The 213,625-nt window shown below is 64.0% G+C and carries 208 protein-coding genes, 5 tRNA genes and 1 riboswitch (1 of these 214 only partly in view); of the genes, 133 read left to right on the top strand and 80 right to left on the bottom strand.

All coding sequences use genetic code 11. The features are described from left to right. From AAC014_RS13445 to AAC014_RS13435, 3 genes are all read left to right on the top strand, one after another. A partial coding sequence (locus AAC014_RS13445) for a PEP-CTERM sorting domain-containing protein (RefSeq protein ID WP_339709261.1) occupies nt 1-523 on the top strand: 523 nt, incomplete at its 5' end. Nucleotides 524-616: 93 nt separating this feature from the next. Beyond that, nucleotides 617-1,225, top strand: coding sequence for a hypothetical protein (locus tag AAC014_RS13440; protein WP_339709259.1), 609 nt, complete (start codon nt 617-619; stop codon nt 1,223-1,225). Nucleotides 1,226-2,023: 798 nt separating this feature from the next. Then, nucleotides 2,024-2,437 carry a DUF3597 domain-containing protein gene (locus AAC014_RS13435; RefSeq protein WP_339709257.1) on the top strand — a complete coding sequence of 138 codons (414 nt, stop codon included), beginning with the start codon at nt 2,024-2,026 and terminating at the stop codon, nt 2,435-2,437. A 147-nt stretch (nt 2,438-2,584) separates the two neighbouring features. On the opposite strand, the gene AAC014_RS13430 is transcribed toward AAC014_RS13435, so the two are convergent. Further along, nucleotides 2,585-2,658: transfer RNA gene (locus tag AAC014_RS13430), tRNA-Gln, on the bottom strand. A 191-nt stretch (nt 2,659-2,849) separates the two neighbouring features. On the opposite strand from AAC014_RS13430, the gene AAC014_RS13425 reads away from it, so the two are divergent. From AAC014_RS13425 to aguB, 4 genes are read left to right on the top strand one after another with little or no spacing between them, the layout of a single operon-like run. Beyond that, complete coding sequence (locus AAC014_RS13425; protein WP_339709255.1) at nt 2,850-3,902, top strand: Ppx/GppA phosphatase family protein; 1,053 nt, start codon at nt 2,850-2,852, stop codon at nt 3,900-3,902. Between the two features lies 1 nt (nt 3,903). Further along, nucleotides 3,904-4,647 (top strand): RlmE family RNA methyltransferase, encoded by a 744-nt coding sequence (locus tag AAC014_RS13420; RefSeq protein WP_339709253.1) that lies wholly within the window; start codon nt 3,904-3,906, stop codon nt 4,645-4,647. Next, nucleotides 4,644-5,618 (top strand): agmatine deiminase family protein, encoded by a 975-nt coding sequence (locus AAC014_RS13415; protein WP_339709251.1) that lies wholly within the window; start codon nt 4,644-4,646, stop codon nt 5,616-5,618. The genes AAC014_RS13420 and AAC014_RS13415 overlap by 4 nt, the downstream gene beginning before the upstream one ends. Then, on the top strand, nt 5,615-6,463 hold the full coding sequence (gene aguB, locus AAC014_RS13410) for an N-carbamoylputrescine amidase (protein WP_339709249.1): 849 nt from the start codon (nt 5,615-5,617) through the stop codon (nt 6,461-6,463). The genes AAC014_RS13415 and aguB overlap by 4 nt, the downstream gene beginning before the upstream one ends. Before the next feature lie 5 nt (nt 6,464-6,468). Here aguB and AAC014_RS13405 read toward each other — a convergent pair whose 3' ends face one another. Together AAC014_RS13405 and AAC014_RS13400 are read right to left on the bottom strand one after the other, a co-directional pair. After that, on the bottom strand, nt 6,469-7,047 hold the full coding sequence (locus AAC014_RS13405) for a YqaJ viral recombinase family protein (RefSeq protein ID WP_339709247.1): 579 nt from the start codon (nt 7,045-7,047) through the stop codon (nt 6,469-6,471). Nucleotides 7,048-7,050: 3 nt separating this feature from the next. Continuing rightward, on the bottom strand, nt 7,051-7,704 hold the full coding sequence (locus AAC014_RS13400; protein WP_339709245.1) for a uracil-DNA glycosylase: 654 nt from the start codon (nt 7,702-7,704) through the stop codon (nt 7,051-7,053). Nucleotides 7,705-7,727: 23 nt separating this feature from the next. Between AAC014_RS13400 and folK the strand changes: the two genes are divergently transcribed. Both folK and AAC014_RS13390 read left to right on the top strand, forming a co-directional pair. Continuing rightward, the gene (gene folK / locus AAC014_RS13395; RefSeq protein ID WP_339709243.1) at nt 7,728-8,240 is read left to right on the top strand and encodes a 2-amino-4-hydroxy-6-hydroxymethyldihydropteridine diphosphokinase; all 513 of its coding nucleotides are present in this window, start codon (nt 7,728-7,730) and stop codon (nt 8,238-8,240) included. Between the two features lie 51 nt (nt 8,241-8,291). Then, nucleotides 8,292-8,367, top strand: a tRNA-Lys gene (locus tag AAC014_RS13390). 118 nt (nt 8,368-8,485) lie between these two features. Here AAC014_RS13390 and AAC014_RS13385 read toward each other — a convergent pair. Then, complete coding sequence (locus tag AAC014_RS13385; protein WP_339709241.1) at nt 8,486-9,034, bottom strand: hypothetical protein; 549 nt, start codon at nt 9,032-9,034, stop codon at nt 8,486-8,488. 346 nt (nt 9,035-9,380) lie between these two features. On the opposite strand from AAC014_RS13385, the gene AAC014_RS13380 reads away from it, so the two are divergent. Continuing rightward, nucleotides 9,381-10,178 carry a PEP-CTERM sorting domain-containing protein gene (locus AAC014_RS13380; RefSeq protein ID WP_339709239.1) on the top strand — a complete coding sequence of 266 codons (798 nt, stop codon included), beginning with the start codon at nt 9,381-9,383 and terminating at the stop codon, nt 10,176-10,178. Here AAC014_RS13380 and AAC014_RS13375 read toward each other — a convergent pair. From AAC014_RS13375 to AAC014_RS13305, 15 genes are all read right to left on the bottom strand, one after another. Beyond that, the gene (locus tag AAC014_RS13375) at nt 10,175-10,840 is read right to left on the bottom strand and encodes a hypothetical protein (RefSeq protein ID WP_339709237.1); all 666 of its coding nucleotides are present in this window, start codon (nt 10,838-10,840) and stop codon (nt 10,175-10,177) included. The two genes, AAC014_RS13380 and AAC014_RS13375, sit on opposite strands and share 4 nt — an antisense overlap. A gap of 8 nt (nt 10,841-10,848) precedes the next feature. Next, the gene (locus AAC014_RS13370) at nt 10,849-11,880 is read right to left on the bottom strand and encodes a hypothetical protein (protein ID WP_339709294.1); all 1,032 of its coding nucleotides are present in this window, start codon (nt 11,878-11,880) and stop codon (nt 10,849-10,851) included. A gap of 65 nt (nt 11,881-11,945) precedes the next feature. Next, nucleotides 11,946-12,221 carry a hypothetical protein gene (locus AAC014_RS13365; protein WP_339709235.1) on the bottom strand — a complete coding sequence of 92 codons (276 nt, stop codon included), beginning with the start codon at nt 12,219-12,221 and terminating at the stop codon, nt 11,946-11,948. A gap of 9 nt (nt 12,222-12,230) precedes the next feature. Then, entirely contained in the window at nt 12,231-13,163 is a 933-nt protein-coding gene (locus AAC014_RS13360; protein WP_339709233.1) for a hypothetical protein, read from the bottom strand. Nucleotides 13,164-13,166: 3 nt separating this feature from the next. After that, nucleotides 13,167-13,610 (bottom strand): hypothetical protein, encoded by a 444-nt coding sequence (locus tag AAC014_RS13355; RefSeq protein WP_339709231.1) that lies wholly within the window; start codon nt 13,608-13,610, stop codon nt 13,167-13,169. 5 nt (nt 13,611-13,615) lie between these two features. Next, complete coding sequence (locus AAC014_RS13350) at nt 13,616-13,858, bottom strand: hypothetical protein (protein WP_339709229.1); 243 nt, start codon at nt 13,856-13,858, stop codon at nt 13,616-13,618. Between the two features lie 14 nt (nt 13,859-13,872). After that, nucleotides 13,873-14,478 (bottom strand): hypothetical protein, encoded by a 606-nt coding sequence (locus AAC014_RS13345; RefSeq protein ID WP_339709227.1) that lies wholly within the window; start codon nt 14,476-14,478, stop codon nt 13,873-13,875. Next, complete coding sequence (locus tag AAC014_RS13340) at nt 14,478-14,966, bottom strand: hypothetical protein (RefSeq protein WP_339709224.1); 489 nt, start codon at nt 14,964-14,966, stop codon at nt 14,478-14,480. The genes AAC014_RS13345 and AAC014_RS13340 overlap by 1 nt, the downstream gene beginning before the upstream one ends. Then, a complete protein-coding gene (locus tag AAC014_RS13335; RefSeq protein ID WP_339709222.1) occupies nt 14,966-15,526 on the bottom strand; it encodes a hypothetical protein in 561 nt (186 codons plus the stop codon). Before AAC014_RS13335 ends, AAC014_RS13340 begins: the two co-directional genes overlap by 1 nt. Then, nucleotides 15,523-16,080, bottom strand: a complete 558-nt coding sequence (locus AAC014_RS13330; RefSeq protein ID WP_339709220.1) for a hypothetical protein — start codon at nt 16,078-16,080, stop codon at nt 15,523-15,525. The genes AAC014_RS13335 and AAC014_RS13330 overlap by 4 nt, the downstream gene beginning before the upstream one ends. A 323-nt stretch (nt 16,081-16,403) precedes the next feature. Then, complete coding sequence (locus tag AAC014_RS13325; RefSeq protein ID WP_339709218.1) at nt 16,404-17,858, bottom strand: AAA family ATPase; 1,455 nt, start codon at nt 17,856-17,858, stop codon at nt 16,404-16,406. Further along, nucleotides 17,855-18,037 carry a hypothetical protein gene (locus AAC014_RS13320; RefSeq protein ID WP_339709216.1) on the bottom strand — a complete coding sequence of 61 codons (183 nt, stop codon included), beginning with the start codon at nt 18,035-18,037 and terminating at the stop codon, nt 17,855-17,857. Before AAC014_RS13320 ends, AAC014_RS13325 begins: the two co-directional genes overlap by 4 nt. A gap of 165 nt (nt 18,038-18,202) precedes the next feature. Continuing rightward, a complete protein-coding gene (locus AAC014_RS13315) occupies nt 18,203-18,409 on the bottom strand; it encodes a helix-turn-helix domain-containing protein (protein ID WP_339709214.1) in 207 nt (68 codons plus the stop codon). 84 nt (nt 18,410-18,493) lie between these two features. Continuing rightward, nucleotides 18,494-19,057 (bottom strand): hypothetical protein, encoded by a 564-nt coding sequence (locus tag AAC014_RS13310; RefSeq protein ID WP_339709212.1) that lies wholly within the window; start codon nt 19,055-19,057, stop codon nt 18,494-18,496. Next, on the bottom strand, nt 19,054-20,310 hold the full coding sequence (locus AAC014_RS13305; protein WP_339709210.1) for a site-specific integrase: 1,257 nt from the start codon (nt 20,308-20,310) through the stop codon (nt 19,054-19,056). Before AAC014_RS13305 ends, AAC014_RS13310 begins: the two co-directional genes overlap by 4 nt. Nucleotides 20,311-20,453: 143 nt before the next feature. Here AAC014_RS13305 and AAC014_RS13300 point away from each other — a divergent pair. The 5 genes from AAC014_RS13300 (at nt 20,454) to AAC014_RS13280 (ending at nt 25,582) form a co-directional block, all read left to right on the top strand. Beyond that, nucleotides 20,454-20,525, top strand: a tRNA-Lys gene (locus tag AAC014_RS13300). A gap of 283 nt (nt 20,526-20,808) precedes the next feature. Beyond that, nucleotides 20,809-21,867 carry a phosphatase PAP2 family protein gene (locus tag AAC014_RS13295; protein WP_339709208.1) on the top strand — a complete coding sequence of 353 codons (1,059 nt, stop codon included), beginning with the start codon at nt 20,809-20,811 and terminating at the stop codon, nt 21,865-21,867. 112 nt (nt 21,868-21,979) lie between these two features. Further along, complete coding sequence (locus tag AAC014_RS13290; RefSeq protein ID WP_339709206.1) at nt 21,980-22,972, top strand: glycosyltransferase family 2 protein; 993 nt, start codon at nt 21,980-21,982, stop codon at nt 22,970-22,972. A 16-nt stretch (nt 22,973-22,988) separates the two neighbouring features. Further along, nucleotides 22,989-23,696 (top strand): class I SAM-dependent methyltransferase, encoded by a 708-nt coding sequence (locus tag AAC014_RS13285; RefSeq protein ID WP_339709204.1) that lies wholly within the window; start codon nt 22,989-22,991, stop codon nt 23,694-23,696. Continuing rightward, nucleotides 23,693-25,582, top strand: a complete 1,890-nt coding sequence (locus AAC014_RS13280) for a GtrA family protein (RefSeq protein WP_339709202.1) — start codon at nt 23,693-23,695, stop codon at nt 25,580-25,582. Before AAC014_RS13285 ends, AAC014_RS13280 begins: the two co-directional genes overlap by 4 nt. Here AAC014_RS13280 and AAC014_RS13275 read toward each other — a convergent pair whose 3' ends face one another. The 5 genes from AAC014_RS13275 to AAC014_RS13255 all read right to left on the bottom strand — a co-directional run bounded on the left by AAC014_RS13275 (nt 25,583) and on the right by AAC014_RS13255 (nt 30,226). Next, entirely contained in the window at nt 25,583-25,984 is a 402-nt protein-coding gene (locus AAC014_RS13275) for a DUF3775 domain-containing protein (protein WP_339709200.1), read from the bottom strand. Nucleotides 25,985-26,083: 99 nt separating this feature from the next. Next, nucleotides 26,084-27,025 (bottom strand): nitronate monooxygenase family protein, encoded by a 942-nt coding sequence (locus AAC014_RS13270; RefSeq protein ID WP_339709198.1) that lies wholly within the window; start codon nt 27,023-27,025, stop codon nt 26,084-26,086. A 13-nt stretch (nt 27,026-27,038) separates the two neighbouring features. Continuing rightward, on the bottom strand, nt 27,039-28,271 hold the full coding sequence (locus AAC014_RS13265) for an FAD-dependent oxidoreductase (protein ID WP_339709196.1): 1,233 nt from the start codon (nt 28,269-28,271) through the stop codon (nt 27,039-27,041). Further along, nucleotides 28,268-29,197 carry an isoaspartyl peptidase/L-asparaginase gene (locus tag AAC014_RS13260; protein ID WP_339709194.1) on the bottom strand — a complete coding sequence of 310 codons (930 nt, stop codon included), beginning with the start codon at nt 29,195-29,197 and terminating at the stop codon, nt 28,268-28,270. The genes AAC014_RS13265 and AAC014_RS13260 overlap by 4 nt, the downstream gene beginning before the upstream one ends. A 135-nt stretch (nt 29,198-29,332) precedes the next feature. Further along, the gene (locus AAC014_RS13255) at nt 29,333-30,226 is read right to left on the bottom strand and encodes a sulfotransferase (RefSeq protein ID WP_339709192.1); all 894 of its coding nucleotides are present in this window, start codon (nt 30,224-30,226) and stop codon (nt 29,333-29,335) included. A 172-nt stretch (nt 30,227-30,398) separates the two neighbouring features. Between AAC014_RS13255 and AAC014_RS13250 the strand changes: the two genes are divergently transcribed. The 11 genes from AAC014_RS13250 (at nt 30,399) to AAC014_RS13200 (ending at nt 46,760) form a co-directional block, all read left to right on the top strand. Further along, nucleotides 30,399-30,475: transfer RNA gene (locus AAC014_RS13250), tRNA-Met, on the top strand. 190 nt (nt 30,476-30,665) lie between these two features. Then, nucleotides 30,666-31,991, top strand: a complete 1,326-nt coding sequence (locus AAC014_RS13245) for an integrase arm-type DNA-binding domain-containing protein (protein WP_081095415.1) — start codon at nt 30,666-30,668, stop codon at nt 31,989-31,991. Nucleotides 31,992-32,429: 438 nt separating this feature from the next. Next, the gene (locus tag AAC014_RS13240; RefSeq protein WP_339709190.1) at nt 32,430-35,039 is read left to right on the top strand and encodes a TonB-dependent receptor; all 2,610 of its coding nucleotides are present in this window, start codon (nt 32,430-32,432) and stop codon (nt 35,037-35,039) included. 231 nt (nt 35,040-35,270) lie between these two features. Continuing rightward, nucleotides 35,271-36,695 (top strand): aldehyde dehydrogenase family protein, encoded by a 1,425-nt coding sequence (locus AAC014_RS13235; RefSeq protein WP_157228455.1) that lies wholly within the window; start codon nt 35,271-35,273, stop codon nt 36,693-36,695. Nucleotides 36,696-36,771: 76 nt separating this feature from the next. Continuing rightward, on the top strand, nt 36,772-38,406 hold the full coding sequence (locus AAC014_RS13230; RefSeq protein ID WP_137890625.1) for a GMC family oxidoreductase N-terminal domain-containing protein: 1,635 nt from the start codon (nt 36,772-36,774) through the stop codon (nt 38,404-38,406). 129 nt (nt 38,407-38,535) lie between these two features. Next, nucleotides 38,536-40,080 (top strand): AMP-binding protein, encoded by a 1,545-nt coding sequence (locus AAC014_RS13225; protein WP_026108915.1) that lies wholly within the window; start codon nt 38,536-38,538, stop codon nt 40,078-40,080. A 66-nt stretch (nt 40,081-40,146) separates the two neighbouring features. Continuing rightward, nucleotides 40,147-40,941, top strand: a complete 795-nt coding sequence (locus AAC014_RS13220; protein ID WP_011415062.1) for an enoyl-CoA hydratase/isomerase family protein — start codon at nt 40,147-40,149, stop codon at nt 40,939-40,941. Nucleotides 40,942-40,984: 43 nt separating this feature from the next. Further along, entirely contained in the window at nt 40,985-42,223 is a 1,239-nt protein-coding gene (locus tag AAC014_RS13215; RefSeq protein WP_011415063.1) for a thiolase family protein, read from the top strand. Nucleotides 42,224-42,260: 37 nt separating this feature from the next. Then, nucleotides 42,261-43,406, top strand: a complete 1,146-nt coding sequence (locus tag AAC014_RS13210; RefSeq protein ID WP_017499968.1) for an acyl-CoA dehydrogenase family protein — start codon at nt 42,261-42,263, stop codon at nt 43,404-43,406. Between the two features lie 105 nt (nt 43,407-43,511). Continuing rightward, on the top strand, nt 43,512-44,414 hold the full coding sequence (locus tag AAC014_RS13205) for an SDR family oxidoreductase (RefSeq protein ID WP_011415065.1): 903 nt from the start codon (nt 43,512-43,514) through the stop codon (nt 44,412-44,414). Nucleotides 44,415-44,756: 342 nt separating this feature from the next. Further along, nucleotides 44,757-46,760 (top strand): TonB-dependent receptor, encoded by a 2,004-nt coding sequence (locus AAC014_RS13200; protein WP_231735665.1) that lies wholly within the window; start codon nt 44,757-44,759, stop codon nt 46,758-46,760. Nucleotides 46,761-46,924: 164 nt separating this feature from the next. Here AAC014_RS13200 and AAC014_RS13195 read toward each other — a convergent pair whose 3' ends face one another. After that, nucleotides 46,925-47,926: a LysR family transcriptional regulator gene (locus AAC014_RS13195; protein ID WP_017499965.1), complete on the bottom strand. Its 1,002-nt coding sequence runs from the start codon at nt 47,924-47,926 to the stop codon at nt 46,925-46,927. An 80-nt stretch (nt 47,927-48,006) separates the two neighbouring features. Here AAC014_RS13195 and AAC014_RS13190 point away from each other — a divergent pair, with 80 nt between their 5' ends. The 14 genes from AAC014_RS13190 (at nt 48,007) to AAC014_RS13125 (ending at nt 59,277) form a co-directional block, all read left to right on the top strand. Next, nucleotides 48,007-49,152, top strand: a complete 1,146-nt coding sequence (locus AAC014_RS13190; protein ID WP_026108913.1) for a CaiB/BaiF CoA-transferase family protein — start codon at nt 48,007-48,009, stop codon at nt 49,150-49,152. A 487-nt stretch (nt 49,153-49,639) separates the two neighbouring features. Beyond that, nucleotides 49,640-49,966, top strand: coding sequence for a helix-turn-helix transcriptional regulator (locus AAC014_RS13185; RefSeq protein ID WP_017499963.1), 327 nt, complete (start codon nt 49,640-49,642; stop codon nt 49,964-49,966). Between the two features lie 86 nt (nt 49,967-50,052). Continuing rightward, nucleotides 50,053-50,799: a LuxR family transcriptional regulator gene (locus AAC014_RS13180; RefSeq protein ID WP_017499962.1), complete on the top strand. Its 747-nt coding sequence runs from the start codon at nt 50,053-50,055 to the stop codon at nt 50,797-50,799. A 92-nt stretch (nt 50,800-50,891) separates the two neighbouring features. After that, entirely contained in the window at nt 50,892-51,506 is a 615-nt protein-coding gene (locus tag AAC014_RS13175) for an acyl-homoserine-lactone synthase (RefSeq protein ID WP_017499961.1), read from the top strand. Nucleotides 51,507-51,517: 11 nt separating this feature from the next. Continuing rightward, nucleotides 51,518-52,393: a phytanoyl-CoA dioxygenase family protein gene (locus AAC014_RS13170; RefSeq protein ID WP_038292484.1), complete on the top strand. Its 876-nt coding sequence runs from the start codon at nt 51,518-51,520 to the stop codon at nt 52,391-52,393. 30 nt (nt 52,394-52,423) lie between these two features. After that, nucleotides 52,424-52,735: a helix-turn-helix domain-containing protein gene (locus tag AAC014_RS13165; RefSeq protein ID WP_081095412.1), complete on the top strand. Its 312-nt coding sequence runs from the start codon at nt 52,424-52,426 to the stop codon at nt 52,733-52,735. Further along, nucleotides 52,728-53,249, top strand: coding sequence for a S26 family signal peptidase (locus AAC014_RS13160; RefSeq protein ID WP_017499958.1), 522 nt, complete (start codon nt 52,728-52,730; stop codon nt 53,247-53,249). The genes AAC014_RS13165 and AAC014_RS13160 overlap by 8 nt, the downstream gene beginning before the upstream one ends. Further along, nucleotides 53,237-53,878, top strand: a complete 642-nt coding sequence (locus AAC014_RS13155) for a lytic transglycosylase domain-containing protein (RefSeq protein WP_017499957.1) — start codon at nt 53,237-53,239, stop codon at nt 53,876-53,878. The genes AAC014_RS13160 and AAC014_RS13155 overlap by 13 nt, the downstream gene beginning before the upstream one ends. Nucleotides 53,879-53,944: 66 nt before the next feature. Then, a complete protein-coding gene (locus AAC014_RS13150) occupies nt 53,945-54,388 on the top strand; it encodes a hypothetical protein (RefSeq protein WP_136175471.1) in 444 nt (147 codons plus the stop codon). 515 nt (nt 54,389-54,903) lie between these two features. Beyond that, nucleotides 54,904-55,875 carry a zincin-like metallopeptidase domain-containing protein gene (locus AAC014_RS13145; protein ID WP_017499955.1) on the top strand — a complete coding sequence of 324 codons (972 nt, stop codon included), beginning with the start codon at nt 54,904-54,906 and terminating at the stop codon, nt 55,873-55,875. Further along, nucleotides 55,872-56,306, top strand: coding sequence for a DUF2958 domain-containing protein (locus AAC014_RS13140; protein ID WP_017499954.1), 435 nt, complete (start codon nt 55,872-55,874; stop codon nt 56,304-56,306). Before AAC014_RS13145 ends, AAC014_RS13140 begins: the two co-directional genes overlap by 4 nt. An 85-nt stretch (nt 56,307-56,391) precedes the next feature. Next, the gene (locus AAC014_RS13135) at nt 56,392-58,203 is read left to right on the top strand and encodes a ParB N-terminal domain-containing protein (protein ID WP_017499953.1); all 1,812 of its coding nucleotides are present in this window, start codon (nt 56,392-56,394) and stop codon (nt 58,201-58,203) included. A 110-nt stretch (nt 58,204-58,313) separates the two neighbouring features. Next, nucleotides 58,314-58,781 (top strand): hypothetical protein, encoded by a 468-nt coding sequence (locus AAC014_RS13130; protein ID WP_017499952.1) that lies wholly within the window; start codon nt 58,314-58,316, stop codon nt 58,779-58,781. Continuing rightward, nucleotides 58,774-59,277 (top strand): hypothetical protein, encoded by a 504-nt coding sequence (locus AAC014_RS13125; RefSeq protein WP_017499951.1) that lies wholly within the window; start codon nt 58,774-58,776, stop codon nt 59,275-59,277. Before AAC014_RS13130 ends, AAC014_RS13125 begins: the two co-directional genes overlap by 8 nt. Before the next feature lie 53 nt (nt 59,278-59,330). On the opposite strand, the gene AAC014_RS13120 is transcribed toward AAC014_RS13125, so the two are convergent. Continuing rightward, nucleotides 59,331-59,558: a hypothetical protein gene (locus tag AAC014_RS13120; protein WP_017499950.1), complete on the bottom strand. Its 228-nt coding sequence runs from the start codon at nt 59,556-59,558 to the stop codon at nt 59,331-59,333. 360 nt (nt 59,559-59,918) lie between these two features. Here AAC014_RS13120 and AAC014_RS13115 point away from each other — a divergent pair, with 360 nt between their 5' ends. The 5 genes from AAC014_RS13115 to AAC014_RS13095 all read left to right on the top strand — a co-directional run bounded on the left by AAC014_RS13115 (nt 59,919) and on the right by AAC014_RS13095 (nt 65,172). Continuing rightward, nucleotides 59,919-60,239 (top strand): DUF736 family protein, encoded by a 321-nt coding sequence (locus tag AAC014_RS13115; RefSeq protein WP_017499949.1) that lies wholly within the window; start codon nt 59,919-59,921, stop codon nt 60,237-60,239. An 840-nt stretch (nt 60,240-61,079) separates the two neighbouring features. Then, complete coding sequence (gene rlxS / locus AAC014_RS13110) at nt 61,080-63,044, top strand: relaxase/mobilization nuclease RlxS (RefSeq protein ID WP_017499947.1); 1,965 nt, start codon at nt 61,080-61,082, stop codon at nt 63,042-63,044. Between the two features lie 51 nt (nt 63,045-63,095). Continuing rightward, on the top strand, nt 63,096-63,296 hold the full coding sequence (locus AAC014_RS13105) for a hypothetical protein (RefSeq protein ID WP_017499946.1): 201 nt from the start codon (nt 63,096-63,098) through the stop codon (nt 63,294-63,296). Beyond that, nucleotides 63,293-64,471 (top strand): nucleoside triphosphate pyrophosphohydrolase family protein, encoded by a 1,179-nt coding sequence (locus tag AAC014_RS13100; protein ID WP_017499945.1) that lies wholly within the window; start codon nt 63,293-63,295, stop codon nt 64,469-64,471. The genes AAC014_RS13105 and AAC014_RS13100 overlap by 4 nt, the downstream gene beginning before the upstream one ends. Further along, entirely contained in the window at nt 64,468-65,172 is a 705-nt protein-coding gene (locus AAC014_RS13095) for a uracil-DNA glycosylase (protein ID WP_017499944.1), read from the top strand. The genes AAC014_RS13100 and AAC014_RS13095 overlap by 4 nt, the downstream gene beginning before the upstream one ends. Here the strand turns inward: AAC014_RS13095 and AAC014_RS13090 are convergent. The 5 genes from AAC014_RS13090 to AAC014_RS13070 are packed head-to-tail and all read right to left on the bottom strand — an operon-like array spanning nt 65,139 to nt 68,300. Then, the gene (locus AAC014_RS13090; protein WP_017499943.1) at nt 65,139-65,918 is read right to left on the bottom strand and encodes a hypothetical protein; all 780 of its coding nucleotides are present in this window, start codon (nt 65,916-65,918) and stop codon (nt 65,139-65,141) included. The two genes, AAC014_RS13095 and AAC014_RS13090, sit on opposite strands and share 34 nt — an antisense overlap. Beyond that, a complete protein-coding gene (locus AAC014_RS13085; protein ID WP_017499942.1) occupies nt 65,890-66,570 on the bottom strand; it encodes a C1 family peptidase in 681 nt (226 codons plus the stop codon). The genes AAC014_RS13090 and AAC014_RS13085 overlap by 29 nt, the downstream gene beginning before the upstream one ends. A 6-nt stretch (nt 66,571-66,576) precedes the next feature. Then, nucleotides 66,577-67,587: an ImmA/IrrE family metallo-endopeptidase gene (locus AAC014_RS13080; RefSeq protein WP_017499941.1), complete on the bottom strand. Its 1,011-nt coding sequence runs from the start codon at nt 67,585-67,587 to the stop codon at nt 66,577-66,579. Between the two features lie 3 nt (nt 67,588-67,590). Beyond that, a complete protein-coding gene (locus AAC014_RS13075; RefSeq protein ID WP_017499940.1) occupies nt 67,591-67,965 on the bottom strand; it encodes a helix-turn-helix transcriptional regulator in 375 nt (124 codons plus the stop codon). Beyond that, nucleotides 67,962-68,300 carry a hypothetical protein gene (locus tag AAC014_RS13070; RefSeq protein WP_017499939.1) on the bottom strand — a complete coding sequence of 113 codons (339 nt, stop codon included), beginning with the start codon at nt 68,298-68,300 and terminating at the stop codon, nt 67,962-67,964. Before AAC014_RS13070 ends, AAC014_RS13075 begins: the two co-directional genes overlap by 4 nt. Before the next feature lie 342 nt (nt 68,301-68,642). Here AAC014_RS13070 and AAC014_RS13065 point away from each other — a divergent pair, with 342 nt between their 5' ends. The 15 genes from AAC014_RS13065 to AAC014_RS12995 all read left to right on the top strand — a co-directional run bounded on the left by AAC014_RS13065 (nt 68,643) and on the right by AAC014_RS12995 (nt 82,935). After that, a complete protein-coding gene (locus AAC014_RS13065; RefSeq protein ID WP_038292469.1) occupies nt 68,643-70,670 on the top strand; it encodes a conjugal transfer protein TraG in 2,028 nt (675 codons plus the stop codon). A gap of 2 nt (nt 70,671-70,672) precedes the next feature. Next, nucleotides 70,673-71,098, top strand: a complete 426-nt coding sequence (locus tag AAC014_RS13060; RefSeq protein ID WP_017499937.1) for a hypothetical protein — start codon at nt 70,673-70,675, stop codon at nt 71,096-71,098. After that, nucleotides 71,095-72,117: a P-type conjugative transfer ATPase TrbB gene (gene trbB / locus AAC014_RS13055; RefSeq protein ID WP_017499936.1), complete on the top strand. Its 1,023-nt coding sequence runs from the start codon at nt 71,095-71,097 to the stop codon at nt 72,115-72,117. The genes AAC014_RS13060 and trbB overlap by 4 nt, the downstream gene beginning before the upstream one ends. After that, complete coding sequence (locus AAC014_RS13050; protein ID WP_017499935.1) at nt 72,114-72,467, top strand: TrbC/VirB2 family protein; 354 nt, start codon at nt 72,114-72,116, stop codon at nt 72,465-72,467. Before trbB ends, AAC014_RS13050 begins: the two co-directional genes overlap by 4 nt. Nucleotides 72,468-72,517: 50 nt before the next feature. Then, nucleotides 72,518-72,748, top strand: coding sequence for a VirB3 family type IV secretion system protein (locus tag AAC014_RS13045; protein WP_051035683.1), 231 nt, complete (start codon nt 72,518-72,520; stop codon nt 72,746-72,748). Continuing rightward, nucleotides 72,742-75,210 carry a conjugal transfer protein TrbE gene (gene trbE / locus AAC014_RS13040; RefSeq protein ID WP_339709147.1) on the top strand — a complete coding sequence of 823 codons (2,469 nt, stop codon included), beginning with the start codon at nt 72,742-72,744 and terminating at the stop codon, nt 75,208-75,210. The genes AAC014_RS13045 and trbE overlap by 7 nt, the downstream gene beginning before the upstream one ends. 6 nt (nt 75,211-75,216) lie before the next feature. Next, complete coding sequence (trbJ, locus tag AAC014_RS13035) at nt 75,217-75,969, top strand: P-type conjugative transfer protein TrbJ (protein WP_017499932.1); 753 nt, start codon at nt 75,217-75,219, stop codon at nt 75,967-75,969. Between the two features lie 136 nt (nt 75,970-76,105). After that, on the top strand, nt 76,106-77,413 hold the full coding sequence (gene trbL, locus AAC014_RS13030) for a P-type conjugative transfer protein TrbL (RefSeq protein WP_017499931.1): 1,308 nt from the start codon (nt 76,106-76,108) through the stop codon (nt 77,411-77,413). 3 nt (nt 77,414-77,416) lie between these two features. Next, a complete protein-coding gene (gene trbF, locus AAC014_RS13025; RefSeq protein ID WP_026108910.1) occupies nt 77,417-78,259 on the top strand; it encodes a conjugal transfer protein TrbF in 843 nt (280 codons plus the stop codon). Continuing rightward, nucleotides 78,256-79,107, top strand: a complete 852-nt coding sequence (gene trbG / locus AAC014_RS13020) for a P-type conjugative transfer protein TrbG (protein WP_006635655.1) — start codon at nt 78,256-78,258, stop codon at nt 79,105-79,107. The genes trbF and trbG overlap by 4 nt, the downstream gene beginning before the upstream one ends. Further along, nucleotides 79,104-80,342, top strand: coding sequence for a TrbI/VirB10 family protein (locus AAC014_RS13015; RefSeq protein ID WP_017499929.1), 1,239 nt, complete (start codon nt 79,104-79,106; stop codon nt 80,340-80,342). The genes trbG and AAC014_RS13015 overlap by 4 nt, the downstream gene beginning before the upstream one ends. Continuing rightward, nucleotides 80,335-80,547 (top strand): DUF2274 domain-containing protein, encoded by a 213-nt coding sequence (locus tag AAC014_RS13010; protein WP_017499928.1) that lies wholly within the window; start codon nt 80,335-80,337, stop codon nt 80,545-80,547. Before AAC014_RS13015 ends, AAC014_RS13010 begins: the two co-directional genes overlap by 8 nt. 4 nt (nt 80,548-80,551) lie before the next feature. Further along, nucleotides 80,552-80,785: a helix-turn-helix domain-containing protein gene (locus AAC014_RS13005; RefSeq protein WP_051035681.1), complete on the top strand. Its 234-nt coding sequence runs from the start codon at nt 80,552-80,554 to the stop codon at nt 80,783-80,785. Nucleotides 80,786-81,034: 249 nt separating this feature from the next. Further along, nucleotides 81,035-82,063, top strand: a complete 1,029-nt coding sequence (locus tag AAC014_RS13000; RefSeq protein ID WP_339709130.1) for an alpha/beta hydrolase — start codon at nt 81,035-81,037, stop codon at nt 82,061-82,063. A 140-nt stretch (nt 82,064-82,203) separates the two neighbouring features. Beyond that, on the top strand, nt 82,204-82,935 hold the full coding sequence (locus tag AAC014_RS12995; protein ID WP_339709128.1) for a PEP-CTERM sorting domain-containing protein: 732 nt from the start codon (nt 82,204-82,206) through the stop codon (nt 82,933-82,935). Nucleotides 82,936-82,992: 57 nt separating this feature from the next. On the opposite strand, the gene AAC014_RS12990 is transcribed toward AAC014_RS12995, so the two are convergent. Genes AAC014_RS12990 through AAC014_RS12980 form a run of 3 tightly spaced genes read right to left on the bottom strand, consistent with a single transcriptional unit; the run spans nt 82,993 to nt 84,671 of the window. Continuing rightward, nucleotides 82,993-83,760: a hydrolase 1, exosortase A system-associated gene (locus AAC014_RS12990; protein ID WP_339709285.1), complete on the bottom strand. Its 768-nt coding sequence runs from the start codon at nt 83,758-83,760 to the stop codon at nt 82,993-82,995. Further along, complete coding sequence (locus AAC014_RS12985; RefSeq protein ID WP_339709126.1) at nt 83,757-84,434, bottom strand: hypothetical protein; 678 nt, start codon at nt 84,432-84,434, stop codon at nt 83,757-83,759. Before AAC014_RS12985 ends, AAC014_RS12990 begins: the two co-directional genes overlap by 4 nt. Beyond that, entirely contained in the window at nt 84,435-84,671 is a 237-nt protein-coding gene (locus AAC014_RS12980) for an acyl carrier protein (protein ID WP_339709283.1), read from the bottom strand. A 140-nt stretch (nt 84,672-84,811) separates the two neighbouring features. Here AAC014_RS12980 and AAC014_RS12975 point away from each other — a divergent pair, with 140 nt between their 5' ends. The 13 genes from AAC014_RS12975 to AAC014_RS12915 all read left to right on the top strand — a co-directional run bounded on the left by AAC014_RS12975 (nt 84,812) and on the right by AAC014_RS12915 (nt 101,096). Beyond that, nucleotides 84,812-85,462, top strand: coding sequence for a hypothetical protein (locus AAC014_RS12975; RefSeq protein ID WP_339709124.1), 651 nt, complete (start codon nt 84,812-84,814; stop codon nt 85,460-85,462). Nucleotides 85,463-85,465: 3 nt separating this feature from the next. Next, nucleotides 85,466-86,956, top strand: a complete 1,491-nt coding sequence (locus tag AAC014_RS12970; RefSeq protein ID WP_339709122.1) for an acyl-CoA ligase (AMP-forming), exosortase A system-associated — start codon at nt 85,466-85,468, stop codon at nt 86,954-86,956. Further along, nucleotides 86,953-88,182 (top strand): pyridoxal-dependent decarboxylase, exosortase A system-associated, encoded by a 1,230-nt coding sequence (locus AAC014_RS12965; RefSeq protein ID WP_339709120.1) that lies wholly within the window; start codon nt 86,953-86,955, stop codon nt 88,180-88,182. The genes AAC014_RS12970 and AAC014_RS12965 overlap by 4 nt, the downstream gene beginning before the upstream one ends. 165 nt (nt 88,183-88,347) lie before the next feature. Next, nucleotides 88,348-88,986, top strand: a complete 639-nt coding sequence (locus tag AAC014_RS12960; protein ID WP_339709118.1) for an XrtA/PEP-CTERM system exopolysaccharide export protein — start codon at nt 88,348-88,350, stop codon at nt 88,984-88,986. A 95-nt stretch (nt 88,987-89,081) separates the two neighbouring features. Continuing rightward, on the top strand, nt 89,082-90,602 hold the full coding sequence (locus AAC014_RS12955) for an XrtA system polysaccharide chain length determinant (RefSeq protein WP_339709116.1): 1,521 nt from the start codon (nt 89,082-89,084) through the stop codon (nt 90,600-90,602). A gap of 38 nt (nt 90,603-90,640) precedes the next feature. After that, entirely contained in the window at nt 90,641-91,627 is a 987-nt protein-coding gene (locus tag AAC014_RS12950) for an XrtA-associated tyrosine autokinase (protein ID WP_339709114.1), read from the top strand. 70 nt (nt 91,628-91,697) lie between these two features. After that, nucleotides 91,698-93,317 carry a hypothetical protein gene (locus AAC014_RS12945; protein WP_339709112.1) on the top strand — a complete coding sequence of 540 codons (1,620 nt, stop codon included), beginning with the start codon at nt 91,698-91,700 and terminating at the stop codon, nt 93,315-93,317. Nucleotides 93,318-93,388: 71 nt separating this feature from the next. Beyond that, nucleotides 93,389-94,468 carry an XrtA/PEP-CTERM system-associated ATPase gene (locus AAC014_RS12940; RefSeq protein ID WP_339709110.1) on the top strand — a complete coding sequence of 360 codons (1,080 nt, stop codon included), beginning with the start codon at nt 93,389-93,391 and terminating at the stop codon, nt 94,466-94,468. Continuing rightward, nucleotides 94,465-95,343, top strand: a complete 879-nt coding sequence (locus AAC014_RS12935) for an XrtA system polysaccharide deacetylase (RefSeq protein WP_339709108.1) — start codon at nt 94,465-94,467, stop codon at nt 95,341-95,343. Before AAC014_RS12940 ends, AAC014_RS12935 begins: the two co-directional genes overlap by 4 nt. Next, nucleotides 95,340-96,392, top strand: coding sequence for a FemAB family XrtA/PEP-CTERM system-associated protein (locus AAC014_RS12930; protein ID WP_339709106.1), 1,053 nt, complete (start codon nt 95,340-95,342; stop codon nt 96,390-96,392). The genes AAC014_RS12935 and AAC014_RS12930 overlap by 4 nt, the downstream gene beginning before the upstream one ends. A gap of 4 nt (nt 96,393-96,396) precedes the next feature. Then, a complete protein-coding gene (locus AAC014_RS12925) occupies nt 96,397-97,641 on the top strand; it encodes a TIGR03087 family PEP-CTERM/XrtA system glycosyltransferase (protein ID WP_339709104.1) in 1,245 nt (414 codons plus the stop codon). Beyond that, nucleotides 97,638-99,173, top strand: a complete 1,536-nt coding sequence (xrtA, locus tag AAC014_RS12920; protein ID WP_339709102.1) for an exosortase A — start codon at nt 97,638-97,640, stop codon at nt 99,171-99,173. The genes AAC014_RS12925 and xrtA overlap by 4 nt, the downstream gene beginning before the upstream one ends. 3 nt (nt 99,174-99,176) lie before the next feature. Further along, nucleotides 99,177-101,096 carry an XrtA/PEP-CTERM system amidotransferase gene (locus AAC014_RS12915; RefSeq protein WP_339709100.1) on the top strand — a complete coding sequence of 640 codons (1,920 nt, stop codon included), beginning with the start codon at nt 99,177-99,179 and terminating at the stop codon, nt 101,094-101,096. 4 nt (nt 101,097-101,100) lie between these two features. Here the strand turns inward: AAC014_RS12915 and AAC014_RS12910 are convergent, their stop codons facing one another. The 3 genes from AAC014_RS12910 to fmt all read right to left on the bottom strand — a co-directional run bounded on the left by AAC014_RS12910 (nt 101,101) and on the right by fmt (nt 103,326). Further along, nucleotides 101,101-101,451, bottom strand: coding sequence for a hypothetical protein (locus AAC014_RS12910; protein ID WP_339709098.1), 351 nt, complete (start codon nt 101,449-101,451; stop codon nt 101,101-101,103). A gap of 232 nt (nt 101,452-101,683) precedes the next feature. Then, nucleotides 101,684-102,424: a tRNA pseudouridine(38-40) synthase TruA gene (gene truA / locus AAC014_RS12905; protein ID WP_339709096.1), complete on the bottom strand. Its 741-nt coding sequence runs from the start codon at nt 102,422-102,424 to the stop codon at nt 101,684-101,686. After that, a complete protein-coding gene (fmt, locus tag AAC014_RS12900) occupies nt 102,424-103,326 on the bottom strand; it encodes a methionyl-tRNA formyltransferase (RefSeq protein ID WP_339709094.1) in 903 nt (300 codons plus the stop codon). Before fmt ends, truA begins: the two co-directional genes overlap by 1 nt. Nucleotides 103,327-103,394: 68 nt before the next feature. Here fmt and recR point away from each other — a divergent pair, with 68 nt between their 5' ends. The 3 genes from recR (at nt 103,395) to AAC014_RS12885 (ending at nt 105,001) form a co-directional block, all read left to right on the top strand. Further along, nucleotides 103,395-103,991: a recombination mediator RecR gene (recR, locus tag AAC014_RS12895; protein WP_339709092.1), complete on the top strand. Its 597-nt coding sequence runs from the start codon at nt 103,395-103,397 to the stop codon at nt 103,989-103,991. Nucleotides 103,992-104,060: 69 nt separating this feature from the next. After that, nucleotides 104,061-104,606: a peptide deformylase gene (def, locus tag AAC014_RS12890; protein WP_339709090.1), complete on the top strand. Its 546-nt coding sequence runs from the start codon at nt 104,061-104,063 to the stop codon at nt 104,604-104,606. Next, nucleotides 104,606-105,001 carry a DUF983 domain-containing protein gene (locus AAC014_RS12885; protein ID WP_339709088.1) on the top strand — a complete coding sequence of 132 codons (396 nt, stop codon included), beginning with the start codon at nt 104,606-104,608 and terminating at the stop codon, nt 104,999-105,001. Before def ends, AAC014_RS12885 begins: the two co-directional genes overlap by 1 nt. Nucleotides 105,002-105,071: 70 nt before the next feature. Here AAC014_RS12885 and AAC014_RS12880 read toward each other — a convergent pair whose 3' ends face one another. Next, nucleotides 105,072-105,827, bottom strand: a complete 756-nt coding sequence (locus AAC014_RS12880) for an SDR family oxidoreductase (RefSeq protein WP_339709086.1) — start codon at nt 105,825-105,827, stop codon at nt 105,072-105,074. 121 nt (nt 105,828-105,948) lie between these two features. Here AAC014_RS12880 and AAC014_RS12875 point away from each other — a divergent pair, with 121 nt between their 5' ends. Then, the gene (locus AAC014_RS12875; RefSeq protein ID WP_339709084.1) at nt 105,949-106,524 is read left to right on the top strand and encodes a TetR/AcrR family transcriptional regulator; all 576 of its coding nucleotides are present in this window, start codon (nt 105,949-105,951) and stop codon (nt 106,522-106,524) included. A gap of 143 nt (nt 106,525-106,667) precedes the next feature. Here the strand turns inward: AAC014_RS12875 and AAC014_RS12870 are convergent, their stop codons facing one another. Then, the gene (locus AAC014_RS12870; protein WP_339709281.1) at nt 106,668-108,503 is read right to left on the bottom strand and encodes a potassium transporter Kup; all 1,836 of its coding nucleotides are present in this window, start codon (nt 108,501-108,503) and stop codon (nt 106,668-106,670) included. 177 nt (nt 108,504-108,680) lie between these two features. Between AAC014_RS12870 and AAC014_RS12865 the strand changes: the two genes are divergently transcribed. The 3 genes from AAC014_RS12865 to AAC014_RS12855 all read left to right on the top strand — a co-directional run bounded on the left by AAC014_RS12865 (nt 108,681) and on the right by AAC014_RS12855 (nt 113,391). Further along, nucleotides 108,681-109,970 (top strand): DUF4118 domain-containing protein, encoded by a 1,290-nt coding sequence (locus AAC014_RS12865; protein WP_339709082.1) that lies wholly within the window; start codon nt 108,681-108,683, stop codon nt 109,968-109,970. Nucleotides 109,971-110,247: 277 nt separating this feature from the next. Next, complete coding sequence (locus AAC014_RS12860; RefSeq protein ID WP_339709080.1) at nt 110,248-111,591, top strand: porin family protein; 1,344 nt, start codon at nt 110,248-110,250, stop codon at nt 111,589-111,591. A 99-nt stretch (nt 111,592-111,690) separates the two neighbouring features. After that, entirely contained in the window at nt 111,691-113,391 is a 1,701-nt protein-coding gene (locus tag AAC014_RS12855) for a hypothetical protein (RefSeq protein ID WP_339709078.1), read from the top strand. 30 nt (nt 113,392-113,421) lie between these two features. Here the strand turns inward: AAC014_RS12855 and AAC014_RS12850 are convergent, their stop codons facing one another. The 4 genes from AAC014_RS12850 to AAC014_RS12835 form a co-directional block, all read right to left on the bottom strand. Next, a complete protein-coding gene (locus AAC014_RS12850; RefSeq protein ID WP_339709076.1) occupies nt 113,422-115,341 on the bottom strand; it encodes a CocE/NonD family hydrolase in 1,920 nt (639 codons plus the stop codon). A gap of 190 nt (nt 115,342-115,531) precedes the next feature. Then, nucleotides 115,532-116,203: an SDR family NAD(P)-dependent oxidoreductase gene (locus AAC014_RS12845; RefSeq protein WP_339709074.1), complete on the bottom strand. Its 672-nt coding sequence runs from the start codon at nt 116,201-116,203 to the stop codon at nt 115,532-115,534. 1 nt (nt 116,204) lies between these two features. Then, nucleotides 116,205-117,659 (bottom strand): amidophosphoribosyltransferase, encoded by a 1,455-nt coding sequence (gene purF, locus AAC014_RS12840; RefSeq protein ID WP_339709279.1) that lies wholly within the window; start codon nt 117,657-117,659, stop codon nt 116,205-116,207. Nucleotides 117,660-117,774: 115 nt separating this feature from the next. Next, nucleotides 117,775-118,998, bottom strand: coding sequence for a mechanosensitive ion channel family protein (locus tag AAC014_RS12835; RefSeq protein WP_339709072.1), 1,224 nt, complete (start codon nt 118,996-118,998; stop codon nt 117,775-117,777). A gap of 81 nt (nt 118,999-119,079) precedes the next feature. Here AAC014_RS12835 and hisI point away from each other — a divergent pair, with 81 nt between their 5' ends. The 6 genes from hisI (at nt 119,080) to AAC014_RS12805 (ending at nt 126,367) form a co-directional block, all read left to right on the top strand. Next, on the top strand, nt 119,080-119,388 hold the full coding sequence (hisI, locus tag AAC014_RS12830) for a phosphoribosyl-AMP cyclohydrolase (RefSeq protein ID WP_339709071.1): 309 nt from the start codon (nt 119,080-119,082) through the stop codon (nt 119,386-119,388). A 32-nt stretch (nt 119,389-119,420) separates the two neighbouring features. Further along, on the top strand, nt 119,421-119,843 hold the full coding sequence (locus AAC014_RS12825) for a MerR family DNA-binding transcriptional regulator (protein ID WP_339709070.1): 423 nt from the start codon (nt 119,421-119,423) through the stop codon (nt 119,841-119,843). Nucleotide 119,844: 1 nt separating this feature from the next. Continuing rightward, nucleotides 119,845-121,647: an acyl-CoA dehydrogenase C-terminal domain-containing protein gene (locus AAC014_RS12820; protein WP_339709069.1), complete on the top strand. Its 1,803-nt coding sequence runs from the start codon at nt 119,845-119,847 to the stop codon at nt 121,645-121,647. An 18-nt stretch (nt 121,648-121,665) separates the two neighbouring features. Then, entirely contained in the window at nt 121,666-122,877 is a 1,212-nt protein-coding gene (locus AAC014_RS12815; protein WP_339709067.1) for an acetyl-CoA C-acetyltransferase, read from the top strand. Nucleotides 122,878-122,898: 21 nt separating this feature from the next. Then, entirely contained in the window at nt 122,899-125,076 is a 2,178-nt protein-coding gene (locus tag AAC014_RS12810) for a 3-hydroxyacyl-CoA dehydrogenase NAD-binding domain-containing protein (protein WP_339709277.1), read from the top strand. A 277-nt stretch (nt 125,077-125,353) separates the two neighbouring features. Then, nucleotides 125,354-126,367, top strand: a complete 1,014-nt coding sequence (locus AAC014_RS12805; RefSeq protein ID WP_339709065.1) for a D-alanyl-D-alanine carboxypeptidase family protein — start codon at nt 125,354-125,356, stop codon at nt 126,365-126,367. Here AAC014_RS12805 and cysK read toward each other — a convergent pair. From cysK to AAC014_RS12790, 3 genes are all read right to left on the bottom strand, one after another. Next, nucleotides 126,334-127,248 carry a cysteine synthase A gene (cysK, locus tag AAC014_RS12800; RefSeq protein ID WP_339709063.1) on the bottom strand — a complete coding sequence of 305 codons (915 nt, stop codon included), beginning with the start codon at nt 127,246-127,248 and terminating at the stop codon, nt 126,334-126,336. The genes AAC014_RS12805 and cysK overlap by 34 nt on opposite strands. After that, nucleotides 127,245-128,522 carry an MFS transporter gene (locus tag AAC014_RS12795; RefSeq protein ID WP_339709061.1) on the bottom strand — a complete coding sequence of 426 codons (1,278 nt, stop codon included), beginning with the start codon at nt 128,520-128,522 and terminating at the stop codon, nt 127,245-127,247. The genes cysK and AAC014_RS12795 overlap by 4 nt, the downstream gene beginning before the upstream one ends. Before the next feature lie 91 nt (nt 128,523-128,613). Further along, on the bottom strand, nt 128,614-128,934 hold the full coding sequence (locus AAC014_RS12790; RefSeq protein WP_339709059.1) for a hypothetical protein: 321 nt from the start codon (nt 128,932-128,934) through the stop codon (nt 128,614-128,616). Between AAC014_RS12790 and AAC014_RS12785 the strand changes: the two genes are divergently transcribed. Continuing rightward, nucleotides 128,923-131,391, top strand: a complete 2,469-nt coding sequence (locus AAC014_RS12785; RefSeq protein WP_339709057.1) for an ATP-binding protein — start codon at nt 128,923-128,925, stop codon at nt 131,389-131,391. The two genes, AAC014_RS12790 and AAC014_RS12785, sit on opposite strands and share 12 nt — an antisense overlap. Nucleotides 131,392-131,491: 100 nt before the next feature. After that, nucleotides 131,492-132,550 carry a recombinase RecA gene (gene recA / locus AAC014_RS12780; RefSeq protein WP_339709056.1) on the top strand — a complete coding sequence of 353 codons (1,059 nt, stop codon included), beginning with the start codon at nt 131,492-131,494 and terminating at the stop codon, nt 132,548-132,550. 77 nt (nt 132,551-132,627) lie between these two features. Here recA and AAC014_RS12775 read toward each other — a convergent pair whose 3' ends face one another. After that, nucleotides 132,628-134,655, bottom strand: a complete 2,028-nt coding sequence (locus AAC014_RS12775; protein ID WP_339709055.1) for an elongation factor G — start codon at nt 134,653-134,655, stop codon at nt 132,628-132,630. Nucleotides 134,656-134,839: 184 nt separating this feature from the next. On the opposite strand from AAC014_RS12775, the gene alaS reads away from it, so the two are divergent. Beyond that, complete coding sequence (gene alaS, locus AAC014_RS12770; RefSeq protein ID WP_339709275.1) at nt 134,840-137,485, top strand: alanine--tRNA ligase; 2,646 nt, start codon at nt 134,840-134,842, stop codon at nt 137,483-137,485. 1 nt (nt 137,486) lies between these two features. On the opposite strand, the gene AAC014_RS12765 is transcribed toward alaS, so the two are convergent. Both AAC014_RS12765 and AAC014_RS12760 read right to left on the bottom strand, forming a co-directional pair. Further along, a complete protein-coding gene (locus AAC014_RS12765; RefSeq protein ID WP_339709054.1) occupies nt 137,487-139,280 on the bottom strand; it encodes a cation:proton antiporter in 1,794 nt (597 codons plus the stop codon). Between the two features lie 55 nt (nt 139,281-139,335). Beyond that, nucleotides 139,336-140,556 (bottom strand): NADP-dependent isocitrate dehydrogenase, encoded by a 1,221-nt coding sequence (locus AAC014_RS12760; RefSeq protein WP_339709053.1) that lies wholly within the window; start codon nt 140,554-140,556, stop codon nt 139,336-139,338. A 159-nt stretch (nt 140,557-140,715) separates the two neighbouring features. Between AAC014_RS12760 and AAC014_RS12755 the strand changes: the two genes are divergently transcribed. From AAC014_RS12755 to AAC014_RS12745, 3 genes are all read left to right on the top strand, one after another. Beyond that, entirely contained in the window at nt 140,716-141,516 is an 801-nt protein-coding gene (locus AAC014_RS12755; protein WP_339709052.1) for a phosphatidylserine decarboxylase, read from the top strand. Next, nucleotides 141,513-142,370 (top strand): phosphatidylcholine/phosphatidylserine synthase, encoded by an 858-nt coding sequence (locus AAC014_RS12750; protein ID WP_339709051.1) that lies wholly within the window; start codon nt 141,513-141,515, stop codon nt 142,368-142,370. The genes AAC014_RS12755 and AAC014_RS12750 overlap by 4 nt, the downstream gene beginning before the upstream one ends. Before the next feature lie 268 nt (nt 142,371-142,638). Further along, entirely contained in the window at nt 142,639-144,270 is a 1,632-nt protein-coding gene (locus AAC014_RS12745; protein WP_339709050.1) for a long-chain-fatty-acid--CoA ligase, read from the top strand. Here AAC014_RS12745 and AAC014_RS12740 read toward each other — a convergent pair. Continuing rightward, nucleotides 144,267-145,331, bottom strand: a complete 1,065-nt coding sequence (locus AAC014_RS12740) for a PA0069 family radical SAM protein (RefSeq protein ID WP_339709049.1) — start codon at nt 145,329-145,331, stop codon at nt 144,267-144,269. The two genes, AAC014_RS12745 and AAC014_RS12740, sit on opposite strands and share 4 nt — an antisense overlap. A gap of 55 nt (nt 145,332-145,386) precedes the next feature. Between AAC014_RS12740 and AAC014_RS12735 the strand changes: the two genes are divergently transcribed. Then, nucleotides 145,387-145,722 carry a VOC family protein gene (locus tag AAC014_RS12735; protein WP_339709048.1) on the top strand — a complete coding sequence of 112 codons (336 nt, stop codon included), beginning with the start codon at nt 145,387-145,389 and terminating at the stop codon, nt 145,720-145,722. Here AAC014_RS12735 and moaB read toward each other — a convergent pair. After that, the gene (gene moaB / locus AAC014_RS12730) at nt 145,719-146,246 is read right to left on the bottom strand and encodes a molybdenum cofactor biosynthesis protein B (protein ID WP_339709047.1); all 528 of its coding nucleotides are present in this window, start codon (nt 146,244-146,246) and stop codon (nt 145,719-145,721) included. The two genes, AAC014_RS12735 and moaB, sit on opposite strands and share 4 nt — an antisense overlap. Beyond that, nucleotides 146,236-147,000, bottom strand: a complete 765-nt coding sequence (locus tag AAC014_RS12725; protein ID WP_339709273.1) for a uracil-DNA glycosylase — start codon at nt 146,998-147,000, stop codon at nt 146,236-146,238. Before AAC014_RS12725 ends, moaB begins: the two co-directional genes overlap by 11 nt. Nucleotides 147,001-147,140: 140 nt before the next feature. Here AAC014_RS12725 and AAC014_RS12720 point away from each other — a divergent pair, with 140 nt between their 5' ends. The 5 genes from AAC014_RS12720 (at nt 147,141) to AAC014_RS12700 (ending at nt 152,952) form a co-directional block, all read left to right on the top strand. Beyond that, nucleotides 147,141-148,793 (top strand): electron transfer flavoprotein-ubiquinone oxidoreductase, encoded by a 1,653-nt coding sequence (locus tag AAC014_RS12720; RefSeq protein WP_339709046.1) that lies wholly within the window; start codon nt 147,141-147,143, stop codon nt 148,791-148,793. A gap of 10 nt (nt 148,794-148,803) precedes the next feature. After that, nucleotides 148,804-150,477: a tetratricopeptide repeat protein gene (locus tag AAC014_RS12715; RefSeq protein ID WP_339709045.1), complete on the top strand. Its 1,674-nt coding sequence runs from the start codon at nt 148,804-148,806 to the stop codon at nt 150,475-150,477. Continuing rightward, a complete protein-coding gene (locus tag AAC014_RS12710) occupies nt 150,474-151,319 on the top strand; it encodes a 4-(cytidine 5'-diphospho)-2-C-methyl-D-erythritol kinase (protein ID WP_339709044.1) in 846 nt (281 codons plus the stop codon). Before AAC014_RS12715 ends, AAC014_RS12710 begins: the two co-directional genes overlap by 4 nt. Before the next feature lie 287 nt (nt 151,320-151,606). Next, complete coding sequence (locus AAC014_RS12705; protein WP_339709043.1) at nt 151,607-152,482, top strand: CHAD domain-containing protein; 876 nt, start codon at nt 151,607-151,609, stop codon at nt 152,480-152,482. Continuing rightward, nucleotides 152,482-152,952 carry a CYTH domain-containing protein gene (locus AAC014_RS12700; RefSeq protein WP_339709042.1) on the top strand — a complete coding sequence of 157 codons (471 nt, stop codon included), beginning with the start codon at nt 152,482-152,484 and terminating at the stop codon, nt 152,950-152,952. Before AAC014_RS12705 ends, AAC014_RS12700 begins: the two co-directional genes overlap by 1 nt. Here the strand turns inward: AAC014_RS12700 and AAC014_RS12695 are convergent. Further along, nucleotides 152,946-153,158, bottom strand: a complete 213-nt coding sequence (locus AAC014_RS12695) for a hypothetical protein (protein ID WP_339709041.1) — start codon at nt 153,156-153,158, stop codon at nt 152,946-152,948. The two genes, AAC014_RS12700 and AAC014_RS12695, sit on opposite strands and share 7 nt — an antisense overlap. 194 nt (nt 153,159-153,352) lie before the next feature. On the opposite strand from AAC014_RS12695, the gene rpsB reads away from it, so the two are divergent. The 11 genes from rpsB to fabZ all read left to right on the top strand — a co-directional run bounded on the left by rpsB (nt 153,353) and on the right by fabZ (nt 164,006). Next, nucleotides 153,353-154,102, top strand: coding sequence for a 30S ribosomal protein S2 (gene rpsB, locus AAC014_RS12690; protein ID WP_121048966.1), 750 nt, complete (start codon nt 153,353-153,355; stop codon nt 154,100-154,102). A gap of 103 nt (nt 154,103-154,205) precedes the next feature. Next, on the top strand, nt 154,206-155,132 hold the full coding sequence (gene tsf / locus AAC014_RS12685) for a translation elongation factor Ts (protein ID WP_121048963.1): 927 nt from the start codon (nt 154,206-154,208) through the stop codon (nt 155,130-155,132). A gap of 90 nt (nt 155,133-155,222) precedes the next feature. Continuing rightward, nucleotides 155,223-155,942, top strand: coding sequence for a UMP kinase (pyrH, locus tag AAC014_RS12680; RefSeq protein WP_339709040.1), 720 nt, complete (start codon nt 155,223-155,225; stop codon nt 155,940-155,942). A gap of 17 nt (nt 155,943-155,959) precedes the next feature. Further along, nucleotides 155,960-156,514, top strand: coding sequence for a ribosome recycling factor (frr, locus tag AAC014_RS12675; protein ID WP_293777452.1), 555 nt, complete (start codon nt 155,960-155,962; stop codon nt 156,512-156,514). Beyond that, nucleotides 156,511-157,260 (top strand): isoprenyl transferase, encoded by a 750-nt coding sequence (locus tag AAC014_RS12670; protein WP_339709037.1) that lies wholly within the window; start codon nt 156,511-156,513, stop codon nt 157,258-157,260. The genes frr and AAC014_RS12670 overlap by 4 nt, the downstream gene beginning before the upstream one ends. A gap of 7 nt (nt 157,261-157,267) precedes the next feature. Continuing rightward, nucleotides 157,268-158,038: a phosphatidate cytidylyltransferase gene (locus AAC014_RS12665; RefSeq protein WP_339709035.1), complete on the top strand. Its 771-nt coding sequence runs from the start codon at nt 157,268-157,270 to the stop codon at nt 158,036-158,038. Then, complete coding sequence (gene dxr / locus AAC014_RS12660) at nt 158,035-159,198, top strand: 1-deoxy-D-xylulose-5-phosphate reductoisomerase (protein WP_339709033.1); 1,164 nt, start codon at nt 158,035-158,037, stop codon at nt 159,196-159,198. Before AAC014_RS12665 ends, dxr begins: the two co-directional genes overlap by 4 nt. After that, nucleotides 159,198-160,334 (top strand): RIP metalloprotease RseP, encoded by a 1,137-nt coding sequence (rseP, locus tag AAC014_RS12655; RefSeq protein ID WP_339709031.1) that lies wholly within the window; start codon nt 159,198-159,200, stop codon nt 160,332-160,334. The genes dxr and rseP overlap by 1 nt, the downstream gene beginning before the upstream one ends. A 55-nt stretch (nt 160,335-160,389) precedes the next feature. After that, nucleotides 160,390-162,954, top strand: coding sequence for an outer membrane protein assembly factor BamA (gene bamA, locus AAC014_RS12650; RefSeq protein WP_339709029.1), 2,565 nt, complete (start codon nt 160,390-160,392; stop codon nt 162,952-162,954). After that, nucleotides 162,954-163,523 carry an OmpH family outer membrane protein gene (locus AAC014_RS12645; RefSeq protein ID WP_339709027.1) on the top strand — a complete coding sequence of 190 codons (570 nt, stop codon included), beginning with the start codon at nt 162,954-162,956 and terminating at the stop codon, nt 163,521-163,523. Before bamA ends, AAC014_RS12645 begins: the two co-directional genes overlap by 1 nt. Before the next feature lie 12 nt (nt 163,524-163,535). Continuing rightward, nucleotides 163,536-164,006: a 3-hydroxyacyl-ACP dehydratase FabZ gene (fabZ, locus tag AAC014_RS12640; protein ID WP_339709025.1), complete on the top strand. Its 471-nt coding sequence runs from the start codon at nt 163,536-163,538 to the stop codon at nt 164,004-164,006. On the opposite strand, the gene AAC014_RS12635 is transcribed toward fabZ, so the two are convergent. Genes AAC014_RS12635 through AAC014_RS12610 form a run of 6 tightly spaced genes read right to left on the bottom strand, consistent with a single transcriptional unit; the run spans nt 163,998 to nt 170,577 of the window. Next, nucleotides 163,998-164,498: a molybdenum cofactor guanylyltransferase gene (locus tag AAC014_RS12635; protein WP_339709023.1), complete on the bottom strand. Its 501-nt coding sequence runs from the start codon at nt 164,496-164,498 to the stop codon at nt 163,998-164,000. The two genes, fabZ and AAC014_RS12635, sit on opposite strands and share 9 nt — an antisense overlap. Next, nucleotides 164,498-165,010 (bottom strand): RidA family protein, encoded by a 513-nt coding sequence (locus tag AAC014_RS12630; RefSeq protein WP_339709021.1) that lies wholly within the window; start codon nt 165,008-165,010, stop codon nt 164,498-164,500. The genes AAC014_RS12635 and AAC014_RS12630 overlap by 1 nt, the downstream gene beginning before the upstream one ends. 16 nt (nt 165,011-165,026) lie before the next feature. Next, nucleotides 165,027-166,190 (bottom strand): isovaleryl-CoA dehydrogenase, encoded by a 1,164-nt coding sequence (locus AAC014_RS12625; RefSeq protein ID WP_339709019.1) that lies wholly within the window; start codon nt 166,188-166,190, stop codon nt 165,027-165,029. After that, nucleotides 166,187-168,175: an acetyl/propionyl/methylcrotonyl-CoA carboxylase subunit alpha gene (locus AAC014_RS12620; protein WP_339709017.1), complete on the bottom strand. Its 1,989-nt coding sequence runs from the start codon at nt 168,173-168,175 to the stop codon at nt 166,187-166,189. Before AAC014_RS12620 ends, AAC014_RS12625 begins: the two co-directional genes overlap by 4 nt. Then, nucleotides 168,168-168,980, bottom strand: a complete 813-nt coding sequence (locus AAC014_RS12615; protein ID WP_339709015.1) for an enoyl-CoA hydratase-related protein — start codon at nt 168,978-168,980, stop codon at nt 168,168-168,170. The genes AAC014_RS12620 and AAC014_RS12615 overlap by 8 nt, the downstream gene beginning before the upstream one ends. 7 nt (nt 168,981-168,987) lie before the next feature. Further along, the gene (locus AAC014_RS12610) at nt 168,988-170,577 is read right to left on the bottom strand and encodes a carboxyl transferase domain-containing protein (protein WP_339709013.1); all 1,590 of its coding nucleotides are present in this window, start codon (nt 170,575-170,577) and stop codon (nt 168,988-168,990) included. Nucleotides 170,578-170,676: 99 nt separating this feature from the next. Here AAC014_RS12610 and AAC014_RS12605 point away from each other — a divergent pair, with 99 nt between their 5' ends. Then, the gene (locus tag AAC014_RS12605; RefSeq protein WP_339709011.1) at nt 170,677-171,573 is read left to right on the top strand and encodes a LysR family transcriptional regulator; all 897 of its coding nucleotides are present in this window, start codon (nt 170,677-170,679) and stop codon (nt 171,571-171,573) included. Here AAC014_RS12605 and AAC014_RS12600 read toward each other — a convergent pair. Genes AAC014_RS12600 through AAC014_RS12585 form a run of 4 tightly spaced genes read right to left on the bottom strand, consistent with a single transcriptional unit; the run spans nt 171,525 to nt 175,832 of the window. After that, nucleotides 171,525-172,226: an ABC transporter ATP-binding protein gene (locus AAC014_RS12600; protein ID WP_339709009.1), complete on the bottom strand. Its 702-nt coding sequence runs from the start codon at nt 172,224-172,226 to the stop codon at nt 171,525-171,527. The two genes, AAC014_RS12605 and AAC014_RS12600, sit on opposite strands and share 49 nt — an antisense overlap. Then, entirely contained in the window at nt 172,223-173,191 is a 969-nt protein-coding gene (locus AAC014_RS12595) for an iron ABC transporter permease (RefSeq protein ID WP_339709007.1), read from the bottom strand. Before AAC014_RS12595 ends, AAC014_RS12600 begins: the two co-directional genes overlap by 4 nt. Then, nucleotides 173,188-173,973, bottom strand: coding sequence for an ABC transporter substrate-binding protein (locus AAC014_RS12590; RefSeq protein ID WP_339709005.1), 786 nt, complete (start codon nt 173,971-173,973; stop codon nt 173,188-173,190). The genes AAC014_RS12595 and AAC014_RS12590 overlap by 4 nt, the downstream gene beginning before the upstream one ends. After that, the gene (locus AAC014_RS12585; protein WP_339709003.1) at nt 173,961-175,832 is read right to left on the bottom strand and encodes a TonB-dependent receptor; all 1,872 of its coding nucleotides are present in this window, start codon (nt 175,830-175,832) and stop codon (nt 173,961-173,963) included. Before AAC014_RS12585 ends, AAC014_RS12590 begins: the two co-directional genes overlap by 13 nt. Nucleotides 175,833-175,908: 76 nt before the next feature. Beyond that, a riboswitch (cobalamin riboswitch) is annotated at nt 175,909-176,107 on the bottom strand. Nucleotides 176,108-176,209: 102 nt separating this feature from the next. Here AAC014_RS12585 and rpmE point away from each other — a divergent pair. The 3 genes from rpmE (at nt 176,210) to AAC014_RS12570 (ending at nt 177,930) form a co-directional block, all read left to right on the top strand. Next, the gene (rpmE, locus tag AAC014_RS12580) at nt 176,210-176,440 is read left to right on the top strand and encodes a 50S ribosomal protein L31 (RefSeq protein WP_339709001.1); all 231 of its coding nucleotides are present in this window, start codon (nt 176,210-176,212) and stop codon (nt 176,438-176,440) included. A gap of 38 nt (nt 176,441-176,478) precedes the next feature. Further along, entirely contained in the window at nt 176,479-176,889 is a 411-nt protein-coding gene (locus tag AAC014_RS12575; RefSeq protein ID WP_339708999.1) for a VOC family protein, read from the top strand. 66 nt (nt 176,890-176,955) lie between these two features. Next, nucleotides 176,956-177,930 carry a zinc-binding dehydrogenase gene (locus AAC014_RS12570; protein WP_339708997.1) on the top strand — a complete coding sequence of 325 codons (975 nt, stop codon included), beginning with the start codon at nt 176,956-176,958 and terminating at the stop codon, nt 177,928-177,930. On the opposite strand, the gene AAC014_RS12565 is transcribed toward AAC014_RS12570, so the two are convergent. Both AAC014_RS12565 and AAC014_RS12560 read right to left on the bottom strand, forming a co-directional pair. Further along, nucleotides 177,917-178,324, bottom strand: coding sequence for an OsmC family protein (locus AAC014_RS12565; protein ID WP_339708995.1), 408 nt, complete (start codon nt 178,322-178,324; stop codon nt 177,917-177,919). The genes AAC014_RS12570 and AAC014_RS12565 overlap by 14 nt on opposite strands. 56 nt (nt 178,325-178,380) lie before the next feature. After that, nucleotides 178,381-179,241 (bottom strand): pirin family protein, encoded by an 861-nt coding sequence (locus AAC014_RS12560; RefSeq protein WP_339708993.1) that lies wholly within the window; start codon nt 179,239-179,241, stop codon nt 178,381-178,383. 156 nt (nt 179,242-179,397) lie between these two features. Here AAC014_RS12560 and AAC014_RS12555 point away from each other — a divergent pair, with 156 nt between their 5' ends. Both AAC014_RS12555 and AAC014_RS12550 read left to right on the top strand, forming a co-directional pair. Then, complete coding sequence (locus AAC014_RS12555) at nt 179,398-179,943, top strand: TIGR00645 family protein (RefSeq protein WP_339708991.1); 546 nt, start codon at nt 179,398-179,400, stop codon at nt 179,941-179,943. Nucleotides 179,944-180,150: 207 nt separating this feature from the next. Beyond that, entirely contained in the window at nt 180,151-181,335 is a 1,185-nt protein-coding gene (locus AAC014_RS12550) for an integrase arm-type DNA-binding domain-containing protein (RefSeq protein WP_339708989.1), read from the top strand. Between the two features lie 91 nt (nt 181,336-181,426). On the opposite strand, the gene AAC014_RS12545 is transcribed toward AAC014_RS12550, so the two are convergent. Genes AAC014_RS12545 through AAC014_RS12535 form a run of 3 tightly spaced genes read right to left on the bottom strand, consistent with a single transcriptional unit; the run spans nt 181,427 to nt 185,655 of the window. After that, on the bottom strand, nt 181,427-183,301 hold the full coding sequence (locus AAC014_RS12545; protein ID WP_339708987.1) for a GMC family oxidoreductase: 1,875 nt from the start codon (nt 183,299-183,301) through the stop codon (nt 181,427-181,429). Beyond that, complete coding sequence (locus AAC014_RS12540) at nt 183,291-184,097, bottom strand: universal stress protein (RefSeq protein ID WP_339708985.1); 807 nt, start codon at nt 184,095-184,097, stop codon at nt 183,291-183,293. The genes AAC014_RS12545 and AAC014_RS12540 overlap by 11 nt, the downstream gene beginning before the upstream one ends. A 13-nt stretch (nt 184,098-184,110) precedes the next feature. After that, nucleotides 184,111-185,655 carry an MBL fold metallo-hydrolase gene (locus AAC014_RS12535; protein ID WP_339708983.1) on the bottom strand — a complete coding sequence of 515 codons (1,545 nt, stop codon included), beginning with the start codon at nt 185,653-185,655 and terminating at the stop codon, nt 184,111-184,113. A gap of 367 nt (nt 185,656-186,022) precedes the next feature. Here AAC014_RS12535 and AAC014_RS12530 point away from each other — a divergent pair, with 367 nt between their 5' ends. Continuing rightward, complete coding sequence (locus AAC014_RS12530; RefSeq protein ID WP_339708981.1) at nt 186,023-186,868, top strand: universal stress protein; 846 nt, start codon at nt 186,023-186,025, stop codon at nt 186,866-186,868. Nucleotides 186,869-186,975: 107 nt separating this feature from the next. Here AAC014_RS12530 and AAC014_RS12525 read toward each other — a convergent pair. Continuing rightward, nucleotides 186,976-187,065, bottom strand: a tRNA-Ser gene (locus AAC014_RS12525). A 78-nt stretch (nt 187,066-187,143) separates the two neighbouring features. Here AAC014_RS12525 and AAC014_RS12520 point away from each other — a divergent pair. The 10 genes from AAC014_RS12520 to AAC014_RS12475 all read left to right on the top strand — a co-directional run bounded on the left by AAC014_RS12520 (nt 187,144) and on the right by AAC014_RS12475 (nt 196,393). Continuing rightward, on the top strand, nt 187,144-188,217 hold the full coding sequence (locus tag AAC014_RS12520; protein ID WP_339708979.1) for a lytic murein transglycosylase: 1,074 nt from the start codon (nt 187,144-187,146) through the stop codon (nt 188,215-188,217). Nucleotides 188,218-188,290: 73 nt separating this feature from the next. Continuing rightward, nucleotides 188,291-189,043, top strand: a complete 753-nt coding sequence (locus AAC014_RS12515) for a septal ring lytic transglycosylase RlpA family protein (RefSeq protein WP_339708977.1) — start codon at nt 188,291-188,293, stop codon at nt 189,041-189,043. Between the two features lie 29 nt (nt 189,044-189,072). Then, nucleotides 189,073-189,891, top strand: coding sequence for a M55 family metallopeptidase (locus AAC014_RS12510; RefSeq protein WP_339708975.1), 819 nt, complete (start codon nt 189,073-189,075; stop codon nt 189,889-189,891). A gap of 139 nt (nt 189,892-190,030) precedes the next feature. Then, entirely contained in the window at nt 190,031-191,155 is a 1,125-nt protein-coding gene (locus AAC014_RS12505; RefSeq protein ID WP_339709271.1) for a D-alanyl-D-alanine carboxypeptidase family protein, read from the top strand. Nucleotides 191,156-191,161: 6 nt separating this feature from the next. Then, nucleotides 191,162-191,773 (top strand): dTMP kinase, encoded by a 612-nt coding sequence (gene tmk, locus AAC014_RS12500; RefSeq protein WP_339708973.1) that lies wholly within the window; start codon nt 191,162-191,164, stop codon nt 191,771-191,773. Between the two features lie 5 nt (nt 191,774-191,778). Beyond that, the gene (locus tag AAC014_RS12495) at nt 191,779-192,693 is read left to right on the top strand and encodes a DNA polymerase III subunit delta' (RefSeq protein ID WP_339709269.1); all 915 of its coding nucleotides are present in this window, start codon (nt 191,779-191,781) and stop codon (nt 192,691-192,693) included. An 18-nt stretch (nt 192,694-192,711) separates the two neighbouring features. Next, nucleotides 192,712-194,271, top strand: coding sequence for a methionine--tRNA ligase (gene metG / locus AAC014_RS12490; RefSeq protein WP_339708971.1), 1,560 nt, complete (start codon nt 192,712-192,714; stop codon nt 194,269-194,271). Next, nucleotides 194,261-195,034, top strand: a complete 774-nt coding sequence (locus AAC014_RS12485) for a TatD family hydrolase (protein ID WP_339709267.1) — start codon at nt 194,261-194,263, stop codon at nt 195,032-195,034. Before metG ends, AAC014_RS12485 begins: the two co-directional genes overlap by 11 nt. Next, the gene (locus AAC014_RS12480) at nt 195,031-195,795 is read left to right on the top strand and encodes an MBL fold metallo-hydrolase (protein ID WP_339708969.1); all 765 of its coding nucleotides are present in this window, start codon (nt 195,031-195,033) and stop codon (nt 195,793-195,795) included. The genes AAC014_RS12485 and AAC014_RS12480 overlap by 4 nt, the downstream gene beginning before the upstream one ends. Before the next feature lie 4 nt (nt 195,796-195,799). Then, nucleotides 195,800-196,393, top strand: a complete 594-nt coding sequence (locus AAC014_RS12475) for a TIGR02281 family clan AA aspartic protease (RefSeq protein WP_339708967.1) — start codon at nt 195,800-195,802, stop codon at nt 196,391-196,393. Nucleotides 196,394-196,402: 9 nt separating this feature from the next. Here the strand turns inward: AAC014_RS12475 and AAC014_RS12470 are convergent, their stop codons facing one another. Next, entirely contained in the window at nt 196,403-197,920 is a 1,518-nt protein-coding gene (locus tag AAC014_RS12470; protein ID WP_339708965.1) for a phospholipase D-like domain-containing protein, read from the bottom strand. On the opposite strand from AAC014_RS12470, the gene AAC014_RS12465 reads away from it, so the two are divergent. From AAC014_RS12465 to mazG, 3 genes are all read left to right on the top strand, one after another. After that, nucleotides 197,921-198,484, top strand: coding sequence for a group II truncated hemoglobin (locus AAC014_RS12465; RefSeq protein WP_339708963.1), 564 nt, complete (start codon nt 197,921-197,923; stop codon nt 198,482-198,484). Between the two features lie 199 nt (nt 198,485-198,683). Further along, nucleotides 198,684-199,352: a PEP-CTERM sorting domain-containing protein gene (locus tag AAC014_RS12460; protein WP_339708961.1), complete on the top strand. Its 669-nt coding sequence runs from the start codon at nt 198,684-198,686 to the stop codon at nt 199,350-199,352. A 112-nt stretch (nt 199,353-199,464) separates the two neighbouring features. Next, nucleotides 199,465-200,232, top strand: coding sequence for a nucleoside triphosphate pyrophosphohydrolase (gene mazG / locus AAC014_RS12455; RefSeq protein ID WP_339708959.1), 768 nt, complete (start codon nt 199,465-199,467; stop codon nt 200,230-200,232). Here the strand turns inward: mazG and hflX are convergent. From hflX to dusB, 7 genes are all read right to left on the bottom strand, one after another. Then, the gene (gene hflX, locus AAC014_RS12450) at nt 200,229-201,440 is read right to left on the bottom strand and encodes a GTPase HflX (RefSeq protein WP_339709265.1); all 1,212 of its coding nucleotides are present in this window, start codon (nt 201,438-201,440) and stop codon (nt 200,229-200,231) included. The genes mazG and hflX overlap by 4 nt on opposite strands. Nucleotides 201,441-201,589: 149 nt before the next feature. Continuing rightward, nucleotides 201,590-201,838: an RNA chaperone Hfq gene (gene hfq / locus AAC014_RS12445; RefSeq protein WP_121048858.1), complete on the bottom strand. Its 249-nt coding sequence runs from the start codon at nt 201,836-201,838 to the stop codon at nt 201,590-201,592. Nucleotides 201,839-201,915: 77 nt separating this feature from the next. Continuing rightward, nucleotides 201,916-203,319: a sigma-54 dependent transcriptional regulator gene (locus tag AAC014_RS12440; protein ID WP_339708955.1), complete on the bottom strand. Its 1,404-nt coding sequence runs from the start codon at nt 203,317-203,319 to the stop codon at nt 201,916-201,918. A 4-nt stretch (nt 203,320-203,323) separates the two neighbouring features. After that, nucleotides 203,324-205,594 carry a PAS domain-containing sensor histidine kinase gene (locus AAC014_RS12435; RefSeq protein WP_339708953.1) on the bottom strand — a complete coding sequence of 757 codons (2,271 nt, stop codon included), beginning with the start codon at nt 205,592-205,594 and terminating at the stop codon, nt 203,324-203,326. A 78-nt stretch (nt 205,595-205,672) separates the two neighbouring features. Further along, nucleotides 205,673-207,142 (bottom strand): nitrogen regulation protein NR(I), encoded by a 1,470-nt coding sequence (ntrC, locus tag AAC014_RS12430; RefSeq protein ID WP_339708951.1) that lies wholly within the window; start codon nt 207,140-207,142, stop codon nt 205,673-205,675. Next, a complete protein-coding gene (locus tag AAC014_RS12425; protein WP_339708949.1) occupies nt 207,139-208,230 on the bottom strand; it encodes an ATP-binding protein in 1,092 nt (363 codons plus the stop codon). Before AAC014_RS12425 ends, ntrC begins: the two co-directional genes overlap by 4 nt. A 1-nt stretch (nt 208,231) precedes the next feature. After that, nucleotides 208,232-209,233: a tRNA dihydrouridine synthase DusB gene (gene dusB, locus AAC014_RS12420; protein ID WP_339708947.1), complete on the bottom strand. Its 1,002-nt coding sequence runs from the start codon at nt 209,231-209,233 to the stop codon at nt 208,232-208,234. 80 nt (nt 209,234-209,313) lie between these two features. On the opposite strand from dusB, the gene AAC014_RS12415 reads away from it, so the two are divergent. From AAC014_RS12415 to AAC014_RS12405, 3 genes are read left to right on the top strand one after another with little or no spacing between them, the layout of a single operon-like run. Further along, on the top strand, nt 209,314-210,474 hold the full coding sequence (locus AAC014_RS12415; protein ID WP_339708945.1) for a bifunctional 2-C-methyl-D-erythritol 4-phosphate cytidylyltransferase/2-C-methyl-D-erythritol 2,4-cyclodiphosphate synthase: 1,161 nt from the start codon (nt 209,314-209,316) through the stop codon (nt 210,472-210,474). Continuing rightward, on the top strand, nt 210,471-210,998 hold the full coding sequence (locus AAC014_RS12410; RefSeq protein WP_339708943.1) for a hypothetical protein: 528 nt from the start codon (nt 210,471-210,473) through the stop codon (nt 210,996-210,998). The genes AAC014_RS12415 and AAC014_RS12410 overlap by 4 nt, the downstream gene beginning before the upstream one ends. Beyond that, complete coding sequence (locus AAC014_RS12405; protein WP_293777545.1) at nt 210,995-211,513, top strand: CinA family protein; 519 nt, start codon at nt 210,995-210,997, stop codon at nt 211,511-211,513. Before AAC014_RS12410 ends, AAC014_RS12405 begins: the two co-directional genes overlap by 4 nt. Here the strand turns inward: AAC014_RS12405 and AAC014_RS12400 are convergent. Together AAC014_RS12400 and lipA are read right to left on the bottom strand one after the other, a co-directional pair. Then, complete coding sequence (locus AAC014_RS12400; protein WP_339708940.1) at nt 211,453-211,932, bottom strand: type II toxin-antitoxin system RatA family toxin; 480 nt, start codon at nt 211,930-211,932, stop codon at nt 211,453-211,455. The genes AAC014_RS12405 and AAC014_RS12400 overlap by 61 nt on opposite strands. Continuing rightward, on the bottom strand, nt 211,925-212,854 hold the full coding sequence (gene lipA, locus AAC014_RS12395) for a lipoyl synthase (protein ID WP_339708938.1): 930 nt from the start codon (nt 212,852-212,854) through the stop codon (nt 211,925-211,927). Before lipA ends, AAC014_RS12400 begins: the two co-directional genes overlap by 8 nt. An 82-nt stretch (nt 212,855-212,936) precedes the next feature. On the opposite strand from lipA, the gene AAC014_RS12390 reads away from it, so the two are divergent. Then, a complete protein-coding gene (locus tag AAC014_RS12390; protein ID WP_339708936.1) occupies nt 212,937-213,578 on the top strand; it encodes a carbonic anhydrase in 642 nt (213 codons plus the stop codon). A 9-nt stretch (nt 213,579-213,587) separates the two neighbouring features. On the opposite strand, the gene lpdA is transcribed toward AAC014_RS12390, so the two are convergent. After that, nucleotides 213,588-213,625: the 3' end of a dihydrolipoyl dehydrogenase gene (gene lpdA, locus AAC014_RS12385; RefSeq protein ID WP_339708934.1), read on the bottom strand. 1,363 nt of this gene lie beyond the right edge of the window; only the last 38 of its 1,401 coding nucleotides appear in the window; the start codon falls outside the window, past its right edge — the gene reads right to left on this strand; its stop codon occupies nt 213,588-213,590.

The following is a 213,625-nucleotide window of genomic DNA, read 5'->3' as shown; positions in this document are numbered from 1 at the left end:
CAGCTCTGAATCAGAAACCGACCGGATTGGGAATCCCTTTTGTCAACGCGGCCTAAATGTCGGGACAAACATATTTTGGGGCGACACTTATTTCAATGGCCTCGATTTCACCCTCGACATGGACGCCTATGGCTTTGAAGTGCCGATTGGACATTCCGTAGTCTCAATCACCTACAGCTATAATTTCACGCAAATCGGCGCCGAATCCACCGGCATGAGCCCCGGTATATATGCGGGGACTATATTTGGCGTTCCGTGGATTTCACAGACGTTCGTGTGGTTACCTTCTCCTTCCGAAGACCTCAGCCTTTTTAATGATGGCCTGCCTTTGTCAGCGGGCATTTACACCGTCGATAACAGCGGCTTTGGCTGTGGAAACTGCTACGGGACAAGCGCTTGGGATTATTCTTGGGTGATTGAAGTTATTGGTCCTGCCAGCGACATACCTGAACCTGCCGCGTTGGCCCTGTTCGGGCTCGGCGTTGCCGGTCTTGCCGCAACTCGCCGCCGCAGGCGCGTATAGGCAACAGGGGCTCGTTCGAAAGAGTCTGGTTGGCCCGGTTCAGCATCCCCGCTGGACCGGGTCTTGCCGTAGAGCTGAAGGATTGAACACCAAATGAAGCGCGGGCTGATCCACCTCTCGCTGACCATGGCCTTGGTCTCCACGCATGTACGTGCGGCGGAACTGGTCTCGTATCAGGTTGCGGCTGACGCCGTTGCAGCGGCGGTGTTCAAGATGCCAGCATCAAAGGACATTGCAGATGTGGAACAAGAGCTTGCCGTGGCGATCGAAGCTACGAAGAAGCTAAATCCGGGGCGTGAAAGCGAGGTGGACGCGTTTGCAGGTGAGTTCTTCGGCGTAATATTGCCCGCTTGCGAAGCGGGCGTGCGCAGTTTCATCTCATACAAGTTCCAGTCGAGCCTACCTGATGATGTCATGCAAGACGTCTACACCTTCGTGAAATCTGAGGAGGGCGCCGCGTTCTTCCAGGCGTTTTCATCGCGAAGCGGTACACTGCCTGATAACGAGGCCATACAAGCTTTTCTTGTCTCTAGCAGCGGGCGCGAGTTTGCAGCGCTGATGCGGAATTTAAATGACCCGCCCGGTTCGTTCCGGGATCATTGCAGCAAAGCGCAGGTCAGCGCCTTCCGGGAGCATGTTGAGCGCTATAGCGCCATGGGCATCACATTTACGCCCGATGTGCTTGAAATGCTAGGCGAGTAGCAGAGTGGAAGGATAGCCCCGCGTCAACGGTTGGCTGGGCTAACGTGGGGCCTCTGGACGCGCTGGCGAGCAGCCGTCCATAAGCCGCTGTATAGCGGAGAATATATCCCCATGTCGAGAGTAATATTCACGGTTTGTTCTTTATGCTTGAACAGGGGCTCGGTTATCACATATATCGGAGATGCGCTTCGTGCGTCGTCCTGTCGGGTTGGCTAAAAACTCTGGCGACAGGAATGGATGCCGCTACCAGAAGGGGTCTGATCAAATTCCTGCGCGATACGATGACATACTACCGCAAGGAAGCGCGGACGGTGCTGAAGGCGCGGTATCCTGATTGGGGGGGCGAATGATTGCCAAGGGTGGCCGGAAAGAATTGGGGTGTCGATCGCTCCGAAGATGTGCCGCTTCTGGACGTTTCCGCGCTGTGCGCGCGTTAGATAACACGAAGGCGGTTGAATTTTTTAGGCTGTCTATGGCTGCGGCCAATATTGCGCGCCCGCGCGTAAGTTTACCCAGATGCCCGGGTATAGCGGGCGGCGGCACCTGACGGCTTGCAAGCAATATCGCGCAGGCGCGCGCGTAAACTACGTGCCTGAGAGGGGTGGGCTGGCAGGGAGCCCCCGGGAAGACTTTTGCGGCAGTTACGCGCGTGCGTGCGCGCTTACGCGCGTGCGTGCGCGCTTACGCGCGTGCGTGCGCGCTACGTAAAGATCATCTGGTCCGCCCGGACCCGACTCATGGTCTCGTAGGTTATCGCTTCGCCGCCGCATGGGCGGGGAAGAAAGGGATACCCGGGACATGAGTATATTCGGCCGCATCAAGGACGCTATCTTTGGTCGCAAGGCAAAGGCCACGCCGGCTGCGCCTGCGAAGCCTGCCGCTCCAGCCGCGCCCACGGCGACAGCGCCCAAGCCTGCACAGCCAACAACCCCCGTTGCCCAGCCGCCGCTTAGCGAAGTCGATGTAGAAGCGATCCTCTCGGAGCTGGCCAATGAGAACGGTCAGAAGCTTAACTGGCGGACATCTATTGTCGATCTGATGAAGCTGGTCGGAATGGATTCAAGCCTCGCCGAACGCAAAGAGCTTGCTCAAGAGCTCGGCTATACCGGCGAACTCAGCGGCAGCGCAGAAATGAATATCTGGCTGCACAAGGCCGTCATGCGCGAACTGGCGAAGAACGGTGGCAAGGTGCCAGCGAACCTGACAGACTAGCTGTAGTCGGCAACTTCACGGCTCAGTGCAAGCCGGATGACCCCGCCCCGGAGCAGCGGGCGTTCTGAACCGGTGTGGGGCAAATGTGGGAAGCATCCCACTATATCCCTATATTTCCTGTAAATCCCGCAGCTTGCCGGGAATAGATGGATGCCCCGCGAGGATTCGAACCTCGATTGACGGAGTCAGAGTCCGTAGTCTTACCATTAGACGACAGGGCACCAATGGGCGGCGGGTGCCGCCCGATAGCGGTGGGCGTAATATGGGGGCGGCCGCGCAATGTCAAACGGTCAGATGCGGGCGGGCCGTGCGCGGAGGTTGCGAATTTTTACAAAAGGGTGTTAGCCTCGCTTTCAAGTGAACGGTGGTGGCCTCTTCGGGCTCTCACCGTCTTGATTACAGGGCGACCATCATGCCTTTCGACGTGAATACCGCGCCCGATACGGGCGTTGCCGATTCCCCGCCATTGCTGCGGGGGGAGACAGGACAGACGCAGCGGCGCGCCTATGCCGCGCTCGACCTTGGAACCAACAACTGCCGCCTCCTGATCGCCCGCCCCGCGCGCGGCGGGTTTTATGTGGTGGATGCGTTCTCGCGGATCGTGCGGTTGGGCGAGGGGCTGATGGAGACCGGGCGGCTTTCGGACGCCGCACAGGACCGCGCCGTGGCCGCGCTGAAGGCCTGCGCCGAGAAAATCCGCCGCCGGGGCGTGTGGGTGAGCCGCAACGTCGCAACGGAAGCGTGCCGCCGGGCGAGCAACCGAGACGATTTTGTGGACCGCGTGTTCGCCGAAACCGGCATCGCGCTCGACGTGATTTCGCCCGAAGAGGAGGCGCGGCTCGCCGTGCTCGGTTGCCGGACGCTGCTGGACCGCAGCGGGGGACACGCACTGGTTTTCGACATCGGCGGCGGCAGCACCGAGATCATCCTTGTCGAGATCGGGGAGGGCGGGCGCGAGCGGATCGTGAGCTGGGCAAGCGTGCCGTGGGGCGTCGTTTCGCTTACCGAAACCGAGCTGACGCATTTCGAAACCATTGAAGAACGCGCGGCCGCTTATGCGCGGATGACGGCGCGCGTGACCGAGCATCTTTCGGCCGCGCGCGAGCACCTGCATCCGCCGGGCGGCCCGGAAGCGCTGCAGCTTCTGGGCACATCGGGCACGATTACCACGCTTGCGAGCCTGCAACTCGGCCTCGCGCACTACGACCGGCGCAGGGTGGACGGCTGCAACGTGCCCGCCGCAGCGCTTCGTGAGGTGGGCGTTTCACTGTCGCGCATGACGCACGCCGAACGCGCCGCGCTTGCCTGCATCGGTAACGAGCGCGCCGACCTTATCATCGCGGGATGCGCCATTCTTGACGCCATCCTTGCGATGTTTCCAGCGCGCGAAGTGTGCGTTGCCGATCGCGGTATCCGCGAGGGCATTCTGCGCACGCTGATGCGGCGCGACGGTCACAGGCTTTAACATGACAAATGGTATCGGCGGCCGCTCCGTGGGCGGCAAAGTGCGGGTGAAGACGGCGCGCCGACGTTCGGCGGCCTCGACACGCTGGATCGAGCGGCAGCTCAACGATCCCTATGTGAAGGCGGCGAAATCGCAGGGGTATCGCTCGCGCGCAGCCTTCAAGCTGCTGGAGCTCGACGAGAAATATCATTTCCTGCGCGGGGTGCGCCGGGTGGTGGACCTTGGCGCGGCGCCCGGCGGCTGGTGCCAGGTGCTGCGCGAGAAGCATCCGAAGGCGGCGGTGGTGGGCATCGACCTTCTCGAGATGGAACCCATTGCGGGCGTGACCTTCCTGCAGATGGATTTCCTTGCCGATGAAACGCCGGACGCGCTGAAAACCGCGCTTGGCGGCGCGGCGGACCTCGTGCTTTCAGACATGGCGGCGAACACCATCGGTCACAAGCAGACCGACCATCTGCGCACGATGGCGCTGGTGGAGGCGGGGCTTCATTTCGCGTGCGAGATCCTCGCCCCCGGCGGCACGTTCGTCGCCAAGGTGCTGGCGGGCGGCGCGGACCACGCGCTTGTCGCAGAGCTGAAACGCAATTTCCGCACGGTGAAGCACACGAAACCACCCGCAAGCCGCAAGGATTCGTCCGAATGGTATGTGGTGGCGCAAGGCTTCAAGGGAACTGCGTTGCCTGGGGAGGGTTCGAGTGGCAGAGGCGCGGACGAAACCGGCTTCGTGCAAGAGGAGAATTCATGAAACGTCAGCCCGCCGAATGGGCGCCGCACGCCGCGATCTGGACGGCGTGGCCTTCCGACGCATCGCTTTGGCAGGAAGACCTTGAGCCTGCGCAGGCCGAGGTCGCCGCGATGGTGGCCGCGATCATCGCGGATGGCGGAGAGCCGGTCGAGCTCCTGGTTGATGGGCTCGAGGCGGAGGCGAGCGCGCGGTTCGCGCTGGCCGACCACCCCTCCGTGCGTATCCATCAGCGCAAGTTCGGCGACATCTGGCTGCGCGACACCGGGCCGCTGTTCCTTTCAGACGGTAGCGCGGCGGGCTTCCGCTTCAACGGCTGGGGCGGCAAATTCGACCTGGAAGGTGACGATACGGTTGCCGAGTTCGTCGCGGAAACGCAGGGCGTGCCGCTCGTACGCAACGACTGGGTGTTGGAAGGCGGCGCAATCGAACCGGACGGCACAGGGCGCGTGGTGACGACGCGGCAGTGCCTGCTCAACCCGAACCGCAATCCGGATCTGTCGCAGGCAGAGGTCGAGGCGCGGCTGGCCGCCGATCTGGGGCTCGATACGGTTATCTGGCTTGGCGACGGGCTCATGAACGACCACACGGACGGGCATGTCGACAACCTGGCACGGTTCGTTGCGGAGGGCGTCGTCGTGGTGCCGGAAGCGGCGGGCGCGGACGATCCGAACGCCGAGGTTTATGCCGAGGCGTGGCGGACGCTGGAGGCCGCGGGGCTTGAGGTGAAGACGATACCGTCGCCGGGTCTGCTGGAGGTCGACGGCGAGGCGGTGCCCGCGAGCTACATGAACTTCCTGATCACCAACAAGACGGTGATCGTGCCGATCTACGGCCAGCCGAACGACGAAGCCGCCGTCGCTGCCGTGCAGGCGCTGTTTCCCGGCCGCAAGGCGGTGGGGCTTCCCGCCAACCATATCCTGACCGGGGGCGGCTCGTTCCATTGCATCACGCAGCAGGTTCCCGCGCTATGAGCACCATGAACGTCGCCGCGCTTCAGCTTCCGCTGGGGGGCGATATCGACACCAATATCGCCCGCGTCAGCGACCTGGTGCGCGAAGCGGCGGGGAAGGGTGCGAAGATCATCCTGCCGCCCGAGCTCTTCGAAGGGCCGTATTTCTGCCAGGTGCAGCACGAGCGCTTCTTCGCGACCGCGAAGCCGGTGACGGAGCACAAATCCGTGCTGGCGATGCAGAAGCTCGCCGCCGAGCTGAAGGTCTATATCCCGACGAGCTTCTTCGAAGCGGACGGGCCGCACTTTTACAACACGCTCGCGATGATCGACGACAGCGGCAAGGTGATGGGCATCTACCGCAAGAGCCACATCCCGGACGGCCCCGGCTATACGGAGAAGTTCTATTTCCGTCCCGGCAACACCGGCTTCAAGGTGTGGCCGACGAAGTACGGCACGGTTGGCGTCGGCGTCTGCTGGGACCAGTGGTATCCGGAAACCGCGCGCGCGATGATGCTGATGGGTGCGGACGTGCTGTTCTTCCCCACCGCGATCGGCGACGAACCGGCGTCGGAAGAACTCGATACCTCGCGGCTGTGGCGGCGGGCGATGATCGGCCACGCGGTTTCGAACGTCGTGCCGGTGGTCGCCGCGAACCGCATCAGCAGCGAGGACGCGATGAGCTTCTACGGGCACAGCTTCATCACCGACGAACGCGGGGACTTCCTTGCCGAATTTGGCGCCCAGGAAACGGGCGTGCTGACGGCGGAGATCGATCTGGACCGCGTGAAGAAGCACCGCGCGACGTTCGGATTCTTCCGGGACCGGCGGCCGGAGCTTTACGGGCGGCTGACGCAGGACATCTGAGGGGCTTACCCCGCCAGCACTTCGTCCCAGAACGCGGCCTCGGTATCGAGCATCCGATCAATGTAAGCCGCGTCGCGTTCGGCGACGATGTGCTGCGGCGTGCGGCCCGGCACCCAGCACCAGAAGTCGATCCGCGCGTAGCCGGTGACGGCGAGGATGTGCTGGAGCTGGCCGTAGTAGTAACGCGGCACGGCGCTTTTTTCGGCGCTGTACGCATAAGCCTTGTCGCCGCACTTGATCTCCACGACCGCGCCGGCGGTGAAGCAGATGCCGTCCACGCTGGCGCGCAGCCATTCATAGCGATTGCTCTGAAGGCAGGCGGGCGCGACGTTATGCCCGGTGTGGCCCGCATAGAGCCGCCGGGCTTCCGGCTCCAACGCATTGCCCCGCGACATCGCCGCATTGCCGCGCCAGTGCGAAACGACGCCCGCCATCGCATCCACCTTCTCCTTGAGCAGGCGCTTGCGGCTTTTCCATGGGTTCTCACCCATCACGGCGGGGGCATCCGATGCGCCGAGGCCGCCGCTCCGCCATTTCAGCCAGCGCGCGTTCCCCTGATCGAGATCGACGACCGAGAACGGCACGGGTTATGCGGCCTCGCTCAGCGCCATATGGAAGACGTCCTCGAACATCGGTGCCGTCAGCCGCCCCGTGTTCGTGTTGTAGCGCGAGCAGTGATAGCTGTTGAAGAGGATGCGGCCGCCGGGAAGCGCATGGCGCGCGCCATGCCCGAACTTGTGATGCGAGGGTTTGAGCCCGAAACTGCGCAAGGTCGACTGGTGCGCGATGAGCCCGAGCGCGATGAACGCGCGCACGCGGGGCAGGGCGGCGATCTGCGTTTCAAGGAAGGGCCGGCAGGTGTTCATCTCCTCCGGCGTCGGTTTGTTTTCCGGGGGCAGGCACTTGACCGCGTTGAGGATGATCGCGCCCTTGAGGCGGAGGCCATCCTGCGGATCGGCGGCATAGGTGCCGGTTGAAAGGCCGAACTTGTCCAGCGTCGCATAGAGCAGATCGCCCGCGTAATCGCCCGTGAACGGCCGCCCGGTGCGGTTCGCGCCGTGCTTGCCTGGGGCGAGGCCGATGACCGCGAGCCATGCATCGGGGTCGCCGAAAGCGGGGACGGGCGCATTCCACCAATCCGGGTATTCGGTACGGCACGCATGGCGGAAATCGGCGAGGCGCGGGCAGCGCGGACAATCGCGCGGCGGCTCGGTTTGGGGAAGCGGGCTTTCCATGAACATGGCTTTCCGATTAAGCGGCGCACATGGGCTTAGCAACCGCTGCAACACCAATCGTGATCGCCATCGGCTCGAACCGCCCGCACGGACGGCACGGGCGACCGGCCGGTGTTGTGCGTGCTGCCGTGAAGGCGCTCGGCGCGGCCGGGTTTCCAGTCGGTGCGGTGTCGCCGATCCTCGGTACGCGGGCGGTGGGGCCGGGCGGCCGCGACTATGCCAACGCCGTCATGGCGTCGTCGACGCACCTCACGCCGCCCGAGATCGTCGCGGCGCTAAAAGCGGTGGAGCGTAGCTTCGGACGCCGCCGGGGGCGGCGCTGGGGGGCGCGTGTGCTCGACCTCGACCTCATCGCCTGGGGCAGCGGCGTGTGGCCGGGACGGCTGCTCTGGCGGCAATCGCGCGGCATCGCCGCACCGCACCGATCCATGCACATGAGGGACTTTGTGCTGACACCGATGCTGGCTGTCGCGCCGGACTGGAGGCACCCCGTACTCGGCCTTAGCGTGCGCCAGATGCACGCGCGTCTCAGAAACGGTTGACCGAAGCCCCCGCGCTCCATAGATCAGCCCCGCACACGCCACGCGGCGCAAGGGCCCTTAGCTCAGTCGGTAGAGCAACTGACTTTTAATCAGTAGGTCGCTGGTTCGAATCCAGCAGGGCTCACCATCTTTTCAATAACTTACCGACGGAAACGGTTGCGAAGCCGAAAGCGTGTCCGCACTATGTCCAGAAATGAAAACGCCCGGCGGTGAGGCCGGGCGTTTGATGGGCCATGGTGGTGGGATCAGGTGTTGCTGATGCGCCGAATGTCAGCGACAATCTCATCAACGTAATCGATCGCGTCGTCCTCTTCGCTCTCGATCAGGTCGATTTTGCGTACCAGTTCCGTGATGTCTCTCACCGGATATTCGCACAATGCGAGCCAAGCTTCGGTGCACTTTGATGATGCTGCGTCGGCTTCACGAAGGAGCTGCCGCAAGCCCATTTGCCGATATCGCCTCTTGTCCTCCATGTCGACGCGGCGGCAGCGCGCCATCGCATCGCGCCACTCTTTATCAATGCACTCTCGTATCGGCCATCCGCGAGCTTCTGAAACGCAGCGAGTAACCGAGCCATACACGGCCATCACATATTCGCCCGCCATCGTGCGCCCGTCGAGGTCGAGGTCGGGATACCTGCCGCAAGATGATTTCCATGCATCGTATACTTGGCTGTGCGCACTCGATGCAGCCGCTGCGATGCGCTTCGCCTCGCGATACTCAAGCAAGAGCGTCTGCCATTCCTCATGGCGCTTGGTCTGGGCGCACGTCGCCCCTATGCTGGAATTAGCCATTATCGCATCCTTTCATGCGGTTTCGGTTAGAGCCGGGGCGAGGGGCCTAATCCTTGTCTCGGCTCGTCTTTATTGGTATGCCTAAAATATGAAGGCGTCAATATCGGCACACCAAAAATCTAGAGGGCGTCCCGCCACAGGCCGCGACCCTTCAATCAGCGTTCGGCTGCCAGCGGAATTGCTGGCGAAGCTGGACGTTCAGCGGGGAGACGCGACCCGCTCGGAAGCGATCAGGCGGCTGGTGGAGAAGGGGCTGGGCGCATAGGCGAGCGCTTCAAGCTTAAAAACGAATCGTTGCCGGAATGACCCCTTAACCATAGCCTCCCCAATAACAGGGGAGATTACTATGCGTGTTCTGACATGCGCGGCTCTTGCCGTGTGTTTTGCTTCGCCTTCGTTTGCCGTTCCAACCACCACTTACTCTCGATGGAACGTCGAAATTTCAATGAAATCGGTCGTCACAGGCGTAAGTGGCGAGGGCAAACTATTTGGTCCGGACGGATACGTTCGCGACTTCTCCATCAGTGAATTTGACAATTTTGCATGGAATGTCGGCGACACTTTTGAAATGCGATGGCGCATTCGACCCAAAACCAAGTTCACCTGTTCCGAAGACTTTGAGCATCTGCAGTTTGGCGGCACGACGCTTGGCGGCGAGGGTGGAGACGGAGCGTCGGGGATGGACTGGGGCTGCGGTTCGGGACCGGCAGCATACTACACACGCCTCAAACGCGCTGGCGGTGGCACAGCCGTCGTCCGCGATGGTTGGGAAAGCGGCTATGGCGAAGGCCCTCTTTTCAATCTGAGAACCGGGGAACTGGAACTTGGCTATCAAATCATCGACGGCCTAGCGACGTTTGACTGCTGCTTTTACTACTTTGACCCAGAGCTTGATAAGCTGTTCGGCGTGCCTGGACCCGGCACCGTCGCGGGTGTCTACGCCTACCTTTACGGTTCCGAGTACAGATTTGAACTAGGCGATCCATGGGATTCGACAGCCTATTGGATTGAGGTGGGCGATGTGACGGTCAGCTTCGATACTCTTTGGCGATATCGGGTTCTCAAAGCCCCAGAGCCCGCCACCATCGCGTTGTTCGGCATTGGCCTGCTGGGAATCGCCGCGAGACGCCGAAAGCGTCGTTAAGCCGCCACCCGCTCCCCCTCGACGTCGGCATAGGTATGCAGGGACGTGCACTCGATCCCGGCCGCCGAAACTATCGTCAGGGTGATATCACCGGCCACGGCGCTCACACCGTCCGGTATGAAACCCCAGCCCGCGCGAATGGCCCTCTGCGCCTCCACAAGCGGCATGGCATCGCGCCATGGCACGAAAGAGGGATCACGCAGCCTTACCCCGCTGCCATAAACCTCGCACAGATCGACGCCCGGATTGAGTGCCTGAAGGCACGGGGACAGCTTCCACGGCTCCACGCCCGGCAACGGCGTCGGATAGCCTGTGATGAACGACAGGCCCATAGGGCGCCCCATCCGCCGCGAATACAGGGCGATAAACACCTCGCTCGGCAGTTGGTCGGGGTTGAGGCCCTCGCCAGCGTAGAAGGCCCGCACGACCCCCGGCAGGGCACGCACGAATACCTCCTGATCACACGTCTCCCAATCGGGGATCGAATGCAGTAGCGGCGCGAGTACGCAGACGTGGAGGCTGCCCGTCGTGGCAATGGCGAGCGCCTGCGAGCGAACGGCAAGAACCTTCGGTCCCAGCGCCAAAAGCATTCCACTCGGCGTGAACAGGCCCGAATCCGTCATCAGGTAGGCAGCATCAGGCTGGACGATGAGATTCGCCATCGACATCGCTAGCGCCCCCGGCTGGCCATGTGTATGGCCCCCATGGCACCAGCATTCACCAGTGTCGCAATCGCCGTTTCAGCAGAACGCGCCGGACGCTCCCTTAGATACTCCCCCATCGTCTTGTCGGGGTTGATCGCGTGCCAAGTGTTCATGTCCTGTAAGACCGTCGCGACCTGTTCACCCGCCATTTCCTTCGCGACGAACTCGCCAAGGAACTTTGTCATCTTCACCTTGCCGAGAGACTTGGTGATGAACTCCATCGGCAGCTTTTCGGTCGCGCCTTCGATCGTGCCTTGCGAGATGCCGTAGGCCAGCGCGCGGGACATGGGCAGGCCAGCGTCGCGCGCCTCACCATAGGATGAGCTGCCCGTCGACGTGCTCATGATCGCAAGGCCGGTTGCCGGACTTCCCGTGGCAACACTCGCGCCGATCGCGCTGACAGTGGCCGGGAGACTCCGCACGCCCGACCAGACCGCCCCCTCAATGAAGCTGTCGGATTGCGGCATGGCGGCGGCAGCCTGTCGCTGGAAGCCCTCCCGCTCCCCCGCCGCAGCTTTCTTGCTCTCCCGGTCGTACCGATAGAGCTTTTGGGCAAGGGCCGGGGACGCCGCTTCGGCATAGGCGTCTATCAGCGCCGTGACAGGCGAGAACGCGACGTCTGAAACGTCGTCGATGACCCGGCGCATTTCGGCGCCCGTGTTCGCGGCGTCGTAGTACCCAGCCTTGAGAGCGCCCTTCAGCTTGTTCAGGCCCCGCTCGATCGCGCTCAGATTCTCGACGTCATCGTGCGCGATCCTGGCCTTGTCCACGTCACCCAGCAAGGAGGTGACCGCGGGCGATTCCTCCGCCATCAAGTCGAAGTCGTAGGCCTCCGAACGCGCCCGCGCCTTCACGACATCAGGGTAAGACCGTGCCGACGGTATCGGGACGCCGGTCGCGCGCGCTGCACGCTGCAGGTCTGCCTCATAGTCCGGCTTGCTGGAAACGGCGAAGTGCATCGACTCCCGCGCACGTTGAGCCGGAGTAGGGGCTGGCATGAGGTCGCCACGCATGACTGCATCGAGCGCCCCGTCCAGATCAGCGTCGAAGGAATCGCCCGTTCTCATGCCGCCACCGCGATGACTTTATGCCCGGCCACCACATGAAACTGCCGAGGCGTCAGCGCCGGAATGTAAAACGTGTTGCCGGTTCCAGCAGGAGCCACCCCGAACTCGACGCGGCAATGCGTGTCGCTGTCAATCTCGACAACCACGGTTCCCCGCCCAAAGGCAGCCGATGCGGCACCGCCGATCGTAAGCGACTGCTTTGCACGCTCCGGGACGGGAATGGCCTGCGCCCAATCGCGCAGTGACTGAAGTTCTAGAACTGTAACCGCCATGATATCACCTCACATTCTTGAAAGTCGCAATCCAAACAAAATTCCGCCGAGGCTGGATCTCACCGTCGGCGGCGTCCCGTCGGAAATCGACGGGGAACGCGCTTGTGCAACCGCTGCGGCCTTGCCAAGCACAAGCGACAGCGTTTGAATGACACTTGCCGCGCCAGCCTGCGCAGCCGCCACGGCCTTCCCGAGCGCGAAAGACGTGCCCGCCTGAATGGCTAAGTTCCGCGCCGCGGCCGATGCACTCGCCTTGCCCGCCGTAATCGTATCGCCGCCCGCCGATGGCGTCGCCACGGCCATCGTGACCGTGACCATTACGGAGCCGGAAGCCGACGAGGCGTAAGTCCCCGAAGTCGTCCCGGTCGCCCCCGCGGTCGCCTTCTCGGCGGTCACAAACCAGACGCCGCCGCCGTTGCCCTGATTGGTCCGGCGGTCGGCCTGCTCCGCGAAATTGGCAAGCGCTGCGTTCGTCGGCGCACTACCCCCCGTCGAGGAGTCCGCGTCGCTGTCGTTACAGAGAAACAGGAAGACGAGGCGATCCGCGCCCGTTGTCGTCGCGGAAGGGAATGATGGGGAGGTCGTGTATGACCCGACCGACGGCGTGGCGATTACATCGATGTCAACGGGGTCGGTCGCGAACCCGAACGCGAGGTTGGAGCTGCCGCTATCATCGAGTGCCAGCGTCGTCTCGGTGCCATCTGCAAGCGCATCCATCTGGAATAGCTGCAGGCGCGTCGCATCGGTCCCGCCCCCCGTGCCCGTGCCCCAGCCGCTGTCGCTTATATCCGTCCAGCCCGAGGGCGCTGTAATCGGCTCATTCGCCGAGCGATGCACTGCCCACAGCTGTCGCCCGGCCGCCGTGATGCCGGTAAAATCTGGACTCACTGCACCCGTGCCGACAACAACCGTCGTCACGCCATAGATGGCGGGCATCGTCATGGCTTAGATCGTCACCCCGAGGATGCCGGCAGCATCGAAGCCGATATTGAGCGGCCCCGCGACGTTCCCGAAATCGGCGTCGGCGGTGTGGCTGTAGAGGATATATCCGCCGCCCGTCTCATAGACGATCAGGCTTCGCCCGTTGCTGAACCCCGAGCCGCTTTGCGCAATTTCAGACAGGTCGTTCGCGTCGAAGGCCCAGTTGTTCGAACCGTCGAGCCCTGCGGTAAGACCCGAGAGCGTATAGCCGGCGGACGTGTAGTTCGTGCCCGAGACCTCATTGGCGCTCACCCCGGAATAGGTGTTCGACGTGTCGGCATTGAGCGTGGCCGATGATGTCAGGATCGCCAGTTTCACCGTTGCGGCGCCTGTCGCGTCAAGATCGAGCGCCGCCGTGCCGTCGAAAGCGCGTTCAAACCATGCGCTATGGAAGCGTGAAGTCGCCATGTCGCCTACCCCTGCGTCTCAAGGAGCGTCAGCCGCGCCTTGTAGTGGCGGAGCGACCGCTGCGTTTCTTCGATCGCAGCGGCGTCCGCGCCGCGCGCTTTCTGGCGTGCGAGTTTCGCCGTCAGCCGCTCGATGCGACCTTGGCAGCGCTCGCGCGTGATCCCGCCGTTGATCGAAAGGGGGAGTGCGACGCCTTGCGCTACCGCAGGCGGGCTTGCGCGCCCAAAAAGCCAGTCAAAAAATCTCATGATAAACCCCCAGATCATGCCGCCAGTTTCCGATAGATCGCGATTGCAGCGGGCGTGGAAAGGCTCTCCAGCCAGCCGAGAAAGCGGGCGTCATACGATTCATCAAACCCGTCCATGATGCGGTAGAGACGGGCACGGACGACGCCCATGTTATGCCGGAAGTCCTGCCCCCACTCGCGGGCGAGGATCGCGCCCTCCGGCGTCCGGGCGAAACTCCGCGCCGACGCCTCGGGGACGTGTTCAGCCAGCGGCTTCGTGGTCAGCAGCTCGGCCAGCGCCGCGTTCGTGATCTCGTCGGGCAGGGCCTCGAAGCTGGATTCGAACGCCGCATAGTCCGCCGCGGGCATCGCGACCGCCACGTCCGCCGCCTCGCGCGTCAGCTTCGTGTACGTGCCATATCCGTCGGGCGTGCCATGCTCCGCGAGATAGTCCGTCATCGAATGGATATTGATGCGCGGCCCCGCTTCCTCGCCCCCGGCAGCAGGTCCGGCGGCAGCCTCCCGCTGCGTCACAAGCTCGCGGTAACGCGCTTGCTTGCCCTCATCCCGCCAGTAGTCGCGGGTGGTCATCTCGCCCTCAATCGCGCTGATCTCGGACAGGATGGTCGGAAGGTTGCTCATCATGCGACCTTTCGCGGCTGGGTTTTCTGCCATTCCAGAACGGCAGCGGCTTCCGACTGCAGGCCCTTGATGACCGGATAGCCGTCGGAGGTGCGCACGACGCACCAACCCATGCCAGCGCGCCACTCGCTGCGGTGATTGTCGCCAAGCGGGGTCGAGGCACTGGAAATCGGCTTGCGGCTGTAGCTCTTGCGGACGCTGATCTCGCAGCCGGCGGTGCGCACGGCCTCAATGCAGATTTCAAGCTCCCAGCTTTCGTCATCCGCAAGCACATGCACGATGTCATGCCGCTGGAGGTATTTCTGAACGCCGGTCCAGAACTCCATATAGCTCACGTCCTCGCGGGTCGCTTCCGGGGGTGCTTTCATCCAGAACGTGCGGCGGTAGTGCTGCGCTTCGATCGGCGCGTGCGGCGCGATACGCGGGCGCTTTACGCCGGTTGCGGGGGCGGGGGCTTCGTCCGCCTTCATTTCAGCAACTGCACCCATCAGTTCGGTTCCTTTTCAAGAATGGCCGCAAAGGCCGGTTTGACGTATTTTTCGAATGACGGTCCCCACGGGCGGGCCTCACGCGGCGCGCTAATCCAGTCGAGAATCCCGTAGCGGCTGAACTCGATGGCGTTCAGTTCCGACGCCAACAGCCGCGAATAGGTGTCGCGAATGTCGCTTACGTCGAGGGCGTGCGGGCGCGTGTTGAATACCAGTGCCTGGCTTCGAAGCGCGTCCGCCGCCGCCTCGATATCGGCCAGCGCCTTGACGAGTGCCCGGGCGGACTTCTCCGCGCGCTTAACCGCGTCGGCGTACTGCGGCAGGGTCTCCCGGATTTCGCCCCGTGTGGCGTCCTGATGGGCCGCCAGCGCCTCGGCCTGCGCAATCCGCTCCCGGCGCGCCGTCTCGGCCTCCGCGGCGTCTATGGCGTCGATCTCGGCGCGCTTGGCGGCAACCTCGGCGGCATCGAAGGGCTTGCCGTCGAGCAAGGCGGCACCCTGCGCGGCTTCAAGGTCGGCGAGGGCAAGGGTCGCCATGATGCGGCGTTCGGAAAGGTTCATCGGGGCCTCTGTGTGATGACGTTGGGACGGGAGATGCCGCCGTCCATCGCGCGGTTGCTGGCGCGGTTGATATGCGCGTCGAACTCGCGGCGGGCGAGTTCTTCGGCGGTCGGCTCGTAGTGGTAGCTTTGCGGCTTGGGAGGGATGACCTGCGCGGGCTTGGGGTCTGGCGGGGTGGTGGCGTTGTACCATGTCTCCGTCTGGGGCTCGGGGTCGGGCAGGGCTTCCGGCTCCGAGCCTTGCGCGCCCTCCGTCGCACAGGTCAGCACGTAGGCGAGGCGCCGGGCCACATCGCGCTGCTCGATGGGGTTCATCTTGTCGAAGCTGGGCGTCAGCGGGGCTCCGTCTTCGCCGTCCTTGCCTGCTACGCCATTCGCGGCGGGCATGAGCTTGTCGAGCAGGATTTTGGCGGCAGCGGCGCGTTCCTGCAGGGTAGGGTAGGTGTATTGCGGCTCACCCGGCCCCGCCTGCGGCCCGGTGCGGATTTTCACGCCCCGGCTGATGTCGCAAAGCAGTTCCAGCGGCTTCCCGCGCGCCAGAATGATGGACTTCATATCCTTGGGGATCTTGTTCGTAACGCCCGGTTTGCGGCCCGACCCCGGCACCTTGCCGCAGCCCGGTTTCCGGCCACGGCGCTTGGGCTCAGGCTTGGTAATGTCACCCAGCGGAGATGAGGTTGAATTTCCCATAAACGGATTTTCAATCAGCGGGCTTGTTTTAGCAAGATGCTGTAAATCAACAAGAATGTCAGTGAAATCGATTGTGTGTCCGCAGAGTGTCCGTACGTGGCGTTGTGCGAGCCGTGAATGCGCCTGTCCTGCGCTCGGCTGACAGCGACGACGGAGTGCAAATATTTCTGTCTGGCGAGACGCGGCGCTCAAAACGCACACTCCTCATCGTCGTAATCGTCATCGAACGCGGGACCGTCGTGCGAGAGCAGGCCCCCCTTCTGGGGGATAGGGGCCTGCTCGTCAGACGCTGGAGGTTCATCACTGAGAGGCGCGACCGACCCCGAGGGAGGCGCGCCCTCTATATCTTTAGATATAGGGTGTGTGTTTGGCGCGGTTTGGCGCAAGGAATTACAATCACTTAGCTCAGGTGTGGCGCAGGTGTCTGGCGCGGGTGTTTGGCGCAGATTTTCCACCGCCCGGATGCCTGTTTTCCAGTGTCGGTTGGAGCCCTGCCATAGTGCTACGTCGAGTTCGATCTTGCCCAGATGGATGAGCCGTTCCATCGCCTGTTCGAACGCTGGTTGCTTCAGGCGCTTCGCTTCCGGCATCGATGCGAACACCTTCGGGGCATAGTTCGATGAGGGGCTGTGAGATACGGCCCGGCGCGCTTTCGTGCAGGCGGCGAGGCATTGCATGAATAGCTCGTTCTCGCGTGCCACACGGGCAGATGCGGCGCGTTCAAGGATCATATTCTTCGGGAGGCTATCGGGTGCCACGAAGGCCCAGCGGTGCCACAGCATACGCATTTCCTCGCCGTGCCGGGCATAGTTCGACTTGGCGTTGCTCAGGATGCGCAGATCCTCGTCCTGGGCGTCCGTCTCGTCGTCAGGGCGCTTCAGCACGATATGATGACGCACGGCGTTCTGCCATGCCGTCGAACCGCTGTAGTCGTCCCCGCTCTTGTTCGGGTGGCCGACAAGCATGATCGTCGTGCCGTGATCCATGCACAGCTTGTTGAGCGCGTTTAGAAACGCCGTAACGTCTTGCCGGTTGTTCTCGTCGCCGCTGAAAAAGTGGCTGGCGTTGTCGAGGATGAGAAACAGCGGGGAGGCGCCACAATCATCGAGGCAGTTGTCCACCAGCATGTCGAATCTTTCCGTGGTGGCCCAATTGCCCTTGGCGTTCCTTTCCATCAGCGCGTTGCCCACGACGCCCGCGAGGCTCACCAGCGCATGTTCGCCGTGACCCATAAGCCAGTCGAAGGGGACGCCCGTCGCCTCGCAAATCGCGTGCTGGCGACGGATCAGTTCTTCCTCGCTGTCCTCGCAGGTGATGTAGATCGTCCGCATCGGCCGGATGCGTTCGCCAAGGAACAGCGAGGACGCGCCGACGCATGTTGCGAGCTGTTGCGCGAACAGGCTTTTGCCGGCGCTCCCCGGCCCCGTGAGGTAGGTTGTTTGTCTGAGCGGGATGCGCGTCTCCCATAGCCATTCGCGCGGGGGTGGAGGCTTGCCGATCCAGTCCGCCCCGTTGATGTAAGGCAGGAAGCCATCGGCCAGCGCTTCGTTCCGCGCCTTCGCGCGGGCTTCGCCGGGTCTCGCATAGCGATCCCATTCGGAGTCGTCCGCGTCGAGTTCGGGCATATCGGGGAGGTCCGTCATTCCGCAGCCCCCTTGTCGAACGCGCCGCACCACGCGCCGTCATTGACGTCGGGCCAGCCAAAAATACCGTCAGCCAGCCGAACGGGAGGATGTGCCCGGCACTCACCCTTACCGGGAATTTTGTAGTGCTCGGCGAAGTTCGCGCAGTATTTGCAGCGATAGAACGGCGGCTTAGTCACGACGCACCGCCAGACCCGCGAGCCATGCGACCGACATGCGCCGATCGATCTCGGCGATTATGGACAGCGGCGCGGTATCATGGTATGCAAGATCAACCCTACAGCCTCCAATTGTGGGATCAGCGCCGCCCCTGCCCGGGCGGCGTTTCTGTTTGTGCTGCATCGCTATTCCCCCGCGCCACGCTCAAGCGACTTGAGCCATTCGGCGACAGCGGTGCGGCGGTACAGAACACGGCGTCCGACGCGCGTGACCGGTGGGCCTTCGCGCAGGCGGCGCCAGCGGGCGATAGTGCGGTGGCTCTTGTCGAGCTGGGCCGCCAGTTCTCGGTCAGTGAGGTATTCCGAGAGAACCGGGGGAGATTCAATTTGCATCGAGGTGCCTCCATTGGCGTTAAATGTCCGCCAATGGGTACAGCGCTCGCACCTTGCCTGCTTGGGAGGTAAATTGCCCCGGAATTAATGTCCGGCGTGGGCCTCGTTCCACATCGAATCGAAGACACTGCGGAACTCGCCGACGGCGCGACTAATGCGCTTTTGGGTGGATTCATCACTGTTGCCGGCTAACGGGCGCCCTGCAGCCTTTTCATCTGCAATAGTCGAGCGGATCGCGGCAGTAAGCGAGGCAGCGCTCCCCGCTTTAAATCGACTGTAGGCCGTAAATGCAGCCATGATGTCCCGGTCTTCCGATACCTTGGATCCCTTTGGCCGCCGCTGTCTGCCTCGCTGGCAAATCTCCGTAATGGCAATTGATTGGCCCATTATCTGCGCCCAACGCTCCCTTTTTTGTTGAGCGGTAGTCATTTGCATCGCCACGGCTTCAACTACGCGGCCTGACGAAATCAATGCATCTGCGGCAGTCTCAAGGCCGCTAAAGTAGCCATCGGTTTGGATGTATTCCAAGCGCAGAGGTCTAAGTATTTGGCGGGCTTCATCTTTATCGGCGGCGTTGATCTTTGCGTTGTTGATTTCGCATTCGAGCCGTTCGAGATACCGGCCAATCGCCTTCCAATGATCAGTCACGCCGCCCGCTCCGGCAGCGGCACGACGTCCGCCGCCTTCCGTCCGCTCACGATATCCGACACGCGATTGGTGGCCTGCCGTAGCGGATCGTCCATCAGGTGTGCGTACCGAGCCGTTGTTCCCGGCTGCGTGTGCCCGAGCAGAGCGCCGATGATCGGAAGCGAAAGGCCGGACGACACGAGAAGCGACGCATAGGTGTGACGCAGATCGTGCAGGCGGCAGTTGACGACCTTTGTCTCGACCGGTTCACCCTTGGCGTTCTTGCCCGCCACGACGTCATAGAGGCCGGCCGCGATAGCGATCTCCCGCCACTCGTCCTTGATTTCCGTTCGCGGCTCGCCCGAGACAGGGCCGGGGAACAGGTATTCGCTTTTCAGCTTGCCGTCATCGTCACGGGCCGCAGTATCGTACATGCTCTTGAGCAGCGTGCGGGCCGCGTCCGATAGCGGCACGCGATGCACCTTGTTCTGCTTCGTGTATGCGGCGGGCTTGACCCATTTGCCCTCATCAAGATCGAACTGCGTCCAGCGTGCAAAGCGGACTTCACCGCTACGGGCGCCGGTCAACAGCAGCAGGCGCACGATGTTGGCCGCGCCCTGATCCGCATAGGCGTCCAGAACGGCCACGAGACGGCCGATGTCTTCCGGCGTCAGGTATCGCTCCCGCTTTTCTTCCGCGAACCTCTTGACGCCCTTGGCGGGGTTGTCGCCGCGCATCTTCCAGCCGATCGACAGCGAGAACATTTTGCTGAGCAGCGCCAGCACCCGGTTCGCACGGTAAGGCGTAGCTGCGAGGCTGCGATGCAGCTTCCGCACCCGTGCCTGATCGATCTCCGCGACCTTCTCCGCCCCGAGCTTCGGGCGGATGATGTTATCGATCATGGCGCGGTCGTCCCGTGCGCTGCTGGCGCGCTTGTCGGGCAAATGTTCCTCGATATAGCGTTCGCACAGGTCGGCGACCGTCGGCGCGGCGCGGTCGGCCTGTTTGGCGCCCAGCGGGTCTATGCCGCGGTCGACGTCCTGCCGCAGCTCCTTCGCGCGCTTCCGGGCCGATTCCACGGACCAGTCGGGATAGCGGCCGATCGCCATGCGGCGTTCACGCCCGGAAACGCGGTAGTTCAGCACGAAAGCCTTTGCGCCCGCCGCGGTGACCCTGATGCCGAAACCACGCACCTTGTCGTCATAAGTGACGCGGTTGCCAGAGGCGGGAAGGGGGAGGCCTTTCACCAGATCGTCCGTGATGCGTGTCGCCATGTCCGTGTGTCCGCATTGTGTCCGCGCAACGAGTGCGCATCAATGTGCATCGAGAATGATTCTTGCGGACACGAATGTCAACGTATTATCAAGGAAAACCGGGAAAAACCAAGCGCCGGAAGATGTGAATGGCTGATTTCTGCGGGCCTCGGAATAGGCATTGAAATAGACTTTTAATCAGTAGGTCGCTGGTTCGAATCCAGCAGGGCTCACCATCGCAGTGTCTTCCGATTTCGGTGCCCGGAATCCCCACACCACGGCAAGACGAAAAATGGCCCGACCGCTGGGACGGCCGGGCCAGTCAAACTGGGATGTAAACAACGCGAGAATAAAAAAACTCGCGCGGTTCAGCTGCTTGCACACACGAACCCTACTATCAACATGTTATTGGAACGGCTTCGTAATGTCCGAGGCGGACGCGCTCTGAGGACGGCTTCTACGTATCGTTAACGCCTTCTATCTATTGCTGACACAGCTGCAGCTATCGATCGGGCGCCCATGTACGCTGTTCTCGGAAGGCCGTTTTCCATCGCACGCGAAGAATGGGTGTGGCTTGCGCCGCTCTTTCTGATGGTCGCTGGAATCTACGGCGTTTCGGAGGTGGCGGCGCAGTGGAATGGCGTCTCAACAGCGGCGCTTGTCGCGGACTACGTGGGCAAGGCGCTGCGTGCCATTCCGCTCGTGGTATCGCTGGGGCTTCTCTATCATTTGATCGGAGCACTGCTCTCCGGAGAGGCACAGCCGCTCTCCCGCATGGTGATTGCCCTGCGCGCGCAGCTTCAGGATACGAGCGGGCTCATCTCCCGACTTCTGCCGCTCGCACTGATGCCGGTGCTGTTCGCGGCGATGGGTATGCTGAAAATGCAGATCCCGCACATCATGCCGTTCTATCTCGACGATCTGTTTACCGCGGCCGACAAGCTCCTGTTCCTTGGCCGGCAACCGTGGGAACTGACCCATGCGCTGTTCGGATCGGCCGATGCCACGCTGGTGATCGATCGCCTGTATACGCTCTGGGTGTTCGGGCTTTCCGTGGCGATCGGCTATTTCGCGCTCATCGCGCCGGGCGCCGAGCGGGCGCGCTTCTTCCTGAATTTCACGGCCATCTGGATCGTGCTCGGGGTGTTTGGCGCCTACATCGGCAGCTCCGCGGGGCCGTGCTTTCTCGCGGCCATGGCCTCGCCCTCCGCGCCTGAGTTTGCCGGGCTGATGGAGAGGCTCACCGCGATCGACGCGGCGCTGAAGGCGGACGGCGGCATGGGCCTTGGCGCGCTGCACTGGCAGAATATGCTCTGGACCGCGCACGAAACGGACACGATCGCCTTCTCCATGGGCATTTCCGCTATGCCCTCGCTGCACAACGCGATCGCATTTCTCTACGTGCTGCTCGCGTTCCGGATCGGCCGCACAGCAGGCCTCATCGCCTCGCTTTTTGCGCTGACGACTTTTGTGGGCTCGATCCACCTCGGTTGGCACTACGCGGTGGACGGACTCGTCGCCTTCGCGGGAACGTATGCGGTGTGGTGGGGGGCGGAGCGGTATTTGCGGACGGCATGATGGCGGCCTTGCCATTCGTCCATGCGGTGGGTGTCAGTGCAGAGCAGACTTAGCCGCGAATTAACTATTCTGGTGTTTGAATACCGATAATTATTCAAGCAAGGCACACGGTATGCGCAACGTTCGGACCAAAAAGATTTCTTTGGTCGTCCCCGTTCTGAATGAGCAGGAATCAATCGGTTTGTTCCTCGAACGCGTGCTTCCGGTTGTCGAGGCAGCGAGCGAACATATTTCCGAGCCGTTGACGGTGGAAGTGGTTTTCGTTGACGATGGTAGCCGGGACGAAACTGCGGCAATCATTTCTGCCTTTGCGCGGCGCGACAAGCGCGTGAAGCTCGTCAGCCTTTCCAGGAATTTCGGAAAGGAAGCCGCACTTTCTGCCGGTCTGAAATTCGCGACGGGCGATGCCATTATCCCAATGGATGTGGATCTGCAGGATCCACCTGAAGTCGTTCCCGAGATGATCTCGAAATGGGCGGCAGGAGCAAAGGTCGTTGAAGGCGTGCGCATAGATCGCTCGTCGGATACGTTTCTGAAGCGGCTGACTGCCGGACGCTTCTACGATCTCTTCAATCGGCTTGCGGATCATCCGATTCCGGCAAATGTCGGAGACTTCCGACTGATGGACCGCGAAGTCGTAGATGTGCTCCTCACCTTGGGAGAAAGGACGCGCTTCAACAAATCGCTTTTCTCCTGGGTGGGCTTTAGTCGCGACGAAGTTGCTTTTGTGCGTGAGCAGCGCTCAAAAGGAACCAGTAAATGGCGGTATTGGAAACTTTGGAACTTCGCGCTGGACGGCATATTTTCTTCATCGACGGCGCCCCTTAGGGTCTGGACCTATGTCGGCACCGTGCTCGCCACGCTCGCGATAGCTTACGCCGGGTTCATTCTTGTTGCGAAGCTGCTCGGCAATGTCGATGTGCCGGGCTACGCGTCTTTGATGGTTACAGTGCTGCTCCTTGGCGCCTTGAATCTCATTTCGCTGGGTATCCTTGGGGAGTATATCGGTCGCATATCCACAGAAGTTCGCGGCAGGCCGCTTTACATCGTCGAGCATACGTTCGGCATAGAGGCATCTGATCTGTCCAAGGTGTCCCGTGGATAGAGCCGTCTACACGCGCATGGCCGCGCAGGAAGACGAACATTGGTGGTTCGTGGGACGGCGACATATTTTGAGACGCTTGCTGGCGCGGAATCTCGCGGATAAGGCGCAAAATCCACTTCTGCTGGATGCGGGTTCCGGTACAGGCGGAAATTTACCCCTGTTGGCTGAATTCGGAAACGTCCACGCGTTTGAATATGATGCAGGCGCTCGGCAAAGCGCACGCGACAAATGGGCAGGGGATATCCTTTTCGGAGAGATGCCGGACAACATTCCGTTCGAAAGCAAGAACTTCGATTTGATCACGATGTTCGATGTCCTCGAACACGTGGAACGGGACAGTGACTCGCTGCGGGCCCTCTCGCAGCGGCTTGCTGACGACGGGCGTATATTGCTGACCGTGCCGGCGATGCCCTGGCTCTGGTCTCGCCATGACGAATTGCACCATCATCAACGTCGCTACACACCTGATTCCCTGCGCGAAGCCGCAGAGAAGGCCGGGTTGGAGGTTGTTGAACTTGCGTACTTCAACACCCTGTTGTTCCCGCTGGCCGTCGTCCAGCGCATCGCGGAACGGGTTTTCAACAGACATGCCGAAACCGACTTGATGCCTCATCCCGTCGTCAATGCAGCCTTGGCGGGCGTATTTGGGCTGGAGCGTTGGATCGTCGGCAATGTCCCCTTGCCATTCGGCCTTTCTCTTTACGCGTCGCTACGGAAATCATGACCGCGTTTGCAGTGCAGGCGGGCCGCTTTGGTACGGTGGGGGTCGCGGCAACAGCTCTCCACCTTTTTGCGGCCTATCTGGCCAGCAGCCTTGGCGGCCTTACACCTGGATCGGCCAACACCGTCGGTTTCGCTTGTGCGGTGGTATTTGCCTACCTCGGCCACTTCAGTTGGACCTTCAACAGGCAGGCCGAACATTCAGAAGCGCTCGGCAGATTTGCAGTCGCAAGCCTTCTTGGTTTCGCAACCTCCTCCCTAATCGTGTTTGTTGTCACGCACGTGCTGCAGTGGCCGATGCTGGCGGCGCTGGCGCTGGTTGGCCTCGCTGTGCCCAGCCTCAACTTCGTTGCATTCAAATTTTGGGTGTTCCGTCCGGGGCATCATCTCGATGAAAGATCGATGTTTGCGTCGTACGTTGCTTGGGCGTTTGCCACCACGGCACTATTCGCCCTCTATTTCTGGGGACGGCCCTTTAACCATGATACGAGTTGGTATTTGGTGGCCACGGAAAAGTTCCTGAACGGCGCCCGTCTCTATGTCGATGTCATTGAGATCAATCCCCCGCTGGCGTTCTACGTAACCGCACCACCGGTACTCGTGTCTCAATGGATAGGAAGTGGAAGCACTTCAGCGTTTCTAATCTACGTTTCTGGCCTTCTGTTCGTGTCGCTTGTCTGGTGTGGACGCATCGTCGCGGCAAGTGAAGATGTGACGCGCGTGGAACGCATCGCCGTTTTTTCGGCTGCGATCATATCGCTGATCGTGCTGCCGATTCCTTTCGTTGGCCAGCGCGAGCACCTGATGCTCATTTTTTCATTGCCATATTTCCTTGCGCTTTGCCTCGATCCTTCAGGTTCCCAGAGGAAGCCTCTGGAGGCTATAGCCCTCGGCGTATTTGCGTTCTTCGGCTTGGCGATGAAACCCTATTTCCTGTTTGCGCCACTGCTTGTTTCAGTGGTTGCGTCCTTGCAGGGGAAAAACTGTAGAGCTGTTTTTTCGCTAGAAAATATAACCATATCAACGCTGTGCGGCTTGTACTTTGTTTTCATATTCGTATTTCACAGGGAGTATATCGATAATATCGTTCCAATGGCGTCGGAAGTTTATCACGCCTACGGATACGTTTCCCTGCTGGTTATTACGAAGCCGCACTTTCTCGTATTTCCAATCGTCCTGTACTTGTTGTTTCTTCAGTATGAATTTTCAAAAAATTCGTTCGCATTGAGATTTGCTGCCGTGGCGACCGGTTTTTGCGGGGCCTATTTGATCCAGTTCAAGGGATGGCCATCTCACGCATATCCCATGAACGTGTTCCTGTTGCTAACACTCTGCGCGATGATTGCGCGGGGTTTCGTCAGGAAACTCTATGCCGTGATAGCGGTTATGACAGTCGCCGCGATGCTATTGCCGCCTGTCATCGAAGGGCCTTACAAATCACGGCTCCTTCGCCCATTCTTGGCTGCTTATCCCGTGCCCGGCGTTGCACCATCCGTCCTGGTGCTATCGTCGAATCTTTGGGCCAGCTTCCCCTTCGTCAACCTGACCGGTGCAACCTGGACAAGCCGTTTTCCTGCGCAATGGCTCGTTCCGGGTGCTGCGGGCCTGCTTTCTGAACCCAAGTGCCAGATCAATCACCAGTCATGCAGCCAGGCACTGCAAATCTTGAATTATTCCCGCCGCGCAACAGTAGACGATCTGCTCGCTTTCAAGCCCGGTCACGTCTTCGTCGATGAACGCAAACGGAAGTCATATTTCATCGGCGGAAAGTTCAATTACCTCGAATACCTCTCAGGTGATCCTCGCTTTGCATCCGTCTGGGAGAACTATCGGAAGGTGGACTCCATTCAGGGGTATGCGCTTTGGGTTCGCGATGACGACCCCGGGTAGCTAACCCACCGTTCCCAGCCCGTCGCAGTCCAGCCCGAACGCCGCGAGGCCGGTTTCCAGGAGTGAGGCCAGCATGGGGGTGCGCATGAGGGCATCGGGGATGTCTGAAATCTCGTCGGTGACGGTGGCGAGGGCTTCATCCCATTCGGCGGGGTCGTAGTCGCCGGCGCCGACCAGCATCAGCGTGTAGAGTTCGGTCTGCTCGTCGTCGTTCAGATCCTCGATCATGCTGCGCAGCTCTTCCTCGACAGAGGTGTTCGAGGAGTCTTCGAGAACGTCCACGGCCTTGTCGTCGGCCATGTTGGAGCTGTCGTCGGGATCGACGGCGGGGACCTGCGCGTCGTATTCGCGTGCCCTCAGCACGATGCGGCATACCTCTTCGAGAGAAATCGTCAGTTCCATCGTGCGCTTCCGATCCTTGCCTTCGAGTCGCGGCTTGTTCCGGAACCAACCATGCCACAGCGGCCCGGCGGTATCTTGAGCCGCATCAAAGAGAACGGTTCAGGCGGCGCAGAGTTTCGCTTTGGCCGCGTCGTATTCGCGTTTCAGGCGCGCGACGAGTTCCGCGGCGGGCAGCACGGCCTTCACCGCGCCGATGCCCTGGCCGCAGCCCCAGATGTCTTTCCACGCCTTGGCGCCGGTGTTGCCGCCGCTGCCGAAGTCCATCTTCGAAGGGTCGCTGGTCGGCAAATTCGCGGGATCGAGGCCGGCATTCACGATGGACGGGGCGAGGTAGTTGCCGTGCACGCCGGTGAAGAGGTTCGAATAGACGATGTCCGACGCGCGGCTATCGACGATCATCTGCTTGTAGCGCTCGTCGGCGCGCGCTTCGGTGGTGGCGATGAAGGCCGAGCCGATATAGCCGAAATCGGCGCCCATCGCTTCGGCCGCGAGCACGGCACTTCCACTCGCGATGGCGCCCGAAAGCGCGATCGGCCCGTCGAACCATTCGCGGATTTCCTGAACGAGCGCGAACGGGGAGAGCGTGCCGGCATGGCCGCCCGCGCCCGCGGCGACGGGAATGAGGCCGTCCGCGCCCTTTTCGATGGCCTTCTTTGCATACGCGCCCGTGATGACGTCGTGGAAGACGAGGCCGCCGTAGCTGTGGATTGCCGCGTTCACGTCTTCGCGCGCGCCGAGCGAGGTAATGATGAGCGGCACCTTGTATTTCACGCAGAGCGCGAGGTCGTCCATCAGCCGGTCGTTCGACTTGTGGACGATGAGGTTGACCGCGTAGGGCGCGTCCTTCTCGGTGAGCTCGCTCGAAAGGCGCTGCAGCCATTCTTCGAACTGCGCCAGCGGGCGGGCGTTCAGCGACGGGAAGCTGCCGACGATGCCCGCGCGGCACTGCGCGATGACGAGATCAGGGTTCGAGATGATGAACAGCGGCGACCCGATCACCGGGATCGAAAGCCGCCCACGAAACAGCGCTGGCATGGTCAAGGCGTGAGTCCCCCTATGATGCGGCCAGGAGCTCCTTCAGCGGTGTGCCGGCATCGGCGAGGCGGGCCGGATTGATGACCGCCCCTTTTTCGACGAGTGCACGCCCCTGAATGAAATCCTTCGCCGCACTGATGCAATCGAGCGCGATGACCCGGCCACCCTTCAAATAGATAAGGCTGAAGCTGCGCGCGCTTGGCTCGCCGCGCAGCACGGTGGCATCGTGGCCCGTGGAGAGGCCGACGGTTTGCAGGCGGAGGTCATACTGGTTGGACCAGAACCACGGCGTCGCCGTGTAGGGCTGCGGGTTGCCGAGGATGGCGCCGACAGCGGTTTTCGCCTGATCGACGGCATTCTGCACCGACTCGAGGCGGATACGCGCGCCTTCCGCGAAACGGCTCTCGTGGGCCGCACAATCGCCGATCGCATAGACGTGGGGAAGGGCCGTGCGGCAGAAAGCATCGACATCGACACCATTGCCGCCGCTCGCCCCCGCATCGAGAAGCGGCTCGACAGAAGGCACGAGGCCGATGCCGACGATCACCGCGGCTGCGGGAAGCCGCTCGCCGTCGGCGAGACGGACGGCCGTGACGCGGCCGGCCTCTGTTTCCAGCGCTTCAATGGCGGCGGAGAGGCGCAGATCGACGCCATGGGCGCGGTGCTCCTCTTCATAGAAGCGGGACACCGTCTCTCCGGCAACGCGCGCGAGCACGCGCGGCAGTGCTTCGAGCAGCGTGACCTTGTGACCTTGTTTGACGAGGACAGCCGCCGCCTCAAGGCCGATGTAGCCGCCACCGATGATCACCACCGGCCCGCCGCCTTCAAGGTCGGCGCGGAGGGCATCGACGTCGGCAATCGTGCGGATCATGTGGACGTTGTGGCTGTCGGCGCCAGGCAGGGGCAGGGGGCGCGGGCTGCCGCCGGCTGCCCAGATGAGATCGCCGTAGCCGAGATGCTCGCCCGCATCCGTGGTGACGGTGCGCGCTTCCGGGTTCACCGCGACGACGCGCGTGCCGAGATGCAGGGTGACGTTCTTGTCGGCCCAGAACGCCTCGGGGCGAAGCAGCAGCCGGGCGGCTTCCTTTTCACCGGCGAGATAGTCCTTGGAAAGCGGCGGGCGTTCATAGGGCGGAACGGCTTCGGCGCCGACCATCGTGATGGTGCCCGTGAAGTTCGCCATCCGCAAACTGATGGCGGCCTGGGCAGCGGCCTGTCCCGCGCCCACGATCAGTACGTCGCTACTGCTCACTCTTCATTCCCATAGATATGAACGGAAAACTCACCGCCGGAGGTCGCTCGCCCCCGATACATGCCGGGCGTATTGAAGGAAAAGGCCGATGCACCGTCTGGAGACACGGCGATGACGCCGCCGACGCCGCCGAGAGCTTTCACTTCCGCCTGCACGGCGTCGGCCGCTGCCTGCACGTTTTCCTTGCCGAAACGCATACGTGCGCAGATTTCGTGCGCGACGCCGACACGGATGTAATATTCGCCCGATCCCGTCGCCGAGACAGCGCAGCCGCGATTGTCGGCATACGTGCCTGCGCCGAGCACCGGCGAATCGCCGACGCGGCCCCAGCGCTTGCCGGTAAGCCCCCCGGTGGACGTGGCAGCGGCGAGGTTGCCATGGACATCCTTCGCGACGGCGCCAACGGTGCCGTATTTCATGTCGGCGTCGAACACCGCGCCGGTCTTTGCATTCTCCTTCATCTTCTGGAGTTGCTGCCAGCGCTCCTCCGTCCGGAAGTACGAAGGATCGACCTGATCAAGGCCGCGCTCGCGCGCGAAGCGGTCTGCACCGGGGCCTTGCAACATGACGTGGGGGCTCTTTTCCATCACGGCGCGCGCCGCAGTGACGGGATTGCGGGTGCGGGTGAGGCCTGCAACCGCACCAGCCGCACGGTCGCGACCGTCCATAATGGCGGCATCCAGCTCGTTGACGCCTTCATAGGTGAACACTGAGCCGCGGCCGGCATTGAAGCCGGGATTATCCTCCAAAACTTTCACGGCGGCCTCGACGGCATCGAGCGCGTTGCCGCCCGAAGCCAATACGGTCTTCCCCGCCTCCAGTGCCGCCGCGAGCCCGGCCCGCCGGGCGGCATCCTGCTCCGGCTCCAGTTTCCCTGGTGCCATCGCCCCGGCGCCGCCGTGGATAAGAAGCGTCCAATCCTGCATGGCGAAGGCCCCATTCGAAAGGAAAAAAACGGCGAAGGCAGCTGCAATGCCAAGCGAATTTCGCATCATGACCCCGTCTCCCCACCGTTGGCGCAGGACTTACTCAGTGCGGGGAAGGAGCGCAACAGATCGCTATCAGGATGCGGGAAATGCGCCTTCAAATCGCGCGAGCGCAGCACCGAGAAGGTGTTGATCCGCTTTTTCGGCAAGGGGATGGCGTGCACTGAGTTTCTGCGCCGGCGTGTCTCTAAGGGCGATCGGGATGCCTGTTGCCGCTTCATAGTGTAAAGCCACGAGGCGCAACCAACCCTTCGGGTCGGCGCAAATCGTCGTATAAGCATAGGTCTGGACATTGGCCTTCGGGAGCCCGCCCAGATCGCGGTCGATAATCGCCCGCGTCGCCGCCACCTGCGCGGCGATCTGCTCGTGAACGCTGACATAGTCTGAAAGCGTGAGTGTCGACGGGCGCACCGAGAACCAGCCGGCCTCGCCGCCATGGCTTTGGCGCCGTGCCGAGAGGATCGACAGCGCCGTATCCAGCGGATCGCGCGTTATCTCGATGAAAACGCTACCTGGGAACAGATCCGCCAGAAACGGGATTCGGAGCCCGTTCTTCTGCCACTTGTTGATAAAGGGGCCGCCAGCGATGCCCTGAAGCGCGGCAATCGTCTGGCGCATCATGGCCTTCCGGGCCTCGTCGAGCGGGGCGGGGGTCTCCGATGTGCCGAGATGCCGATTCCAGAACCGGTAGCCTTGGCTCGGTCCCTGCGAACAGTTGGTCTCGCCGAAACGGTTTGCAAGATCATCGGTGCCGCCGAACGCGCGCCGAGGCCCGGCAAGCATTGCCGTCAACACCGGGCTTGCGGGCGTCGCCATCAGGAGGTTCGAAAAATATGCGCATCGGAGATGCCGGGTCGCCAGAATGGAGGCGAGGGTGGAGCCGACGCGCGGGAGGCCCACGATGAAGATAGGCGGAATATCAAGTTTTGGCGCCATTCGGCGCGCCACAGGCTCAAGCTGCGCGAACACAGCGCGCGCGATATCCCTCCCCGGTTTCACGGTTTTCCCCATTCTGCCCAGCTGCATAGTAGCGCGGAATCGAAATGGATTGAACCTCTAACGGGCGAACGCCGAGGAACGATTGACCGGGGGAGCCCCCGCGCCTATATGACCCCCGCTTTCGGGCCGAACAGGTCTTCGGGGCGGAGTAGCTCAGCTGGTTAGAGCAGCGGAATCATAATCCGCGTGTCGGGGGTTCAAGTCCCTCCTCCGCTACCAACCCGGATTGTCCACCAGTGACCCACTGAGGCCACTGGCAGACATTTTTCGAGGAAAATCAAATATTTTTCGCGTCCCGTTGCGTACGCCGGCGTCCCGGTGCGACCGGCTGCGGCCACCCACGGCGATTTGGATTGGGGGTATTTTGGGGGTATTTTTCGGCTGTCCCCAAAACAGGCGATACCCCCAGATGGCTTTGAAAGAACTTGAGGTCAAATACGCCACCAAGCGGCAGCGCCCCTACAAGCTGTCCGATGGAGAAGGCCTGCACCTGCTCGTCCAGCCGAACGGATCGAAGCTCTGGCGCCTGAAATACCGCTTCGACGGCAAGGAAAAACTGCTGAGCTTCGGCAAATATCCGACCGTCACGCTGGCGATCGCCCGCGAGAAGCGGACCGAAGCCAAGCGGCTGCTCGATCAGGGTGAGGACCCCGCCGAGGCCAGGAAGCGGGCGAAGAAGCAGAGGGCCGCGCTCAAGCTGTTCGAAGAGATTGCGCGGGCCTGGCACGCCAATCGTATTGAAGGGCTGGACTCGGCCCATGCCCTGCGCGTCATCAACCGGATGGAGCGCGACGTCTTTCCGGTCATCGGGAAGCGTCCGATCACGGAAATCGACCCGCCCGAGATTCTCGAGATGATCCGCGCGGTCGAAGCGCGCGGCGCCCTCGATATCGCCCGTCGCCTCAAGCAGAACGTCAGCCAGATCTATCGCTTCGCGATCGCGAGCGGCTGGGCGACCATCGATCCGACGCTCGGCCTCAACGATGCGCTCAAGCCCAAGCCGCCCGTCAGGCACATGGCGCGCGTGCCGCTCGCGGAGTTTCCGAAGCTGGTGCGAGCGATCTTCGCCTATGACGGCGAGGACACGCCGCGCCGCCGCGAGATCACCCGTGACGCGCTGCTGTTCACCTTGCTCACATGGGTCCGAACCAGCGAAACCCGCTTCGCGGCCAGGGACGAGTTCGAGGATCTCTATGGACCGAACCCGCTATGGCGTCTGTCGCCGGAGCGCATGAAGATGGAACGTGAGCATCTTGTTCCGCTGTCCCGCCAGGCCGCAATGATCGTTCAGCGCCGCTTGCAGGCGACGAACGATGCGTTCCTCTTTCCCGGAGCCAAGCCTGGAAAGTCTATTTCCGAGAACACCATGATCTATGCCTGTTATCGGATGGGGTATCTCCATCGGCAGACGGTACATGGGTTTAGGGGGCTCGGCTCGACCTGGGCGAACGAAGCCGAACGCTACAAGCCGGATTGGATCGAGATGGCGCTCGCTCACGAGGACGAGGATGAGGTGCGCGGCGCTTACAACAGTGCGCTCTATCTCACACCGCGAAGGCGGATGCTCCAAGACTGGGCCGACGTGATCGACGCGGCAACCGCAGTGTCGAATGTCGAGAAGAATCCTATCGAGTTCTCACAATTCATGCGCTGTTCCGCTCCCATCCAGCACCTGCCACCAAGCGACCAGAGACAGCCGTATTGGCAACGCCCCCTTCGGGCGGCTTCGCGATGAGCCTCAAAAGTCAGAACCGCCGATTTAGAGGCGCGGTTTTCTGCCATAGTTGTTAGAAATATCAGCTACTTAGATGCATCCGCGAATAGTAGAATGAACTCCAAGAAACCGTATCTCACTACATCTCATCATAGCTGATTCCCCTTGCAACTCGACAAGGGAAACCGCCGGGACCGCCAATTACGCCGATACATCGTCTGGAAGGGCTCGATTGGGGCGAGCAGAACGCGCGCATCCGTCCCGATGGACGCGCTCAGCGTGACTAATTCAATGAAATATATGGGGTTATTTGCGTCGCCACGAAGCGTCAGCGGTGCAGGCTCATCAGTCCTTAATCAATGAGTGGGAGGAATAGTTCGCCAACAAATTGAATTGGACGATGAGCCCCAAGGCGCGGCAAATGGCGCCAAATCAAAAAATGCCGTGGGGAGGACAGTCATGGTCACAGCCTTTAGGACAAATTTGCTTTGTGCCACCGCGCTATCGATCGCGTGTGCGCTTGCAGTGCCGGCACATGCCCAGGACGCTGCATCGCAGGGCGAAAAGCCCGAGGCGCAGGAAGGTGGCCTTGAGACAATCGTCGTCACGGCGCAGAAGCGCGAACAGAATTTGCAGGATGTTCCAGCCGCCGTTTCCGCCATAGGCGGCGAGACGCTGCGCACGCGCGGCATCACGGAGACCTCAGACTTGATGGGCGCGATCCCCAGCCTGCAAGTCACCACTCCCTATGGTCGCACCCAACCGAATTTCTCGCTGCGCGGGATTTCAGTGGCGAACGAATTTTCCGCCTCCACTGCGTCGCCGGTTGGCGTCTATGTCGATGAAGTCTATCAGAGCTTCCGGGCGAGCCATGGCCTGCAACTCTATGACATCGACCGGGTCGAGGTACTGCGCGGACCGCAAGGAACACTCTACGGTCGCAACACCACGGGTGGCGCGATCAGCTTCTTCACGCGCAAGCCGGATCTGGGAGAGGCCAATGGCTATCTGACCGCCGGCTATGCCAATTACGACACTTTCACGGTGCAGGGCGCCGCTGAAGCGACGCTGGTTCCCGACATCTTGGGCGTCCGCGTCGCCGGTACTTTTGCAAAAGGGGATGGTTGGCAGCGCAATGTACTGCCTGGGAATGAGCGCGACCTAGGGACCACCGATACGATCGGCGGTCGCATCTCGATCCGCTTCCGGCCCGATCCCGATCTCGACATCAATTTGAAGCTCTATGCCGCGAAGGACGATCCATGGGGCACCGCGCCCTATGCAGGTGGTCAACTCGCGGGCGGGCAGGATGCGCTCGGCTATTCGCGTTACGATCCGCAACCTTTCCTAGGCGGGCGGTTGCTGCGTGACAATGAGGTCGCAGTTGATCGGGTAGGTAAGAACATCAGCAAGTCGAAAGGGATAGCCCTCAACATCAAATGGGATGTCAGCGACCAATTCTCCGTCACCTCGATTACCGGCTACGACACCGGCGACTATATCAACAATCCTGATGATTGCGATGGCGGCCCAGCCGATCTCTGCTCGATCGGCCTCACGTCGACGAGCAAGAATTTCAACCAGGACCTGCGTTTCAGCTATTCGAACGACCGCCTCGATATCATTGCCGGCCTTTATTATGGCAGGGACAAGGTCAAGACGGTCAACTACCCGGACTTTTTCGGGGCGCTGAGGCCGCTGCTGCTTGGCGCCGGTCTTCCGGGCAGCTACAATAACGCCGCAATCGGAACGCCCGACGCGATCCGCTATATCCCAGCCTTTGCCGCCAATCCGGCGTTGGGGCCTGGCGATGCCGGATTCTGCGACGCGATCGAGATCAATCCCAACGGCTTCCTTGATGCACGCTCGCTGATTGCACTCCAGACCGACATCGCGATCAATAATACGGGCAATGGCGGCATGGGGGGTAGCTTTTCGGCGGGCTGCGCCGGGGCAGGCGCGCCTCCGTTCACCCCGATCCTCGGCGAACAGCGTTTTGACGTGTCGCGCCCCTCGAAGGCGATCTACGGCGACGTAACCTGGAAAGCGACCGAGCGGCTGACCGTGGCGGTGGGTGCACGCTACACCCAGGATAAGGTCAATTACCTTAACGGCAGCACTTTCCTCTATGCGCTCGACGGTACGACGCCGGTTGTCAACCTGGTCCCCTACAGCAATCCATACAACCCCAATCTCGCGCCGCTTGAGCAGCGCGAAAAGGCAAACAGGCTAACCGGCCGTATCAATGTCAGCTATGAGTTCGCCGATGATATCATGGGCTATCTCCAGTACAGTCGCGGTTACCGCAGCGGCAGCTTCAACGGGCTTGCCTATCAGGGCGTCAATCAAGTCTATTATATCCAGCCTGAAAAGGTGAATGCATATGAGGCGGGGCTCAAAACCCGGCTGTTCGATCGCCGCGTCCAACTTAACCTCGCGGGCTTCTACTACGAGTATTCGAATCACCAAGTAACGCAGGTGGTCGGCGCTACAACCTTCACGCGCAGCGCCAATGGTCGCCTGTTCGGTGGCGAGGCCGAACTCGCCTGGCAGGTGGCCGATACGTTGCGTTTCGATGCTTCGCTGGGCTATCTCAACAGCAAGTACAAAGGCAATGTGATCGATCCGGCAAACCCGGCCAGCCCGACATTGAACGTCAACGGCAATCCCTTCCCGAACGCGCCGGAGGTTACGTTCCAGGCCGGATTCGACTGGGATATGATCGATGACGGCACCAACAAGCTGACCTTGCGCGGTGATGCGTCCTACATGGGCAAGTACTATTTTGATCCGTTCAAGAATTATGGGCAGACACCGTGCGATACACCCCCAGCGGGATCGAACATAACGCTCGCGGGTAAGGCGATTACATGCGCAAATCCGGGCTACTGGCTCGCCAATGCGCGATTAACCTATGCGCACGACAATATGTCGGTTAGCTTGTGGGCGAAGAATCTGTTCGACAAATATTACTACACCTACGGCCTCAACATGAACGTGTTCGGCTACGATTATCTGAACCGCGGCATGCCGCGCACTTATGGCGTCGAAGCGACAGTCAAGTTCTGATCGCTGCTGCGACGGGGGCGGCGGGCATCCTCTCCCGCCCGCTGCCCCCGATTTTTTCGACCTGACTTTCAGACCGAGGAGCATCCATGATGCGTTCCACCGGCAACGGTCCCTCATTCATCGGCACGGCGTACAGAATCGAGCGCGCTGTGATCACTGAGATCGGCGCAGCTGAAAGCACCGCCCAGGCGAGCAGCGCCGAGCGGCCAGCGCGCCTCCGGACGATTTAACGTGGATGCGTCTCGGAACAGAACTGAGCTGGAACGAATTTTCGCGACCCAACGCGAAGGGACGCGTGAGCAGGTTTCGCGCAGCTACGAAGAACGCATGGACCTGCTCGGGCGCCTTGGCCGGATATTTGAGCAGCACAGAGACGAATTGGTCGATGCCGTTGCCGCCGATTTCGGCATTCGATCCCGCTACGAGACTATCCTGCTCGACCTGATGCTTGGCATATCGGAAATTAAATTTGCGCGCCGCAATCTGAAGACGTGGCTGAGGCCGCGGCGGGTGAAGACTGACATCTTCGGCCTTCCCGGTTCATCGCGCCTGGTCCCCCAGCCCCTAGGTGTGGTGGGCGTTCTCGGCACGTGGAACTATCCGCTCGGCACCATATTCGTTGGCGCGGCCGGTGCATTGGCGGCCGGCAACCGCGTGATCGCAAAGCCGAGCGAAGTTTCCGCCAACGCCGCCGAAGCCAGCGAGCGGCTTGTGCGCCGGTATTTCGCCGAAGAGGAATTCGCGATTGTCCAGGGCGGGCCCGACATGGCACAGGCGATGACGGCCCTACCTTTCGACCATATTCTCTTCACCGGTTCACCCGCGGTTGGCCGCAAAGTCTATGAAGCGGCGGCTGCCAACCTTACACCTGTTACTCTGGAACTTGGCGGCAAATGCCCTGCCATCGTGGGCAAGGGTGCATCGCTTGCACAAGTCTGTGAAAGCTTAGTGTTCGGCAAGCTGCTCAACGCCGGCCAGACCTGCATCGCCGCTGACTATGCCTTCGTCCATGTCGATCAGATGGAAAGCTTCGTCGCCGCACTCCGCGCTCAGGTTGCCAAATGCTACCCCAACGCGGCAAGCAACCCCGATTTCACCAGTATCATCAATGACCGACAGTTCGCGCGGCTCCAAGGTTTGCTCGATGATGCCGAAGCCAAGGGCGCGACGGTGCTCAACCTCTCGGACAACGGCGATGGAACGCTTCCTGAACGGCATCGGATCGTGCCGTTGGCGGTTCTCGACGTTACCGATGACATGGCGATGATGCAGGAGGAGATTTTCGGACCGATCCTGCCGATCATGCCATATCGCTCCGAAGACGAGCTCATTCGCTACGTAAACCGGCATGAGCGCCCGCTGGCGCTCTATTATTTTGGCGACGAAAGTGAGGAACGGCGCAAGATCATTTCCGAAACGCACGCTGGCGGCGTGACTCTCAACGGCACGGTCATGCACGTCTTCCAGCGCCGGCTGCCTTTCGGTGGCATCGGACAGAGCGGCATCGGTGCCTATACCGGCGTCGCCAGTTTCGAGCGCTTCACTCATTACAAGCCGGTGTTCTCTCAGCCGAAACTCAGCCTGCTTGGTCAACTTCTGCCACCCTATTCGAGCAAGACCGAAGGACTACTCAACATCTTCGAAAAGATCCTCTGACGTGGCTGCGGCGGTTGATGCTGGCATGTTGCATGACGCCGGGTCGCCAGCATGGGTCGAATGACAAGGGAAGCAAATGGCTGACTATGTAATTATTGGAGGTGGGTCGTCGGGCGGCGTTATCGCCAGCCGGTTGTCCGAGGACCCCGATGTCACCGTTTGCCTGCTCGAGGCAGGCGGCCCAGGCACCTCGCCGCTTGTGTCCACGCCCGGCGCTTTTGCGGCGCTGATCCAAGACTATCGGATCAATACGCTCAACTGGCGGTTCAACACCGACCCTTCAAAGGCGCTCAACGACCGCCGCCTCTACAATCCGCGCGGGAAGATGCTGGGTGGATCGAGCGGTATGAACGGGATGGTCTATATCCGCGGCGACCGGTCGGATTTCGACCACTGGGCCGAACTCGGCAACGACGGCTGGGGTTACAACGATGTCCTGTCCTATTTCCGCAAGGCTGAGAATAATGAGCGCGGTGAGGATGAGTTTCACGGCTCGTCGGGACCGCTTCACGTATCCAACGGCAAGCGCGAATTCGATGTCTATGATGCTTTCATCGAGGCGGCGACTGGACTGGACCATCAAGCCAATCCGGACTTCAATGGTGCCAGCCAGGAAGGTGTCGGCATCTATCAGTTTACCGTGAAGGACGGGAAGCGCGCCAGCGTGAAGGCGTGTTACCTTGATCCGGTGATGGGCAGGCGCGGCAACCTCCGCGTCGAAGTACATGCCCGCGTCCATCGTATCAGGTTTGAGGGCAACCGCGCGGTGGCAGTCGAGTATTCCCAGGACGGGCAGTTGAAGACGATCCCGTGCGAAAAGGAAGTCATTGTCAGCGGCGGCGCCTATAATTCGCCCCAACTGTTGATGCTTTCCGGTATCGGACCGCGTGATGAGTTGGAGAAGCATGGAATCGAAGTGATTCATGATATTCCCGGTGTCGGCCAGAATCTTCACGACCATCCTGACCTGATGCTGGTCTACCAGTCGAAGAAGCGGCTCGGGATCGCACTCAATGTCGTTGGCGCGCTCAAGACCGTGCGAGACCTATTCCAGTATCTCACGCAAAGGAAAAGCTGGCTGGCATCGCCGCCCACGGCTGCAGGCGGTTTCTTGCGATCCGCGCCGGGGCAGAACCGGGCGGACTGCCAGGTCCATGTCGTGCCGCTCGCCTATCGCGACCATGCGCGCGACTACAAGCTGATGACGAAATGGGGCTATACGATCATTCTCAATATTGGGCGCCCAAAGAGCCGCGGCTGGGTTGCCTTACATGACTCAAACCCCGAATCCGATCCCAAGATGGACCTCAATCTCTTGAGTCATCCCGACGACCTCAAGACGTTGCGCAATGCCTTCCGTGTCGTGCAGGAGATCCTGCATTCGGATCGCATGAAGGCGATGATGAAACGGCCTCTCTATCCTGACCGCTACCTTGAAACTGATGAAGAGATCGACGCCTATATCCGGGCAGAAGCCAATCATGCTTATCATCCGGTGGGAACATGCAAGATGGGCACCGACGAGATGGCGGTGGTCGACAACCGCCTGCGCGTTCACGGCCTCGCAAATATCCGCGTGGCCGATGCCTCGATCATGCCATCAGTCGTCAACGGCAACACCAATGCAACCTGCATCATGATCGGCGAGAAAGCCGCCGACATGATCCGGCACGATAATATGAGCAGCAAGAATAGCATCGCAGAATATTGAATTGGACGATTGGATCAATGCTGCAGACACAGATGCTTACGAAAAGAAGTCCGGAGAGGCCTATCGCATGTCAGTTTATTATGTGTCGACTGCGCCATTGTGGGCGAGCGCCTTAGAGGAGCGCGGCTGATGGACGTCCGTACGCAAATACGTCGCGCCGCACGTTATTTCGCCCAGCAAGAGGCTCTCGTTCACGGCCACAGGCGGTTGACTTTCTCGGAAGCCTGGTTGCGCGGCGTGAAGCTCGCAAATGCTCTTGCGGAGTGCGGCCTTCAACCGGGTGACCGGATTGCTACGCTGGAGAAGAACTCCATCGAGGCCGCCGACATCATACTGGCGGCTGCCATTGGAAACTATACGCGTGTTCCTCTCTATGCGCGCAACCGATGTGAAGCGCACGCCCATATGATCGCGAGTACCGGATCTCGGTTGGCGCTGGTCGATGAGGCATTGGCTTCGGAGTTGGCGGGGCTGGATGCCCAAGCTCCGACGCTTGAGCGGATCATTATCCGCGATCACAACTATGAGAATTGGTTGGCGACAGCCTCGGACCGGGATCCTGATCCCGTCGTCGCGCCGGAGGACTATTGTGTCATCCGCCACACCGGCGGCACGACGGGCAAACCCAAGGGCGTTGCCTATCGGCACCGTTCATGGATGACGATCTCCGCCGCATTTTTCAGCATCGGCCCCCAAGTGGCCCCAGGGGATGCCATTCTGCATGTCGGCCCGTTGTCCCATGCATCGGGCTTCCTGTTCGTGCCGGCCTGGTATTGCGGCGCCCGCAACGTGATGATGGACGGCTTCGATCCAGCGTCCTTTCTTGACACTCTCGAGCAGGAACGGATCAGCCATGCCTTTGTAGCCCCCACCATGCTCAATGCCATAGTGCATCACGACGGGGCATATGGCCGCCACTTTCCGAATTTGAAGTTTCTGCTGAGTGCTTCAGCGCCGATCTCCGAGCCGACGCTTCGCAAGTCGTGCCAGATATTCGGGAATCATGTTCTTCATTCGGGCTATGGACAGACCGAAATCCTGCCCATCGCGTCTATGGGGCCCAACGAGTGGTTCGGCGAATTTGAAGGTTCTGCCCCAATTCGGGCGGTCGGACGTCCCATGAGTGGCGCCGATATCGAAATCCGTAACGAGGACGGAAAGGTGCTGGGACCAAACGAGCCCGGCGAGATCGTCGCACGGTTCGAAAATGGCCAGATGGAGGAATTCTGGAACGATCCGGAGGAAACCGCCCGGCGCATGGAAGATGGCTGGGTCAAAACCGGCGATGTCGGCATGATCGACACAAACGGATTTTTGTATCTGCTCGATCGCAACAACGACATGATCGTGTCAGGCGGCTTCAATATCTATCCCACCGAAATCGAAAACGTAATTGCCGACCATCCCGGTGTACTCGAGGTCGCGGTCTTTGGCGTGCCCCATGAAAAATGGGGTGAAACGCCGCTTGCAATGGTGCGTGTCAAGCCCGGAGCACAAATCACGGAGACCGAGATAATAGATTTGGTGCGCCAGCGTCTGGGCTCCGCAAAAAAGCCAAGCAAGGTCGTTTTTACCGCCGAGCCACTGCCGTTGAGCAATGTCGGAAAGGTGCTTCGTTCAAAGCTTCGAGAGCCCTATTGGGCGGGCCAGGACCGGCGCATTTCGGGGGCATGACCGACGCAGCCATCCTAGCCACATCCTCTATTCCGGTGACCGCCTGCCGGCGCGCGGGAGACTGCAATGGACTATGAATACATCCTGGTTGAGCAACGCGGCCCAGCGCTTTGGGTGACCCTCAACCGGCCGGCAGCGTTGAACAGTCTGTCGTTGGCTTTGGCCGAGGAACTCGCCGCAGCGATCGAGGCAGCGGAAGCAGATGCGACGGTGCGCGCTTGCATTCTTACCGGCGCCGGACGGGCGTTTTGCGCTGGCGCGGATCTGCTCGCAATTGGCGATGGAACAGGCGGACAAACTCTCGCCGAACGCTTAAATCTGTTTCTGCCGCCGCTCGGTCAGGCTTTTAACAGGATCGAGACGTCGCGCCTTCCGATAATTGCGGCGGTCAACGGCCTTACGCTCGCCGGCGGCTTGGAACTGGTGTTGTGCTGTGATCTCGTCATTGCCGCGCACCCGGCCAGATTTGGCGACGCCCATGCAAATTACGGCCTGTTGCCCGGCGGTGGAGGGTCGGTTCGACTCCCTAGGAAGATCGGCGAAGCGCGTGCGAAACATCTGATGATGACCGGCGGGACCATCTCGGCTGCCGAGATGAAGGAAGCCGGACTCGTGACCCAACTGGTTGCTCCCGAGGATCTCATTGCGGCAGCGCAAGCGCTGGTAGAATCTCTTGCAGAAAAGAGCCGGCCAGGGCTCGCCTACATGAAGCAGCTAGTCCGCGCTGCGCAGGATAGCTCGCTCGAAGTCGGGCTGCGTCAGGAACTCGAAACCATGGCTGCTTACGCCTTGTCCAACGACATTGTCGAAGGACTGGCGGCATTCCGGGAGAAGCGGAAGCCCGATTTTTCCGACCGGTGAGACCTGATCGGATGCGGAACACATTGGAAGAATGGATCAACGAATGACCGACATATTCGTCATGGGGGTTGGGATGACCCCGTTCGGAAAACAGTTCGACAAGAGCCTGAAAATGCTCTGCGCCGAAGCTTCGTCGCAGGCCTTTTCCGACGCAGGATGCACCGCCGGCGATGTCGAAGCCATCTTCTTCGGCAATTGCGTCCAGGGGCATATGGAGGGCCAGGACATGATCCGCGGCGAAATCGTGGCGCGAGCGATGGGCATCTCAAGCGTTCCCGTGGTGAATGTCGAAAACGCATGTGCGACGGCTTCCACGGCCTTGCACATGGCCGCCGCCTATGTTCGATCGGGGGCAGCGGATGTCGTACTCGCGCTCGGCGCGGAGAAGATGTACTCGCCCGACAAGGCGCTCATGTTCAGTGCATTCGATGGCGCTTGGGACGTGCATGAAACCGAGTCGGGCCGCGCGCAGCTGCTGGCCATGGGCAATGGCGTCGATGTTCCGGAAGGAACGACATCGAGTCAGCCTTACAGCGTTTTCATGGATGTATACGCCGCGATGGCACGCGCGCACATGAAGACCTACGGCTCGACGCAAGCGCAAATCGCGGCCGTCTCGGCGAAAAATCACATGCATTCGACGCGCAATCTGCTTGCCCAGTATCGCCTCCCATATACCGTCGAAAGTGTACTCGCTGCGCCTCCGATCGTTTACCCGTTCACACTGCCGATGTGCTCCCCGATCAGCGACGGCGCCGCCGCTGCGATCATCTGCAGCGAAGCCGGTCGGCGCAAACTGTCGGCAGCCCCGGACAGGGCGCTAAGAATCCTGGCGTCTGTGCTGCAAACCGGCGCCGCGCGCGATCCCTTTGATTATGACCACCATGTCAGCCGCCTTGCGGCGAACCGGGCCTATGCGATGGCCGGCGTGGGGCCAGAAGATATTGGCGTCGCGGAGGTGCATGACGCCACGGCGGTTGGCGAGATCATTGAAATCGAGGCGCTCGGCCTGACGCCGCCTGGCGAGGGCGGACTCGCGGCAGAGCGCGGTGAGACGGCGCTGGGTGGGCGTATTCCGGTAAACACGTCGGGCGGGCTTGAATGCAAGGGACATCCGATCGGCGCCACCGGGCTCGGCCAAATCTACGAGCTTGCGCTGCAATTGCGCGGCGAGGCGGAAGATCGACAGGTTCCGAATGCCCGGTTCGCGATCGCGCAGAACGGCGGAGGTGTCATCGGGGTGGAAGAGGCGGTGGTCGCCGTCACGATCCTGGGCCGGTAGTTGTCAGAGCGCGCCTAGGGAAACACGGGGTCACGATATGAACTTTGAGCTGTCCGATGAACAACGCATGGCGGTGGAAACCGTCCGCCGCTTTCTCGACAACAAGCTTGAGCCGGAAATCCGCCGGCATGGGGAGCGATTCATCCCCAAACCGCTCATGAAGGAATGGACTCAAGCACTGACCGGCTATGGCCATATTACCGCACCGCATCAGGAGCAATGGGGCGGGCTTGATATGGGATGGCTCACTCATCTGCTCATTTTCGAGGAGATCGCCTATTCCTCGCTCGATGTGGCCATACCCGGCTTCATCAACGCGGTTGGCGCAGAACTCATCCGCCGCTTCGCCCCGGAGACGATCAAGCAACGCTATCTTGCCGACCTCGTCGCGGCCGAGAAGTTCGTTTCGCTCGGCATCTCGGAGCCCGATGTCGGCTCGGACGTCGCCGCCATCAAGACACGCGCCGTACGAGACGGCGATTTCTGGGTCATCAATGGCGAAAAGACCTGGATCACCAACGGAGCCTACTCGGACATCTTCATCTGTACGTGCAAGACTGGCGAAAATGAAGTCACTCACATCCTGGTCGATCGTGACGAGAGTGAGTATGAGGTGCGCGATATCCAGAAGATGGCGCTCAACGGCCAATCGACTGCACAGATATTCCTGTCCGATTGCCGCGTACCGGTGGCAAACACGATCGGCCGGGTCGGCGATGGATTGCGCAATACGTTGCAAGTGTTCGAGATTGCCCGCTGCCATATGGCGATGTGGAGTATCGGCATCGCACGGCGAGCAATGGATGAGGCGATCGCGTACGCTCGCGATCGCGCGCAGCATGGCAAGAAGATCGCCGGCCATCAGCTGATCGCCGACAAGATCGCCATCATGGCGACCAAGATCGACGCAGCCCGTCTGTTGACGCACCGGGCAATATCCCTCGTCCAGGCGGGCACGCGCGCAGAGACGGAATGCTCGATGGCCAAGTGGTACGCCACCGAAATGGCGATCGAAGCGACGCGCGATGCGCTTCAGATCCATGGCGGCAACGGCGTCACCCGCGAATTCATCGTTGAGCGGCTGGTGCGTGAGGCGATCATTTGCCCCATCCCCGATGGCACGACGGAGATTCAAAAGCTTGTTGTTTCGCGCGCCCTGACCGGCATTCAAGCCTTTCGGTAAGGCTCAGACGAAAACGACAGCGTCGACGGAAATGGAGCCGCGTGCCTGACTCGCACAGGATCAAATGCGCAGATGCGTCGCTCAGGTAAAAGAGGCAGACAAGCGATGGACGAAGAGCTTCGTTTCGATGGCAGGGTAGTGGTTGTGACCGGAGCCGGAGGCGGACTTGGGCGCCAGTACGCGCTGATGTTTGGCGGGCGCGGAGCCAAGGTGGTGGTGAATGATCTGGGTGGCGACGAGAAAGGGAGCGGCAGCTGCTCCACAGCCGCTGACAATGTGGTCGACGAAATTCGAGCCACGGGCGGTCAGGCGGTGGCAAATTATGCGTCGGTCGAGGAGGGCGCGCTGATCATCCAAGCCGCGGTTGACAACTTCGGAACCGTTGACGTCGTCATCAACAATGCCGGCATCCTGCGCGATGTGAGCTTCCACAAAATGACCGACGAAGACTGGACACTGCTTCAGCGGGTCCATCTGAATGGGACGCGGGCAGTGACGCAGGCAGCATGGCCGATACTGCGCGACAAGGGCTATGGCCGCATCGTCATGACCACGTCTGCAGCCGCAATCTACGGCAACTTCGGTCAGGCCAACTATGCCGCAGCCAAGCTCGGAATATTGGGGCTTGCGAACGCGCTGGCGGAGGAGGGGCGGTCCAGAAACATCCAGGTTAATACGATCGCCCCAATCGCCGCATCGCGTATGACCGCGACTGCCTTTCCACAAGAGTTTCTCGCCAATCTCAGAGCGGAAGCGATCAGTCCATTGGTCGGTTGGCTTGCGCACGAGAATTGCAGCGAAACCAAAGGGCTTTTTGAAGTTGGAGCCGGCTATATCGCCAAGCTTAGGTGGGAGCGCGCGCTTGGGCACGCCTTCGGAGCGGACAGGGCGTTCACGCTCGATGATGTCGCCCGGCACTGGGGTAGAATTGTCGACTTCACGGATGCCGAGCACCCGCTCGGGCTGAATGACAGCCTTGAGGCGGTAGAACGGGCGCTGAGAGCGTAATCAACCCGATGAATTACCATGATATTTTTGAGCGGCCGTCGGGCTGCCGATGGCGTCGTGCTGCCGCCAGATATCGATGAGCAGCAGGAATAGTTCTGCAGCGAATTGAATTGGACGACGGCCCTCAAATGCCGCCAAACGGCATGAACTACACAATATCTCCTGGGAAGAGAGGATCAGCCATGAGAGGATGTCTATTGGCTTCTGCCGCGTTGTTGTGCTCGGGAACAGCATTTGCCCAGGAAGCAACGCCCCAGGCGAACGACCAAACCGGGAGCGCCACGGAAGCGCTGGCTGAGGACATTGTCGTTACCGCCACCAAAAAAGGGCTATGGCGAAAGCGTGCAGAAAGTACCGATGGCGGTCACGGCTTTTGGTGAAGCGCAGCTGGATGCCAAGTTCGTCCAGAATCTTCAAAGTCTGAGCTACGACGTTCCCAACGTCCAGCTCGAGGATGTGGGTACGGCACCGGGCTATGCCAATTTCACTATCCGGGGCCTCGGCATCAACAGCACGATCCCATCGATCGACCCCACCGTAGGCGTTTTCACTGACGGTATTTACCTCGGCATCAACGCTGGTGTCGTGCTGGACAACTTCGACCTTGAGGGGATCGAAGTTCTGCGTGGACCGCAAGGCTTGCTTTTCGGTCGCAACGTTACCGGCGGTGCCGTGGTTGTGCGGACCACGCGGCCCAGCTTCGATTTTGGAGCCAAAGCCAAGCTATCCATTGAAACGGGACTGAAAAAGACCGTAAGCGGCACGGTTACCGGACCTATCGTCGATGACGTTTTGGCTGCCAAATTGGCCGTCTACTACAGCGACGACAATGGCTGGTTTCGCAACCGCTTCGACAATCGCAGCTTCGGTAAATCACATGACCTTATCATTCGCCCGGCACTTTCGCTCAAGGGTGGCGACCGCTTCCGAATGGATCTCCGCTATGAGCATGGCGATGTCGAAAGCGATGGAGCCCCTGTCCAGAGTCACGCGCTGTTTCCCCGCGACAGCTTCAGGTTTTCGATCAATTTCCCAGGTTTCTATGATGCCAAATGGGACCAGGCGATCGTGGAAACCAACATCGATGTCGGTCTGGGCGAAGGCGTCTTCACCAACATCGCTGGCTATCGGAAATTCCGATCCTCCGCGGGCGCTGATATCGATGGAACACCACAGTCCTTCTTTCATGCCTTTTTCGAAATCGACCAGGATCAACTCAGCGACGAACTTCGTTATGCCGGAAGGTTCGGTGACGTCGAATTGACAACCGGTCTATACTATTTTTCCCAGGATCTTCGTTACGCCGAGCTGCGGAATCTTTTGGGCGGTGCTCGGATCGTTTCCGGTGGGGGTACGCAAGACCAGACAACATGGGGCATTTTTGCTTCGACCGACTGGCATTTCACCGATACGCTGACCTTGAATCTCGGCGCGCGGTATAGTTGGGAACGCAAAGCCGTTCGGGTCTCGGCCTTACGCGCAAATGGTTGCAATCTAGACACGCTGATCTGTGCAACCAATTTCGCCGACGCGGCAAAATGGCGAGGGTTTACGCCGAAAATCGGCCTTCAGTGGAAGCCGGATGACGACACGCAGATTTATGGCCTTTACACGCGCGGGTTCCGCAGCGGCGGATATAATTTGCGCAACACCGATCCCGCTGTGCCGCCGGGGCCATTCAATCAAGAGACCCAGGACAGTTTCGAACTCGGCGCCAAGAAGCAATTCGGGCGCCACCGGATCAACCTGGCGGCCTTCTACAATCGCATGAAGGACCTGCAGCGCGAGATCAACCTGCCCGGACCGCTTGGCGTCAGCCAGGTCATACGGAACACCGCCGACGCCACAATCAAAGGCGTCGAGGCCGAGGGGCAGTTTTTTCTTTTGTCCAACCTCGTGATTTCGGGTCAGCTCGGCTACGTGAATGGCCAGTATCGCAACGTCCAGTTCGACCTCAGCGGTGATGGCGTCATCAACGATGTGGATCGTGCGCTCAAATTGCCAAGGCTGTCGCCATGGACCTATGGCGTGGGGCTGACTTATGATCAGCAGCTTGGCGAATTGGGGACAGCAACGGCGCGTGTCAGCTTCACGCATCGCGACAAGGCGGCATTCACCGACAACAACGTCGGCTTCCTTCAGGGCGCCGATATGCTCGATGCGAGCCTCACATTGGCGACCGACAACAAGCACTGGCGCTTCTCCATCTATGGCCGAAACCTCCTGAATGAGGTGACGATTGGCGGCGATACACCTTTGCCGGCGGCCTTCGGGGGCACGGGTGCAAGCCTTTCACCGCTAAACAGGGGGCGCGTCATCGGCGGAGAAGTGGCGATTAGCTTCTAGGCCATTTTCGAGGCGAGTGGAATCACCCGCCAACTCGGAAAATGCCCAAGATCAATTTGCTAGAGCATTTCCTGCCGGAAAGCCGGTTCCCACTTCTGCGCGAAATGCTCTAGCTGATCGCGACGGATGCAGCGGATTTCCGATCGCACCCCGCCCCCTTGCCGTTAATCCGATGATGCGGTGCGCCATGCCTGACGAACAAGGCTGACGAGCGCACGGCCAGCCGGTTTTACCTGCCAGCGGCTACGCACAGCATAACAAAGCGTCAATGGATCGAATAAACCGATTCCCTCCAAGGCCACGAAATTGGCGCGAAACCATGAGTTCTCGGTGAACTGTTTTGCAACCATCCCGATAGCATCGGATGTGGCAACGATCCGTCGAACCAATTGAAAATAGTCTGTCATGTGGATCCAGTCAGCGGGACGCTTACCGCTTTTTTCGTACATCTGCTGAATGATCGATGTGTAGGGTTCGGAAGATGAGGGCACTACGAATTCGAACTGGACCAGCGGCTCCTTGCTGGTCGGGTTTATCCCCAGAATGGGATGATTGTTCCGCACAAAAGGCAGTATTTCGATCGAGGCGACCCGCTCGCACTTGAATTCCGGCCAGCGTGCAAAGGCCGCTTCAAGTCCAAAGGCGACATCGATATCGCCGCGCGACAGGAGTCGCACGCCCCTTTCGCTGTTGCCCGAAACGACTTCGACGCGCACTGCCGGATGGCGCCGCAGCAAAGAAACCAGAGGTTGGGTGAGCAACCAGTCGATTGACCCTGGGAACAGTCCGATTCGAAGCGGGCCCGCATAGGCGTCGGCGCGGCGGGCTGTATCTCCGAGTAGTTCAGCTGCGTCGGCAAGCAAGCGCGCTGCGCGATCAATAAATTCGCGTCCCTCCTCTGTCGGCATCGCGCCCCGTGAGGTCCGATGGAAAAGGGAATAGCCAAGATGCCGTTCGAGTTCAGCGACACTCTTGGTCACCGCCGACTGCGTGACACCAACCGCATCCGCTGCCCTGGAGAAGGAACGAAGCTGACCAACCGCGACGGCATGCTTGAGGCGAGAATCGAGCATGGACATGCCCCACAGGAATAATTGCTCCAGAGAATGAATTAGGCGAATCAAGGTCATTTTGCCAATCTTACTTTCGACACTGCCGCCCAGCACGACTGCAACCCGTCTCGAAATCTGGAGCGGCGAAACGGCCTGGATCAAAGCGCCAAGGTCTCAGACGCAGGTATGCCTGAATGACGAAAACTGGTCCGCTTGCAGGCCTCAAAATACTCGAAATTGCGGGCATCGGCCCGGCGCCGTTTTGCGGAATGCTGTTGGCCGACCTTGGCGCCGATGTCGTCGTCATTGAACGCGTAAGCCCTAACTCCGAAAATATCGATCTTGGCAGCGGCGCCATTGTGAACCGCGGGAAACGTGTAATTGCCTTGGATCTGAAGTCCCCCGAAGGCGTCGCGCATGTCCTGGATCTCGTCCAAAGGGGCGATGTACTGATCGAAGGCATGCGGCCTGGGGTGATGGAGAGGCTCGGCCTTGGTCCCGAGGTTTGCCTAGCGCGTAACCCCCGCCTTGTATTCGGTCGCATGACGGGTTGGGGGCAGCAGGGACCTCTCGCCCAAGCGGCCGGCCATGACATCAACTATATCGCGCTGTCAGGAGCCCTTTGGTATGCTGGGCATCCCGGTGAACCGCCAATGGCGCCGCCAAGCCTGGTAGGCGATATTGGGGGTGGAGCGCTCTATTTGGCCATCGGCGTCCTCGCAGCGGCAATGCACGCGCGGGATACCGGGAATGGGCAAGTGGTTGACGCCGCGATCGTCGATGGGAGCGCTCACATGATGAACTTGCTCCTGAGCCTGAAGGCCGCCGGCCAGGTTGCCAGCATACGCGGCTGCAGCATCCTTGACGGCCCTCACTGGTACTCGACCTATCGGTGCGCCGACGGGAATTTCATCTCAGTCGGATCACTCGAGCCCAAGTTCTATGCGCTGCTTTGCAAAAAGCTGGGGTTGGCCGGCGATAGCAGTTTTGACGACGGCTATGATCGTGATGCCTGGCCCGAGCTCAAGCAGCGTTTTAGCGAGATATTCGCCATGCGGACACGGGAAGAATGGCGCACACTGCTGGAAGGCAGCGATGCCTGCTTTGCCCCCGTGCTTGATCCGGACGAAGCGGCGCGCCATCCTCATATGGCAGCGCGAGGCGTCTATCGGGAGATCGACAATATCCTCCAGGCAATGCCGGCGCCACGTTTTTCGGGCTCGTCACTACCGATCCCCGGACCGATCCCGCTGCATCATGAAGATCCGAGTACAATTCGGCGGGGCTGGAGCAAACCGGACCGCTGCGGGATTACCGCCAGAACCGACTGTTGCGAGTAGTCGGTTGGCATGGTGGGCGGCCAGCGGCCCGACACGAACGGTGATTTCATAACTATGAACCAATGCGACGCTCCGCTTCGCTGCGCTGCATTCAAATCAAAGGAGACAACGACACACAGGCACGTCAAACTATCCGATGATTCCTGTACGCCACGCCGGAACGGCGATTGCGGACGTGTCCACGGGACGTTGTTCGCATCGTGATTCGCTCGGCGCTTGAAATCAATGCTCGCCCCGGATGTGACGACGCCGATGGGATTTCCACTGCGGCGTCCACGGCCAATGTCCTGGCGTGAGGGCTTCGGTCATCGACCGATTCGACCGTCCGAATGCGGTCTTTTGGCGCGCCTGAGAATCCGCATCAGAGTTGAGTGCGCGTTGTTCGGGAATCTCATTTAAATATTTGTAAAAACGTAATAATATAGATAATAACTCCAACCTGTATCCAGTGTGGAGTAATGGTCGCAGGGCGTGAACTTACGCCCTTATGGATGCGTCGAAGTCCTTCAGTTTGAATCTCAGGAAATTGCGGCTTGCGATGCGCATCACGCAAGAAGCGCTCGCCCATGATGCGGGCACGAGCAGCTCTTATCTGAGTGCGATCGAAAATGGCCGGTCGAGCCCGACGCTGAAAGCAATGGAGCGGCTCGCGAAGGCACTCGGCGTTAATGCCGTCTATCTCTTGTCCGGCCGGATATCGATCTCGATCGTTTCGGACGACGAACTGGAAATCGGCGCGATACTGGCGCGCCCGGCGGTGACGCTCCGGCGCCATCCGCACAAGCCGACGGGGCGGCCGAGCAAGACCAAGTAAATCATCGGGGGCTGCACGCGCGTGGGCTGGAACCACGCGCCCGATAGACGCGCCCGCAACGCGCGCGTCGAAAGGAGTGCCCCTCGGTGCCGTTTCGCGACCTCGATGCCTATATTAAGCAGGCCAGGCGCGCGAACAGTGATCGCGAGCTGTTCAGTTGCAGCGAGGCCGCCGCACGCCAGCTCGGCCTCCCATGGCTCGCGATCGTCCAGAGCATGGCCTTCTTTCAGCCCGGTGGGCGATATTTCCGCATGGACAATTTCCAGAGCTGGGGCGACGTTTTCGTCGCCGAAGGCTATTACCGCGACGATCCCGCCTTGCTCGCGGCGCGCTCGACAAGCCGGGCGTTCTGCTGGCACGAAATGGAGCGACTGCTGGGCGGCTTCACGCGGCGACAGGCGCGCATCGTGCGCGAAGCCGCGCGTCATGGCCTGCGCAACGGCCTCACCGTTCCGATTGGCGTCGCCGGCGAGCCGCCCGGATGCTGTACGTTCGCAACGCGCGACGGGCAATTGCCGCCATCGCATATCTGCCGGATCGCGACGCTGATGGCGAGCGAGGCGTTTACCGAGGCGCGGCGCTTGCACGGCTTTCCGGCGCGCCCGCTGAAATTACCCCATCTCAGCCCAAAGCGGCTCGAATGCTTTCGCTTGGCGGCGATGGGCAAGAGCGACGTCGAGATCGGGATCATGATGAACATCGCCCCGACGACAGTGCGCACCTACATGCGTGACCTGCGCGAACATTTCGGAATCTATTCCCGCGCGCAGCTCCCGGCGATCGCGCTCGCCTGCGGAATCGTCTGCATCGAGGAGATCGTCCCGCGGTTCTGAGCGGGATCGCCGCATCCTCAATATTGACGACTGTTTGAGCCCTTCATCTCTGCTCCCTTCGCGACTGTTCAATTTGAACGGGAGCTACTGCCATGATCCATATTGTCAAAGGGTGCTCGCTTACCGATGCGCGCGCCGCCTCGATGTTCGAGGACCGCAAGACCCTGTTCGTCGATCTGCTGGGCTGGGATGTTCCGGTCGTCGGCGGCCGCTATGAAATCGACAGCTATGACGGCGACAAGGCGGTCTATCTGATCGCCACCGACGATGGCTGCATTCACCAGGGGTCGATGCGGCTGCTATCGACAGAGGGCGCACATCTTCTCGCCGATCGTTTCGCGTCGCTCTGCGAGTGCGATGCGCCCCGGGGGGAGCAGGTTCGCGAGATTACGCGACTTTGCCTGCCGCAACGATTGGGCGCCCCCGGACGCCTGCGTGTCCGCAACCGGCTCATCTCGGCGATGGTCGATCATGCGCTCGGCAGCGGAATCACCATGCTAACCGGCGTCGTGACCGCTGCTTTTCGCGAGGAGGTTTTGGCGATGGGCTGGCGCGCAGCGCCGCTCGGCCCCGCGCGCCGCATCGATGGCGCGTTCCTTGGAGCGTTCCGCATCGAGATCTGCGCCGGTACGCCTGCGCTGCTGGCGTCGAACGGCATCTATGTACCGGGTGCGATCACTCCCGATGCGGCGGCAAGAGCCGCGTGAAGGGAATGGCGATGCACGACCCCGCCCGCCTCGCCGCGATGCTGCTCGCCGACGGTTATGTCATTGTCGATAACGCCGTGCCGACCGAGCTAATCACCGCGCTCGAAGCCGAACTCGCACCGCGCTTCGTCGCCACGCCCTTTTGCGAAGGCGGATTCTACGGAGCCCGCACCAAGCGCTTTGGCGCGTTGTTGCGGCGTTCACGGCATATCGCCGGCCTTGTGCTGCACCCGATCATCCGCGGTATCGCCGAAACGGTGCTCGGGGAATGGTGCGATCGTATCGTTCTCAACCTCACCCAGGCGATCGAAATCCATCCCGGCGCGCTCGCGCAGGTGCCGCACCGCGACCAGGATCTCTGGGGCGGCGTCAAGACCGGGATGCACTATCAGATCAACGTCATCTGGCCGATCGATCCGTTCACGCTGGAGAGTGGCGCGACGCTGGTCTGGCCGGGCAGCCATCACGATGCGGCATCGCAACCGGGCGATGCACGTCCGGTCGCCGCCGAAATGCCACCCGGCTCCGCGCTGCTGTTCCTCGGATCGATCCTGCATGGTGCCGGCGCTAACCAGTCCGATCATGTGCGCCGCGCGGTCATCACCTCCTATTGCCTCGGATGGCTGCGGACGTTCGAGAATCAGTATCTCGTCTATCCGCCCGCCATCGCTCGAGCGTTCGATCCCGATCTGGCCGCGCTCATCGGCTATGCCCAGCATCGCCCCAATCTCGGCAATGTCGAAGGCCAGTGCCCGTCCGTGCTGCTTCACCGGGACGATATCGACGGCCTCCCTGCGATCGACGCGCTGCTCCCCGGCCAGGCCGACATGCTGGATGCCTATGTCGCCGAACAGGAAGCCGCGCGTGCGGGCCTGATCGGCGGGTAACGCGGGTTCGTCGGACCGGGCGCTGCACTCATGACACACGATCCAAACCCCGAAGCAGGCGGCGGCGCGCGAACACGGATCGAGGCGGATTCATCCGCTGTGGACGGTGGAGCCACGGCGTCGTCGGCCGCGGAGCGCGCTCGGCGGGCACGCGAGCATTGCCCGTTTCTGACAACCAAGCAGGCCGCGTTCCATCTCGGTCTCGCGGGGGACACGCTCAAGAAGATGCGCCGGGAGCGGCGCGGCCCGCCGTGCCGAAAGCATGGCACCGTCTGGCGCTACCATATCGACGATATCGAGGCCTGGTCGCGCGCGAACATGCGGGAGGGAGGCAATGGCTAGGCTGCTACCCTCCCGTCTGCCGGCTAAACCCACCGCGCTGATCGGTCTCGGCGCGGCCGCGCTGGCGACCACGATCGCGCTGCCGCCAACGCCGTGGCTGGTCTGGAACGCATCGGCCAGCGCGCCGATCGGTCTCTATGCCGTCAGCGGACGGCAGGACATCGCATCGGGCGACATGGTGCTGGTCCGGGTGCCCGACCGCTGGCGCCGGCTCGCCGCCGAGCGGCGCTACATTCCGATCAATATCCCGCTGGTCAAGCGCGTCGCGGCCGCGCCCGGCGATCGCGTCTGTGCGCGCGGGCGGGAGATCTATGTCAACGGCCACCCGGTGGCCGAACGCCGCGAAGCCGATGGCCGCGACCGTCCGATGCCGTGGTGGAATGGCTGCGTGATGTTGCGTTCGGGCGCATTGTTCCTGCTGATGGACAGCCCGGATTCGTTCGATGGGCGTTATTTCGGACCGACATCGCGCGGCGACGTCATCGGCGAGGTGCGACTGCTGTGGCTGGGCTGAGGGTCGCCATCACCGCCCTGGCGCTGCTGGCGGCGGCACCGGCTGACGCGCAGTCGGTCGTTCACTGGCGGCCCTATATCGAGGCAGCCTCGGCGCGTTTCGGCGTGCCGGTAGAATGGATCGAGCGCGTCATGCGCGCCGAGAGCGGCGGGCGCACGGTGCTGGACGGGCGCCCGATTACCAGCCACGCCGGCGCGATGGGACTGATGCAGCTCATGCCCGGCACCTGGTCCGAAATGCGCGCGCGGCTCGGGCTCGGACGTGATCCCCATAGCCCGCGCGACAACATATTGGCGGGGACGCTCTATCTTCGTCTGATGTATGACCGCTTCGGTTATCCCGGACTGTTCGCAGCCTATAACGCGGGACCGGCACGCTATGCCGAGCACGTGCGGACCGGCCGCGCGCTGCCCGGTGAGACCCGCGCCTATCTCGCGAGCGTCGCCGGAGTGCCCGTCAATTCCCGGTCGGCTGTCACGGCCGCCAGTGCAACGCCGCGTACCGTCAATGCCATCTTCTTCGCGATCGGCGACCGGCCCCCTGCCGGCCGGAGCGAAGCCGGTGCGGCCACGCTGTTCGTCGCGCTGCGATCGACGTCGCCCGAGAAGAACGCGCCAGACCGCCCATAGTGCGAGCCGATCGGGGCTTCATGCCGAATCGTGTTTCTGCTATGTTCCGAGCCTATGGAGTTGGTCGTGATGTTGCTCGGTCTGATCCTGTCCGCCACCGGCATCGTCCTCTTCGCCTGGGCGATGTTCCGGCTCGCCGTCTTCGCACTCCCGGTCGGGCTCGGTGCGGCCGCATTTCTGTGGGCGGGGGGTGGCGAACTGGGGCCGTTGCTCGGTCTGCTTCTCGGCCTCGTCGTCGGCGTCGCGGTCTTGCTGATCGGACGCATGCTCATCGCGTCGCGGTTGCCCGTTCCGCTTCGCGGAGCGATCGCGCTTCTCTTCGCCGTGCCCGCCGGGATCGCCGGCGGCAGTGTCGTCTCCAGCCTGATGCAGCTCGGCGGTGCGGGGCCGACCGCGACCGGCATCGCCGCGGCGGTCGGCGCGATCATCATCGCCGGTGCCGCCATGATGAGCCTGTTGCCCGCGATGACCGCTTGCACCGGTTCGAACGGATCCCCGCTGCACGGTTGATCTGTTGGGGCCAGTGGGCCGAGTGCTCGCTCCTCGTGTCACCGCGCGCATGGCGACCACGACGAGAGTGCTTCAAGACGGCAGGGTCTGACCTGACGCATCCGGGTTTTCAGGCGCCTCGCGCCTGCGGCGCGACCGCCGCTCTATTCCGCTAGGCTCACATCCGTTCGCCAAGCTCCACCGGGCCACGCTTCGCGCGTCCCGGCCAAAGGTGACGATCGGACTGGCGGGATGCCGGAGCCTTGCTCCGGCCTGTCGTCGCCGCGCCTGACCGGCGCGGCGGCATTTTTCGTTGGGCCTTCCCCTCGTCGCGCGGGTGGGCGGCGCTCCCTTCTGGGCCCGGCCCGGCGTCCCGCAAGCCGGCCTTCGACTGCGCTCGGGTCCGGCTCCTCCATTGCATTTCGGCCCTGCGGGTGCGGACCGCCTCCTGGCCGCGCCCGGCAGGTCGCAATTCGCCGCCCACCCCCGCTCCGGGGGAGGCCCTGGGGTTTTTGGGGCGGCATTGGAGGATAGCCATGCACCAGACCGGCAGCCAACGCGCGCGCGCAGAGGGCAGCAAACGCCAGCCCCCGGCGGAGCGCGCCAATCTTTACGACGAGGTGACGGGCCGCATTGTTTCCGAACTTGAGGCGGGCCGCTTCCCTTGGGTCCAGCCTTGGGGCCGCCCCAATGGTCAAGGCTTCTCCGCCGCCCCCGGCCTCCCGCGCAACGGGCTCACCAGCCGCAATTACAGCGGCGTCAATGTCCTGATCCTGTGGGGAGCAGTGATCGAGAACGGCTATCCGTCGCAATCGTGGCTGACCTTCCGCCAAGCCTTGGAGGCGGGCGGCAATGTCAGGAAAGGCGAGCGCGGGACAAGGGTTGTCTATGCCGACCGCTTCACCCCCGAAGCCGAGAAGGAACGCGCGCGCCAGACCGGCGGCGAAGCCCGCGCGGTGCCGTTCCTCAAACGCTTCACCGTGTTCAACGTCGCACAGTGCGAAGGCTTGCGCCCCGGCCTTGCCACCGACCCCGCACCGCTTCCCGAACGCCAAGTCGTGCCGATCGCCGAAGCGGTCATTGCGGCATCGGGCGTCGATTTCCGCATCGGTGGGGACAAGGCCTACTATGTCCCGAGCGCCGACTATGTGCAGGTGCCCCCGCAACCGGCCTTCCACGAACAGATCAATTTCTACCGGACGGCGCTGCACGAACTCTGTCATGCCAGCGGCCACCCGTCGCGCCTCAATCGCAATCTGCGCAATGCGTTCGGCAGCAAGGACTATGCGCGCGAAGAATTGATCGCCGAGATGGGATCGGCCTTCCTTTGCGCCGCGCTCGGCATCGTGCCGACCGTTCGTCACGCCGATTATCTGGCATCATGGCTCGACGTGCTGCGCGAGGACAATCGCGCGATCTTTCGCGCGGCCAGTCAGGCGAGCAAGGCCGCCGATTGGCTGCTTGCCCGCTACGCCGAGACGCAGGACGAAGGGAGGGAAGCGGCATGATTACGCTCCCCCATGCGATCCTTTCGGCGCTGCGCGCGAATGCGCGCGCCAGCCGCCTCCACGAGCAGCGCGACGAACGGTTCGACCCGTTCCCGGTGGTCAAATTCTTCAATCCGGTCGGCGCGGCGACGTGGATCGCCACCGAGCTTTACGACGATGGAGACACGCTGTTCGGCCTCGCCGACTTGGGGTTCGGATGCCCGGAAATGGGCGTGTTCTCGCTTACCGAGATTGCGGGCGTCCGCTTGCCCTTCGGCCTGTTCATCGAGCGCGACGAGCATTTCGAGCCGCTGGCCCCGCTTTCGCTATGGTCCGATACCGCGCGGCGCATGGGTGCAATCGTTCTGGCCGAAGCCGAACTTCGCCGCATCACCGATAGCCGGAACGGCAACGAGCTTCCGCCGCCTCTTGATGATCGAGGGGCCGGATGACGCGCGGCGCGTTTCGCCGCATTGAGTGCCGGTCCCGCCCATCCAGCAAGACAAACGGGACCGGCGCTCCAGAAGGAGCAGACCAATGAAACTCGACTTTATCGACCATAGCAAGCTGGTTCCGTCCAAGGTGAACATGCGGCACGGACCCAAGCCCCCGGACGTGGGCGACATTCTGCCCTCGATCCGCAAGCGCGGTGTCATCGTGCCGCTGATCGTGCGCCCGCAGGCGGGCAACGATAATGGCGTCCACGAAATCGTCGCCGGGCGGCGGCGCTGGACGGCGAACGCCATCGCGCTTGTCGAGGGCATCGACCACGGCCCGCTTCCCGTCGCCATCCTCGACGCCGGGGACGACGCCGACGCCATCGAGGCATCGCTTCTCGAGAACACCCGGCTCGATCCCGACGAGGTGACGCGATGGGAAACCTTCGCACGGCTGGTCAAGGAGGGCCGCGACATTGCGGATATCTCCGCGACGTTCGGCATTCCCGAGCTTGGCGTGAAGCGTATCCTAGCGCTCGGCAACCTGCTTCCGCGCATCCGCGATCTTTACCGCAAGGAGAAGATCAACGCGGCGACCGTCCGGCATCTGACGCTGGCGAGCAAGCAGCAGCAGAAGGCATGGCTGGCGCTCTACGACGATGACGACGCCTATTGCCCGACCGGCCAGCAATTGAAGGCATGGCTGTTCGGCGGGCAGTCGATCAAGGTCGAACATGCCCTGTTCGACGTCGATGCGAGCGGCCTTGCGATCGTCGCCGATCTGTTCGGCGAAGACCGCTATTTTGCAGATGCCGACGCGTTCTGGACCGCGCAGAACGCCGTAATCGACGCGCGCAAGGAGGACTATCTGGATGCCGGATGGTTCGACGTGGTGATCGTCCCGCCCGGCGAATATTTCTACCGCTATGAGTTCGCCAAGGCACCCAAGCGCAAGGGCGGGCGCGTGTATATAGATGTGCGCGAAAGCGGCGAGGTCGAGGTCCACGAAGGCTATGTGACGAGCAAGGAGGCCAAGCGGCTCGAACGCGGCGAGGCAATCGAAACCGGCCCCAAAGTGCCGCGCCCCGAAGTGACGAGCACGATGCAGACCTATATCAACCTGCACCGTCATGCCGCTGTCCGCGCCTCGCTGACCCGTCATCCCAAGGTCGCGCTGCGCTTGATGGTCGCCCATGTCATCGTCGGGTCGCCACTGTGGACGGTCAAGCCCGAGCCGCAGACCGCGCGCAACGACGATGTGCGCGAAAGCGTCGAAACTTGCCGCGCGGAAACCGACTTCGACGCGAAGCGCCGCGCCGTATTGGACCTTCTCGGCTTCTCGCCCGAGGAACCGACCGTCACAGGCGGCAACGGCGACGACTTCGGACTGGTCGGCGTGTTCCTGCGCTTGCTCGACGTGCCCGACCGCGCCGTAATGGACGTGATCGTCATCGTCATGGGCGAAACGCTCGCCAGCGGCAGCGCCGCCATCGAGGCGGTCGGCGGCGAGATCGGCGTCGATATGGCCCGCTACTGGCAGGCCGACGACGCCTTTTTCGAGTGTGTCCGCGACAAGGAGGTGCTGACCCGCATCGTCGCCGAGGTGGCGGGCGAACCTGTCGCCGCCGCCAATGCGAAGGAACCGGGCAAGGTCTTGAAGCGCATCGTCCGCGACCATCTGGAGGGTGCGAACGGGCGGCCCAAGGTCGAGGGTTGGGTGCCGAAATGGATGGCGTTCCCGCCCGCTACCTATACGGCGCGCGGCGGCGTCGGCACCGTCGCGGCTCATGCCAAGGTGCTCGCGGCGCGCCCCGACCGCGAGCCGGAACCGACCGGCCCCGGCGCGGTGATTGCGCTTCCGGCCCCTGCCAAGGCCGAGCCGCAGGAACAGCCCGAGCGCGAAGCCGCATGAAACTGGACGGGCGGCGGCGCACCCGCCGCCCGTTCCGTCCCCCATAAAATCGCCGCGCCGCTCGGCCGCAAGCGGCCCTCGCGGCGCGGATTTCAGACAGGAGACTTGTCATGGCCGACCGTGTTTCGGCATCCATCACCATCGGCGGGACGCTCCCCGCCAGCCAGCTTCCCGCCTTCGCCGAGGCCATCGCGAACGAAGGGCTGTCCACCGAATGGGACGGCGAACCCTTCGCGCTCGGCGATCTGCCCGAGGGCGAGCCCTTGGCGCTCATGGCGCACGAGGTCGCCTGGGGGCGGTTCGAGGGACTCGAAGCCTTCTGCATCGCGCATGGGCTTTTCTTCGCGCGCTGGTCGGGCGCCTATGCCTGCCAGTGGGGTGCGGAACGCACCGTGTTCACCGGCAGCGGCGAACCGCAAAGCTACGCTGCCGACGAGGACGACTATATCCTCATGGGGCGCTGCACCGCCGAGCGATTGGGCAGCTATGCGGCGATCATCGCGCATTTCGATGCGGCCGACTTCGCGGTGCCCCCGCTTGTCATCACGCCCGAACGGGAGGAGGCGAGCAATGGCTGACATCTGGATTCAGGGCAGCTTCGCCTTTCGCTGCACCGCCGCCGAGTGCGCGCTGATCGAGGAAGTCGCAAACGCTGGCTACGCGCTAGCGAATGACGACGCGCCCGATCCGCCGAGCGCGGCGCTGCTCGCAGCCTTTCCGCCGGACGATGCGAACGCGCGGTGGAGCGGGTTTCGCGAGGCGTTCAACGATCCCGAATTTCCCACCATCGGAGCCGATTTCATCGCTGAAACCTGCCCCGACGATCCATCCGCGCGGATCGTGTGTTTCGCCAGCATGGACGATTTCGATGCCGCTGCCATCGCGGTGGTGATCCAGCGATGTTGCCCCGAAACGCTCGCCAAGGGGCCGATCGGCTTTGAATGGGCCATGACCTGTTCCAAGCCCCGCATCGGGGAGTTCGGTGGCGGCTGGTGCGCGATTTTCGCAGACCGCATCGAGATCGACGCGACCAACGAGGCGCTGTCGCGCGCGCTCGCGGGCGACGGCAACTAGCCCAAATCGCGCCGCACTGCGCGCTCGCGTGCCGAAAACCCCTGCCGCCTGACCTACCGGGCGGTGCGGCGGATCACCGTCCGGGCGCTTCCGCATAACGTGCATTCGTCCTTCTGCCGCTCGAATCCGCGCGTGCCGCCGAGCGCGCAGGTGACGACATTGGCCTGTGCGGTAACCGACAGGTTGAGCCGGTCAGTCACGCAGGCATCGCACACCGCCGCGCCGTCCAGCCGCACGATCAGCCGTTCGATCTGCCCCGCAATCGTCGTTCCTTCGTTCATCGCCGTGAGGCTATAGCCGCGGCCTCGTGGCCGCGAAAGCAATCATGGCTTCCCGGAAAGACGCCGGACTGGGCTTCCTGTCCGCGCGCGCATCTCGTCCTTTCGTGTCTCACCAACCCGTCGCCGGCTCCTTGGGCGCATGACCTGGGACGGCCGCGCGCCTCGCGAAACCATCGCGCGGAACTGATTTCCCCGCGCCGCTTTGGCGGCGCTCCTCGCGGCCGCTTCGCTCCAAATCAGCCCCGCGCTTCCGGTCCTCCGCTTCGCTTCGGCCTGCGGTTCGCAGCGCGCTCAAGGGCCGTCCCTTCGGTCCGCCCATCGCCCGGCATCGGGTCGGGCGAATGTGCAAGGAGACGAGAAATGCCCTCAATCGGTCATGTCCAGCGCCAGAACGACGGTTCGTTCCGGGGCGCCTTGAAGACGCTTTCGGTCAATGCCGAGATCGCCATCATCCCCAACCGCAGTAAGACCGGGGACCAGCCCGACTACCGCGTGCTGTCGAACGGCGTCGAACTGGGCGGCGGCTGGATCCGCACCGGCGAGGTGAGCCAGCGCGAATATGTCCGCCTCGCCATGTCGGCCCCCGAACTTGGCGGCCGCACCCTCTACGCCAATCTCGGCCGCGCCGCCGGGCAGGACGACGACGACGCGTTCGCCGTTATCTGGAACCCCGGCGACTGAGCCGGATCGGCCCCGCGCCGGTCACCCGGCGCGGGGCTTTCCTCATGCCTTGAGGGCTTGGCGTGGGCCTTTTCCTGCACCGGAACGCGCTTGCGGGCCTGCAGAGAGGAAGAAATCCGCTCAGCAAGCACCGAGTATCCGGCGGCGAACGGACCGCCTCAACCATCGACGGTTCCCCCAATTTTCACGCCACCTGCGTTCCGCTTCGCTCCACTCCGGCGACGAGAAAATCGGCTCCCCCGTCGCCCGCTTCGCGGCCGCTGCGCGGTGGTTGACCCCGCCCGCTCCCCGCCGGGCGATGGCTCATCTTTCGCTTGTATCAGGAGGATGAGATGTCGGTTGAACAACAGATCGAGGAGCTTCGCGCGGAGCTTTCATGGTGCGATGACGCGGGAGAACGGCGGCAGATCGAAGCCGAATTAAGGGCCGCTGAGAAGAGGCTGAAGCGGTGCAATCGGGCGCTGCGTCAGGCCGAACAGGCAGGCTGGCAATAAGGCGATGCGCTGTTGAAGGGGCAGGTTCGCGGGAGTGGTGCCGCATGGCGCCGCTCCCCTTTTTTGATCGGGAAGGCGGGAAGGCAAAGCGGGCGTCTGGGGCGGCAGGTGGCAGTCGGGCTCGATGGCAAGATAGAGGCAAAATCTCGCGATTTTGTAAGTGTTTGTCTGCACATCGTTTTTTGAAGGCTTTTGCGAGACTCGCCCTTTGAGTGCGAGACAGGGTTACCAGGAGTGGCGGTTTTCTGGGCTTTTCCGATCCCAATCGCGAGACTCCTTGCGCTCTGGCGAGGACGCGCCATTCTTATCGGCGGGGAGCGTCATTCCGGCATGGAAGGACGCCGCTATGCGCGATGATGAGTTCGAACCGCAGCTGGGCCGGATGCGCGGCCGGGGCAAGGAGCAGCGCTACCTGAGCCGCGTCGTGAAAGCGGCAAAGCGGGCCGGCATGAAAACGGGCAGGCGCGGCCGTTTCGACGGCAGCCGGATCGGGCGCGGCGCGAGTGTTGCGCGGGTGCTCAGATCGCGCGACCGATTGGGCGCGTTCCGGTCGCGCCGCGTGATCGTCAAGATACGGCCTGTCGGCCTTGGCGGGAAAGGCATGGGCGGTGCGAAGGCGCACCTTCGCTATATTCAGCGCGACGGCGTGACCCGTGAGGGCGAGGCTGGTGCGCTCTACTCGCCCGACAGCGACGTCGCCGATGGCAAGGCGTTCCTCGAACGGTGTGACGGCGACCGCCGCCAGTTCCGGTTCATCGTGTCGGCCGAGGACGCCGACCAGTATCCCGACTTGAAGCCGTTCGTGCGCCGGCTGATGACGCAGATGGAGCAGGATCTTGGGACAAAGCTCGATTGGGTGGCGGTCGACCATTTCAATACCGGCCATCCGCACACGCATATCGTGGTGCGCGGCGTAAACGATCGGGGTGAGAATCTGCTGATCGCGCGCGAGTATATCTCGCACGGGAGCCGGCAGCGGGCGATCGAGATCGTCAACCTCGACCTGGGGCCGCGCACCGACCTTGAAATCGAAGAGCGGCTTCGCAGCGATACGGGTGCCGAGCGGCTGACCGCGATCGACAGACGGCTGATCCGCGACATGGATACCGCGCGGCTGGTCAGCGCGAGCGATGGCGATCCCTTCCAGCAATCGCTTCGCGTCGGTCGCCTGCAGAAACTCGGGCGCATGGGACTCGCCTCGCATGTCGGCAACGGCACCTGGCGGCTTGAGCCCGACCTTGCGAACACACTGCGCCAGATCGGCGAGCGCGGCGACATCATCCGCACCATGCAGCGCGAGCTGACCGCGCGGAAGCTCGATCGTGCTGCGGTCGATCGCGTCATCTACGACCCGGTCGCGAAGGAGGCGACGCCGATCATCGGCCGCGTCGTGATGCGCGGGCTCGCCGACGAACATGAAGACCGTCATTATCTGCTGGTCGACGGCATCGACGGGCGCACCCATTATGCCGAGATCGGCAAGGGCGAGCTGGTCGACACGATCCCCGAAAATGCCATCGTCCGGATCGCGCCACGCGAGGGCGGCATTCGCGCCGTCGATCGGACGATCGACGAGATCGCGGCGGCGAACGGCGGGCGCTATTCGATCGACGCCCATCTGAAGCACGATCCGACCGCCAGCGAACGCTTCGCCGAAACGCATGTCCGGCGGCTTGAAGCGATGCGAAAAATCTCGGGCGTCGTCGAGCGCGAGCCCGACGGAAGCTGGATCATCGCGCCGGACCATCTCGCCAGGGTCGAGAGGTTCGAAGCCATGCAGTTCCGCGACCACCCCGTTGCCATTGAAACCCTGTCGGCGATCCCGCTCGACAAATTACCGGGAACCGATGCCGCGACCTGGCTCGATCGCGAGCTGGTCGCCGAAGCGCCGGTGCCAGTGCGCGATGCTGGGTTCGGGCACGAGGTTCGTTCAGCGCAGGCGATGCGACGGCAATGGCTGATCACCGAACAGCTTGCAGACGAACAGGATGGGCAGACGGTCTATCGGCGAGGGATGCTCGCCGCGCTCCAGCGGCGAGAATTGCTGCGTGTCGCCCGCCAGCTCTCCGACAAGTTAGGCGTTCCGTTCGCCGAGGCCAGAGAGGGGGAGGCTGTTCAAGGCAGGCTCGTGCGCGCAGTCGAGATGACGAGTGGTCGCCATGCGCTCATCGAACGGTCGCGCGATTTCACGCTGGTGCCGTGGCGCTCTGTTCTCGATCGCCATGTCGGTAAATCGGTCTCGGGCATCATGCGCGACGGCGGGATCAACTGGACACTCGGGCGGCAGCGCAGCGGGCCGAGCGTCTCCTGATCCGGAGGATTCGGGCTTTCTATTTTCATGAAATTATGTTTTCATGGATTCATGAAAAATATCGCAGCGCAAACCGATGTCGGCGACGAGCATCTTCAGGTGCAGATTCCTGCCGTTACGAAACGCGATCTCGGTCAACGGTCGCTCGATTCCCGCGAGCCGATCCGGATGATCGTACTGCGGGCACTTGAAGCCTATGGCGTGAGCGTCCCCGCAGACGCGATATCGGATCGCCGGAAGGGCAGGCGATGAGCGAGGATTTCGAAGCTCTCACTGTTGCGGATTATGCGAAGCAGGCCGCGCGGACTGATCAACGCAGCGGTGGCCGCGCACTGGGCTTCTCGATGCTTGGCCTTTTCGGCGAAGTCGGCAGCTTGCTCAGTGAGGCCAAGAAAAAGCAGCGCGACGATGCCTCCTACCTGGGTTACGCTCACGCCGTCGCGGAAGAGCTTGGTGACGTCCTTTGGTATCTGGCGGCGATCGCACGGCGCAGCCGCATGGCGCTCAGCGACATCGCTGCCGCCGCGGCGACAAACGGCGGACAATGGCAGACGGGCGGCAACGAAACGCTCAGTTTCCATGCGCTGCAGCCGCAGCACATTCCGCTTGCCAAGGCACCGATGCCGCAGTTCGAGCATAGCCTGCTCGCGCTGGCAGGCGACGTTGGGCTGCTCATCAACGATTTCCAGGCGGGCGGTCTTGCGAAGGACCGCGAAGCACTCGCGGGCCGGCTGGTCGCGGTCATGCGCCGGTTGATCCAGGCGGCAAACGAATCCGGTGTTACCATCGAGGCTGCCGCCGTGAAGAATCTTCACAAGATCTTCGATCGCTGGCCGCGCGAGCGCATCTATCCGGCGCCGACCGATGCGGCGCTCGACCCAGAAGAGCAATTGCCGCGGCGGATGGCGATCGACGTCTATGAACGCACCGTTCGCGGGCAGACATTCGTGTATCAACGCTCAAGCGGTGTGTATGTCGGCGACCGGCTCACCGACAACGCGCTCGAACCCGACGACTATCGTTTCCACGATGTCTTTCACTACGCTTATGTCGCGGTGCTTGGCTGGTCGCCAGTGCTGCGTGCGCTGCTCCGTCTCAAGCGCAAGAGCGATCCGAAACTCGACGACGCCGAAGACGGTGCTCGGGCGATTCTCATCGAAGAGGGCATAACTTCCTGGATTTTCGGACAAGCGCAGCAACTCCGGTACTTTGAAAACGTGAAGCGCGGTGGCCTTCCGCTGGACATGCTGAAGCATGTCCGCCAGTTCGTCGCCGGCTACGAATCAGAACGCTGTCCGCTGTGGCTTTGGGAGGAAGCGATCCTCCAGGGCTATACGGCTTTCCGCTTCCTTCAGGAGCATCGGCGCGGCCGCGTCCTGATCGACTTCGCCAATCGCCGCCTGCGTATCAAGGAATTGCCGTCATGACCCCGAAATCCTTTGTGTCCACCCTGGCGGCGACCGAACTTCCCTCAGTGTTCAATCCCTGGCGCGATCGCTGCACGGTCCATGACCGCAGCGACGCCGCCGCCCGGCGCCGCGACAATCTCGAAATGCTGCTCACCGCGGCGCTTGATCATCGCGTCGAAACGATCTGGATCGCGCGTGATCTCGGCTATCGCGGGGGGCGGCGTACGGGCGTACCGCTGACCGACGAAATTCACCTCGGACATGCCGGCACGCTGATGGGCGGCATCGCATTTGAACGTGCGACGCAGGGACCCGCCGTGGCGGAGCGCACCGCGGCGATCGTCTGGCGTGTGCTAGAGCGGATCGGTCAGCCTGTCATGCTCTGGAACGTTTTCCCGTTCCATCCCCATGAAGCGGATGATCCGATGTCGAACCGATGCCACACGCGAAGCGAGCGCGAGGCGACCTGGCCGATATTGCAAGCCCTCGTGTCAATGATCCGGCCCCGCCAGATCGTCGCGATCGGGCGCGACGCTCACCTGGCGCTGGACGGTCTCGACATTCCGACCACCGCGGTCCGCCATCCGAGCTACGGCGGGCAGCGCGAGTTCATCGAGGGCATGTTCAGCCTGTACGGTGTCGCGGATGACAACGATGAGCCGCTAGAACTGCCGTTGGGCGCGCCTCACGCCGCAGCACGGAGATGTGCGCTCGCCTGATCGCAGCGTTCAAAGAGTTGCTTAAGATCGCCGCGGTTCCAGTTGGCGGTGTCGACCGTGGCGTTGGTCGAGACGATCGTGAGCGGACCCAGCGCGACCCCGCCTTCCTTGGCGATGAATTCGAGCAGACGGCCGAGGCCGATCAGATTGCCGAGCAGTTTTTCGATATAGTAGTGATTGCGGTAGAGCGCGGTCATGCCGAGGCGACGATCGTCGCCCTTGCCGATCAGCTTGAGACTGGCAAAGCTCAGGCACTGACCGCCGTAGGGCGAGTCATTCACGTCGCGGGCGGGGTCGAAGATCAGCAGTTCGAATTTGTTGAGCGCTCGGACGTTCGGGTTGCGCAGGCGCTCGACGATGCCCCAGATTTGATTGATTGGCTGGCCGTCGGCGCGGGGCAATTCCATCATCCGTTCGAAATAATAGCCCGACCAAGCGCCCGACCTCCGGACCTTCGGCAGCACGTTGTCGCGAAACCGGTCGAAGAATTGCGGCGCGCCGTAGCGCCTGTACAGCGCTGCCGGAAAAATCGTGTTGGCGACCGTCTCGATGGGCTTCTTGCCATGGCCCGAAAGGAAGGCATCGACTTCCGCCACGACGGGATCGGCGAGTGTTGCGCGCGCAGTCGGCTCGGCCACGGAGATGACGACATTCTGCGCCTGGTGTCCGGTGGCGAGGTCGACGAGCCGGACCGCCTCGCGCCAGCCAGCAACGCAGTCAGGCTGCGGCGGTATGGGAAGATACATCGACTTCCTCCGTCAAATTTGCCGTGGCGAAAAGGCGCGGCGCTAGAAAGCGCTCAGTAAGCCAGGCGTGGCCTTCCAAGCCCCAACCTGGTCCCCAGCTGTTGCGGATGAGAATGGCCGGGGTGCCGTCCACGGTTCCATGCCCGACCGCGACGACCGCGTGCCGTTGCGCTGGCTCGGGGAGTTCGTCGTTCGCCGGATCGACGACGCCATCACCGCGCGGCTGGAAGAAAGACCGTGACAGCATCGTCAGCATGAGCACCGGCGTGTCACGATCCAGCGCGGCAAGGATGGATGACAGGTCGGTTCCATCCCTCTGTCCGTTGCGGCCATAGAGCGGGCCAACGGTCGCCGGCGGCGTCCACAGTCGATGATCGGCTGGAACCGCTGCCAGATACGGCCAGCCTTTCTCGTCGGGTTGGCCATCGAGCCGTAGCGCGTCCAGCATTGTGGATAGCAGTGCGCCGCTCGTCGGCGGTCTGCCCGCCCGTTTCTGCGCGGCATAAAAGGCGAATTCACACGACAGCGGTGCCCAGCCGTCGCGAAGCCCGGCGTGGGTGTCGCTCGCGGCGAATGCGAGGCATGTCGGCCGCGCGCCTTGATCGCGCGCAGGCCCGAACAGCGGCCGAAGGTCACGGACGATATCGATCATGGGGCGTCAGGCGGCCTCGAGCAGGTGCCGCCGTTCGGCGCGCGACAGGCCCGTCTGTTCCGGGCCGGTGAGGTCGAAATCGAGCGTCAGGCTGGTGAGGGCCGGCGCAGGCTGCCACGGCCGCCGCTCGTCGAGCGACATGCGGCCGCGCCGCGGCGCATCGGGCGCCGCGGTGACACGGCGGACAACGGGACCACCGATGCCATCGCCGTCGATTGCCTCACGCTCGTCTCGAACGACGGCGAAGCCGCTGGCGATCAGTTGGTCGAGATCCCAGAGATACCCACCGCCGCTATGTTCTTCGAGCTGCAGCACGAAAAGATCATTGCGACTGCCATCGATCCGCGAGCCGGCATCGCGCTCGGTCAGCAGCCAGACGTCGCCGCGATAGTTGTCGGGCCGATAGTCCTTGAGGAGATCGACCTTCAGGCTGCGCGGCTGCGTCCGGAGCAGGTCGGTCATCACCGATGGCGAAATCAGATTGTAGCGAACCAGGGTGCGGCACGTCGCCTCATAGCTGGCGCCGATCCGCAGCGAGAGCTGATAGACGACATTGGGGCGCCGGAAATGATCGATCTGCCATCCTTGTCGCGCGCTGTGCGCGAGCACCAGCCATTTCGGCATCATGAAGGCGATCGCAAAGGCGTCGGCTTCGGTTTCCTCGAAGTTGTTTCCCGGTTCGGGCGACATCGGCATCCGGCGCAGGATGCTCTCATCGTCGAGGCTCGGCTCGTGTCGCATCGAAAAATGCCCGAGTTCGTGCGCGGCCGTGAAGCGCTGGATGCTCATCGGTCGTTCCGTCGTGACGAGAACGCCAGGAGCAGGTGCGCTGAGATAGGCGCCGAGCAGGCCTTTCAGAGGACGAAGCAGCAAGGGTAGACCCACGGCATGGATCGCGCCGAAGACATCGACGCTGCCGCCTTGGGTCTCGATCAGTGCGCGCGTATCGAGTTCGCGATGCAGGCGGCCCGCTGCCATCGTACCAGCGCGAACCGCGCTCGCATAATCCGACGCCATCGATCAGCTCCGTTCGCCGCCAGACCGCGAGCGGAGATATTCGGCAAACCGGCTCAGCTCGGCCCGGTCCTCAGTCGACAAGGCCGCAACGCGTCGCGCCAGATGGGCGACATCGGCGGGAAGGCTCGCGGAGGCCTCGTCTTCGCCGGTAAAATAGGCCACCGACTGGCGGTAAAGACGGGCAAGCCGCGTCAGTTCGATCGCTTCAACGCGGCGCTGGCCATTCTCGATATCGGTAAGCGCGGTCCGGGGAATCTTGAGATAGGCAGCAACTTCTTCCTGCTTGAGGCCGAGATATTTCCGTGCTTCGCGCAGACGGTCGCCCAAGCGCCGCCGCTCCTGCTCGTCGCCTTCCTGGCGGAGTGCGAGATTGGTCATGGCTTCGACCCTTTCTTCTTAACCCAGACGCGTTCGATCTTAGGGAGGAGGTCGTCAATCGCCTTCTCGATCGAATTGTAGCCGCCGGTGCGGACGATGCTGTCGCGAAGCTCGATGTCGAGGACCTGCTCCACCGCGCAAAGCGTGTCGACCACGGACAAGGAGTCGAGTGGCACGGGCGCCTGGATGATCTTCGGGTTTTCCGGAGGCAGGGCAATTCCGCGCACCTGTGCCTCAGCCCTGGCCACTTGCAGCAGTTCGTCGACCAACGCCCTAATGGCGTCGGCTTTGGGAAACGCGGTTGCCGCGGGCTGCGGAGGAGCGATTGTCGCCATGCATGCCTCGCACGATTTCACTACATTAAATGCGATATAATGTCTGATAATCCGACACGCAAGCCCGAATTTGCAGCTCGGATTTTTGCAGGGTGTAGCGGGTCATCGGCGGTGCGGTGTGGTGGTCAGTGCCACCTCGAGGGACAACGACAGGGCAGAATCATCAACTCGGGTCATAGCTCGATCAAAAGAACAGAGCTGGAATATTGAGTCAGTCGCCGACGAGTGATCTCCTTCGGTCACCCACCAGCCCCCAGCGGCTCCGTTCATTTCGGGCGGCCCATAGCCGAGTCTTGAAGCCGCGCCCCGACCGCATCCGGCGGTATGGGCGGGAGCTTCAACGTGACCCCGACCAAATTGCTCATCGGCCAGATCCTTGTCGTGTTCGCAATCGTGATCGCGGGCCTCTGGGCGGCGACCCAATGGGCGGCGGCGATGCTCGCCTACCAGCCCGAACTTGGTCCGGCCTGGTTCATGGCTGGAAGCACGCCGGTCTATCGTCCCTGGGCGCTCTTCCCCTGGTGGTATCACTACGATGCCTATGCGCCGCATGTTTTCGACAAGGCCGGCGCGCTCGCCGGCGCGAGCGGTTTCATCGGCTGCGGCGCGGCGATCGCAGGCTCGCTCTGGCGCGCGCGGCAGTCGCGTCACGTCACCACCTATGGTTCGGCGCGCTGGGCCAGGCCGAACGAGATCGAGCGGGCCGGCCTTTACGGTGATGCCGGCGTATTCCTGGGCCGCTCGCGCGGCCGCTATCTCCGGCATGACGGCCCCGAACATATCATGGCGTTCGCGCCAACCCGTTCGGGCAAGGGCGTCGGGCTGGTCATACCGACACTGCTTGGCTGGACCGGCAGCGCCGTGGTTCACGACATCAAGGGCGAGAACTGGCAGCTCACCGCCGGCTGGCGCGCGCGCTTCTCCCACGTCCTGCTGTTCAATCCGACCGATCCCGCTTCCGCCAAATACAACCCGCTGCTGGAGGTCCGGCGCGGCGAGCATGAGGTCCGCGACGTCCAGAACATCGCCGACATCCTGGTCGATCCCGAAGGCGCGCTCGAACGGCGCAACCACTGGGAGAAAACCTCCCATTCGCTCCTGGTCGGCGCGATCCTCCACGTCCTTTATGCGGAGGAAGAAAAGACGCTCGCACGGGTAGCCACATTCCTGTCGGACCCGCAGCGGCCGTTCACCGCCACGCTCCGGCGGATGATGACCACCAATCACCTCGGCACGAAGGATGCGCCGCAGATCCATCCCGTCGTCGCCTCGGCGGCGCGCGAGGTGCTCAACAAGAGCGAGAACGAGCGCAGCGGCGTCCTCTCCACCGCAATGTCGTTTCTCGGGCTCTATCGCGACCCGACCGTCGCCGCGGTGACATCGCGCTGCGACTGGCGGATCGCCGATCTCGTCGAGGCCGGCCATCCGGTCTCGCTCTACCTTGTCATCCCGCCATCGGACATCAGCCGCACCAAGCCGCTGGTGCGGTTGGTGCTCAACCAGATCGGCCGCCGCCTCACCGAAAAGCTCGATGCCGATCCCGCCAGGGCGGGCAAGCACAAGCTCCTGATGATGCTCGACGAGTTCCCGGCATTGGGGCGGCTCGACTTCTTCGAGACCAGTCTTGCCTTTCTCGCGGGCTATGGAGTGCGCGCCTTCCTGATCGCGCAGTCCTTGAACCAGATCGAGAAGGCTTATGGCGAGCACAACTCGATCCTCGACAACTGCCATGTCCGCGTCGCGTTTGCGACCAACGACGAGCGCACGGCGCGGCGGATTTCGGACGCGCTCGGCATCGCCACCGAACAGCGCGCGATGCGCAACTATGCCGGCCACCGGCTCGCGCCCTGGCTGGCGCACGTCATGGTCAGCCGGCAGGAGACCGCCCGGCCACTCCTGACCACCGGCGAGGTGATGCAGCTCCCGCCCAAGGATGAGCTTGTCCTTGTCTCCGGCATGGCCCCGATCCGCGCGAGGAAGCTGCGCTATTACGAGGACCGCAATTTCCGCGAGCGGATCGCACCGCCGCCGCAGCCCGCGCCCGGAGACTATCCCGACCGGCCGCAGGCACGCCCCAACGACTGGAGCGGACTGGTCCGCGCGCCCGATACCCGGCTCGGCAAGCCCGATGACGATGCGAAGGCGGATGAGGACGGCGGCTTGCAACAGCAGCGCCACCCCGGCCTCGGCGAAGAACCCGCCAAAAAACCCGAGCCGCCAAAGCAGCTCGACCTGCTCGGCCTGGACAGCGACGACACCGACACGATCGCCGACAAGCACGCGATGGACCGCGCCGGCGCCACCGGCACGCTGATCCGCGCTCACGCGATCAATCAGGGTCGCAGCGCCGACATGCTGCCGGACTTCTGACAATGGCCGCGATCAAACCCAACCGCGTCCGCTACCAGCTCTTCCTGCCCGAAGATCTGAGCCACCGCTTCGAGGCGCTGGCGAGCCAGCCCGGCGCGTCCAAATCGGCGATCCTCACCGACGCGCTCACCGCCTGGCTCAACCGGCAGGCGGCGAGCGAGCTGGAGAACAAGTTCAGCCAGCGGCTCGATCGCATGTCGCTCGCGCTGGGGCGTGTCGAGCGTGACGGGCATGTGCTGCTCGAGAGCCTGGCGCTGTTCATCCGCTATGAACTGATGGTGCAGGCCCCTTTGGCCGAAGCCGACGAAGCGGCGCGTGCGATCGGCCGAGACCGCTTCGAGGCGTTCATTGCCCGCGTCGGCGAAGCGCTCGCCAGCGGCCAGCGCACGCTTGCTGCCTCCGCGAAAGACAATGGAGGTGGGCGATGAGCGACACGCTTTTCGGCTCCGATAATTCCGCAGGGCGTCGGCGCGCGATGCTGCGCACCGCGATGGGGCCGACCATCGCCGCAGCGCTGGCCGATCCGGTGGTCATCGAGATCATGGTGAACCCGGACGGCGTGTTGCGCCTTGATCGACTCGGCGAAGGCCGGATCGATACCGGCACCAAATATGAGCCCGCGCAGGTCGAGCGGATCATCCGCCTGGTTGCCAGCCACGCACGGACAGAGGTTCATGGCAATGCGCCGATCGTGTCAGCCGAGCTGCCACCGCACGGCGAAGGCGCGGGCGAGCGGTTCGAGGGTATCCTGCCGCCGGTCAGCCTCGCGCCGTGCTTCTCGATCCGCAAGCCCGCGGCGCGCATCTACACTTTGCTCGACTATGTGCGGGACGGCATCATGCCCGCCGACACGGCGCGACTGCTGTCGATGGCCGTGGTCGAGCGCAAGAACATCCTGGTCGCGGGTGGCACCAGTTCGGGCAAGACGACGCTTGCCAACGCGCTGCTCGCCGAGATGGCGCACCTCGACGAACGCGTCATCATCATTGAAGACACGCGTGAGTTGCAATGCGCCGCGCCCGACGTGGTGGGGCTGCGCACGCGTACGATTGGCACTGCCGGAGCCGGCGGCGTCACGATGGCTGATCTTGTCCGCTCGACATTGCGGCTCCGCCCCGATCGCATCGTCGTTGGCGAGGTGCGCGGGCGCGAAGCGCTCGACATGCTCAAAGCCTGGAACACCGGGCATCCGGGCGGCATCGCAACCGTCCACGCCAATTCGGCAGTGTCGGCGCTCTACCGGCTCGAGCAGCTCGTGCAGGAAAGCGTCGTCACCGTTCCGCGCCGGCTGATCGCCGACGCCATCGACATGATCGTGTTCATCGCCGGGCGCGGCCTCGCGCGCCGCGTCGACACGATCGCGCGCGTCGCCGGCCTCGATCCCGACGGCGGCTACGCCGTCCTCGACCTTACTCCCGACCACGCCCTCGAACCCCAAGGAGAATGACCATGCGCTTGTCCCGTATTCCTGCCCGTATTCCCGATCGTCGGAGCATCTTCCTCACCGGCGCCGCCATCGGCCTCGGGCTTGCGCTCGCCGCCACCGCGCAGGCCGCCGGCTCGGGCATGCCGTGGGAGGAACCGCTTCAGCAGGTCCTCGAATCGGTCCAGGGTCCTGTCGCCAAGATCGTCGCGGTGATCATCATCATCGTCACCGGTTTGACGCTCGCGTTCGGCGAGACGGCAGGCGGGTTCCGGCGCCTCATCCAGATCATCTTCGGCCTGTCGATCGCGTTTGCGGCGTCGAGCTTCTTCCTCAGCTTCTTCAGCTTCGGCGGCGGGGCGCTCATCTCGTGAACGCGCCAAATTCCTATGGCGCCAGCCATATCGAGGGGTTCGAGGCGCCGATGCACCGCGCGCTTGCCGAGCCGATCCTGCTTGGCGGGGCGCCGCGAGCGATCGCGATCGTCAATGGTACGATCGCGGCCGCGCTCGGACTCGGTCTCCAGCAGTGGATCGCCGGGCTGGCCATGTGGGCGTTCGGGCACACTCTCGCGGTGTTCGCCGCCAAGCGCGATCCCGACTTCGCCCCGGTCCTTGTCCGCCACCTTCGCCAGAAGGGGCATCTGTCATGCTGAATCTGCGCGAATACCGTCAGAAGGCCGACCGGCTCGCCGATCATCTTCCATGGGCGGCGCTTGTCGCGCCCGGCGTGGTGCTCAACAAGGACGGCAGCTTTTTGCGCGTCCTCAGGTTCCGCGGCCCCGATCTAGAATCCGCCACCGAAGCCGAGCTTGTCGCCGCCTGCGCGCGGGCGAACAATGTCCTGAAGCGCTTCGGCTCGGGCTGGGCACTCCATTTCGAGGCCGAGCGGCGCGAAGCGCTGGGTTATCCCGACAGCAGCTTTCCCGATGCGGCGTCGTGGCTGGTCGATGAGGAACGGCGCGCGGCGTTCGAAAGCGCGGGCGCGCATTTCGAGAGCCGCTATTATCTGACGCTCACCCTCCTGCCTCCGCCCGATCAGGCGGACACGGCGGGCCGAGCGCTGATCGAGCGCAGCGACGACGCGAAGGGCCGCGACTGGCGACAAGCGCTTGCCGGCTTCATCGCCGAGACGGATCGTGCGCTTGACCTGTTCAGAGGCTTCATGCCCGAGGTGCGCGCGCTCGGCGACAGCGAAATGCTGACCTTTCTCCACGGTGCGATCTCCGCGCGCCGCCATGTCGTCGCCGTGCCCGAAACGTCCATCTATCTGGACGGGCTGCTCGCCGACACGCCGCTGACCGGCGGGCTCGAACCGATGCTCGGCGACGAGCATCTGCGGACGCTCACCATCCTCGGATTTCCGAACGCGAGCCGTCCCGGCATCCTCGACGGACTCAACCATGAGGATTTTGGCTATCGCTGGGTGACGCGCTTCATTGCGCTCGACAAGACCGACGCAACCAAAGCGCTCACTCGCCTGCGGCGGCAGTGGTTCAACAAGCGCAAGTCGATCACCGCGCTGCTGCGCGAAGTCATCTACAACCAGCCGGTCCAGCTTCTCGACAGCGATGCCGACAACAAGGTGGTCGATGCCGACCTCGCCTTGCAGGCGCTCGGCGGCGATCATGTCGCGTTCGGCTATCTGACGACGACGATCACCGTTGCCGATATCGACCGCGCCCGCGTCGAGGAAAAGGTCCGCGCGGTCGAGCGCATCGTCAACGGGCTCGGCTTCACCTGCATCCGCGAGGGCATGAATGTGGTCGAGGCGTGGCTGTCGAGCCTGCCGGGCCATGTCTATGCGAACGTCCGGCAACCGATCGTCCACACCCTGAATCTCGCGCATCTCATGCCGCTGTCCTCGGTATGGGCAGGACCGGCGCGTAATCCGCACCTCGACGGTCCGCCGCTGCTTTATGCGGAAACCAGCGGCTCGACGCCGTTCCGTCTCAGCACGCATGTCGGCGACGTCGGTCATATGCTGATCGTCGGACCCACCGGGGCCGGAAAGTCGGTGCTGCTCGCAATGCTCGCGCTTCAGTTCCGGCGATATCCAGACTCCCAGGTCTATGTCTTCGACAAGGGATTTTCGGCGCGCGCGGCCGTGCTGGCGATGGGCGGCGCGCATCACGCGCTCGGGCTTGGCGGTGAGAGCGGTCATGCCGATGACGTGGGCGGGCGAACGATCGCCTTCCAGCCGCTGCGCCACATCGATCGCTCCAACGCACGCGCCTGGGCGACCGAATGGATCGGCGCGCTGCTCGCCCATGAGAAAGTACTGGTCACACCCGAGATCAAGGAGGCCGTCTGGTCGGCGCTCACCAATCTCGCGACCGCCCCGATCGAGGAACGCACGCTCACCGGCCTGTCGCTGCTGCTGCAATCGGCACCGCTGCGATCGGCGCTCGCGCCCTATACGCTCGAAGGATCGTTCGGCCGCCTGCTCGACGCCGCCGAAGACGATCTAGCGATCGCCGACGTGCAGTGCTTCGAGACTGAAGCGCTGATGGGGCAGGCGGGCGTCGTTGCGCCCGTGCTGACCTACCTGTTCCATCGTCTCGAGGAGCGCTTCACCGGGCGGCCGACGCTTCTCGTACTGGATGAAGCCTGGGTGTTCCTCGACCACCCGCTGTTCGCCGCGCGCATCCGTGAGTGGCTGAAGGTGCTGCGCAAGAAGAACGTCAGCGTCGTGTTCGCGACACAGAGCCTAGCCGATATCGCCGACAGCACGATCGCGCCGGCCATCATCGAAAGCTGTCCGCAGCGCATCTTGCTGCCCAATGATCGGGCGATCGAGCCGCAGGGCCAGACGGTCTACGTCCGCTTCGGTCTCAACGCGCGCCAGATCGAACTGGTCAGCCGCGCGACGCCCAAGCGGCAATATTATCTGCAATCAGCGCGCGGCAACCGGCTGTTCGAGCTTGGGCTAGGCCCGATCGCGCTGGCGTTGTGCGGCGCGTCCGATCCCGACAGCCAGAAGCGCATAGACGCGGTGCTGGCCGAAAAGGGCCAGGCCGACTTCGCCGCGACCTTTCTCTCCCAAGCCGGCCTCGATTGGGCGGCCGACCTGCTTGGGCGTCACCCTGCCGCCCGCCCCCCAGAAGACAAGGAGTAATTTCCCGTGCCCCGTATCCCTATCCGCAAATATGCGTGCCTCTCCGCTCTCGCGCTCGGCGCCGTCGGCTCGCTCGGTATCGGCATCGCGTTGACCTCGACGCCCGTCGCGGCCCAGCTCAGTGTGTTCGATCCATCGAACTATTCGCAAAACCTGCTCACCGCCGCGCGCACGCTTGCCCAGATCAACAACCAGATCCAGAGTCTCCAGAACGAAGCGCAGATGCTGATCAACCAGGGCAAGAACCTGTCCCGGATCGATTTCCCGCAACTTCAGGAGCTTCGCCAGCGCCTCCAGCAGATCGACCAGCTCATGGGCCAGGCGCAGGGCGTCGACTTCCGCATCGATCAGCTCGACGAGCGCTTCCGCCAGCTCTACCCGCAGGAGTTCGATCAGGTGTTCCGCCGCGATCAGCGTGTGGCTCGCGCACGCGATCAACTCGATACCGCGATGTCCGCGTTTCGCCAGACGATGGGGGTCCAGAACCGCATCGTCGACAACGTACGGAGCGACACGCAGGCGCTCGCCGACATCGTCGCGCGCAGCCAGGGCGCGGAAGGCTCGCTTCAGGCGCAGCAGGCCACGAACCAGCTTCTCGCGCTCACCGCCAAGCAGCAGCTCCAGCTTCAGCAAATGATGGCGGCGCAGTTCCGGGCGGAATCGGTCGAGCAGGCGCAGCGGGGCCAGATCGCGCGCGAGGCACGCGAGTCGACGCGCCGCTTCCTCGGCGACGGCAAGGCTTACACGCCACGCCAATGAGCTGAGGCAGGCGAGGACCGCGCCCCCAGCTCCCCCCGGGTCCGAACCTGTCTCGTCGCGGGGGCCGTAGGGCTTGCCCCTCTCATGGCCGCCGGTCCCCGCGACACCTTTCAACTTCAAGCAGGAACCCGCCCATATGGATGACCTGAATGTCATCGATCAGTTCATGGAGGCCTTCGCCTCCTACATCGACAGCGGGTTCGGCCTGTTGGGCGGTGACGTCGGTTTCCTGACCACGATCCTGATCGGCATCGACATCACGCTCGCCGGGCTGTTCTGGGCGCTCGGCGGCGAAGACGACGTCATCGCCAAGTTCCTCAAAAAGATCCTCTATGTCGGCGTCTTCGCCCTGATCCTCAACAGCTTCTCGACACTGTCCGATATCATCTTTCGCAGCTTCGCCGGCCTCGGCCTCACCGCAGGGGGCAGCGCGATTACGGCTGACGATTTATTGCGACCCGGCAAGCTGGCCGGGACCGGCTTCGAGGCAGCATGGCCGCTCCTCGAGCAGGCGAAGGAGTTGGTTGGCCCGATCGCCTTCTTCGACAATTTCATCGAGATCGCCGTGCTGGTGATCGCCTGGGTCGTCGTCATCGCCGCCTTTTTCATCCTCGCGATCCAGCTTTTCATCACAATCCTCGAATTCAAGCTTACTTCGCTCGCCGGCTTCGTGCTCGTGCCCTTTGCGCTGTGGAACCGCACGTCGTTCCTCGCCGAACGGGTGCTCGGGAACGTCGTCAGTTCGGGCATCAAGGTCATGGTGCTCGCGGTCATCGTCGGCATCGGCTCTAACTATTTCGCCGACTTCACCAGTGCGATCACCGGCGACGAGGTGTCGATCGAACAGGCCGTGTCGCTGATGCTCGCGAGCCTCGCGATCTTTGGCCTCTCCATCTTCGGCCCGGGAATCGCATCCGGCCTCGTCGCCGGCGCGCCGCAGCTCGGCGCCGGATCGGTGATCGCCACTACCGTGCTTGCCGGCGGAGGTCTTGCGATGGCAGGCGCTGGCGCCGTCGGCGCGGCACGCGGTCTCGCGGGGGCCGGTCTCGGCGCGATCCGCGCCGGTACATCGATGGGGTCTGCCGCATCCACTGCCTACAAGCTCGGGCAGGAAACCTCGGGCTCGACCAGCGTCGGCGCGGGCCTCGGCGGCGTTGCGACCGCCATGCGCGGCGCGGCTGCCAACCGGATGAGCGGCGGTCTCGGCGTTAGCGCTGCCGCCGATCGTGGGCAGCGCGCCGCATGGGAAGCAGGAAGCACCCGTGCCGGCGGCGCCGCCCCCGCAGCCGCGCCGATAGGCGCAGCTGAAGGAACACCCGCCTGGGCGCAGAAGCTTCATGCCAGCCAGAATGCTCGCCACCGCCGCCAGATGGCGATCCACGCAATCCAGGGCGGCGACCGCGGCGGCGCTGGCGCCACTCCAGACATCAAGGAAAGGGACTGAGCGATGAAATTTCGACGCGCATTGCAGCGCTATGGGCGAACGCCCGAACCCGAGACACCCTACCAACGAGCGGGCCAGCTTTGGGATGAGCGTATCGGCTCGGCTCGCGCACAGGCGAAGAACTGGCGGCTGATGGCCTTCGGCGGCCTGTTCCTGACCACTGGTCTGTCGGGCGCGCTGGTCTGGCAATCGATGCAAAGCCGCGTCGTGCCCTATGTGGTCGAGGTCGATGCACTCGGGCAAGCACAGGCCGTCGCGCCTGCCGCCAAGGACTATCGGCCGACCGATCCGCAGATCGCATGGTTCCTCGGCCGGTTCATCACCGGCGTTCGAGCGCGCTCGCTCGATCCGGTATTGATGCGTGAAAACTGGCTATCAGCCTATGATTTCGCGACCGAACGTGCGTCACTGTTCCTCGGCGAATATGCCCGCACCTCCAATCCGTTCGCCGATGTCGGGCGCAAGACGGTTTCGGTGCAGGTGACGAGCGTCGTCCGCGCGTCGGATACGAGCTTCCAGGTCAAATGGACCGAGCAGCAATATGAGCGGGGAAGCCTCGCCAGCACGTCACGCTGGACGGCGATGCTCACGGTGAAGATCAAGCCGCCGCGCTTGGCCGATGTGCTCCGAAAAAACCCGCTCGGTCTCTATGTTGACGCGATCGACTGGAGCCGCGAACTGGAAACGCCTCAGGACCGGCCGCCTTCGCCGCAACCATCGGCCGTGCCCGATCCCGCACAATCACTCCCGGTCGCGCCGCCCACCGACATTCCGCTGGGCTCGCCGCTCGATCCGACCCTTGCTCAACCCGCAGCCGCACCATCCCCCGAAAGGACCGACCAATGATCCGTGCCCTCATCCTGGCGGCGAGCGCGATGGCGCTTGCCATGGGCGTCGCTGCGCAGAGCCGCGAACCCGCGTCACCCACCGCGCGCGTCACTGCCGCCAACCGGGCGGCACTGCGCGAGCCGTCGAGCGCGGGATATATATATGCCGTCCAGGTCTATCCCTGGGCGGAAGGCGTGCTCTACCGGCTCTATGCCGCGCCCGAGCGCATCACCGACATTGCCTTGCAGCCGGGCGAAACGATTGTGTCCGTCGCCGCCGGCGACACCGTGCGCTGGACTGTCGGCGATACCACCAGCGGCATCGGCGAAAGCAAGCGCGTGCACATCCTCGTCAAGCCGTTTTCGGCGGGCCTACGCACAAACCTTGTCATTGCTACCGATCGCCGGACCTACCATCTCCAGCTCGAAAGCACGCCCGCGACCGCGATGGCGGCGATCTCCTGGACCTATCCACATGACGAGCTGATCGCGCTCCGGCGTCAGCGCGATGCAGCCGTGGCGGCGACGCCGATCGCGTCGGGCCTCTCGGTCGAAAGCCTCAACTTCAACTATGCGATCTCGGGCGACAAGCCGGCCTGGCGGCCGCTGCGCGCGTTCGACGATGGGCGGCAGACCTACATCGAGTTCTCGCCTGCGATCGCCGTGGGTGAGGCGCCCCCGCTGTTCGTGATTGGCGAGGATGGCGAGGCCCAGCTCGTCAACTATCGCGTCGCCGGCCGCTATTATGTGGTCGACCGCCTGTTCGGTGTCGCCGAGCTGCGCCTTGGCGGCAAGAAACAGCAGATTGTCCGTATCACCGCCGCCCAGCCGAAGAGCCGGCAGCGCAAGGCCGGGAGGGGCGCGTGACCGATCCAACCGCTTCTTCCGCGCCGATCGCGGCGCCCAAAGCCGACCCCGAAACGCTCGTTCTGCGCGCGGCGCCGGGCCGCGTCACCCGTTTTCGCCGCGGTGCGATCGTCGCCATCGCTGCCGCCGGCTCGACCGCGATCATCGGCGTCGCCTGGCTGGCGCTCAAGCCCGCGACCCTGAGCCTGATCGCACGAAGCGATGAAAAGCTGGTTGGCGCGAAGGCGCCGCCTGATGCGCTCGCGGGCGCGCCGACGAGCTATGGCGACGTGCCGAAGCTCGGGCTACCGCTTCCCGGTGATCTCGGGCGGCCGATCCTCGAGCGCCAGCGGCAGCTTGGCGGGATGGTTCCCCCTGACCCCGCTGCCGATGCGGTGAGCCGGGCCGCGCAGGAAGCCGAAGCCGAGCGCCAGCGCATCGCCGCTGAGCAGAAGGCCGCACGCGAGTCTGGCGTCATGCTGCAATTGGCGGGCGGCGGTCGCGCCGCCGCCCCTGCACCGGTGACTACCGATGCAAGTGTTCCGCCAGCATCGGCCGAGACTGCCAAGCCGCTCCTCGACCCTGACCGAGATCCTAACGCCCAGGGGCGCAAGAACGAATTGGTCGGCCACGCCAATCGCGACGACGACATCAATCCGCACGCGCTGGCGCAGTCCGTATCGCCTTGGACCTTGCAGGCCGGCAGCATCATTGCCGCGAGCCTCATAACCGGGCTCAACTCGGATCTTCCCGGGCTCGTCACCGCGCAGATCACGGAGAACGTCTATGACAGTGTGACCGGGCGCGGTCTGCTCATTCCGCAAGGATCGCGGCTGATCGGCAGCTACGACAGCGTTGTAGCGTTTGGGCAGAGCCGTGCGCTGGTCGTCTGGCAGCGGATTATCCTGCCCGACGGCTCGTCGATTCGTATCGACAATGTGCCGGCGACCGATACGCAGGGCTATGCGGGTCTGTCCGACCGGATCGACCGGCATACTTGGCAACTTCTGAAGGGCGTCGCCCTGTCGACACTGCTGGGCGTCGGCACTGAATTGAGCTTCGGCAGCACCGAAAGCGACCTTGTCCGGGCGATCCGCGAGTCAGCGCAGCAGAGCGGCGCGCGCGCCGGCGATCAGCTCGTCACGCGCAATCTCAATATCCAGCCGACCTTGCGCGTGCGTCCCGGCTGGCCGCTACGGGTGGTCGTGCACAAAGACATCATATTGCCCGGACCCTGGGGAGGCCGTCATGGCTGATTTGAAGCTGCCAAGGCTGCCCGATCGGACGCCGGCTAAGATCACGATCAACGTCATGCCGGATCTCATCGAAGCGCTGAACGACTACGCCGAGGCCTATGAGGCGGCCTACGGCCGACGCGAGTCCGTACCGGACCTCATTCCATTCATGCTTAGCGGCTTCCTGGCGAGCGACCGCTCGTTCAGCCGGGCACGTAAGAAATAGTCCGATGTCGGCCCGGCAGCCTGCAACGAATGGCGACGACGCGCCCCCGATTGGGCCGATAAGCGTTCGCATTCCCGACGCAGTACGGATGACGGGGCTCAGCAAATCCAAGATCTACCAGCTCATCGCTTCCGGCGACATCGAGGCAGCCAAGGTCGGCCGTGCAACCGTGGTGTTTGTCGATAGTCTGCGGTCCTTTCTGCGATCACACTGTAAACAGCCGCGTTCTCGGGCGTAGCAGGGATCGCGCATGTCGGCCTGTCGATATTTCGGCACGGCCTGTCGCGAAGGGGTAAAATTGGGGGTGGATTGAGCGGAATTATCGGCACGACGATCAAGAACGTTGTTATAAATCAGTATCTTATGTTTTTCGTGTGAATCCCTCCTCCGCTACCATCCCTACAACCCATACGCTGCGGTTTGTCTGCCTTGCGATGTCGTGTCGTTGATGGCAGATTGGGAAAAATTTGTCCTGAAGAGAAAACTCATGACGCTCGGCTCGAAGATGTGGTTGTGGGCTCGCCGTGTCGCGATCGGGCTTTTCGTATTTCTGCTGCTCGCTGTGCTCGTCGGCGCGGTCTACGAGTTGTTCGCGCGGCGCAGCGCGGACTTTCAGTATTCAGCGCCGGGAACACTGGTCGATATCGGCGGACGCAGGATCCATCTGGACTGCCGGGGCGACGGATCGCCGACCGTGATCCTGGAATCCGGGCTCGACATCAATGGATCGCTGGCGTGGTACAAGGTGCACGATACGCTTGCGAAGACGACGCGCACCTGTGCTTACGATCGCGCCGGAATCATGTGGAGTGACCCGTCGCCGGATGTGCGCGACGGTGATCATGTCGCCCAGGACCTGCGCGCGACGCTGACCGCAGCAGGCGTCGACGGACCTCTCGTTCTCGTCGGCCATTCGCTCGGCGGCCCGTACATCATGAATTACACGCGCCAGTTCGACGCATCGGTCGCCGGGCTGGTGTTCGTGGATGCATCGCACCCCGATCAACTCGAGAAGCTGGCCAAGCCCGGCGAGAAAAAGCTGAAAGTGGAGCTGCCGCTTGTCGCCCGGGCAATGGGTGCGCTCGGTTGGACAGGACTGCCCCGCGTGCTTTCGGGTGCGCTGTTCCCCGAAGAGGACAGTCCCATCACGCCGATGCGCAAGGCTTATTCGCCCACCAGTATGCCCGGTATGCTCGATGAACTCGACTCGCTGGAAACGACGCTTCATCAAGGCGGCGCCCTCAGAAGCCTCGGCGATCGGCCGCTTGTCGTGCTCACGGGATCGAAGCCCTATCCGAAGGAAGCCCTCGCGGCACAGGGCATCACGGAAGCGGAAGGCCGTGTCCAAATGGCGAAGTGGGTTGATCTGCACCGTGACGAAGCGCGCTGGTCGACACAGTCCCGACATGAAATCCTTCCCGATGCGGGGCACTATATCCAGATCGATCGCCCGGATGCTGTTGTAAGCGCGGTGAACGAAGTGGTGAGCAAAGTCCGCAGCGGTACAAAAGGGTAGAAGTGTCGGAAATTTTGACACATCTTTTTCCGTTACTTAACGGTTAACCATTAGTTGACCTAATATTTCGGCCAATTTGAAAATTGGCACACAGGTTGCTTGTTGTTTGCGCAATACAAGAGATTTGGAGTTGTGTTGCGATGAACATCAAGATGATCGGTGGAGCAGCGCTTCTGTTTGCGGCGTCGACCGCACAGGCTGCGACGATGAGCGTTACTTACGAAGCGCCGGGCGCGACGAATACGACGGCGACCTTCGACTATTATGGCGTTGAGACGTTCAATGGGAAGGCCGGGGACACGAGTTTCACCTCGTCGTTCACCTATGACGGCAACACGATCGAACTGACCTACAACGACGTGAAGGTGATCGGCGCGAACCAGTATGGCGGCGACGGCGGTTCGGACTATGCGGTGGCGGGCCTCGGTTACGGCACGCTGAGCTACTCGATCGATATCACGCAGTCGGGCAGCGCCGGTGTGAACTACTTCGGCTACTGGTTGTCGGCGCTCGACGCGGGCAACACCGTGAAGTTCTACAGCGGCGGTTCGGAGGTTTTCGCCTTCGCCCCCGTGAACGTCCTCGCGCTTGTCAGCGGCCAGCCCGATTACTGGGGCCACCCGGTGACGGGGCAGAACGCGGGCGAACCCTACGTCTTCCTGAACTTCTTCTACGAAGGCGGTACGTTTGACCGTATCGAATTCATCCAGGCGCCGGGCGGTGCCGGGTATGAATCCGACAACCACACGGTCGGCTTCTTCAAGGACAAGGGCGACGGCACGCCGGTGACGGACGTTCCTGAACCGGGTGCGCTCGGCCTCCTCGGCCTTGGTCTGGCGCTTGCAGTGGTAGCGCGCCGCCGCAAGGCTTGAAGCACGCTTTGATCGCTGAAATTCGCGCCGGGGTGGCTGGTCCATCCCGGCGCGATGCTATTTGGCGAGCCAGTCTGTAATGGCCGTGAAGAGCGCTTGCCGTGCTTCAGGGCGGGTCAGCGTGTGATCGGCATTTTCAAGCCATACGGGATGGACGTGCGGGCCGAGCGCGGGGAGCAGCGCGGCGAACGCCTCTGCCGTCGCGTCGCCGCGTGAGAGCGGCACAAGGACGGGCCCCGGAAACGCGTTGATCGCGGCGATGAGACGCGCGGAGAGAGCGCTTTCCGCCACACCGCCCCTGCTGAACAGGGTTTTCAGCGCACCCTTCACATCGATCCCGCCAGACAGGATGCGCAGCCAGTTGCGCGGATCGAGAAGGCGTTTCAGCGTGCGGTCGCGCTGTGCGGCGGCCGGCATTTCGGCGACGTCGCTGTCGAAACTCCACGGATTGAGCAGGACAAGGCGCTGGATGCCGCTTGCAGCACCGAACAGCGCGAGCGCTGCCGCGCCGTCGCAAAGGCCGATGCCGACGATATCCGTGCCGCCTTCACTGCGAAGCACCGATGCGGCGGCGGCGATGTCCACCGCACTGCCGAGAAAGCCGGTGTTTTCGCCCTCGCTGTCTCCGACACCGCGTCGGTCGAAGCGCAGCGCGGCCATTCCTTGGCCGCCGAGCGCCTCCGCAAGCTGGGTGAACAGCCGGTGCGGCCCGACCCTTGTCTGTACGCCGCCCGAAACGATAAGCGCGGCGCGCGGCGCTTCGCCGGGGTGAAGTGTGGCGGCGAGGGGCGTTCCTCCGCAAGATATGGCGAGTGGGCGGATCATTGTATCCACGCGGCGATGTCGTCCGCGAGTGCGGCGGCGAACGTCGGAGCCGGGGCGGGCTCGGCCTGACGCCACACGGGCGGGCCTTCCACCGGTGATATGCGCAGCGGCACGGCGGCGTCCGGCAGCGTCAGGGTGGTGAGTTGCGCGGCAAGCGCCGGTGTAAAGTCATAGCCGGTCAGCGCGACCGTTTCGCCGCGCGCAAAGCGCGTTTCGTAAGCCGACGGCGAGACGCGGACGCCCTCGCGCTCCTGATCCGCGATCGCCTGCGCGCGCATCATTTCGCGCAGGAGGCTGGCCCCGGAGGCGGCCGGAGAGATGCGGTAGAGGCCTTGGCTTCCGGAACCGTCCGTAAGCAAGGCGCCGCCGCGCACGGGGACCACACGAAGCGGGCGCTGCGCGAGCGCTTCGATCAGATGCGCCGTCGCAGTTTGCCACGCTGCCACATCGGGCGTCCCCGCCGCGTCGCCCGTGCCCGGGAGATCCGGAAGGAGACTGCCGATCCCGCTCGCCGCGAGCGCGCGGCCGAGATCGGCGAGCAGTCGCCGTGTGCGATTCATCTCTTCGAACAGTGGCGGCAGGAACAGCACGCACGGCCCGGTATCGGGGCCGCGCAGGATCGTCGGCAGGTCGTATGGCCCGGCGCTGAGCAGCGTGAACCGGAAAGGATCCACCTAGGCGGCAGCCTTCCGTGCGATGAAATCGACGAGATTGCCGAACGTGGCAAAAAGATCGGCATCGACTTCATCGTCGTCGATCACGATGCCGAAACGGTCTTCCATCTCGGTAAGAAGGCCCGCAACCGCCATCGAATCGATCTCGGGCAGCGCGCCGAACAGCGGCGAGGACGCATCCAGACCGGCGGCGGTCGTTTCGGGAACGCCCAGCACTTCGATGAGAATGCGCCGCATCTGATCGGCGTGGGAAGCGGTGTCTGCTGTCATCTCAACCCTGTATGCACTGTCGTTGCCCGCGGGCGGTATACTGGTGCCGTCTGCAGAGGTAAATGCAGGCGAGACGGCAGAGCGTAGAGGGGCGGACAAAGAGGCGGATGTCGTTTCGTGAAACATGGCGGACGCTGGGTACGGCGACGACGCTATCCTACGCTTTCGGGCGCGTGGCGGCGCGGATTCCGAGCGTGTCCTGGCATCGCTATCGGCTGATCGCCGTGCCGCTTTCGGGTATGCCCAAGATGCCGCGCGGCCATGTGGTGCGTGAACTTTCCGCGGGTGAACTCAAGACTTTAGTCATTGATGCGCCCCTAGACGTACAGGCGGATCGGTTTGCGCGCGGGCTCATCTGCCTCGGCGCGTTCGATGGCGAAGTGCTGGTCGGGGTCAACTGGTTGGCGCGGGGTCAATATGACGAGGACGAGGTGGACGTGCGGTTTCTGCTCCCCGATGACGCGGCCTGGGATACGGGGCTCTGGATACGCGAAGACCGGCGGCTCGGCCGTGCATTCGCGGCGCTGTGGGCAGGAACCGGCACTTGGCTCGCGGCGCAGGGCCTCAAACGCTCGTTGAGCCGCATTGCGGACTACAATCTCGGCTCGCTGCGCCCGCATGAGCGCATGGGCGGCAGAACGCTGGGTATGCTCGCAGCGGCGCGGCTTGGGGCGCTGCAGATCGCGACGGGCGTGCGGCCGGCGGCTGTTCGTGCCGGGGCGGGGACGCCTGCGGTCTGCGACCTGAGGGGCTGCTGAACCATGCGGGTTGATGTGCTTCATCTCGGCCACGACGGTGCGCGCGCGGCGCTTATCGAAGGCGCGCACACCACCACCTACGCCGAACTCGAAGCGCTCGTCAGCCGAATGTCGAGCGGGCTTGCCGCGATCGGTGTTCGCCCCGGCGACCGGGTCGCGGTGTGGCTCAGCAAGACCACGGGCAACATCGCCGCACTGCTCGGCGCGATGCGGGCGGGTGCGGTCGCGATTCCTGTCAATCCGGTGCTGAAGGCGCCGCAGGTTGAGCACATCCTTGCCGACAGCGGCGCGACGGTACTGCTGACCAACAATGCGCGTGCGGAGACGCTGCGCGACACGCCGCGGACATGCCGTGTGCTGCGCGCGGAGAAGGACTGGGGTGCGCTGATGACGGGTGCGCCTGTGGCGGTGGACCGTACGCCGGACGACCTTGCCGCGATTCTCTATACCTCGGGCAGCACCGGGCGGCCCAAAGGCGTGATGCTCTCGCACGCCAATCTCGTGCTCGGTGCGGCAAGCGTGTCTGAATATCTCGGCATCACCGCTGAGGAGCGCATCCTGTGCGTGCTGCCGCTCGCGTTCGATTACGGCCTTAACCAGGTGCTGACGGCGCTGAAACAGGGCGGGGCGGCGATCCTGCTCGACTATCTTTTGCCGCGCGACGTCGTGAAGGCGGTGGCCCGCCACAAGGCAACCGCGCTAGCCGGCGTGCCGCCGCTCTGGATGCAGCTTGCCGAGGTGGAGTGGCCCGCAGAGGCGCGCGGTCTGCGCTACATCACGAACTCCGGCGGGCGAATGCCTGCAGCACTGACCAAACGCCTGCGCGCGCTTCTGCCCGACACGAAGATCTACCTGATGTACGGTCTCACCGAGGCTTTTCGTTCGACCTACCTCGATCCGGCGCTCGTCGATTCCCACCCTGATTCGATCGGCAGGGCGATTCCCCGCGCGGAACTGCACGTTCTGCGCGCCGATGGAACACCCGCAACGCCGGGCGAGCCGGGCGAGCTGGTCCACGCCGGGCCGCTGGTCGCGCAGGGCTATTGGAACGATCCCGAGCGGACTGCGGTGCGCTTTCGCCCTGCGCCTGCGTTCTTCGAGCATACGGGCATGGCCGTATGGTCAGGCGACACGGTGGTGCGGGACGAGGAGGGGCTGCTCTATTTCGTCGGCCGCGATGACGAGATGATGAAGATTTCAGGCAACCGTGTGAGCCCGACCGAGGTCGAGGAGGCGATCTTCGCGACCGGCGCCGTGAGCGCGGTCGCAGTGTTCGGTGTGGCGGACGACCGTTTGGGGCAGGCGATCGTGGCTGTCGGTGTGCGGGCCGCGGGGCTGGGCGAGGCGGAAGCGGAGACGCTTGCGCGCCGGGAGCTCGCGGGGCTAGTGCCTGCCTACATGGTGCCGCGCCACTTCATCTGGGAGACCGACTTGCCGCGCAATCCGAACGGCAAGATCGATCGCGCCGTGCTGCGCGCGAGGCACGTCCAGTGAGCCGCGACCCTCGAATCCACCCACTGTTTCGCGAGCGGGACGGCGAACTTGCGATCGCGGGGCGGCCTGCCGCCGAATGGATCGCGGCGGCAGGCGGGCAGACGCCGCTGTTCGTCTACGACCGCGCGATTATCGCCGCGAAAATCGCTGATCTGCGCGCGGCGCTGCCCGACGAGGTCGGCATCCACTACGCCATGAAGGCGAATCCGATGCCGCAGCTCGTCGCGTGGATGGCGGGGCAGGTGGATGGGCTCGATGTCGCCTCGGCGGGAGAACTGCGCGTCGCGCTCGCGGCCGGTGCCGATCCGGCGCACATCAGCTTCGCAGGGCCGGGGAAGCGCGATTTCGAGCTTGAGCTGGCGATCGGTGCGGGTGTCACGCTCAACATCGAATCCGCGCGGGAGTTCGCACGCGCCGCGGCGATCGGCGAAAGGCTCGGAAAGCGTGTGCGTGCCGCCGTGCGCGTCAATCCGCCGTTCGACCTCAAGGCCTCCGGGATGCGGATGGGCGGCGGGGCCAAGCCGTTTGGTGTCGATGCCGACAAGGTGCCGGCACTCCTCGCCCAGATCACGATCGAGGGTGCGGATTTCCGCGGGTTTCATGTCTTCGCCGGGTCGCAGAACCTCTCCGCGGAGGCGATCATCGAGGCGCAGAGAAAAACGCTCGACCTGGTGGCGGACCTCGCAGAGTACGCGGACGTGCCGCCGCCGCTCGTCAATCTCGGGGGCGGCTTCGGTCTGCCGTATTTTCCGGGCGATCAACCGCTTGATCTCGCCGCCGTAGGCCAAGCGCTCGGCAAGGCCCTCGCCACGCGCGATCCCATCTTGGCGGAAACACGGTTCGTCGTGGAACTCGGGCGGTATCTGGTGGGCGAAAGCGGCGTGTATCTGACGCGCGCCATCGACCGGAAGATGAGCCAGGACGAGGTGTTCATCATCACCGACGGCGGCCTGCATCATCAGCTCGCTGCAAGCGGCAACTTCGGCACGGTGATCCGGCGTAACTATCCCCTTGTGAACGCAAGCCGTTTCGGGGCGCCGGATGCAGAGAACGTGAACGTTGTCGGCTGCCTGTGCACACCGCTCGACAAGCTCGGCGACAAGGTCAATCTACCGGCCACTGAAGTCGGCGACATCATTGCGGTTTTCATGGCGGGCGCCTATGGCCTTACCGCCAGTCCAACAGCCTTCCTGAGCCACGACCCTCCCGCCGAAATGCTTGCGTAAATTGCAAAATTTGCTATTGGAAAGGTAGGGAAACGAACGATGCCGTAACCTTTAGACGGTATCGGTTCAGGGGCGGAAAGGCGGCCAGCCGGCACGCATAGGGCGTGTCGGCCTGATTTTGTCTCCCGCGGACGCGGGGGCGTTTGAAGAGGGGACTCATCTCAGATGGTGAAATCTTTTAATGCGGTCGTTCCGGTCCTGGCGGCGGCCCTGGCGCTTTCCGCCTGTGCCTCGAACGGTGGGCTGCCGAGCTTGCCGCCCGCGCAATTCCAGGCTTCGGAGGATGGTCCCGGCGCCGAATACGTCGTGGGGCCGCTCGATGCCCTCAGCATCTTCGTGTGGCGCAACCCGGAGCTTTCGACGTCTGTGACCGTGCGCCCCGACGGCCGCTTCACGACGCCGCTCATCGAGGACATGGTGGCGACGGGGAAGACCCCCTCGGCGCTCGCCCGCGAGATCGAACAGAAGCTTGCCACCTACATTCAGGAGCCGATCGTCTCGGTGATCGTGAACAACTTCAACGGGCCGCTTTCCCAGCAGGTCCGCGTCGTTGGCGAAGCGGCACGTCCCCAGGCGATCCCGTTCCGTTCGAACATGACGCTGCTCGACGTGATGATCGCAGTCGGCGGTCTCACCGAATATGCCGCCGGCGACAGCGCCCGCCTCATCCGCTACGACAAGGCGAGCAACACGCAGAAGGAATATGCGATCAAGATCGAAAGCCTGCTGAAAGGCGGCAAGACCAACGCGAACATCGCCGTGCAACCCGGTGACGTCATCATCATTCCGGAAAGCTTTTTCTAAGCTTTCCGGAATAGGTACGGAGATCGGCCCCAGGCCATTCATCCTTGTCAGGCAGGTGGTCCGCGAAAGCCATGAATTCGATCCAGGAAGAAGTGATGACGACCCTTTACGGGGTCTGGCGCAAGCGCTGGTACGGCCTTGCGCTGATGTGGGCCGTGTGCCTCGTCGGCTGGGTGTTCGTGGCGACGATCCCCAACACCTATGAATCACGCGCACGCGTCTATGTCGACTGGGCGTCGCTCATCCCCGAAAAGCTCGGCTATGAGGGCGCAAACCTGCTGCGGCAGGTGGACGTGGTTCGGCGTACGCTGACTTCGCGCGTGAACATGGAGAAGGTCGTTCGCCGCACCGAACTCGATGTCGGCCTTGACAACGACAAGGAGCTGGACGCGCTGATCGAGCGGATGACAAACAACATCTCCGTTCAGAGTCAGCAGGCTGACCTGTTCACGATCGTCTACAGGTCGGACGATCCGGAACGCAGCAACGCCCAGAACGCCAACCTTGCCCGGCGCGTCGTTGATAACCTCATCCAGATCTTCATGGAAGAGAACGTCGCCTCCGACCGCGACGACATCAACGAGGCGATCCGCTTCTTCGAGGACCAGCTCGCCGAGCGCGAGCGTCAGCTTGAAGAGGCTGAGCGTCGCAAGGCGGAATTCGAGGAGAAATACCTCGGAATGCTCCCCGGCGAGGGCAATATCTCGACGCGTCTGGCGCAGTCGCGCAACAATCTCGACAACGTCGAGATCGAACTTGCGCAGGCGCGGAACTCGCTTCAGGCCTTGCAGCGCCAGATCGGCGGAACGCCATCGACGATCAACGCCCCGTCGTTCGTGATCGAAAGCTCCTCGATGGGCGCCAGTCCGACGCAGCAGCAGATCGCGGCGCTGGGCCGCAGCCTCAGCGACATGTATGCGCGCGGCTGGACCGATCAGCACCCCGACGTCGTTGCCACGAAGGCACAGGTCCGCCGTCTCGAACAGCAGGCCTCGCGCGAGGCGAAAGACCCCGCGCTCCGCCAGCAGGCTGCGCAGGCGAACCCGGTCTACGTCAACCTCAGAAGCATGGTTTTCGAACGCCAGTCCGCCGTTGCGGCGCTGGAAGCGCGGCGTGCGCAGCTGCAGAACGCGATCTCCCAGATGTCGTCACGGCAGGTCCAGCAGCCCGGCATCGTCGCCGAGCAATCCAAGCTGAACCGCGATTACGAGGTGCTGCAATCGCAGTACAATCAGCTGCTGAAATCGCGTGAGGAAATCCGCCTCCGCAGCGATGTCGAGACCAAGACGCAGCAGGTGAAGTTCCGGGTCGTCGATCCGCCCTCGCAGCCGCGTGAGCCGATTGCGCCGAACCGTCCACTTTACCTCAGCCTGGTGCTGTTGGTCGGGCTCGGAGCGGGCGCCGCGGTGTCGTTTCTGCTGAGCCAGCTGCACACGACATACATCACGGCGGCACAGCTCGAAAAGCGCTTCGACTATCCGGTGCTGGGTTCGGTCACGGAGATCGTTTCGGACAACCAGCGCGCCCAGAACAGGGTATGGCTATGGGGGTTCGGCGTGCTCAGCCTTGGGCTCGTCGTGATCTATCTTGCCCTGCTGCTGTATGAACTCGTTTAACGCCCTGGCCTTGGCTGTGTGTGCGGAAGGTAATGAAGATGAGTGAAGAGAAACCGTCCGGAACGCCGCGCGCCTCTCTGCTTGAGCGGGCGGCCGGACGGCTTGATCAAGGTGCGCCTGCGAAACCCGCAGCCCCGCGTTCCACGGCGACGCCGGCAGCGGCAGCGCCGGCCCCTGCGCCGCGCGCGCCCGCACCGGCTGCTCCTGTCGCAGCGGCACCGACTCCGCAGCCGCAGTTCGCAACGCCGGAAACGCCCGTGGTGCATTTGCCCGCGGACGACAGCAACCGCATCAGCCGCCGCGGCGTTATCGATCTCGCCGAACTCCGCGATCTCGGCTACGTGGTGCCGGACGCGCCCGCGACCGCAACCGCGGAAGAGTTCCGCATCGTCAAGCGGCAGCTTCTTATCAACGCCATGGCGCGTGGCGAAAACGAGATCCGCAACGGAAATCTCATTCTGGTGTGCTCGGCGCAGCCGAACGAGGGCAAGACGTTCTGCGCAACGAACCTCGCGCTTTCGATTGCCTCGGAGCGCGATCTCACCGTTCTGCTCGTTGATGCCGACTTCGCAAAGCCCGAGATTCTGTCGACGCTCGGCCTTGAAGGCGGCAAAGGCCTGATCGACGTGATCGCCGACCCGACGCTCGACCTTTCGGATTGCCTCATTCGCACCAACATCGAGAACCTCTCGGTGCTGCCAGCAGGGCGCCAACACAACCTGACGACCGAACTGCTCGCGTCGGAACGCATGGGCGACATGGTCGAGGAAATCGCCAAGCGCTATGGCGACCGCATCGTGATCTTCGACTCCCCGCCCGCGCTGGCATCGTCCGCGGCCTCGGTGCTTGCCATGCACGTGGGTCAGGTGATGTTCGTGGTGGAAGCCGAGAACACGCGCGAGACCGAGCTTCGCGACGGTCTTTCGATGATGAATGGCTGTGAGCACGTGCAGATGCTGCTCAACAAGGTGCGCTATGCCGGTGTCGGCAGGCGCTTCGGGACGTATTACGGCTATGGAAGCTGACGTGGGTGCGACGATGAGCGATGGCAGGGAGGCAGGGTGCTGCCGCACACTGGCGGCAACCGGCGTAGTCGTGTCCATGCTGACGGCGATGGTTCCCTCGTCCGCTTACGCCGATGTCGAGGTCAATCCGTTCGTATCGCTCCGGCAGGTGGTGTCGGATGGCTCGACCCGTGATGCTCGGGGATGGCTGGAAGCCGGCGCGGGCTTTGCCGCCCTGCTCGATACCAACCGGGTCGATGGCAAGATCAGCTATCGCTATATGCGCCGGCTCGAAGAATTCGGGAATATCAGCCAGAAAAATCGCCATACCGCGAACGCCGACGTGCGCGCGGAGCTGATTGATGACTTCCTGCTGCTCAATGCCGGGGGCACGGCGTCGCAATACGCAACCGACGTGCGCGGCTTCAATGCGATCAATCCCGATGATGAGAGCGGCAACCAGACGCAGATATTTTCGGGCTTTGTTGAGCCGAGCGTCCAGCAGCGTATCGGTGACTTCGCAACGTTCCAGGGCCGCTATCGCTTGGGCGTCGTATCTGCTGACTCACCGCGCGAGGGGCTTACCAACCCCGGTAGCATAGGCCTGGATCCCAGCGATGGTATCGGATCGCGGCTCAGTGATTCCATTTCACAAACGGCGAGCGTTACGCTTGCGTCCACGCGGGCGACCAACACCATCAACTGGTCGCTGAACGCGCAGGGTACGCACGAGGATGTGGATCAGCTCAACCAGAAGTATCGTGGCTACAGCGCGGGCGGTGAGCTGAGCTTCCGCATTTCCCGCAAGCTCGAGCTCATTGGCAGCGGCGGCTACGAAGATATTGAAAATACACAGGACTCGATCCTTTTCGACGACGTGACAGGGTTGCCTGTTCTCGATGAGAACGATCACTTCCAGGTCGACCCTGCAATGCCGCGCCGTACGGCTTATGATTTCAGCGGCATCTACTGGAATGGAGGGTTCCGCTACACGCCATCACGTCGGACTTCGTTCGAATTCCGCGCCGGTGAGCGCTATGGGTCTGCGAACTTCTTTCTCGACTTCAATCACCGATCTCGCGGTGGTCTAAGCGTTCGCGCCAACTTCCAGCAGACGCTGAATAGCTTCAGTCGTTTGTTGACGCAGTCGCTCAACGGCGTTCCGATCAATGCGGTTCGTGTCGGTGGGCTTGACCAGCTTGGCGTTCCATTCTGCGTTTTGGGTATCGATCCGGAATCGGATGATGGCGGGTGCCTGGGTGGATGGACGCAGTCGCTGACGCCCGCAACCTTCAAATCTGACCGCGGTCTCGTGATGGTTTCGCGCAAGCTCGAGGCGCTGACCTGGTCGGCGTCGGCTTATTACGACAAGCGACGCTACGTGGATGCGCAGCAGTTGCAGGCGCCGAGCCAGGTGGCGCTTCCGACCAACCTCTTCGGCGATGACGAGTCCTTCGGTGTGCGCGGTCGCGTCGCGCTTCGGCTTGGCGAGTTGCAGTCACTGGGCTTCGATGCGCTTCTGGCGCGCAACAGCTATGCGCTCTCCTCCCAGCGCAAGGACACCCAGTTCACGGTCGGCACGCAGTACTCACGTCGGTTGAGCAAAAATCTGAGCGGCAATGCCTCACTTTACGGGACGCACCGCATCACGGAATCACGCAGGGATTCATCAACGTTCACGGCATCCGTGGGTGTGAGATACAATTTCTGACAGCGGATTGACTGAAACGTCATGACTTCGGGGTAAGTTGAGGGGCGTTTTCAAGGAACACAGGCAAGAGCATGTACACCGAGTTCTACAACCTGAACGGCCGCCCGTTCCAGCTGACGCCTGATCCGCGCTTCTACGTCGACACGCAGACGCACCGGAAGGCGATGGCCTATCTCACCTACGGCCTTGGCCAGGGCGAGGGCTTCATCATCATCACCGGCGATGTCGGCGCGGGCAAGACGACGCTCGTTGGACGCTTGCTGCAGACGATCGATCGTTCGAAGCTGGTCGTCGCGAACATCGTCACCTCGCTCGTCGATGCCGACAATCTCTTGAAGATGATCGCCACGGGGCTTGGCATCAATGCCGAGAACCTCGATGTGGCGACGCTGCTCACGCGTATCGAGAATTTCCTGCGCGTGCAGCACCAGCAAGGCCGACGCGTTCTGCTGATCGTCGACGAGGCGCAGAACCTGCCGATCGGCTCGCTCGAACAGTTGCGAATGCTCTCGAACTTCAGTGCGGGCGCGCAGCCGCTCAGCCAGACGATCCTGCTCGGTCAGCCAGAATTCCGCGAAAAACTCGCCAGTTCGTCCGAGCTTGAGCAGCTTCGCCAGCGTGTGATCGCCTCGCACCATCTGGAGCCGATGCGGCGCGACGAAATCCCCGCCTATGTCGAGAACCGGCTGGCGCTGTGCGGCTGGGCCGGGGATCCGGCCTTCACGGAGGACGCTTACGACGCGCTTTTCGATTATTCGGGTGGTGTTCCGCGCAAGCTGAACAACCTCTGCGCGCGCGTTTTGCTGTTCGGCGCGCTTGAAGAAAAGCACGAGATCGATGAATCGATCGTGCGCGAGGTGACCGATGACCTGCAGCGCGACAATGCGCCCCGCGACCGCGAAAAGATCATCCAGCCGAACAGCGGTTCGCTCGCTGCCGTGCCTGCGGCGCAGCAGATGCAGCCTGTGACCGGCACGGGCGGCGGCGCTGTCGCTGCGCTGGACGATCGCCTTCTCGCGCGCATCGATCGCCTTGAACATTATGCTTCAGAAAACGACCGTAACCTCCGGCAAGTTCTTCGGATTCTTTCCGATCTCGTCGAGCAGAACGAGGTCGAGCGCGGCCCCTACGGCGTTAGTCGAAGCGCATGAGCGGCGCGGTGGGAAACCGCGGCGTCTGCAATGCGATGTCGATCGATGTGGAGGAGCACTTTCAGGTCGGTGCATTCGAGGCGACCATCCGCCGGGATGACTGGCCGCGATGGGATAGCCGCGTCGTCCGCAACACCGAACGTGCGCTTCAGCTTTTCGCGGACAAGGGCGTCTCTGCGACGTTCTTCACGCTCGGGTGGGTCGCGGAGCGCGAGCCGGCTTTGATGCGCCGCATCGTCGAGAACGGCCACGAGATTGCCAATCATGGCTATGCGCACGACCGGGTGCACACATTCACGCCGGAGAGCTTCCGCGCTGACATCCGCAAGGCGCGCGCGCTGATCGAGGATGCCGCAGGTGCCGAGGTGAAGGGCTACCGCGCGCCGAGCTTCTCGATCGGCAGCGGCAACCGCTGGGCGCTCGAGGTCCTGGCCGAGGAGGGGTACGCCTACAGTTCGTCCGTCGCCCCGATCCGGCACGATCACTACGGCTGGCCGGAAGCGCCGCGCTTTCCGTACACGCCGGTTGCAGGTTCGGACATGGTCGAGGTGCCGGTAACGACGGTGGAGTATGCGGGGCGCCGCATGGCCTGCGGTGGTGGCGGGTTCTTCCGGCTGCTGCCTTATGGTCTTTCGGAATGGGCGATCGACCGCGTGAACCGGGTCGAAGGGCAAGCGACGGTGTTCTACTTCCATCCGTGGGAGATCGACCCCGATCAGCCCGTGGTGCCGGGCGCGCCGCTTAAATCGCGTATCCGCCACTATACGAACCTTGATGTGATGGAAGCGAAACTCGCACGCCTGCTGGACCGGTTCCGCTGGGACCGAATGGATCGGGTGTTCCTTGGCCGTGAGACGCTGAAGGCGGCGGCATGAACGCGGAAAGCCCAATCGCGCCGACGGTCACGGAAATTGATCTCGATGATGCCGCGGCAGCGGCTGCGTTCGACGCCGCAGTGCAGACGCATCCCGGCGCCACGCCATTCCACCGGACGGCATGGGGAAGGGCGGTCCGCGACGCGCTGGGGCATACGCCGCACTACCTGATGGCGGGAGACGCGGTGCTGCCGCTGATCGCGCTCAAGTCCGGTCTGTTCGGCTCCGCGCTGATCTCGAACGCTTTCGCCGTGCGCGGCGGGCCGCTGGCCGCCGATCCGCGCGCGCTTGCGGCGCTCGACAAGGCGGCGTGGGAGATTGCCGAGGTGGCGGGCATCGGCGTGCTCGAATATCGCGGCACTGAGGCGCTGCACCCGGACTGGGCCGTGAAGGGCGAAACCTACGCGAACTTCGCGCGCCCGCTTGCTGCAGACAGCGACGCGAACCTGAAGGCGATCCCGAGGAAGCAGCGCGCCGAGGTGCGCCGCTCGCTGACGATGGATCTCAGCGTGCGCGTCGCTTCCGACGAAAAGGCGCTTCGCGACCACTTTGCCGTGTATTCCGAAAGCGTGCGCAACCTCGGCACGCCGGTGTTTCCGGCGCGGCTGTTCGCCGAGATTATCCGCCATTTCGGCGATGATGCGGACATTCTCACCGTGTATCATCAGGACACGCCCGTCGCCTCGGTGCTGTCGCTCTACGACGCGGAGACGGTCTATCCCTATTACGGCGGCGGCACGGCGGCAGCGCGGGCGCTGCGCGCCAACGACCACATGTACTGGATGCTGATGGAGCACGCCGTCGCGCGCGGACGGCGGGCGTTCGATTTCGGGCGTTCGAAGTATGATACTGGCGCATTCTCCTTCAAGAAGAACTGGGGCTTCGAGCCGCAGCCGCTTGTGTACGAATATCGGCTGGCGGAAGGGCGCACGATGCCCGACGTCAATCCCAATAACCCCAAGTATAAACTGATGACCGATGTGTGGAGCCGCCTGCCGCTGTGGCTTGCGAACCGGATGGGGCCGCTCGTTTCGCGGTCGCTGGGGTAGGGCGATGGGTGATCTTTTGTTCCTTGCGCACCGTATCCCGTATCCGCCCGACAAGGGCGACAAGATCCGCTCGTGGAACATCCTGAAATATGTCGCGGAACGCGCACCGGTCCATCTCGGTGCGTTCGTGGATGATCCCGAGGACATGAAGCACGCCGATTTCCTGGCGAGCGTCTGCAAATCGGTGAAGCTCATCCCGATGGACCCGAAGGACAGGCTGAAGCGCGCGTGGGCTGGCTGGCGCAAGGGCGAGGCGCTCAGCATCTCGCTGTTCGACGACCGCGCGATGAAGCGCTGGGTGTGGGACCGCGTGAAGCAGCACGACATCGACCGCATGTTTGTGTTTTCGAGCCAGATGGCGCCCTATGCGCTCGGCCATACGTCGCAGGGGCGGCGTATGGTGATGGACTTCGTGGATATCGATTCGGACAAGTTCGCGCAGTACGCGAAGGAGAGCCGCTGGCCGAAATCCTGGCTCTATGCGCGTGAGGCGAAGCTGCTCCAGTCGTTCGAGAAGCAGGTGGCGCGCCATGTCGACGTCAGCCTGTTCGTCTCCGACGCGGAAACCGCGATGTTCAAGCGGATTGCCGGCTCTTACGCGCACACGGTCGATACGCTGCACAACGGCGTCGATCTCGATTACTTCTCGCCCAGCGCCGACTTCGCTCCGCTTGGCGATGAGGCCGGGATCGGGGCAGGTCCGAAGCTCGTATTCACCGGCGCAATGGACTACCGGCCCAATGCCGATGCCGTCTGCTGGTTCGCCGACGCCATCCTGCCGCTTATCCGTAAGCGCTATCCGCAAGCGCGGTTCTTCATCGTTGGCGGCAAGCCGACACCGGAGGTGCAGGCGCTCGGCAGCCGCGAAGGCATTATCGTGACTGGGCGCGTGCCCGATGTGCGGCCCTATGTTGCCGCGGCGGATGTGGCGGTCGCGCCGATCCGCATTGCGCGCGGCGTGCAGAACAAGGTGCTGGAAGCGATGGCAATGGCCCGGCCTGTGGTGGCTACCGACGCGGCATGGTCTGGCATCGACGCCGAACCGGAACGGGATCTCCTCGTGCGCGACGACGCGGCAGCCTTCGCTGCAGGTGTTTGCGCCGTGCTGGAAGACCCGGCGCTCGGGACACGCCTTTCCGAAAGCGGACGGCGACAGGTCGAAAGCCGCTACGCATGGTCCGCTCAGCTCGCGAAACTCGACGGGTGGCTGGGGCTCGGCGCGGCAGATCCGAAAGTAGAAGCGGCATGAACGATATGAGCGAGTTCGAAGCCCGCACAAGTGCGACCGGAAGAGGATGGCGCGCGGCGATCATCGCGTGGGCGGCGGTGGCCGTGGCGATCCTGCTGCTGCTTCGCAACGATGTCGCGCACATCTTCAACCTCTGGTGGAATACCGACACGTTCGGGCACTGCCTGCTGATCCCGCCGATCCTTGCCTATCTGGTGTGGCAGCGTCGCAGCGAGCTTTCCGCGCTGACACCCAAGCCCTGGTATCCGGCGGCGATCCTGATGGTGATCGGTGGCGCGGGCTGGCTGGTGGGCGAGGCTTCGGGCGTCGCTTTGCTTCGCCATATGGCGGTCGTGGGCCTCCTCATCGTCAGCGTGCCGCTCATTTTCGGGCTCACGGTGTCGCGCGGGCTCGCGTTCGTGCTGTTCTTCGCGCTGTTCATGATCCCGGCGGGCGAGCAGCTCGTGCCCATCCTGCAGACGGTTACGGCGGCGATCTGCATCAAGCTCCTCGAATGGTCGGGCATCCCGGCCTTCATCGACGGCGTGTTCATCGCCATCCCGAACGGCAATTTCGAAGTCGCCGAGGCGTGCTCGGGCGTGCGCTTCCTGATCGCGATGATCGCGTTCAGCGTGCTCGTTGCAAACCTGTGCTTCAAGAGCTGGACGCGGCGCATTCTGTTCGTGCTTTCGGCGATCGCGCTGTCGATCATCGCGAACGGTATCCGCGCTTTCGGCACGATCTACATCTCGCACCTGACGACACCGGGTTTCGCGGCGGGTGTGGACCACATTATCTACGGCTGGATATTCTTCGCGATCGTCATGTTCCTGCTGGTTGCGATCGGCTGGCGCTTCTTCGACCGCCCGGTCGACGACCCGGCGTTCGATCCGGCGCGGCTGCAGCCTGCGCCCCCGGCGCCGTCTGCGCCACGCGCAGCCTATGTGGCGGCGGCGATCGGTATCGCCGCGATGGCGGCGGGTCCCGTGTACGGACTTGTCGTTGCGAACCGTGCGCCCGATACCCAGACCGCCGCAATCGTTCTTCCCGAGGTGGCGGGCTGGCAGCGCATCGAAGGGCGCCCAGAATGGCAGCCGCACTACAACGGCGTTTCCGCGGAAGCCATTGCACGCTACGTCGACGCTGAAGGCCAGCCGATCGACCTCTACATCGGTGTGTTCGACCGTCAGAGCGAAGACGGCGAGCTCATCGGCTACAAGCAGGGCCTGCTTCCGCCCGAGACCCAATGGTCGTGGGCACGCAATGAAAAAGGGCCGCCGAACGGTCGCGCGCAGCAGATCAAGAATGGCGGAACGGTGCGCGACAACTGGCAGTTCTTCCTTGTGAACGGCAAACTGACCGGAAGTGACTACACAGCCAAAATCGAAGGGCTGAAATCGCGGCTGCTCGGCGGCGAGACGCTGGCGGGCACGCTCGTGATCTCTGCCGACCGGCGTGACGAGCTGGTAAGCGCGATGCCGACGATCGAACGTTTCGCGGCGGCGCTTGGCCCCGTCGACACCGTGATCGAGACCGCCACGGTGGAGCGCTAGCTTATGTGTGGCATCGCCGGATATTTCGACCAGCGCGAGCACCGCACGATCCCGGAGCCGGTGCTGCGCGCCATGACCGATGTGATCGCGCACCGAGGCCCCGACGGCAGCGGCTTTTACCGTGCGCCCGGCGTGGGGCTTGGGCACCGGCGCCTGTCGATCATCGATATCGCGGGCGGCGTTCAGCCGATGCCGAGCGAAGACGGCAAGATCCAGATCATCTTCAACGGGGAAATCTACAATTTCCGCGAGGTGCGGAAGGAACTGCAAGCGCTCGGCCACACCTTCAAGCGCGACAGCGACACCGAGGTGATCATTGAGGCGTGGCGCGCATGGGGCGAGGCTTGTGTCGACAAGCTGCGCGGCATGTTCGCCTTCGCGATCTGGGACGAGACCGCGCGTACGCTGTTCCTTGCGCGCGATCGGCTCGGCGTGAAGCCGCTTTACTACGCCGATCTCGGCGACGGGCGGTTCATCTTCGGGTCGGAGATGAAGGTGCTGCTGATGTGGCCGGGTCTTTCCCGCGCCATCGATCCGCGCGCCATCGAGGATTATTTCGCCTACGGCTACGTGCCGGACGACAAGTGCTTGCTGGGCGCCGTGAAGAAGCTCCCTGCCGGGCACACGCTGACACTGCGCTGGGGCGCCGCTGCACCGGCCCGCCCACGCCGCTACTGGGATATCGCATTCGACGGCCGCGTGAAGGGCTCGCCCGAGGCGCTGGCCGAGGAACTGACCGCGCGGATGCGCGAGGCGGTGGCGCTGCGGCTGGTCGCGGACGTGCCGGTGGGCGCGTTCCTTTCGGGCGGCGTCGATTCAAGCGCGGTCGTCGCGCTGATGGCGGGGCTGATCGATACGCCGGTCAACAGCTGCTCGATCGGCTTCGACGATCCGGCTTACGACGAGACAGGCCACGCCGAGGCGATTGCCAAACGCTACGCAACGCACCACCGCGCCCGCACGGTGACGACCGACGACTACGGCCTCATCGACACACTCGTGCGTGCGTTCGACGAGCCATTCGCCGACGCCTCTGCGCTGCCGACCTACCGCGTGAGCGAACTTGCGCGGGAGACGGTAACGGTGGCGCTTTCAGGCGACGGCGCTGACGAGGCGATGGCCGGCTATCGCCGTTACCGGCTCTACATGAACGAGGAGCGGGTGCGCGGGGCACTTTCGCCGGGGTTGCGGCAGACCGTCTTCGGGCGGCTCGGCCGCGCTTGGCCGAAGCTCGACTGGGCGCCGCGTGTGCTGCGCGCGAAATCGACGTTCGAAGCCATCGCGATGGACAGCGCAGAGGCCTATTTCCACGCCGTGAGCGTGACGCCGGACCGCATTCGCTCGCGTCTGTTCTCGGACGCGCTGAAACGCGAGATCGGCGGTTACTGGGCCGGGACACTCTATACCGACACGATGCGCAGCGCGCCCGCCGACGACATGCTCGGCCGCGCGCAATACGCCGACATGATGATCTGGTTGCCCGGTGACATCCTGACCAAGGTGGACCGCACCAGCATGGCGGTGAGCCTGGAGGCGCGCGAGCCTCTGCTCGACCACGAACTCGTCGGCTGGATGGCCGGACTGCCGAGTGACTTCCGGCTGCACGGTGGGGAGGGCAAGTGGCTGCTGAAGAAGGCGATGGAACCCTATCTGCCGAAGGATATCCTGTACCGGCGCAAGATGGGCTTTTCCGTGCCGATCGACCGTTGGTTCCGCGGCGCGCTGGCTGACCGTGTCGCTGCGCTGGCGAATGGCTCCCACGTCGCGGGCAGCGGCTGGTTCGACATGAACTATTTCGCTGCCTGCGCCGCAGCACACCGCAGCGGCCGCGCCGATCACAGCCGGCTCTTGTGGCAGATGCTGATGCTGGAAGGATCGCTCGCGGCGCTCACCGCAACGCCGGCGGCAGCGCTCGCCGCCTAAAGGCTTACTGAGCCGACGCTGCCGGTAAGGCGGAGGGCGCGGCTTCAACAGGCTGTTCAGCCGCTTCCGGTGCCGCGGCGCTTTTCGCCAAAGCGACCGCGCTCGAATGCGCGCGCGCTATATCGGCGGCCGCGTCGGTCTGGCGGACCTTCACGGCCTTCAATGTTGGGGCCGGGTGCGTCTGGTCGCGTTCCGACATCAGCGGTGTCGTCGAGCTTGCATAAACCGAACCATCGCGCAGCGCGTGATAGGTGAGCAGAAGCCCGATTCCAGCAAAGAGGATAACTCCGGCAAGCCAGAGCAGAATCGTGTTACGCGCAGCCGTGTGCCGTTCCGTGCGGACGTGAGACGCCATGTTCAACCCTTCATCCGGCGGCTGCCATGACTTCGTTTCCGAAGCTGCGACAGGCGCCACCGGCCTCTTTCCCTAAGACCCAGGACTTGAGAGTTTATTACTCTTCGAATCGTGTGCACGATAAATGCATAGACTGTGCCAAAATGGGAAAGGTGCGTGTTTCAAAGATGTTACGGCACTGCTTGTGACAGAACCGGAATGAAGCGCGCAAAAACGTAAAGGATTTCGACATTTACCCGTAGCGCGCGGAGGCGAAAAAAAGCCCGTCGGGCGGGGCATTGAGGCCGAGTGCGGTACGGTCTGCCGCGCCGAGGGCATGGCGTAAATCGTCCGCGCTCCAGCTGCCGTCGCCGACCAGTTTCAGGCAGCCGACCATGGAGCGGACCTGATGATGAAGGAATGAGCGGGCGGCGGCGTGGATCGCGATTCGGTCACCCGTCCGCACGACGTCGAGCTGGTCCAGTGTCTTGAGCGGGCTTGCCGATTGGCAGTGGACCGAGCGGAACGTGGTGAAGTCGTGGCGCCCCACAAGGATCTGTGCGGCGGTGTGCATCGCTTCCACGTCGAGCGGGCGCGCGACATGCCACGCGAGCCCGGACTGCCACGTGAGCGGGGCGCGGCGGTTGATGATGTCGTAGCGGTAGCGGCGGCCCGTGCAGTCGAAGCGTGCGTGGAAATCGGGCGCGGCGGGTTCGCACGCGACGACCGCGACCGGGGCGGGGCGGAGGTGCGCGTTCAGCGCCTCCTGCAGCCGGAACGCGGCGAGTGGCTTGGCGATGTCGACATGCGCGACCTGGCCTTCGGCGTGGACGCCCGCGTCGGTGCGGCCGCAGCCGTAGACGATGGTTTCCGCCTGTGTCACGGCGAAGACCGCCCGCTCCAGCGTCTGCTGGACGCTGGGGCCGTTATCCTGACGCTGCCAGCCAACAAAGGGCCGGCCGTCGTATTCGATGGTCAGCTTGAAGCGCTGCATCAACCGAGCCGGGTCCCCGCCGGAACCGGGAAGCCGCGCAGCACTTCGGTCACGTCCATCGCGCGCTTGCCGGGGCGCTGGACGAGCGTGGGGCGGATCGCGCCGGTGCCGCAGCCGATGGTGAGCTGGTTGTCGAGCGTGACGCCGGGTTCCCCGCTGCCGTCCACCACATCGCAGGCGAGGATGCGCAGGCGTTCTTGCCCAAGCAGCGTGAAGGCGCCGGGGGCGGGGTTGAAGGCGCGGACGGCGCGTTCGACCTCGGCGGCGCTTCTGGTGAAGTCGAGTGCGGCTTCGGCTTTGTCGATCTTGTGCGCGTAGGTGACGCCCTCGGCGGGCTGCGGCTTGGCGGAGAGCCTGTCGCGGGCCAGCGCTTCGACGATCAGGTCGGCGCCCATCGCAGCGAGTTCGTCGGTCAGCGCTCCAGCGGTCTTGGCGTCCACCGGGGTTTCGGCGGTGAGCAGCATCGGGCCGGTATCGAGCCCGCGTTCCATCTGCATGATGGTGACGCCGGTCAGTGCGTCCCCGGCGAGGATCGCGCGCTGTATCGGGGCGGCGCCGCGCCAGCGGGGAAGGAGCGACGCATGGATGTTGAGGCACCCGCGGCGCGGCGCATCCAGAATCGCTTGCGGCAGGATCAGGCCGTACGCGGCGACCACGGCAACATCCGTGCCGAGCGCCGCGAAGGCCTCCCGGTCCGCCGCGTCCTTGAAGTTCACCGGAAAGCGCACGGGCAGCCCCAGCCGCTCGGCCGCCTGTTGCACCGCCGAGGCCTGCGGCTGCTTGCCGCGCTGCGCGGGGCGGGGCGGCTGCGTGTAGACGGCGGCGACATCGTGCCCCGCCGCCACAAGCGCCTCGAGCGCCGGCACCGCGAAGGCCGGGGTTCCCATGAAGACAATCCGCATCCCCGATCCGCTAGCCCCCGCGCGGGGCACTTGCAAGACGCCCGCGCACGCCGATAGATGGGGGCCGTATGTCGTCCCCCGAAATCGACGCGCTCAGCCAAGCGCTCTCCCGGCTTCCCGGCCTCGGCCCCCGTTCGGCCCGCCGCGCCGTGCTACACCTGCTGAAACGCCGCGAGATCGCGCTGAAACCGCTGATCGCGGCGCTGCAGGCGGTGGAGGAAAACCTCGCAACCTGCGACATCTGCGGCAATGTGGACACGGCGAACCCCTGCGGCGTCTGCACCGATCCGCGCCGCGACGCGAAGCTGCTGTGCGTGGTGGAGGAAGTGGCGGACCTGTGGGCGATGGACCGCGCGCGGCTGTTTCCGGGCCGCTTTCACGTCCTCGGCGGGCGCCTCTCCGCGCTCGAAGGCGTCGGGCCGGGCGATCTCAGCATCGCGCCGCTGATGGCGCGCGTGAACGCGGGCGGCATCGAGGAGGTCGTGCTCGCGATGAACGCCACGATGGAAGGCGCGACGACGATGCACTACCTCGCCGAGCGGCTGGCGGACTGCGGCGTTTCGGTCACGCAGCTCGCGCACGGCGTGCCGGTGGGCGGGGAGCTGGATTATCTCGACGAAGGCACGATCGCGCAGGCGCTGCGTGCGCGGCGGCCGATCGGCTAGCGCACCCCGCGCCCGCGTGTGACACTCCGGCATCTTGACCCCGCGCACCCGCATACCTAGCTAGCATTCATGGCCATTCTACCCATTCTCGAGGCGCCGGACGCGCGGCTGCGGCAGATTTCCGAGCCCGTGGAGCGCGTGGACGACGACCTCCGCCGCCTGATGGACGATATGCTGGAGACGATGTACGAGGCGCCCGGCATCGGCCTTGCTGCCATTCAGGTGGGCGTGGCGAAGCGCGTTCTGGTGATCGATCTGCAGGAACCGGCTGAGGGCGCGGAAGACGTGCCCGCGAACCGCGTGAAAAAGCCGCTCTACTTCGTGAACCCCGAAATCACGTGGGAATCCGAGGAGGTGGCGACCTATAACGAGGGCTGCCTTTCGGTGCCCGAGCAATATGCGGATGTGGACCGCCCCGCGCGCATCCGCGCGACATGGCTGGATTACGACGGCAAGGCGCACGACGAAGAGTTGGGCGGCCTGCTCGCCACCTGCCTGCAGCACGAGATGGACCACCTCGAAGGCATCCTCTTCGTGGACCATCTTTCGAAGCTGAAACGCGACATGCTGCTGAAAAAGCTCGCGAAGCTCCGCAAGGGTGCAAAGGCCGCCTGATGACCATTGAAACTGCTGAAGACGCAAACCGGAGCTTCCGGAACTTCCTGCCGCGCGCACTCGCCGGCAAATGCCCCGCCTGCGGCGAGGCGAAGCTGTTCCGCAGCTTCCTGAAACCCGTGGACCACTGCCCGAAATGCGGCGTGGCATGGCACCACCACCAGGCCGACGACTTCCCGCCCTATATCGTCATCCTGCTCCTCGGCCACATCCTCGTGCCGACGATGTACGAGGTGAACACGGCGTTCGACGTGCCCTACGAATGGCAGATCCCCATCTGGATCACCCTCACCGCCGCGCTGGCGCTGGCGATGCTGCAACCCGTGAAGGGCGCGGTGATCGGGTATCAGTGGGCGAGGCGCCTGCACGGGTTTGGGGACGAGGTCGCGGAGTAGGGGGCGATCGAGGCGCTATGCGCCAAGGGATGCCGTAAGGTCGAACGCACCCCCACTTGCCTGTCATCGCTTAGCGGCCTTGCGACCACGCGATCGCGTCGGCTCCGGCGGGCAAGATCATCGGGCAATCAGGATCGGTCGCTGCAAGAAAAACGGCTTCTGCCACATCCTGCGCCGTGGTGATGTCGCCTGAAGAGGCGGCCTGTAGGCCGGCCATCGTTTGCTCGGCGAAACTCTCGTAGGCCGGTGGAAACCAGCCGCCGTCCGAAATCCTCTTCTGCACGTTTTCTGCGAAGCTGGTGCCGGGCGCCATGCCGGGCATTACCACCCGCGCGCGGATGCCGAATTGGGCGAGTTCTAGTGCCACCGATTCCGTCAGCGCCGTGAGGGCGGCCTTGCTGGCGCGATAGACGGATAGCAGCGGTATGGGCATCAACGTGGAGCTTGAGCTTACGTTTACGATCACGCCAGAGCGCCGTGCCCGCATATCCGGCAGCACGGCCTGCATGGTCGTTATGCTGCCGAAGAGGTTTGCCTCGAAGACGTCGCGAACCGTTTCCATCGGCGTGCCTTCCAGCGCATTGAGCCACCCAATGCCCGCGTTGTTAACCAGCACGTCGATCCTGCCCGCGCTGGCCACGGCGGCGGCGATGTTTTGCGCATCAGTGACATCGAGCGGCAGAACGCGCAGCCTGTCGGAAACCGGGAGGGTACTGGCCGCGGGATTCCGCATCGTGGCCAGAACAGCCCAGCCGCGTTCGAGGAAATGGATTGCGGTTTCGCGGCCGAACCCGGTCGAGCAACCGGTAATGAGTACGGTTTTCATGGATAACTCCTTGCGGGGGAAGATGTGTGTGTCCAAGATATGAAGGATTCTTCAGCTTTGGAATTCGCATATGAACCGACCCGCCCCAGCGCTTCTCCAGCCCCGGAAAACGCCGAGACAGGTGCGCTCGGCTGCGACGATCGACGCGATCCAAACCGCGACCATTCAGGTTTTACTGGCGGACGGAATCGGCCGCCTCACCACCACGCGTGTGGCCGAGCGGGCAGGCGTTTCCGTCGGGACGATGTACCAATATTATCCGCACAAGCAGGCGCTGCTGTTCGCCATCGTTGAACGGCAGCTTCAGATGATCATCGAAGACATGCTTGCAGTGGCAGCGCGCCTCAAAGGGCAGGATCTGGCGACCGTTGCAGAAGGCCTAGCCATGGCGTGGCTCGACGCAAAGACGGCAGACATGGTCGCATCGCGTGCCATTTACAGCATTGCGGCCGAGTTCGACCTGACCGAGGTGATGGGCCAAGCCATGAAACTGATGACGCAGGTTATCGGCGATCTGCTCTCGGAGGTTCCGGACGCGCGTTTTTCCGACATCGAATCCGTTTCTTTCATGCTGGCCGCTCTGCTTGGAGGTTCAGTACGCGTGGTGATGGATGCCGAGCCTTCTGAAAACGATCTTGCACGCCTGCGCCGGGAGCTGCCGCGCGCTTGCTATGCCTATCTCTTGATGGCCGAATGAGGCTGGCTGGCCCGGTCCAGCGGCGACTGTCGATCGGCTCAGGTCCTTTGCTCATTTCGCCAGCATGGACGCTGGACACTTAAGATGATGCTTTAAATCGGTATGGTATCGCGCACCCTATCGTCTGCATGCGTGGGCGCTGTCTAAATCTGCACCTGGCTGCCCAGTTCGACGACGCGGTTGGTGGGGATCTTGAAGAACTCCATCGCGCTTTCGGAGCTCTTGCTTATCCACGCGAACAGACGCTCGCGCCACAGGGCCATGCCCGGCTTGTCCGCTGAGGCGACCAGCTTTTGCCGCCCGAGGAAGAAGCTTGCGGTCATCATGTCGAACGGGCCGCCGATGCAATCGAGCGCCGCGAGTTCGCGCGGGATGTCGACGTCTTCCATGAAGCCGTAATGCAGGATCACGCGGTAGAAGCCGTCGCCTGCGCCATGCACCTCCAGCCGCTTGTCCGGATCGGCATAAGGCACTTCCTCGACCTTCACGGTGAGGATCAGCACACGCTCGTGCAGAACCTGATTGTGCTTCAGATTGTGCAGCAGGGCAGAGGGGACGCCCTCGGACGATGCTGACATGAACACCGCCGTGTTGCGCACGCGGTGGGCCGACGCGATGGCCGACTTGATGAAGACCGGCAGCGGAATGTCCGCTTCCTCCAGCCGCGTGTTCATCAGGCGCCGCCCAGTCGCCCAGGTGGTCAGCACGGTGAACAGCACGCCCGCCACCGCGAGCGGGAACCAGCCGCCATCGGGGATTTTGGTGATGTTGGAAGCGAAGTAGATGCCGTCCACCGCCAGGAACAGGCCGATCGTGCCCGCCGCCAGCCAGCGGTTCCAGCGCCACACCTTGAACACCAGGAAACCCAGCATCACCGTGGTGATGAGCATCGTGCCGATAACCGAGATGCCGTAGGCCGAAGCGAGCCGGGTCGATTCCCCGAAGCCGAGCACGAGCACGAGCACCATCACCAGCAGGCCCCAGTTGATCGCCGGGATGTAGATCTGCCCGGCGGCCTTCTCGCTCGTGTGCAGCGTGCGCAGGCGCGGCAGGAAGCCGAGCTGGACCGCCTGATGCGTCACGGAAAAGGCGCCCGAGATCACCGCCTGACTGGCGATGATCGTGGCGGCTGTCGAGATGAACACCAGCGGCAGCCGCGCCCATTCGGGGGCCATCAGGTAGAATGGGTTCGCGACCGCTTCGGGGGTGCCGATCAGCAGCGCGCCCTGGCCCATGTAGTTCAGCATCAGGCACGGGTAGGCGAGCGTCAGCCAGCTGAGGCCCACCGCCTTGCGCCCGAAGTGGCCCATATCGGCATAAAGCGTCTCGGCGCCCGTGACCGCGAGGAACACCGATCCCATCGCCAGGAACGCCAGGCGGGTATCGTAGAAGAAGAACTCGAACGCCCACCAGGGGTTGAGGATGCCCAGGATTTCCGGGTGCGCGGCGATGTTGACGACGCCAAGCGTCGCCAGCGTCGCGAAGTAGACGAGCACGATCGGCCCGAACAGCGCCCCCACGCGCGCTGTGCCGCGCGACTGGATCATGAACAGCGCCACCAGGATCACCACCGCGATCGGCAACACCAGCGGCTGGAGGCTCGCCTCGACCACGGTCAGCCCCTCGACCGCCGAAAGCACCGAGATCGCCGGGGTCAGCATCGCGTCGCCGTAGAACATCGACGCCGCGAGCACGCCCAGAACGATAAGCGCCCCGCTCCAGCGGCTGCCGCCCAGATGGCGGGAGACGAGCGCGAGCAGCGCGAACGATCCGCCTTCGCCGCGATTGTCCGCGCGCATCGCGACAAGCACGTACTTCACCGTCACGATCAGCATCAGTGACCAGAAGATGAGGCTGAGCACGCCGAAGATGTGCAGCCCGTCCATTTCCAGCGGGTGCGGGCCGATGAAGCTCTCCTTCAGCGCATAAAGCGGCGACGTGCCGATATCGCCGAACACGACGCCAATGGCGCCGAGCATCAGCACGGGCAGGCGGTCTTTCGGGCTGTGGGCGGGCGAAGCGTCTGTATGTGTTGTCATGCCCCGGATGTGGGCCTTGGCGGCATAAAGATTCCATGTGGATTCAGTGGCAGCCTCTCGACGCAAGCGCGCGGCGAGCGCATTTTCTGGCGCATGGAAAACGAAACGACCAGACGCGTGGGCGGATATGCGGTCACGCTGCTGCTGATCGCCGGCGCGACGCTCGCCGGCCTGCTGATCGCCCCGCGCTGGGGGAGCGGGCCGGTGGCACTACTCTACATCCCCCCGGTCCTCGTCGCCGCCACTACGTGCGGATTGGGGCCGGCGCTCGCCACCGCCATTGTCTCCACGCTCGGCTACAACTTCTACTTCACCGAACCGTACGGCACGTTCATCATCAACAGCCCGGCGGATATCGTAACCGTGGCGGTGCTGTTCCTCGTAGCCGCAGTCACCAGCCGCCTCGCCGCCTCGCTCCGCGAACAGAGCCGTCGCGCCGACGCGAACGCCGCGCGCAACGCCACGATCGCCGGCCTCGCGCGGCGGCTACTCTCATGCACAGGCGAACAGGACATCGCCGACGTGGCGGTTCGCGAACTGGCGCGCCTGTTCGGCAGCCACGCGGTGCTCCTTACCGGGCGCGAGGTGCCCCGCATCGCCGCGGCGGCTTCCGCCGGCATCGCGCTCTCCCCGAGCGAGCTTGCCGCCGCCGCGCTGACGCTCGAAACCGGAGAACCCTCCGGGCGGGGCGTGGACCGTGTCCATCTCGCCGATTGGCAGTTTCATCCCGTCGCTTCGGATCATGCCGTCCTCGCCGCAATCGGTCTCGCACGCGAGGATGGCGTGCCGCCGGTGCCAGAGGACAAGCGCCAGCTGCTCGATAACCTGCTCGACCAGATCGCTCTCGCGCTTGAACGCGCCCGGCTGGAAGGTGAGGCGCGCGAGGTTGCAGCGCTTCGCGAGCGAGACCGGCTGCGTTCGGCCCTGCTGACCTCGATCGGAGAAGACGTAAAGCCGCGCCTCAACGCCATTGCCGCAGCCGCCCGCGCGCTGCGTCGCGCCGAGGGCGGAGACAAGGGTCTTGTCGCGACAGTCGCCACCGAAACCACGCACCTTGATCGCTACATCGACGGCCTCGTCGATCTCAGCCCCGGCGCCACGCAGGAACCGCTGGCCATCGGATCCCTGTCGATAGATTTTCATCGCCGCACTGTCCGCCGGGAGGGTGATGAGGTGCACCTTACGCCCAAGGAATATGCCGTTCTGGCGGAACTGGCCAAGCACACGGGGCGTGTGCTCACCCACGCGCATCTTCTGCGCTCCGTGTGGGGGCCGGCGCAGCAGAACAATATCGACTATCTGCGCGTCGCGGTGCGCGCCCTGCGGCAAAAGCTGGAGCGAGACCCCGCCCGGCCCGAGTTGATCATCAACGAACCTGCCGTCGGTTATCGCCTCGTTGCGCCGTGATCGAGGCTGCGCCCTTGCCGACTTTGCCGAAATATTGCGTCGCGAAGACGATGTCGGATGCGAAGATTTTTTAGATCGCGGGCAGAGAGGGAAACTCGCCTGATCGCATCTGCTTCATAAAACCGTGGCGCTTGAGAAACCTTTGGTTCAGGTTTTGGTTCTTACTCATCGGTTCGGCGTGATGTAAAAAAGGGCGGACGTGCGTTGCTTGGTTTTCCTGTGGTTTTGATTGCGGCTTCGTTTCGTAAGCCAGCGTGTGCCTGAAGCTCTGCCGGGCTTGTCCGCACTGTGCGCGCTGATCGCTTTGGCCTGGCCTTCCCAGGTTTTGGCGCAGTCGGACGTTGCCGAGCCGTCTCCTCAGCAAGAGCCGGCGCCGCAATCGATGGAGCTTTCCGCCGCGCAGCTGTTTGACTTTGCCAAGCAGGCGGACGCTGCCGACGATTTCGAGGCGGCTGAGACGGCGTATCGTGCGCTCGCTGAAAACCCTGACATCGAAGTGCGGACGGAGGCCCGGTTTCGTCTCGCCATGATGCTGGCGGACAAGCAGAAGCGGTATCGCGAGGCGGCCGTTCTTTTTCGCGAAATTCTGGACGAAAAGCCGAATGTAGCGCGCGTGCGCGTGGAGCTGGCGCGGGTGCAGGCGCTGATGGGCAACCTCGGCGCGGCGGAACGCGAATTGCGGGCGGCGGAGGCGGCAGGCTTGCCGCCGGAAATCGAACGGCTGGTACGCTTTTACGCGCAGGCGCTCGGCGCGCGAAAGCCCTTTGGCGGCAGTATCGAGGTCGCGTTCGCGCCGGACAGCAACGTCAATCGCGCCACGCGCTCCGAAACGCTGGGGACGGTGATCGGGGACTTCGACCTGAGCCGCGATGCGCGCGAAACATCGGGGCTAGGGTTGTCTCTGCGCGGGCAGGCCTATGCGCGTGCGCCGATCGACCGCAATATCGATATCCTGCTGCGCGCTTCCGGCGCAGCGCGGGTGTATCGCGACGGCGAGTTTGATGATTATGCGGCGTCCTTTCAGGCCGGGCCGCAGGTGCTTTCCGGAACGGACAGGATCAGCCTTTCAGGGCTGGTGGCCTGGCGGTGGTATGGCCGCAAGCCCTACGAATTTTCCTACGGCCTGACCGGCAATATCCAGCATCCGCTGGGGCGGCGCGGGCAAATGCGCGTGGACGGCGCGGTGACGCGAGCCAAGGATCGCCGCTCTTCGCTGCGCGACGCGGACCGCTACAGCCTGTCCGTCGGCGTCGACCGCGCCTTCACATCCAGCTTCGGGGGCGGCGTGCACGTCTCGGGCCTGCGACAGGCCGCGCGCGACCCCGGCTATTCCACGGCGAGCGGGGGCATCGGCGGGTATGTTTTTGTTGAAATGGGCAAGGTCACGACAGTGCTCAGCGCGAAATACGAGCATCTGGAGGCCGACCGCAGGCTGTTTCTCTATCCGAAGCGGCGCGTGGACGACCGCTATGAGGTCGGTATTTCAGCAACGTTAAGAAAGTTCAGGATAGGTTCATTCGCGCCCATATTGAAACTTTCGCGTGAGCGGAATGCATCGACAATAGAACTATATGATTACACGCGCGTTTCAGGTGAAGTCGGGGTCACGGCAGCGTTCTAGTGGGCTGGGAGTAGCGTTATGAATTCGATGGTAAAATGGGCGCCTCTCGGCGCGATTTCCCTTCTGCTTGTGGCCTGTGGAGGCGGAGGCGGCGGAGGCGTGAACACCACGCCGCCAGCGCCCACACCAACCCCTACGCCGACACCCACACCGACGCCGACCCCAACACCGACACCGACGCCCGAACCCGATATCGCGGACCTCGTCGAAAGCCAGACCTTCACCGGCCCTTCGAGCCGGAACACCGTCTCGCTTCGGATGCCCGAGGGGATCGTTGAAAATACGTCGGTGAACATGGGGGAGATCAGCATCTCCTTCAACGCGGCGACCGCCACCTACACGATGACCCGCGACGGCATCACCCAAAGCTTCTCGCCCGCCGATCGCGTGGCGACGAGCAGCGATGCGGACCGCCGGTATATCGTAGGGGCACCCGGGTCTTCCGAAGCGCTCACGCTGATCGACACGTCGTACACATCCGATCTTCGGACACGCTATGTCGGGCTCGGGTTCTGGCAATCGAACACGCGCAGCGACGCCCTTCAGAACACGGCGTTCGACGTCTTCGTCTACGGCTTCCCGACCGATAACGCCGCAGTGCCAAGAATGGGATCGGCGCAGTACACGACGGACGTGTTCGGGCTCACCACGCAGGTTGGCCGCGATCCGCTGACCTTTGCGGGCACAGGGCCGACCGTGTTCGACTTCGATCGCAGCACGTTCACGATCGATACGAACCTCCAGGAATACTACTTCGTGACCGGCGCCGGGGTGACGGGCGCCTTGTCCTTCCGCGCGGCGGGTACGCTCAATTCCGGCGATGGCGGGTTCTCAGGGACATTCCGCTATGAAGGATCGCTCGATCCCGTCGCGGGGCAGTTGAGCGGGCGCTTTTACGGCCCCGACGCGCAAGAGGCCGGCGGCGTGTTCACTGGCGACAACGGCACGGGCGGTACGGTCGTGGGCGGGTTCACCGCCGCCAATCCCGCAGCGCTCGACCGGAACATCACGCTGACGGACCTCGACCACAACATGGGCCTTTACGCGCTGGGAGGCGAATACAGTGGGCTTCAACTCAAGGACGGCACGGACGACGGCACGTCCGAAGCCCGGCTGCTAACCAAGGGCCTGTTTTATTACACCGACGGCCGCTACGCGATTTCCGGCGCGGATGGTCCCGAAGTGGAATTCGCCGCAACGGACCGCGTGGACGGCAGCGCCGATGCCTACACGGTTTACCGGAAAACGGTGGCCGGCGAGACGATCGAGATGTCGCTCTACAAGCCGAATGGCCCGGGCGAGATCGAGCTGACCTACGCGAGCTTTGGTGAATATGCCCGCTTCAAGGAAACCGCAGACGCGAACGAGATCACCCGGACCTTCCTGAGCTACGGGCTGGAGACGGCACCGGGGGTTCTTCTCGGTCGGACGGGTAGTGCGACATACAACGGCGTCGCCATCGGTACGGCGGCCAGCGGGGGCGGGCAGCAGCAACTCGCCGTGACCGGCACCTCGCAATTCCAGATCGATTTCGGCACGCAGGCTTACGGTGGCTGGCTGAGACTTCAGGGCGCGGACCGCGTCAGTGGCTCAACCGTCGATTTCGGCCAGTTCGATCTCGTGGCAGGCACGGGGCTGGCGCAGAGTGAGTTCCTCACCGGACTGACGAAGGCCGGGAGTTCCGTGGGCGATATTTACATGCGCTTCTTCGGCCCGAACGGGGAAGAAATGGCCGGCTCCTTCGGTCTCATCTCCGGCGGACGCGTGATCACCGGGGCAACCGCCGCCGTTCGCGACTAGCGCGCGCGGCGGCCTTGCCGTCCTGCCGGTTTATTCGACGACGGGGAGTTCGATCCGGCTCGGGTACTGCGCGGAGGTGTAAATCCGCTGTGTTGCCTTCTTGTAGTCCTCCGGCTTCGCGAAGAAGATGTTGGGGACGAAGGTCTGCGGATTGCGGTCGTAGAGCGGGAACCAGCTCGACTGGATCTGCACCATGATGCGGTGGCCCTTCAGGAATCTGTGGCTGACGTTCGGCAGGTTGATTTCGTAGGGGACGACCTTGTTGGCGGGGATCGCCGAAGGCTTTGACGGGTCGTCGCGGTAACGGCCGCGCAGGATGTCCATCGAGATCGCAAGCTCGTAGCCGCCCATCTCGGGCGCGGGTGCGTATTCCGCCGGGTAGACGTCGATGAGCTTCACCACCCAGTCGCTGTCCGTGCCGCTCGTGGAGGCGAAGAACTTGGCGATCGGCTGGCCTGCGAGGCGCACGTCCTCGGTCAGCACCTCGCTGACGAAGGTGACGACGTCGGGTCGCGCCTCGGCGAAGCGCTGGTCGTCCACGAGCCAGCGGCCCCACGAAGTGTTGGGATTGTAGGTGGAGAGGATCGGGCGCTCGCGGTACGTCACCGGGCGTGCGGGATCGGAGACATATTCGGCGAAGGCCGCGCGGGCGGCGGGCGCCTTCCAACCAAGCGCGCCGTTCGCCTGCAGGTAGATCGGCTTCGACTGCGAGGGGCAGCCGCTCGCGCAGGAGATCGGCCAGCGATCATAGCGGTGCCAGACGTTGGCGCCGGTTTCAAACGCGGTGACGGGCGCGAGATCGGCCTTCGGCGCGTCGTTCTTGAGGTGCGCGTCGAAGAAGGGGATCAGAACCTCGCTGCGATACCAGGCGGAGGTGTTGCTGCCGAAATCGATGGCGCCCAGCTTCGTGCCGCTCGCCATGTTGCTCTGGCCGTGCTGCCACGGGCCGATGATCATGTAGTTGCCGGTGTCGCCCGCGTCCTTCGGCTCCATCGCCTTGTAGACGGCGGGGGCGCCGTAGATGTCTTCCTGATCCCACAGGCTGTGGACGTGGAGCGTCGGAACCTTCAGCGGTTCCTTCGCGAGGATCTTGTCGAGCGCCTGACCCTGCCAATATTCGTCGTAAGTCGGGTGCGCGGCCGCCTTCTTGAAGATCGGGAAATCCTGGATCCCAAGGACTTTCGCCATGCCGCTCGCGGAGCCGGCACTGAGCCAGCTTTCATAGGTGTCGTAACGATCGAACTGGAGCCCGTACTTCGACGATCTGTCGGCGGTCATCCGGTAGACCCAGTCGAGGAAGCTCTGGCGATAGGCGCCGTTGTGGAACCAGTCGTCGCCGACCCAGCCATCCACCAGCGGATTGATCGGAACCGCGGCGCCGAGCGCGGGATGCGGGTTCACGAGGCTCATGAGCGTGGTGAAGCCGCCGTAACTGACACCGATGGTGCCGACCTTGCCGTTCGTCTCCGGTACGTTCTTCACGAGCCAGTCGATGCTGTCCCACGTGTCGGTCGAATGATCCGTGTTCGCGGGATTGAGCGGGCCGACGAGCGGGCGGGCGACGACGTAGTCCCCTTCAGAGCGATAACGCCCACGCACGTCCTGCACGGCGATGATGTAGCCAGCGGCGGCAAGCTCGGCATAAGTGACAGGCAACGCAAGCTTGTAGGTGTTGGAGGCAAGGCCGGTGATCGCCTTGTCCGCCGAATAGGGCGTGCGCGAGAAGATGATCGGAGCGTTCTTCGCGCCCTTGGGGATGACGAGATTAACGTGAAGCTTCACGCCGTCGCGCATTGGAATCTGCACCTCGCGGATCGTGAAATCCTTCACCTCGTCCGAAGGTTTGAAATCGGCGGGGATGTCGCTGATCGGCAAAGGCTCGGCAGCGGCGGGAAGGGCGGCGGCAAATGTTGTGACGAGCAGGGCGGCGAGACAGCGGCGTGCGAGCATGTGAGTTCCCCTATGATCTTGCCATAATCATAGGCCCCATTCCTGTTCGGGCAAGTAATTCTCTAGTCAGAAAATATGGGCCTGATCCATTCTCTGGCTGGCGCATGCGCTAGCCGTCGTTGTACTGAGAACAAGGGGAAATGAAGCGCGCAGGCAAAGCAGGCGCGCTTTCAGGCGAAGAAGAACGCTTTCAGGCCTTGAGCAGACCGGCGATCTCTGCCGCGGCGGTTTCGGGGGTCTTCAGCGTGACCGGGTCTTCGCCGGGGAAGGCCTTCGCGCGCATCGCCGTGGCTGTGCCGCCGGGGTTGTAGACGTGCGTTTTGATCTTGCTGATCGTGGCAACCTCGAGCCCGTAGGTTTCAATGAGGTTCGCAAGCGCGGCCTTGCTGGCGGCATAGGCGCCCCAATAGGCGCGCGGCGTTGCCGCGACGCCCGAGGTTACCGCCACCACATGGGCGTCCTTGCTGGCCCGCAGGAGCGGATCGAAGGCGCGGATAAGGCGATAGTTCGCCGTGACGTTCGTCTTGAAGAGCTTCTCGAAGTCCTTCGGCTCCATGTGGCTGACGGGCATGAGATCGCCGAGGATCGCGGCGTTCAGCACCAGCGCATCAAGTCTGCCCCAGCGTCCGCCGACTGCCTGCGCGAGCCGATCAACCACATCGCCATCGGTGATGTCGAACGGGGCGATGGTGGCGGTGCCGCCGGCATCGTGGATCGCGGTTTCGGTTGCTTCGAGCCCGCCTTCGGTGCGTGCGGTGAGCAGCACGTGGTAGCCATTGGCGGCCAGCGCCTTCGCGGTTTCAGCGCCAATGCCGCGGCTGGCGCCCGTGACGAGCGCGACGGGTTTTTCGATATCAGTCATGTCAGCCCGCGCGTTCCGTCAGCAAGGTGAGCTGGTCGTCGGCGCCAGCTTCTTCATAGTCGGTAAGGCGCGTCGGATACTCGCCGGTGAAGCACGCGTCGCAATATTGCGGGGTTTCCTCAACGCGCATGTCTTCGCCGAGCGCCTTGTAGAGGCCGTCGATCGAGAGGAAGGCGAGGCTATCAACCTTGATGTAGTCGCGCATCCGCTGCACGTCCATCTGCGCTGCGAGGAGCTTCGCCCGCTCCGGCGTGTCGACGCCGTAAAAGCAGCTGTGCCGCGTGGGCGGGGATGCGACGCGCATGTGCACCTCCGCAGCGCCGGCCTCGCGCATCATCTGCACGATCTTCACCGACGTGGTGCCGCGCACGATCGAATCGTCGATCAGCACGATGCGCTTGCCCTGAATCACCGGCCGGTTGGCATTGTGCTTCAGCTTGACGCCGAGGTTGCGGATGGCGTCGCCCGGCTGGATGAAGGTGCGGCCCACATAGTGCGAGCGGATGATGCCAAGCTCAAACGGGAGACCCGATTGCTGCGCATAGCCGATGGCGGCGGGGTTGCCGCTATCGGGCACCGGGATCACCACGTCGGCATCGACCGGGCTTTCCATGGCGAGCTGCGCGCCGATGTTCTTGCGGACCTGATAGACCGAGAGGCCGTCGAGCAGCGAATCGGGGCGCGAGAAGTAAACGTGCTCGAAGATGCAGGGGCGGGGGCGCATCGCCTGGAAGGGGCGCAGCGAACGCAGCCCCTTGTCATTGATGACGACCATCTCGCCGGGCTCGATCTGGCGCAGGTACGTGGCGCCGCAGACATCGAGTGCGACGGTTTCGGAGGCGAGGATATACGAATCCTCGCGGCGGCCGATCACGAGCGGGCGGATGCCGAGCGGATCGCGACAAGCAATGAGGCCCTCGTCCGTCAACATCACGAGGCTGTAAGCGCCCTCCACCTGCTTCAGCGCGTCGATGACGCGGTCCAGCAGGGGGCGGTAGGTGGACGTGGCGACGAGGTGGATGATGACCTCGGTATCGCTCGTCGACTGGAAGATCGAGCCGCGGCGGTTGAGTTCGCGGCGCACGTGCGTGGCGTTCGAGATGTTGCCGTTGTGCGCGACCGCGAAGCCGCCGGTGGAGAGTTCGGCGAACAGCGGCTGCACGTTCCTGAGCGCCGAGGCGCCGGTGGTGGAGTAGCGGACGTGGCCGATGGCGGCCTCGCCCGGCAGCTCCCGGATCACCTCATCGCGGTCGAAATTGCCGGCGACGTGGCCCATGGCGCGGTGGCTGTGAAAGGTCTTGCCGTCGTAGCTGGTGATGCCCGCGGCCTCCTGGCCCCGGTGCTGCAGGGCGTGAAGGCCGAGCGCGGCGAGCGCGGCGGCACCCTCAGCGCCCCAGACGCCGAAAACGCCGCATTCCTCCTTCAGCTTGTCGTCGTCGAAGGGGTGCGAAATCATGTCAAACATTGGGCGCTCCGTGGCGGGCGGGCGAGTCGTTGGCCCATATAGGGCGCCTTGCCCGGTTTGTCGCGGGGTTGTCATAAATGCATGGCTGCCAGACCCTCAGCGCATGTCACGCGGCCCGCCTGAAGCTGCCCGCGAAATCGTGTCCCGCCGGTTCCTGGAACAGGCAAAGGCCGAACTCGGGCAGAATCGCAATCAAATGATCGAAGATGTCGGACTGGATTGCCTCGTACTCCGTCCACGCTGTCGTATTCGTGAAACAGTAAAGCTCCAGCGGTAGGCCCCTGGGCGTCGGATCGAGCTGGCGGACCATGGTGGTCTGCCCTTCGGCAATACCCGAATGCGCATGGAGATACGCCTCCACATAATGGCGGAAGGTGCCAAGGTTGGTGAGGCGACGGGCGTTCACGGCACCCGACGCGTTACGCTCCCGGTTCCAGCGATCGATTTCTCCGGTTTTCTCCGCAAGATAAGGCGCGATGAGCGCCGTGCGTTTCAGCCGGTCGCTTTGTTCGGCGGTGAGAAAGCCCACGCTGGTCTGATCGATGAGCAGCGCGCGCTTGATGCGGCGCACACCGGATTCGGACATGCCGCGCCAGTTCTTGAAGGATTCCTTGATGAGGCGGCTTGTCGGAATGGTGGTGATCGTTTTGTCCCAGTTGCGGACCTTCACGGTGTGCAGGGCGATGTCGATGACGTCGCCATCGGCGCTCTGTCCGGGCATCTCGATCCAGTCGCCGACGCGCAGCATGTCGTTGGACGTGATCTGGATGGAGGCGACGAGCGACAGGATCGTATCCTGAAACACCAGCATCAGTACGGCAGCGAGCGCGCCAAGGCCTGAAAGCAAGATGAGCGGGGAGCGATCCATCAGTGCGGAGATGACGAGCACGGCGGCGGCGCAGTAAACGAGGATCTTGCCGACCTGCACATAGCCCTTGATCGGGCGCTCCGCGGCATCCTCCCGGCGCTGGTAAACGTCGTTCAGAAGGCTGAGCCCGCTGCTGATGGCCATCGCGATGGTGACGATGGAAAACGCGGCGGCGACATTGCGGACAAGCGTAACAGCCACGTCCGAAAGGTGCGGGACCGCCACGATGCCCACCTGCACAATGATTGTCGGAACGAGGTAAGACAGGCGCCACGCGATGCGTGAAAGCGTCTGTTTTTCCTCACCGAAGCGGGTGAGCGCGAGGGCGCGATTGAGACCCTTGAGAAGAATGACCTTGGAAAGCCAGTTGGCAACAAAGGCGACCGTCACGAGGACTGCGAGCGCGATGAGGGTCTGGAGCCACGGCTGGTCGGCGAATGCGAAATCGAACCCGAAAATCATGTCCTCCTGTCGATTGAACCATCATTATTTCACAGCGCAGGCGCTCTGGCCACCCGCGGCATCCCGCGCTAAGCCGGGCGCATGGACCTGAAATTCGACGAGAAGGGGCTGGTGACAGCCATTGTGACCGACAGCCGCACCGCAGAGCTGTTGATGGTCGCGCATATGAATGCCGAAGCCTATGCGAAGACGCTGGAGACGCGCGAGGCGCACTTCTGGTCCCGCTCTCGGCAGGAGCTTTGGCACAAGGGTGCGACCAGCGGCAACACGATGAAGGTCGTGGAGGTGCATGTCGATTGCGACAAGGACGCCGTGTGGCTGAAAGTCGAGCCCGCAGGGCCTGCCTGCCATACCGGCGCGCGGAGTTGTTTCTTCACGCAGGTAGGTTGACGTTTACGTAAACGTCAACTAAACAGGCGCTCATGCCGCAGCGCCCGATGGAAGCCGTTCCCGAGGACGAAACCTTCACCATCACCGATCTCGCAGCCGAGTTCGGGGTTACGCCGCGCGCTATACGATTTTACGAAGGCGAGGGTCTGATCGAGCCGATGCGGCAGGGGCAGAACCGCGTGTATTCGCGACGCGACCGTGCCCGGCTGGCGTGGATCCTGCGCGGCAAGAATGTCGGCTTCAGCCTTGCTGAGATCAAAGAAATCCTTGACCTCTACCACGCTGGGGACGGGCGCGTCCGCCAGCGCGAACGCACGCTGGAGCTTTGTCGCCGCCAGATCGGCGTTTTGACCAAACAGCGTAACGATATCGATGCTACGATCGCCGAACTTCAGGAGTTTGTAGCTGTCGTGGAGGGCCTTTTGCCCTCGAACACCAAATCCGGGGAGTCCTGATATGCCCACCTACCGCGCGCCCGTTCGCGACACCAAGTTCATCCTCGATGAGGTGATCGGCCTCGACCGCTATTCGAACCTACCGACCTTCTCCGAAGCGACACCCGAAATGATCGCGGCCATCCTGGAGGAAGGCGCGAAGTTCGTGGAAGGCGTCGTGCAGCCGATCAACTTTTCGGGTGACCGCGAAGGCTGCAAGCGCCACGAGGATGGATCGGTAACGACGCCCAAGGGCTACAAGGAAGCTTATCAGGCGTTCTGCGAAGGCGGCTGGGGCACGCTGCACATGAGCCCGGAGTTCGGCGGGCAGGGGCTTCCCTACACGGTGAGCGTGGCGTTCGAGGAGTTTCTGAGCTCGGCCGGCATGGCCTTCGCCATGTATCCGGGCCTCACGGCGGGCGCGATCGCTTCCATCGAGGTGAAAGGATCCGACGAGCAGAAGGCGAAATATCTGCCGAACATGGTTTCCGGCAAATGGACCGGCACCATGAACCTCACCGAGCCGCACTGCGGCACCGACCTTGGCCTGATCCGCACCAAGGCGGTGGAGGCAGGGGATGGAAGCTACCGGATCACCGGTACCAAGATCTTCATTTCGGCGGGTGAGCACGACCTTTCGGAGAACATCATCCACCTCGTGCTCGCAAAGCGCGAAGGCGCGCCGGACAATGTGAAGGGCATCTCCCTGTTCATCGTGCCGAAGGTCCTGGTGAACGAGGATGGCAGCCTCGGCGCGCGAAACGGCGTCTCCTGCGGTGCGATCGAGCACAAGATGGGCATCCACGGCAACGCGACTTGCGTGCTCAATTATGACGAGGCGACCGGCTATCTGGTCGGCGAGCCCGAGCGGGGCCTCGAGGCCATGTTCATCATGATGAATGTCGCGCGGCTCGGCGTGGGCTTGCAGGGGCTCGCGCAGGGGGAGGTCGCTTATCAGAACGCCGTGACCTACGCGACCGAGCGGCGGCAGGGCCGCGCGCTGACCGGTGCCGCGGACCCAGGCGAGAAGGCGGACCCGATCATCGTCCACCCCGACGTGCGGCGGATGCTGATGGACGGCAAGGCGTTCACCGAAGGCGCCCGGGCGCTGATGCTGTGGGGCGCTTTGCAGGTCGACCTTTCGAAGAAGGCGCAGACCGAGGAAGAGCGGACGAACGCCGACGAACTCATCAGCCTGCTGACGCCGGTCATCAAGGGCTACATGACCGACAAGGGCTTCGAAACGGCAGTGGGGGCGCAGCAGGTTTACGGTGGCCACGGCTACGTCGGCGAATGGGGTGTCGAGCAGTTCGTTCGCGACGCCCGCATCGCGCAGATTTACGAAGGCACCAACGGCGTGCAGGCCATGGACCTTGTCGGCCGCAAGCTTGGGCGTCATGGCGGCAAGGGGCTGATGTTGCTTGCCTCCACGATCGGCGAAGAGGTCGCCGCCGCGAAGGCCGACGAGACGCTGAAGCCGATGGCTGAGGCCCTGGAAAAGGCTGGAAACGAGCTTCAGACCGCGACGATGTGGCTGATGCAGAACGGCATGGCGAACCCGAACAACGCAGGCGCGGGCGCGACGCCATTCCTGCATCTGATGGGCATCGTTGTCACCGGCTGGATGTGGCTGAAGATGGCGCGCGCCGCGCAGGCTGCTCTCGCGGCGGGCGCGTCTGACTCTTCATTCTACGAGGCGAAGCTGGCGACCGCCCGATACTATACTGCCCGCTACCTGCCGGATGCGGGCGCGCTGCGCCGCAAGATCGAAACCGGCGCAGAGACACTGATGGCACTTCCGGCGGACGCATTCGCGCGCGCCTGACATTCAAGGAGCAAACCCATGGCTGAAGCCTATATCTACGATGCCGTCAGGACACCGCGCGGACGCGGCAAGGCAAACGGTAGCCTGCACGAGATTACCCCGATCCAGCTTGCTACGCAGGTGTTGCAGGCAGTGCGCGACCGCACCGCGATCGATACCGCCGACGTTGACGACGTCGTGCTCGGCTGCGTCGCGCCGATCGGCGAGCAGGGATCGGATATCGCGCGCGTTGCCGTGCTGAACGCGGACTATGCTCAGACGACCGCGGGCGTGCAGATCAACCGCTTCTGCGCCTCCGGCCTCGAAGCGACGAACATGGCCGCTGCCAAGGTAATGGCGGGCGAGGCGGAATTCGCGATCGGCGGCGGCGTCGAATCCATGTCGCGCATCCCGATGGGCGCGGACGGCGGCGCGTGGGCGATGGACCCGGCCGTTGCGCACAAGCTTTACTTCGCGCCGCAAGGCATCGGCGCCGACCTCATTGCCACCAAGTACGGCTTTTCGCGCGACGACGTGGACGCCTATGCGGTGGAGAGCCAGAAGCGGGCCAAGCGCTCGTGGGACGAGGGCCGTTTCGCGCGCTCCATCGTGCCGGTGCGGGATGTGATCGGCGAGGTCGTGCTCGACCGCGACGAACATATGCGGCCCGAAGCCGACATGCAGTCGCTCGGCAGCCTCAAGGCGAGCTTCACCGACATGGGCGAAACGATGCCGGGCTTCGACGCCATCGCGCTGATGAAGTACCCGGAGGTCGAGCGCATCAACCACGTGCACCACGCCGGCAACAGCTCCGGCATCGTTGACGGCGCAGCCGCCGTACTCGTCGGCAGCAAGGCGATGGGCGAGAAGTACGGCCTCAAGCCGCGTGCGCGCATCCGCGCCATGGGCTCGGTCGGCTCCGAGCCGACGATCATGCTCACCGGCCCCGAGTTCGTTGCGCAGAAGGTGTTGAAGCGCGCGGGCATGACGACGGACGACATCGACCTCTTCGAGCTGAATGAGGCGTTCGCCAGCGTCGTGCTGCGCTACATGCAGGCACTGAACATCCCGCACGACAAGATCAACGTGAACGGCGGCGCTATCGCCATGGGCCATCCGCTGGGTGCCACCGGCGCCATGATCCTCGGCACCGTGCTCGATGAGCTGGAACGCACGGGCAAGGGCACCGCGCTCATCAACCTGTGCGTCGGCGCAGGCATGGGCACCGGCACGATCATCGAGCGTATCTGAGCGGAGGGGACGAGAATGACCATGGAAACCATCAAGTACGACCTCGACGCCGACGGCATCGCACTGTTCACGATCGACGTGCCCGGCCAATCGATGAACGTCATCACCGCCGAGCTGACGCGCGACTTCGACACGATGATCGCGATGATCGAGACCGACGAAGCCATCAAGGGCGCCGTCATCACCAGCGGCAAGCCGAGCGGCTTCATGGCCGGCGCCGACCTCAAAGGGATGGGCGGCGCGCTCTCGTCCGGCAGCGAAGGTGTGGGCGGCAAATCGAAAATGGCGAAGCTGTTCGATGGCGTGTTCACGCTGAACCGCCTGTACCGCCGTCTGGAAACGAGCGGCAAGCCGGTGGCAGCGGCGATCAATGGCATCGCGCTCGGCGGCGGTCTCGAGCTTTGTCTCGCCTGCCACTACCGCGTCGTTGCCGACAATCCGAAGCTTCAACTGGGCCTTCCTGAAGTGATGGTCGGCCTGTTTCCCGGTGCGGGCGGTACGCAGCGCCTGCCGCGCCTGATGGGGATTCAGGCAGCTTCGATGTACCTGCTGCAAGGCAAGTCGATGTCTCCGCAGGAAGCGCTGGGCTTCGGCGTGGCGAACGAGGTTGTCCCCGCCGAAGATGTCGTCGCCAAGGCGAAGGCGTGGGTGAAGGCGAACCCCACCAAGGGTGTGCAGCCGTGGGACCAGAAAGGCTTCAAGTTCCCGGGTGGTGTCGGCCAGTTCAACCCGGCCTTCATCCAGACGTTCGTGGGCGGCAACGCCATGGTGCTCAAGATGACCAACGGCAACATGAACGCGCCGCGCGCGATCATGTCGGCGGTCTATGAAGGGTCGCAGGTGCCGATGGACCTCGCGATCCGCATCGAGAGCAAGTATTTCGCCAAGGTCGCCGCCGATCCGCAGGCGATGAACATGGTGCGGAGCCTGTTCGTCAACAAGCAGGCGGCTGAGAAGGGCGCGCGGCGTCCAAAAGATGTCGCGAAGATGCCGACGAAGAAGCTCGGTATGCTCGGCGCAGGCATGATGGGGGCGGGCATCGCGCTTGTTTCGGCGCGCGCAGGGATCGAGGTCGTGCTGCTCGACCGCAGCGTCGAGGCGGCGGAGAAGGGCAAAGCCTACACCGCCGACAAGCTGAAGCGGCTGCCGAAGGAGAAGCTGGACGAGATACTCGCCCGCATCCACCCGACGACCGACTTCGCGGACCTGAAGGGCTGCGATTTCATCATCGAGGCGGTGTTCGAGGACCGCGCCATCAAGGCGGAGACGACGCAGAAAACGGAAGCCGTCGTCGGTGCCGACACGATCTTCGGATCAAACACATCGACGCTGCCGATCACCAGTCTCGCCAAGGCGTGGACCAAACAAGAGAACTTCATCGGCGTGCATTTCTTCTCGCCCGTTGAGAAGATGCCGCTCGTGGAGATAATCGTCGGTGAGAAGACTGGTCCGGAGGCCATTGCAAAGGCGCTGGATTACGTCGCCCAGATCAAGAAGACGCCGATCGTCGTCAACGACAGCCGCGGCTTTTACACGTCGCGCTGCTTCGGCACTTACACCGCTGAAGGTTCGGTGATGGTGGGCGAGGGCGTGAACCCCGCGCTCGTCGAAAATATCGGCAAGCAGATGGGTATGCCTGTGGGACCGCTTGCGGTGTTCGACGAGGTTTCGATCGAGCTTGGCCACAAGGTGATGCTGCAGACGAAGAAGGATCTGGGTGACGCCTACAAGGCAACCGCAGCCGATGACGTGATCGAGAAGATGGTCGCGCTCGGCCGCCTCGGCCGCAAGGCGGGCAAGGGCTATTACGACTATCCCGAAGATGGCAAGAAAGCCCTGTGGCCAGATCTCGGCAATACCTTCGGGCAGAAGGCCGATGGGGAGCAGCCCGCACCGGAAGAGGTCAAGACCCGGCTCACCTACCGCCAGCTCGTGGAATGCGCGCGCTGCTTCGCCGAAGGTGTGCTGGAGACGCCCGAAGACGGCGATCTCGGCGCGATCTTCGGCTGGGGCTTCATGCCGCACACCGGAGGTCCGTTCAGCATGATGGACACGATCGGCCTCGACGAGGTCGTCCGGACGCTCGACCGCCTGACGCAGCAATACGGCGAACGTTTTGCGCCGCCGCAATTGCTCCGGGACATGGCGGCGAAGGGCGAGACCTTTTACGGCAATGCGAAGCTGAAACAGGCCGCCTGATCATCGCTTGAGACAGGGAAAAGGGGCTGTCGGAAACGGCGGCCCCTTTTTCGCGTGGGGCAGACGTTCAGCGCATCTTAACGTTGAATCCGCACTATGACGTCAAAGGCGTTTCACGGGATTCGGAACGGCGCAGAATTGACTCAGGTCGTCGCACGTTTCGGTTCCGTTCGTCTAAAGGGCTTTTCAGAATGGTGCATTTGCCTCATTCTGGCACGGTAGTGGAGTTTGAGTAGCCTGCGCGGGGATGCAGGCGGCGGGTGGGAGACTAGCGATCATGCGATTGCATTTGATCGTCGCGTTTGTTGTTTCCATTCTTGTGGGTGCGCCGATTGCGCCCCAGCCGGCCACGGCCGCAAGCCTTGTTTCCGTTCCCAAATATGCCGCGATCCTTGTCGATGTGGACAGCGGGGAGGTGCTGTACGCGCGCAATCCCGACGAAGCGCGCCATCCCGCCTCGATCACCAAGGTGATGACGCTCTACCTGACGTTCGACGCGCTCGAGCGCAAAGAGCTGAACATGAGCGACAAGGTCTATTTCTCGGCCAATGCCGCCGCGCAGCCGCCGTCCAAGCTCGGTGTGCCGCGCGGCGGATGGATCACCGTGGAGCAGGCGGTCCGCGCACTCACCACGAAATCCGCAAACGATGTTGCCGTGGCACTCGCCGAGCGGCTCGATGGCTCGGAGGTCGTCTTTGCGCGCGCCATGACCGAGAAGGCGAAGGCGCTCGGCATGAACAGCAGCGCGTTCTTCAACGCTTCGGGCCTGCCGAACGCCGCGCACCATACGACCGCGCGCGACCTCGCCACGCTTTCGAAGGCGCTGATCCGCGATTTTCCGCAGTATTATCCGTATTTTTCAGAGCAGCAGTTCAACTTCCAGGGCACGGTGATGCCCAACCACAACAAGCTGCTCGGCAAATTCGTCGGCCTTGATGGGATCAAGACCGGCTATACCAATGCTTCGGGCTTCACGCTCGCCGCGTCAGCGGTGCGGGATGGGCGCCGGCTGATCGCGGTCGTGCTCGGCGCGCCGACGTCGGCCGCGCGGAACAACAATATCGAGGCGCTGCTCGCTTCGGGCTTCGACGTGCTGAAGAAACGGCGCCAGGGCGAGCATCTGACGGTCGCCATGTCCATGAACGAAGTGCCGCAGATGCTGGACTTCCAGCAGGCTGTGACGGAGCAGGGCTCGTCCGACGACGTCAGCGTCTGGCGCAGCGCGATCCGCAGCGACCAGACACCGACTCCGCCAGCTCACTCCGGCAAGAAATCCGGCACCGACAAGTAGCGCTCGCCCGTATCGTAGTTGAAGCCGAGGACACGGTGCTTCGGGTTCTTTTCGAGGTGCTGTCGGATCGCGGCGAGCGTCGCGCCTGATGAGATTCCCACAAGCGTGCCTTCCTCGCGCGCGGAGCGGCGGGCCATTTCCTTGGCGTCGTCCGGCGCGACCTGAATGATGCCGTCGAGCAGCGCCGTATCCATCACGCCCGGCACGAAACCGGCGCCGATGCCCTGAATCGGGTGCGGGCCCGGTTGGCCGCCCGAGAGCACGGGGGAAAGCGTCGGCTCCACGGCATAGACCTTGAGGCCGGGCATCTTCGGCTTAAGCACTTTCGCGCAGGCGGTGATGTGCCCGCCGGTGCCGACGCCGGTGATGATCGCGTCGAGCCCGTCCGGGAAATCGGCGAGGATTTCCTGCGTCGTCGTCTTCACGTGCGCGGTCACGTTCGCGGGGTTTTCGAACTGCTGCGGCATCCATGCGTCGGGGGTCGAGCCGACGATCTCCACGGCGCGCTCGATGGCGCCCTTCATGCCCTTCTCGCGCGGTGTGAGATCAAAGGTCGCGCCGTAGGCGAGCATCAGCCGGCGGCGTTCCAGCGACATCGATTCGGGCATTACGAGTACGAGACGGTAGCCTTTGACGGCGGCGACCATGGCAAGCCCGATGCCGGTGTTGCCCGAGGTCGGCTCCACGATCGTGCCGCCTGGCTTCAACGCGCCGGAGGCTTCGGCGTCCTCGATCATCGCGAGCGCGATGCGGTCCTTGATCGAACCGCCCGGGTTTGCCCGCTCCGACTTCACCCACACAGAGGCGTCCGGCCCGAACAGGCGGTTCACCCGGATGTGCGGCGTTCCGCCGATCGTTTCCAGTATGCTTGCTGCCTTCATGTCGATCTCTCCTTGAGTGCGCCCGGAACATCAAAACTATCGGCTCGGCGAAGCTCTGGAAAGCGCCAAGCCCAGAGTGCGGTGACGACGATCGTGCCGACACCGCCGATCACCACGGCTTCAACGGGGCCGAACCACGCGGCGGTAAGGCCGGATCGCGCTTCACCCAGTTCGTTCGAAGCCGAGATGAACAGCATCGAGACCGACGATACCCGGCCGCGCATCGCGTCCGGCGTGTAAATCTGGATAAGCGAGGAGCGCACGTAGACGCTTACCATATCCGCCGCGCCGAGCACGCTGAGTGCGCCGAGCGACAGCCAGAGATCGCGCGACAGGCCGAAGACGACGATGGCGACCCCGAAGATCGCGACGCACACGAACATCTTGATGCCGACGTGCCGCGCGAGCGGCCTTCGCGAGAGCCAGAGCGCAACGATTGCGGCGCCCACGGCAGGTGCGGCGCGCAGGTGGCCGAGGCCTTCGGGGCCGACGGCGAGAATGTCGCGCGCATAAACGGGCAGCAGCGCGGTGACGCCGCCGAGCAGCACGGCAAAGAGATCGAGCGAAATCGCGCCCAGCACCACCTTGTTGTCGCGCACATAGCGCAGCCCGTTCATCACCGACTCAAGCGGGTTCGCCGTGACTTCCGACTCCGGGAGCGGCACGCGCGAAATGAGGAACATGGCGATGAGGCTGATCGTGAGCATCGCCGCCGAGACGACGAGCGGCGCGGCGGGGTTCGCTGCGTACAGATAGCCGCCCATCGCCGGGCCCCCGATCGCGCCGATCTGCCAGCCGATCGAGTTCCAGGCGATCGCGGTCGGCAGCATCCGCACGGGCACGAGGTTGGGTGCAAGCGCCGAGAGCGCCGGCGAAGCGAATGCGCGTCCGACGCCAAGCAGCGCCGCCACCACGAACAGTGCGGGTATGGTGATGCCGCCCGTCAGCTCCAGCGCGCCGAGCCCGGCGGCGCATAGCATTTCGAGCGCCAATGCACCGCGCACGATATAGCGCCGGTCCACCTTATCGGCGATGTAGCCGACGACGAGCGACAGCACGAACAGCGGCAGGAACTGTGCGAGACCGACCATGCCGAGCAGGAACGCAGCCTCGCGCTCCGGCATCGTCTCGCGCGCGATATCATAGACCATCCAGCCGATCACGATGACGAGGATCATCTGCGACGTCGTGGAGGCGAGCTTGGTGATCCAGAAATAGCGATAATCGGGTATCGCGAAAACGGACGTTTTATCCTCGGCGTCGGCGGCGGTCATGGCGATGCGCTTAGACGGCTGCAGGGCTTTGTGCAAAGCAGAGAAACTGCTGCAGCCACGGGAAAAACTTCATTCGGCGCTTAACCCGAAATTATCCATGATCCGGCGAGGATGGGGTATGAGCGAGCGGGGCCCATCTCTTGCGGAAATCATCGGCGCGCAGCTGGCAGGCGTGTTTCGTGCCCATCCGCCGCATCGTGCATCGCCACATGTTCCGCATGTCCTGCGCAGCGTCGTTGTCGCGCGCCCCTGTGCCGCCGACGACAAGCTGGTTGCGGCCTACCGCGACCTGCTGCGGATGCCCGCCTGACGTGCCCATCAGCTGGCCGCCGCCGCGCAGCATCCGTTCCGCGCGAGCGGGCTTGACCGGGAGCGGGCTTGCGCGGATGACCACCTCACGATGACGACGCACCCCGACTCCCGGTTTCCGGCCAACACTGAGGAACTTCCTGATCCGATCGAGTGGCCGCGCCTACCGGGCGCCCAGCGCCACATGGCCCTGGTGATCGCGGGGGCGGTGCTGCTCGGTCTCGCGTCCACCGTGCTGGTGGGATGGGCAATGGACTCGTGGGAGATCGCCTCACTTTACGGTGCGATGATCCTCGCGTCGGCGGTCGTCGCCTATTTCTCGGCGCTCGGCAGGGCGCGGCGCGGGGTGGGCGGCATCGACTGGACGATGATGCGCACCGCGCTCGATTCGCGCAGCGACGCGCTTGCCGTAACCGACGCGGAGGGCAAGCTCGTATGCGCGAATGCCGCCTATGGCACGCGGTGCGACGGCTACCCCTCGCCCTTCGATCTCGCGGGCGAGGACGAGGCGAGCCGCGGCCGCATTGCCAACATCGCCGAGCAGGCACGGCGCGACGGCAACGGCTTTTTAGAAATCGACCAAACCGTAGGCGGCGCGCGGCGCAAACTGCGCGTATCGGTGCGGCCTGCCGATACGGCGCGGAACTATCTTCTGTGGACGCTTCGTCGGGGCGCCGCCGAGAAGGCGATGGACGACACGGTCGCTCTGCTTGAAGGCCCGGCGGGCATATGGCTTGGCAGCGCCGGGCTGATGATCGTGATGGCCAACCCCTCCGGCGAGATCATTGCGGCGAACGGCGCCTTCAAGAACGCCATCACCGGCACCGCAGGGCGCGTGCCGACCAACCTCGTCGATATTCTGGAGGCGGGGGAAGACGGCGCGCGGCGCATGAAGACCGGCAGCGGCGCGGACATTCCCGTGCGCCTTATCGAACTTCCGCTCGGCAACCAGAAAGAGGCGGGCACAAGCGCTTACGTATTCCTGATTCTGCGCGAAGGCAGCGCGGCGGCAGAGACCGGGACCCCTGTGCCCGACAGCCTGCCCGCGCTGCTTTCGGTGTTGCCGATCGGGCTTGCGCTCGCCGATCGCGACGGCCGCTTCACGTTCATGAACGAAAGCTTCGCCGCCATCGCGGGGGTCGAGGAGGGGAGCGAACTGCGCTACCCGAGCGACCTCGTCGTTGATGAGGACAAGACGATGGTGTCGGACGCGGTGCGTCGTGCTGCGGCCTCCATCGAACGCGCGCGCGATCTGCGTGTTCGCCTGAAACACAAGCCCGAAGAGCCTGTGGCGCTCACCGTCGGCAAGGCGCCGGGCGCAGGCGGCCCCGCCGTTGTCCTGTCGCTCAAGGACAATCAGGAGCAGCTGAAACTCGAAAAGCAGATCGCGCAGGCGACCAAGATGCAGGCGGTCGGCCAGCTCGCGGGCGGCGTGGCGCACGACTTCAACAACATCCTCACCGCCGTGATCGGCTATTGCGACCTCATGCTGCTCCGCCACACGCCGGGCGACAGCGATTTCGACGACATCAACCAGATCCGCCAGAACGCGAACCGTGCAGCCAACCTCGTGCGCCAGCTCCTCGCGTTCTCGCGACAGCAGACACTGCGCCCGCAGCTCATTCACGTGTCGGACATCGTCGGCGAACTCAGCCACCTGTTGAAGCGCCTGCTCGGTGAGACGGTGACGCTGACCGTGAAGCATGGCCGCAGCCTCGCGCCGGTGCGCGCAGACCCCGGCCAGATGGAGCAGGTGATCGTCAACCTCGCGGTGAACGCGCGCGATGCGATGCCCGAAGGCGGCGAACTCACGATTTCGACCTTCGCGGTTTCGGCGCGCGAGGCGAAGAAGCTCGACCGCGAGGGAATGCCTTCTGGGGAATATGTCGCGATCGCCGTGAAGGATACGGGCACCGGCATTTCTCCTGAGATTCTGGGCAAGATTTTCGAGCCGTTCTTCACCACCAAGGAGATCGGGCGCGGTACAGGCCTTGGGCTTTCGACGGTGTACGGCATCGTCAAGCAGTCGGGCGGCTTCATCTTTGCCGACAGCACCGTCGGGGGTGGCACCACCTTCACCATCTACCTGCCCGCGCAGGAAGCGTTGCCGGAGGCCGCGACGGTCGCAGCGGGCGAGGACGGCGGTGATCCCTGGGGGCAGGGGAAGATCCTGCTCGTGGAGGACGAGGCGATGGTCCGCGCCGTCGCCGAGCGCGCGCTGACGCGAAAGGGCTATGAGGTGCTGACCGCCGGCCACGGCGAAGAGGCGCTGGAGATTCTGGAGCGGCTGCCGGAAGGCGTCGATTTGCTGATTTCCGACGTGGTGATGCCCACGATGGATGGGCCGACGCTTGTTCAGCACGCACGAAAAACGTTTCCCGATCTCAAGATCATCTTCATGTCGGGATACGCCGAGGAACAGCTTCGGAAGTCGATCGATGTGCCCGACGTGGCGTTCCTCGCCAAGCCGTTCTCCGTGCAGGAACTTTCCGACAAGGTGCGGCACGAGATTGCCCGCGGCAAGGTGCGCGGGAAGGCTGAGCCCGCCGCAGCCAAATAAAGAACGAAAATAGAACAAAAGCGCTTGCGTGTGCGGAACAAACTGCGTACACGATCCCTCATTGAAACGGCTTCGTCAGCCCACTAGGAGGGACCAGACAATGGCATCAGCGCTTCGGGTGGTGGAATCAGGCATGGACAAGCAAAAGGCTCTCGACGCGGCTCTGGCGCAGATCGACCGGGCATTCGGCAAGGGCTCGGCAATGAAACTCGGCCAGCGCGATGCCATGGAAATCGATTCCATCTCGACCGGTTCGCTCGGTCTTGATCTTGCGCTCGGTGTCGGCGGTTTTCCGCGCGGTCGCGTCATCGAGATTTACGGCCCGGAAAGCTCGGGCAAGACGACGCTGGCGCTTCATGCCATCGCCGAAGCGCAGAAGGGCGGCGGCACGGCGGCGTTCATCGACGCTGAACATGCGCTTGATCCCGTTTACGCCAAGAAGCTCGGTGTCGATATCGAGAATCTTATCGTCTCGCAGCCCGACACGGGTGAGCAGGCACTGGAGATCACCGACACGCTGGTGCGTTCGAACGCGATCGACATTCTCGTCGTCGACTCGGTCGCCGCGCTGGTACCGCGGGCCGAAATCGAAGGCGAGATGGGCGACAGCCACGTCGGCCTGCAGGCACGCTTGATGAGCCAGGCGCTCAGAAAGCTCACGGGTTCGATCAGCCGTTCGCGCTGCATCGTCATCTTCATTAACCAGGTGCGCATGAAGATCGGCGTCATGTACGGCAACCCGGAGACGACGACGGGCGGCAATGCGCTCAAGTTTTACGCGAGTGTTCGTCTCGACATCCGCCGCACCGGCCAGATCAAGGACCGCGACGAAATCGTCGGCAATGCGACGCGCGTGAAGGTGGTGAAGAACAAGGTGGCGCCGCCGTTCAAGCAGGTCGAATTCGACATCATGTACGGTGAAGGCGTCTCCAAGGTTGGCGAAATTCTCGATCTTGGCGTCAAGATCGGCATCGTCGAGAAGTCGGGTGCATGGTTCAGCCACGATTCGACACGCATCGGGCAAGGCCGCGAGAACGCCAAGCAGTTCCTGCGCGACAATCCCGAGATGCGTGACAAGATTGAGAAGGCCATCCGCGACAATGCCGCCGGGCTTTCCGAAGCCCTGCTGGTCGGCCCGGAGAGCGACAGCGAAGAATAGGCTTTCGTCGAACCCTGTCCCCCCGAGGCAGCCTCACCCCCGGAGGCTGCCTCTTTCGTTTTTGGGAGGTACAACGTTCAAGCCGCGAGTGCCTGCTTCACCACCACCTCCGCGAGCGTGCCGTTCAGCTCGGCGAGATGATCGAACGCCGCCGTGAAGCTCGCCAGCCCCTGGCTGAGCGAGCGCAGCTCGGCGCCGAAGCCTTGCAACTCGGCTTCGGGCATCAGCGCCTCGACGACATCCCAGCGCGACCAGCCTTCGCGCGGCACGATGCCGAGCATCTGGCCGCGATGGCTGGCAATCGCCGAGGTCACACGCGAGGTTGCCGTGCCAGGCGTCTTGATCGTCACCTTCGCGACCGGTTCCAGAAGATGCGGACTGCACGCCGCGAGCGCCTCACTCATGGCGATGCGTCCGGCGGTGCGGAAGGCAAGCTCCGAACTGTCCACCGTATGGTAGGAACCGTCGGTTAGCGTCACCGCTACGTCGACCACAGGAAAGCCGAGCGGGCCTCGCTCTATCGCATCGCGAACGCCTGTCTCCACCGCCGGAATCCATTGCTTCGGGATCGTGCCGCCGCTGATGCGGTCGATGAAAAGGAAGCCTTCACCCCGGCCGCGCGGGGCGACCTCGATGACCACGTCGCCGAACTGGCCGTGTCCGCCCGACTGCTTCTTGTGCCGCCCGCGCTGCGTTGCGCTCCGCCGGATCGATTCGCGGTAGGGAATGCGCGGCGGCTGTGCATCTACGGCCACCGAATAACGCCGCTTGAGGCGCGCGAGCACCATGTTCAGATGCTCGTCGCTAAGTCCGCGCAGCAGCATTTCGTGCGTCGCCGCGTCCTGATCCCAGGCGAGGCTGATGTCTTCCTCGACGAGTTTGTGGAGCGCAGTGGAAAGTCGCACGTCGTCCTTCCGTTCGCGCGTTGTGATCGCCAGCGCATGGCCGGGCACTGGGTGCGCGATCTCCGCGCGCCGCGCATGGCCTGCCGGAAAAACAATGTCGCCGGCCGTAATCGTATCGACCTTCGCGATGGCCGCCACCGCGCCCGGCGGCACGCTCGCGGTCTTGCCGAGCTTGTCGCCGAGTACGCTGAACAGTGCGCCCGCGCGCACCGGATTGCCATCCCGGTCACGAAGCTCGGTACCTTCGGCAAGCCCGCCGAAGGCGCGTGTATAGACGAGCCGACCCGCAGCGTTGCCGTGCGCGACCTTGAAGACAAACGCGCCGCCATCCGCGCCGAGTCGCGCGGCGGCGGCGGCGGGCGAGGGTGTTTCATGGCGCAGCATCTTCAAAAGCCGCCTCACGCCGTGATCGGCCTGCGCCGAACCGAACAGCAGCGGCACGACAAGGTTCTCGCCCGTCTCGCGCGAGAGGTCGCCGAACACCATCGCCGCGTCCGGCTCTTCGTCCATCAGCAGCTTTTCCAGAAGCGCGTCGTCGTGGTCTGCAAGCTGTTCGAGCATGTGAAAGCGTTCTGCCGTTTCCCGATCGGCGAGCGCAGATGGCATTTCGATGCGCTCGGACGCCTTGCCGGGCCGGTAGTGGAAGGCGCGTTCGAGCGCGAGGTCGACGAAGCCGGTGATCGCCTCGCCCTCGCGTATGGGGATCTGCCGCGCAAGGATGGGTTTCGCGCTCATCGGCTGCAACGCTTCGAGGAGATCGCGGATGCGCCCACGCGCGGACTCGATCTTGTTGACGAAAATCGCGTGCGGGAGGCCAAGCGTTTCAAGCTGGCGCAGGGCGGGCTCGGCGAGCGCAGCGCGCGCGGGATCGGGGTCGATCACTACGATCGCAAGATCGGCGGCGGCTACGGCAAGCAGCGCATCGGGCGCAAAGCCGGACGCGCCGGGCGCGTCCACGATCGCGAATGCATCGCCGAGGTAATCGAAGCGGGCGAGATTGAGTTCGGTGGAGCCGCGCCGCGCGCGCGCTTCCGGCGACGCATCGCCGATGCTCGTTCCGGCCTCCACGCTGCCCTGCCGCGGGATCGCACCCGCCGTGAACAACATCGCTTCTACAAGGCTCGTCTTGCCCGCGCCCGCCGGGCCGACGAGCGCCACCACCCTGACAGGTTTGCCGGTCTCCTGTAACAAAGCCGCCATGTCACGATCTCCCCATAGTGGATGATCGCCGCCTGGCTTCGGCCTCGTGCATTGGGCCGGCACTCAAAGCGGCACAACAGGAGCAAGGTCTGCCTGTTGCGCCGCGAGCGCAAGGGGGAATGGTCCCGCGCGCCTGTCATTCTGTCACCTTGAGTAGCGCGCAGTCCTCGACTACATGCTCGCCATGACCTCCACGAACGACATACGCCGCTCATTTCTCGACTTTTTCGCGGGCGAGGGGCATATGCGCGTGCCGTCGGCGCCGCTGGTGCCGCAGAACGATCCGACGCTGATGTTCGTGAACGCCGGCATGGTGCCGTTCAAGAACGTGTTCACCGGCCTCGAAACGCGCCCGTACACAACGGCGGTGTCCAGCCAGAAGTGCGTGCGCGCCGGCGGCAAGCACAACGATCTCGATAATGTCGGCTATACGGCGCGGCACCATACGTTCTTCGAAATGCTGGGAAATTTCTCTTTCGGCGACTATTTCAAGGAACGCGCGATCGGCCTCGCGTGGAACCTTATTACGAAGGAATGGGGCATCTCGCCCGAGCGGCTGACGGTGACGGTGTACCATACCGATGACGACGCCTTCGCGCTGTGGAAGAAGATCGCCGGCCTGCCCGACAGCCGCATCATCCGCATCGCCACCAAGGACAATTTCTGGGCGATGGGCGACAATGGCCCGTGCGGGCCGTGTTCGGAGATATTCTTCGACCATGGCGACCATATCCCCGGCGGCCCTCCCGGAAGCCCGGACGAGGACGGCGACCGCTTCGTCGAGATCTGGAACCTCGTGTTCATGCAGTATGAACAGGAGGCGGGCGAGATCGTGCGCGACCTTCCGCGTCCGTCGATCGACACCGGCATGGGGCTGGAGCGCGTCGCAGCCGTGCTGCAGGGAACGCACGACAATTACGAAATCGACCTTTTCCAGGCGCTGATCGGCGAGGCCGCCGAGATGACGAAGACCGATGCGAAGGGGCCGATGTCGGCCTCGCACCGCGTTATCGCCGATCACCTGCGCGCCAGCGGCTTCCTGGTGGCCGATGGTGTGCTGCCGTCGAACGAGGGCAGGGGCTACGTGCTCCGCCGCATCATGCGCCGCGCGATGCGCCACGCGCACCTGCTCGGCGCGAAAGACCCGCTGATGTACCGGCTGGTGCCGTCACTCGTCAGCCAGATGGGCGGCGCGTTCCCGGAACTGACGCGCGCGCAGCCGCTCATTGAGGAGACGCTAAAGCTGGAGGAAACACGCTTCCGGCAGACGCTGGAAACGGGGCTTCGCCTGCTCGACGAGGCGACGGCGGGCATGGGCGAAGGTGCCGTGCTTCCCGGCGAGACGGCGTTCAAGCTCTATGACACCTACGGCTTCCCACTCGATCTCACCGAGGATGCGCTGCGCCGGCAGGGTCTGTCGGTCGACAAGAGCGGTTTCGACACGGCGATGGCCGCGCAGAAGGCCGCCGCGCGCGCCGCCTGGGCGGGCTCCGGCGCGCAGGCCGACGAAGGCGTGTGGTTCGACGTTGCCGAGGAATTCGGCGCGACCGAATTCACGGGCTACACCTCAGACACCGCACAGGGCGAGGTGATCGCCATCGTCAAGGACGGCGCGCGCGTGGAAACGGCGGGCGCGGGCGACACCGTCGTCATCCTCACCAACCAAACGCCGTTCTACGGCGAATCCGGCGGCCAGACCGGAGACGCGGGAACGATTACGGCTGGCGGTCTCAAGGCCGTTGTCGAAACGACGTCCAAGCCGCTCGGCAAGCTGCATGCGCATCAGGCGCGCATTGCCGAGGGCAGCGTCCGCGTCGGCGATGTCGTGCAGCTCGACGTCGATGCCGCGCGCCGTGGCCGCATCCGCGCCAACCATTCGGCGACCCACCTGCTCCACGCCGCGCTTCGCAATCGGCTCGGTGCGCACGTCACGCAGAAGGGCTCGCTCGTTGCGGAAGATCGCTTCCGTTTCGATTTCAGCCATCCGAAGGCGCTCACCGCCGAAGAGATCGCGCTCGTCGAGGCGGACGTGAACGCGCAGGTGCGCGGCAACGCGGACGTTACGACGCGCCTGATGAGCCATGCTGATGCGATCGAGGCCGGGGCGATGGCGCTGTTCGGCGAGAAGTACGGCGACGAGGTCCGTGTGCTTTCGATGGGCCGTGATGTGGACGCGGATTACTCTGTTGAACTGTGCGGCGGCACGCATGTGCGCGCGCTCGGCGATATCGGCCTCGTCAAGATCATCAGCGAAAGCGCCGTGTCTTCCGGCGTGCGCCGGGTCGAGGCGCTGACCGGCGAGGCGGCGCGGCTTTACCTGCAGGGTCAGGAAGACCAGCTGCGCGAGGCGGCTGCGGCGTTGAAAGTGGCACCCGCCGAGCTTCCGGCGCGCGTGCAGGCGCTCGTCGAAGAACGTCGCCGGCTCGAGCGCGAGCTGGCCGACGCCAAGAAGGCGCTGGCGCTTGGCGGCGGTGCGGGCGCCGTTCCAGCGGCGGAGGCCGAGGAGGTTGCGGGCACGAAGTTCGTTGCGCGCGTCGCCGAAGGGCTCGATCCGAAGGATCTGCGCGGTGCGGTTGATGAGGCAAAAAAGCAGGTCGGCTCGGGCGTTGCTGCGATCGTGGCTGTGAACGAAGGCCGCGCGAGTATTGCCGTCGGCGTCACGGACGACCTCACCGCGCGCTTCAACGCAGTGTTGCTGGTGCAGGCGGGCGTCGCGGCGCTCGGCGGCAAGGGCGGCGGCGGGCGCCCGGACATGGCGCAGGGCGGTGGCCCCGAAGGTGCGAAGGCGGCGGATGCCATCGCGGCGGTGAAGGGCGCGCTCGCGGCTTAACCTATTCGACCGACTCCTCGTCACTGCGGCGCAGGCGCGACGCGGCTTTCAGCGGTTCACGTGGCAGATCCGGCACCATGGCCTTGATCTTCTCGCGCTTGATTTCGCGCATCTCGTGGATCGAGGCGATCACCAGCCCCATTGGCCGCCCGATATCGACGAGTACGGCCTCAGCAAGCTGGAGAGAAGATTCGAGCGTTTCCGGCACGGCATCGGTCGCCCCCGCCCGGTAAAGCTGGGCGGCGTGTTCGGCATCCTTGGCGCGCGCGATGATGCAGAGATCGGGGTGGGCAGCGCGCACGGCGCGGGTCGTTGCGATCAGTTGTACCGGATCGTCCATCGTAAGCACGATCGAGCGCGCCTGTGCGATACCGAGATGGTCGAGCAGACCCGGCCGCCCGACGTCGCCGAAGACGATTTCGTGGCCCCGTTTGCGTCCGAGATCCACCATGTCGATATCGGCATCGACGATCACGAACGGCTGATCGTGCCGCACGAGCATGTCCGTCACCATCTGGCCCACCCGGCCATAGCCGGCGACGATCGTTCGCCCGCCGTTTTCGGAAGGGTCCCGAGGCGGTTCGGGCGTCGCCGGGTCCACGCGCCGCGCCGTGTCGCTGCCGATCCGCGCCAGCAGCGGCGTCGCGGTAAGGCCGACAGCGGTGACGATCTGCCAGAAGGCCGCAGTATCGGTGTCGATCACGCGCGCCTGCACTGCGGCCGCAAGCACGATCAGTGTGGTTTCCGAAGGCGACGCCATCAGCACGCCGACATTCGCGGCAACCCCGCGCGGAACGCCGGAGAGGCGCAGAAGACTGCCAGTCACGAACGCCTTCACCACAATGATGCCGACGATTGCGAGCATCAGGAACGGCCACATGCGGGCGATGAGTTCAAAATCGAGGCTCATGCCCACGGTCATCAGGAAGATGCCGAGCGCCAGATTCTTGAAAGGTTCGACAGTGACTTCGACCTGCATACGATACTCGGTCTCGGCGATCACCAATCCGGCGAGGAGCGCACCGACGATCGGCGAGAGGCCAACGGCGCTCGTTGCAAGGCTGGCGCCCATCACGACGACGAGCGACACCGCGAGGAAGAGCTCGGGACTCTTGGTGCGGGCGGCTTGGCGGAACAGGCGCGGCAGCAGCAGCCGACCCAGCACCAGCAATGCGATGACGACAATCGCGCCCAGAAATACCGTGCGTGTGAGATCACCCGCATCATCGCCGCCCGGCAGCGGGCTGATGACACCCATCACGAAGATGATCGGCACGATGGCCAGATCTTCGAACAGCAGCATGGCGAAGGCGGGCTTGCCGATCGGGCTTTTCGTTCCGGTCATCGGCAGCACGAGCGCAGTCGAGGACATCGCCAGGGCGATGCCGAGCATCAGCGACACGACGGCACCGAGGTCGGTGAACTGGTGGAGAAGGAACCCGATGACACCGCCGGATATGGCAAGTTCGGCGGGTCCGATGAGGAAAACCAGCTGCCTGAGGTCCCACAGGCGGCGGAACGAGAGCTCAAGCCCGATCGAGAACAGCAGCAGAATGATGCCAATCTCGGCGAACGGTTCGATGACCTCGCGGTCGTTGATTGAAATGTGCCGGACCCAGGGCAGGGCGTCTCCCAACCGGCCAAGCCCCGACGGGCCGATCAGCAGCCCGACAACGATGAAGCCGATGACCGGGCTGATCCGAAGTCGATGGAACGCGGGTATGACGAGGCCGGTCGCGCCCAGGATGACAAGCGCGTCGCGAAAACCAGGAGAAAAGAGCGGATCTGCAGCCACGGCGGTATCCTAACGGGGAGGCCGCCGCGGCGTCAGCAGAAAAGCGCCTAAAGCGCTAGAATTCCTTGCTCATCGCGGCTTCGAGGTTGTCCACGATCTTCTCGAAGAACTGCTCGGTCGTCATCCAAGCCTGATCCGGGCCGATGAGGAGCGCGAGATCCTTCGTCATGTGACCCTCTTCGACGGTGTCGACGCAGACGCGCTCGAGCAGTTCGCCGAATTTGGTGACCTGCGGCGTATTGTCGAGCTTGCCGCGGTGCTTGAGACCGCCGGTCCACGCGAAGATCGATGCGATCGGGTTCGTGGAGGTCGCCTTGCCCTGCTGGTGCATCCGGTAGTGGCGGGTGACAGTGCCGTGGGCGGCCTCGGCTTCCACGGTCTTGCCGTCCGGCGTCATCAGCACCGAGGTCATCAGGCCGAGCGAGCCGAATCCCTGCGCAACGGTGTCGGATTGCACGTCGCCGTCGTAGTTCTTGCAGGCCCACACGAACTTGCCGCTCCACTTCAGCGCGGAGGCGACCATGTCATCGATCAGGCGGTGTTCGTAAACGATGCCAGCCTTGTCGAATTGCGCCTTGAATTCCTTGTCGAAAATCTCCTGGAACAGATCCTTGAAGCGGCCGTCATAGGCCTTCAGAATGGTGTTCTTGGTGGAGAGATACACGGGCCACTGCCGCGCGAGACCGTAGTTGAGCGAGGCGCGGGCGAAATCGCGGATCGAATCGTCCAGGTTGTACATGCCCATGGCGACGCCCGAGGTCGGGAACTCGAACACTTCGTGCTCGATCGTTTCGCCGTTCTCGCCGGTCCACTTCATGGTCAGCTTGCCGGCGCCCGGGACCAGGAAATCGGTCGCCTTGTACTGATCGCCGAACGCATGGCGGCCGATGACGATGGGGTCTGTCCAGCCCGGCACGAGGCGTGGCACGGACTTGATGACGATGGGCTCGCGGAACACGACACCGCCGAGGATGTTGCGGATCGTGCCGTTCGGCGACTTCCACATCTTCTTCAGGCCGAATTCCTCGACGCGCGCCTCGTCAGGCGTGATCGTCGCGCACTTCACGCCGACGCCATATTGCTTGATGGCGTTCGCGGATTGCACCGTCACCTTGTCGTCGGTGGCGTCGCGGTTCTCGATGCTGAGATCGTAGTATTTCAGGTCGACGTCGAGATAGGGGAGGATCAGGCGTTCACGGATCCACTGCCAGATGATCCGCGTCATCTCATCGCCGTCAATCTCGACGATGGGGTTTGCCACCTTGATCTTCGCCATCGATACCTCTTGGTGCGTGTATGGATTTTTACTCGCGCACGCTCTTGGCGGAAACGAAGGCCAAGATCAACAGGCGCGGGGGCGGCAAAGGCGCACTCCTCCTGCTTTCTCTGAAGCTGCGCGTTGTCATCGTGCGCACGCAGGGGCTAAAGATGGCATATGAACGACACAACACCCCCCGAGCCGCCAGTGACGCCACCCGTAACGCCGCCTGCGCCCGCCGCCGCGGCGCCCGCGCCCGCTGAACCGGCGGCGACTTACAAGTTTCCGCCCTCGATCCACCCGGACGGCAACAAGTTCGTCGTGCTCGCGGCGGTGCTCACCGGCTTCTTCTGGTTCATTGCGGACTGGAATATTCTCGGCTGGCTTTCGGCGGCTCTCACATTCTGGACGTTCGCCTTCTTCCGCGACCCCCAGCGTGTCACGCCCGAAGGGACGGGACTCGTCGTTTCGCCGGCCGATGGCCTCGTGTCACAGATCATGGAGGTTCCTGCGCCGCGCGAGATTTCCGGCAGTGAGCGCGGCATCGGCGATGGAACCTTCACGCGCGTTTCGATTTTCATGAGTGTGTTCGATGTCCATGTAAATCGCTCCCCGATCGCGGGTACGCTCCGCGACATCGTCTATGTGCCCGGCAAGTTCCTGAACGCCGAGCTCGACAAGGCGAGCGAGCACAATGAACGCCAGTATTTCGTCGTTGAGGGTGCCGATGGGCGCCGCATCGGCTTCACGCAGATCGCCGGCCTCGTTGCGCGGCGGATCATCAAGTTCGTGAACACCGGCGAAAGCGTCGGCGCGGGTCAGCGCGTCGGCCTGATACGTTTCGGTAGCCGTGTCGATGTCTATTTACCTGCAGGCACCGTTCCCGCCGTCGCGGTCGGCCAGCGCGCCGTCGCCGGCGAAACCGTAATCGGCCGTCCTGGCGGCCCCGGTGATCGCCTGCGCGGCGTCCGCCAGTGAAGGTCGACCACCAGCCGCCGCGAAGGCTGAAAAGGGTCATCCCGATTCGGGTGCTGATCCCGAACGCAATCACGATCGCCGCGCTCTGCGCCGGGCTCACCTCGGTACGTCTCGCCATTGCGGGCGATTTCGAACGGGCGATCCTCGCGATCGTCGTGGCAGGCGTGCTCGATGGCATCGACGGGCGCGTTGCGCGCCTGCTGAAAGGCGCGAGCCGCTTTGGCGCCGAGCTTGATTCGCTGTCTGACGTCACCGCCTTCGGCGTGGCGCCCGCGCTCGTCATCTATTTGTGGACGCTGGAGCAGCTTCCGGGTGCGGGGTGGATCGTCGCACTCGCTCACGCTGTCTGCTGCGCACTGAGGCTAGCGCGCTTCAACGCCAACCTCGACGTCACAGACCAGCCGCACAAGAAGCACGGCTTCCTCACCGGCATTCCCGCACCGGTAGGGGCGGGCATGACACTGAGCCCCATGTTCCTTTACTATTGGCTGGAGCCGACCCGTTTCGCGCATTATTCCGAGGTCGGCACGGTCGCCACCGCCGTCGTCGTCGGTACGGTTGCGTTCCTGATGGTCTCGAACCTGCCGACCTATTCGTGGAAATCGGTCCGCATCCGCCCCGAATACCGAATTATGGCCCTTGTCGGCGTGGCGCTGTTCGCCGGGGCGCTGCTTTCCGCGCCGTACATGACACTATCGCTGATCTCGGTGGTCTATGCCGCCACAATCCCGATGGCGATCCTGTCGTACCGCAAGGTCAGGCGGCAAGTGGCAGCGGCTGCCATTCCCGATAACGGGACGGAGCCGGGCACGGACGCGGCATCGGCTCAACCGCCGTTACAAGACGCTCCGTAATCACGACATCGATTTCGCCGCGAAGCGCCCGCGCGATGGCGGCGCGTGCATCTGCGAACATGTGAGCAACCACCGCGAGGCTTACGAAAAGCAACAGGCTTGAAAGCGTGGCAGAGAGCATGAAGGCCATGTTTGAACCCCTTTTGTTCTTCTCATGTTCGCTTGTTCCATATTTGTTCTTTCGTTGTCAAGTGGACGATCGATATCGGCGGATTGATCGGCGACGGTCGTCCGGCTAGCGTCCCTCCGCTCTTTGGGAGGAGTCACCATGTTAGGCGGAATGCAGGACTGGCCTTTGCTGGTCTGGAAACTTATCGACCACGCGGCGCTCAACCACGGCACGCGCGAAATCGTCACCGCGCTGGTCGAAGGCGGCGAAGGCCGTTCCAACTGGCGCGAGGTGCGTGCACGCGCGCTCAAGATCGCGCAGTCCCTGAGCCGCCTCGGCATCCGGCTCGGCGACCGCGTGGCGACGCTCGCGTGGAACACACAGCGCCATGTGGAATGCTGGTACGGCATCTCGGGGATGGGCGCGGTCGCGCACACCGTGAACCCGCGCCTTTTCGAAGAGCAGATCATCTACATCATGAATCATGCGGGCGACCGTGTGCTGTTCTTCGATCTGACCTTCGTACCGCTCATCGAACGAATCGCGCCCAAGCTGAACACGGTCGAGCACTATGTTCTGATGACGGGGCGCGAACATCTGCCCAAGACGAGCATCCCGAACCTGCTTGCCTACGAAGACCTGATTGCCGAGAGCGATGGCGATTTCGAATGGGCCAATATCGACGAACAGACGCCCGCGGGGCTCTGCTACACGTCGGGGACGACCGGAAATCCCAAGGGCGTGCTCTATACGCACCGTTCGAACGTGCTGCATACGCTCGGCGCCAACTCGGCGGATGCGCTTGGCGTCACGTCCGCAACAGCGATTCTGCCGGTGGTGCCGATGTACCACGCGAATGCATGGGGTGTGCCCTATGCCGCGGCCGCCGCGGGCGCCAAGCTCGTGATGGGCGGTGCCCATTTCGACGCGCCGACGCTGCACGGCCTTATCCTGCGCGAGAAGGTGACGCTTACCGCAGCCGTGCCGACGGTGTGGCTCGCCATGCTCCAGCACCTCGAAAAGACAGGGGATACGCTTGGAGAACTGAAACGGGTCGTCATCGGCGGCTCGGCCGTGCCGCGCTCCATGATCGTTGATTTCAAGGAGAAGTACGACGTCACCGTCTGCCACGCCTGGGGCATGACCGAGATGTCGCCGCTCGGCACGCTCGGCTCACTTTCCGCCGAAGCGCTCGAAAAGCCGCAGGAAGAACAGTACGACATCCAGACCAAGCAGGGCCGTTCGATCTTCGGTGTCGAGATGAAGATCGTGGACGACGACGGCAGCGAGATGCCGCGCGACGGCAAGGCCTTCGGCCACCTGATGGTACGCGGGCCTTGGGTCGTGCGCGAATATTACGCGGGCGATGGCGGCCACGTGCTCGATGCCGACGGCTGGTTCGATACCGGCGACGTCGCGACGATCGACGTGTCCGGCTACATGCAGATCACCGACCGCGCCAAAGACGTGATCAAGTCCGGTGGCGAGTGGATCAGCTCGATCGAGCTGGAAAACGAGGCTGTCGGCCATGCCGGCGTGGCGGAAGCTGCTGTGATCGGCCTGCCGCACCCGAAGTGGGACGAGCGGCCGCTGCTGATCGTCGTGCCCAAGGCGGGCGCGAACCCGAGCAAGCAGGAGCTTCTGGATCACCTTGCTGGCCGCGTCGCCAAGTGGTGGATGCCGAACGACGTCGTCTTCGTGGAGGAGATCCCGCACACGGCGACGGGCAAGATCCAGAAGCTTACGCTCCGCCAGCAGTTCAAGGACTATCGCTTCCCCGACGCCGCCTAAAACAGCGAAAGCTGCTTTCCGCGCGGACTGAACATGTCGGTGCGGAGCGATATGTCGCGGCGGTTGAGGCCGAAGCGGCGGCATCCGGCCTGGAAACGCGCGCGGATCATCGCCGCATAGGCGCCCTGCGGCTTGAAGCGCGCGTGGAAGCTGCCCTCATTGTCCTTGCCGCCACGCATCTCCTGGATGTGCGCCATCACGCGCGCGGCGCGGTCCGGCATGTGAGCATCGAGCCATGCCCGGAAGATGGGCGAGACCTCGTGCGGCAGGCGGACGAGGATCATCGAGGCCATGTCTGCGCCCACCTTCGCGGCGGCTTCCAGGATTGCTTCAATCTCGTGGTCGTTGATCGCCGGGATGAGCGGCGCAAGCGATACGGAGACGGGCACGCGCGCTTCAGCGAGCGCCTTCACTGCTGCGATTCGCCTGCGGGGAGCGGTCGCGCGCGGTTCCAGCGTCTTCGCGGTTTCCAGGTCGAGCGTTGTGACCGAGACCATCACCGCGGCGAGCCCGCGCTCTGCCATCGGGGCGAGGATATCGATGTCACGTACCACGCGTGCGGATTTGGTCGTGATCATCACCGGATGATTTGTTTCAGACAGGATTTCCAGGATTTTCCGAGTCGTACGGTATTTCCCTTCCACGGGTTGGTAGGGGTCCGTGTTGGTGCCGAGCGCCATCGGGCGGCATTCGTAGCGCGGCTTTTCAAGCTCCTTCCTGAGCAGCTCGGGAATGCCCTTCTTTACCGTCAGCTTGCGCTCGAAATCGAGGCCCGGCGAGAGGCCAAGGTACGCATGTGTCGGCCGCGCGAAGCAATAGACACAGCCGTGCTCGCAGCCGCGATAAGCGTTGATCGAGCGGTCGAAGGGCAGATCGGGCGACGTGTTGCGCGTGATCGCCGTTCGCGGCGTTTCGTAGCTGATCTCGGTGCGGAAGGGCGGAAGGTCGTCCTCGCCGCGCGAATCGAGCCAATCGCCGTCCGCCTCGCGTGCCAGATCATCGAAGCGGTTGCTGGTTGTGTTCAGGGTTGCGCCGCGCGCGGCGTTGACGCGTCTCGACATTGACAAATCATGCACGCCATTTAAGAACAAATCAAGAACATTGAAAGGAACGGAGATGGCGCGCTTCAACTATTTGGAACTGCCGACGCGCGATATCGCAAAGGCCAAACGCTTCTATGCGGACGTATTCGGATTCGAGATCAACGACTTCGGGCCCGGTTATGCCGCGACGGTGACGGGTGACACGGACATCGGCTTCAACGCCACGGGCGAGCACGTGACGGCGCATGTCCTGCCAGTGATCGAGGTGGAAGACCTGGAGGCGGCGAAGGACGCGGTGATCGCGGCAGGCGGGACAATCAGCCTCGACATTTTCCCGTTTCCCGGCGGCCGCCGCTTCCACTTCGTCGACCTGGAAGGGCACGAGCTTGCGGCAGTGAAGGGCGACTAGCGCTCCCGCAGCCTCGGCATCAATTCCACGAAGTTGCAGGGGCGGTGGCGGCTGTCTAGCTGCGCCGCAAGGATGCCGTCCCAGCCGTCCTTCACTGCGCCGGTCGAGCCGGGCAGGGCGAAGATGTAGGTACCGCGCGCGACACCTGCGGTGGCGCGGGACTGCACCGTGGACGTGCCGATCGACTGGAAGCTGAGCCAGCGGAACAGTTCGCCGAAACCGGGGATTTCCTTTTCGCAGACCTCGGCGAGGGCTTCGGGGGTGACGTCACGCCCGGTCACGCCGGTGCCCCCGGTTGTGATCACGCAGTCCACCTCCGCATCTTCGATCCATGCTGCGAGGTGTTCGACGATGGTACCGACGTCGTCCTTCACGATCGCGCGTGCCGCGAGGATATGCCCGGCGCCCTCCAGCCGTTCGACCAGCGTGTTGCCAGATCGATCGTCGGCGAGCCCGCGCGTATCGGAAACAGTCAGCACGGCGATGCGGACGGGAATGAAGGGCAGGCTTTCGTCAATCGGCATCGAGCTTCGCTTTCACGGCGAGAAGGTCTGCCCATGCAAGGCGTTTCGCATCGGGCTGGCGGAGCAGGAACGCCGGGTGCAGCGTCGGCATCAACGGGTAATCTGTGCCTTCGACGGCAAGAGGCCGCCACTGGCCGCGCAGCCGCATGATGCCGGTGACGTCACCCGTGAGTGCGCGCGCAGCGCAGGCGCCGAGCGCAATGATCACCTTCGGCCGGACCAGCGCGATGTGGCGGCGCACGAACGGCATTGTCGTTTCCACCTCTGCCGGTGTCGGCGTGCGGTTGCCCGGCGGGCGCCAGAAGGTGACGTTCGTGATGTAGGCGCTGGTGCGATTGCGGCCAATTGCCGCGAGCATCCGGTCGAGAAGCTGGCCCGCGGGCCCAACGAAGGGCAGGCCCATGCGGTCTTCCTGTGCGCCGGGCGCCTCGCCGATCAGCATCAGATCAGCCTCCGGGTTGCCATCCGCGAACACTGTGCTGACGTTGCCTGTGCGCAGCGGGCAGCCTTCGAAGACCTCGACCGCGTGGCGGAGTTCGGCGATCGTCGTGGCCGAGACGGTCGCCGGCGGGCTCGCGGTGCCGGTACGCAAAACAAGCTCCGGCTCCGGCGCGGAGACAGGGATTTCACGTGTCGCAGCGCGCGGAGGCGGGGTGCGCCAATCACGCGGCGCGGCTTCGACGAGCGCGTCCACGCCCGCCTCGACCCACCAGCCGAGTGTGGCAAGCAGTTCGTCGCGCTCGCTCGCTTCCATCACTCGCATGTTCCTCAAGTCTTCAATCCGCACTGGTAAAGGCGGGCCTTGCGACCTATCAAACCCGCCAAAACCATTATTGTGTCGTCTGCAATAAGGCGCACAGCTAGAGTTGCAAACGGGGGAAAGGGAAGGAAGCCATGAGCGAACGCGAATCGATGGCCTATGACGTCGTCATCGTCGGCGGCGGACCGGCAGGCCTCGCGTCGGCGATCCGGCTGAAGCAGCGCGCTGCGGCAGAGGGCAAGGAGATTTCGGTCTGTCTGCTCGAAAAGGGCTCGGAGATCGGGGCGCACATCCTTTCGGGTGCTGTCATCGACCCGCGCGGGCTCGACGAGCTGCTGCCGAACTGGCGCGAGATGGATGGGCACCCGCTCACTGTCGAGGTGTCGTCGAACCACCACTGGATCCTGACGAAGAACCGCAAGTTCGATTTCCCGCATATCCTGCTGCCGCCGTTCATGGACAATGACGACTGCTACACGGGCAGCCTTGGCAATCTCTGCCGCTGGCTGGGATCGCAGGCTGAGGCGCTAGGCGTCGAGATATTCCCCGGCTTCCCTGCGGCTGAAGTGCTGTTTGATGAAAACGGCGCGGTGAGGGGTGTCGCGACCGGCGACTTCGGTGTTGCGCGCGATGGCAGCCACAAGCCGTCGTACCAGCCGGGGCTGGAGCTCCATGCCAAGTATACGATGTTTGCCGAGGGGGTGCGTGGTCATCTCAGCAAGCAGCTGAAGAAACGCTTCGCACTGGATGCGAACAGTCAGCCACAAGTCTATGGAATCGGGATCAAAGAACTTTGGGATGTGAAGCCCGAGAATCATGACGAGGGCTGCGTCATCCACACACAGGGCTGGCCGCTCGACGATGCGAACGGCGGCGGCTTCATCTACCATCAGGCGAACAACCAGATCGCGCTCGGCTTCGTCACCTGGCTCAACTACCGCAACCCGCACCTCTCCCCATTCGAGGAGATGCAGCGCTGGAAGACGCATCCGGCGATCGCGAAGATGCTCAAGGGCGCCCGCCGCGTGTCCTATGGCGCGCGGGCGATCAACGATGGCGGCTACCAGGCCGTGCCGAAGCTGGTATTTCCCGGCGGCGCGCTCGTCGGCTGCGCGGCGGGCTTCGTCAACGTGCCGCGCATCAAAGGCTCGCACACCGCGATCAAGACCGGGATCATGGCGGCGGACGCCGCCTTCGATGCAGTGACCGCCGGCCGCGCGAACGACGAGCTTTCCGCTTATGCCGCTGCCTACGACGAGAGCTGGGTGAAGAAAGAGCTCTTCATCGTCCGCAACACCCTGCCGCTGGTCGAAAAATACGGCAATTTCGTCGGGACGCTGCTTGCGGGCGCGAGCATGTGGCTCGAACAATACGGCATCCACCTGCCGTTCACGATGAAGCACCACCCGGATAACGAGCAGCTCTGGCGCAAGGAGCACTGCAAGAAGCCGGATTATCCGAAGCCGGACGGCGTGCTGACCTTCGATCGCCTCTCCTCGGTGTTCCTGTCGAACACCAACCACGAGGAGGACCAGCCGGTCCACCTGCAGCTGAAAGACCCGTCGATCCCGATCGCGTATAACCTGCCGCTCTACGACGAGCCCGCGCAGCGTTATTGCCCGGCGGGCGTTTACGAGGTCGTGGGCGAGGAAGAAGGCAATCCGCGCTTCCAGATCAACGCGCAGAACTGCGTCCACTGCAAGACGTGCGACATCAAGGATCCGACGCAGAACATCAACTGGGTGACGCCCGAAGGCGGCGGCGGGCCCAATTATCCCAACATGTAGCGAGATTCCCATGCGTGCAGCCGTAGCCTTCCTCCTCGCATCCGCGCTCGCGGCGCCCTCCGCCCAGGCGACCATGATGCCGGTGCAGGAGGCGGATTACGGTAGCTACGTGCAGGGCCACCTCGCGCTCGCGAACGGTGAGCTCGGGCGGGCCGCCGACTATTTCGCCGGCGCGCTCACCTATGCGCCGGACGATCCGCAACTGCTGCGGCAGACCTTCGACCTTGCCATCGCGGCGGGCGATGAGGCGCTTGCCGTCGGTGTCGGCGAGCGGCTGGCGCGGCAGGACCGCTTCGACAGCGGCGTCACGCTGCTGCTCGTCGCGAACGCGATCAAGACACGGAAATGGTCCGAAGCGCGTGAGGCGACGGCGCGGCTGACCGATGCAGGCTTCGGCAGCTTCATCGTGCCGATCATCGACGCATGGATCGCCGAGGCGCGCGGCAAGACCGCCGCCGGCATCCGCACGCTCGACGCCCAACAGCTCGATGGCTTCGCGCGCACCTATGTTCTCGAACACCGTGCACACCTGCTGTTCCGCGCGAAGCGCTATGCGGAAGCCGCTGAAATCTATGACCAGCTGACCACGGATGATGGTGGCCGCAACATTCGGATGCGGATTGCCGCAGCGCGCGCGCTGCAGGCCGAAAAGCAGCCCGAGGAGGCGCTGAAGCGACTGACGGAGTCGGCTGCGCACACCGATGTCGAGACGGCGAAGGCCGCACTTGCAGCTGGCACGCCGATCGTCGGCATCCCGTCGAACGCCAGCGAGGGGGTCGCGCTGCTCGCATTGCGTATGGCGGCCGACCTTTCGCGCGAACGGCCGATCCCGGTCGCGCTCACGCTGGCGCGCATCGCCACGATGCTCGCCCCCGATCAGGCCTCGGGCTGGCTGCTGACGACCGAACTTCTCGCAGCTTCAGAGCGTTACGAAGCGGCGCTCGCTGCCGTTCGCAACGTGCGCGGCAGCGATGATGAAAAGGCGATGGCGCTGGGGCAGGAGGCTGCGATCCTCGCGCGGCTCGATCGCGAGCCCGAAGCGATGCAGCTGCTGGAGACCGCCGCGAACGCACCGGGCGCCCGCGCCGAGGATCTCGCGCGCTATGGCGACGCGCTGCAATCGGCCAAGCGTTTCCTCGATGCGGCCGCGGCCTACGACAAGGCGCTCGCGCTCGGCCCCGCAGACCCGGCGATCGTGTGGCGGCTGCATTTCCTGAAAGGTTCGGCGCTTGAACAGGGCGGTAAGTGGCCCGAGGCGGAGGCTTCGCTGCGCGAGGCGATCCGGCTGCAACCTGCAGATGCGACGCTGCTGAACTATCTCGGCTACGCCCTCCTCGATCGCGGGCTTTCGAAGCCGGAAGCGCGCCTCCTCATCGAAAAGGCGCACGGTCTCGCGCCGGAAGACGGCTACATCACCGATTCGCTCGGCTGGGCGCAGTATCAGGCGGGCGAATATGCCGCTGCTGCCGCCACGCTGGAGCAGGCGGTCGCGGCGGTTGCCGACGATCCTGTCATCACTGAACATCTTGGCGATGCCTACTGGATGGTGGGCCGCCGTATCGAGGCGCGCCACCGCTGGAAGGCCGCGCTCGATGCCGATCCGACGCCTGAGCGCAAGGGAACGCTTGAGGCCAAGTACGACTACGGCCTCGATCTCGCGCTGAGGGATACGGCGAAGAAGTGACGGGCGAAGCGGCCGCCGAGACCGGCTGGGCGAAGATCAACCTCGCGCTCCACGTGAGGCGGCGCCGCGCGGACGGCTATCACGACATTGAAACAATCTTCGCATTCGCGGATTTCGGCGACATTCTCTCCGTGCGCGGGGCGGATGACGTCACGCTGGCCATCGGCGGCCCGTTCGGCGCAGGCCTGCCCGCGGACGAGAACAACCTGGTGATGCGCGCGGCGCGCGCGCTTGCCGGCGCTTACGGGGTGGGGGCGGGCGCGGCGCTTACGCTCGACAAGCGCCTGCCGGTCGCCTCGGGCATCGGCGGCGGCTCGGCGGACGCGGCAGCGGCGCTGCGCCTCCTCAACCGCTTTTGGGGAATCGATGCCGACGAGACGGCACTCTGCGCGATTGCTGCCGCACTGGGCGCAGACGTGCCCGCGTGCGTCCGCAGCCGCACACAGCGGGGCGACGGAGTAGGGGAGCAGCTTTGCACGCTCGCCGACGGCGACGTGCGCGGCAAGGCCGTGCTGCTCGTCAATCCCGGCGTACCGCTTGCGACCGGTCCCGTGTTCGCGGCGTGGGAGGGCATCGACAAGGGCGCGCTCGCAGACGGTCCACCGCTCGCCGCCGCGCTGGCGGGGCGCAATGACCTCGAGGCACCCGCGGTTTCGCTGTGCCCGGTGATCGGCGCGGTTCTTGGTGCGCTCGATCAGCGCGGTGCCGCGCTTACGCGTATGTCGGGATCGGGCGCGACCTGCTTCGCCCTGTTTGATGCCGCTGCGGACGCAGACGCTGCACGCGCTGAGATAGCGGCCGCGTATCCGGGCTGGTGGGCGGCGGCGGGCAGACTGCGTTGACTGTCCCGAAACGGGGCGGGCGGCACAGAATCGTCAAAGTGACGTCATTCACAAGCCATTGATTTCAAACAATTGATGTTCTGGCATCGCCCTTGCTGAAGCGAGGCTGGCAGCGCGAGGATGTCTGTATGGACAGGCCCCGCAGCTTTCGGTCTGGGTCGATTGCCTGAGCTGACCCACACCGAGAAACTGACGGCGGAACGCATTGAGTTTGCGTCCGCCGTTTTTTTTTGTGCGCCAAGCGCCTATAGCAACGTGCTGAAACAAAGGCGGAGCGACATCGATCTATGGCCTATCGTTTCGCGCGGGGCGATGCTGGCATCGAAGCCGCGCTGCGGCGGATCGCGGCCGAGCAGCTTGACGGCGCGCTTGCCGCGCTGGAGGGGGCGGACGCCGATCTTGAACGCAGCGTCCACGGCGTCCGCACGGCAACCAAGCGGATACGCGCACTGCTGCGGCTGCTGCGCGCGGTCTTCCCCGGCTATTCCGAAGCGAACGCAGCCCTGCGCACGCTCGCGGCAAGGCTTGCCGACGTGCGCGAGGCGCAAGTGCTGCTCGCAACGTTCGACAGCGTCGCGGGCGAAAGCGGCGGCAAGACGCTCGCCGCCTTCCGCAAAGAGCTGGAGGCGGATGAGGCAGCGGCGGCTTTGCGCGTGCGCGGCGATGTGCTTGAGGACGCGCGTGCGCGGCTTCTCGCGTTGCGGGCCGCAGCCGTAGGCTGGCGGATCGAACGCGATGGGTTCGGTGCGCTTCGCAAGGGGCTGCGGCGCACGTGCCGCAAGGCGGTGAAGCTGATGGGCGAGGCAGGCGGCGCGGCGGGCGACGACATCGAGGCCTTCCACGAGTGGCGCAAGCACATCAAGGACCACGGCTTTCAGGTGCGCCTGCTTCACGACATCGATCCCGGGCTCACCGCGCGCGGCGAGATGCTGGGGCGGCTCGGCAATCTTCTCGGCGAGCAGCACGACCTTTGCGCGCTCGAGGCGCGGCTCCACGACCGCAAGGAGAAGGCACTCAGGCGTCTCGAAAAGGCGGCGATCGAACGGCGTCACGTGCTCGAAAAAGAAGCGCTGAAGCTCGGCGCCGTGCTGTTCGAAGAGCCCTGCAAGGCGCGCCTCCGCCGCTGGGAGCGCGCGTGGGACGACTGGCGCGACGCCGCCTGATGGGGACAGAGATTGAACGCAAGTTCCTGGTGACGGGAGACGGCTGGCGCGTGAACGTCGTGCGCAGCCGGGCGATGGCGCAGGCCTATATCGCGCGCGGCGAGCAAGCCTCTGTGCGCGTTCGGGTTATCGACGACAATGCCGGCAGGCTTACCATCAAGGGCCGCGTCTCCGGCCTTTCGCGCGACGAGTTCGAATATGATGTGCCGCTCGAAGATGCGCGCGCGCTGATCGCGTTGCGCAGCGGGCGGCTGCTCGCCAAGCGGCGATATGACGTCATCGAAGACGGAAGGCTGTGGGAAGTCGATGTTTTCGAAGGCGAGTTTTCAGGCCTCGTGATCGCGGAATGCGAGCTGGAGCGCGAGGATGAGGCCGTGATCCGCCCGGCGTGGCTGGGCCGCGAAGTGACTTCCGATCCGCGCTACTACAATGCGGCACTCGCCGTACACGGGCTCCCGAACGATCAGTAGACCGCGAACACCGGTTTGCCGCGCCGCGCGGACGATGCTTTCGGCGCCTCGAAGGGGCAGGCGCGCGCACCTGTATTGACCTGGAGCGTAGGAATGCCGCCGCTGAACAGCACGAATGCGCTATTCCGGTCAGCCTTTCCCGTATCAGACGCCCCCGATCCCGCTGCTGTTGCAGCCATACCGAGAATGAGCGCGGACTTGAGCATGTCGTCCTCCCAAGACGATCTTTGCACCTGATACGCAATACGCCGCTTTCGTCCCCCGGACAATCAGGCGCCCCCTTGCATTTGCCGCCGCGCGGCGCTAAAGGCCGCCGCATTCCACAGATGCGGGAACATATCCGGTGGGCAGCCTGCTGCCTTCCTCCTGCATCGAGGTCAAACCGGAAGGAGAAACGATTATGGCGGCACCCGTCGTCACGATGGCGCAGCTTTTGGAAGCCGGCGCCCACTTTGGTCACCAGACGCACCGTTGGAACCCGAAGATGAAGCCTTACATCTTCGGCGATCGCAATGGCGTGCACATCATCGATCTGTCGCAGTCCGTTCCGCAGTTCGCGCGCGCGCTTGAATTCGTTCGCGCCACGGTTGCGGCCGGCGGCAAGGTGCTGTTCGTCGGCACCAAGCGCCAGGCGCAGGAGCCGATCGCGGAGGCCGCGCGCCGTTCGCGTCAGCATTTCGTGAACCACCGCTGGCTGGGCGGTATGCTCACCAACTGGAAGACGATTTCGCAGTCGATCCGCAAGTTCAAGCAGCTCGAAGAGCAGCTTGCCGGGGACACGCACGGCCTCACCAAGAAGGAAGTGCTGAAGATGACGCGTGAGCGCGACAAGTTCGAAGCCTCGCTCGGCGGTATCCGCGACATGGGCGGCCTGCCCGACGTCATGTTCGTGATCGACACGAACAAGGAAGACCTCGCCGTGAAGGAAGCCAACGTGCTCGGCATTCCGGTGATCGCGATCCTCGACACGAACAGCGATCCGAGCGGAATCGCTTTCCCGATCCCGGGCAACGATGACGCCTCGCGCGCCATCCGCCTCTACTGTGACGCGATTGCGGACGCAGTGCTCGGCGGCAACCAGAACCGTCAGCGCGATCTGGGCGCGGACCTCGGCGCAGCGGCCGAACCGCAGGCCGAAGTCGCCGCCTGACGCCCCACGCGCCGCTTTTCGAGCGGTGTGTCACAAAACGGAAGGGGCGGCGCCGTAACGGGCAGCCGCCCCGCCTCATTCAAAGACAGAAGGGATTAAGCACATGGCCGAGATCACGGCACAGCTTGTGAAGGATCTGCGCGAGCGCACCGGCGCCGGCATGATGGACAGCAAGAAGGCGCTCACCGAAACCGGCGGCGACTTCGAAGCCGCGGTCGATTGGCTGCGCGCCAAGGGCCTCGCCACCGCCGCCAAGAAGGCGGGCCGCACGGCCGCCGAGGGCCTCGTGGGCGTCGCCACCAGCGGCACGAAGGGCACGGCGGTCGAGGTGAACTCGGAAACCGACTTCGTCGCGAAGAACGAGATCTTCCAGGGCTTCGTGCGCGAAGTGACCGACCTCGCGCTTGCCAGCGGTACGACGGACGTCGCGGCGCTCGGTGCGCAGAACACCGCCGCCGGCAAGCCGGTTTCGGAAGCGCTGACCGACAATATCGCCAAGATCGGCGAGAACCAGTCGCTGCGCCGCATTGCGCAGGTTTCGGTGCCCGCGGGTGTCGTGTCGTCCTACGTGCACAACGCCGCTGCGCCGGGCCTCGGCAAGATCGGCGTACTCGTCGCGATCGAATCGACGGGCGACGCCGCCCAGCTCGAAGCGCTCGGCAAGCAGATCGCCATGCACATCGCCGCCGCGAATCCGCTGGCGCTCGACGAGACGGGCGTTGACCCGGTGGTTGTCGAGCGCGAACGCTCGATCGCGCGCGAGAAGGCCGCGCAGTCGGGCAAGCCCGCCGACATCGTCGAGAAGATGGTCGAAGGCGGCGTCCGCAAGTTCCTCGGCGAATCGACGCTGCTCGGCCAGATCTTCGTGATCGACGGCAAGAGCAAGGTCTCGGACGTGGTCGCCAAGGCCGCGAAAGACCTCGGTACGCCGGTAAAGATCGCCGAGTTCGTGCGCTTCCAGCTCGGCGAGGGCATCGAGAAGGAAGAGACCGATTTCGCGGCTGAAGTCGCTGCCGCCGTCGGTCGTTAAAATTCAGCCGAAAGCGGGGCGGCGGCGCTTGTCCGCCCCCCGCCGGCCAACTAAGGTGCGCCCCGCGTATCGGGAGGCGCGACAAAACGTATGTCATCGAAGCCGTTCAAGCGCATTCTTCTGAAACTGTCGGGCGAGGCGCTTATGGGCGACCAGACGTTCGGCATCGATACCGTCACCGTCAACCGCGTCGCCGATGAAGTCCGCATCGCCAAGGAAGCGGGCTTCGAGCTTTGCCTCGTCGTCGGCGGCGGCAACATCTTCCGCGGCCTCGCAGCGGCGGAGCAGGGCTTCGACCGTGCGAGCGCCGACTACATGGGGATGCTCGCGACCGTGATGAACGCGCTCGCGGTGCAGAACAGCCTCGAACGCATGGGCGTCGATACGCGCGTCCAGTCCGCAATCCCGATGGCGAGTGTCTGCGAGCCCTACATCCGCCGCCGCGCTGTGCGGCACATGGAAAAGGGCCGGATCGTCATTTTCGCGGCGGGCACCGGAAACCCTTATTTCACCACCGATACCGCCGCTGCGCTGCGTGCGGCGGAAATGCAGTGCGACGCACTGTTCAAGGGCACCAGCGTCGACGGCGTCTACAACGCCGATCCGAAGAAGGACAACAGCGCGACGCGCTATGAGTCGCTCAGCTACGACAAGGTGCTCGCCGACAATCTCAAGGTGATGGACGCGTCCGCCGTCGCGATCTGTCGCGAGAACGCCATTCCGATCGTCGTCTTCAATATCCGGGAACACGGCAACCTTGCGCGGGTTCTTGCGGGCGAAGGCGTCTCCACGATCGTGCGCAACCAATAGACCCGAGGGGACTGAGCATGAGCTATAACAAGGCTGATATCGAACGCCGCATGGCAGGCGCGCTCGACGCGCTGAAGCACGATCTCGGCGGCCTGCGCACGGGCCGCGCCTCCACGTCGCTGCTCGATCCGGTGAATGTCGAGGTTTACGGCGCACACATGCCGCTCAATCAGGTCGCGACGGTGACGGCGCCCGAGGCACGAATGCTCGCCGTGCAGGTGTGGGACCGCAGCAATGTGCAGCCGGTCGAAAAGGCGATCCGCGCTGCCGGGCTCGGGCTCAACCCGATCGTCGATGGGCAGACGCTGCGCCTGCCGATCCCTGACCTCACCGAGGAGCGCCGTAAGGAACTCGCCAAGCTCGCCTCGCAGTACGGCGAGAAGGCGAAGATCGCCGTCCGCAACGTCCGCCGCGACGGCATGGACGCGCTGAAGGCCTCTGAAAAGAAGGGCGAGATCGGCAAGGACGAGGAAAAGCGCCTCGAAACCGAAGTCCAGAAGCTGACCGACAAGGCGATCGCCGATGTGGACAGCATCTGCGCCGCCAAGGAAAAGGAAATCCTCGGCCAGTGACGTCGCCTGCCGTTCCGCCAGCCGCGCTTGCAGGCAGCGGGCAGGAGTCCGCCGGGCCGCGCCATGTCGGCATCATTATGGACGGCAACGGCCGCTGGGCAAAGGCGCGCCGCCTGCCGCGCATCGCCGGGCACAAGTCCGGCGTCGAAGCGGTACGCAAGGTCGTCGAGGCGGCGCCCGATCTCGGTGTCGAGGTGCTGACGCTCTACGCCTTCTCCTCGGAGAACTGGAAGCGTCCGGAGGACGAGGTCGGCTATCTGATGGGTCTGCTCAAGCAGTATCTGCTGAGCGAGATCGCAGAGCTGGACCGGAACGGCGTTCGGCTCAGCTTCATCGGTGATTACAGCCGCTTGTCCCCGGATATTCTCGCGCTGCTTGAAGGCGCGAAGACGCGAACGGCGGGCAATCGCAAGCTACGCCTCGTGATCGCACTCAACTACGGCTCGCAGGACGAGATCACGCGCGCCGTGCGCAGCATCGCCCGCGACGTCGCCGCCGGACGCATGGCGCCGGATGACGTGACGCCTGCGGACATAACGGCCCGCCTCGATACCGCTGAACTCCCGCAGCTCGACCTCGTGATCCGCACGTCTGGCGAGCAGCGCCTCTCGAACTTCCTGATGTGGCAGGCGGCTTACGCGGAACTGGTGTTCACCGAGCAATACTGGCCAGACTTCGACGGCGAGTCGCTGCGCCGTGCCGTCGAAGCGTTCGGCGTGCGCGAACGGCGTTATGGCGGGCTCTGAGCCTGCCATGAAGCCGGGGTCGCGCTACGGCGACCTCTTGCCGCGCATCCTTGTCGGTATCGCGCTTATCGCGCTTGCGCTCGGCGCCGTGTGGTTTGGCGGCATCGCCTTCGCGCTGCTCGTCGCCGTCGTCGTCCTGCTCATCTACGGCGAATGGTGCGCGATGCACCACGTCGGCCGCACGGCTCGGCTGGCAGGCATGTTTGCACTCGCCGGGGCTGTGCTGTTCACGCACCTTGGCTACCTCGCCTACGCGCTGGTTCTGGTTGGCATAACCACGGCGAGCCTTTTCTTCCTCGCCCGCCTCGCCGCTTGGGGCCTGATCTATGCGGCGTTTCCTGGGATCGCCCTCGTCTGGCTGCGCGCGGAGCCGCTTGGCGCTCAGCTCGTGATCTGGACGCTGGCGATCGTCTGGGCCACCGACATCGCCGCCTATTTTTCTGGCCGCACCATCGGCGGGCCCAAGATCGCCCCGCGCATCAGCCCCTCGAAGACGTGGGCCGGGCTCGGCGGCGGCATGGTTGCAGCGGCGCTGACCGCGTGGCTGCTTTCCCGCCAGTTCGGTCTCGCGCTCGAACCCATGTTCGCGGTAGCGCTCGGCGCGGTGCTTGCCGTTGCGGCGCAGGTGGGGGACTTTTTCGAAAGCCACCTCAAACGCCGCGCGGGTGTGAAGGATTCCGGCAATATCCTCCCCGGGCACGGCGGCATGATGGACAGGCTGGACGGCGTGGTGCCGGTGAGCGTGCTCGTTGCCGTCGCGATCGGCCTTATGCGATGACCGCGCGCACGATCAGCATCTTCGGCGCCACCGGCTCAGTCGGCAGCTCGACGATCGACCTTGTGGCGCGCGAGCCCGAGCGCTGGTCCGTCGATGTGCTGACCGCCAACCGCGACGTTCGCAGCCTTGCGGCGCAGGCGCGTCGCCTCGGTGCTCGCATGGCGGTTGTCGCGGACGATAGCGCGTATGCCGATCTCAAGGACGCGCTCGCAGGAACAGGCATTGAAACGGCGGCGGGCGCGCAGGCGCTGAGCGATGCCGCCGACGTGCCGAGCGACATCGTGATGGCCGCGATCGTGGGTGCGGCGGGTCTCCCGCCCACGCTCCGTGCAGTGGAGCGGGGCGCGCGCGTGGCGTTCGCCAACAAGGAGACGCTCGTTTGCGCAGGCGAACTGGTGAATGCGCGCGCAAAGCTGAGCGGCGCGCATCTTCTGCCCGTCGATTCCGAGCACAACGCTATCCACCAGGTGTTCGACTTCGAGAACCCCGAACGCGTCGCGCGCATCATTCTGACGGCGAGCGGCGGCCCGTTCCGTTCGCGCAGTCTCTCTGAAATGGCCGCTATGACGCCGTCGCAGGCCGTCGCGCACCCGGTGTGGTCGATGGGCGCGAAGATTTCCGTCGATTCCGCCACGCTGATGAACAAGGGATTGGAGCTTATTGAAGCGTATCACCTGTTCCCCGTGGAGGAGAGGCAGCTGGACGTCATCGTGCACCCACAATCGGTGGTTCACAGCTTTGTCGAGTATGTGGATGGCTCGATGCTCGCGCAGCTCGGGTCGCCCGATATGCGGATTCCCATCGCTTATGCGCTTTCCTGGCCGGACCGGATGGCAACGCCGTGCGCGCGGCTCGATCTGGCGCAGGTCGCTCGGCTCGATTTCGAAGCGCCCGATCCCGCACGTTTTCCCGCGCTGCGCCTCGCCCGCGAGGCGCTTGTCAGCGGCGGTTCATCTCCCACAGTGTTAAACGCCGCCAATGAAGTGGCGGTCGCGGCATTTTTGGGGGGGCGAATCGGCTTCCTCGATATTGCCGCGATTGTGGAGCAAACGATGGAAGCCGTTGGCGGTCACGCCGTCGAATCACTCGATGATGTGCTGGTCTGCGACAGCGAGGCGCGGCGCGTCGGCGAGATGAACATAAGAGGTCGCGCACACTGATGGAAATCCTGCCGTCCCCGGGAATCCTGTTCACGATCCTGATGTTCGTGGCGATGATCAGCCCGCTCGTGTTCATCCACGAGATGGGCCATTACCTCGCCGGGCGCATGTTCAACACGGCGGTGGACAGCTTCTCGATCGGCTTCGGCCGCGAGATCTTCGGCTGGACGAACCGGCGCGGCGAGCGCTGGAAGGTCGGCTGGCTGCCGCTCGGCGGCTATGTGAAGTTCACCGGCGACGCCAACGCCGCGAGTATGCCGCAGGAGGCTGCGCGCGTTGATCCGGCCGAAAAGCCGTTCCTGTTCGCTTTCAAGCCGTTCTGGCAGCGCGCGATCATCGTCGCGGCGGGGCCGTTCGTGAACTTCGCGGCGGCGATCCTGATCTTCGCAACGTTCATCGCCATCTACGGCCAGAGCTACACCTCGCCGGTGGTTTCAAACATCGTGACGGGTTCGGCAGCAGACAGGGCAGGGCTCGCGCCCGGCGACCGTATCCTCAAGGTGGACGGCAAGGCGATCGAGCGGTTCGAGGACATCATCGGCATCGTGATGATCAATCCCGGCACGCCGGTTTCGGTCGATTTCGAGCGCGCCGGCGCGGTGCGCAACATCGTGTTGACGCCCCACCTCATCGAGGAGAAGGACCGCTTCGGCAAGACCTTCACGATCCCCCGCATCGGCCTCATCGGTCAGGAGCGCGGCGTTATTGAGCGCGGCCCCGTGGAATCGCTGTGGTACGGCACCGAGGCGGTGTTCGACACCACCGGCATGATGGTGGAGGGCCTCGTGCAGATCGTCACCGGCCGGCGCTCGATGAAGGAGCTCGGCGGGCCGCTCAAGATCGCCGAGGTCTCGGGGCAGGCAGGCACCATGGGCATAGAGGCCTTCGTGAACCTGATGGCGCTCGTCTCGATCAACCTTGGTTTCATAAACCTGCTTCCCATCCCGATGCTGGATGGGGGGCACCTTGCGATTTACGCAGCGGAGGCCGTGCGCCGGAAACCGATTCCGCCACGGGTGCAGGAGTGGGCTTTCATGACCGGCTTTGCACTTCTCATCTCCTTCATGCTGATCGTAACCTGGAACGACCTTGCATCTTTTGGCGTGTTCAAGCATGTCGCCGGGCTAATCGGCTGAGATGCGGCCATAAGATTTGAACGAGAGTGGGGAACCTGTGGGCCAACAGACGCTGATGCCGGCCACCATGCATCGTAACTGGGTCTCCGCGCTGCTCCTCGGCAGCGCGCTCGGCCTGTCGCAGCCCGCGCTGGCGCAGGACACGCAGCCTGCGGACGCCGCGCCTTCGGCGGCGCCTGCGCCCACGGCTGTTGCCGAGCAAGAGAGTGTCGTGCGTTCGATCACGATCCGCGGCGCGGAGCGTCTGGAGCCGGAAACCGTGCGCTCGTATGTGGGCCTGTCAGCGGGCGACAGCTACGACCGCAACCGACTCGACCGCGCGCTGAAGGACCTTTACGCGACCGAACTGTTCGCCGACGTGACAATCCGCGACCGTCAGGGCGAGCTGATCGTTGACGTGCGCGAGAACCCCGTCGTCAACCGCATCGTGCTTGAAGGCAACAAGCGCGTGAAGGACGAGAAGTTCAAGGACGAGATCAAGCTCGCGCCGCGCCAGATCTTCACGCGTTCCAAGGCGCGCGCCGACGTCGCGCGCATCCTTGAGCTTTATCGCCGTCAGGGCCGTTTCGCGGCCGCGGTGGAGCCGAAGATTGTCCAGCTCGACCAGAACCGCGTCGACGTGGTGTTCGAGATCGAGGAGGGGCCGAAGTCCAAGGTCCGCCGGATCAACATCGTCGGCAACACCAAGTTCTCGGACGGCGACCTGCGCGGCGAAATGGCCACCAAGGAGGCCAAGTGGTACAAGTTCTTCACATCGAACGACACCTACGATCCTGATCGCTCGGCCTATGACCAGCAGAAGCTGCGCCAGTTCTATCTGACCGAAGGTTATGCGGATTTCCGCGTGGTTTCGTCGGTCGCCGAGCTGACGCCGGACCGCAAGGATTTCATCATCACCTACGTGGTGGATGAAGGCGAGCGCTACAAGTTCGGCGAAGTCGATCTCGAAAGCCAGATTCGCGACATCAAGGAAGAGAACTTCAAGCGCATGCTTCCGATGAAGCAGGGCGATTGGTACAATGCCAAGCAGATCGAGGACACGGTGACGAGCCTGTCGGAATCGGTCGGCCTCCTCGGCTACGCGTTTGCCGACATCAACCCCCGCTTCAATCGCGACAAGGAAAAGCGCGAGATGGGGGTGACGTTCGTCATCAACGAAACGCCGCGCGTTTACGTGGAGCGGGTCGAGATCAACGGCAACACGATCACAAAGGATCATGTGATCCGCCGCGAGTTCCGCCTCGCGGAAGGCGACGCGTTCAACAGCTTCCGCGTCAAGCGTTCGCGCGACCGTATCCAGAGCCTCGGCTATTTCCAGGAAAACCTCGAAATCCAGCAGAAGCAGGGCTCGGGGCCGGACAAGGTCATCCTGGAAACCAACCTGCAGGAGCAGGCGACCGGCGAGCTTCAGGTCTCAGCGGGCTATTCGAGCCTCGAGAACTTCCTCGTCAACCTGTCGATCCGGCAGCGCAACTTCCGCGGCATGGGCCAGGAGCTGCGCGCCTCGGTCAACTGGTCCAAATATTCGCAGTCGGTAGAGCTGGGCTTTACGGAGCCCTACCTGTTCGGACGCAACCTCGCGCTTGGCGGCGACATCTTCCGCCGCGACTACAACAGCTTCCGCTTCCTTGGAAACGGCGACCGCGATACCACCTACGAACAGTCGACGACCGGTTTCCAGATCCGCACGGGCTTCCCGATCACAGAGTTCTGGTCGGCGTCGTTCCGCTACGGGCTCAGCTACGACGACGTGTCGCTCGACGAGCGTACCTTCTACACGAACGGCGTCTGCGACCCGCTGCTCGCAGGACGCTTCCTCTGCGATGCGGTCGGCAAGCGTACGACCTCGTCGCTCGGCTACTCGATCGCTTACGATACGCGCAACAATGCGATCCGGCCGAGCGCAGGCCACCGCTTCATGATCAGCCAGGATATCGCGGGCGTCGGCGGCAGCGTGCAATACGTGCGTTCGCGCCTCAACGCCGACAAATACTGGCGCCTGTTCGGCAGCGGCTTCATCCTGAACCTCGGGCTCGAAGCGGGCTACATCTTCGGCTGGGGCGGCGACAACATCCGCCTAACCGACCGCTTCTTCCTTGGCGAACCGCGTATGCGCGGCTTCGACATCCGCGGCATCGGCCCGCGCGTGATCCGCCAGCGCTACACGAACCCGACGAACTCGAGCGATCCGTTGGATTATATTCTCAGCAACGAGAGCAACCAGAGGCAGGATGACTCGATCGGCGGCGAGACCTATTATCAGGTACGTGCCGAGGTCCAGATTCCCCTGAGCGCAGGCGCTGCCGAGATGGGTCTGCGTCCGTCGGTGTTCGTTGATGTTGGCGCGCTCTGGAATACGGATTTCAATCCGTCTACAGACTTGCAGGATATCCGCCAGATTGCGAATGGCGTAAATTCTAGCACCGGTGAAACCGATTACGTACCGGGTTTCAAGGAGTTCTACCTGGGCGACACATGGAAACCGCGCGTCGCCGTCGGCTTCGGTATCAACTGGAACTCTCCATTTGGCCCGTTCCGCATTGACATCGCGAAAGCGCTCGTCAAGCAGGAGGGGGATGACACCAAACTGTTCCAATTCAACGTAGGGACCCAATTCTGATGAAAATGCTTACCCGCGTCGCCATTGCCGGCGCTCTCGCGTTCACGGCGCTTCCGAGCGTTGCGCTTGCACAGGCTGCGCCGCCGATCGTCGTCGTCGACATGGGCCGCATCGCCGCTGAATCCGCCGCTTCGAGGAGCGCTGAGCCGCAGCTGAAGGCGAAGTTCGAAAGCGTTCAGGCGCGCGCGAAGACGCTCGGCGACCAGTTCCGCGGCGAGTACGAGAACCTGCAGAAGGCGCAGCCTTCGATGGCGAAGGAAGCGTTCCAGGCGAAGGCCAAGGAGCTTCAGCAGCGCCAGGTGACCGCCGAGAACGAAGTGCGCGGCAAGGAACAGGATTACGCCCGCTCCGTGCAGTACGTGCGCCAGCAGATCCTGGAAGCCGTGAACCCCATCATCACCGCCGTGATGCGCGAAAAGGGCGCGAGCCTTGCGCTCGACCGCGACGTGACGCTCGCCACCGCGCAGTCGCTTGATGTCACGAACGAGGTGATGACGCGCCTCAACGCAGCGCTGCCGCGCGTCAACGTGAACCCGCCGGCCGCTCCGGCCGCTGCGCCCAAGAAGTAAGCGGCGCGCATCTTGTCAGGGGGCGAAGCCTTCGACGCGCTTGAGGTGGGAGCAGTGATGGCACTGCTCCCGCACCGCTATCCCATGCTGCTCGTCGACCGCGTGGTCGATTTCGTGCCGAATGAGCGGGCGCGCGGCATCAAGGCGGTAACGATCAACGAACCGTTCTTCCAGGGCCACTTCCCACAGCGTCCGATCATGCCGGGCGTGCTGATCGTCGAGGCGCTCGCGCAGACCGCGGGCGTGCTCGCTATGAAGTCACTCGGCGACGAGGCGCTCGGCAAGCTCGTCTATTTCATGGCAATCGAAAACGCCAAGTTCCGTCAGCCGGTCGAGCCGGGCTGCCTGCTGAACCTCGACGTCGAGTTCGTGCAGCGCCGTTCGAGGGTCTGCAAGTTCAACGGCGTCGCCAGCATTGTCGGCGGCAAGGTGGCGGCGGAATGCAGCTTCACCGCCATGATCGCGGACCCGCCCTCAGCGTAGATCATCTGGCCAGTTGATGTTCCGGATCGGATCCGGCCACGCCAGCATCTCCGCATCGACCGCCTCGCACCACGCCCGCATCGCGCGCGGCGATCCGCTCTCCAGATAGGCGGCAAGCCGGGCCGCGAGCGTCGTTGGCCACACGCCGACGACCGGCACGCTTTCGGCCGCGGCGGGCGTTGACACTACAAGCGCCGACAGCAGCGCTTCGGGCAGGTCCGGCACATCGCACGCCGTCGTCAGCACGGCATCGAAGCCATGTTCGGCGCCATAAGCAAGCGCGCCGCACAGCCCGCCAAGCGGACCGAGGCCGGGGGCAGGGTGGTCCGGCACGCCGCCCGGGCGGCCCACGATCACCACGATTTCGCAGAAAGGCGCGATGCTGGCGGCGGCGTGGTCAATCAGGCGCTTGCCATCGAGCAGCGCCTCGGCCTTGTCGCTGCCGAAGCGGCGGCTTTCACCGCCTGCGAGCACGGCGCCCAGGATGCGCATCAGCGCGCGATTTCGATCGTGGCCTCGATCTCGACCGCATAGCTCGCCGGGAGCGAGGCGACGCCCACGGCTGAGCGCGCGGCGAGCCCCGCGTCGCCGAACGCCGTTGTCATCAGCTCCGAAAAGCCGTTGATGACTTGCGGCTGCTGCGTGAAGTCGGGCGCGCTGTTGACCATACCGAGAATGCGCACGAAGCGCTTCACGCGCGACAGGTCGCCGCCGAGCGCGTCCTTGATCGTCGCGAGCATACAGAGGCCGACGCGCTGCGCTTCGGCTTTGCCCTCGTCAAGCGTGACGTCGGCGCCCACCTTGCCGCGCTTGCCGCCACCGATGCAGTCGATATGGCCGGAGAGGAACAGCAGGTTCCCGGTTTCCACCGACGTCACATAAGTCGCTGCGGGCTTCGGCGCGGGCGGCAGGCTATGTCCCGCCGCCGTAAGCCGTTCTTCGGGCATCTCCGCCAGCGCCGGTGCCGCGATCATCATCAGGAGAAACGGCAGCAGTCGGCGCATCGGCGGTCCTTTCAGGTCAGGCGGTTTCCTCGAACAGCTCGCGGCCGATGAGGTAGCGGCGGATTTCGCTCGTGCCCGCGCCGATCTCATAGAGCTTAGCGTCGCGCAGCAGGCGTCCGGTCGGATATTCGTTGATATAGCCGTTGCCGCCAAGCGCCTGAAGTGCTTCGAGCGCCATCCATGTCGCCTTCTCGGCGGAATAGAGGATGCAGCCCGCCGCGTCCTTGCGCGTCGTCTCGCCCCGGTCGCACGCCTGCGCGACCGCATAGACGTAGGACCGCGCAGTGGAGAACGTCACGTACATGTCGGCGATCTTGCCCTGCATCAGCTGGAAGGTGCCGATCGGCTGGCCGAACTGCTTGCGTTCGTGAACATAAGGCACGGTCACGTCCATGCACGCCGCCATGATCCCGAGCGGGCCGCCCGAGAGCACGACGCGCTCATAGTCGAGGCCGGACATGAGGACGTTCACGCCCTTGCCCTCCTGCCCAAGCACATTCTCGTAAGGCACTTCGCAGTCTTCAAACACCAGCTCGCACGTGTCCGAACCGCGCATCCCCAGCTTGTCCAGCTTCTGCGCGGTCGAGAAACCCTTGAAGCCGCGCTCGATGAGGAACGCCGTGATGCCGCGCGGGCCCGCGTCCATGTCGGTCTTGGCGTAGACGATCAGCGTGTCAGCTTCCGGCCCGTTGGTGATCCACATCTTGTTGCCGTTGAGCACATAGCAGTCGTTCCTGCGCTCGGCCTTCAGGCGCATCGACACGACGTCGGAGCCCGATCCCGGCTCGGACATGGCAAGGCTGCCGACATGCTCGCCCGAGATGAGCTTGGGCAGGTACTTCGCCTTTTGCTCGGCCGTGCCCCAGCGCTGCAGCTGATTGATGCAGAGGTTGGAGTGCGCGCCGTAGCTGAGGCCCACGGATGCCGACGCGCGGCTGATCTCTTCCATCGCCACCACGTGCGCGAGGTAGCCGAGCCCAGCGCCGCCGTCCTCCTCCGACACGGTGATGCCGTGGAGGCCGAGCGCACCAAGCTCAGGCCAGAGGTCGCGCGGAAACTTGTTCTCGGCGTCGATGGCGGCGGCGCGCGGCGCGATCTTGTCCTGCGCGAACGCGCGCACGCTCTCTCGCAGCATGTCGATGGTTTCGCCGTGGGCGAAGTTCATAAGGGACAGGCTCATTGGTCCTCGCTTTCGATTTCAACCAGCAGCGTGCCTTCGGCGACCTGGTCGCCCTCCGCCACGCCCACCTTCGCGACCGTGCCCGAAACCGGCGCGGTCATGCGGTTTTCCATTTTCATCGCTTCCAGCACGAGCAGGCGCGCGCCGGCTTCAACCTTGTCTCCCGGCTTCACGAACACGGCGAGCACGCGGCCCGGCATCGGCGCGGTGATATGCCCGCTGCCGCCTTCGGCCGCTTCGGCATCGGGCGCCGAGGTTCCGATGACGAACACGCGGCCGCCGATACGCAGTTCGAAGCTGCCGTCGCGTTCCACGATGGTTGCGCGCACGAGTTCACCGCCGAGGTCGGCTTCCACGCTTTGCGGCCCCGTCCAAAACAGTGCGCCGATGACGGGCTCATCGAGGCCGTCGATGCGGTACGCCGCGCCTTCGGGTGTCAGGCTCAGCGCACGCTTCTCGGCACCTTCGGGGAACAGGTCGACGTGGCGGCGGCTCGGCAGGTTCATGCGCCAGGCGCCTGCGCGCTCGAACATCGTCTGTGCGCTTGGCGGATTATAGCCGCCAACGCGCGTGAGCGCGGCGAGCGCCAGCACGCGGTCCGGGATATCGGTGGGCGGTTTCAGGCTTTCGGCATGGCGCGCGATGAAGCCGGTATCGACGTCACCGTCGCGAAACGAGGCATGATCGACGAGCCGCGCGAGGAACGCGCGGTTGGTGCGCACGCCTTCCACAATAGTGGCGTCGAGCGCGCCGACCAGCCGGTCGATGGCGCTCTGCCGGTCGGCGCCGTGCGCGATCACCTTGGCGATCATCGGGTCGTAGTGGATGCTGATCTCGCCGCCCTCGACAACGCCGCTGTCGATGCGCACGCCGGGGCGGCCTTCGGGGAACACGAGCTGCCGCAGGCGTCCGGTGGAGGGCAGGAAGCCGCTCTCGGGATCTTCGGCATAGAGCCGTGCCTCGACCGCGTGCCCCTCGATCCGAAGCTCATCCTGCTTCATCGGCAGCTTCTCACCGCGCGCGACGCGGATCTGCCACTCGACCAGATCGGTGCCGGTGATGAACTCAGTCACCGGGTGCTCGACTTGCAGCCGGGTGTTCATCTCCATGAAGTAGAACTTCGGATCGCCGGTGGTGTCGACATCATCGCAATCAAGGATGAATTCGATCGTTCCCGCACCTTCATAGCCGATCGCGGTCGCGGCCTTCACGGCGGCGGCGCCGAGCGCCTTCCTGAGCGATGCCGAAAGGCCGGGGGCGGGAGCCTCCTCGATCACCTTCTGGTGGCGCCGCTGCAGCGAGCAATCGCGCTCGAACAGGTGGACGGCATTGCCATGCCGGTCCGCGAACACCTGCACCTCGACGTGGCGGGGTCGGAGGATCAGTTTCTCGATCATCACGCCGTCGTTGCCGAAGGACTTTTCGCCTTCGCGCTTCGCCGCAATGAGCGCGTCGGCGAACTCGGACGGATCATCGACCCGCCGCATCCCCTTGCCGCCGCCGCCCGCCACCGCCTTGATAAGCAGTGGGTAGCCGACTGCCTTCGAAGCGGCTTCGAGGCGCGCGAGGCTCTGGTCGTCGCCCTGATAGCCGGGTGTGACGGGCACGCCGGCGGTCTTCATCAGCTTCTTGGCGGTGTCCTTCAGGCCCATCGCGTCGATGGCCTTCACCGGCGGGCCGACGAATGTCAGACCCGCGTCGCGCACCGCGAGTGCGAACTTCGCGTTCTCCGAAAGAAAGCCATAGCCCGGGTGGACCGCGTCCGCGTTCGTCCGCGCGGCGGCATCGAGGATGCGGTCGACGAGCAGGTACGATTCCGAGGCCGGCGCCGGGCCGATCAGCACGGCCTGTCCTGCCTCGTGCACGTGCGGCGCATCCGCATCCGCTTCCGAATAGACGGCAACAGTTTCGATGCCCATCCGGTGCGCGGTGCGGATGATGCGGCGGGCGATCTCGCCCCGGTTGGCAATCAGCAGCTTACGCATCGGTCTTCATCCAATATGGCCGGCGTTTCTCAAGAAAGGCGGTCAGGCCCTCGGCGGCTTCCTCGGTCGCGCGCCGTGCGGCAATGCGGCGGGCGCTGTCGGTGCGGAGATCGTCAGTGATCTCGCGCCCAGCGAAATCGGTCACGAGAGCCTTGGCGTCGATCACGGCGCCCGGCGCGGCTTCGAGGATGGCATCCACCCAGGCATCCACCTGCGCGTCTGCGTCGTGAAGATCGGCAACACCGACATGCACCAGCCCCATCTCGCGCGCTTCGGGAAGGCCGAACAGCTCGGCGGTGGTGAACCAGCGCTTCGCCTGCCGCGCGCCGATGGCGGCGATCACGAACGGAGAGATCGTCGCTGGCGTGAGGCCGAGGCGCACTTCGGAAAGGCGGAACTTCACGCCGTCTATGCCGACGACCATGTCCGCGCACGCAATGAGCCCGACGCCGCCGCCGAAGATATTGCCCTTGGCGATGGCGATCACGGGCACGGGGCAGGCGGCGATGCTCGCGAGCATGTCCGAAAGCCGCTGCCCGTCGGCAATGTTCTCTGCTTCGCTCCAGCTTCCGGCAGCGCGCATATATTCAAGGTCGGCCCCCGCCGAGAAGCTCTTGCCTTCGCCCGCAAGCACCACGGCGCGCACGCCATCCATCTGTGCGATGCTGTCGAAGGTTTCCTTGAGCGCGCCGATCAGCTCGGCGTTGAAGGCATTGTGGCGTTCGGGACGATTGAGCGTGACGCGCGCGACATTGTGCTCGTCGAGCGTGAAGTAGAGCGTATCGGAGACGGTGTTGTCGTTCATCGCCGCCTCACATCCGGAACGTGCCGAAGCGCGTCTCGGGCACCGGCGCGTTCAGCGATGCGGCGAGCCCGAGCGCGACGACCGTACGCGTGTCGGCGGGGTCGATGATGCCGTCGTCCCACAGGCGGGCGCTGGCGTAATAGGGATGGCCCTGTTTCTCGTACTGGTCGCGGATGGGCGCCTTGAACGCCTCTTCCTCGGCCTTGGTCTTGAAGCCACCGCGTTTCACGGTGGCGAGCACTGACGCCGCCTGCTCGCCGCCCATCACGGAAATGCGCGCGTTCGGCCACATCCACAGGAAGCGGGGCGAATAGGCGCGGCCGCACATGCCGTAGTTTCCCGCGCCGAAGCTGCCGCCGATCACCACGGTGAACTTCGGCACCGCAGCGCAGGCGACCGCCGTCACCATCTTCGCGCCGTGCCGCGCGATGCCTTCGTTCTCGTAGCGCCTGCCGACCATGAAGCCGGAGATGTTCTGCAGGAACAGGAGCGGCACCTTGCGCTGGCAGCACAACTCAATGAAGTGCGCGCCTTTCTGTGCGCTTTCCGAAAACAGGATGCCGTTGTTGGCGACGATACCGACGGGATAGCCTTCGATATGCGCGAAGCCGGTGACGAGCGTTTCGCCATACAGCGCCTTGAACTCGTCGAGCACGCTGTCGTCGACGATGCGCGCGATGATCTCGCGCACGTCCACCGGATGCCGCGTGTCGGCGGGGATCAGGCCGTAAATCTGCGAAGGGTCGTGGCGCGGCGGCTTTGGTGCCCGCACGGCGATTTCCGGTACGCGCGGCGCGGGCAGGGTGGCGACGATGTTCCGCGCGATCGAAAGCGCGTGCGCGTCGTCGTTCGCGAGGTGGTCGACCACGCCGGAGATGCGCGCGTGCACATCGCCGCCGCCAAGGTCCTCCGCCGTCACTTCCTCGCCGGTCGCAGCTTTCACCAGCGGCGGGCCGCCGAGGAAGATCGTGCCTTGGTTACGCACGATGATGCTCTCGTCGGACATGGCGGGCACATAGGCGCCGCCAGCCGTGCAGCTGCCCATCACCACCGCGATCTGGGCGATGCCTTCAGCGGACATGGTCGCCTGATTGTAGAAGATGCGCCCGAAGTGGTCGCGGTCGGGGAACACTTCGTCCTGGTTCGGGAGGTTCGCGCCGCCGGAATCGACGAGGTACACACAGGGCAGCCGGTTCTGCCGCGCCACTTCCTGCGCGCGCAGGTGCTTCTTCACGGTCAGCGGATAATACGTGCCGCCCTTCACCGTGGCGTCGTTGCACACGATCACGCAGGTGCGTCCGGCGATCTGGCCGACGCCTGCGATCACGCCCGCGGCGGGAATGTCGTCCTCGTAGACGTCATGACCGGCGAACAGCGAGAGTTCGAGAAAGGCGGTGCCGGGGTCGAGCAGGCGCTCCACGCGCTCACGGGGCAGCAGCTTGCCGCGCGACGTGTGCCGCTCACGCGAGTCCGCATTGCCGCCGAGCGCGATCTGCGCCGAGCGTTCGCGCAGATCCGCGACGAGCGCCTGCATTGCCTCTGCGTTTGCCTTGAATTCCGGGTCGATAGTATTCGCCTGCGTGCCGACTACGGCCATCGGTCGATCATCCCCTCAGCTTCGTTCAGAGGGGCAATAGCACGCGGGAGGGATTCGGTCTTAATTGAATGCGCCTTCGGTTTCGCATAGATGGCATCTATGATTGACGGCTATCTCTTGCGTTACTTCCTCGCGATCGTCGAGACCGGCAGCTTCACTGCGGCGGCGGCGCGCGTGAACGTCACACAGCCGACGCTTTCCGCCGGTGTCGCCAAGCTGGAACGCGAGCTCGGCGTCTCGCTGTTCCTGCGCTCCGCCCGGCGTGTCGAGCTGACCGAGGCTGGAGCACGCTTTCTTCAGCGCGCGCGCAACATCATGCAGGAATATAACGCCGCGCTTGGCGAAATCGGTGAACCGGCGCGACGCCGGGCGCTGCGTCTCGGCCTGCTGCACACCGTTCCCGCCAGCATCGGCGAACGGCTGGTGCGCGACTGGCAATCCATCGACGGCGCCAATGGTCTTGAGATCGTCGAGGGCAGTGATGCTGAACTGGTCACCCGCCTCGACCAAGGCCGCGTCGACATGGCGCTGACCCTGATGCGCGCGGGCACGGAGAAATATTCGCCGGTCGTGGTGGGGGAGGAGCCCTATCTGCTGATGATGCCCGAAGGCCATCCGCTCGCAGGCCAGGATCCGGTGCCGTCGGACGCCTTGCACAGCACGCCGATGGTCATCCGCCGCCGCTGCGAGGTGCTCAGCGAGGTCAGTCGGCACTTCACCGGGCACGGCGTCCGGCCGCCGCTTGCCTACCGCACGGTGCAGGAGGAACGGGCGCTCGCCATGGTCGCCGCCGGCCTCGGCGTCACAGTGATGCCCGCGTCCTATGCTGCGCCTGGCATCGTCAAGCGGCGCTTGTCCGGCTTCGACCGCACGCGGACGCTCGCCGTCCTGCAAAGCCCCGTCGCCATGGCGCTGAGGAGCGATGTCGCCCGCATGACGTCACTCGTTCAGGATGCGTTTCGTCGCCAGCCTGCCCCGTCGCGCGCGATCCCGTAGACAGCGGCAAGGTTCGTTTCGGTCAGCACGGCTGAGGGCACGCCTTCTGCCACGATCCGCCCGTCCGCCATCAGCACGCACCGGTCGCAGTGCGCCTCCGCAAGCGTGAGATTGTGGAACGACGCCAGCACACCCGCACCATGTGTCGCCTCCGCGCGCAGCAGCGCCAGCACGTCCAGCTCATGCCCCGGATCGAGGTTTGCCGTCGGCTCGTCGAGTAGAAGCCAGTCCGCACGGCTCGCCAGCACGCGCGCCAGCAGCACGCGCGCGCGTTCACCGGTCGAGAGCGTATCCACTTGGCGCGATGCGAACGCCTGCATGCCGACCCGCGCGAGCGCTTCCGCCACATCGGCCTCGCCCGCGCCTGAAAGCGCCACGATATCGTCCGCGCGCATCGGCCAGTCGACGCGCCGACCGGAGGGCATATAGGCGATATGACGCGCCCGTTCGCGTGACGTCATGGCGTCAAACGATCGCCCGTCGGCAGTGATCGTCCCGTACCCGGCGGTCAGCCCCGCGAGCGCGCGCAGCAGCGTCGTCTTGCCCGATCCGTTCGGCCCGACAAGGCCGACGACCTCGCCGCGGGCAACGGCAAGATCGATCACGCCTGTCAGGTGCGGACGCGCGATTGCGGTTGCGACGAGACCGCTCATGACGGCACTCCGCGCCGCGACAGGATCAACCACAGGAAGAACGGGGCTCCGAGCATCGCTGTCACCACGCCGATCGGCAGCGTCTTTCCGTTCAGCGGAAAGCGCGTGACGATATCCGCCGCCACCAGCAGCGCCGCGCCGCCGAGAGCGCTCGGCAGCAAGGCCGGGCCGGGGCGATTCCGCACCAGCGGTCGCACCAGATGCGGCACGATCAGCCCGACGAAGCCGATGATCCCCGCCACCGCGACCGCCCCGCCCACGGCGACGGCGCTGCCGCCCACGATCCGCCAGCGCATCGCGCGGACGTCGTAGCCCAGCGTTGCAGCGACATCCTCGCCGAGCGCCAGAGCGTCGAGCCCGCGCGCCGCCGAAAGCACGAGCAGGCTTCCCGCGAGCATGGCGGGAAGGCCGACGCTCACGTGGCCGAGATTGCGGTCGGCGAACGAGCCGAGCAGCCAGAACATGATGTCGTAGAAGGCGAACGGCGAAGGCGCGAGCGCGAGCGCCAGGTTCATCATCGCCCCGCCGAGTGCCGAGATCGCGACCCCGGCAAGGATCAAGGTTGCCGAGGATGCCCCGCGCCCGGCTAGCGCCAGTAGCAGAAGAAGCGCGATGAGCGCCCCGGCAATGCCGCCGCCTGCCATCGCGAGCGTTCCCGCAAGCCCGAGGAAATAGGCCGAAATGACTGCGCCAAGCGCCGCGCCCGCCGAGGTGCCGAGAATGTCGGGAGAGGCGAGGGGATTGCGCAGAAGTCCCTGGAGCGCCGCACCTGAGAGCCCCAGCGCCGCGCCCGCCGAAGCCGCAAGGACCAGCCGCGGCAATCGAAGCTCGACGATGAGCATCTGGGCAAGCGCCGGGTCGCGCTTCATGAGACTGAGGATCGGCACGTCGCCGATCAGCAGCGACGCGGCGGCCACGACGACCAGCACCACGCCGAGGATCAGGCAAAGACGCCCCGCGTTCATTGTGCGATCTCCGCGCGAAGCCGTGCGACATCAGCCGCGGCAAGCGGACCGGGGCAGGCCCAGAACCGCCCGTCGACATAGGCAGGCTTCCGGCCCGAAAGATGTGTCGCGGTTCCGAGCCAATCCTGCGGAAGCGAAAATTGGTCGGCGCGGTAACGGCTGAGGATGAGGAGGGGAGGTGGCGCGGCCACAAGCCCTTCGAGCGTGACGCGGCTGGACGGCATCACCATCTGCCGAATGCCCGCGTGTGCGAGAAGTTCGGCGGCGATCGAATGCACGTCGGGCGTCAGCCCGCCTGCAACGACCATCAGCGCGTCGTGGGCATTGGCAGGGGCGGCGCCCAGTTTTGTTTCCATCCAGCCGATCAGCGCCGCGCCGCGTGCCGGATGCCCGAGCACGGCGGCGACCGTTCGAATATTGTTCCGAAGCTCGGCAAGCGTCAGCGGCGGCGGCACATCGACCACGCGCGTTCCGGTCCGCTCGGCGAGTTCGCGCGCGAAGCGGTTCACTGCGCCGCCGGTGATGACAAGATCGGGCTTCAGGTGCGCGACTGAGCTGAAGCGGCCATCATTGCTGTGCAGCCCGCGCGCCTTGGGGGCGAGCGGCGTCTCGCGACGGTCGTGCCCCAGGAACGAAACGGACACGAGCTGATCCGGCTCGGCCAGCAGCAGCACCAGTTCATCCGTGCAAAGCCCGAGAGAGGCGACGCGCGCAGGTGTTCCCGCCTCCGCCGCCGTGGCGGCGAAGGCGAGCACAGCAAGAAGGGCGATCAACCGCCCCATTTCACGCGGATACCGCCGAACGCGGAGATGCCCTGCGTCCGGTATCCGTAGGCGTCTTCATAGGTCGCATCGAACAGGTTCTCGATGCGCCCCGTCAGCTCGAAGTCGCCGCCCAGCTTCACGCGGCCAGAAAGCGAGGCGAGCACATAGTCCTTCAGCGTCACGACACGTGCTGGGAAGCTGTCGAAGTCCGTATCCTTGCGGTTGCCGACATAGTTTGCCGCGAACGTGACCGAGGCGGCGCCCAGATCGGCGGTCGCCAGCAGGCTGCCGCTGTGCCGGGGACGCCGGGCCTCGCGCAGCTTTGCCGCGCCTGCGACCTTCGCTTCCTTCGCGTCGAGCCAGGTATAGCTGCCGCCGAGCGTCAGCCAGGCGAGGGGCTTCGCATCAAATGACGCCTCGATGCCCTTGCGCTTGCTCTTTCCGCTCGCGTTGGCGACGCTGGAGAGGAAGGTCACGGAATCGAAGGTCGAGACGATCTCGTCCTCCAGGTTGGCCTGGAACCACGTCACGTCCGCCGAAAACGCGTCCTTGCGATATCCGACACCCGCATCCCAGCCGATCGAGCGTTCGGGTGTCAGGTTCGGATTGCCGACGAAGCTGCCGGGGAAAAAGCCGAACATCTCCGTGAAGGTCGGATCCGTCACGCCCTTGCCCGCGCTCGCGTGGACGGTGAAGCCGTTTTCGAGCGTGTATCGGCCGGACGCGCGCCACGTCGTTGCGTCCTTGAATGCGTCGTTCTCGTCCTGGCGGACGCTGGCGCCCAGGGTGAGGCCGCCCGCCGTGAGTCCGTAGTCGAGCACGAAGCTGGTGCGATCGCGCGAGACGCGCTGGTTGGTGCCGCCGAAATACGCGTCGTCGTCAGCCCGGAAACGCTGCGTGCGATACTCGATGGCGCCGGTCACCCGGTGGCGAAGGGCTTCGCTGCCGAAGTCGATGCCTGTCTGGTAGCCGGTCTCGAACACGTCCGCGTCGGTGCGGTTGAGATACGAGTCGTCGTCACGGTTGATGTTGTCGGTCGTCACGAAGCTGCCGAAGATCTCGTGCCGCCAGCGGCCATCCAGCGTGTCGACGCGACCGAAGCCGCGCATCGCGGTCGCCCGTATGCGCGTGTTGTCGAGCGTGTCGTCGCGCACGAAAAAGCTGTTGGAGCCGTCGAATTCGCTCAGCGAATTGGTGTGGCGAACGACGAGGCCGAGTTCGCCGTTCTCGGTCGGCCGGACGGAGGCTTTCGCGGACAGCATCAGCGATTCATAACCGTCGCGTTCCTTGATCCCGCCGCCGAAGCTGTCGGTGCCCTTGGTATCGTACCAGCTCGATTGAACGAGGATACCGCCTTTCTCGTTGCCGATCCCGGCGCCGCCGGCGGCGTGGAGCGTCCCGAACGAGCCATATTCGGCGCGGCCGAAAATCCGCGTGCCATCGGTCGGTTCCGCCGATGTCACGGAGACGACACCGCCGATCGCTTCTGATCCCCACAGCGCCGATTGCGGTCCGCGCAGCACTTCAGCGCGCGCAATTCCGTCGGATCCGAGCGTTTCCCAGCGGAACTCGCCGGAGGTGGCCGGGTCATTCATGGCGATCCCGTCGATGAAGACGAGCGTATGGTTGGCTTCCGAACCGCGGACGCGCACCTGAGTTTGCGCACCCGTGGGACCGGAACGCGCGACGGACACGCCCGGCGACAGGCGCAGGACGTCAACGAGCTGCGGCACGGCGACAGCCTCGATCGTCGCGCCGTCAATCACCGTCAGCGCGCCGCCGGTTTCGCCGTAGGCAACCGGTTCCCGCGCGGCGGAAACGACCAGCGTTCCGTCATCGACAATCGCAGCAGCGGAAAGAAGAAATACAGCAATCATAATAACCTCCATGACTATGTTCACACATCGTCACAGCGGGCATGACTGCTCGCACGCGATCGGCTGGACCCGGCCGGGCGTGGACGACAGACATGGCAGGTTTCCTGGCTTGCGGGTCATCGCCTTGCATGTCGCCTTCCCGGTCGGGCTTTCGGGCCTTCCCAGTGGCATTTCGACATGCAGGCTATCCGCCTACAGTTGCGGGCACAGCGCCGGTTTTCGACCGGCTTCCCTTTTATCCCCGTTTCCGGGGCACCACATCACGGGGCGGGCCTTAGTCCCTTGCGGTCCGGCTTGCAAGTGGCGCGCGTGTCGGTTATTGGCGCCGCTTTCCCGGCTGCTGGTCGGAAACCAGCGGCAGACATCGGAGCAGTCCAGTGAAGCAGAACATCCATCCCGACTATCACACCATCACGGTGCAGATGACCGACGGGACGACCTATCAGTCGCGTTCGACGTGGGGCAAGGAGGGCGACACGCTCCTCCTCGAAATCGATCCGACGACGCACCCGGCCTGGACCGGCGGTAACTCGAAGATGCTCGATACCGGCGGCCGCGTCGCGCGCTTCAACAAGCGCTTCGGCGGGCTCACGCTCGGCAAGAAGTAAGCCCTGCGCGGCGGCGGCTCCACTAGGGACACGCCGCCGTGAACGGGCTCATTCATCACATCGATTTGAACGCGAGCGATCTCGCGGCGTCGAAACGCGTCTACGGCCTGCTGCTGGATGCGCTCGGCTACATGTGCGTGCGCGATGATGGCGAGTGCGAGTGGGATATCCGCACGCCGCAGGGTTTCGCTTCGGTTGGGCTCAAGCAGGCGCGCGTTTCCGGCGCGCACGAACGCTATGCCCCCGGGATCCATCATCTTGCATGGTCGGTGGATAACCGGGTGGAGGTGGACCGCATCCACGCGCTGCTCCACGATGCAGGCGTGCGTATCCTTGATGCGCCCGCGCTCTATCCCGAATATTCGGCGGATTATTACGCGGTGTTCTTCGAGGACCCCGACGGCATCAAGCTGGAGGTGCTGAACGCGCCGAGCTTCTCCCAGCGCTGAAACCATTTCGAACTTCCCCCGCGCCGTCATCCGGGGCAAGCCATCAAGTCGAAGGGATGGAGCGGGATGAAGGCGTGGGTTTGCCATCAACTGAGCAACGATCGTTCAGGATTGCGATTCGAGGCTGCGTGGCCTGATGCGCCGCCTCCCGCGCCGGGTGAGGTGCGCGTTGCGCTGTCCGCGGCGGCGCTCAATTTCCCCGATCTCCTTATGCTGGCCGGCGGATATCAGTTCAAGCCGGCGCTTCCGTTCGTCCCGGGCATCGAAGCTGTCGGCATCGTCACCACCACGGGCGCCGGCGTCGATGAAGCGCGGGTGGGGCAGCGTGTTGTCGTCGGGGCGCGTTCCGGGTGTCTTGCCGAAGCGATCACGCTCGGCGCAGAAAGCGTGCCCCTCGCGCCCCGTGGATGCTCGGATGCGGAAGCGGCGTCCTACGCGGTCGGCGCGCTCACCGCATGGGTCGGGCTCAGGGAGCGCGGACGCATCGCCAGCGGCGAGACTCTGTTGGTGACGGGCGCGGGCGGCGGCATGGGGCTTGCGGCGGTCGCGATGGGGAGGGCGCTCGGCGTGCATGTGATCGCCGCCGCGTCCGATGAACGGAAATGCGCAGCCGCCCGTGCTGCGGGCGCCGATGAAACTCTCCTGATCGACCGCACCGCGCCCGACTTTTCGGTGCTGAAGGACCGCGTCGATGTCGTGTTTGATCCGGTCGGCGGCGCACTGTTCACGTCCGCGGTGCGCACGCTGCGCTGGAACGGGCGTTATCTGCTGATCGGCTTTGCGGGCGGTATCCCTCAACCGTTCGCACTCAACTTCGCGCTCATCAAGGGGATCGAGATCGTCGGCGTGCGCGCCGGGGAGTTCGGTCGCCGCGATCCGGCCGGCGGTGTAAGGGTCCGCGCGGAGATCGATGCCCTCGTCGAATCCGGTCGTTACCGGCCGCTCATCGGTATGGAGGTGCCGCTTGGGCGCGCCGATGAGGCGTTCGCTGCGATGGCGGCCGGGACGCTCATCGGCAAGGCCGTTGTCAGGATCCGCTGAGCGTCGTTTTGACGGGCACGCCGTTCTTGATCGCGAGCGTCACCGGCGTGCGCTCGGCGATGTCCGCGAGCCGCGCGCGCTGCTCTTCTGAAAGGTCGCCGGTCAGCGTCAGCACACGCTCGATCCGCGCGGTATCGCCATCCTTCAGGTGCCGCATCGCGACCTCGGCGCGTTCGAGCGGCCAGTCCTTGCGCTTGGCATACATGCGCAGCGTGATCGCCGTGCACGATCCGAGCGCGGCGAGCAGAAGCTGGAACGGTGCCGGCCCCGCGTCCTTGCCACCCATTTTCTCGGGCTCGTCGGACACGAACGTATGATGCCCGGCACGCACATCGACCCTGTAGTCGTCCGTGCCGATGTCGGCGGTGACGCGCGCAATCGTGATTTCGGCCATGTCGCCTCCTGAAGCGGGAAAAGGGAGGCAGACGGTGCGCGCCTGCCTCCCTTCCACTATGCCGCAGCCATCCGGCCGAAGCGACCGCTGTTGAAGTCGTCGATGGCGGTGCGGATATCCGCCTCGCTGTTCATCACGAACGGACCGTAGCCGACGATCGGTTCATCGATCGGCTCGCCGGTGAGCACGAGCAGCGTGGTTTCGGCCTCCGCCGTGAACCGCGCGGTGGTTCCCGTCCGGCTCAGCTCCAGCACTTCAGCGCTTGCCGCATCCTCGCCGTTCACCAGCACCCGGCCGGACAGCACGACGACAAGCGTCGTGTGGCCTTCGGGCAGGTCGAGCGTCACGTCCGCGCCATCATCCAGCCGCACGTCCCAGACGTTGACCGGGGTAAACGTCCGCGCCGGGCCGGTCTTGCCGCCGAGCGTGCCCGCAATGATCCGCGCCTTGCCGCCGTCGAGGTCGACGACCGGAATGTCCGCGTCCACGATCGACTGGTAGCCGGGGGCCGCCATCTTGTCCTTCGCAGGCAGGTTCACCCACAGCTGAACCATGCGGAACGGCCCGCCCGCGCGCGTGAAGCCCTTCGAGTGGAACTCCTCGTGGAGCACGCCGCCGGCCGCCGTCATCCACTGCACGTCGCCGGGGCCGATGACGCCGCCGTTCCCGGCGGAATCCTTGTGCTCAACCTCGCCGTCGTAGACGATTGTGACCGTCTCGAAGCCGCGGTGCGGGTGGGTGCCCACGCCGCGCGGGGTTTCGGCAGGTTCGAACACGTGCGGGCCTGCGTAGTCGAGCAGCAGGAACGGGCTGATCGCGCTGCCCTGCGCGTGGTAGGAGATCAGCGAGCGCACCGGAAAGCCGTCGCCCACCCAGTGGGGCTGTTCGTTGGTGTGGCGCGTTGTGATCGTCTTCATGTCTCATGCTCCTGTGCGCGGAAGAGGCAAACCTTCCGCCTTCGGGTTCCCATGTAGGAACGCGGAAGCGGGCGGGGAGGGGGCGCGCTTGCAACGCGGGGTTTCCCGCAGCGGAACGGCCTTGGAGAATCGCCGCGTCCTTTGTAGGCCGCTTGCATGTCCGATCCCACTTCAGGCGCATCGTCGCCTCTCCGCCCGCTTCCGCTTCTCATCTTCAGCTCACGCTGGCTGCAGCTGCCGCTCTACCTGGGCCTCATCGTCGCGCAGGGCGTCTATGTGCTCCTGTTCCTGAAGGAGCTGTACCACCTCGTCATGCACAGCTGGGAGTTCACCGAGCAGCAGATCATGCTTTTGGTTCTCGGCCTCATCGACGTGGTGATGATCTCGAACCTGCTCGTGATGGTCATTGTCGGCGGTTATGAGACCTTTGTCTCTCGCCTGGGCCTCAAGGGCCATCCCGACCAACCAGAATGGCTGAGCCACGTGAACGCGGGCGTGCTCAAGGTGAAGCTCGCGATGGCGATTATCGGCATCTCGTCGATCCACCTGCTGCGCACCTTCATCGAGGCAAGCAACATCGGGATGCCGAACGCACGCATCACCGAGGCCGGCGTGCTGTGGCAGACGATCATCCACACCGTCTTCATCATCTCGGCGATCGGCATCGCCTGGGTGGACCGGATGACACAGCAAAAGCACTGAGAGTCTGCGCGAGAAATTGGCGGACAGGGTGTCCGCCGTATGGCCTGTTTCACGAGGGTTCGATTTCTACCAAGAGATTTCACTAAACATATATATATCAATATATTGAGTGCAACGCGGTTCCCTGAGCGTCTCTCGACATCCCGCTTAATCCCGGTCATAAAGTGGGGCCGAAAGTAGGGCCCAAAGTGGGGCCGGGAGGCGAAAGTGTCGCGAACGCTAAACAGGCTGACAGCAGTGCAGGTGGCGAAGCTGAAGACGGATGGCCGTCATGCCGACGGTGGCGGCCTTTACCTGTCGATCGATGGCAGCCGGCGGCGCTGGATTTTCCTCTATACGCGCTTCGGAAAGCGCGCTGAGCTTGGGCTCGGTAGCGCCCGCGACCTTTCGCTAGCCGACGCGCGGGCGAAGGCGGCCGAGCTGCGGGCAACCATCGCGTCGGGCAAGGATCCGAAGGCCGAGCGCATCCGCCACAACGAGATCCCGAGCTTCGGCGAATGGGCGGACCGTTATGTCGAGACGATGCGGCCCTCTTGGAGAAATGCCAAGCACGCCGCGCAGTGGACGATGACGCTGACAGTCTATGCCAAACCAATCCGGAGCCTGCCGGTCAACGAGGTCAGTACCGAGGATGTGCTCTCAGTGCTGCGACCACTCTGGGCACGGACGCCCGAGACTGCCGAGCGGCTGCGCGGCCGCATCGAGAACGTGCTCGATGCTGCGCGGGCCAAGGGCTTCCGAGGCGGAGAAAACCCGGCGCGTTGGCGCGGGCATCTCGACCAGCTGCTGCCCAAGCGGCAGCGCCTGTCGCGCGGGCATCATACGGCGCTGGCGTATGACGCGATCCCTACGTTCATGGTGTCACTCGACGAGCGACCGGCGATGGCGGCACGCGCACTCGCATTCACGATCCTGACGGCGGGGCGTTCGGGCGAAGTGCTGGGCGCTCGCTGGCCTGAGATCGATCTCGACAAGGCGGTGTGGACCGTGCCGGCCAGACGCATGAAGGCGGGGCGTGAACACCGCGTTCCATTGTCGCCGCAAGCGATGGCGATCGTCTCGGCGCTTCATGAAGATGGCAAGACGGGGTTCGTGTTCTCCGGCACGTCTCCCGACAAGCCGCTGTCGATCATGGCGATGTCGATGCTGCTGCGGCGCATGAAGGCCGGAGTCACGGTGCATGGCTTCCGGTCGAGCTTTCGGGACTGGGCTTCGGAGACAACCGGCTTCCCGCATGAGGTCTGCGAGATGGCACTTGCGCATACCATCCCCAACAAGGCAGAGGCCGCTTATCGGCGCGGCGATCTCTTCGAGAAACGCCGTAAGCTTATGGAAGCCTGGGGGGGCTACTGCGCAGGGGAGCCGGACGCGGCCACGCAAGCTGCCGCCTGATTACGCTTATTCCGCCGGCAGGTCGTCGACATCGAAGAACATCGGGTTCTTCATCCAGGGGATTCCCGCAAATGTCATAGCGCCGTATAGGTCATGCCCGCGGCAAGGGGCTGTCGGGCTCCCGTGTCTGCTTCGTGGCCGGGTCCTCATCATCCTCCTCTTGGTCATCGGGTGTCTGAAAGGTCGGTGCTGCGGGAACCGTGTCGTCGATCGGCGCGGCATCGGGGAACATGTCGAACTCGTTGTCCATCGTCTGATCGCCCACCAGCATGAGCCCGAAGATCACGGCAGCGGCCAGTTCTGGCCTGATCGACCACCGGCGCGCAGATACTGCGCGTGCCGGGCGAACCGCCGGCTGCGGCTCGCGGAGGGGCTGTGGCTGCGCGCGATTGAGCCTATCGGCCACGGCATCCCCCGTGCGCTTGGCGAGCGCGACGATCGTGAGTGTCGGATTTGCCCAGCCCGAGGTGGGGAACAGCGAACTGCCGGCGACGTAGAGATTTGCATGGCCATGCACGCGGCCTTCGGCGTCGCACACGCCCTGCGCCGGGCTGTCTGCCATGCGCGTGGTGCCGATATGGTGATAGCCGCCGATGGGGTGCGAACTGATGAGCGGGTCTGTCCTCCAGCGGCGCCCGCTGCCGAGCAGCCACTCCGCCATCTCGACACGTCCCATGCCGAGGCGTTCGAGTTCATGCCCGAAATCCTGCGCGAGCACGGCGACGCTTTCGATGTCGAGCTCGGTGAGGCGCCAATCGAGCGTGATGCGCGGGACGCCAAGCGGGTCCGTTTCCGTATCAAGCTGAACGCGGCTGTCCGGGTTCGGCGCCTGCTCGGCGCGGACGAGGAGCGCAAGATCGAGACCGCCCATCTTGTGAAGCAGCCAGGGGCGCAGGGGGTCCGCGCGCTCCTGCACGAACGAGGCTGCGCGCTTGGTGAGCATCCAGAGCCCGCGCCCGGCGCGCGTCGGCGGCGTTTTGTGCTTGAGGCCCGAATAGGCGCGCATCCCGATGAACTGGTGGGCGCTCGCCGGTTGGCGGCCGGCGACGATCATCGAGGTGTTGAGGATGCGGCGTTCCGCCTGCCGTGCAGCGCTCGGCGTGATGAGCGCGGCAACCTTTCGGCCATCGACGCGGTGTGGGCGCGCGAAGGCCTTCAGCAGTGCCCATGTGTCGCCGTCCACAACGCGCCCGCCGCGTGCGTGCGGGTGTTCCATGAAGAAGCGGCCGACGAGATCGCGATCGTTGCCGAGGCGGTTGGCAAGCAGCAGGCGCGGGTTTTCCAGGCCGCCCGCCGCGAGGACGAAGTGGCGGGCGTGCACGCGGATGCCGCGGCCGGAAAGGCTTTTCGCCTCGACATGGGTGATGGCGCGACCTTCGCTTGCCGCGATGCGGGTGACGGTGGCGTGGGTGATGATGGTGCAGCGCGGATGCGCGCGGAGATCCGCGCAGGCATCGAAGGTGAAGCGGTTGAAACGCTCATCGAACTGCCACGTGCCGAGCGAAAGTCGAGCGGGATCAAGGTCCGGGAGCGGCACGCCTGCGGCCTTCATGGCCTGAGCGCCATCCGGGCCTTGCGGAAAGCCCAGTTCCGACCATGCCTCGCGGTAATAGGGCTCCAGCGTTTCGCGGGAGATCGGCCAGCCCGAGTGAGGCACCCAGTCGCGGCGCTCGAAATCGATGGGATCGAGCTCAGCGCAGCGGCCGCCCCAGATCGCCGTTGTGCCGCCGAAGAAGCGCAGGCGCGAATCCTCGAGGTCGTAATAGTCTTCGCCGACATTGCGCCCGGCACCGAGGTCCGCCGTGTCCGGCTCGTAGTCGAGGCCGCCGCTTTCGAGGAGGACGACGCTGCGTCCCTGCGCGAGCAGGCGGCGGGCAACACCAATGCCCGCCGCGCCTGCGCCGATGATGCACACTTCCGTCAGCCGCGTGGCGGGAAGGTCGTCAAATTGAAGATCAAGATGCATGGCCGTTGCTGCTGTGGCAGGCCATAAGATCGACGCGACCGCCGGAGACAAGCTCGTTCAGAAGCCGTTCCGGCTCTCCCGGCTCGATAAGGCGCGTGGCGCGCGCGGCAAACACTTCAGGCAGTTTCGCTTCCGACAGGAATCTGTCGCATGCCTTCTGACCCCATTCATCAAACTCATCGCGGACGTTCCACGCGTCGAGTATGCCTGAAAATGGTATGGAGTAGCCGTTGAAGAGCGTGAAATCCGCCATGGGAAAGAAAGCGACCGCGTGGCTGAGCGCGACGCCGGAGGCAGGCGAAAAATCGGTCGCTACGACAATTTTGCCGTACATCCGCTTCGGGCGGTTGCGAACAATGAGGAGCGGTGCCGGAGCCTTCTGGACAAGTTTGTGTACCGTATCGCCGAGGAGCTTGCGCCCGAGCGCCTCATCGCGCGCAATGCCGATCACAATCAGATCTGCGCCGATACGTTCCGCTGTCCGAACAATGACCTCGGAAGGCTCTCCGCTTTTAGCAATGACATCCAGAGGAATGTCGAGATCGAAAAGGTCGGCCTGAATGCGTCCCATCGCCGCCTTGACCGGGTCAGGCGGCCGACGCCAGGAAGGGGAGTTCCACTCCCTGCGGAGGTCGCGGACGTGGTAATTTGGATCGACGGCGTGGACGACGGTGAGCTTCGCATTCCATTCCCGCGCGAGCATCACCGCCCTGTCGAGCGCACGATCGCTTCGAGCGCCGAGGTCGGTGGCAAGCAGCAGATGCCGCAACTGCGCGGCGGATTCGCCGGTCGTCATTTCCGCTCTCCCTTTATAGTTTGTGTCTCGTTTTCCTGCTCATTCGGTTCGCCTTGTACGATTGCAGCACTGCACGCATCCGCTCGACTGCCTCGCGCCGCGCCGCCGCACTTTCGATTTCAGAAAGTTCGCGCTTCAGATTGACGGCGAAGTCCGCGTAGGCGTTCTGCCAGTCGCGGCCCACGACGGATTCCATATCCATCCGCCCGCACGAAAGGCGCCGCGCCTTCGCCCGTGGCGGCAAGGCGTAGCGTTCGCCCAGTTCCGGCGTGATGATCGAGGCCGCCGCATCCTCTTGCTGCAACAGCCGACGCAGGCTTTCCATCGCGTCCGCCTCTCCATGTGTCAGGAAGATGCTACCGACGATCGGCCGGCGATCATTGATCCAGCGCAAGATGTCTGTCTGGTCGGCGTGGGCGGAGTAGCTGTCGAGACGCCGGATCTGCGCTCGCACCGCCACGTCATGGCCGGAAATGCGGACACGGGCGGCGCCGTCCATGATCGTGCGCCCGAGCGTTCCCACTGCCTGGAAGCCAACGAACAGAACGGTTGAGTCCCGGCGCCCCAGATTATGTCGGAGGTGATGTCGGACGCGGCCACTTTCGCACATGCCTGAAGCCGCCATGATGATGGCGCCGGACACGCTGTTTAACCTCATCGATTGGGAAGCGCTGCCGACGTAGTGAAACGCCGCGTGCCGGAATATCTCGCCCGATCCCATGTCTTCGAGTTCGGCCGCATGACGTGCAAATACACCGGTGGTCTTGCTGGCGAGCGGCGAATCGATGAAGACCTGTGTGTGGGGCAGTTGGCCGGTGTTGATAAGCATGGCTACATCGAGCAGAAGTTCCTGGGTCCGTTCCAGGGCGAATACGGGAATGACAAGGTTGCCACCGCGGGTCATTGCGGCCTTGATCTCGGCGAGGAGCAACCGGCGGCGCTCATCAATCATCACGTGTTCACGGCTACGGTTGCCGTATGTGCTTTCACAGATGACGTGGTCGAAGTTCTGCGGGGCCTCCGGGTCGGGGTGGAAGGCCTTGTGTTCGGGGCCGATGTCGCCGGAGAACAGCAGGCGCGTCCCGCCAGCTTCGATCTCGACGGAAGCCGAACCAAGGATATGGCCTGCGTTCCACAGTCGGGCGCGGACGCCCGGCATGGGTTCGAACCACTGTTCGAGGGCGACGGGCCTTGCAAGCGCGCAGGCCTGTTTCGCATCCTCCTCGGTATAGATCGGCTCGGCCTGAGGCTCATCGGCGCGGTCCGCGCGGCGGTTGCGCCGTTCCGTTTCGCTTTCCTGAATGCGGCCCGCGTCGGGCAACATGCAGCCGAGGAGGTCACGGGTGGGCGCTGTGCACCATAGGGGTCCTGTATATCCCTCGCGCGCCAGGCGAGGCAGAAGACCACTGTGGTCGATGTGGGCGTGGGTGACAATGACAGCGTCGAGGCGTGCCGCATCGAACCCGAAGGTCTCGGCATTCAGTGCCTCTAGCGTGCGTGATCCTTGAAACAAGCCGCAATCGATCAGCATTCGACTTTTGCCGACGCGAAGTTCCATGCAGGAGCCCGTCACGGTGCGTGCCGCGCCGTGGAGAGTGATCTCTGGCGTATCGCTCATCTTTCAGGCCTTCAGTTTTTTAACTCCAAGCCGGCGCAGAACCGTCTTTGTATCCCGCACGGAATACCGCATCCTCTTACAGATCCCCATAGATCACGAAATGGATTGAAAATTCGCACCTTCAGCTTACAGTTGACGCGTACGGAACCGGGCCCCTCTGACGGCCGACTATGCCGTGATGTCGGACCGTAACGAGCGTACTCGATTGGGCTTGACCCAGATCAGGCGGCGCCAGCATCGCTCGTTGTAAAAATCAAGGTGCCTCGGCAAGCTTATCATCTTTCTTGCCAGCGCCTTACAGAAGGGCATGACCATGATGTCACTACAAATCCTGCTTCCGTTGAATACCTTTCCTGGCAGCAATGGTGAGACTTTTCTGGATAATGCTTTGTCGGTGGCGGCCTTTCTGGAAGGTGAGCTTGAGGCGCTTGTTCTGGCGGCCGATTTTCGTCAGGTCTCAAATGCGTTGGGCAATCTGGTCCTTGACGTTCCATCACTCGTGGCCGGCGCACGAGAACAATGCCGGGAAAAGGGTGCCGCCTTGCTCCGGTCGTTGAAAGACCAGGCCAACGTCAGCGGTGTTCGGGTTCGATCCAGCGAAATCGAATGCCACCCGGCTGTATTTAGCGATCGGGCTACTGTCGCCTCTCGCTATCATGATCTTGTCCTGATGGGTCTTGCTTCCAGTGATGACTCGCTACGATCAACTGCGGAAGCGGTCATTTTCGGATCAGGCCGACCGGTGATGTTGCTGCCCGAACAGCATGCAATAGGAAGACTGGATCATGTGATGGTCGCATGGGACGGCAGCCGCGTCGCCGCCCGGGCTGTCAACGACGCGCGCATCGTTCTTGAGCGGGCAGAAAAAGTGACCATTACCGTGGTCGTCGACGAAAAGACGCTGCCAGATCAATCGTTGGGCGCCAGACTGGCGGCATATCTGACTTCTCATGGACTGAATGTCGAGCATTCCGAAATTCGTGGCGCAGGGCGGCCCATCGCAGGCGTTCTACAGGACGAGGCCGCGAGGATCGGCGCAGGTATTCTCGTCATGGGCGGTTTCGGTCACTCGCGCATGCGAGACTTCGTGCTCGGTGGCGCTACGCGCGGAATCCTCGCGGATTTGCGAATGCCTGTACTCTTGTCCCATTGAATACCCAAATCCGACCAGGGAGGCGCGATCGATAATGGGGCCCAAATAGGGGCCGAAGATGAGAGCTTAAAAAAATTTGTTATATTAAAGATGGTTATACGATTTTTTGGCGGACAGGGTGGGATTCGAACCCACGGTACGGTTGCCCGCACGGCGGTTTTCAAGACCGCTGCCTTAAACCACTCGGCCACCTGTCCGCTGCGGGCGTCTCATCGCCTATTGGGATTGTGGTTTCAAGCATGTAGGTTGGGCTGCCCGGCTGAAGGAGAGAAATCTTGATCCTGCGCTTTGCGGCAATTGCGCTCGCCCTACTCGCCCCGGCGGCGTCATCGGCCCAAACGCCGGTGGATGCGGCGCCTGCCGCAGAAGCGCCGCCCGAGCCTTCCACGGAGATGCGTTTCCAGAAGTGGCTGGCCGACTTCCGCGCCCGCGCGGCCGGGGAGGGGATCAGCGCCGGAACGCTTTCGAGCGCGCTCGACCGTCTCACCTACAGCCCGCGCGTCGTGGAACTGGACCGCGCGCAACCCGACGATAGCCGGCCGCAGAGCGTGCCGCTGTTCAGCGATTACCTCGCCGCGCGGCTCGTCCCGGCGCGCATCAACCCCGGTAAGCGCCTCGCCGCCGAGCTGAACCCCACGCTCCGCGCCGTCCAGGCCCGCTACGGCGTGCCGCCCGAAATCATGCTCGGCATCTGGGGCATGGAGACGAGCTACGGCGGCTACACGGGCAATTTCGATCTCGTCCGTTCGCTCGCCAGCCTCGCGTTCGATGGCCGCCGCGAGGCACTGTTCACGCGCGAGCTGATCGCGGCGCTGCGCATGATCGACAGCGGTGTGCCGCGCAGCCGGCTTGTCGGCTCGTGGGCAGGTGCCACCGGAAACCCGCAGTTCCTGCCGTCGTCGTACCTGACGCACGCGGTCGACTTCGACGGAGACGGTACCGCCGACATCTGGCAGAGCCGCGCCGACACGGCCGCTTCCATCGCCAATTACCTCAAGAACAACGGCTGGGTGACGGGCGGCGACTGGGCGATGCGCGTGTCCGTGCCCGCCGCGCTGGACCGGATGCGCGTCGTCAACACGGTCGAGCCCAAAAGCTGCACGCGCGTGCTTGCCAAGCACAGCCGCTGGATTCCGGTGAAGGAATGGCGCGAACTCGGCCTGCAGCCGCTCGATGGCCGCACCTGGCCCGCCGACGACACGCTCGCAACGCTCGTCGAGCCCGATGGCCCCGGCAAGGGTGCATACCTCGCCTACGGCAATTTCCGCGCGCTCCTCGCCTACAATTGCTCGAACTTCTACGCGCTCTCGGTCGGGTTGCTCGCGGACCAGCTGCGCAGCGGAGGCTGAGAGTAGCCGCTTGACTGCGTCGCTATTCGGTGATTCCAGTTCCCGCACTATTTGTTCTGCGGGGAGGGGTTTGATGAGCGGTCTTCGGTCTGTCGGGTCTGGCCTTGTGCCGATCCTGCTCCTGCCGCTGCTCGCCGCGTGCGCGGGGAGCGTGCAGGCGCCCAGGAGCGCGGGCACCTACAAGGTCGGCAATCCCTATCAGATCGCGGGCAAGTGGTATTACCCGTCCGACGATCCGCATTATCAGGAAACCGGTACCGCCTCGTGGTACGGCCCGACGTTCCACGGCAAGTCCACCGCGAACGGCGAGCAGTTTAACGAGAACGACGTCACTGCCGCCCACCGCACGCTGCCCATGCCGAGCTATGTGGAGGTCACGAACCTCGAAAACGGCCGCAAGCTTATCGTGCGCGTCAACGATCGCGGGCCGTTCGCGAAGGACCGCATCATCGATCTGTCGCGCCGCTCCGCGCAGCTACTCGGCGTCGAGCAGGCGGGCACGGCGCGCGTGCATGTGAAGCGCATCTATCCGAAGGGCCAGCCGCCTGCGGTGGTCGCCGCGGCTCCACCGGCACCGGTCACAATCGTGCCTGTCGGCGACATCTTCGTGCAGGTCGCCGCGCTTTCCGATCGCGGCCGCGCTTCCAGCCTTGCCGCGGAACTCAGCCGCTTCGGCGTCAGCAACATCAGCTCCACCGGCACGGGCTTCTACCGCGTCCGCGTCGGCCCCTTCGCTGACGAGACCAGCGCAGCAGCGGTGCTGGCGCAGCTTCAGGCGGCGGGCTATGCGGAGGCGCGCGTCGTCGGATCGAAGCCGACGGCCTGAGTTTCAAAGCAATCAAGGCAGGATACCCTATGCGGCTCTTTATTTCCGCCGACATCGAAGGCGTGGCGGGGGTCGTGTCGCGCGATCAGGCGGGGCCGGAGGGCTTCGAGTATGCCGCCGCGCGCGCGCTGATGACGAACGAGGTGCTTGCCGTCGTGCGCGGGGCGCAGGCGGCGGGCGTCACCGAATGCGTCGTCTGCGATTCGCACGGCAACGGGCTTTCGATCCTCGCGGACAGGATGCCGCCGGGCACGTGGCTCGTCCGCTCGTGGCCGCGCCCGCTCTTGATGATGCAGGGGATCGAGGTCGGCGACTACGTTGGAGCCATGCTGATCGGCTATCACGCAGGCGCGGCGGACAGTGCCGGCACGATGGCGCACACCATGTCGAGCCGCGGCATCCGCAGCGTGAAGCTGAATGGCCGCGAGGCCGACGAGGCCTTCATCAGCGCCGCGACCGCAGGCCAGTTCGGCGTGCCGCTGCTGATGATCTCGGGCGACGACGTGTTCATCGAAAAGAACGGCCCTGCGCTCGGCCCTGTCGAGCAGGTCGTCACCAAGCGCTCCCTCGGGATGTTCTCGGGCATGTCGCCGTCTCCTGACACGGTCTGCGCCGCGCTCGAAGCGGCCGCATCGCGCGCGGTCGAAGCGCGGCAGAAGGCGCTGCTCGTGAAGCAGGACGGTCCCATCGAGGTGGAACTGACGCTCGTCGACCGGCTCGCGGTAGAAGTGCTCGACTTCCTGCCCATGTTCCGCCGTCTCGGCGCGAACACGATCGGCTTCCGCGCGGACGACATGGCGGCGCTGAACCGTGTGTTCGCGTTCCTGCTGTTCTTCAAGCTGTCGTAAGCCGCCTGCCTCCGCGCTGGCGAAGCGATGGGGCGCGGGTTATAGCTGCGTGAGACTCGTGCGGGCGTCCGATCCCGCCGAAGCCGATCTAAAGGAGTGAATTCAAGCGATGCGTCTTGCCGCGCCGATCTCGGCCTTCATGCTGGCTTTCGCCGTCCCCGCCGCCGCCGATTACCAGAGCCTCGCGCCCTTCGCTTACCTGAAGGACATGAGCACCGGCGCCGTGCTCTTTTCGCAGGCCGCCGATCAGCAGATGCCGCCGGCTTCGATGGCGAAGATGATGACGACGCACGTCGCCTTCGATCTGGTGAAGCAGGGCAAGCTGAAGCTCGACCAGAAGTTCCGCGTGCGCGCGGAAACGTGGGAAAAATGGCATGGGCCGAAGGCGGGCTCCACGATGTTCCTGTCGGTCGATCAGGAGGTCTCGGTCGAGGATCTCTTGCACGGCATCGTCACGCTTTCGGGGAACGACGCCTGCGTGGTGCTCGCCGAGGGGATTTCGGGCACCGAGGAAGCCTTCGCCGATCTGATGAATGCCGAAGCAAAGAAGCTCGGCCTAAAGGGATCGCACTTCACCAATTCGAACGGCTGGCCGGACGACCGCCAGGTGGTGACACCGCACGACCTCGCGATCATCGCCGAGCGGACGATCAAGGACTATCCGGACCTCTACAAGAAGTTCTACGCGGTCGACAGCTTCACCTGGGGCCAGACGATGGGCGGCGCACCGATCACGCAGCCGAACCGCAACCCCATTCTCGGCAAGGTGCGCGGCGCGGACGGCCTCAAGACCGGCCACACCGAGGCTGCGGGTTTCGGCTTCACCGGATCGGCCGAGCAGGACGGGCGGCGCCTTGTCATGGTCGTTTCGGGCCTCACCTCGTGGGACGAGCGCGTCAAGGAATCGATCCGCCTGATGGAATGGGGCTTCGGCGCGTGGGATGCGAAGCCGATCCTCGCGAACGGCAAAGTGGCGCTGCGCGCGCCCGTGTTCCTCGGCGATGCGCCGGACGTGGGCATCACCGCAGCGCCGGGCACGCGCGTTTCCACGCCAAAGGCGATCGTGTCAGGCCTCAATGCGAAGATCGTCTATGATGGCCCGATCGAAGCACCGATTGCCAAGGGCCAGAAGATCGCCGAACTCGTGCTCACCGTGCCCGGCCTTGCGGAGCAGCGCGTGCCGCTGGTCGCTGCCGAAGCGGTCGAGAAGGCGGGGCCGCTCGGCCGCATTATGGCGGCGTTCAGGCACGTGTTCGGCGGCTGAGGCCGCGTGGGCGGGCGCTTCATCAGCTTCGAAGGCGGGGAGGGGAGCGGCAAGAGCACCCAGCTCCGCCGCCTCGCCGCGCGTCTCTCCGCGCAGGACGTCATTGTCATCACCACACGCGAACCGGGCGGCACGCCCGGCGCGGAGGATATCCGCCAGCTGCTCGTCGAAGGTGAGCCGGGGCGCTGGGACGGGCGCGTCGAGGCGCTGCTGGTGAATGCCGCGCGCGCCGATCATGTCGCGCGCCTCATCCGTCCCGCGCTCGCCGAGGGCAAATGGGTGCTCTGCGACCGCTACGTGCACTCGACGCTTGCCTATCAAGGCGCGGCGCGCGGGCTTGATGATGCCGAACTGCGGCAGCTTCATGCGTTCGCGACCGGCGACCTCTGGCCCGATCTCACCATCGTTCTCGATGTCGATCCCACGCTCGGTCTTGCCCGCGCGGCCGGGCGGGCAGGGGGCGAGGCCCGCTTTGAAGGCGAACCGCCCGCCTTCCACAAGGCAGTGCGCGATCGTTTCCTGTCGTTCTCCGATGTTGCCGTGGTCCCGAGCGACGCACCCATCGATGACGTCACCGACGCGGTCTGGTCCGTTGTCGCGGAGCGTTTCGGCCTGTGAGCATCATGGGTCATCAGGTCCAGCAGGAAGCCTTCCGCGCGGCGTGGGATCAGGGCAAGGTGCACCATGCGTGGTTGCTCACCGGCCCGCCCGGCATCGGCAAGGCGAGCGTGGCGCAGGCGCTCGCGCGCTTCGTGCTCACCGATGGCAAGGGTGCGCCGCATCCCGCGCTCGCGCTCATCGAGGCGGGGAGCCATCCCGATCTGCGCATCCTTCAGCGCGGCCTCAATGACCGCGGGGCGCTTCGCGCCGAGATCGTCGTCGATCAGATCCGCGATCTGCAGTCGCTGTTTCAGTCGAAGCCCAGCTACGGGGGCTGGCGTGTTGTCGTTGTCGATGCCGCCGACGAGATGAATCGTAGCGCTGCCAACGCCTTCCTGAAGAATCTTGAGGAACCACCGGAAAAGACGTTGTTCCTGCTTGTCAGCCACAGCCCGATCCGTCTCCTGCCGACCATTCGCTCGCGCTGCCGCACGCTCCGCTTTCAGCCGCTCGGCGAGGCTGATGTTCGCGCCGTGCTCACGCGCGCGCTTGAAGACAGCAGCCCGCCGGAAATCGAGGCGCTGGCGGCTCTTGCGGAGGGTTCGCCGGGCCGCGCGCTGCGTTTCGCGGGGCTTGACGTCGAGAAGCTCACGCGCGCGCTTGCCGACCTTGCGAACGGGCAGGGTGACGCGATGGCGCTGGCCAAATCGCTCGGCGGCAAGACCGCGCAGGCGCGCTACGAGGCATTCGTCGAGCTCGTCCCCGCGTTCATCGCCGGCGCAGCACGCGAGCGCACGGGCGCATCGCTTGCACGCGCGCTCCAGCTGTGGGAGAAGGCCCACGCCCTCGCCGCCGAGGCCGTGCCGCTTGCTTACGATCCGCAGGTTGTCGCGTTCGAACTGGCGGGATACGTGGGCGAACTCGATAACCCCCGGTAGCAAAGCAAGCGCCCCCGCATGAGTGCCAAGCGGAAATTCTACATCACGACCGCCATCTCGTACCCCAACGGCCGCCCGCACATGGGCCACGCCTACGAGGACATCGCGACTGACGTCATCGCGCGTTATCATCGGCTTGCGGGTGACGACGTGTTCTTCATGACCGGCACCGACGAGCATGGGCTGAAGATCGCGCAGGCAGCGCGCAACGCGGACATCGATCCGCGTACCTTCGTCGATGGAATGGTCCAGCATTTCAAAGATATGTGCGCGCGTCTCAACATCAGTCATGATCGTTTCATCCGCACCACCGAACCCGCGCACTACGCCTGCGTGCAGGAGCTCTGGCGCCGGATGGAAGCGAACGGCGACATCTATCTCGGGCGCTACGAAGGCTGGTACTCGGTCCGCGACGAGGCCTATTATGACGAGAGCGAGCTGGTGCCGGGCGAGGGCGGCGAAAAGCTCTCGCCGCAGGGCACGCCGGTCGAGTGGACCGTCGAGGAGAGCTATTTCTTCCGTCTCTCGAAATACCAGCAGCCGCTACTCGACCTCTACGAGCAGAATCCGGACTTCATTCAGCCCGCAACGCGCCGCAACGAGATGCTGCAGTTCGTCCGCGGCGGGCTCAGCGACCTCTCCGTCTCGCGCACCAGTTTCGATTGGGGCATTCCGGTGCCGGATGCGCCCGGCCACGTCATGTACGTGTGGCTCGATGCGCTCAGCAATTATCTCACTGGCGCGGGCTATCCCGATGCGTCCTATACGAAATGGTGGCCCGCGGACGTCCACATCATCGGCAAGGACGTGGTTCGCTTCCACACCGTCTACTGGCCCGCGTTCCTGATGTCCGCAGGCGTCGAACTGCCGCGCAAGGTGTTCGGCCACGGCTTCGTGCTCAACAAGGGTGAGAAAATGTCGAAGTCGCTCGGCAACGTCGTCGAACCGCTGGCGATGGCGGAGGAATACGGCGTCGATCAGCTCCGCTATTTCCTGATCCGCGACGTCCCCTTCGGGCAGGACGGCAGCTACAGCCACGAGGCGATCGTCACGCGCACGAATGCTGATCTCGCGAACAGCTTCGGCAACCTCGCTCAGCGGACTTTGTCCCAGATTTTCAAGAATCTGGATGGTGTTCTTCCCGCATCGCTCGATCAGAACGAGGCGGACGCCGCATTGCTCGCTGCAGTCGACGCGGGCTGCAAGGGTCTTACCGCCGCGTTCGAAACGTTCGACCTGTCGCGCGGCGTCGAAGCCTGGCTGCACGCCGTCTTCGCCTGTAACGCCTATATCGACGCGCAGGAGCCGTGGAAGCTGAAGAAGACGGACCCGGAACGCATGAAGGTCGTGCTCGGCACGCTGTTCGTCGCGATCCACGATCTGGCCGTTGCGATCTCCCCCGTGATCCCGGCGTCCGCCGCAAAGCTGCTCGATCAGATGGGCGTGCCTGAAGCCGACCGCGACTTCGCGAGCCTCGGTAGTGATTGGTACGCGCGTCTCGCCGCGTCCGGTTTCCGCCTCGAAGCCCCGCAGGGCGTTTTCCCGCGCTATGTCGATGCTGAGCCCGATGCCGATTGATAGCCACTGCCACCTGAATTACCCCGGCCTCGTCGAGGATCAGGCGGGCGTGATCGCGCGCGCCCGCGAGGCGGGTGTCTCGGCGATGCTGGCGATCTCGACGCGCAGCAGCGAATGGGATGACGTCATCCGCATCGCCGAGGGAACATCCGATATCTGGGCAAGCGTCGGCGTTCACCCGCACGAGGCGGACAGCGAGGATATTGAGAAAACGCGCCTCGTCGCGGCGACACAGCACCCGCGTGTCGTCGGCATCGGCGAGACAGGGCTCGACTATTATTATGACAAGAGCGATCGCGAGCGTCAGCGCGAGAGCTTTCGCCGCCACATCGCCGCCGCGCGTGAAACCGGCCTTCCGGTGATCGTCCACACGCGCGAGGCGGAAGCCGACACGCTGGAGATCATGGAGAGCGAGCTGGGGAAGGGGGGGTACACCGCCGTTATCCACTGCTTCACCGCCAGCGCCGCGTTTGGCCGCAAGATGCTCGATCTCGGCTTCTACATCTCGATATCCGGCATCGTCACGTTCAAGAATGCCGCCGACCTTTCTGAATTCGCTGCAGAAATTCCGGAAGATCGCCTGCTCGTGGAAACCGATGCCCCGTTCCTCGCGCCCGTGCCGAAGCGCGGCAAGACCTGCGAACCCGCCTTCGTGACGCACACCACCGCCTTCCTCGCCGAGAAGCGCGGCGTCCGCTTCGAAGACATCGACCGAACGACGAGCGAGAACTTCTACCGGCTGTTCGCGAAGGCGCGCGCGTGAAGGTCACCGTCCTTGGAAGTGGCACGTCGAGCGGCGTGCCCCGCATCGGCAACGATTGGGGCGCCTGCGATCCGAATGAGCCGAAGAACCGCCGCCGCCGCGTCTCCGTGATGGTCGAAGCCGAGCGCCACGTCATCATCATGGATACGAGCCCCGACCTTCGCGAACAGCTCCTCAGCGCCAACGTCGCGCGCATCGATGCCGTGCTCTACACGCACGATCATGCCGATCATGCCCATGGTATCGATGACTTGCGCCAGATCTTTCACATCATGCGCAAACCCGTCGACTGCTATGCGACGGCTGACACATGGCGTGTCCTCAAGGCGCGCTTCGACTATATATTCTCGGGCGGCCTCGGTTATCCGCCGAGCTGCGTGGCGCACGAACTCGGCGCGAAGTTCACTGTCGGCCCGATGACGGTGACACCGTTCGAGCAGGTCCACGGCCCCATCCGCTCCACGGGCTACCGCGTCGATCACGCTGGTCATTCGATGGCCTATTCCACCGATATCAGCGACCTGACGCTGTCTGCCGACAATGCCGTGAAGGGCGTCGACCTCTGGATCGTCGATGCGCTCCGTCGCAAGCCGCACCCCACGCACAGTCACCTGGATCGCACATTGTCGTGGATCGCGCGCCTGCGTCCGCGCCGGGCGATCCTCACGCACATGGATAATTCCATGGATTATGCCACCCTTGCCAAGAGCATGCCTCCTGGTGTTGAGCCCGGATACGATATGCTGACGGTGGAGCTTTAGGCATATGTTCGAAGCGCTGAGCTCGAGCGAGAAGGCTGCGCTCATCAGCTCGGTGGGCTTTGCCGTCCTCATCCTGATGAGCCTCGTCCCGCGCCTCCGCGAAGTGGGCGCGGCCAGAACGCTGAAAATGGCGCTGTCGTGGGTGCTGATCTTCGGCGGCCTCATCTTCCTTGTCACGCAGTGGCCCGCGATCCGCGGCGCGCTCGATCCCGCCAGCCCGCGCACGGAAGGCGAGGAGATGCTGCTCACCGCGCGCGAAGACGGGCACTTCTATGTGCGCGGTACGATCAATGGCGAGAGTGCACTCTTCATGGTGGATACCGGCGCCACCGATATCGTGCTCACCATGGAAACCGCCGCGCGCGCCGGTTTCAGCCCCGATACGCTCCGCTTCGACGGCATGGCCCAAACTGCGAACGGCAGCGTCCGCACCGCGGGTGTCCGGCTTGGCGAACTGACGATCGGTGACGTCACGCTGCGCGACATGCCGGCCAGTGTGAACGAAGGCGTACTTGGCACGAACCTCCTCGGGATGCGCTTCCTGCGCACGCTGAAGAGCTGGCGCGTAGAGGGCGACACGCTGATCCTGCGGCCCTGAAGCGCGCCGTCACCTTCTGCGCCGACGCCCGCGTCTGCGCGCCCTCAACCGCGCCATGCCTTCCCGCCAGCGTATCCTCAGGCCACGTCTGTTCAGTGGCTCGAAGAAGCCCTCGGCCTTCTCGGGATCGAGCAATTCGTTTTCGGCAATGAACTGCTCGAACGGTCCCGGCTTTTCGAGGTCGAGCAGATCCAGCGTCTTGCCCGGCCCGCGCAGCGATTCGATCGTATCCACCAGCGATCCCATTTCGGCGAAACGCGCCGCGAAAACCTCCGGTGTCACGTCGAGATGCTCGGCCAGCAGCCGTGTGCGCAGTGCCGCGATCGTGGGTGGCGTGGTGGCATTGGCGGGGAGGGCGGCATCGATGATGACGTCACATTCGCTGTCGAGCCCCATCGAGCGGTTGTTGAGGTTCGCAGAGCCGATCTTGAGCAGCCGATCGTCAACGATCGCAACCTTCGCGTGCACATAGATGTCCGTACCGCCGCGGGTCATGGGAACGTAAATGCGGAAACGGTTACGCCGGTCCACCTTGCTGATGGCGCGTGCGAGCTGAACGCGCGCGGCATCCATGGCTTTCTGTTCCAGCCAGCCATCGGCGCTGCGCGGCATCACGACAACGATTTCAAGCGCATCTGTCTCCTTCATGCGTGCCGCAATGGCGGCGGCGATCCTGCCGGAAGTCAGATACTGGTTCTCGATATAGATGAAGCGCTGTGCCGCTGCGATCATGTCCAGCCACAGCGCCTCGATCTCGCGGACTTCGTCGCAGTCGCGCCAGGCTGAGCGCGTGCGTGCGATTGCGATGTCCACGTCGCGAAAATCGACAGGCGCGTCCGCGGGCCAGTGGTCATGGTCGTCCTCCACCGGCGGCAGGGCGTGTCGCGTCGCGTGCTGCCAGCGGTCGCGGCCGAGGTCGGCGAGCGCGTGCGCCGCGTCACCATCCAGCATCATGGTGACGTCATGCCACGGGCCGTAAGGCTTGCCATCCGGCAGCTTGCGCCGGGCGTCGTCGTCCTCATGGGCATTGGTGTCCCAGCGCGCGCACGAAATGTCGATGCCGCCGCACACCGCGAAACGCTCGTCGATCACCACGATCTTCTGGTGGTGGCTGCAGCCGACCGGGTGGAAGCTGTCGAAGCGGAAATCGATGGCGCGGGTCAGCTGCCAGCGCAGCAGCGTCCACGCCGCGCGCGGCCGCAAGAACTGCTTCAGCGCGCCGAAGCTCCATTTCAGGATGTCGATCTGGCGCGCCGGGTTCTCGCGCGCCAGCCGCAGGAAGAAATGGCCCAGGCTTTCGCCCTGGCCGTTCTCGTCGGGTTCCAGCGTGATGCGCGTATCGAAATCCCAGCCGATGATGAGGATGCGCCGCCGCGCCGCGATCATCGCCTCGCGCACGTAATGATAGTAGTCGGCGGCGTCCACGACCGCGGACGCGCGCGCCGACCGTTCGATACGCCAGCAATTGCGCCCCGCCTCAAGGATCGGGGTGAGGGGAGCGTCACCGCCCTGCTCTTCGTTTACCATTTGTTCTCCGGCTGCGTTCCGGTCGCCCCGTACATTCGTGGAACCGCATCGTTAACGCAAAGCCGGGCGTTCGGCTCCCGCATTCGTCGCGGCAAACGCAGGAACTTGATCTGGATCAAGGAAGGTTCGTCAAAGGCCCGGTTGATCGGTTTCATGAGCGAATCCGGCACGAGCACGACACCATACGACAGCCTTGGCGGAGAAGTTGCCGTCAGGCGCTTCGTCGATCGTTTCTACGATCTCATGGAAAGCGAGCCAGAGTATGCCGCGCTGCGCGGGATGCACGCGTCGGATCTGGCGCCAATGCGGCGATCGCTTGCAGGCTTCCTCACGGGCTGGCTCGGCGGACCGCGCAACTGGTTCGAGGAGAACGTCGGCGTCTGCGTGATGTCGGCGCACGCCGCGCTGCCGATCAGCGCAGAGACATCGCAACAGTGGACGGACGCAATGGCACGCGCGCTGTCCGAAAGCGATATCGACGCCGACCTCGCGACCCGCATGAACGACGCATTCGGGAAAATGGCCGGGGGGATGACCCGAATGGCGGCAAATCGCGATCGTTGATTTAACATAATATATATTATCGTTTTATAAGACGCGTGATCAGGTAGGCGCCCTGCACATCCCCTCACTGTCGTGATCTTTTACAGTTTGAGATTGCTTTGATAGACGCAACTCCTGATCGCGACGGATATCCGCCAATATCCCGAAAACGGCACATGTTTTGCTTATGTCTCTGGCATTACAGCCAGGGAGGGCCACGATGAAATCCTTGAAACTCACGCTTGCTGCGTCAGCCTTGGCACTGGCCGCCGGCAGTGCGCACGCAGATGTAATTCTTCGTACAGGCGTTGATGGCGGCGATGCTGTTCTTGCGGCAGGCGCGCTCGATCCGTTCTGGGATATTTCCGTGGATGGCGGCACGACGTACAGCGACGCCAAGGTGGCCTATCCGGCGCAAATCTGCTGCGGCATGGCGACGGCCGGACCGAACGCCGCCTGGATCACCGATCCGAGCGTTACGGCAGGAAGCTCCAGCACAAGCTGGGGCGTCGGCAATACGGTCTTTCTGACACGCACGTTCGATCTTAGCGGTTATGACATCGACAGTGTTGCCATGAGCGGCATCTGGCGTGTTGCCGACAATTCGGTCGGCATCTACATCAACGGGAATCTGGTCCCCGGCACGACGATCAACACCACCTGGGGTAGTGATTTCGCTATCTCGGTACTTGCGGGAAGCGGCTATTTCACCAACGGCATCAACACGATCGAGATGCGCGGCTCCTCCATCAACAGCACATGGGATGCCTTCTGGCTCGATGCGCTGGTTACCGGCGATTCCGGCGAGGTGCCCGAGCCTGCTGCGCTTGGCCTTTTCGGCCTCGGAATGCTGGGCCTTCTGGCCGCCCGTCGGCGGCGCCGTAAATAGAGCCTCGCTATCTCAAGGTGCATCAAAATGGCCGGTCCTCAGGATCGGCCATTTCTTTATGACCGTGCCAGCGCCCTTCCCTGAATCCGTCGATGCCGCTAGCGATCGGAGCATGAACCACGAAACCGCACCGGACGCTTTCGCCCGCCTTGCTGACATCATGAGGGCGCTGCGCGACCCGGATGGTGGCTGTCCTTGGGATCTTGCGCAGGACTTCGGCACCATCGCGCCGTACACGATCGAGGAAGCCTATGAGGTAGCCGACGCCATTGCGCGCGGCGACATGGTCGATCTCAAGGGCGAGCTTGGCGACCTCTTGCTTCAGGTCGTTTATCATTCCCAGATGGCCGCAGAGGCTGGGCATTTCGCGCTGGCTGACGTCACCTCAGCGATTGCGGATAAGATGGTCCGCCGCCACCCGCACGTTTTCGGCGATGCCAGCGTTGCGGATGCGGACGCCCAAACTATGGCGTGGGAAGATCAGAAGGCCCGCGAGCGCGGCGATCAGGGCGCGCTTGCCGGTGTAGCGCTCGGCCTTCCCGCTTTGATGCGTGCGCAGAAGCTGCAGCGCCGCGCCGCACGCGTCGGCTTCGACTGGCCCGACGCCTCAGGCCCGCGTGCCAAGATCGACGAGGAACTGGCCGAGGTCGAGGCGGCCGACGATGCCGCGCGCGCCGGTGAAATCGGCGATCTTTTGTTCGCGGTGGTCAATTACGCGCGGCACCTCGGCATTGACGCCGAAGAGGCGCTGCGTACGGCGAATGCCAAGTTCGAACGCCGCTTCAATGCCGTGGAAGCGATGGCTGGCAAGTCTTTGCCCGGTATGGATATCGATGCACTCGAAGCGCTGTGGCAGCGCGTGAAAGCGTCGGAGCGTTAGGGAAGTGCCAGAAAGCGCGATCTGTCTTCGTCGCTGATCCGCACCTGCAGCTCCACGGACTCGCCCTTCGCGCGCCGCTTCAGCACCAGACCATTGTTTTCCAGCCACGCGAGCCGCTTTCCGTCGCCTGCGCCGACGACGAAGCTGTGAACGCGTGCATCGCGTAGCAGCGTATCGGAAATGAGCCTCCGGAGGTCGTCCACCCCTTCCCCGCTCACCGCAGAGAGAAGCACATTGTTCGGTGCGGCCGCCTGTTCGAGCGCAGCCTTGCGCGCCTCCGCATCCAGAAGATCGGCCTTGTTGAGCGCCTCGATGATCGGCCTACCACCGTCTGGATCCACCCCCAGTTCGGTGAGCACATCGATGACGTCACGCTTCTGCGCTTCGGTTTCCGGGTGCGCGATGTCGCGGACGTGCACGATGATATCGGCGTCGAGCACCTCTTCCAGCGTGGCGCGGAACGCCGCGACGAGCATCGTCGGCAGTTCTGAGACGAAACCGACGGTGTCGGAGAGGATTGCCTTGTCGATGCCCGGCAGCGCGATCGCCCGCATCGTTGGGTCGAGCGTTGCGAACAGCAGGTCTTTCGCCATCACAGAAGCGCCGGTCAAGCGATTGAAAAGCGTTGATTTTCCTGCGTTCGTATAGCCGACGAGCGCGATCACCGGATAGGGCGCCTTCTTGCGCTGGCGGCGTTGCAGCCCGCGCGTGCGGGTGACCTCGCCGAGGTCCTTGCGCAGCCGCGCCATGCGTTCGCGGATGAGGCGACGGTCGGTTTCGATCTGTGTTTCGCCCGGCCCCCCGAGGAAGCCGAAGCCGCCGCGCTGGCGTTCGAGGTGTGTCCACGAGCGCACGAGACGGCTCGCCTGATAGCCGAGGTGAGCAAGCTCCACCTGCAGCCGCCCCTCGCGGGTGGCTGCCCTCTCCCCGAAGATTTCGAGGATAAGGCCCGTGCGGTCGATCACCTTGGTGCCCGTGCCGGTTTCCAGGTTGCGCTGCTGCAGCGGCGAGAGCGCGCCGTCCACCACGGTCAGCGCCGCGCCGGTTTCCTTGGCGAGTTCCGCAATGGCCTCCACCTGCCCCGCGCCGATCAGCGTTGCGGGGCGCAGATCGCGGACACGCAGGATGCGCGTGGCGACCACGTCGAGCGAGATCGCGCCGGCAAGGCTCTTTGCTTCCTGAAGCCGCGCTTCGGCATCGCGGCGCATGGCTGCGTCGCGGCGTACAATATCGGGCACGATGACGAGCGCCTTCGTGCCCACGCTGACGCCGCGCACGTCATCATGCGCTCCGAAACTGTGGAACTGCTTACGCCGTCTGCCCCCGGATTGTGGCGGGGTTCCGGCGTCAGGGTCGGTCAATCGTCGTCGCCGTCTTTCTCGGGCTCAAACAATTGAACGGGGCTTGCCGGCATGATCGTGGAAATCGCGTGCTTGTAAACAAGCTGCGAATGACCATCACGGCGAAGCAGAACCGAAAAATTATCGAACCAGGTGATGACACCCTGCAGTTTTACGCCGTTTACGAGAAACATCGTCACCGGCGTCTTGCTCTTACGGACCGCGTTCAGGAACACGTCCTGCAAGTTATTGGCCTTGTCTGCCATGTCCCCCTCGAATCCTTTTACACTGCGCCCGATTGCCGTAGGCGCGGGCACACTATTTGGGGGTCAGGCGCTTCCCGTCAAGTGTCGGAATTTACTTCCTCGTCTGCTTTTCCGGGATCGGAGAGACCAAGCGCCTTCAGCTTTCGGTGCAGCGCCGAGCGTTCCATGCCGATAAATACAGCTGTTCGCGAGATGTTTCCCGAAAAACGACGAATTTGAACGCGCAAATACTCGCGTTCGAACGATTCTCGCGCCTCGCGCAGCGGTGTGCCCATAATCGATCGCACCGCCTCGTTCGGCATCAATTTTGCCGGTTCGGCGATGATCTCCGACGGCAGCATGTCCACCTCGACACGCTGCGCCCGCTCGGGCGGTGTCAGGATCAGCGTGCGCTCGATGATGTTCCGGAGTTGGCGGACATTGCCCGGCCAGTCGTAAGTCTGCAGTGCGGCCATGGCATCGTCGCTGAGTCGGGGGGTCGGAATCCGACGCTCCGCCGAAAGCTTGGCAAGGAAGTACTCGGCGAGCTCGCCGATGTCCTCGCGGCGCTCCGAAAGCGGCGGCAGGTGCACGGGGACGACGCTGAGGCGGTAGAACAGGTCTTCGCGGAAGCGCCCGGCTGCGATTTCCCCGGCGAGATCGCGCGACGTGCTGCTGACGACGCGAACATCGACCTTCACGCTGCGCGCGCCGCCCACACGCTGGAACATCTGCTCGGTGAGCACGCGCAGGATACGCGCCTGTGTCGCAAGCGGCATGTCCGCGACCTCGTCGAGGAACAGCGTGCCGCCGTGTGCCTGCTCGAAGAGGCCGATGCGCACGGGCTGGCCGTCCTCCTCGACGCCGAACAGTTCCTCCTCGAAGCGGTCGGGGTGGAGGCGCGCGGCGGCGACGACCACGAATGCGCTGTTCGCACGCGGCGACCACTGGTGGAGCAAGCGTGCGGCCACTTCCTTGCCGGAGCCCGGAGGGCCGTCGATCAGCACGCGGCTACCCGTTGCCGCAACACGCTTCAGCGTCGCGCGAACGCCGTTGATCATCGCAGACGAGCCGGTGATCTCGTCTTCAATGCCGGCGCGCGAGCGCAGTTCCTCGTTCTCGCGGCGCAACCGCTCTGCCTCGGTCGCGCGCTCCACCGTGTGGATCAGCTGGTCCGCCTGAAATGGCTTCTCGATGAAGTCATAAGCCCCGCGCTTGATCGCCGCGACCGCCGTCTCGACGTTGCCGTGGCCCGAGATCATGATCACGGGAAGCCCCGGATTGCGCTGCTTAACGACCTCCAGAAGCTCGATGCCGTCAAGCTTCGATCCCTGCAGCCAGATATCGAGCACGAGCAGGCTCGGCAGTCGCTCGCTAAGCGCAGCGAGGGCGCTGTCGCTGTCTCCCGCGGTGCGCGTTTCATAGCCCTCGTCATCGAGGACACCTGCGATCAGTTCCCGGATATCGGCTTCATCGTCGACGATCAGAATATCAAGCGCCACACATCTACCTTTGCTGAACTGCGACTTTTTCCGGAACGCCCGGTTCCTGCGAGACATGGGCCTGCAGGGCGGCCAGATCGAAACTCATCACCGCGGAGGCGCCGCCGCCTTCCGCGTCACGCAGATCGAGCACGCCGTCGTGCTCCTCCACAATCTTCTTGACGATCGCAAGGCCAAGGCCGGTGCCCTTCACGCGCGTCGTCACATAGGGTTCGGTCAGCCGGTCGCGCTGGTTTGCGGGAAGGCCGATGCCGTTGTCCGTCACCGTCACCACCAGCGTTTCCGGTTCGGCGAGGCGCGCGGTGAGCCTGATGCTGCCCTGCACATCCCCGTCCTTGCAGCGCGCCGCGACCGACTCGGCTGCGTTCTTGAGGAGGTTGGTAAGCGCCTGCGCGATCTGGCGGCGGTCGCAAATAAACGCCGGCAGCTCAGACGCGACATCCATCTCATAGTCGAAATCGCTGTGCGCGACCTCCTGCAGGAAGATGGCCTGCCGCGCGATATCGAGCAGTGATTCCGGTCTGAACACGGGTTTCGGCATCCGCGCGAAGGACGAGAATTCGTCCACCATCTGGCGAAGGTCGCCCACCTGCCGCACGATCGTCTCGGTGAGGCTGCGGAACGTATCCGCCCCCTCCTCGATCTTGTTGCCATAGCGCCGCTGCAGTCGCTCTGCGGAAAGCTGGATCGGCGTCAGCGGGTTCTTGATCTCGTGCGCGATACGCCGTGCCACGTCCGCCCACGCTGCACGCCGCTGGTCGGCGAGCTGCTGCGTGATGTCGTCGAAGGTGATCACATAACCCTGGCTGCCGCCCGAAACCCCGCCCATGCGCACGAGCAGCGTCTGCACGTCGTTGCCGCGCGCGATGCGGACTTGGCCGGATGCTTGGCCCGACGCGCGCGTCTCCTCCAAAAGCGCTGAAAACTCCGGCACCGCCTCTTCGATGGTCATGCCGCCGAGCGCATCTTCGCTCATTTCGAGGAGATCCGCCGCGGAATGGCTGACGAGGCGGATATGCCCATCTTCATCAATGGAGATGACGCCTGCGGACACGCTGGAGAGCACCGCCTCGGTGAACTGGCGACGGGCATTGAGCTGTTCGTTCGCCGAAACAAGCGCGCTCGTCTGCGCCTGCAATTGCCGCGTCATGCGGTTGAAGGTGCGCGCCAGCGTGCCGACCTCGTCCGGGCTATTGCGAACGGGTACGCGCGCGGCCAGATCGCCCGCCCCCACCCTCTCGGCGGCGCGCACAAGCCGTCCGATCGGCGCCACCAGCCGGTTGGCGAGCCACAGCGCCGAAAGGATGGCGGCGGCAAGGATCAGCAGGGCGATCACGAACAGCGCGAGATTGAACTGCCATTGCAGGCTCTTGGAGCGCGCGAGCAGCGCGTCATACTCGTTCATTGCCCCCTCCGCCCGCTGCGCGGACTGGAGCACGGCAGGGTCGACGCTGCGGCTGACATAAACGTAGCGTTCGAGCAGCGGATCGATGCGGACGATCGCCTCCACGCGGTCCGAAGCGGTCGCGAGCACGCTCGCCCGGCCTGATCGGGCCCGCGCGATGTCCGTAGGCAGGATGCGCTGCGCAAGCGGCGTGCCGGTCATGCCGACCGATGCATAGATATGATAATCCTCACCGTTCAGCGTGAAGACGCTCGCCTCGGTCAGGTTGCGCGCAGCGACCTGAAACGCGAGCCCTTCTGCGAAGCCGGCGGAATCGACGCCATAACTGTTCGCATACTCGTAAACGTCCGTGCCCATCGCCTCGATGTCGGCCACGATGCGCTGTCGGTTCTCGGCGACGTAGGAATGCGCGACCTGCTCGGCGTTCTCAAGGACGGTGCGGGCGTTGTCTGAGAACCAGAACTGCGTGCCGAACTGGAAAAGCAGCGAAGCGAACACCACGACAAGCAGCGTCGGGATCGCCGCGATTGCCGAGAACAGCGCCACCATGCGTACGTGCATCCGCGCGCCGGCAAGCCCGCGCCGCCGGTTCACGCGCAGGATCACGAAGCGGCGGCCGATCAGCACGAGCAGCGCCATCAGCGGCACCAGGTTCGCGACGAGCAGGATCGTGCGCCCCGAAGGCGTATTGGCAGCGGTGAGGAACGTGTCGGTAAGCGCGAAATAACTCGCGCAGCCTACAGCGACAGCGATCAATCCGAGCGCGATTTCGAGGCGCGGATAGAGATCGACGCGCGACACCCACCGGCTTATGCGGCGACGCAGCCTGCGATGCGGCGTTGCTGGCTTCACGGATATGGTCGCAGACATACGGATGAAGCTTTAACCACTTTGCCTGTTGCCGCAAATACACAGTAGCGGCGGGGCGGTAACAATTTTTGGATGACTTCAGCCTGAACGGCCGACCGGCGGGCCGGCGGGACGCAGCGCCACGGCATCGATGCCGCGATCGTTCAGCTTTTTTCGCAGCGTGTTGCGGTTGATGCCCAGCAGTTTCGCTGCTCGGATCTGGTTGCCGCGCGTCGCCGCAAGGCTCAGCAACAGCAGCGGCTTTTCGAGTTCCGCGAGGACCCGCTCATAAAGCCCATCCGGGGGTAGATCGTCCCCGAACGTATCGAAATAGCGAGCCAGGTGCGCTTCGACCGAACCTGCAAGGCCGCGATTGTCGCTCTCCGCACGTCCGGCGGGAACACGCTCGCTGCGGAGCGCCTCTTCCACGCTCGACGCGGAAATGACGTCAGAGCGTTCAAGCGCCGCGAAGCGCCGCATGAGGTTTTCAAGCTCGCGGACGTTTCCTGGCCAATCGTGCGCCTGAAGGCGCAGGATCGCCTCGGGTTCGAGTGTTTTCGCCGGCAGCCCTTCCGCCTCGGCGCGGCGCAGGAAATGTGTTGCCAGCTCGGCGATGTCGTCGACGCGGCTCCTGAGCGGCGGTAGGTGCAGCGGCACCACATTCAGCCGGTAGAACAGGTCTTCGCGAAACAGCCCGGCATCGACAAGGCGGCGCAGATCCTTGTTCGTCGCGGAAACGATGCGGATGTCGGCCTTAATCGGCCTCATGCCGCCAACGGTTGTGAACTCGCCGGATTGGAGCACGCGTAGTAGCCGCGTTTGCGCCTCCATCGGCATGTCGCCGATCTCGTCGAGGAACAATGTGCCGCCCTGTGCCTGCTCGAAGCGCCCGATCGCGCGGGCCTGCGCGCCTGTGAAGGCACCGCGTTCGTGCCCGAAGAGTTCGGATTCGATGAGTTCGCGCGGGATCGCCGCCATGTTGACGGCCACGAACGGCCCCGTCCGCCGGGAACCGAGGTCGTGCAGCGCCTTCGCCACCAGCTCCTTGCCGGTGCCGGATTCGCCGAGGATGAGCACGGTGAGGTCGGTGGGCACGACACGCGCGATCGTGCGGTACACCTCCTGCATTGCGGAAGAACGCCCGATGAGCGGCAGGCCGTCCCCTTCCTCTTTCGCCGCCGCCTTGCGTGCGGGCGCTTGAGACTGTTCGAGTGCAGCGGAAACAACGGCTGACAGCTTATTGATATCGAAGGGCTTCGGCAGGTATTCGAACGCACCGTTTTCTGTTGCGCGCACCGCCGTCGCCAACGTGTTCTGCGCGCTCATCACGATCACGGGGAGGCCGGGGCGGCGCGCGAGGATGCGCGGCACGGCATCGAGCCCGTCGGCGTCGGGCAGCACGACGTCGGTGATCACCGCGTCCCCCACCCCCGCTTCGATCAGCTGCCAGAGGCCTGCAACCGTGTCCGTCGTGCGGACCTCATGGCCCGCACGCACCAGGACCTGCCGCACGACAGTGCGGATCGCGGCGTCGTCGTCGGCGACGATGATCGTACCCGTGCGGCTCACTGGGTGCCCGCCGTCGGCAGCAGCACGCGGAAGATCGTGCGCGGCGGATTGTTGTGCCGGTCGTACTCGATGAGCCCGCCGTGGTCGCCGACAAGCTTCGCGACGAGCGCGAGGCCGAGCCCTGTGCCGCCGGGCTTCGACGAGACGAACGGATCGAACAGGTGCTCGGCGACGTCGGCAGGGGCGCCGGGGCCATCGTCGATCACGCAGACCTCTATGGGCACCGACATGCGCCGCTTGGAGCCCTTCACCGCGACCTTGAGGCCGTGTCTATAGGCACTGCGCAGGCGTATCTTGCCTTTATTCCCAGTCGCTTCACTCGCATTCTTCACAAGATTGACGAATATTTGAATGAGCGCATCGCGGTCGCCGTCCACGTCCGGCAGCGAAGGATCATAGTCTTCTTCGAACTCTACATCACGCGCGAAGCCGTGCTCGGCGAGGCGGCGGACGTGGCCGAGGATCAGGTGGATATTTTCCGGCTGCCGCTTCAGCGGTCGCGTGTCGGTGAATTCCTCCATCGAGTCGATCAGCGTGCTGATGCGATCGACTTCGGTGCAGATAAGATCGGTAAGTTCGGGGTCGCCGTCCTGGGCCAGAAGCTGCGCGGCGCCGCGAATGCCCGAAAGCGGATTCTTGATTTCGTGCGCCAGCATTGCCGCGACGCCCACCGCAGTCTTCGCCGCGCCCACTTGCTCACGCTGGCGGTTCACCATCGTCGCCGCCGCGCGCCGCTGGAAGACCAGCGTCGACCAGCCGGGCGAATCCGGCACGGGCGAAACCAGCAGGTCGGCGGTCACGCGGCGCCCACCGATGAATGCGATTTCGAGGTCGTAGGCCGCGAACTCGCCGCCGGTGACGACCGCCTCGAACAGCACGGCGCGCACGGCGCTGTCTTCCGGGAAGATCGCACCCCAGCCGCGGTCGACGAGCGCAGGCTCGCTGAGGTTGAACATGTCCTCGGCAGCCGTATTCATCCGCGCGGGCGCACCGTTTGCGTCAATGAGGACGATCGGGATCGGCAGGCTGGCGAGCAGGTCTTCGGCCGATGGCGGGAGCACCAGTGGAACCGCTGGCACTGTGACCATGTCAAGCGGCCGCCCGGGCAAGCCAGGGCGCGTAGAAATCGCGCAGCATGGCCTTGACCCGCGCGGGATCGCCGACTTGATTGACGCTGTTCCGGAATTCGGCCGAGCCGTGCATTCCTTTGGTATACCAGCCGATGTGCTTGCGCGCGAGGTTGACGCCGGTATCGGTGCCGTAAAGCTCCAGCATCATCTCGTACTGATCGAGGATCAGGTGATACTGCTCCTCGATCGTCGGCGCCTTGAAGCGGTGGTCGCAGAGATCGGCCATCACTTCGCCGAGCAGCCACGGGCGGCCATAAGCCCCCCGCCCCACCATCACCGCATCCGCGCCGGACTGTTCGAGCGCCGTGCGCGCATCTTCCACCGAGCAGATGTCGCCATTCACGACAACCGGCAGCGACACGGCGTTCTTCACGTTGCGAACGAATGCCCAGTCGGCGCTCCCCGAATACATCTGGTTGCGCGTGCGGCCGTGCACCGTGATCATCTTCACGCCGAGGTCTTCGGCGATGCGCGCGAGTTCGGGCGCGTTGAGGCTGCCATGGTCCCAGCCCATGCGCATCTTCAGCGTCACCGGCAGGTCGACGGCCTTCACTGTCGCCTCGATGAGCGAGGCCGCGAGCTTCAGGTCGCGCATCAGCGAGGAGCCGGCGTGCCCGTTCACGATCTTCTTCACCGGGCAGCCCATGTTGATGTCGATGATCGCCGCGCCGCGATCGGCGTTCAGCTTCGCCGCTTCCGCCATGATGCCGGGTTCGCAGCCCGCAAGCTGCATCGAGATCGGCTCTTCGGAAGGATCCCACGCCGCCTTCTGCAGCGACTGGCGCGTTTCGCGCACCATCGCCTGGCTCGCGATCATCTCCGTCACGGTGAGTCCCGCGCCGAAACGCTTCACCACCTTGCGGAACGGCAGGTCCGTGACGCCGGTCATCGGCGCCAGGATCACCGGCTGTTCGATGCGCACGGGTCCGATCGAGATTGGCTTCAGTTTCGGCACGGTCATTGGCTGCCCAAAAATAAGGCACGGCGCATAGCCCAAGCAGGGCTGTTCGGCAAGCACAGCCTGCGCTAAAGCCGCCGCCCATGAGTGAACCACGGGTCGCCGCCATCGTCGTTGCCGCAGGAAGAGGTTCCCGCGCGGGCGAAGGCGTACCCAAACAATACAGGATGCTCGCTGGTCAGCCGGTGCTCCGCCATTCGCTTGCTGCGCTCGCGAGCCATCTGCGGATTGCGCACATAGTCGCCGTCATCCACCCCGAAGACACCGCCGCCTTTGCCGAGTCCGCGCAGGGACTCGGCGCCCTGCCCGTCCCCGGCGGCGCGACGCGGCAGGACTCGGTGCGCCGCGGTCTCGAAGCGCTTGCGGATTTTGCGCCCGATCTCGTCCTGATCCACGACGCCGCCCGCCCCCTGCTCCCGCATGACGTCATCGACCGCCTGCTGGGTGCACTCGCCGAAAACGACGGCGCCGTCCCCGCTCTCCCCGTCGTCGACAGTCTCCGCACCGGCGAAACCCACGCCGACGGCGAGGTGGACCGCAGCCGCCTGAAGCGCGTCCAGACCCCGCAGGCATTTCGCTACGCTGCCATCCGCGCGGCACAAGCCAATGCCGCGCCCGACGCGACCGATGACGTTGCGGTCGCGCTCGCTGCGGGGCTGAGGGTTGCGTTCGTGGAGGGTGATGAACGCTTGGCCAAGCTCACCTACCCTACTGATTTCGCCCGCGCCGAGGCTATCCTCACCACCAGCCTCGTCACCCGCGTCGGCCAGGGCTTCGACGTCCACCGCTTCGGCCCCGGCGACCATGTCTGGCTCTGCGGCGTGAAGGTGCCCCACGACCACGCCCTCATCGGCCACAGCGACGCCGACGTCGGCCTCCACGCCCTCACCGACGCCCTGCTCGGCGCCGCGGCGATGGGCGACATCGGCGACCATTTCCCACCGAGCGATCCCAAGTGGCGCGGCGCGCCGTCGGACCAGTTTCTCGTCCACGCCCGCGACCTCATCCTCGCGCGCGGCGGCATCATCGATCACGTGGACGTCACGCTGATCTGCGAAACGCCGAAAGTCGCTCCGCATCGGGATACCATGCGACAGCGGGTCGCCGCCCTGTTGCGGCTCTCGGTCGAGGGGGTTAGCATCAAGGCAACAACGACGGAAAAGCTTGGCTTCACGGGACGCAAGGAAGGCATTGCGGCCCAGGCCATGGCTTCGATTCGACTCAGCACGGTGGAGATGAAGTGAAACGTCCGGTCCTGATTCTGGCCTTGGCGAGTCTTGCGGTTTCCAGTGCTCATGCTGAAACCGCCAAGGATTGCATGAACGAAAAGCAGGCCCTCGCCTTTTCCGATTTCCTGCTCGCCACCGTCGCGCCCATCGTGGCGGAGCAATGCGGCACCGGGCACGCCGCCGTCTCCCCGGCGATCCTTGCAGCGCAGCCGCAGCTCCGCACACGTTTCAAAGCGCGCGGCGATGCCGCCTGGCCGGTGGTGCTCGACCATTTTCTGGGTCAGCAGGAAGACAAGGCTGTCGCCGATGAGATGCGCAAGCAGAGCGACGCCATGCGCCCCCTCGTCGCGAGCGTGACGGCGAGCGCGATCATCAAGGACATGTCGGCCAGCGACTGCGCTATGGCCAACGACCTCGTGGACGCCTTGCTGCCCCTGCAGGATGCGCAGATCGCGCGCCTGATCACAGCCTTCATGCGTATCGGTGCCGGCAAGACCCCGTCCGGCCCGCAACTTTGCCCGCTGGGAGCAAAAGAGTGACATTGTTTGACGAAGACATCCTCGCGCTGGCACGCCGCGTGGTGGAACTGAACGCGGCGGCCGGGCGCAAGGTCGTGCTTGCCGAGTCCTGCACCGGCGGCCTCGTCTGCGGTGCGATCACCGAGATACCGGGCTCCTCGGCCGTGCTGGAGCGCGGCTTCGTCACCTATTCGAACGAGTCGAAAACAGCGCAGCTCGACGTGCATGGCGATGTGCTCGAAACCTTCGGCGCGGTCTCGATCGCCACGGCCTGGGCAATGGCGCAGGGCGCGCTCGCGCACAGCGAGGCGGATGTCGCCGTGGCGATCACCGGCATCGCCGGGCCGGATGGCGGATCGGAATCAAAGCCCGTCGGCACCGTCGTCTTCGCCCGCGCGATCCGTGATGCGGACCCGGAAGACGTGGTTGCGGACATGAGGCAGTTCGGCGACCTCGGCCGCACGGGCATCCGGCTTCAGGCCGTGCGCTGCGCGCTCGAACTGTTGCTCACGGAAGAGGCGCCCGTAGCCGCATAGACCTTGGCGGCGCGCGTTTCGAACGCCGTCACCATCTTGCGGAAGGCTTCGTGAAAATACGCGCCGGCAAGCGTGTTCAGGATCGACTGCCGGAACGCGAAATCGACATGGAAATCGACCTCGGTCCCTTCCCCGACGGGCTTGAAGCGCCAGTCGTTGTAAAGAAATTTCAGCGGGCCGGAGATGTAGTCGATGTGGATATGGCGGGGCCTGTCCAGCACCACGCGGCTGGTGAAGGTCTCCCGGAACACCTTGAAGCCGACGACCATGTCGGCGACCATGTCCGTATCGCTCCGCGACTTCACCCGCGTCGCGATCACCCAAGGCAGGAACTCGCCGTAACGGCCGACATCGGCGACGAGATCGAAGAGCTGCTCCGGTGTGTACGGAAGAACCCGGACCTCGCGATGTTCAGGCATCGGCGCGTTGATGCTTCGCGAGGCGCGCGGCCTTCAGCTTCGCGAAGTCGTCGCCTGCATGGTACGACGAGCGCGTCAGCGGTGAGGCTGCAACGAGCGCGAAACCCTTGGCGCGGCCAAGTGAGGCGTACGACTTGAACGTGTCCGGCGTCACGAAATCGATCACCTTCGCATGGCGCGGTGTCGGCTGCAGATACTGGCCGATGGTGAGGAAATCGATGTCGGCGGAGCGCATGTCGTCCATCACCTGGTGGATCTCCAGCCGTTCCTCGCCGAGCCCGACCATCAGGCCGGATTTGGTGAAAATCGTCGGATCGAGCGTCTTCACGCGTTCGAGCAGGCGCAGCGAGTGGTAGTAGCGCGCGCCCGGGCGAATCGTGGGATAGAGCCTCGGCACGGTTTCCAGGTTGTGGTTGTAAACGTCCGGCCGGGCATCGACGATGCGCTTCACCGCCTCGTCCGCCTTGTTGCGGAAGTCCGGCGTCAGGATTTCGATCGTGGTGCTTGGTGTGCGGCGGCGCAGCGCCTCGATCACGCGCACGAACTGCGTCGCGCCGCCGTCGGCAAGGTCGTCGCGGTCGACGCTGGTGATGACGATGTGTTCAAGGCCAAGCTCGGCGGCGGCCGTCGCGACATGCTCGGGCTCCAGTGGATCGACCGGGTTCGGCATCCCCGTCTTCACGTTGCAGAAGGCGCAGGCGCGCGTGCACGTGTCGCCGAGGATCATCACGGTCGCGTGCTTCTGCGTCCAGCACTCGCCGATGTTCGGGCACGCGGCTTCCTCGCACACCGTGTTGAGGCCGAGGCTGCGCATCAGCTTGCGTGTCTGCGCGAAACCGACGCTCGTCGGCGCTTTCACGCGCAGCCAGTCCGGCTTGCGGGTGCGGATCGGGGGAACGGGTGTGGGATCAACGTCTGCCATGCGCGCCTAGATAGCGGCGGACGCCCGATAATCCAACCGTGAGTTCTTGCATGACAGCCATGATCGGGCTAGCCGCTTTCCCATGTCAGGCTTCGATGAATTGATCGACGGCTACCGACGCTTTCGCGGCGGTGCCTATCTCGCCCAGAAGGCCCGCTACGACGCATTGCGGTCGAGCCAGAGCCCAAAAACGATGATCATCTCCTGTTCCGACAGCCGCGTTGATCCCGCCATGATCTTCGACGTGGGTCCGGGCGAGATTTTCACGGTCCGCAACATCGCGAACCTCGTGCCGCCCTTCGAGATCGGCGGCGGCCGCCACGGCGTTTCCGCCGCGCTGGAGTTCGCGGTGACGCAGCTTGAGGTGGAAAACGTCGTCGTGATGGGCCACGGCGGCTGCGGCGGCGTGCAAGCCGCGCTCACCAGCAAGTTCAAAGGCGCGCCGGCCGGTGCGGGAGGCTTCATCGCCCACTGGATCGACCTCCTCGACGAGGCGCGCGACCGCATCCTTCACGACCACGGCGGCCGCATGGACCGCGATGTGGAACATGCGCTGGAGCTGGAGGCGGTAAAGGTCTCGCTCAAGAACCTCCGCACCTTCCCCTGCATCCCGGAACGCGAGGCCACAGGCAAGCTGAAGCTGATCGGCGCCTATTTCGCCATTCGCGACGGCGTGCTGCATGTGCTCGATGAGGCTGCCGGCACGTTCGCACCGGCAGCCTAAGTCTTTCAATCAGATGTGCAGCGGGCGCCCGTAAGCGGCGAGCACGC

Source organism: uncultured Sphingosinicella sp., assembly GCF_963974575.1.
Lineage (GTDB): Bacteria > Pseudomonadota > Alphaproteobacteria > Sphingomonadales > Sphingomonadaceae > Sphingosinicella.
Note: the sequence above shows the minus strand (reverse complement) of the source record. Positions and strands in the feature narration are given on the sequence as shown.

What these genes read in the sequence shown, in the direction of transcription:
- AAC014_RS13205 (WP_011415065.1), top strand. Translation starts at nt 43,512, where the DNA reads ATGGACGAAGAGCTTCGTTTCGATGGCAGGGTAGTGGTTGTGACCGGA.
- AAC014_RS12620 (WP_339709017.1), bottom strand. Translation starts at nt 168,175, where the DNA reads ATGCGTAAGCTGCTGATTGCCAACCGGGGCGAGATCGCCCGCCGCATC.
- AAC014_RS13135 (WP_017499953.1), top strand. Translation starts at nt 56,392, where the DNA reads ATGAAACTCGACTTTATCGACCATAGCAAGCTGGTTCCGTCCAAGGTG.
- purF (WP_339709279.1), bottom strand. Translation starts at nt 117,659, where the DNA reads ATGATTTCGCACCCCTTCGACGACGACAAGCTGAAGGAGGAATGCGGC.
- AAC014_RS12645 (WP_339709027.1), top strand. Translation starts at nt 162,954, where the DNA reads ATGAAAATGCTTACCCGCGTCGCCATTGCCGGCGCTCTCGCGTTCACG.
- AAC014_RS12880 (WP_339709086.1), bottom strand. Translation starts at nt 105,827, where the DNA reads ATGAAAACCGTACTCATTACCGGTTGCTCGACCGGGTTCGGCCGCGAA.
- AAC014_RS12795 (WP_339709061.1), bottom strand. Translation starts at nt 128,522, where the DNA reads ATGACCGCCGCCGACGCCGAGGATAAAACGTCCGTTTTCGCGATACCC.
- AAC014_RS13145 (WP_017499955.1), top strand. Translation starts at nt 54,904, where the DNA reads ATGCACCAGACCGGCAGCCAACGCGCGCGCGCAGAGGGCAGCAAACGC.
- AAC014_RS12785 (WP_339709057.1), top strand. Translation starts at nt 128,923, where the DNA reads ATGACGACGCACCCCGACTCCCGGTTTCCGGCCAACACTGAGGAACTT.
- fmt (WP_339709094.1), bottom strand. Translation starts at nt 103,326, where the DNA reads ATGCGGATTGTCTTCATGGGAACCCCGGCCTTCGCGGTGCCGGCGCTC.
- AAC014_RS13425 (WP_339709255.1), top strand. Translation starts at nt 2,850, where the DNA reads ATGCCTTTCGACGTGAATACCGCGCCCGATACGGGCGTTGCCGATTCC.
- AAC014_RS12960 (WP_339709118.1), top strand. Translation starts at nt 88,348, where the DNA reads ATGGTGAAATCTTTTAATGCGGTCGTTCCGGTCCTGGCGGCGGCCCTG.
- AAC014_RS12825 (WP_339709070.1), top strand. Translation starts at nt 119,421, where the DNA reads ATGCCGCAGCGCCCGATGGAAGCCGTTCCCGAGGACGAAACCTTCACC.
- AAC014_RS12760 (WP_339709053.1), bottom strand. Translation starts at nt 140,556, where the DNA reads ATGGCGAAGATCAAGGTGGCAAACCCCATCGTCGAGATTGACGGCGAT.
- aguB (WP_339709249.1), top strand. Translation starts at nt 5,615, where the DNA reads ATGAGCACCATGAACGTCGCCGCGCTTCAGCTTCCGCTGGGGGGCGAT.
- AAC014_RS12625 (WP_339709019.1), bottom strand. Translation starts at nt 166,190, where the DNA reads ATGAGCCTGTCCCTTATGAACTTCGCCCACGGCGAAACCATCGACATG.
- rlxS (WP_017499947.1), top strand. Translation starts at nt 61,080, where the DNA reads ATGCGCGATGATGAGTTCGAACCGCAGCTGGGCCGGATGCGCGGCCGG.
- AAC014_RS12845 (WP_339709074.1), bottom strand. Translation starts at nt 116,203, where the DNA reads ATGACTGATATCGAAAAACCCGTCGCGCTCGTCACGGGCGCCAGCCGC.
- AAC014_RS12850 (WP_339709076.1), bottom strand. Translation starts at nt 115,341, where the DNA reads ATGCTCGCACGCCGCTGTCTCGCCGCCCTGCTCGTCACAACATTTGCC.
- AAC014_RS12955 (WP_339709116.1), top strand. Translation starts at nt 89,082, where the DNA reads ATGACGACCCTTTACGGGGTCTGGCGCAAGCGCTGGTACGGCCTTGCG.
- AAC014_RS13170 (WP_038292484.1), top strand. Translation starts at nt 51,518, where the DNA reads ATGCACGACCCCGCCCGCCTCGCCGCGATGCTGCTCGCCGACGGTTAT.
- AAC014_RS13345 (WP_339709227.1), bottom strand. Translation starts at nt 14,478, where the DNA reads ATGAGCAACCTTCCGACCATCCTGTCCGAGATCAGCGCGATTGAGGGC.
- AAC014_RS12425 (WP_339708949.1), bottom strand. Translation starts at nt 208,230, where the DNA reads ATGGTCACAGTGCCAGCGGTTCCACTGGTGCTCCCGCCATCGGCCGAA.
- trbF (WP_026108910.1), top strand. Translation starts at nt 77,417, where the DNA reads ATGAAATTTCGACGCGCATTGCAGCGCTATGGGCGAACGCCCGAACCC.
- AAC014_RS12810 (WP_339709277.1), top strand. Translation starts at nt 122,899, where the DNA reads ATGGAAACCATCAAGTACGACCTCGACGCCGACGGCATCGCACTGTTC.
- AAC014_RS12515 (WP_339708977.1), top strand. Translation starts at nt 188,291, where the DNA reads ATGAGCGGTCTTCGGTCTGTCGGGTCTGGCCTTGTGCCGATCCTGCTC.
- AAC014_RS13435 (WP_339709257.1), top strand. Translation starts at nt 2,024, where the DNA reads ATGAGTATATTCGGCCGCATCAAGGACGCTATCTTTGGTCGCAAGGCA.
- AAC014_RS12910 (WP_339709098.1), bottom strand. Translation starts at nt 101,451, where the DNA reads ATGGCGTCTCACGTCCGCACGGAACGGCACACGGCTGCGCGTAACACG.
- AAC014_RS13375 (WP_339709237.1), bottom strand. Translation starts at nt 10,840, where the DNA reads ATGGCGAATCTCATCGTCCAGCCTGATGCTGCCTACCTGATGACGGAT.
- AAC014_RS13160 (WP_017499958.1), top strand. Translation starts at nt 52,728, where the DNA reads ATGGCTAGGCTGCTACCCTCCCGTCTGCCGGCTAAACCCACCGCGCTG.
- AAC014_RS13010 (WP_017499928.1), top strand. Translation starts at nt 80,335, where the DNA reads ATGGCTGATTTGAAGCTGCCAAGGCTGCCCGATCGGACGCCGGCTAAG.
- AAC014_RS12735 (WP_339709048.1), top strand. Translation starts at nt 145,387, where the DNA reads ATGGCGCGCTTCAACTATTTGGAACTGCCGACGCGCGATATCGCAAAG.
- AAC014_RS13385 (WP_339709241.1), bottom strand. Translation starts at nt 9,034, where the DNA reads ATGGCTAATTCCAGCATAGGGGCGACGTGCGCCCAGACCAAGCGCCAT.
- AAC014_RS13305 (WP_339709210.1), bottom strand. Translation starts at nt 20,310, where the DNA reads ATGGCGACACGCATCACGGACGATCTGGTGAAAGGCCTCCCCCTTCCC.
- AAC014_RS13340 (WP_339709224.1), bottom strand. Translation starts at nt 14,966, where the DNA reads ATGGGTGCAGTTGCTGAAATGAAGGCGGACGAAGCCCCCGCCCCCGCA.
- lipA (WP_339708938.1), bottom strand. Translation starts at nt 212,854, where the DNA reads ATGGCAGACGTTGATCCCACACCCGTTCCCCCGATCCGCACCCGCAAG.
- AAC014_RS13075 (WP_017499940.1), bottom strand. Translation starts at nt 67,965, where the DNA reads ATGACCAATCTCGCACTCCGCCAGGAAGGCGACGAGCAGGAGCGGCGG.
- AAC014_RS13050 (WP_017499935.1), top strand. Translation starts at nt 72,114, where the DNA reads ATGACCATGCGCTTGTCCCGTATTCCTGCCCGTATTCCCGATCGTCGG.
- AAC014_RS13210 (WP_017499968.1), top strand. Translation starts at nt 42,261, where the DNA reads ATGAACTTTGAGCTGTCCGATGAACAACGCATGGCGGTGGAAACCGTC.
- metG (WP_339708971.1), top strand. Translation starts at nt 192,712, where the DNA reads ATGAGTGCCAAGCGGAAATTCTACATCACGACCGCCATCTCGTACCCC.
- AAC014_RS12610 (WP_339709013.1), bottom strand. Translation starts at nt 170,577, where the DNA reads ATGGCCGTAGTCGGCACGCAGGCGAATACTATCGACCCGGAATTCAAG.
- AAC014_RS12400 (WP_339708940.1), bottom strand. Translation starts at nt 211,932, where the DNA reads ATGCCTGAACATCGCGAGGTCCGGGTTCTTCCGTACACACCGGAGCAG.
- AAC014_RS12930 (WP_339709106.1), top strand. Translation starts at nt 95,340, where the DNA reads ATGAACGCGGAAAGCCCAATCGCGCCGACGGTCACGGAAATTGATCTC.
- AAC014_RS13355 (WP_339709231.1), bottom strand. Translation starts at nt 13,610, where the DNA reads ATGGCGACTTCACGCTTCCATAGCGCATGGTTTGAACGCGCTTTCGAC.
- AAC014_RS13120 (WP_017499950.1), bottom strand. Translation starts at nt 59,558, where the DNA reads ATGAACGAAGGAACGACGATTGCGGGGCAGATCGAACGGCTGATCGTG.
- AAC014_RS12435 (WP_339708953.1), bottom strand. Translation starts at nt 205,594, where the DNA reads ATGTCTGCGACCATATCCGTGAAGCCAGCAACGCCGCATCGCAGGCTG.
- AAC014_RS13165 (WP_081095412.1), top strand. Translation starts at nt 52,424, where the DNA reads ATGACACACGATCCAAACCCCGAAGCAGGCGGCGGCGCGCGAACACGG.
- def (WP_339709090.1), top strand. Translation starts at nt 104,061, where the DNA reads ATGGCCATTCTACCCATTCTCGAGGCGCCGGACGCGCGGCTGCGGCAG.
- trbG (WP_006635655.1), top strand. Translation starts at nt 78,256, where the DNA reads ATGATCCGTGCCCTCATCCTGGCGGCGAGCGCGATGGCGCTTGCCATG.
- AAC014_RS12970 (WP_339709122.1), top strand. Translation starts at nt 85,466, where the DNA reads ATGCGGGTTGATGTGCTTCATCTCGGCCACGACGGTGCGCGCGCGGCG.
- AAC014_RS12570 (WP_339708997.1), top strand. Translation starts at nt 176,956, where the DNA reads ATGAAGGCGTGGGTTTGCCATCAACTGAGCAACGATCGTTCAGGATTG.
- AAC014_RS12815 (WP_339709067.1), top strand. Translation starts at nt 121,666, where the DNA reads ATGGCTGAAGCCTATATCTACGATGCCGTCAGGACACCGCGCGGACGC.
- AAC014_RS12935 (WP_339709108.1), top strand. Translation starts at nt 94,465, where the DNA reads ATGAGCGGCGCGGTGGGAAACCGCGGCGTCTGCAATGCGATGTCGATC.
- rpsB (WP_121048966.1), top strand. Translation starts at nt 153,353, where the DNA reads ATGGCGGCACCCGTCGTCACGATGGCGCAGCTTTTGGAAGCCGGCGCC.
- dxr (WP_339709033.1), top strand. Translation starts at nt 158,035, where the DNA reads ATGACCGCGCGCACGATCAGCATCTTCGGCGCCACCGGCTCAGTCGGC.
- AAC014_RS12665 (WP_339709035.1), top strand. Translation starts at nt 157,268, where the DNA reads ATGAAGCCGGGGTCGCGCTACGGCGACCTCTTGCCGCGCATCCTTGTC.
- AAC014_RS12545 (WP_339708987.1), bottom strand. Translation starts at nt 183,301, where the DNA reads ATGCATCTTGATCTTCAATTTGACGACCTTCCCGCCACGCGGCTGACG.
- AAC014_RS13190 (WP_026108913.1), top strand. Translation starts at nt 48,007, where the DNA reads ATGACGAAAACTGGTCCGCTTGCAGGCCTCAAAATACTCGAAATTGCG.
- AAC014_RS12995 (WP_339709128.1), top strand. Translation starts at nt 82,204, where the DNA reads ATGAACATCAAGATGATCGGTGGAGCAGCGCTTCTGTTTGCGGCGTCG.
- AAC014_RS13315 (WP_339709214.1), bottom strand. Translation starts at nt 18,409, where the DNA reads ATGCAAATTGAATCTCCCCCGGTTCTCTCGGAATACCTCACTGACCGA.
- AAC014_RS13060 (WP_017499937.1), top strand. Translation starts at nt 70,673, where the DNA reads ATGGCCGCGATCAAACCCAACCGCGTCCGCTACCAGCTCTTCCTGCCC.
- AAC014_RS13140 (WP_017499954.1), top strand. Translation starts at nt 55,872, where the DNA reads ATGATTACGCTCCCCCATGCGATCCTTTCGGCGCTGCGCGCGAATGCG.
- AAC014_RS12460 (WP_339708961.1), top strand. Translation starts at nt 198,684, where the DNA reads ATGAAATCCTTGAAACTCACGCTTGCTGCGTCAGCCTTGGCACTGGCC.
- AAC014_RS13090 (WP_017499943.1), bottom strand. Translation starts at nt 65,918, where the DNA reads ATGTATCTTCCCATACCGCCGCAGCCTGACTGCGTTGCTGGCTGGCGC.
- AAC014_RS13280 (WP_339709202.1), top strand. Translation starts at nt 23,693, where the DNA reads ATGACCGCGTTTGCAGTGCAGGCGGGCCGCTTTGGTACGGTGGGGGTC.
- AAC014_RS12940 (WP_339709110.1), top strand. Translation starts at nt 93,389, where the DNA reads ATGTACACCGAGTTCTACAACCTGAACGGCCGCCCGTTCCAGCTGACG.
- AAC014_RS13245 (WP_081095415.1), top strand. Translation starts at nt 30,666, where the DNA reads ATGGCTTTGAAAGAACTTGAGGTCAAATACGCCACCAAGCGGCAGCGC.
- AAC014_RS12470 (WP_339708965.1), bottom strand. Translation starts at nt 197,920, where the DNA reads ATGGTAAACGAAGAGCAGGGCGGTGACGCTCCCCTCACCCCGATCCTT.
- AAC014_RS13070 (WP_017499939.1), bottom strand. Translation starts at nt 68,300, where the DNA reads ATGGCGACAATCGCTCCTCCGCAGCCCGCGGCAACCGCGTTTCCCAAA.
- AAC014_RS13080 (WP_017499941.1), bottom strand. Translation starts at nt 67,587, where the DNA reads ATGGCGTCGGATTATGCGAGCGCGGTTCGCGCTGGTACGATGGCAGCG.
- AAC014_RS13260 (WP_339709194.1), bottom strand. Translation starts at nt 29,197, where the DNA reads ATGCAGGATTGGACGCTTCTTATCCACGGCGGCGCCGGGGCGATGGCA.
- AAC014_RS13100 (WP_017499945.1), top strand. Translation starts at nt 63,293, where the DNA reads ATGAGCGAGGATTTCGAAGCTCTCACTGTTGCGGATTATGCGAAGCAG.
- AAC014_RS13240 (WP_339709190.1), top strand. Translation starts at nt 32,430, where the DNA reads ATGGTCACAGCCTTTAGGACAAATTTGCTTTGTGCCACCGCGCTATCG.
- AAC014_RS13275 (WP_339709200.1), bottom strand. Translation starts at nt 25,984, where the DNA reads ATGGAACTGACGATTTCTCTCGAAGAGGTATGCCGCATCGTGCTGAGG.
- AAC014_RS13285 (WP_339709204.1), top strand. Translation starts at nt 22,989, where the DNA reads ATGGCCGCGCAGGAAGACGAACATTGGTGGTTCGTGGGACGGCGACAT.
- AAC014_RS12980 (WP_339709283.1), bottom strand. Translation starts at nt 84,671, where the DNA reads ATGCGGCGCATTCTCATCGAAGTGCTGGGCGTTCCCGAAACGACCGCC.
- AAC014_RS13125 (WP_017499951.1), top strand. Translation starts at nt 58,774, where the DNA reads ATGGCTGACATCTGGATTCAGGGCAGCTTCGCCTTTCGCTGCACCGCC.
- AAC014_RS12925 (WP_339709104.1), top strand. Translation starts at nt 96,397, where the DNA reads ATGGGTGATCTTTTGTTCCTTGCGCACCGTATCCCGTATCCGCCCGAC.
- AAC014_RS12835 (WP_339709072.1), bottom strand. Translation starts at nt 118,998, where the DNA reads ATGATTTTCGGGTTCGATTTCGCATTCGCCGACCAGCCGTGGCTCCAG.
- AAC014_RS13175 (WP_017499961.1), top strand. Translation starts at nt 50,892, where the DNA reads ATGATCCATATTGTCAAAGGGTGCTCGCTTACCGATGCGCGCGCCGCC.
- AAC014_RS12535 (WP_339708983.1), bottom strand. Translation starts at nt 185,655, where the DNA reads ATGGAACTTCGCGTCGGCAAAAGTCGAATGCTGATCGATTGCGGCTTG.
- AAC014_RS13365 (WP_339709235.1), bottom strand. Translation starts at nt 12,221, where the DNA reads ATGGCGGTTACAGTTCTAGAACTTCAGTCACTGCGCGATTGGGCGCAG.
- AAC014_RS12915 (WP_339709100.1), top strand. Translation starts at nt 99,177, where the DNA reads ATGTGTGGCATCGCCGGATATTTCGACCAGCGCGAGCACCGCACGATC.
- AAC014_RS12485 (WP_339709267.1), top strand. Translation starts at nt 194,261, where the DNA reads ATGCCGATTGATAGCCACTGCCACCTGAATTACCCCGGCCTCGTCGAG.
- AAC014_RS12885 (WP_339709088.1), top strand. Translation starts at nt 104,606, where the DNA reads ATGACCATTGAAACTGCTGAAGACGCAAACCGGAGCTTCCGGAACTTC.
- AAC014_RS13095 (WP_017499944.1), top strand. Translation starts at nt 64,468, where the DNA reads ATGACCCCGAAATCCTTTGTGTCCACCCTGGCGGCGACCGAACTTCCC.
- tsf (WP_121048963.1), top strand. Translation starts at nt 154,206, where the DNA reads ATGGCCGAGATCACGGCACAGCTTGTGAAGGATCTGCGCGAGCGCACC.
- AAC014_RS12475 (WP_339708967.1), top strand. Translation starts at nt 195,800, where the DNA reads ATGTTCGAAGCGCTGAGCTCGAGCGAGAAGGCTGCGCTCATCAGCTCG.
- AAC014_RS13370 (WP_339709294.1), bottom strand. Translation starts at nt 11,880, where the DNA reads ATGCCAGCCCCTACTCCGGCTCAACGTGCGCGGGAGTCGATGCACTTC.
- AAC014_RS12775 (WP_339709055.1), bottom strand. Translation starts at nt 134,655, where the DNA reads ATGGCGGCTTTGTTACAGGAGACCGGCAAACCTGTCAGGGTGGTGGCG.
- AAC014_RS12415 (WP_339708945.1), top strand. Translation starts at nt 209,314, where the DNA reads ATGAGTGAACCACGGGTCGCCGCCATCGTCGTTGCCGCAGGAAGAGGT.
- AAC014_RS12990 (WP_339709285.1), bottom strand. Translation starts at nt 83,760, where the DNA reads ATGATCCGCCCACTCGCCATATCTTGCGGAGGAACGCCCCTCGCCGCC.
- AAC014_RS13230 (WP_137890625.1), top strand. Translation starts at nt 36,772, where the DNA reads ATGGCTGACTATGTAATTATTGGAGGTGGGTCGTCGGGCGGCGTTATC.
- AAC014_RS12755 (WP_339709052.1), top strand. Translation starts at nt 140,716, where the DNA reads ATGAACGACACAACACCCCCCGAGCCGCCAGTGACGCCACCCGTAACG.
- dusB (WP_339708947.1), bottom strand. Translation starts at nt 209,233, where the DNA reads ATGACCGTGCCGAAACTGAAGCCAATCTCGATCGGACCCGTGCGCATC.
- AAC014_RS13360 (WP_339709233.1), bottom strand. Translation starts at nt 13,163, where the DNA reads ATGACGATGCCCGCCATCTATGGCGTGACGACGGTTGTTGTCGGCACG.
- AAC014_RS12700 (WP_339709042.1), top strand. Translation starts at nt 152,482, where the DNA reads ATGGGGACAGAGATTGAACGCAAGTTCCTGGTGACGGGAGACGGCTGG.
- alaS (WP_339709275.1), top strand. Translation starts at nt 134,840, where the DNA reads ATGACCTCCACGAACGACATACGCCGCTCATTTCTCGACTTTTTCGCG.
- recA (WP_339709056.1), top strand. Translation starts at nt 131,492, where the DNA reads ATGGCATCAGCGCTTCGGGTGGTGGAATCAGGCATGGACAAGCAAAAG.
- AAC014_RS13220 (WP_011415062.1), top strand. Translation starts at nt 40,147, where the DNA reads ATGGACTATGAATACATCCTGGTTGAGCAACGCGGCCCAGCGCTTTGG.
- AAC014_RS12390 (WP_339708936.1), top strand. Translation starts at nt 212,937, where the DNA reads ATGTCAGGCTTCGATGAATTGATCGACGGCTACCGACGCTTTCGCGGC.
- AAC014_RS12635 (WP_339709023.1), bottom strand. Translation starts at nt 164,498, where the DNA reads ATGCGCATCCTGGGCGCCGTGCTCGCAGGCGGTGAAAGCCGCCGCTTC.
- AAC014_RS12950 (WP_339709114.1), top strand. Translation starts at nt 90,641, where the DNA reads ATGAGTGAAGAGAAACCGTCCGGAACGCCGCGCGCCTCTCTGCTTGAG.
- AAC014_RS13045 (WP_051035683.1), top strand. Translation starts at nt 72,518, where the DNA reads ATGCACCGCGCGCTTGCCGAGCCGATCCTGCTTGGCGGGGCGCCGCGA.
- AAC014_RS12600 (WP_339709009.1), bottom strand. Translation starts at nt 172,226, where the DNA reads ATGAGCGGTCTCGTCGCAACCGCAATCGCGCGTCCGCACCTGACAGGC.
- AAC014_RS13350 (WP_339709229.1), bottom strand. Translation starts at nt 13,858, where the DNA reads ATGAGATTTTTTGACTGGCTTTTTGGGCGCGCAAGCCCGCCTGCGGTA.
- AAC014_RS13130 (WP_017499952.1), top strand. Translation starts at nt 58,314, where the DNA reads ATGGCCGACCGTGTTTCGGCATCCATCACCATCGGCGGGACGCTCCCC.
- AAC014_RS13420 (WP_339709253.1), top strand. Translation starts at nt 3,904, where the DNA reads ATGACAAATGGTATCGGCGGCCGCTCCGTGGGCGGCAAAGTGCGGGTG.
- moaB (WP_339709047.1), bottom strand. Translation starts at nt 146,246, where the DNA reads ATGCCGATTGACGAAAGCCTGCCCTTCATTCCCGTCCGCATCGCCGTG.
- hflX (WP_339709265.1), bottom strand. Translation starts at nt 201,440, where the DNA reads ATGCGCCGCGATGCCGAAGCGCGGCTTCAGGAAGCAAAGAGCCTTGCC.
- AAC014_RS13330 (WP_339709220.1), bottom strand. Translation starts at nt 16,080, where the DNA reads ATGAAGTCCATCATTCTGGCGCGCGGGAAGCCGCTGGAACTGCTTTGC.
- frr (WP_293777452.1), top strand. Translation starts at nt 155,960, where the DNA reads ATGAGCTATAACAAGGCTGATATCGAACGCCGCATGGCAGGCGCGCTC.
- rseP (WP_339709031.1), top strand. Translation starts at nt 159,198, where the DNA reads ATGGAAATCCTGCCGTCCCCGGGAATCCTGTTCACGATCCTGATGTTC.
- cysK (WP_339709063.1), bottom strand. Translation starts at nt 127,248, where the DNA reads ATGAAGGCAGCAAGCATACTGGAAACGATCGGCGGAACGCCGCACATC.
- AAC014_RS12720 (WP_339709046.1), top strand. Translation starts at nt 147,141, where the DNA reads ATGAGCGAACGCGAATCGATGGCCTATGACGTCGTCATCGTCGGCGGC.
- AAC014_RS13005 (WP_051035681.1), top strand. Translation starts at nt 80,552, where the DNA reads ATGTCGGCCCGGCAGCCTGCAACGAATGGCGACGACGCGCCCCCGATT.
- AAC014_RS12725 (WP_339709273.1), bottom strand. Translation starts at nt 147,000, where the DNA reads ATGGAAGCGAGCGAGCGCGACGAACTGCTTGCCACACTCGGCTGGTGG.
- AAC014_RS13295 (WP_339709208.1), top strand. Translation starts at nt 20,809, where the DNA reads ATGTACGCTGTTCTCGGAAGGCCGTTTTCCATCGCACGCGAAGAATGG.
- AAC014_RS12605 (WP_339709011.1), top strand. Translation starts at nt 170,677, where the DNA reads ATGATTGACGGCTATCTCTTGCGTTACTTCCTCGCGATCGTCGAGACC.
- hisI (WP_339709071.1), top strand. Translation starts at nt 119,080, where the DNA reads ATGGACCTGAAATTCGACGAGAAGGGGCTGGTGACAGCCATTGTGACC.
- AAC014_RS12510 (WP_339708975.1), top strand. Translation starts at nt 189,073, where the DNA reads ATGCGGCTCTTTATTTCCGCCGACATCGAAGGCGTGGCGGGGGTCGTG.
- AAC014_RS13215 (WP_011415063.1), top strand. Translation starts at nt 40,985, where the DNA reads ATGACCGACATATTCGTCATGGGGGTTGGGATGACCCCGTTCGGAAAA.
- truA (WP_339709096.1), bottom strand. Translation starts at nt 102,424, where the DNA reads ATGCAGCGCTTCAAGCTGACCATCGAATACGACGGCCGGCCCTTTGTT.
- AAC014_RS12705 (WP_339709043.1), top strand. Translation starts at nt 151,607, where the DNA reads ATGGCCTATCGTTTCGCGCGGGGCGATGCTGGCATCGAAGCCGCGCTG.
- AAC014_RS12870 (WP_339709281.1), bottom strand. Translation starts at nt 108,503, where the DNA reads ATGCTCGGCGCCATTGGCGTCGTGTTCGGCGATATCGGCACGTCGCCG.
- AAC014_RS13000 (WP_339709130.1), top strand. Translation starts at nt 81,035, where the DNA reads ATGACGCTCGGCTCGAAGATGTGGTTGTGGGCTCGCCGTGTCGCGATC.
- AAC014_RS12805 (WP_339709065.1), top strand. Translation starts at nt 125,354, where the DNA reads ATGCGATTGCATTTGATCGTCGCGTTTGTTGTTTCCATTCTTGTGGGT.
- bamA (WP_339709029.1), top strand. Translation starts at nt 160,390, where the DNA reads ATGCCGGCCACCATGCATCGTAACTGGGTCTCCGCGCTGCTCCTCGGC.
- AAC014_RS12745 (WP_339709050.1), top strand. Translation starts at nt 142,639, where the DNA reads ATGTTAGGCGGAATGCAGGACTGGCCTTTGCTGGTCTGGAAACTTATC.
- AAC014_RS13225 (WP_026108915.1), top strand. Translation starts at nt 38,536, where the DNA reads ATGGACGTCCGTACGCAAATACGTCGCGCCGCACGTTATTTCGCCCAG.
- AAC014_RS13380 (WP_339709239.1), top strand. Translation starts at nt 9,381, where the DNA reads ATGCGTGTTCTGACATGCGCGGCTCTTGCCGTGTGTTTTGCTTCGCCT.
- AAC014_RS12565 (WP_339708995.1), bottom strand. Translation starts at nt 178,324, where the DNA reads ATGGCCGAAATCACGATTGCGCGCGTCACCGCCGACATCGGCACGGAC.
- AAC014_RS12505 (WP_339709271.1), top strand. Translation starts at nt 190,031, where the DNA reads ATGCTGGCTTTCGCCGTCCCCGCCGCCGCCGATTACCAGAGCCTCGCG.
- hfq (WP_121048858.1), bottom strand. Translation starts at nt 201,838, where the DNA reads ATGGCAGACAAGGCCAATAACTTGCAGGACGTGTTCCTGAACGCGGTC.
- recR (WP_339709092.1), top strand. Translation starts at nt 103,395, where the DNA reads ATGTCGTCCCCCGAAATCGACGCGCTCAGCCAAGCGCTCTCCCGGCTT.
- AAC014_RS12630 (WP_339709021.1), bottom strand. Translation starts at nt 165,010, where the DNA reads ATGCGCCGACTGCTGCCGTTTCTCCTGATGATGATCGCGGCACCGGCG.
- AAC014_RS13185 (WP_017499963.1), top strand. Translation starts at nt 49,640, where the DNA reads ATGGATGCGTCGAAGTCCTTCAGTTTGAATCTCAGGAAATTGCGGCTT.
- AAC014_RS12595 (WP_339709007.1), bottom strand. Translation starts at nt 173,191, where the DNA reads ATGAACGCGGGGCGTCTTTGCCTGATCCTCGGCGTGGTGCTGGTCGTC.
- AAC014_RS12495 (WP_339709269.1), top strand. Translation starts at nt 191,779, where the DNA reads ATGGGTCATCAGGTCCAGCAGGAAGCCTTCCGCGCGGCGTGGGATCAG.
- AAC014_RS12740 (WP_339709049.1), bottom strand. Translation starts at nt 145,331, where the DNA reads ATGTCGAGACGCGTCAACGCCGCGCGCGGCGCAACCCTGAACACAACC.
- AAC014_RS13325 (WP_339709218.1), bottom strand. Translation starts at nt 17,858, where the DNA reads ATGACGGACCTCCCCGATATGCCCGAACTCGACGCGGACGACTCCGAA.
- AAC014_RS12530 (WP_339708981.1), top strand. Translation starts at nt 186,023, where the DNA reads ATGACCATGATGTCACTACAAATCCTGCTTCCGTTGAATACCTTTCCT.
- xrtA (WP_339709102.1), top strand. Translation starts at nt 97,638, where the DNA reads ATGAACGATATGAGCGAGTTCGAAGCCCGCACAAGTGCGACCGGAAGA.
- AAC014_RS12820 (WP_339709069.1), top strand. Translation starts at nt 119,845, where the DNA reads ATGCCCACCTACCGCGCGCCCGTTCGCGACACCAAGTTCATCCTCGAT.
- trbL (WP_017499931.1), top strand. Translation starts at nt 76,106, where the DNA reads ATGGATGACCTGAATGTCATCGATCAGTTCATGGAGGCCTTCGCCTCC.
- AAC014_RS13415 (WP_339709251.1), top strand. Translation starts at nt 4,644, where the DNA reads ATGAAACGTCAGCCCGCCGAATGGGCGCCGCACGCCGCGATCTGGACG.
- AAC014_RS12975 (WP_339709124.1), top strand. Translation starts at nt 84,812, where the DNA reads ATGTCGTTTCGTGAAACATGGCGGACGCTGGGTACGGCGACGACGCTA.
- AAC014_RS12540 (WP_339708985.1), bottom strand. Translation starts at nt 184,097, where the DNA reads ATGACGACCGGCGAATCCGCCGCGCAGTTGCGGCATCTGCTGCTTGCC.
- AAC014_RS13440 (WP_339709259.1), top strand. Translation starts at nt 617, where the DNA reads ATGAAGCGCGGGCTGATCCACCTCTCGCTGACCATGGCCTTGGTCTCC.
- AAC014_RS12555 (WP_339708991.1), top strand. Translation starts at nt 179,398, where the DNA reads ATGTCCGATCCCACTTCAGGCGCATCGTCGCCTCTCCGCCCGCTTCCG.
- AAC014_RS12715 (WP_339709045.1), top strand. Translation starts at nt 148,804, where the DNA reads ATGCGTGCAGCCGTAGCCTTCCTCCTCGCATCCGCGCTCGCGGCGCCC.
- AAC014_RS13105 (WP_017499946.1), top strand. Translation starts at nt 63,096, where the DNA reads ATGAAAAATATCGCAGCGCAAACCGATGTCGGCGACGAGCATCTTCAG.
- AAC014_RS12615 (WP_339709015.1), bottom strand. Translation starts at nt 168,980, where the DNA reads ATGAACGACAACACCGTCTCCGATACGCTCTACTTCACGCTCGACGAG.
- AAC014_RS12590 (WP_339709005.1), bottom strand. Translation starts at nt 173,973, where the DNA reads ATGGGGCGGTTGATCGCCCTTCTTGCTGTGCTCGCCTTCGCCGCCACG.
- AAC014_RS13115 (WP_017499949.1), top strand. Translation starts at nt 59,919, where the DNA reads ATGCCCTCAATCGGTCATGTCCAGCGCCAGAACGACGGTTCGTTCCGG.
- folK (WP_339709243.1), top strand. Translation starts at nt 7,728, where the DNA reads ATGGGCTTAGCAACCGCTGCAACACCAATCGTGATCGCCATCGGCTCG.
- AAC014_RS12560 (WP_339708993.1), bottom strand. Translation starts at nt 179,241, where the DNA reads ATGAAGACGATCACAACGCGCCACACCAACGAACAGCCCCACTGGGTG.
- trbB (WP_017499936.1), top strand. Translation starts at nt 71,095, where the DNA reads ATGAGCGACACGCTTTTCGGCTCCGATAATTCCGCAGGGCGTCGGCGC.
- AAC014_RS12695 (WP_339709041.1), bottom strand. Translation starts at nt 153,158, where the DNA reads ATGCTCAAGTCCGCGCTCATTCTCGGTATGGCTGCAACAGCAGCGGGA.
- AAC014_RS13085 (WP_017499942.1), bottom strand. Translation starts at nt 66,570, where the DNA reads ATGATCGATATCGTCCGTGACCTTCGGCCGCTGTTCGGGCCTGCGCGC.
- AAC014_RS13290 (WP_339709206.1), top strand. Translation starts at nt 21,980, where the DNA reads ATGCGCAACGTTCGGACCAAAAAGATTTCTTTGGTCGTCCCCGTTCTG.
- mazG (WP_339708959.1), top strand. Translation starts at nt 199,465, where the DNA reads ATGAACCACGAAACCGCACCGGACGCTTTCGCCCGCCTTGCTGACATC.
- AAC014_RS13400 (WP_339709245.1), bottom strand. Translation starts at nt 7,704, where the DNA reads ATGTTCATGGAAAGCCCGCTTCCCCAAACCGAGCCGCCGCGCGATTGT.
- AAC014_RS12585 (WP_339709003.1), bottom strand. Translation starts at nt 175,832, where the DNA reads ATGATTGCTGTATTTCTTCTTTCCGCTGCTGCGATTGTCGATGACGGA.
- trbE (WP_339709147.1), top strand. Translation starts at nt 72,742, where the DNA reads ATGCTGAATCTGCGCGAATACCGTCAGAAGGCCGACCGGCTCGCCGAT.
- pyrH (WP_339709040.1), top strand. Translation starts at nt 155,223, where the DNA reads ATGTCATCGAAGCCGTTCAAGCGCATTCTTCTGAAACTGTCGGGCGAG.
- AAC014_RS13335 (WP_339709222.1), bottom strand. Translation starts at nt 15,526, where the DNA reads ATGAACCTTTCCGAACGCCGCATCATGGCGACCCTTGCCCTCGCCGAC.